Origin of the sequence: Bosea sp. 685 (assembly GCF_031884435.1) — a bacterium.
Classification (GTDB): domain Bacteria; phylum Pseudomonadota; class Alphaproteobacteria; order Rhizobiales; family Beijerinckiaceae; genus Allobosea.
In genome coordinates, this window is the sequence record NZ_CP134779.1 from 5534862 (window position 1) to 5765547 (window position 230686).

Below are 230686 nucleotides of genomic sequence, written 5' to 3' on the forward strand. Positions count from 1 at the left end.
GCCAATCGTCTTCGCCGGCAACGACATGCCCGGCGTGATGCTGGCCGGCGCCGTGCGCGCCTATGTCAACCGCTATGGCGTGCTGCCCGGGCGCGAGGCCGTCGTCTTCACCAGCGGCGACGATGGCTGGGCCACGGCTCGCGACCTCGTGGCGGCCGGTGCGAAGGTCGCCGCCATCGTCGATCCGCGCGCCGAGATCGATGCCGGACTGATGGCGCTGGCAAGCCGGATCGGCACGCAGGTATTCGCAGGGAGCGTGGTCAGCAGCGCCTCGGGCGGCCGGGCGCTCGACCGCGTCACCATCCGCGACGCTTCGGGGCGCGAGCAGGCCATCGCTTGCGACCTGCTTGCGGTCTCGAATGGCTGGAACCCGACGCTGCATCTGACCTCGCACCAGAATACGCGACCGGTCTGGGACGAGAGCATCCACGCCTTCGTGCCGGGCCAGATGCCGGCGGGCCTTTCCGTTGCCGGCAGCGCAGCCGGGCGGTTCTCGCTGGCGCAGGCGCTGGCGGACGGCGCGCGACTGGGCACAGAGGCCGCGACCGATTGCGGTTTTAGTGGGAAAACCGGGAAAACGCCGCCGAAGACTGACCCAGAAAGCCTCGCGCTCTCGCCCGTCTGGCGGGTGAAGGGCGGCAAGGGCAAAGCCTTCGTCGATTTCCAAAACGACGTCACCGACAAGGATGTCGAGCTCGCCGCACGCGAGGGCTTCAAGCCGGTCGAGCATCTCAAGCGCTACACCACACTGGGCATGGCGACCGACCAGGGCAAGACCTCCAATATCGCGGGCCTCGCAATCATGGCCGAGCTCACGGCCAAGACCATCCCCGAGACGGGCACGACGATCTTCCGCCCGCCTTATACGCCGGTGGCGATCGGCGCGCTCGGCGGGCATCATCGCGGCCGCGACTTCAGGCCGACGCGGCTCGCGCCGACGCATCAATGGTCGCAGGACCAGGGTGCGGTCTTCATCGAGAGCGGCGCCTGGATGCGGGCGCAATACTATCCCAAACCCGGCGAGACCGACTGGCTGACCACTGTGAACCGCGAGGTTCTGGCAGTGCGAAGCGGCGTCGGCCTCTGCGACGTCTCGACCCTGGGCAAGATCGATATCCAGGGCGCGGACGCCGCCGAATTCCTGGAGCGTGTCTACATCAATGGCTGGAAGGCCCTGCCTGTCGGCAAGGCGCGCTACGGGCTGATGCTGCGCGAGGACGGCTTCGTCATGGATGACGGTACGACCTCGCGGCTCGCCGAGACCCATTTCCTGATGACCACCACCACGGCCAATGCCGGCAAGGTCATGCAGCATCTCGAATTCTGCCACCAGGTGCTCTGGCCCTCGCTCGATGTCCGCATGGTCTCGGTCTCCGAACAATGGGCGCAGGCCGCGATCGCCGGGCCGAAAGCGCGCGAGGTCCTGCAGGGCGTGGTCGACCCGCAGCACGACATCTCGAACGAGGCCTTCCCCTATCTCGCCGCGCGGGAGGTCACGGTCGGCGGCGGCATTCCGGCGCGGCTGTTCCGGATCTCGTTTTCGGGTGAGCTCGCCTATGAGCTCGCCGTGCCCGCCGATTACGGCGACGCGATGATGCGGGCGCTGATGGCGGCGGGCGAGCCGCATGGCATCTGCGCTTACGGCACCGAAGCGCTCGGCGCGATGCGCATCGAGAAGGGCCATGTCGCCGGCAACGAGCTCAGCGGCCAGACCACGGCGCGCGATCTCGGCCTCGGCAAGATGATGTCCTCGAAGAAGGACTATATCGGCCGCGTCATGGCCAAGCGCGAGGCGCTGGTCGAGGCGCAGCGGCCGAGCCTCATTGGTTTCAAGGCGGTCGATCCCGGCCAGCGACTGCGCGCCGGAGCGCATTTCATCGCGCTCGGCCAGCCCGCGACGATGGAAAACGACGAGGGCTACATGACCTCGGTCGCCTATTCCCCGAACCTGAAGCACTGGATGGGGCTCGGCCTGCTCAAGAACGGCGCGAGCCGCATCGGCGAGCGCATCCGCGCGGTCGACCCCGTCCGCAACGGCGATATCGAGGTCGAGATCTGCTCGCCCGTCTTCGTCGATCCCGAAGGAACGCGCCTGCATGTCTGACGCAGCGACGAAGTCTGACGCAGTGATGAAGCCGGGCTGGACGCCCAGGAGCGCCTGGGCCGGCATCCTGTCCGAAGGGTCGTTCGGTGCGAAGGGACCCGCAGGCGTTACCGCAACCGCCAGGGAAGGGCTCGGCATCGCCAGCCTGATCGCGCCGGGGGACGGCGAAGCGGTTTTGAGCCAGGTCGTCAAGACGCGCTTCGGGCTTGACCTGCCGACCACGCCTCGGACAGCCGTCTCGGCCGGGCGCGCACTGGTCTGGGCCGGCCCGGGCCAATGGCTGTTCATCGCCGGGGATCGCGGCGGTTTCGCCGACGATCTTCAGGCGCTGTCGGGGCTGGCTGCGATTGCCGACCAGAGCGACGGACGCGCCGTCTTGACCCTGTCGGGCGGCAAAATCCGCGCCGCGCTGGCCAAGGGCTGCATGATCGACCTGCATCCATCCGCCTTCCCGGTCGGCAGCGCAGCCTTGACAAGCATCGCCCATATCGGTGTGCATCTCTGGCGGGCCGAGGACGGTCCTGACGGAGCGGTTTTCGAGTTCATGGTCGCGCGCAGCATGGCGGGTAGTTTCTGGTCCTGGTTCTCGGCCTCCGTGGCCGAGTTCGGCTGCCAGGTCGCGCTTGCGAGAGATTGCGCCAACGGACGAGGTTGAGCGCAGCGCGTCGCGCGCAGCCCGCCTCGCCTCTCCCCATTCTATTCCTGCCATTCCTGTTTCGATTTGAAGGGCCGCCTCCCCGGCGGCGTCGATCATGCTCGACCGTACCGCGATCCTCACCCTCTCCTGCCCGAACCGCCCCGGCATCGTCGCTGCCGTCTCGACCCTGCTGTTCGAGGCCGGCTGCAACATCCTCGACGCCCAGCAATTCGACGACACCGAGACTGGCCGCTTCTTCATGCGCGTCGTCTTCAACCGTCTTGAGGACGGGCAACAACCCGCGGCGATCGCTGCCTCGGTCGACGAATTGGCCAAGCGCTTCGGCATGGCCGTCACGCTGCGCGAGCGCGGAGCGAAGAAGCGCGTCATGCTGCTGGTCTCGAAATTCGACCATTGCCTGGCCGACTTGCTTTATCGCTGGCGCATCGGCGAGTTGCCGATGGAGATCACCGGCATCGTCTCAAATCACGGCCGCGACAGCATCGCCTCGACCGATATCGGCGATCTACCGTTCCATCACTTGCCGGTGACGCGCCAGACCAAGATGGAACAGGAGGCCGAAATCTGGCGATTGGTCCAGGAAACCAAGACCGATCTTGTGGTGCTCGCGCGCTATATGCAGATCCTGTCTGACGGATTCTCGGCCAAGCTTCTTGGCCGCTGCATCAATATTCATCACTCCTTCCTGCCTGGGTTCAAGGGCGCCAAGCCCTATCACCAGGCCCATGAGCGCGGCGTGAAGCTGATCGGGGCGACGGCGCATTACGTCACACCCGATCTCGATGAAGGCCCAATTATCGAGCAGGACGTCGAGCGCATCTCGCATCGCGATACGCCCGACGATCTCGTCCGCAAGGGCCGCGACATCGAACGGCGCGTGCTGGCGCGCGCCGTCCTCCATCATTTGGAGGATCGCGTCATCCTCAATGGCAAGAAGACCGTCGTCTTCACCGATTGAGCGGCATAAAATTGCGTTTCCCTGGCTAATCGCGAACGTATCGCGGCGTTCCGCGCATGCGATGACACGCGCGCGCCGCGCGAAGGAAGCGTCCTCCGCATCCGCCGTTGCGCTGCACGGTTGACGCATCGATTGGCACATGCCTTGCTCAGGGCGATCGGGGAAAGAGCGGTGCGGTAAGCGCCGCCTGTCGATTTCTGTCGCTTGAAGTGGAGGCTACGAATGAAAGATCATGATCTGCGACGACTGATCGAAGGGGTCAAAACCGGTGGCCTGTCGCGGCGATCCTTCATCAAGAAGGCTGCGGCTATCGGCCTGGCAGCTCCATTCGCGAACCAGCTGCTTGGATTCAACGGCGTCGCGATGGCGCAGAACGCCACCGTTGAATACAAGCCGACCAAGGCTGGCGGCGGCGGGCCGCTCAAGATCCTGCTCTGGCAGGCGCCAACCCTGCTGAACCCGCATTTCGCCTCGGGTACCAAGGACCAGATCGCCTCGCGTATCTTCTTCGAGCCGCTGGCCGGCTGGGACAAGGAAGGCAACCTGATCGCGCAGCTCGCGGCAGAGACCCCAAGCAAGGCCAATGGCGGTCTTTCCGCCGACGGCAAGGAAGTGACCTGGAAGCTGAAGCCCGGCGTGAAGTGGCATGACGGCAAGCCGTTCACGGCCGACGACGTCGTCTTCACCTGGGAATACGCCAAGGATCCGGCGACCGCCGCCTACACCACCGGCTCCTACAAGGACATCACGGTCCAGAAGATCGATGACCTGACCATCAAGGTCATCTTCAAGGAAGCGACGCCGTTCTGGGCCGATCCCTTCGTCGGCACGGCCGGCCAGATTCTGCCGAAGCATCATTTCGCCGATTATATCGGCGCCAAGTCGCGCGACGCGCCGGCCAACCTCAAGCCCGTCGGCACCGGCCCCTACAAGTTCGTCGACTTCAAGCCGGGCGACATCCTCACCGGCGAGCGCTTCACCGATTACCACGTCAAGAACCAGCCGCATTTCGACACGCTCGAGGTGAAGGGCGGCGGTGACGCGGTCTCGGCGGCGCGCGCCGTGCTGCAGACCGGCGAATTCGACTATGCCTGGAATCTGCAGGTCGAGGATGAAGTCCTCAAGCGCATGGAGACCGGCGGCCGCGGCAAGATCAGCGCCGTCGCATCCGGTGACATCGAGTTCATCATCCTCAACACCACCGATCCGTGGACCGAAGTCGATGGCGAGCGCTCGAGCATCAAGACCAAGCACCCGACGCTGTCAGACCCGAAGGTGCGCGAGGCGATCAACCTGCTGATCGACCGCGACTCGATCCAGAAGTTCATCTATGGCCGCGGCGGCGTCGCCACTGCGAGCTTCGTGAACGAGCCGAAAATGTTCAAGTCGCAGAAGCTCAAATACGAGTTCAGCGTCGACAAGGCGAACAAGATCCTCGACGACGCGGGCTATAAGCGCGGCGCGGACGGCATCCGTGAAAAGGATGGCAAGAAGCTGAAATACGTCTACCAGACCTCGATCAACGCCCCGCGCCAGAAGACCCAGGCCATCATCAAGCAGGCCTGCCAGCGCGCCGGCATTGAGCTGGAGCTGAAGTCTGTCACGGCCTCGGTGTTCTTCTCGTCTGATGTCGCCAACCCCGACACCTACACCAAGCTCTATGTCGACATCGAGATGTACACCACGACGCAGCCGCAGCCCGATCCGGAGCGCTTCCTCAACCAGTTCACCACCGAGGAGATCGCCAACAAGGAGAACAAGTGGCTGGGCCGCAACGTCTCGCGCTACTCCGATCCGGCAGCGGACGCGGCCTTCAAGGCCGCCCAGAAGGAGCTCGATCCGGCCAAGCGCGCCGCGCTCTTGATCAAGGTCAACGAGATCTTCTGCGAGGCGAATGTGATCCTGCCGCTGCTGTCGCGCACCCGCGTCGCCGCGTCCGTGCATAATCTCGTGCATGATCACAGCGGCTGGGACGTCGACACCTGGAACCTCGCGGCCTGGTATCGTAGCTGAGACCCTGGTCCTTCGCGGAGCTAGCGCTTCGTGAAGGGCCTGTTCGCCGCCTGCAGGCACAAGCGTGCTTGCAGGCGGCGAGCCATTTTCGTCCGCGGGCCAACCGCGTGCTCACAGAGACCATTTCATGGCCAGTTATCTGCTCCGGCGCCTGCTGATCGCCATTCCCAGCCTGCTCGGGATCAGCCTTATCCTGTTCACGGTGCTCGCAATGGCGCCGGGCGACCCGTTCTCGGAAATGGCGACCAATCCGAACGTGCCGCCTGAGGTGCGTGAGGCACTGCGCGCCAGCTTCGGCCTCAACGATCCGATCATGGTGCGCTATCTGCGCTGGCTGACATCGATGATGCAGGGCGACTGGGGCTTTTCCTTCGCCAGCCGCATCAATGTCGACAAGCTGATCCTGCAGCGCGTGCCGACCACTCTCTTCGTCGTCGGCTCCTCGCAGATCCTGGCGCTGTTGATCGCACTGCCTGTCGGCATCTATGCCGCGACGCGACCCTATTCGGTGTTCGACCAGATCGCCAATACGCTGGCCTTCGTCGGTTTCTCGCTGCCGACCTTCTTCACCGGCCTGCTCTTCATCCTGGTCTTCTCGGTGGCGCTGGACTGGTTCCCCTTCGTGTACCGCTCCGACATCGCCGCCACGGGCTGGCGCTGGTACTGGGAGATGTTCCGCCAGGCGATCATGCCGATCATGGTGCTCGGTCTGTTCCAGGCGGCCTCCTATACGCGCTATGTCCGCTCGGCGGTGCTCGACGTCATTCGGCTGGACTACGTCACCACCGCCCGCGCCAAAGGCCTGAGCGAGCGGAAGGTGACGCTTCGCCACATCACGCGCAATGCGCTGATCCCGGTCGTCACGCTCGTCGCCCTGCAGATGCCGGCCGTGTTCGGCGGTGCCATCGTCACCGAGCAGATCTTTCGCATTCCAGGCATCGGCTCGCTGCTGATCGACGCGATCCTCGCCAACGACACACCGGTGATCATGGCCGTGACCTTCGTCTTCGCCTGCCTCGTCGTCATCTTCAATCTCATCGCGGATCTTCTTTATGGCTGGCTCGACCCTCGCATCTCCTTCAGCTGAACCCGTGGTGGTGGCGGCGAAAACGAGCGCTGCGGTCTCGCCGGGGCGCGAGACCTGGCGGCGTTTCCGCCGGCATCGGCTCGCCATGGCGAGCTCGGTCGTGCTGGCCATATTGGTGCTCGGCGTCGTCATCGGCCCCTGGCTCTGGCCGATTGCGATCAACGAGATCGACTTCTCGGCCCAGCTCCAGACCCCGTCCTGGGCCCATCCCTTCGGGACCGACGATCTCGGCCAGGACATTCTGGCGCGGATGATCTATGGCGGCCGCATCTCGCTCGCCGTCGGTCTCGCGGCCATGTTCGTCGCCACCTTCGTCGGCGTCGTCGTCGGCGCGCTGGCGGGCATGTCGCGCCGCTATGTCGACTCTTTCCTGATGTGGGTGACCGATCTGTTCCTGTCGCTGCCGCAGCTGCCGCTGCTGCTGCTCGTGATCTATCTCTTCCGCGAGCAGCTCAAGGCGGCCTTCGGCGTCGAGGGCGGCGTCTTCGTGCTGATCGTCATCGTCATCGGCGGGCTGAAGTGGATGCCCGTGGCGCGGCTGGTGCGCGCACAGTTCATGTCGCTGCGCGAGAAGGAATTCGTCGAGGCGGCGCGCGCGCAGGGCGCGACCAAGTTCCGGCAGATGGTCCACCACATCCTGCCGAACGCGCTCGGCCCCGTGATCGTAGCGGCGACCATCGAGGTTTCCTCGGCGATCATCGCGGAATCGACGCTCTCCTTCCTCGGACTGGGCTTCCCTCCCGACATCCCGACCTGGGGGCGCCTGCTCTTCGACGCCAAGGACCATCTCGATTCCGCCCCGCACTGGGCTCTGTTCCCCGGTGCTGCGATCTTCCTCACCGTGCTCTCGATCAACTTCATCGGCGACGGCCTGCGCGACGCGCTCGATCCGCGCCGCGTCATCTGACACAAACCATAGAAGGCACCCCTCATGACAACCCCTCCCATCCTGTCCGTGAGCAACCTGACGACGTCCTTCCGCGTCGAGGGTCTGTGGAAGCCGGTTGTGCGGAGCGTCTCCTTCGACATCGCGCCTAAGGAGACGCTGGCCGTCGTCGGTGAATCGGGCTCGGGCAAGAGCGTGACCGCGCTCTCGATCATGCGATTGACGCCCTCGGGTAACAGCCGCATCGAGGGCTCGATCAAGCTGAGCGGGCAGGAATTGTTGACCTTGCCGGACGCCGACATGCGCAAGATCCGCGGCAATGATGTCGCGATGATCTTCCAGGAGCCGATGACCTCGCTCAACCCGGTGCTGACCATCGGTTTCCAGATCGCCGAGGCTCTGATCCTGCATCGCAACCTGTCGCGCTCGGCAGCCGAGGCCGAGACGATCCGCCTGCTGGAGAAGGTCCGCATCCCGGCGGCGAAGTCGCGCTTCCACGAATATCCGCACCGCTTCTCGGGCGGCATGCGCCAGCGCGTGATGATCGCCATGGCGCTGGCCTGCAAGCCCAAGCTCCTGATTGCCGACGAGCCGACGACCGCGCTCGACGTGACGATCCAGGCGCAGATCCTGGAGCTGATCAAGCTGCTCCAGGAGGAGGAAGGCATGTCCGTCCTCTTCATCACCCACGACATGGGCGTCGTCGCCGAAATCGCCGACCGCACGGTGGTGATGTATAATGGCGAGGCGGTCGAGACCGGCACGACGGAAGACATCTTCGCCCGCGCCCATCACCCCTATACCCGCTCCCTGCTCTCGGCCGTACCGAAGCTTGGCTCGATGACCGGGCGCCGGCGGCCGATGCGTTTCCCCGTCGTCGATCGCCTGACCGGCGAATCCGATGTGCCGACCGAGACGCCCGATACGGTCGAGGCGAGCGAGCGGCCGGTGATCGAGGTCAGCAACCTGACCACGCGCTTCGAGATCCGCTCCGGCCTGCTCGGCAAGGTCCAGGGCCGCGTCCATGCCGTCGAGAACGTCTCCTTCAGCGTCCAGGCCGGCGAGACCCTGGCGCTGGTCGGCGAGTCCGGCTGCGGCAAGTCGACGACCGGGCGCTCGGTGATGCGCCTGATCGAGCCGCTGGCGGGCTCGGTGCTGCTCGACGGCGTCGATGTCCTCAAGCTGAACCAGCATGACCTGCGCGAGCAGCGCAAGCGCATGCAGATGATCTTCCAGGACCCCTTCGCGAGCCTGAACCCGCGCATGAATGTCGGCGCGGCGATCGCGGAACCCCTGCTGATCAACAAGCTCGCGACCCGCTCGGAAGCGCGCGACAAGGTCGCTGAATTGCTGCGCCGCGTCGGCCTTCAGCCCGACATGGCGAGCCGCTTCCCGCACGAATTCTCGGGCGGCCAGCGCCAGCGCATCTGCATCGCCCGCGCACTCGCGGTCGAGCCGCGACTGATCGTGGCGGATGAATCGGTCTCGGCGCTCGACGTCTCGGTCAAGGCGCAGGTGATCAACCTGATGCTCGAGCTCCAGGCCAGGATGAAGCTCGCCTATCTCTTCATCTCGCACGACATGGCGGTGGTGGAGCGGGTGAGCCATCGCGTCGCGGTGATGTATCTCGGCGAGATCGTCGAGATCGGCCCGCGCGAGGCGATCTTCGGCAATCCGCAGCACCCCTACACCAAGCGCCTGCTCGCTGCCGTGCCGATCGCCGATCCGACGCGCCGTCACGAGAAGAACCCGGTCTCCAACGACGAGATCAGGAGCCCGGTGCGCCCGGCCGACTATATCCCGCCGATCCGGCAGTACCGCGAAGTCTCGCCCGGCCACGCCGTGATGATCTGGGGCGAGGAGTGGGAGAAGCCCACCGTGCAGGGCATCGCAGCCTGAGCTTTCTGAGCCCCGTGAAGAACGGAAGCCCGCGGCAGCGATGCCGCGGGCTTTTTGTTGGAAGCATCGGCCCGAAAAGTGGGAACCGGTTTTCGGGACAAGCCGAGGCAAGATCAAAACCCTACAGCATCTGATGCTGTAGGGCGCCCCGCTGGTCATTCGGGGCTTCGCCCTCGGGTCCGACCTCTGGTCGGCCCAAGGATAAACTCCGCGAAGAGCCCGGAAAAGCGTCCAGCGCTGAACCGTCAGGCGCCGCGGCCGATGCCGTGATAGGTGAAGCCCAGCGCCTTCATCTCCTGCGGCCGATAGATGTTACGCAGATCGACCACGACCGGGCTCTTCAGGGACGCCTTGACGCGCTTCAGATCGAGTGCGCGGAAGGCGTTCCACTCGGTGATGATCACCAAGGCGTCAGCCCCTTCGATACAGTCATAGGGCCCCTCGGCGAAGCCGACATTCAGAACCTGGCGCGCCTGCTCCATGCTCTCGGGGTCATAGGCGATGACCTCCGCGCCTGCCGCCTGCAAGGCCGGGATGATGTCGAGGGAGGGGGCGTCGCGCATGTCATCGGTGTTGGGCTTGAAGGCCAGCCCCAGTACGGCGATGCGCTTGCCGGCGACCGAGCCGCCGCAAGCCGCGATGATCTTCTCGGCCATGCGCTTCTTGCGTCTGCTGTTGACCTCGACCACCGTCTCGATCAGGCGGGTCGGGCTCTTCGCGTCCTGGGCGGTCTTGACCAGCGCGAGCGTATCCTTCGGGAAGCAGGAGCCGCCATAGCCGGGGCCGGCATGGAGGAATTTCGCGCCGATGCGATTGTCGAGGCCGATGCCGCGCGCCACGTCCTGGACATCGGCGTCGAGCTTCTCGCAGAGATCGGCCATCTCGTTGATGAAGGTGATCTTCATCGCGAGGAAGGCGTTGGCGGCGTATTTGATCAGCTCAGATGTCCGACGGCTGACGAAGAGCAACGGGCCCTGGTTGATGTAGAGCGGGCGGTAGATCTCGGTCATGACATGGCGGGCATGGTCGCTGTCGGTACCGATGACGATCCGGTCAGGGCGCTTGAAATCCTCGATCGCCGCGCCCTCGCGCAGGAATTCGGGATTGGAGACGACGCTGATATTGGCTCCGGGCCGGACTTCGCGCAGAATCCGCTCGACCTCGTCGCCGGTGCCGACCGGCACCGTCGATTTGGTGACGATGACGGCGTTCTCCGCGGCGAGCACGGCAATCTCACGGGTCGCCTCATAGACATAGGTCAGATCGGCATGGCCGTCGCCGCGCCGCGTCGGGGTGCCGACCGCAATGAAGATCGCATCGGCATCGCGCGCCGCCTCAGCGAGATCGGTGGTGAAGGAGAGACGCCCGGCGCGCATATTCGCCTCGAGCATCGTATCGAGACCCGGCTCGAAGATCGGCACCTCGCCGGCCTTCAGCCGCGCGATCTTGGCGGGGTCCTTGTCGACGCAAACCACGTCATGGCCGAAATCGGCGAAACAGACACCCGAAACAAGGCCGACATAGCCCGACCCCACCATGACAAGGCGCATCCACCATCTCCCAAACACCGCGCACCAGTCAGTCCCGGCGGCTGGTCAGAATTTCCAAGCGGTCTAGCATTGCACCGCACAAGGGCAAAGCGCGCGCAGCCGAAAGCCCTCCACTCAGGAGAGCTACCCTGATCGGCGTTCAGAGAGTGCGTCGTCAGCACGCATCACGGAATGCGATCGAGATCCAGGAGCCAGGCGGCGGCCGAAGCATCGCTCGGCGCCCGCCAATCCCCGCGCGGCGACAGCGAACCGCCCGAGGACACTTTCGGACCATTGGGCACAGCCGAGCGCTTGAACTGGCTGGTCTCGAAGAAGCGCCGCACGAAGACCGTGAGCCAGCGCTTGATCACCGGCAGGTCATAAGCGACCCGCTTGTCCGCCTCGATATTGGGCGGCCAGTCGCCGCGCTTGGCATCCGACCAGGCGTGGTGCGAGAGGAACGCGACCTTGCTCGGCCGGAAACCGAAGCGGGTGATGTAGAACAGGTTGAAGTCCTGCAGCGCATAGGGGCCGACAAAATCCTCGGTCCTCTGGCTTGGTCCGTCGCCCTCGCCCGGAACGAGCTCGGGCGAGATCTCGGTCGCAAGGATGTCCAGCATCACGGCCGAGGCATCCGCACCGAAGCGCTGCGATTGCGCCACCCAGCGGATCAGATGCTGGATCAGGGTCTTCGAGACCGAACCGTTGACGTTGTAATGGGACATATGGTCGCCGACGCCATAGGTGCACCAGCCGAGCGCCAGTTCCGAGAGGTCGCCCGTGCCGAGCACGAGCCCATTATTCTGGTTGGCGAGGCGGAACAGCACGGAGGTGCGCGCGCCGGCTTGCACGTTCTCGAAGGTGATGTCGTAGACGGGTTCGCCCTTGGCGAAGGGGTGGCCGATATCGACCAGCATCTGCCGGCAGGCCGGCGTCATGTCGATTTCCTGCGCGGAGACACCGAGCGCCGTCATCAATCGCCAGGCATTGGCCTTGGTGCCCTTGCTCGTGGCGAAGGCCGGCAATGTGTAGGCAAGGATGTTGCTGCGCGGCAGACCGAGCGCGTCGAAAGTCTGCGCGGCGACGATCAGGGCCTGCGTCGAATCGAGGCCTCCCGAGACGCCAATGACGATCTTCTCGACGCGCGCGCTCTCCAGCCGCTTGCGCAGGCCATGCGACTGGATGTTGTAGGCCTCGAAGCAGAGCTCGTTCAATCGTGCGTCATCATTCGGCACGAAGGGGAAGCGCTCGATCGTGCGCTCCAGGCCAAGATCGGAGACACGGTCGGGAGCGAGCTCGAAGCTGACGGTGCGGAAATTCAACCGGTCGCGCAGCGCATCGGCATTGTCGCCGAAGGTGTTCTGGCGGATGCGGTCCATCACCAGCCGCTCGAGATCGATATCGGCGACGATGAGCTGTGGCTCGGCGGCGAAGCGCTCGGCCTCGGCCATCAGCACCCCGCTCTCATAGATCATTGCCTGGCCGTCCCAGGCGAGATCGGTGGTGGATTCGCCAGGCCCCGCCGCGGAATAGGCATAGGCTGCGATGCACCGGCCGGAATGGGCCTTGCACAAGGCATGGCGCCAGTCGGACTTGCCGATGGTGACATTGCTGGCGGAGAGATTGAGCAGCACGGTCGCGCCGGCCAGCGCCGCAAACGAGCTCGGCGGCACCGGCGTCCAGACGTCCTCGCAGATCTCCATATGGATGGTGAAATCGGCGATATCGGCGGCCTTCAACAGGATGTCCGTGCCGAAGGGCACCTCCTGGCCGCAGAGCACGACGCTTTCCACCGCCGCACGCTCGCCCGAGGCGAACTGCCGGCGCTCATAGAATTCGCGGTAGTTCGGCAGATAGGTCTTCGGCACGGCTGCGAGAATACGGCCGCGATGGATCGCAATCGCGCAATTGAACAGCCGCCCGTCGATACGCAGCGGCGCCCCGACGATGGCGACAGGCTGTAGCGAACGGCTCTCCTCGACCAGCACCCCAAGTGCCGCCAGCACCGCATCGAGCAGCGCGTTCTGCTGCAAGAGGTCGTCGATCGCATAGGCGCTGATGCCGAGCTCGGGAAACAGTGCAAGCGAAGCGCCCTGCGCGTCGGCGCGGCGCAGCAGACGAACCGTCTCAGCGACATTGAAGGCGGGATCGGCGACCTTCAGCCGCGGCGCGGCACAGGCGACGCGCACGAAGCCATGGGTGTGGATATTGAAGAAACTCATCGCCGATCCAATCCGCCAAGGCGAAGAGCCCAAGGCCGAGTACCTTATCGCGCAGGCGGCGTAGGGCGGGCAAGGGCAGCAGCCGCCCGTTATCGGGGTCGCGCTGGCGTCTCGCTAAGCGGCCGCACCGGAGTGCCTGTCGATCGCGGACGCGGCCGGCAATTCAAATGGAGCAGCGTTGGCGGTTAGCGCCGACTGCGCACTCCATGCCAACCTCGCTCTCACCCAAGGCCGCGAAGGGCTGATGAGAGCCGCTCGTCACCTCCAGGCAAACACGCCCTCGCCGTCCTCAATGCGTGGCGCGGCAAGGTTGATGTCGCGTGGCGGATGGGGATATGGCGTGATGCTCTCGACAAGGATGACGGCAGGATGACACCGCAAGAGGTGCAGAAGCGAGGCGGGCGGGCCTGCGCGGCGGTGGTATTGTACCACCCGGACCCGGTCTTGCTCGCGCATCAGGCCGAAGGGCTGCGCGGGTGCACCCTTTTCGCCTTTGCCAACGGGCCCGTGGATTCTGGTGCCATTGCAGCCCTGGCGCCGACCGATCTGCGGCTGATATCCAGCCCGGAGAATGTCGGCCTGGGACGAGGCCTGAATGCCGTGATGGAAGCAGCTGCGGAGCAGGGCTTCACCCATGTGATGTTGCTCGATCAGGATAGCGAGCCGCCGGCCGGTATTCTCGAAACCCTCGCCGAGCGCGCCCTCGCGCTGGAGCGCCAGGGCGACATGATTGCCGTTCTGGCCCCTCGCCTCGTCCCACCGCAGGAGGGTCTCTACAAGCAAATCCGCTATGAATGGCGCGGCAAGGCCGGCCCGGGTGACCTTGCAGCAGTCGACTTCGCGCCAACCTCCGGCTCGCTGGTCAGCGTCGCCGCCTATCAGGCGATCGGCCCGTTCAGGGATGACTTCTTCATCGCCGGCATCGACGTCGAATGGGGCTTCCGGGCCTGGGATCGCGGCTGGGGATCTTATGTCGCAACCGATCTCGCGGTCCCGCATCGGTGGGGAGAAAGCGTCGGCCAGGACGAGCTCGGCAAGCCTCAGATCCTACGGCATACGCCGATCCGCAACTACTACTACGCCCGCAATGTGATCGCGGCTGCGCGCCTTCGCCATGTACCGCTGGGTTGGCGGATCAAGTCATGCGCAGGGCTCATCGCCCAGATCAGCCTGCTCGCCCTCAAAGGTCCACCACGGTCGCTATGCCCTGTCCGCGCCGGGATCATCGATGGTTTCAGGGGCCGGCTTGGCCCAGCCCCCGCGGGCGTGGTTTGAACGCGCACTGACGCGTCGCTCCGGGCCGGCAATCGCTTGCGCCCTCGGCCAAAAGCGTGACCGCGCCTTGATCGATGGCCGACAGAATGACCGCGCGGATCGAAGCACAGAACGTCCGATACCGGCCGCGGCGACGGCAAATGCTTGACAGATCATAGGGGGGCTGGTTCTTCCCTGCGCCTGATGGCGTGTAATCAACACTCTGCCCCCGGAGCGAAACGGCGTGTCACTGAAATTCCTTGTCACCGGCGGCGCCGGCTTCATCGGCTCGGCAGTCGTCCGCAAGCTGGTCGGCGAGACCGAGCATCGGGTGTGCGTCGTCGACAAGCTGACCTATGCCGGCAACCTGGCCTCGCTCGCTCCCGTCGCCGGCAGCAATCGCTATCGCTTCGAACAGGCCGATATCGGCGATGGCGAGCGCATGCGCGCGATCTTCGCCGATTTCGACCCCGACATCGTCATGCATCTGGCCGCCGAGAGCCATGTCGACCGTTCGATCGACGGGCCGGGCGACTTCGTCCAGACCAACATCGTGGGCACGTTCGCGCTGTTGCAGGAAGCACTCCGGCACTGGCGCGGTCTCGACGAGGCACGCAAAGCCGCCTTCCGCTTCCACCATATCTCGACCGACGAGGTTTTCGGCTCGCTCGGCACTGAGGGCTTTTTCCGCGAGGACACGGCCTATCAGCCCAACTCGCCCTATTCCGCCTCGAAGGCGGCGTCCGACCATCTCGTGCGGGCCTGGTACCACACCTATGGCCTGCCGACGCTGATGACCAATTGCTCGAACAATTACGGGCCGTATCACTTCCCGGAGAAGCTGATCCCGCTGATGATCATCAACGCGCTCGAGGGCAAGCCGCTACCGGTCTATGGCAATGGCCTGAATGTGCGCGACTGGCTTTATGTCGACGACCATGCCGACGCGCTGCTGAGCGTGGCGCAAAAGGGCGCCGTCGGTGAGACCTACAATATCGGTGGCCATAACGAGATGGCCAATATCGACGTGGTCAAGGGCATCTGCGCCCTGCTCGACGAGCTCAGGCCCGATCCCGCCGGCTCGCGCGAGCGCCTGATCACCTACGTCACCGACCGGCCTGGCCATGATGCGCGCTATGCGATCGACGCCGGGAAGATCGGCCGCGAACTCGGCTGGACGCCGAAGCAGACCTTCGAGACCGGCTTGCGCCATACCGTCGAATGGTATCTGGCCAATTCCGGATGGTGGGGAGACATACGCAGTGGCGTTTATCGCGGCGAGCGCCTCGGCGCGGCCTGATTTCAGCCACGAACAGGATCGAGACCCCGCCCCATGTTGAGCGTCGAAGCCACCGCCATCCCGGATGTGAAGCTGATCTCGCCGAAGAAATTCGGCGATCATCGCGGCTTCTTCTCCGAGACCTATAATCGCGCGAGCTTCAAGGACGCCGGCATCGACCTCGAATTCGTGCAGGACAACCATTCCCTGTCGGCGACCGTCGGCACGCTGCGCGGGCTGCACTTCCAGTCGGCGCCCTTCGCGCAGGACAAGCTGGTGCGCGTTGCCAAGGGCCGCATCCTCGACGTTGCCGTCGATATCCGCGCCTCCTCGCCCACATTCGGTCGCCATGTCGCTGTCGAGCTCTCGGCCGAGAACTGGAAGCAGCTCCTGGTTCCGGTCGGCTTCGCGCATGGCTTCATCACGCTCGAACCGGATACCGAAGTGCTTTACAAGGTGACCGCGCTCTATGGCCCGCAGAACGACCACGGCATCGCCTTCGACGATCCGGCGCTGGGCATCGACTGGCGCATCCCCCATGACCGGCTCGTCCTCTCCGACAAGGACCGCAAGCATCCGCGCCTTGCCGACCTGCCGCGCTATTTCGGCTGAAGCGCCATGAGGATCGCGGTCACCGGACAGACCGGCCAAGTGGTGCTCGCCATGCTGGAGCGAGCGCCGGCAGGTGATGTCGTCATCCCGCTCGGCAGGCCCGGCTTCGACCTGGAGCGGATCGAGACGATCGCCCCCGCTCTTGCGGCCTGCCGCCCCGACATCATCGTCAACGCAGCAGCCTTCACCGCAGTCGACCTCGCCGAGAGCGAAAGCGAGACCGCGATGCTGGTCAATGGGCAGGCCGCCGGCGAGGTCGCCCGAGCCGCTGCCCGGCTCGGCGTGCCGGTGATCCAGATCTCGACCGATTATGTCTTCGATGGAGCTCTGGACCGGCCCTATCGCGAGGATGACGCAGTCGGCCCGATCTCGGCCTACGGCCGCAGCAAGCTCGCCGGCGAGGCGACTGTTGCGGCGGCGACCCCGGACCACGCCATCCTGCGCACCGCCTGGGTCTATAGCCCCTTCGGCAAGAATTTCGTCCGTACCATGCTGCGCCTGGCCGAGACGCGCAGCGAGGTCGGCGTCGTTGCCGATCAGCAGGGTTGTCCAACCAATGCGCTCGACATTGCCGACGCCATCTTCACTGTTGCGAAGAACCTGCTGGCCCGGCCGCAGGATGAGCGCCTGCGCGGCGTCTTCCATATGAGCGCCCTGGGCGAAGCCGTCTGGGCCGATGTTGCCGAGGCGATCTTTGCGCAGCGCGCCGCCGCCGGGGCCGCCCCGGTCGCGGTCAAGCGCATCGCGACCAGCGATTATCCGACGCCGGCAACACGCCCGGCAAATTCGCGACTCGATTGCGCCAGGCTTGCTACCATCCATGGCGTGACGCTGCCTGAGTGGCGCGGATCGCTTTCAAGCTGCCTGACGCGGCTCATGACAGAACAGACGGGATAAACGACGATGAAGGGCATCATCCTGGCCGGCGGTTCCGGAACGCGGCTCCACCCGATGACGCTGGCGATGTCGAAGCAGCTCCTGCCTGTCTACGACAAGCCGATGATCTATTATCCGCTCAGCACGCTGATGCTGGCGGGCATCCGCGACGTGCTGATCATCTCGACTCCGACCGACCTGCCGAACTTCAAGCGCCTGCTCGGCGACGGTTCGGATTGGGGCATGACGCTGAGCTATGCCGAACAGCCCAATCCCGGCGGGCTGGCGCAGGCCTATATCATCGGCGCCGAGTTCGTCGCCGGCGAGCCCTCGGTGCTGATCCTGGGCGATAACCTGTTCTACGGGCACACGCTCCCGGACATGATGGCCTCGGCCGCCGCGCGCCCCAAGGGCGCCAGCGTCTTCGCCTATCATGTGCGCGACCCGGAGCGTTACGGCGTGGTCGATTTCGACGCCAACGGCAAGGCGAACTCGATCGAAGAGAAGCCGAAGGTCCCGAAGTCGAACTGGGCCGTGACGGGGCTGTATTTCTACGATGCCCAGGTCGTCGAGATTGCCAGGAATCTCAAGCCCTCGCCGCGTGGCGAGCTCGAGATCACCGACGTCAACCGGGTCTATCTCGAGCGCGGCGAACTCTCGGTCGAAACCATGGGCCGCGGCTTTGCCTGGCTCGACACGGGTACACCGGACAGCCTGCTCGAAGCCGGGGAGTTCGTGCGCACGCTTGAATCGCGGCAGGGGTTGCGTATCGCCTGCCCGGAGGAGATCGCCTATCGGCAGGGCTGGATTTCCATCGAGGAACTCTCTGCGCTCGGACAGAAGCTCGCCAAGGGCGACTACGGGCAGTACCTGCTACAGGTCGCAAAGGGCTGAGCGTTCGTCCCAGGCAAAACCGGCCCTGCACAAGCCGCGACGCCGCAACCTCCTGAAGCGTCTCACGATTTTTATCGAGCAGGCGTGGCGGTATACAGCGCATACTCGCCCACCCGCGCCACAGCGTCCTTTCGGTCTGGATCGAACGGGGCATCGATAGCCCGCATCACGACGTAATGCGTGATGCCTTCCGCGCGCATGATTGCACGCAGGCTTTCGAGATCGGCGGCCTTTGCAAGCCGCCCGACAACCTCCAGGCGCCGCGCCGCTTCCGCGCCGATCTCCCCCCCAGTCGCTAGCAGAAACCCGGGACAGGATATAAACGCTGGCATACCGCTGAGCGCGATAAGTCGGGCGGCATCATCGATCGTCGTCGAATCGCTGGGTTGATTCGCAACGGCGAACCGGGGAAGTCTCACATTTTGGTTTTGGAGAAGCGGCGCAAATGCCATGATCTCCGGAGCAACCTGCTCGCCATGGGTTGCTCCTACCCATACCCATTGTTTGGCATGACCAATCGAAAGCGCCAGCACGACCAAACTGGGGACAGCGACCGCAGCCAGAGCCGCTAGCGCAGCCTGCCTGGACAGTTGGTTGAGCCAGCCCGCGAGCAAGAGCCCCGCGAATCGGATTGTCCAGATAGCCAGCACCACGACCAGCAACGGCCCCGGACGATGGCGGAATTCTGAAATGTCGCCATTGCGGCCAATCGGGCTTAGCATAATTGTCAGCGTGCCAACAATCAGTAGCAAAAGTGGCAACACATCAATCGAGGAAACCAACCCGCGACGCCAGGCGAGGGCCCCCAATAGCAAAAAGCCTGGCAACCACGGGCCGAGCGTTCCCAGCAATGCAAGCATCACTCCGACGAGCCCCGCTGCGGTCGGTCCTACGCTCGAAAGCAAAACCGCATAGAGGCCATCGATCCGCGCCCCCATCTTTGACGTATGGAGAAACTTCACATAGCCAAAGAGAAATTGCTGAGGATCGCTTGAAAGCAGACGCCATGACAGCAACACCAGAGCGCAGACGAACCCAAGCAGCGCGATACTGAGAAGCATCGGTCGAAATCGCGAGCCTGCTCCCCACCACACTGCTATCGCGCCAAGTGCAATGGCAGGAGCGAGCCAGACGAAGGTATTGGCGCGTGTCAAAAAGCAGGCGCCCGTCAGCAGAAAAGCCAGTACCAACGCACCGACACTGCGCTGCTTCGATGCGCGCACCAACGCTGCAAATGCCGCGCAGCCAATCCCCAGACTGTAAGGCGTGCCGGGAGCCGTTTCGAGCAGCCAAGCAAAGCCAAGGAAGCCGTTATCGAGCGTCCACCGCTCGGGCGTCGGCACGGCCGCGAGCGCGAGAAGAGCGCTTGCGGCAAGCCAGGGACCGCCCAGGGCAAGTCCCAGCGCTACGACACCCAGGCCCATGACCACCATACCAAGTGGTATCCAAGCCAAGGCAGCGGCGTCGAATGGCACAACATCCGCCAACGGCGGCAACAGCGCGACCGGCATCATCGAGGCGTTATGGTAAAGCGGGCGCGGCCAGTCAGCCATCAGAGCCATACCGCGCCCGACCATATCCGGAGCGCTGAATTGCATCAGATTAGTCGTATGAATCAGCAGATCATGCCAGAAATTCAGCTGGCCAGACGCGTGGAATTGGGCAACGCGCGGCGTGACATCGGCGCACCATACGAAGATCACGACCGCGAGAAGGCTTGCAAGAGCGGGCGCTGCGCGCTCAACTGGCTCGTCCCGCGATGGCAATAAAAGACCAACCGCAGCCGGCGCGAGACATGCCAGTGCAATAGCTGGATGGCGCAGCACCAAGCCGTCGATCAGCAACTGCAGATGAGTCACTGCAGCAAACCCGGTGACAAGCATAAGAAAAGGATCGGCTCGCAGGCGCAGTCCGCGGAAAATTAGCTCTCCGGCCCCAAGGCTAAGTAGCAGCACCGTGAGCAGCAGAAGATGAGCAGCGAGCCCCAGGCCCGGCGCGATAGCCCACAGGGCAGCAGCCAAAATTGGCGGAAGCCAAAGTCCACCACGGCTCATCAGAACCCTATCCATCCGAACTTCAGTCAAAACACGCTTCTTCCCTCGCTAGCGGGGGACAGTTGCATGGACGGCGCCCACCATGTCAGCCCGGCCAATGCCGGCAATGCGGTGAGGCTTGCCACGATCGTCGGCACACCAATGCCAATGAATGGGGCCGCCAAGCTGACAGCAAGAACGAATGGGCTGAAAAAACTCGGCGTTCCGCGAGCCACCAGAAGCCCGCAGGCCATCAGGGCGAAAAATAAAAGAATAATCCAATTTAAAGCAGCATCAGATAAGCGATTCCGATAGCAATTTAACCGGAACGGCCACCCTATAACAGCCACACCTACTATGGTATAGGAGAGTATCAGCCAAAATTTTGACGCTATCATTTCTTGTAGTGATTTTCAGATGCTTCCGGCACGAGATCAACATTGATCCTCTCTCGCTCTACAACCATCGGACCTCGACGTACTTGCGCATGAATAGCCGTGATGTATTCACCCATAAGGCCAATAAACATGAGCTGAACACCCGAGAAAAAGAACAGCGCGATGATAATCGTCTGCGTACCGGCAGGCGCAGAGCCCTGTGATAGCAACGCCAAAACGAAGATAACGAGTGCGTAGAGAAGCGCAAGGCTGGCTACACCAAATCCGAGAAAACTACATGCGCGCATCGGAGCATCGGTAAATGAAAATATACCATTCATAGCCTGATCGATTAGGCGGAGAGCATTGTTTTTCGAAATGCCACGCTTACGCGCTTTCCAAGTATAAGGAATAATAAGCCTCCGGAATCCTGCCGAAGCAATAATGCCCCTTATATAGGGATACTGGTCACGATGACTGACGACAACCTCCCAGACCTTCCGGTCGATCAGTTGAAACTCCCCGACATTCTCCGGAATTTCAAATTCTGACAATGTGTTGACGATACGATAGAAAATGCGCCGACACGTGCGCAGCGCCCAAGTCTCCTCACGGTTCGCACGCGCGCCAGCCACGACCTCGATGCCATTCTCCCAATGACGGACCATCTCGGGGATCAATTCGGGCGGGTCCTGCAGATCTACCGGCAAGAAAACCAGGATCGCATCGCCTGTCGCATAGCGCAGCGCATTGAAATTTGAGCGAAAGGGCCCGAAATTCCGTGCATTCAGGATAACCTTGACGGCAGGGTCCGCGGCCGCGATGCGCCGGAGAATTTCAACGGTCGAATCCTCCGAGGCATTGTCGGAGAAGATGTGCTCACGCTCATACTGCGCGAGCGGCCCGCTCGGCGCGAATAGCGCTCGCACCGCTTCATGACAAGCCTCAACATTTTCGTCTTCGTTATAGCAAGGGGAAACGATAGAGATGCGCGCCATGGCTTCAGGCCCGCGCCGTCATGAAATGAGATTGTGCGAGCCAGCGCGTGGCGGCGGTCGCCTCCAGTGCGGGCTCGATCGCAAGGCTCGGCTTCACCAGCACTTCAGGCAGGCCCGGCAGAAGGAAGTCGCGCGTTGCAACATCCACATTGCGCCAACCCGCCGCTGGAAGCGCTCTTCGCAGTTCGCCGGGCGTAAATGCCATCTCGTCCGGCTCCAGCCTCGCGAAACGGCGTCCAATCTTTGTGCCAAAAATGAAGGCGCAATACGGGTTGAGGAAATTCGGTTCGACGAAGGCAAGGCCCCCGCCGGGGTTGGTTAAATCGTGCAGCGCGCTCAAAACATCGGGGAGACGCTGCACCAGATGATGCAGGATTCCATTGCCGCACACCATGTCGAACCGACCGAAAGCCATAGGCTTGTCGCCAAGAAGGTCGAACAGCTCATAGCGCAAATTGGGAGCGGAGTGCCTCGCGCGGGCCTCCGCGACAAAAGCTTCACTGATATCGACCGCGACAATCTCCGCGTTGCTGTGTGTCGCGAGGTAAGCCGCCGTCTCCCCCGTGCCGCTGCCGATCTCCAGGACGCGCTGTGCTCCGAAACGCGCAATCTGCGTGACAAACCAATCGCCGCGCCGGCGCATGCGCAACGGCGTGGATCCGACCGGAGCAAAAACCTGATTGAATCCACGCTCGTCCTGCAGGGTGAATCGAGACATGTGACAGTCAGACCTTTCGGGCGACGATACCATAGCCGAGCGGATCAGCCTTTGAGCCCCAGCCGAAGTAGAGGGAAAAATGCGCTAGACCAAGTGCCAGTAGAGCGGGAGGCACCGCCAGCAGCAGCAACGGCAGGCGCCAAGGATGGGATGGCTTGGCGAGTCGCATGCAGACGACAATCAGTTTGTTGGCGATCACGGCTAGATCGTCGCCGCGCTCTTCAATCGTCACGCTGTCGAAGCTCGAGAATATGCGCGCAAGACGATAGCGCGTGAAGCGATGATAATCATGCGGCGCGTGATGCACGCGAGCCGAGAAGGGCACCGTGGCGACCAGCGTGCCGCCCGGCTGCAACACGCGGTACATCTCCGATATCAGAGCCACCGGATCCTCCGCATGTTCCAGAACCTCTGTGCAGAGGATGCATTCCTGGCTGCCATTCGCGAAAGGAATGGTAATGCCGTCGAAATCCACGATCTCGGGGTGGCGCCGCATACCGAAATCATCGGCCGCGGGGACATCAAGCCCTGTATAGTGCACGGTCTCTGGCAAAAGGCTGCGAAAAGGCATTTCTCCGCAACCGACATCCAGCACGTTGCCCTGCATCTCAGCCAGATGTGGCACCAGGAAGCGCGTACAGGTCAGCAACTGGAGATCCAGCGTCATGCGCGCGGCAAAGGCGATCCGGCCCAGTGCTCCCGCGTTCCGCCGAATCGGAATGGGCTTGAACTCCTCAACGACGGATGTTTTGCTCATAGCGTTCTCATGGCGCGGGGCGCGGCGCCTGTCCACGGAAAACGAAACCGCGCAAACCCAAATAGCCGCATGTAGCCAGTACGGGGAGGAGAACAGCCTGCGCGATCAGCGGGCCGAGCCCAATCCATCCCAAGAGACGGAGCAGGACGAAATTCAAACTGCCGAGGGCGACGTAGAAAACCAGGAAGCGCGGCAATAGGCGGCGCGAAGTACTGCCGAATACCAATCCGCCATAGCTAAAAAAATTGAAGAGGAAAGCGAGCCCCGTCGCTCCTGCAACTGCAAGCCAAAGGGGCGTTCCAGCCAGCACGAGCACCGCATAGCTCACATAGCCGAAGGCCGTATTCAGCCCACCCACAGCCAGAAAACGCAGAATTCGCCACCACTCCGCAGTCATCTCGGGTGTGCTCGGTACCACTCGACCGTATCGGCAAGCCCAGTATCTATGTCGATACGCGGCTCCCAACCCGTTGCAGCACGCAAGCGTGCATTGTCGGCCTCCATATGCATAACTTGATCCGGTCGAAACGGTATCTCCCCGAAGACCAGTTCCATGCCCGGCGCGGTGAGATCGCGAATGCGCTCGACGACATCGCGTACCCGTACCGCCCGTCCCGAGCCAAGATTAAACACACCTGCAGCGGACTCGGTCGTAGCAACCGCCAGAATGCCGCGGGCGACGTCCTCCACATGCAGCCAATCCCAGCTTTGCGTGCCTAGCGTCGTTTTCGGTCGGCGCCCAGCCAGCATTTCGTTCACGAGCATTGGGATCAGCCAACCGTCATTGTCGTCTGGTCCGTAAGTCGAAAATAGACGCAGCCAAGCATGCCTGATACCCGCCTGCGCTGCGAGTTGCCGTGTCAGGAAAAGCGAGGCCACTTTGGCAGCGCCGTAGAGCGTCGTCGGCTCGGGCAAAACATCCTCGCGCATCGAGGATCCTGCTCCGTATTCGCCTTGGCTGCCAACACCAACGAAGCTATTCACTCCGGCAGCGACACAAGCCTCGACCAGCGCACAAGCAGCCTCGACATTGTCAGTGATCTGTCGGCGGTCAAATCGAGCTGCATTCGCCACCCCAGACCAAGCCAAGTGGAGCACAGCGTCAGGGCGATACTTGGTCATGGCTGCCGTCAGTGCCGCCTGATCGCGCAGATCGATCTCAAGCCGTGCGAAGCGCCCAGCCAGCTGAGCGAGGCGTGGCGCGGGCGAGCCTGGCCTGATGGCTGCTGCAACCTCGTGCCCATCTTCGAGAGCGACTCGCAATGTCTCTGCGCCGACGAACCCGGTTGCTCCGGTAAGAAAGAGCTTCACAGCAAACGGGCCGCGTGGTCTTCGATCGAGCCCAACCGATCCAGCAGCCAAGCTTGACTGCCAATCTGGCCGCTTAACGCATCCGTCACGCCAAACTTGCCGAAGCGTGGCGAGAGGCCATGTGTGAGTAGCAGATCAGCGACGCGGCTGCCGAAGCCGCCGCTGATATTATGTTCCTCAATCGTGAGAATGGCACGATGCGATCGTGCAACTTCCAACACCGCCGCCTCATCCAACGGGCGAAAGCCGGGGAAGCTCAGCACGCTGGCAGAGATCCCGCGCCCGGCGAGCGCGTCAGCCGCCGAGAGCGCGCGACCAAGGATCGGTCCAGTCGCAAGCAGGGCGATGTCGGTCCCCGCACGCAGCGTGACCGCGCGTGCCAACTCAATCACTGTACCGGGAGCATGCAAAGCAGGCTCGCCCGAACGTCCGAGGCGGAGATAGGCCGGACAGCGGCGGTCGAGAAGCTGAGGCAACAGTGCCATCGCTTCGAGCGGGTCGGCTGGGCAGGCCACCACCATGTTGGGCAGCATCGCCATGATGCCAAGATCCTCGACGCCATGATGCGTATAACCCTGCGCACCATAAGCGAGGCCACCGCCAACCGAGATCACCGTCACGGGCAGATTGTGATAGCACACGTCATTGCGCAACTGTTCAAGGCAGCGCAATGTCGGGAAATTCGCGATCGAATAGAGCACCACGCGACGCCCCGAGAGGGCGAGGCCTGCCGCGATTCCAACCATAGCCTGCTCGCAGACTCCGACATTGGCATATTGTGTTGGCAAGGCCTCGGCGAAGCGCTCCAGCACCGAGTAGCCCAGATCGGCCGTCAGTAGCATCACATCGGGGTTGGCGTGCGCGTAAGCGGTCAGCGCGTCGATCGTCTCGGTTCTCATGCCACCTCTTCCAACTCAGCCAATGCGGCTTCGAGCTGCGCGACATCCGGGTTGCGATAGTGCCAGAGCAATTGGCCTTCCATAAACGAGATACCCTTACCCTTTATCGTGTGCGCCACGATCGCAGTCGGTCGACCTTCGCGTGGAGGCGGGCCCGATAGCGTTTCAACGAGCGCGGCATGGTCATGACCGTCCAGCTCGTGCACCCCCCAGTTGAATGCACGGAACTTCTCGGCAAGGGGATGCAGATCGCTCACCTCGGCGACGCTGCCGAAGCTCTGAATCTTGTTGTAGTCCACGATCAAGGTAAGATTGGACAGGCGGAAATGCTGCGCGAATTGGATCGCTTCCCAATTGGACCCCTCATCGAGTTCGCCATCGCTAACCACGCAGAAGCTGCGCCAGGAGGCTCCTGAACGCTGCGCGGCCAGTGCCATCCCGGCAGCCACCGGCAATCCATGACCTAGCGAACCCGTCGAAAGCTCCACACCCGGCACCATCGTAGTGACATGCCCCGCCAAGCGGCCGCCATCGGCGGAGTAAGTGTCGAGCTCAGCCAGAGGCAGGAATCCCTTTTCGGCAAGCGCCGCATAAACAATCGCGGCGGCATGCCCTTTGCTCACGATAAGGCGGTCGCGCTCGGTCCAGTCCGGGCGCGTGGAATCGATGCGCATGATGCCGCCATAGAGCACGGCCATGATGTCAGCCATCGACAGGCACGAGCCGACATGGGAGGCGCGAGCACGGTGCGTCATGCGCAGCGCGTGGCGACGTAGACGGCGGGCCAGAGCTTCCGTATCGATTTGTTTCATGCCGCCCTTGTTCCCATCATGGCGATCTGCGCGCGGGTCAACGCCACGACATCTTCGCCGCGCAACCACGCACCATACCAGTCCGCCGTCATTGCCACGGTTGCAGCAAAATCAAGCCTGGGCGTCCAGCCGAGGCGCGCCCGCGCTTTACTGCAATCGAGGGCCAATAGCTTCGCCTCGTGCGGCGCGCCAGAATCCGGCGTGATCTCGATACGGCCTTGCCCCAGAGCGCGCACCATGGCTTGCGCCACATCGAGTACCTGACGATTCTCCGCAGGGTCAGGGCCTATATTCCACGCCTCATCAAAACCGTCACGGCCGGTCCATAGATGCTCTGCGAGCATCAGGTAGGCCGAAAGCGGCTCGAGTACATGCTGCCAAGGCCGAACCGCTGTGGGGTTGCGCAGCCGAACCAGAGCGTCATCGCTCAGACAGCCGCGCACGATGTCGGGGATCAATCGGTCAGCCGACCAGTCACCGCCGCCGATCACGTTGCCCGCGCGCAGTGTCGCGATGCGGGCAGGATGCTTACCCGGGCCGTAGAAGCTGCGCCTCATGGAGATAGCGGCAAGTTCAGTGCAGCCCTTGCTGGCGCTATAGGGATCGTGCCCTCCAAGGGTATCTGTCTCGCGATATCCCCATTCCCATTCACGATTCTCGTAGGCTTTGTCGCTTGTCACGATAAGCACCGCGCGCGTTGCGTCGCACTTGCGCAATGCGTCGAGCAGCGACACCGTGCCGAGAACATTGGTCGCAAATGTCTCGACCGGCTCAGCATAGGAGTGCCGCACCAACGCCTGGGCAGCCATGTGGATGACCACCTCCGGCCTCGCCTCGGCGATCAGCGCGTCGAGCGCTGCTCGGTCGTTGATATCGGCTTGAACGAAGCGGCCGCGCGTCTTCAGGTCGAGCAGATCATGCAGGTTGGGCGAGGTGATCGGAGGAAGTGCCAGACCTGAAACCTCGGCCCCCAATTCAGCTAGCCAGAAGGCAAGCCATGCGCCTTTGAACCCCGTCTGCCCGGTAAGCAAGACGCGCCGCCCTGCCCAGAAAGAAGCCATCACCACTGCTTCCAGGGTGGACTTCCCGAAGCCCAGAGCTGCTCAAGATAAGTCCGGTCACGGATCGTATCCATGGGTTGGAAAAAGCCTTCATGACGGAAGGCGTGCAAGTCGCCATCTGCAGCAAGCCGCTCCAACGGCTCTTGTTCCCATACGGTTGAATCGCCAGCAATGAGCCGGCCGACCAGAGGAGAAAGAACGAAAAATCCCCCGTTTATGAAGCCGCCCTCGCCCTTCGGCTTTTCGCGGAAGCTCATCACGCGGTCGCCCTCCAAATCGAGAATGCCGAAGCGAAGGGGAGGATAGACAGCTGTCACTGTTGCCAGCTTTCCATGCTTGCGGTGGAAACGGATCGACTCTCCAATATTGACGTCGGAGACACCGTCTCCATAGGTCAGACAGAAGGCATCGCCCTCGATAAGGTCCAATACCCGAGCAAGGCGCCCACCGGTCATTGTGGCTTCGCCCGTGTCGATCAAAGTGACTCGCCAGTCTTCTGCCTCATTGCGATGCGTCGTCATTGAATGAGCGGCCAGATCGAAGGTCACATCGGACATGTGCAATGTATAGTTCGCAAAAAATTCCTTGATCAGATGCCCCTTATATCCAAGGCAAACGATGAAATCTGTCACGCCATGCGCGGCGTACATCTTCATGATATGCCATAGGATAGGCCGCCCCCCGATTTCGACCAGAGGCTTCGGCTTCACCAACGTCTCTTCGCTGAGACGAGTACCGAGCCCTCCAGCTAGAATTACGGCCTGCATATCAAATCCCAATCGCACAACCTCACGAAGCGCGGGAACAGCTACCTCAGCCATGGGCGAACATCAATTGCGGCGCGAGAGCTGGCTTGATCAAACTGCACAGCTCGGCTGAGTGGCGTTTAGGCCAGAAAAGAGGCCATGACGAGATGCGTGCGCCGGAACCACAGTCCGGCTTTCACGGAAGGTGGCGTTGGCTTCAATCAGGGCGAGTAGACGCCGGCCAAGTTCGGCCTCAAAGACCGCATAAGGCCAGAAATGGAACGCAGGAGTCGCCCCTGGAATAGTGTTGTCCGAGGCATCGTCTGCGGTCAGATCGACGCGATATGGCAGACTGATGCATGCGCCACGGACTTTGCGCCAAAGCGGCGCGACTGAGGCAGCCGCGGTGGCCCATTCGGGAACGTCATAAACAATTCCCTCGCCCGTTTGTTCTGATTGAGAAATTTTAAATTGCGCAGGCGCGCGGCCGCGTCATGTGTTATTGCCGCAGGCTCCTTGGAGGCATGAGCTTGATTATCTGTTCGATCTGCGGAAATGACGAGTTTGAAGACACAACGATCCTATGGCCCGCTCTAATCGAGGAGTGGGAGATATCGACCGAGGAGGCGGATTATATTAATCGCCAGCAAGGCACGCATTGCGTAAGGTGCAAAGCAAATCTTCGCGGTGTTGCGCTCGGAAACGCCATTCGCGAGGTTGTCGGAACAGGAGAGCCGCTGACGAGATTCGTCAAGACTTCCTCCGCTGGTCGCCTGCGTGTTCTGGATATCAATGGGACCGCAGCTTCTGAAGTCTTGTCCGCTCTCCCCGGGTATGTGCGAGCTGATTACCCCGACGTTGATATGCAGGCTATGCCATTCAAGGCGGCATCCTTCGATGTCGTCATCCATTCGGACACACTTGAACATGTTCCGCGTCCATTGGATGGACTAAAGGAATGCCGCCGCATTCTGGCTCCGAATGGTCATCTTTGCTATACTGTTCCCATTATCGTCGGCAGGATGACGAGAAATAGACAGAATTTGCGGCCCAGTTACCACGGCAATCCGGAGGAGTCCGGCTACGACTTCATCGTTCAAACCGAGTTTGGCGCAGATGCTTGGACATTCCCGCTCCAAGCTGGATTCTCTTCTGTGAAGATCAACACGGTATCATTCCCAGCCGCAACAGCTCTGACAGCTTGTTAATAACCCTTCCGGCGACTTCGTAAGCATTGCTCTGCCCGAACCGCGCGTAGCCCGCTGTTGGGGTTAGGGGACCAGCAGCCTCACTGTCCATCGCCGGCGGTCGAGCGGGAACCGGGATCGATCCCGGCGCAGATGCAGCCTACGAAGCGGCCTCAAGCAACGCCTGCCGCGCGTCAGCGCTCGCGATGAGGAAAGTCGTTTCGGACGCCACAATACGCAGTATGGTTTTGCGGTTGCGACAGGATCGCGCCGATGTTTCGACGGCGTGGGCCTTGGGTCCACGCTGGACGCCCCAGCCGAGATTGGATATAGACCCTGCCTTCGCAGGTGCCCGGCAATGACGCTAGACGCGCCCCCGGGATAACAATTCGCATTTTCGCGCTAGTCGGAAGCGATAGCGCTAGCGAGCGGAGCATCTGAGGAACTTGGTTTTGGAGGCGGGGTTGGAGACGGTCGAACGCATAAGCCGTCACTGGACCGGCGCGATATCGTCGATCTGGAGCAACCAGGAGATCATCCGTGCCTTCATCGCCAGGGAGATCGCCGGGCGCTATCGCGGTTCCTTCGGCGGATTGCTCTGGTCGTTGATCAACCCATTGCTGATGCTCGCCATTTATACCTTCGTCTTCGCCGTGGTGTTCAAGGCAAGGTGGTCATCCTCCCAGCCGGAGAGCGGCACGGGCTTCGCTGTGGTGCTGTTCGTGGGACTGATCGTCCACGGCCTGTTCGCCGAATGTCTCCTGCGCGCCCCGCGTGTGATCATCGAACATTCCAATCTCGTGAAAAAGGTGATCTTTCCCCTTGAGGTTCTGCCGATCGTCACACTTGGCGTCGCTCTTTTTCATGCGAGCGTGAGCATCGTTGTTCTCTTTGCAGCCATGATTTTCGGGGGCGCGCAGCTGCATGTCACAGCACTGCTTCTTCCAGTCGTCCTGATTCCATTGATCGCAATCACGCTGGGCCTGAGTTGGTTCGTCGCAGCGCTTGGTGTGTACATTCGTGACATCGGCCAGCTCATCGGCCTTCTGACAACGGTGTTGCTCTTTCTGTCGCCGGTTTTCTATCCGATATCCGCGTTGCCTGAGAGCTACCGAGCATTGGTGCTGTTCAATCCCTTGACGCTCCCGATCGAACAAGCGCGCGACGTCCTGATCTGGGGAAGGCTCCCCGACTGGCGAGCTCTGGCGGCATACTACGTCATCAGCTTTCTGGTGGCATCGTTCGGCTATTGGTGGTTCAAGAGCAGTCGCAAGGGCTTCGCAGATGTCCTCTGACGTTGCGGTCGCTGTCGAGAGCGTCAGCAAGTGCTTCCTGATGTATGCCCGGCCGGAAGACCGGCTCAAGCAGGCGCTTGTTCCCAGGCTCGCGCGTCTCCTGGGGCGCCCGGAACCTTGCTATTATCAAGAGTTTTGGGCGCTCCGTGACGTCTCTTTCTCCATCCGCAAGGCGGAGACCGTTGGCATCATCGGCCGCAATGGCGCAGGCAAGTCGACGCTACTCCAGATCATCTGCGGCACGCTGGCACCGACGAGCGGCGCCGTGCGAACATTCGGACGGATCGCTGCTCTCCTGGAGTTGGGAGCTGGCTTCAATCCCGAGTTCACCGGGCGTGAGAATGCCTACCTCAACGGCACGCTCATGGGTCTCTCGACCGCGGAGATTGATGCCCGCCTGCCTGACATCGAGGCCTTTGCCGATATCGGCGACTTTATCGACCAACCGGTGAAGACTTATTCCAGCGGCATGTCGGTTCGGCTGGCCTTCGCTGTGATCGCCCATGTCGATGCCGACATCCTGATCATTGATGAGGCACTCGCGGTCGGCGACGCACTGTTCGTCCAAAAATGCATGCGCTTCCTGCGGGATTTCGCAAAACGGGGGACGTTGCTCTTCGTCAGTCACGACACTGCTGCGGTCCTGGCTTTGTGTGATCGTGCGATCTGGTTGGACGGCGGGGCGGTCACGGAAGACGGGCAACCCAAGCTGGTGTCAGAAGCCTATCTCGCCCGGATGCATCATGCCGCACTTGGTTCGCATTCGAGTTTGAAGCGAACGTCCGTCCAGCCGAGCAAAACAGATTCGTCTCCCGCCACGGAACTTGGAACGAGCGAAACGGTATCGGAGAGCCAACTCACTGGAACGCACGGAAGCTCGTCATTCGGCGCCGGCGGGGCGGAGATCAAAAGCGTGGCGCTGCTCACATCGAGTGGGCAGGCGGTCCAGACCGTCAATGGCGGCGAGGAGGTCACACTGGAGATCTTGGTCAGTGTTCTGGCCCCACTAACCAGCCCGATTCTGGGCTTCTACCTGAGAGATCGCCTCGGTCAGAATCTGCTCGGCGAAAATACATATCTGAGTTACCGAGATGCCGGGATAACTGCGGAGCCTGGAGACATGCTCCGAGCGCGCTTCTCGTTCCAGATGCCCCACCTCCTGCATGGGCATTACAGCGTGTGCGTCTCGGTGGCCGATGGGACGCAGGCCGTTCACGCACAACACCATTGGATCAATGACGCCTTGATCTTTACGTCGCTCCAGCAACACAACCACCGCGGTCTCATTGGCCTGCCCGATATGAAGGTTGCGTTGGAGCAAACCTCCTGAGGCCAGGCGGCGGTTCTGCTGTGTTCGTGAGCGAAAGATTCTGTGATGGTTGAGACGTTCAAGCGCGAAGCCGCTGCGACGCCAATGGATTTCAGCGGCGAGAGGCTGACATCTGCGATCTCGGGCGAGGTGGCGGTCGAGCACTATCATCGCTATTTCCTGGCGCGCGACTTCTGCGATGGTCTTGATGTGCTCGATATCGCAGCCGGAGAAGGGTACGGCTCCGCCATCCTGGCGCAAGTGGCGCGATCTGTCGTCGGCGTCGAAATCGACCCCGCCGTCGTCGATGCCGCCAACACGGAGTTCGTTCGCGCCAATCTGCGTTACATTCAAGGTGACGCGCGGGCGATTCCATTGCCGGACGCCAGCATCGATGTCGCGGTGTCCTTCGAGACTTTCGAACATTTCGGCGAACACGAGCTCTTCCTGGCGGAGTTGCGCCGCGTCCTGCGCCCGAATGGGCTCCTCATCATCAGCACGCCGGACCGCGACATTTATTCCGGCCCCGACATTCCACCAAACCCGTTTCACGTCAGGGAAGTGAACCGACCTGAATTCGAGAGCGCACTGTCCGCTCATTTCGGGAATGTGCGGATCGCGAGCCAACGTTCGCTGGTCGGCTCCTTCATCGAGGGCGACCAGGAGGGCCTACCCACACGACACTTTGAAGCTCGAGGTGGCGATCAGATTGAAGCGGGCAAAACGATGGCGCGGGCGCCATATCTCATCGCCTTCGCCTCCAACGCCGCACTGCCGTCGCCGCCTCGCAGTCTGTACGTCTATCGGAGCGACTTCGAGATGGACGCGCAGGCTCGTCAGTTGATAGCGCAAGCGCAATTGCAGAACCAGCAGTTGCACGCTGCGACCACGACGCTCGAAGCCGAATTGCAGGCAACCCTGGGGCGCGAAGCCGAGCTTCACCGGACGGCCAAAGAACTCGAAACGCAACTCGCGGCCGCGGTCGCGGCATTCGGCAGCGCGCAACAAGAACTCGAGCGCCTGCGGGCATCGCTCAGTTGGCGCGCCACAGCTCCCTTGCGATCTGTCATGACCCGTTATCCAGGCCTCGCCCGCCGCCTGCGGCAGGGGGCAAAGCTCGCCTATTGGACCGTGACCGGCCAACTCCTCCGGCGCTTGCGAGCGTCGATCGCTTACCGTACCTCGCCGCCATCCGCCGACATGGCGGCCCCTGTCAGCGAGCCTGAAGGCTTGTCGCCCGCTCATGATAGATTGGCAGCGAGCCTCGGCGGACACGTCGGATCGACTTCCTGGCAAGCGAAAAGGCCGATCCGCGCCGCTCTTGCCAAGCGACCCACGATACAAAGATTGGCGAGGCGCATCGCGAAAGCTCTGTGGTGGACTGTGACGCTGCAACTTCCCCAGCGACTTGCCGATAGGAGGCGGGTGCTCGCTTCACAGACAGCGCGCAAGGCTCCCAAATCTCGCGTCAATTCTGAGGATCTAAAAAAACAAGCCGTTGATATTGCCACGAGAGATCTGACTGATTTCCTAAATTCAGACGAAAGAATTGCTTTCACACCATATGAAAAGCCAGAGATTTCTGTTCTCATAGTGGTCTGGAACAAGGCTTATTTTACTTTACGTTGCCTTCGAGAATTGCATTCGGTTTCGTCAAGAATTGAGATCATCCTAGTTGACAATGCGTCGACCGACGAAACGACCGACATGCTGAGGCGCATCGACGGAATTCATGTCATTGTAAGCGACGTGAACGCGGGGTTTTTGACCGCGACTAATCGCGCGGCGGCCGTCGCGCGGGGACACGCATTCTTACTTCTAAACAATGATGCGTTCGTGCGCCCCGGCGCGATTGAAGCTGCCTTCGCGACCTTGAACGAAGAGCCAAACGCCGGGGCCGTCGGTGGACGGTTGATCCTGCCCGACGGGTCTCTTCAAGAGGCAGGAAGCATAATCTGGTCGGACGGAAGCACGCAAGGTTATGGGCGCGGGATAACGCCCGATGCAGGGGAGGCCATGTTTCGTCGAGACGTCGACTATTGCTCAGGCGCGTTCTTGATGACACCTGCCGCTGTTTGGAACAAACTGAATGGTTTCGATACGATCTATGCTCCCGCATACTATGAGGAAGTAGACTATTGCATGCGGGTAGCTGAAATTGGATTGCGTACAATATACGAGCCTGAGGCCGCCGTTGATCATTTCGAATTTGGCAGTGAAAACAAGCGTGGCGACACCCTTAATTTAGTCCTGCGGAACCGAAAGCACTTCAGAAGTCGCCATGCCTCCGCGATTCGCAAGAAACATCTTCCACCAAGCTTTGATAATATCTTGGTGGCCAGGCGTGCAGCCGCTAGCCGGGCTCGTTGCCTTCTGGTTATCGATGACCTTGTCCCTCTCGCTTCCCTAGGCTCGGGGTTACCCCGCACCAAGGCGATTCTAAGGACGGCCTCCGATCTGGGGTGGAATGTCGTATTCTACCCTCTTAGCCGCACTGATATCGACTGGTCCGCTGCTTGGCTTGAAATTCCGAAGAACGTCGAAATCATACTCGACGGGGCCGCCGGATTTGCAGATTTCATGGCGGCTCGGCGAGGATATTTCGATACCGTTCTGGTTAGCCGGCCGCACAATATGGCCTTTGTTTCTACTCATTTGCGCGGAGACGCCGCAAAGGACAGGGACGTGCGAATTATTTACGATGCGGAGGCCCTATTCGCGCTGAGGGAAATACTGCGCGCCGAGGTGGCAGGAACGCCTTTGCCCGCGAAAGAAGCCGAATTGCTGATAGCCTCCGAACTGGCCATTTGCGACGGCGCAGACGCGATTGTCTGCGTGACCGAAGCGGAAGCGTCGATATTCCGCAATCGCTTTTCAGAGCAGCATCGGCCGCCGGTGGGTGTTTTAAGCTTCCCCACGGAACAAAGAGAGGGAGCGCCCGAGTTCGAGGCGCGTGAAGGATTTTTGTTCGTTGGACGGCTGCTCGAAACGGCTTCTCCAAACTGGGATGGGCTGGTGTGGTTTCTGCGAGAATGCTGGCCACATGTCAGAAGATTTATGCCGGACGCCACGCTGACGGTCGTGGGACATGTGCATCCGGCCCACGGGCAGCTGGACGCGCCGGGAGTTCGATTTGTTGGCCCGCTTGATGACCTGCAAGCAGCATATGATGCTGCACGGGTGTTCCTGGCACCTGTGAGGTTCGCAGCGGGAATCCCACTCAAAATCGTTGAAGCAACGGCCGCAGGGGTGCCAACAGTCGGGACGCGATTGATGGCGCGTCAGATGAACTTCGAACCGGGGCGCGAGATAATGGCGGAGGACGAGCCGATCGACTTCGCCGAAGCTGCGGTAGCACTTCACAGGGATCGGAGCGCCTGGCTTGAAATGCGGGATGCTGCGCAACGCCGAATTCGGGCAGAACACAGCGCCATGCGTTTCCAAGCCTCCTTGGCCGAAATTCTCGACGGAGGGACGGCCGATATCAGCATTGAAAACGAGACGATGGCTTCCACGCCTTCGTCTGGCAAATAATTCTCGCTCCGAAAGTGAACCAACGTAGATGACTACAGATAAGTCGTTGAAATCGAAGTTCGCATCAGACGCGCGCTGGCACTCCGTTTTCTTTGGTTTCGCGGCCTTTGCGGTTGGCTTATGCTTGGCTTTTTATCTGTTCTCTTCAGCTATGTTGCTGGACAAATGGGAATGGTGGGCGACGGAAACGGGCGACAATCCCGTTGGCGTTGTTGGTTATCTTTATCTCGCCGAAGATAAGTGGCGGTGGCCCTTAACTCAGACAAATCTTCTGAATCCGCCCGCTGGCATCAACGCTTTCTATACGGATCTAGTGCCGATAGCGGCATTGATCGGGAAATTTATTTATGGCTTAACGGGTCATATTCACCTATACTTTGGCCATTGGATACTTCTTGCGTATGGGATGCAGGCATTCCTCGGGTGGTTGATTCTGACGCAGCTTGGCGTCAATCGCCTTGTGGCCGTCATCGGCGCAGCGTTATTTATTCTGCCGTCATTTGTCGCCCGCGCCGGGCACATTGGCCTCATCGCGCACTGGGTCGTCCTGCTTTCGATCTTCTCTTACATTAGGGTTGTCAAATTAGCGGGTCGCCGGGAGTGTGTTCTTTGGGCGATTGCGCTTGGCAGCGTGACCAGCATCAATCCCTATCTGCTCGCGATGTGCGCCGCGATATTCATCGCGGGTATGGCCGAGGCCGCGCGGCGACGGCGCGTCAGCGCGAGCGATGCCGTTATCGCGATCGCATTGCTGCTCTCGACTAGCATTGCTTGGGCTTTTGCCCTCGGGATCCTTGGGCAGGGAAGCCTCCCCCACGATCTCGGTTTCGGCGTCTATTCCATGAATTTGCTGTCGCCGCTAATGCCACAGTCGAGCTCAATTCCGGGCTTCGCGGACGTCCTGAACCCGACGGGCGGTCAGTATGAGGGTTTCAACTATCTCGGCGCCGGGGTTATCGCCATCGGCCTAATTGCGCTGACTTTTTATTTTAGCTCGGTAAAAAGGGTCGTGTCGGCAAACCCCATTCTCGCGGTCATCCTTGTCGGCCTGACGGTATATGCGGTGTCCGACAAGGTCTACCTTGGCCAACGGTTCATAGTCGATCTGGGCTACAGAAAGCTTCCCGGACTGAGCACATTAACATCGGTTTTTAGATCGAGCGGGCGCTTTTTCTGGCCGGTCGGGTATTGCGTCCTGATCGTATTCATAACGATTATCGCGCGGCGCTTCTCGCGCCCGGTTGCAGCCGCTTTCCTGCTCAGTGCTGTGATTGCGCAGTGGGTCGATATGAGGCCGTTGCTCGCTGTTACTCATGCAGTATGGCAAGTAAAGCCCGAGTTAGTCGATCGAAAGGCGTTCATCGAGGCAGCAAAGTCTTATGGCGAGTTCGTCCTCTATCCGCCTTCCGCGTGCCCAGCGATGTCGGAGCGCGATATAATCGCGCAACTGCAGTTGATCGCCGCGCAGGCCAAGCTGCCGGTGAACGCGGCCTTCATGAACCGTGGCGGCCCTAGCTGCGCCGATGCAGAAACCCGCTTCAGCAAAGATATCGCAGCGGATGCCGTGACCAAGAATCCGCTTGTCATCGCGCTCAAGAGCGCATGGTCGCCGACTTTGCTCGTGACCGGCGCCACCAACGGGTTTACATGCCGCGAAACAGTCAACCTGGTTGTATGCAGCAAAAACCAGATCGATCCGGTGTTTACGAGGTTAGGTGACGAAATCCGGCCCATCGCGCTGGGCACCCAAAGGGAGCTTTCCGCAGCAAATCAGGGAGCCGGCGTCCCTTATCTAGGAATCGGCTGGTCCCTCGCTGATCAATATGTGCGCTGGGCGAGCGGACCAGAGACGACGATTGCGGGCCGACTTGAAAAGCCCGTTTGCAATAATTTGACTTTCAAGGCTCTGGTCACACCGCTGTCGTTCGGAAATTATATTGCTGCGACCGCGACGCTAACTCTCAATGACACGCAAGTTGGGGAAATTTCACTCAGCAACCCAGCTCAGCAAGTAGTCCAGCATACGATTTCGCTCGGCGGACGCTGTGTCGATACCGTCAAGCTAGGATTGCACTTCAAAGATTTGAAGAGCCCGGCTGAATTGGGAATGAACCCCGATATCCGGAAACTGTCTTGGCTCTTCCGGTGGTTCTCCGTAACTGGCGATTAGAGCGTAATCCTGACGCAGAGCGTGCAGCGGGCAGGTGGCATATCGGCGCCTGCCCACTCGCCTTCATGGATGAGCAATCAATCCTGAAGGCTGCTATCGAGGATAGCGAATTGAAGACGCTTCTGGAGCCGGAACACCATGGCGACTAGATGGGCTCGGGCGGGCTGCCTGTATGCGAAATACCTGGCTGGAACGAGCTCGCGCACCAAGGCTGCCGGCTACAGCTGCGCCATTTGGAAGGGGTTGCCCTCCGGTGCGTTTGGCATCGTCGCCGAGCATTCTGGGGGCGACTTTGTGCTTTACCTGCTGAAATAGCCAGTCATGCGGCGCGAGCCGTGTTTCAAGCTAGCTATCACGCCCATGGAGCCGGAGCCCGATGCCGGCAGCACGAGGCTTGCGCCGCAGCGTGCGACCCCGTACGGATGTCGCTGAGCAAACCACCGCGCCATTTTCGATCAATAGGGCGTGAATAGACGGTAGAAATGGCATGAAAAAGCGCGCACTGATAACCGGAATTACTGGCCAGGATGGCGCGTATCTGTCGCAGCTTCTGCTTTCAAAAGGATACGAGGTTTCCGGCCTCGTTCGACGCTCGAGCACGGCCGACGTCAATGACGTCCGCTTGAAGTGGCTGGGGATCGCAGACAAGGTCAATTTGATCGATGGTAACCTGCTCGACCTGTCGGGGCTGATAAGGACCCTGCGGGAGGTCAAGCCTGACGAGATCTACAATCTCGCAGCGCAGTCCTTCGTCAGATCATCTTGGCAGCAGCCGATTTTGACCGGTCAGGTGACCGCGCTTGCAGTGACGAATGTCCTGGAGGCGATCCGGCTCGAATGCCCGCACGCCCGTTTCTACCAGGCCTCATCCTCCGAAATGTACGGCCTGATCCAGGAAAGCATGCAATCCGAAACCACGCCGTTTTACCCCCGCTCCCCCTACGCTGTCGCCAAGCTCTACGGCCACTGGATCACCATCAACTATCGCGAAAGCTACGGTATTCACGCGTCCAGCGGCATTCTGTTCAATCACGAATCGCCCTTGCGCGGCATCGAGTTCGTGACCCGAAAGGTCACGGATGGCGTGGCACGCATCAAGCTCGGCCTCGCCAAGGAACTCCGGTTGGGCAATATCGACGCCAAACGCGACTGGGGACACTCGCGCGACTATGTCGAAGCGATGTGGCTCATGCTCCAGCAGGACATCGCCGACGACTACGTTGTGGCGACCGGCAGGACGACAACCGTTCGTCAGATGTGCCAGATCGCGTTCGAACATGCCGGGCTGAAGATCGACGACCATCTGATCATCGATCCGCAATTGTTCCGCCCGGCCGAGGTTGACGTTCTGCTCGGCAATCCGGCGAAGGCGAAGGCCAAATTCGGCTGGGAGGCCACGACTTCGCTGGAAGAGATGATTGTGGAAATGGTAGAGGCCGATCTCAAGCGCCTGTCTTGAGTTCTGGCGCCCGCTGATAAGGCAAGCTCCAAGGGAGCACAGACCCTGCGATGAACTCCAAACCTTGGCGGATTGCGGTCACGGGCGCCGCCGGCTTCGTGGGATCCGTTTTTCTGAGGCATGTCGCCGAACAGCGCATACCAGGCATCGAAGCCGTTTCGATGTTCGGTTCCGCCGCAGGCGACATACGAGAGCCCGGGCAGGTTTCGCAGGCCATTGCGGCCATGCGTCCCGATGTCCTGCTGCACCTGGCCGCGATAGCAGCACCATCGGCTGCACGGGCTGATCCCAGCGCGGCCTGGCACGTCAACGTGCTGGGCACTCTCCATATTGCTCAGGCCATTCGCGAGGCGTCACCAAACACGCGCCTCTTGTTCGTCGGCAGCTCGGAGGCCTATGGCGGCAGCTTCCTGACGTCGCCCTCCCCCCTCGCCGAGACGGCAGCCCTTTTGCCGCGCAACACCTATGCCGCCACTAAGGCCGCCGCCGACCTGATGATCGGGCAGATGTCCATGGACGAGCTCAACGCGATCCGGTTTCGCCCGTTCAATCACAGCGGACCTGGCCAGACCCCGGATTATGTCCTGCCGGCATTCGCGCAGCAGGTTGCCCGGATCGAAAAAGGGCAGCAGCCCCCGGTCCTCAATGTCGGCAACCTCGATGCCGAACGCGATTTCCTAGACGTTCGCGACGTTGTTCGAGCCTATTTTCAGGCCGCGCTCCCGGAGACGCGGATCGCGACAGGCGCTGCGTTCAACGTTGCAACAGGTCATCCCGTGCGTATCGGCAAGATGCTGAGGCTGCTGCTCGATCAGGCGAAGGTGCCTATCGAAGTCAACAGAGACGCCACCAAGTTCAGGCCCAACGATGTTCCACGCGCGTCTGGCGACTCGCGGGCGCTTCGCGAATCGCTGGGCTGGCACCCCACGATAGCGCTCGAGCAAACCATCGCCGATGTGCTGGACTTCTACCGAACCCAGCCCTGATCGCGGCTCCGGGCGTGCCGCGGAAACCTGCCGCGATGAATGCCCTTCAGCAATGCGGCCTACACTGGGTGCGTACGGAGATCGTTGCGAAGCTGCGTCAGGTCGATGTGCTGGTCTTGCAGGGCAAGCACATGGCGGACGCGATCCGCTCGATCGGTGTGACGGAGGTTAGTTGCCATCGCTGGCGCCGAGGCCACCCGCCCACCAATATTCAACCTGACCTCTGAGCGAGGCGGATCATTGGCGGCCAATTACGCGGACTTCGGCTAGGCTCAGGTAGTCAGTCCCCTCCAACTGTATTCTTACGAACCTCGCGTTGAAGCCCGCTCTTACGCGGGTCATCTGACAGGTAGATCCCCGACGGAACATGCTATTGACGTCCGAGCGCTTGGCAGTTTCCCCTGCGGAGGCTTCCGCAGGCAATCGCGTATCGGATGCTAATACCCAAAAATTACGAAGGCGATCGCCACAGCAGTCGATACGATTCCAGATCTCGATCGAATGAATGGACTTCGAACTCCCTAGATCCACTTCCCACCAAGGGCCAGTCTGGAGCCCGGTGTGTGTTGTCGATCCGTTTGCGAACACACCGTCAATGTTGCCATCGACCGCCGCCGCCGGCTGTGCTCCGCTCAATGTTGAACTCTCAGTTGCCTGCCTATGAAGCGCGAGATTGACCAACTCAGAGCGCGCCGATCTCTGGCCCAAGGGCGTACCTTTTCGGACGAATATCCGCGGGGTTTGATCGTCACAGTTCGGTGTCTGTGGTACTTCGTCGAACTCCGCTTTTAAAAGCGCGTAAAGTCTGGGCTCGATCCGGGCCGCTTCAGGCAGCGTATTGTTCTGAAGGGGCGCGCACCACCGGGTCTCGTCGAGCACTACCATCCGCATATTCGAAGAGGCAACTGAGCGTAAAACAGTCTGCATTTCTGCTTCAAACAAGATTTGGCACATCCCAGCGGAGTGGATGGGACTTGGCGTACCGCGCCTGAGGCTGACCAGGTGGGTATACGGCGCAAGAACCAGCAGATCATCACTATCGTTCCGCTTGAACTCCTTGAATGCTTCGATCACTTGATCGGCAGCCCGGTTCCAGGTCGCGTCTGGAAGCGAGCTTCGCGAGAGCATTTCTAGCGAACGAACAGGACGGTTCACGCCAAAGGACAACATAGCGATCGACGCGAGCAGTGGAGCGCCAATTGCCATAGAAACTGCTGTAACGACCCATTGCCGTTTACGGCCGACGGCAGACACAACCCGGTCGATGAGCAGAGCGGCGCAACATAGTGCCGGAAGAGAAATGTACTGTAGTTGCGGCGCTACACTGCGGACTTGGTAATACCTCAGCCAGACAATTCCTGCCGCTACCAATGCCAGAAGCGCAGCCCCTCGATTTCTTTCCTCCGGACTTGTGCTGATCCATAACGAACGGATACCAACAAAGGTGGCAATGCCGTAGACGAGACAGTGTAAACCCCAGGCCCCGAACCAAGGCATTGGATCCGCGCCGACACCAGAGGAGAAGGCCCGAATGCTTTCCAAGGTACCAAGCAGGTTCGGAAAAGCCCCGAAGCGGATGAAATAGTAAGCAAGAACGCCAGCGATGGCGAATATGACCGCCACAACAGCGAGGACTGATTGCCAAAGGATGACAAGTAGGAAGGCCCTTAGTTGTGGCCGAAATCCAATCGCGACAGTAAAGACCCAATACGTCAGAAGCCCAACAACACCGCTCTCAAAATTCCAGATCAACCCTAAAGACAGGGCCAGGTAGCTCGGGAACTGGAACCGCTCCCGCGTCTGTCTCCAACAAAGCAGCCCCAGGGCCAAGGACGGGAATAGCAATCTGACAGGGAAGACCTGAAAATACGGGTCTACAGGCCAGGCTGGGTAGATAAACAAAGTCCCAATTATTGCCGCAAGCGTCAGAACTGCAGCAAGGGTCGTATCTCTCGTAAAGCGGGTCAGAAATGCCAGAGTGAAAACGAAGCACGAAAGAAGCAGGGTGGCCATCACGGTTGTAATGGCTACCGTCGATGGTGCTCCGATCACGTGCCAAATTGGCCGAAGGAAGATGGGATACAAGCCATACTGAGATTTTTGCCCATCGCTTCCCAGATAGATCCCGTTCCCGAGCCAATCCTGAATCAAAGGATAGACGAAAACCTCATAGTGTGTACTTGCAGGGTAATAGTCGTCATTGCCGATAATAGAGAAACTGGCTAAATAAACTAATGCCACACCGAGCGCGATCCCAGGCGCCATCTTCCATCGCTTTCGCTTTGAGAGCGATGCTACGGCTCCAACAATTCCAGCAAATAATACTGAATAGCCCGCAAAAGTCGCAGGGTTATCTACGATTGCCGGAGCCAAAAAGCCTGCAAACTGGAAGGAGATATGACTGGGACTGACAGCGATATTGACTATCCATAAAGCGATGCCCGCACTTGCGCAGACGACCATGACGGCAAGGACCGACTGGGCCACTCTGCCGAAGGGAGCCCGTACGGACACCCAAGCAGCGATCGAAAGAAAGGTCGCTCCAGCGAGAATGGTTAGAATAAATGTGGCGCTTTCCGCTGGCTCCGGCTTGATCAGGAAGGGGCTGATGTAAGTGGCATATGAGGAGAGTAATCCCGCGTTAGCAGCAACGCTAACTGGCAATGGCGGGACAATTAAAACACCAAGGATCCAACAAGTCAGAAAGCCAAACGCAACTGTTGCAAGTAGTCCGACGGCAAGCAATCCCGTTGAATTGAGCCGACCGTCCAACAATTTGAGAAATATTTTCACTGTCGCTCGATTAATTCACTGGCTCTAAGAAATACAGCAAAACAATCCCAACATCCTATCTGAAAATCTTTTGGGGATGCTTCAGGCACATCTGTCGATGAATTTATTCTCATCGCGGCTTGATCGCCGAATCGAGATGCCTTCTCCTGCGGAAAACCCACAAATTCATCGCAAAGAAATTCACCACGGGAACCATGATCACGGCGGCCATCATGCCAAACACGTAATGAAGCCCCAGGAAATCGACGATGGCTCCCATCGACAGGGCCGTCAGCAATATATTCACGGAATGTAATCCGATGAACCGAATGAGATCACTGAACAGAGGGCTATCGGACCGAAACGAGAAGCGTCGGTTGAAGACGAAGTTCACGGGCATCGACGCAACATAGCCCCCGACCGACGCAAGCTTCGGGTCGACGCTCAGCAATCCGACGAAGGCGGCGGTGACGATGGAAAAAACGGCGCTGCTGAGCACGCCGACCATGCCAAAGCGAAATGCCTTCGCCACGAGCTGATCCGAAACGGCCTGTTGGGCCAGCCAGCGTGTGAATCGCGAGCGCGTCACGCGGTCGCGGCCACGTAGTACTGCCCGCCGAAAGGGAGCCTGGCGAAAAGCTGATCGACGCGGCGCAGCAAGCCATTCGCCGGCGGGACGGACAGGATGTAGCGCGAGACGATGTCCTTGAAACCGGCCTCCCGGTACAGCGCCTCGGTGGTTTCGCTTCGCATCAGCACGGCATCGGCATCGAACGGGCATTGGTTGACGGCGCGCATCGTCAGCGGATTGCGAGGATTGTGCTCGAAGATCAGCGCCAGACCACCCGGTTTCAGCACGCGGTGCATCTCGCGGGCGAAGCCCTGCCACTGCGAAGGCGGCACATGATGCATGACGCAGATCGTGAAGGCGACGTCGAACGTGCCGGTCTCATAGGGCAAGGTCACGCCATCATAGACCTTGTAGTCGACAGTGGCGTTGCGCCCGCGGGCCGTTTCCACGCAGGCGGGGGAGATGTCGACACCGGACAGGGCCTTGAAATGCGGTGACAGCAAGGAATGGTAATTGCCGACGCCACATCCGACATCGAGGGCCGAAAGCTCCTTTGGCACCCCTTGGCGCGCCCGCGTGACATCGATGATATAGTCGGCCTTCACCTTCGTGAAGAAATCCGTCGACAGCCCGGTAAACGACACGGAGGCATCGACAGCGTCCGAATAGGTGTCCTTGTAGCTATCGAACGTCTTTGCGGTCTGTGATTGCTGGGGATCCATACGCGCTTAACCTCCCTTTGGCCGAGCTATGTTCCTGGGAACAGATTGCCTAGCCCCGGCCTCGAACGCCCCCGACAACTGACGCATTACCAAGCGGATTCCCGTTTCGAGATCGGTTGGCCGCCAGCCTACAGGCAGAGCCGATGGCCGGAAGGTGATGTGGCTGGCGTTCGAAGGCTGCACGTCTAGCTTGAGGAAGAGCGGACTTCCAATCACTTTGCTCACGACACGGACTATTTCGCTCACTGATGCAGGTTTGCCGCTGGCCAGGAGATAGGTTTGCGACTGCGCCCCTGGCCGGATGATCCGCGCCGCGATGAATGTGGCGATATCGGTAGCGAGGACATAGTCGCGGACCGTGTCCAGTCCACCAAAAATGCGCGAGACCGAGTGCCGCTTGGCGTTCAAGATCAAGGTGTTGATCAGGCCCGACCGCCCGCCATCCCCGCTGAAGCCATAGATCGAGGTCGGGCGATAGATCTGGGTCACCATACCCGCAGGCAGTCGACCGACCAGCCCTTCCTGCTCCAGCTTGGCCGCGCCATAGGGCCTTAATGGCCGCGGCGGGGATGCAAAGTCAACGAAGCGCTGTCCCTCGAACAATCCCCCCGCCGAACTCAGCAGATGGAAGCCTGCCCTCGCGCCCGGCAAGAGCGACGATACGGACTCCGTCCAAATCAGAATATCCCTGAAGGATTCCATCTCCCGGGCCAGTTCATCGGGCCCGGCTCCGAAACCGGCTTTCCCGGCAGCCCAGACGATATCGAGCGCTTGAATGCCGCCCGCATCGCGCCGCGCAAGGAGCGCATTCGTCAGCCCGGTCAGATCAACCGCTCGTCGCGATGCGTCATTCCAATCCAGCGGCAGCTCGATGAATGTCGCACCACCACGACGCCTCAGCGCGTCGACGACGGCTCTTCCAACGAGCCCTGCTCCGAAGAGAGCGGTCGCCTGGCAGGCGTCGCTCCCCGGATCCCCCTGGCGGAAGATCAATATCATGCCGCGTCGGAAGCAAAATACCGTGCAAGGGGCTCATCGATCGAGCGATCCACGGCGAAGAAGTTCGGCTTGCCATGAGCCGCGAGAACCAGAGTCGAGAGATACTCCAGGGCCAACGCGATCATGAACGTGATGAACCCTCCAAAAAATACGATCGTCAGCATGAGAGACGTCCATCCGGTCACGACGATGCTCGCGGGCGAGACGACTTTCTCCACCAGCAAGGCGCCTGCGCCGATGACACTCGCCGCCACGATGGCCATGCCAACCAGACCGAACAAGCGCACAATCTTGACCTGGCTCGAGATCAGCAGACGCCGCGCATGGCTCAGAAGGCGCGAAAAGCTATAGCCGCTCTTCCCGCTGCCGATGAAGCGCCGGTCCTTGAGTTCGAGATCGCGAAACTGGACCCGGTTGGTGAACCACGACAGGGCCACATCGAAATAGGTCTCATAGCCGCAGACGCTCGACGCCGCCCGTGCGAGGGAGCCGCGGATCAGCCTGAAACTGTTGAAGTGAACGATATTCGCGTTTCCCGTCAGGAACACCATCAGCCGCTTGAACCCTTTCGAGGCCCAGTCCCGCATACGCGCCTCATGAACCGCGCTGGCGGGCCGTGCGTAGACGATATCGCCCCCTTCGATCACAGCCTGCCTGAGCAGCGTCTCGATCTCCGCCGGCGGATGCTGAAGGTCCTCGTCGAGCGTGACGACCCAATCGCCGGAACTGTGCAGGACGCCTGCAATGGTTGCGGCATGCTGGCCGAAATTCCGCATCATATGGACGACGGTGAGCCAATTGTGTTCCTTGGCCAGATTGTCCAGCAGGGCCGGCGATCCATCGATAGCGGAATCGTCGACAAGAATGACCTCCGACAGATCCATCGGCGCCCCGCGTTCACGCCAATCCGCCCGAACCTTCGCCAACTCATCGATAAGGTCGCGCAAATACGCCTCGCCCGAATACACCGGGACAACCACGGAGACGGAGATGCTCGAATCGTAAGCCATCAAAAGGGACCCCGGTTTATCGGCCGCTCCAGCGCGATCAGATCGCAACGAGAGATGAATGGCTCTCTTCAAGGCGCGCCCAAGCGATCTACGAGAAACCGACCGCAGATGCTAGTTTTGAATGGCAGCCGAGTCGCTGGCGCTGTCCCTTTCCAGCTCTTTGCCACCGATCGCTTTCCGGAAGCTCCGATGCAACGAGTTCGCATGTTGACGAACCGGCCCCGGCAGAGCCCTGAATTCAAACTTGCCCTGGAGTTCCATCGCGTGCGTGGCTGCCCCGGACGTCACGCAAGGCCCCGCTCGTCAGGTTCGACCCTCAGCGCGCCTTGGCATCCGTGACTTTGAGATGATATTGACCGAGTCAACTACATCTCCCGCGAATAAATCAGAACCGCGCGGACTGAATATCTTGCGCCTGTTACGCAATGCCACCCATGTTACAGGCCCTATATTGAAATAATCTGGCATATTGCGCTTCTAGCTACGGCGTCGAGGATCCTGCTCCCCGCGTTGTAGCGGTCAAGACCGGCGGCTGTCCGAGAAACCGGCACCGAGCCCCGACGGATATTCGCGACGATCACAGAACGCGCCCCTTTAGATCGCACACAGTGAATCCGCGCGACCAGGCCGCAATCGTAAAGCACCGCTCGACGGCATGGTGCAAAGTGCCATCGAGCTGACGAGCCTCCGGTTCGAAATCCCCCGGCCGCAGGTCGAGCTCTCGCAACGACCCCAGCGCGGCCGGGCGAAACCAGAACATCGTGCCTTCGAAGAAACCCAGTCGGATCGCGCTCTCAGGGGCCTGCATCCGTTCAGCGACCTCGCGCGCGCGCGCCTCGTTGGCCATCCAGTAGGACGGTGTCGCCCGCCAGCACTGCCGCCAGCCGACGATCCCGGTCGATGTCTGCTTAAAGGCCGACAATGTGCAGCACGTGGCGTTCCAATCCCCGCAAAGCTTGTCGAACAGCAATTTGCGGCGGATCTCTCCATCCAGGAGATGCGGGCTGCGCTTGGTATGCAGCTTCAGGACAGCGTCATAGCCGTCGAGCGCGCCCGACCCGAGCACGGCCAGAAACGGAGCGATGTCACGGCCGCGATTGTCGTGTTCGTGAATGAACACGTCCTGCGCGCCGATCAGCGCCTCCCTCAGGAGTGCACTCCGCTCCGGCGGAACGGTGACATGGACAGGAGTTCCGACCGGGAGCAACGCCTGGCAGGCCAAGATCTCGTGCATCAGGTCCGGGTAATAGGCATGAGCAACGATGGCGACCTTGAGGCCCGGCCATTCAGCCCGCGCGCTTCGGGCAGTCCAGCGTTTCCGCAGAGATCTGCCGGTACTCGACACGAAAACGGCACCAAGCGTCAGCCCGGCCACCTTCTGCAGCACATGGCGAGCGAAGGCCTTGCCTCGAACAAGGATCGGCGGCTTTGAGGGAGGCGTTGGGCGGACAATCACGGATCGGGAATCACCAAATGAGGCACGGGCCAGCTAACGACCATTTCAACACATAGCATCCCTGTTCCCTCAAGCAGCCTGGGCTTTTGTGGTCAGGACATGTAGGCAGGCGACATAACCGCCGATCACACGGATAGCGAGGCGCCAGGAAAGTCGGGACTGCGGTTCCCGACAATACGCTGGAGCTTCGCGGCAGATGAGAGACCGAGCGAACATGCATTTCCTGCATGAACTGGATTGACCGCATTCTGACGAGGAAGGCAGTCATCGCAGCGGGCATGCTTGAACGGGTCGCTGTCTCACATTATTCGTTCTCAAATCGATATCATTCCCTCGGCGCAGAAAGCCGTAGAATTCAAGCGGCGGAGTAGACCAATCGTCATGCCGAGCATCACTGAGCCGCTCTGGCGCGCAGTTCGCCGTGCCGGGGGGCTCGGTGCGGCGCTACGGCGGGTGACCGACGTCCTTCGCAGCGAGGGTGCACGCGGTCTTCTCCGTCGCTTTCAGCGCACCGTCCGGCAGGAGGCACGCTACGAAGACTGGATCGCGCGGTTCGACGACCGGCCCGAAGATGATCGAGCCGCCATGGACGCTCTATTGCTAGCCCTAAGGGAGCGACCGCTTTTCTCCATCATCATGCCGGTGTTCGAGACTCCCGCCGCCTTACTCGAGGCCGCGGTATTGTCCGTGCGGAGCCAAATCTATCCGCACTGGGAATTGTGCATCTGCGACGATGGATCGTCGAGTCCTCGCATTGCGGCGTTCCTGGACAGCCTCAGCCGAGAAGAGCCACGCATCAAATGGACCCGTCTCACCCGGAACCAGAACATTTCTGCCGCTTCGAATGCGTCGCTCGCCCTCGCCACCGGCGATTGGATCATACCGCTCGACCACGATGACCTGCTCCGGCCGCATGCGCTGCTCGAAGTCGCGCTAGCGGCGGAGTCTAACCCGCATGCCCGCTTGATCTATTCGGACGAGGACAAGATCGACGCCTCCGGGACCAAGCGCTTCGATCCTCACTTCAAGCCCGACTGGTCCCCCGATCTACTCCGGTCGTTCAACTACATCAGTCACCTGGCTGCCCTAAAAAGTGAGGACGTGCTCAGGGTCGGCGGCTGGACACTCGGCCTGGAGGGCGCTCAGGACCACGATCTTTATCTCAAGGTGACCGAGACACTCGATCGCCGTCAGATCCTGCACATCCCGAAGATCCTGTACCACTGGCGCGTAGTGGAGAATTCCACCGCTGGAAGCGATGCAGCCAAGCCCTACGCTGTCGCGGCGATGGCAAGCGCTATCGCCAGCCATCTGGCCCGCACGGGGCGCGAAGGCGACGTAACCCTTCTCGATGACGCGCCTGTCGCCAGGATTCGTTATCGCCTGCCCGAGTCCGCGCCGCTCGCGACAATCATCATTCCCAATAAGAACATGCCGGCCCTCATCGGAGCCTGCGTCGCCTCGATCCGATCGAGGACGGCCTATCCCCGTTACGAGATTTTGATCGTGGACAATGGCTCGACAGACGAGGAGACGCTAAAACTCTATGATCGCTTCCGGCAGGAAGGGATTCTGATCGCGGATTATCCGGCAGAATTCAACTATTCCGCGATGAACAACCTCGGCATCAGGGAAGCGCGAGGCGATGTCCTTGTCTTCCTCAACAACGATACCAGCGTCATCGGAGAGGGCTGGCTGTCGGAACTCGTGACTCACGCGGCCCGCCCGGAAATCGGCTGCGTTGGCGCGAAGCTTTATTATGAGGACGACACGATCCAGCATGCTGGCGTCTTCGTCGGCGTTTGCGGCATCGCCTGCCACCCTTATCGCGGCTTCGAGAAAGGCGATTTCGGCTATTTCGGCCGCCTTCGCGTCGCACAGAACCTCAGCGCCGTGACCGCTGCATGTCTCGCTGTCAGGCGCTCGATCGCACTGGAGGTCGGCGGCTTCGATGAGAACTCGCTGAAGATCGCCCTCAACGACGTCGACTTCTGTCTCAAGGTGCACGCTGCCGGTTACTACAATGTCTGGACACCCTTCGCCGAGCTCCATCACTTCGAGAGTAAGTCGCGCGGCTACGAGATAGGGCCTGAGAAGCGTGCCCGGTTTCAGCGCGAAAGCGAGATATTAAAAGCGCGCTGGGATGGTTACGTCGCGCTCGATCCCTATTATTCGCCTCACCTGACCCGCACGAGCGAGGCGGTGACGATCCGGACCGAATAGGCATGGGCGACTAGCTGACTGACGTTGCCCCTGGAGCGGCTGGATCTGAATTCAACTCCGCAGGAAGCAAACCTCGCAGCGACGAGCCGCAGCATGATCGGGCTCGATCCATCTATGGGATGTCTCTGCTAACCAGAGGAAAGCTCCCTGCCTCGGTTACAAGCAGAAATACACAGCCCGCATTTTATCCCGAAATTTGGTCAGGGCAGTGCACAATGGGAGGTTAGTCTCGGCGAAAGAGCCTCCGCAAATTCCCTGCTATCGGGAATTTTGATCGGGGGTAATTTTACTCACCCCTTCAAACCGCGCCGTCCGCCGCATACGCCGCCAACACCTCGTCCGGCGGCCCGTCCATCATCAGCTTTCCGCCCTTCATCCAGAGCGTGCGGTTGCAGAACCGCCTGATCGAATTGTTGTCATGCGAGGCCAGGAACACGATGCTGGCCTTCTGGATCATGTTGTGCAGCCGCTGCTCAGCACGCTCTGCAAAGGCAGCATCGCCGACGCCGATCACTTCGTCGAGGATCAGGATATCGGGATGAACAGCTGTGCTGACAGCAAAGGCCAGCCGCAACATCATACCGCTGGAATAGGTCCGGATGGGCAGCGACAGGAAGTCGCCAAGCTGGCTGAATTCCTCAACATCGGGAACGATCGCCTGCGCTTGCTTGTAGTCGAGCCCGAGCATGATGCTGCGCATCTCGATATTCTCGTAGCCCGTTGCATCGGTATCCATGCCCATCGCAAGGTCGATCAGCGACGAGATGCGCCCCTCGATCGAAGCGATGCCCGAGGTCGGCGGGTAGACGCGGCTAAGCACCCGCAAAAGGGTCGTCTTGCCAGCACCATTGCCACCGATCAAGCCAATACGGTCGCCATCCCTGGCCTCGAAACTGACTTCGCTCAGTGCCTTAACGACCTGGATGCTGCTATCGCGATCATTCTGCAAGCCTCCGCCGACGGTGCGCCGGAGGATCTCACTCTTCAGGCCGCGGCCGCGTGAATTATAGATGGCGAGCTCGACGCTCGCCCCGTCCAGAACGATATGAGCCATGATGCCCTCAGAGCCAGTAGACGACGCGATGCGAGTATTTGCCCGCGAAAGCCAGGCTAAACAGCCACCCGCAAACCAGCAGGCCAAGCAGAATGAGATAGGAGGTTGTACTCGGCAAATTACCGAGGAGCGGCTCACGCATCACATCCAGCATGCTCGCGAAGGGATTCAGGATGAGCACTGGGTGGTCGATCCGTAGCTGGGACGGCTTGAAGACGACAGGCGAGACGAAGAACGCCACCTGAACGATGCTAGCGACGATCTGCGGTATGTCGCGGAATCGAGCCGACAGGATCGCAAGTACGTATCCGACCCAGGCCAGATTCGCGAGCACGAGCAGCAGACCGGGGATGAACAGGAGAATGTGCCAGTTGATTGGCGATCCACAAACCAGATACACCACCGGTAGTATGATCAGATTATGAGCAAAAACGAAGATATTCCGCGCGATTGTCCGAAGCAGATAGGTAAAACGCGGAAGCGCAACTTGGCGAATAATACTGTCGTTTTCTATGAAGCTTGAGCAACTTTCGGTGATCGTGGATGAAATCAGTCCCCATAGCACGAGGCCTGTGCCGAGATGCGGCAGGTAGGCGGACATGGAGGTGCCGAACAAGGATGCGTAGACCGCGCCCATGCCGAAGATCATTACCGCCATGCTAAGGGTGAGCCAGAGTTGGCCGATACGGGACCGTCGGTAGCGGCGGATCACATCGTTTTTGGCCAACATCCACCACATGCGCCAGGATTCGACGCCCCCTAGGACATCGGCAGCCCCTCGCACAACGAAACTCATTCTTACGATTCTCCGACGGCACAGAGCATGACTGCCCCTTATAGCGCGTCACACCATAGACCGATGCATCTTGGCAAAATTGCTGTCAGCTTTAGCATGGTTTGTGTCGCCACGTTGCTGAAGTCGATTGACGCCCCGTCTTCCCCAACGCCACCCTTCATGCAAGGTTGCGCGTCGGGTTTTGCCTGCAGGGGAGCGCGCCATGGGCTGGGTCATTCTGGGGCTGCTCGCAGCCGTCGTCGTCTACCTGATCATCACCTATAACGGCCTGGTCGCGATGCGGCAGCGCGTCGGCCAGGCTTTCGCCGATATCGATGTGCAGCTGAAGCAGCGGCACGACCTGATCCCGAACCTGATCGAGACGGTGAAGGGCTATGCCGCCCATGAGCGCGGCACGCTCGATGCCGTGATCGCGGCGCGCAATGCGGCCCAGGGCGCGACCGGCGTGCATGCCCAAGCTGCCGCCGAGCAGCAATTATCGGGCGCCGTCGGCCGGCTCCTGGCGCTGGGCGAGGCCTATCCCGATCTCAAGGCCAGCGCCAATTTCCAGCAGCTCCAGGTCGATCTCGGCAATGTCGAGGACAAGCTCGCAGCGGCGCGGCGCTTCTTCAACAATGCGGTCGGCGAGTTCAACGCTGCGATCCAGGCCTTTCCAGCCGTGCTGTTTGCCCCGCAAATGGGCTTCACGCCACGCGAGTTCTTCGATGTCGGCGAGGCGGCACGGACCCAGCTCGATGCGCCGCCGACCGTGAAGTTCTAGAAGCGGGGCACAGCAACCGGCAGACGAGGCGGCGGCGATGGTCGGCCAGGCCTTCGGGCTCTACACACATCAGCGCAACAACCGGATCCGCTCCGGCTTCCTGCTCGTGGGGCTGTTCCTGCTGGTTTACCTGACCTGCTGGGGCCTGATCCTGGTCGGCTACGGCTATGGCGGCGTGCCGCGCGGGCGCAGCGCCTTCAGCGAGGCGACGCGATTGTTCTGGTCGTGGTGGCCCTTCATCACGATAGGGACCGCAGCCTGGATCTTCATCGGCTTCCGCATCAATGTCGGGTTGATCGGCGCGGCGGCCGGCGCGACCGACGTATCGCGGGCGGACAACCCCAAACTCTACCGGATGCTGGAAAATCTCTGCATCTCGCGCGGCCTGACCATGCCGAAGCTCGCCATCGTCGAGAGCGAGGCGCTCAACGCCTTCGCCAGCGGCGTCAATGACAAGCAGTTCACCGTGACGGTGACGCGCGGCCTGCTCGACCAGCTCGACGATGCCGAGGTCGAAGCGGTGCTCGCCCATGAGCTGACCCATATCCGCAATGGCGACGTCAAGCTGATGGTGATCGCGGTGGTCATCGCCGGCGTGATCTCCTTCGTCGGCGAAATCATCTTCCGCAATCTCGGGCGCGTGCGGGTCTCCTCCGACGACGCCAAGAAGGGCAGTTTCGTCGCGATCCTGATCGGTTTCGCGGTGATCGCGGTCTCCTGGCTGCTCGCCGTGCTGATCCGGCTCTCTTTGTCGCGGGCGCGCGAATATCTGGCGGATGCCGGTGCGGTCGAATTGACCAAGAACCCCGATGCGATGATCTCGGCGCTGCTCAAGATCGCCGGCCGCGCCGATATCGACGGCGTGCCCTCGGGCGTGATGGATATGTGCTTCGAGAACGATCCCGACGATTTCGCCGATCTGTTCTCGACCCACCCTTCCATCACCAAGCGCGTGCAGGCGCTGGTGGAGACCGCCGGCGGACGTGTGCCATTGATGCCGCCGCAGCCGCCCAAGCTGGCGGACCGGCAGACCCTGCCGACCATGGTCGAGGAATCCGCCGCACGCGGTCCCTGGGCGCGGCCGCCGCAGGGCTAGAGCAGGATGCGAAAAAGTGTGAACCGGTTTTTCGCATTGATCCTGCTCTCACTCTTAGATGAGAGCGTTTTCGAGCGAAGTGGACACCGGTTCCCTCGCGACAGACGCGAAGCGTTTGCGCGGAGAAAACGCGTTAAAGCAAAGGGCTGATCAGCCCTGCGCGATCAATTTGCCCGGGTCGATCTCGAAGACCAGCGGATAGAAGGTCTCCCAGCGGCTCCAACGTTGCGAGCCCGCCTCGCTGACGGCCCAGAGCCTGCCGTCAGTGGCGCAGCCGAGATCCTCGATGCCGCCCGGAGCCGCATAGCTCGCCAGCACGGCGCCGCTGCGAGGATCGAGCCGGTGCAGAGCGCCTGCCCTGTTGCCGGCACTTTCCGAAATCCAGAGCCCGCCCGAGCGATCGAAGGTCGCGCCCTGGGCCAGGAGCGGCAGAGGCAGGCGCCGGCTGGCGTCTCCGGGGCCGATCGGGTCGCTGCCGCCGTCGAAGACGCGCGTCAGCGGGACGCCATAGAGTATGGCCTCGCCCTGGCGGCGAAACGGGCCGAACCAGAGTGCGTCACCCTCGCAAGCCAGGAAAGAGGGGCCCATCGTCTTGTCGACACGCCGCTCCCCGATGATCGCGGGACTGCCGCTCCGGAGCGAAGCCGGGAGATCGAGCGCCAGAAGCCGGCCGGAATTGGCGACGAAGAGCCTCGTGCCGCTGGACGCCAACCCGCCGGGATGGCCATAGGCTTCAGGCAGATCGAAACTGCCGGCAAGGCGGCCATCCCTGCGCGCCAGGCGAAACACCTTGGCGAGGCCATTGTCCTGCCTGGGGTCGATGCTGCGATAGGCCGCGACGAGGATGTCGTTCCCCGCCACGGTCAGGCCTTGCGGCACATAGCCCTCATTCAGGCCTGGCACCCAATAGCGCCTGCCGATGGCCTGCGCATTGGGAACGGCGCTCAGTGGACGCGGGTCGTAGCGTGGCGGCTCACCGGCGATGGCAAGACGATCCTGGGCGGGAGCGCGGCGGTCCTGGGCGGGAGCAAGGCGGTCCTGGGCGGAAGCGAGACTTGCGCAGAGCAGGCCCGCAGCCGCGCCCGAGACAAAGCTCCTGCGATCCGGCAAGCTCTTGCGATCCGGCAAGCTCTTGCGATCCGGCAAACCCGCCATGACGCGCTCAGCACCCGTCCTTGGCCCAGTCGAGCGCTTCCTCGAGCCGATCGTCACCCCAGAACAGCTCCCCATCCTCGGTGACGAAGGTCGGTGCCCCGAAGATGCCGATCGACTTGGCGTATTCGGTCTCGGCCTTGAGCCGGCCCTTGACGTCCTCGCTGCGGGAGGCGGGAAAGGCCACGCCTGGATCGGCGCCCGCCGCCTTGAGCGCCGCGTTGAGCACGGCCTCTTCGGCGATGTTCCGGCCCTCGCAGAACTGCGCCCGGAACAACGCCTTCGAGAAGGCTGGCATCCAGCCGGCTTCGCGACCGGCCAGCGCGAGACGGGCGGCTATCAGCGAATTCTGCGGGAAGGTCTCGGGCCGCACGAAGCTGAGCCCTTGCCGGCCGCCGCGACGCGCCATGTCGCGCCACATATAGCGCCCCTTATTGGGGAACAGATTGAACGGTGACGTCGTCCAGCCCTGCGCAGCGAAGATCGGCCCGAGCAGAAAGGGCCGCCAACGCAATGTCACGCCGGCCTCCTCCGCCAGAGCCTCTATCCGCAATGCACTCAGGCAGGAATAGGTCGATGCGAACTCGTACCAGAAGTCCAGAACAGGACGCTTCGACATTCAGCCTCCAAGTCGATGATCCAGGTTGAAATCGCGCGCCTGGAGCTTCGGCTTCCAGACATCCAACTGCAAGGGCAGCCGGTGCGGTCTGTCGCTCGCGATGGGCGTCATCAACACCGATCCATCACGGGAAGACGCGGGATCGATCAGAAGGTTCCGATTGCTTCGCCGCTTTGGCTGCGATAGTGCGCCATTGCGTTCAAAACGCGGCCCGACGGGACGCGGGAGCGCCGCAGCAACAGGAAGTTTTTCGATGTCCGATAAAAGCGTGAAGAAGGTCGTTCTCGCCTATTCCGGCGGCCTCGACACCTCGATCATCCTGAAATGGCTGCAGACCACCTATCAATGCGAGGTCGTGACCTTCACCGCCGATCTCGGCCAGGGCGAGGAACTGGGACCGGCGCGCGACAAGGCGCTGCTGCTCGGCATCAAGCCCGAGAACATCTTCATCGAGGATCTGCGCGAGGAATTCGTGCGCGACTACGTCTTCCCGATGTTCCGCGCCAACGCCGCCTATGAGGGCGTCTACCTGCTGGGAACCTCGATCGCGCGCCCGCTGATCGCCAAGAAGCTGATCGAGATCGCCGAGAAGCTCGATGCCGACGCCGTCTCCCATGGCGCGACCGGCAAAGGCAACGACCAGGTCCGCTTCGAATTGACCGCCTATGCGCTGAAGCCCGATGTCGTGGTGATCGCGCCCTGGCGCGAATGGGATCTGCGCTCGCGTGAGCAGCTCATCGCGTTTGCCGAGCAGCACCAGATCCCGATCGCCAAGAACAAGCGCGGCGAGGCGCCGTTCTCGGTCGACGCCAACCTGCTGCACGCCTCCTCGGAAGGCCGCGTGCTGGAGGACCCGGCGGTCGAAGTGCCCGATTATGTCTATTCCCGCACGATCTCGCCGGAGGACGCGCCGGACAAGCCGACCGTGATCTCGATCGAGTTTGAGAAGGGCGATGCAGTCGGCATCGACGGCGAGAAGCTCTCGCCCGCGACGCTGCTTGCCAAGCTCAACGATCTCGGCCGCGACAACGGCATCGGCCGGCTCGACCTGGTCGAGAACCGTTTCGTCGGCATGAAGTCGCGCGGCATGTATGAGACGCCCGGCGGCACGATCCTGGCCGTCGCGCATCGTTCGATCGAGTCGATCACGCTCGACCGCGGCGCGGCCCATCTCAAGGACCAGATCATGCCGCAATATGCGGAGCTGATCTATAACGGCTTCTGGTTCTCGCCGGAACGCGAGATGCTGCAGGCGCTGATCGACAAGAGCCAGGAATTCGTCGCCGGCTCGGTGCGCCTCAAGCTCTACAAGGGCGGCGTGCACGTGATCGGCCGCTCCAGCCCCTATTCGCTCTACGACCAGGATCTCGTCACCTTCGAGGAAGGCGCCGTCGCCTATGACCATCGCGATGCGGCCGGCTTCATCAAGCTGAACGCTCTGCGGCTGCGCACGTTGGGACAGCGCAAGAAGAAGCTGGGGCTTTGACGATCAGCTGAAGCGCGGTGTCATCCCGCACGCGCTGCGGCACGAAGTGCTGCTGCGCAGATGCGGGACCGCGCGACGCGTAAACTCCGTCAGCCCGCCAGATCATTCCAATCCGGATTGTCGCGCTCGATCAGCGCGACTTTCCATGCTCTCCGCCACTTCTTGATGACCTTCTCCCGCTCGATCCCCTGCGATGGATCATCGAAAGTCTCGACATAGACGAGGCGGTCGATGTTGTACTTCGCCGTGTGACTGGAGAATTGGTGGCTCTTGTGCTCAGCGACGCGACGTTCAAGATCATTGGTGAAGCCTACATAAAGCGGACCATCCATGCGGGTCGCGAGGATGTAGACGGCGTAGATGCGGGCGATCATGCGAACTCCGTCGCGGATGGCGAGGGAGTTTAATCCTGCTTGCGGTCCCGTGTCTGCGCAGCGGCACTGCGCGCCGCAGCGCGCACGGGATGACACTGCATATGTGAACCACCGCCCCGTTCGCGCGTTGAGCCAGCACCCCCACCCGAGTGCACCTCATGACGCGCCTGACTGCCCCTGCCCTGCTCATCGCGACACTTTTCGCCGCGCCGGTCTTCGCCCAGACAGCGCCAGTCGCCGGACCGACCTCGAACATACCGCCCGAGAAGCCAGCCTCGACCGAGATCGCCTCCTGCAAGACCACGGCTCTGCACACGATCTCGGCCAAGGATCCGGAGATCAAGGACATCTATATCGACGAGGACGGGGCGACGATCGCCACCGCCGAGACCAAGGTCGAGGACACGCCGATCACGCGCATCATCATGGGCGAGGCCTATCTGCGCACCGACCGCTCGGACAAACCGCGCCGCTTCCTCTGCCTGATCGGCGAGAAGGGCAAGGTGCTGCTGACCTTCTTCACAGCGCGGTAAGAGCCAGTTTGGAAACTCCAGCCCTCATCCGAAGGAGCCGCGCAGCGGCGTCTCAATGGATGGCGCTGAGAGGGTTTCCGAACAGCCTCCGAGGCCGGGACAAGGCCGCCGCGCCGGCAGCTATTTCTGGTCGATGACCCTGGTCAAGGGCCTGTCCTTGCCGTCGGCAAGCTCCTCGTGCCAGGCGCCGTCCTTGTCCTGATAGACGATGCCGTCGGTCGTGCCGGCCAGGGTCTGCCGCGCCGCCGCGCTCGTCGCGGCCTTGAGAGCGGCATCATGCGTGCGAAACGTCTCGGACAAGGCGTCGCCGACCTTGTAGGCCCAGCCGCCATCATGCTCGACAACTTCATATCTGACCGTGACCATCGCGCGTCTCCTGTTTCGACAAGTAAACTGCGGTCCGTCGTCCCTGTTCCTAAAGCGTCCTTGGTTCCTACTCGCCCGCGGCGCCATCGGCGGCGCGCAGGCCGTCCAGCACCGGCATCGAGGTGATGTTGTAGCCGGCATCGACATGGTGGATGTCGCCGGTCACACCACCGGAGAGATCCGAGAGGTAATATAGCGCCGAGCCGCCGATCTCCTCCAGCGAAACCGACTTGCGCAAGGGCGAGTTGGCGCGCTGCCAGGAATACATGGCGCGCGCATCCGAAATGCCGGCGCCAGCCAGCGTCCTCACCGGTCCGGGCGAGAGCGCGTTCACGCGGATGCCCTTGGGCCCGTAATCGGCCGCGAGATAGCGCATGCTGGCCTCCAGCGCCGCCTTGGCGACGCCCATGACATTGTAGTTCGGCATGACGCGTGTCGAGCCGCCATAGGTCAGCGTGATCATGCTGCCGCCCTTGGGCATGCGTTGCGCCGCGCGCTTGGCGACCTCGGTGAAGGAAAAGCAGGAGATCACCATGGTGCGCGAGAAATTCTCGCGGCTGGTGTCGGCATAAAGCCCCTTCAATTCGTTCTTGTCGGAGAAGCCGATGGCATGGACGACGAAGTCCAGCGTGTTGCGTTCCGGATCGCCGCCCCAGGCTTCGTCGAGCGCGGCGAAGGTCGCATCGACGGTCGCGATATCCTCGACATCGCAGGGCAGGACGAGCTCCGATCCGATGCTGTCCGCCAGCGGCTTGACCCGCTTGCCGAGCGCATCGCCCTGATAGGTGAAGGCCATCTGCGCGCCATGCGCGTGCAAGGTGCGCGCGATGCCCCAGGCGATCGAGTTCTGGTTGGCGACACCCATGACGAGGCCGCGCTTGTTGTGCATGAGGGGGAGCATGGGCACCGTTTGGCGTTTACTGGCTGGGAAGTGCGGAAGGCAGGTCAGTTTGATTGAAGTCGTTGCCCTTAAACAGAATCTGGGCATTTCGTAATGTCGCGCAGGCGTAACCGAAGCAATCGCCCATATTCAAAGAGGCCGGGTGGCGGCCTTTGCCGAAGCGATCGAAGGCTGTCAGTGCCATGTCGCCATGCGCCTCCTCAACAGGCTCGATCGTGATGGCCAGCCTGTCCAAGAGAAACCGCACTTCGATTTTGCTGACCGCAACAGGAGCCGCTCTCACACGGGCTATCGCCAGAACGGCTTCATAGATCGCGATCGGCGATGTGAATGCCGGCGGCCCGGCATCGAAGATCGCTGCGATTTTGTCCGCCTCTGGCTCATCGAGGATCAAGGCAACGATTGCAGAGGCGTCGACGTAAATCATTCGTCGCCTGAGAGCCAGTCGTAAAAGGCCTTGTCTGCCTTGAGCCCGGTTTTCGGGTAGGCCGCAATCCGCTCTTGAATGTCCTTGATGCGCTCGCGCACCGGGCGCGTGTCTCGATCGAGATCGGCCAAGTCCCGCTCGACGGCGCCGCGAATGGCTTCCGTCAGACTCAGCCCCTTGCGCGCCGCCAGCTGACGCACGGCACGATCCGTTTTCTCGTCCCGGATATGAAACGCCATCGAAAGAGCCTCGCGATCTAGACAGCCACCATAATCGTCTAGATGCTCTCTGTCACGCTACAGATGCTTCTTCACCGCCGCTGCGGTGTCCTTGGACGAGGCCAGCGGCACGATCTCGAAGCGGGCGAGATCGGCCCATTCCAGCACCCATTCCTGCAGCAGCGTGACGTCGTCGCATGCCATGATCTGGAAGCAGCGGGCGAAGTCAGCCGAAATCCAGCTATCGACATAGTTCAGGCCTTCGGGCGCCATGCGGCCGCGCTCGTGGAAGCGGGCATAGACCTCCTTCACCCGGGCCTGGTCGAAATGCTCGATCACCATGAAGAGCATGGGGCGTTACGCCTCCAGCCGCTTCATCACGATCGTGGCGTTGGTGCCGCCGAAGCCGAAGGAATTCGACAGCACGCAGCCGAGGCCTGCATTGTCGATGCGCTTGCGCACGATCGGCATGTCGGCGAAGGCGGGGTCGAGCTCCTCGATATGGGCGCTCTCGCAGATGAAGTCGTTGTTCAGCATCAAGAGCGAGTAGATCGCCTCCTGAACGCCGGTCGCGCCGAGCGAATGGCCGGTCAGCGACTTGGTCGCCGAGATCGGCGGGGCCTTCTCGCCGGCGCCGAAAACCTCGCGGATCGCCTCGATCTCCTTGGCGTCACCGACCGGGGTCGAGGTGCCGTGCGGGTTGATGTAGTCGACCTTCGCCTTGACGGTCTCCAGCGCCATCCTCATGCAGCGCACCGCGCCCTCACCGGACGGGGCAACCATGTCGTAGCCGTCCGAGGTCGCGCCATAGCCGACGATCTCGCCATAGATCTTGGCGCCGCGCGCCCTGGCGTGCTCCAGCTCCTCCAGCACAACGACGCCGGCGCCGCCGGCGATGACGAAACCGTCACGCTTGACGTCATAGGCGCGCGAGGCGCGCGACGGCGTCTCGTTGAAGTCCGACGACATCGCGCCCATCGCGTCGAAGAGCACGGACAAGGTCCAGTCGAGCTCCTCGCAGCCGCCGGCGAAGATGACGTCCTGCTTGCCCCACTGGATCAATTCATAGGCATTGCCGATGCAGTGATTGGAGGTCGCGCAGGCCGAGGAGATCGAATAATTCACGCCCTTGATCTTGAACCAGGTCGCGAGCGTGGCCGAGGCGGTCGAGGACATGCCCTTGGGCACGGCGAAGGGGCCGACCTTCTTGGAGGAGCCGCTCTCGCGCGCCTTGTCATAGGCGTCGATCAGCGCGCGCGTGGAGGGGCCGCCCGAGCCCATGATGATGCCGGTGCGCTCATGGCTGACCTCAGGCGTCTCGAGGCCCGAATCGAGGATCGCCTGCTCCATAGCGACCTGGTTCCAGGCCGAGCCGCCGCCATGGAAGCGCATGGCGCGCCGGTCGAGAACGGTCGCCGGGTCGAGCGTCGGCGCGCCGCCGACGCGGCTGCGGAAGCCGTGCTCGGCGAACTCGGGCATGAAGGAGATGCCCGATTTGGCCTCGTGCAGCGAGGACAGCACTTCCTGCGTATTGTTGCCGATGGACGAGACGATGCCCATCCCGGTGACCACAACGCGTCTCATGCTCGCTTCTCCAGCTCGATATCTCATGCGGCCGGCGCTCCAGGGCCCCGGCTCTTTCCTGTCGTCACCGCGCAAATGGACCGCGCGGCTGGCGCACGCAAGCCTGCGCGGCGCTTTTCCTGGAGCATCGGGCGGAAAAGTGGGAACCGGTTTTCCGCGCCGAAGATGCTCGCAACTTGAAAGGACGGTCACATCGCAGCTTCGGGCTTGAACAGGCCGACGCGCATGTCGCTGACCGTGTAGATCCGCTTGCCGTCAGCCTCCAGCCAGCCATCAGCGATGCCGAGCACGAGCTTCGATTTGAAGACGCGCTTGAACTCGACGCCATAGACCACCTGCTTGACGGATGGCAGCACCTGGTCGGCGAACTTGACCTCGCCGACGCCCAGCGCCCGGCCCCGGCCGGGCAGGCCGAGCCAACCCAGGAAGAAGCCGGTAAGCTGCCAGAGCGCATCCAGGCCAAGGCAGCCCGGCATCACCGGATCGCCCTTGAAATGGCAGTCGAAGAACCAGAGGTCGGGGCGCACATCGAGCTCGGCGCGCACCAGGCCCTTGCCGTTGGGGCCGCCGGTTTCGCTGATCTCGACGATGCGGTCGACCATCAGCATGGGCGGCAGCGGCAATTGCGCATTGCCGGGCCCGAACAGCTCCCCGCGACCGCAGGCGAGGATCTCCTCGTAGCTGAATGACGATTGCCGCTCCATTCTCGTTCCGCTCCGTTCCGTTCCGGCCGTCAAGGCCGGCGGTTCATCTGATCTCGCGCCGTGCCTAACACGGCGCTGCGCGGGAACGGAAGGGCGCAGGCGCGGCGATTCCGGCAAAGATCAGGGACGGCGCCAGCCTTCGAAGGCTGTGACGGCCGCCACCAGCATCAGCAGAATCCCGACCGCCCGGCCAATCAGGACCGTCGCATTGGGGCGTGCCGCGAGAGCCGTGCGCCCTCCACCGGCCACGACAGCCAGCGAACCATAGACCAGCGCCTGCGTCAGCGCGATGATCAGGCTCAAAATGGCTGCCTGGAGCCAGATCCGCCCAGCCTCGGGCTTCAGGAACTGCGGGAACACTGCGAGCATGAACAGATAGGCCTTTGGATTCAAAAGGTTGGTGAGCGCCCCTTGGCTGAAGATCGTCCAGGCCGTACGCTGCTCGGCAGGCTCGACCCTGCCCAGCGCGGCGCCGTTCCGGACCAGACAAAAGCCCAGCCAGGCAACATAGGCGGCGCCGAGCAGCAGCATGATGTTGAAAGCGGCCGGCACGAGTTGCAGCACGATGCCAACGCCGAGCACGCCGATGACGACGTGGCAGATTCCCGCTGCGATGACACCGCCTGTCGCGACGAATCCGCCGCGACGCCCCCCGGCCAGCGAATTCGCCAGCACGAACGCCATATCCATGCCCGGCACGATGACGATGCCGAGAACGAGCGAGAAAAACAGCCAGAGATAGCTCGTATCGGACATGGCGCCGCTCCTAAGAGCAGGATGCGAAAAAGTGGGAACCGGTTTTTCGCATTGATCCTGCTCTAACTCCTTGATGAGAGCCGGAGCATTGCGACGGCGTGCCTCACGAAGCTGTCAGGAGGCGCGCGCCATCCGGAAAACGGCCCGCAAGCTTGCGGGGCACGGGTTGAAGCCTTACATCAATTATAATCTATTCGTGACGCACCATCCGCGTCAGCCAACCCTATGAAGAGGCCCGCCCAAGGCATGACCGATCTGATTTCCCAGGACCAGGGCTACGGATCGAGCGCGCGACAAGGCTGCCCGTTCCATGATGTGCGCCAGCGTCTGCGCCGCGTGGGCTTGCGTCCGACCCGCCAGCGCGTCTCGCTGGGCTGGCTCCTGTTCGCCAAGGGCGACCGGCATGTCAGCGCCGAGATGCTCTATGAGGAGGCGATGAAGGCGCGTGTGCCGGTTTCGCTCGCCACCGTCTACAACACGCTGCACCAGTTCACCCAGGCCGGCCTGCTGCGCGAACTCGCGATCGACGGTGCCAAGACCTATTTCGACACCGACAACAGCGAGCACCACCATTTCGTGGTGGATGGCGAGAACACGGTGATCGACATCCCGGCCTCGGCGGTCGACGTCGCCGAATTGCCCGAGCCGCCCGCGGGTTACGAGATCGCCCGGGTCGATGTCGTGGTGCGCCTGCGCAAGATCGCCAACTGAGGCGGACGCTTCCGGCCTTCATTCGTCGGGGCTGAGCCCAGGACGTGGACGCCCGGATCAAGCCCAAGCATGACGGAGAGGGTTCCCCGCCCTCGTCTCGGCAAGAAAGGCGCCTCCAACGTCGTGGCGCTGTCGAGATTCGCGCGCCTGCGTCCGCGGCCGCTAGTCGATCTTCTCATTGGGGTAGACGCCCCAGAGCCGGTCCTGGCGGAGATAGCCCTCGACCTTGCCGATCCCGACACGGCACCAGGCATTGGCGCAGCTCGTGACATTGGTGATGACGCCTGACTGAAGCTGCGCCACCACGGCCGATTTCTCATCGGCGGAGGCACGCAAGGTGAAGGTCTCGTCCTTGGCCTTCGACCACGGCGCGACGAGCGCGGTGCGGCGGCCCGACAGCAGGCTGTGCAGGACCCAGCCCTCGGAGCCATCAGCGTCGCGCACGCGCCGCCAGGTTTCGAATTCGGCGACGATCTCGACCGGCAGGCCGGCGCGCTGATAGACCCAGCGCGTGCGATGTTCCTTGGAGGGACCTTCGCGCAGATTCACCCGGTCCGATTTCAGGCTGACATAGCGCGGCACCGGCAAACCCGTGACCGACCCAGCCTGCGTATCTTGGGCCAGCGCGACAGAGCCCCCGCTCATGGCCGCGAACATCGCAAGGCCAAGCCAAACACCGCGCACCGACAAACCCAGCATCCGTCCAATCTCCGTCCCACAACAAGACCTGCCCGCCGGACACATCCGGCGAAGGGCCATGTTGTCATCCGCCGCGCCGCCACTTAGACAACGAGGCAAGCACGCGCGGTCACGCCACCCCTCATTCCTGAAGCCCTGCGGTTAATGGCGGGTTGAGGCCAAAAGGCGGCGAAGCACTGGCGAGCGCCGGAGGAGGCGTCCATGACGAAGAAAAAACCGCTGGTCGTCGTGACACGCAAGCTCCCTGCCGTGGTCGAAACGCGCATGCGCGAGCTGTTCGACGCCCGTCTCAACATCGACGACACCCCGATGAGCCAGGCCGCACTGGTCGAGGCGGTCAAGACCGCCGATGTGCTGGTGCCGACCGTGACCGACCGGATCGATGCCGGAATCATCGCCCAGGCCGGCGACCAGCTCAGGCTGATCGCGAATTTCGGCAACGGCGTCGATAACATCGACGTGACCAGCGCGGTGCAGCGCGGCATCACCGTGACCAACACGCCTGGCGTGCTGACCGACGACACCGCCGATATGACGATCGCGCTGATTCTCGCCGTGGCCCGGCGCATCGCCGAGGGCGCGCGCGTCATCCCCGACGACGAATGGGCCGGCTGGTCGCCGACCTGGATGCTCGGCCGCCGCATCACCGGCAAACGGCTCGGCATCGTCGGCATGGGCCGCATCGGCCAGGCGGTCGCGCGTCGCGCCGCCGCCTTCGGCCTCTCGATCCATTATCACAACCGCCGCCGGCTCGACGCCCGCATCGAGGAGAAGCTCGACGCGACCTATTGGGATTCGCTCGACCAGATGCTGGCGCGGATGGACATCGTCTCGGTCAACTGCCCGCATACGCCGGCGACCTATCACCTGCTCTCGGCCCGCCGATTGAAGCTGATGAAGCCCGACGCGATCCTGGTGAACACGGCGCGCGGCGAGATCGTCGATGAGACCGCGCTCGCGCGCATGCTGGAGGCCGGAGAGCTCGCCGGGGCGGGGCTCGACGTCTTCGAGAGCGAGCCCGCGGTCAATCCGCGCCTGCTCAGGCTCGCCCGCCAGCACCGCATCGTGGTGCTGCCCCATATGGGCTCGGCCACGCATGAGGGCCGCGCCGATATGGGCGAGAAGGTCATCGTTAACATCAAGACCTTCATGGACGGGCACAAGCCGCCGGACCGCGTCCTGCCGAGCATGCTGTGAGATAGCAGAAGACCGGCGTCGCCCTCTGCGCGCGCCTTCTCAGGCCGCGGCCGGCGCGCCAAGGCCGGCCACAATATCGGGCCAGAGCCCGAAATCATCGATGACCTGCACGGCGCCCGCTTCGCTCAGGCGGGCCGCGCTGCGTTGCTTGTCGTGCGAGACGCCGGTGAAGCCGATGACGGTCATCCCGGCGGCCCGCGCCGCCAGCACGCCCGGCACGGAATCCTCGATCACGAGGCAATTGCGCGGCGCAACCCCCATCTGATCGCTCGCGAACAGGAAAACATCGGGATGGGGCTTGCCGCGGGCGACCTGCGAAGCCGAGAAGATATGAGGGTCGAACAGGTCGACGAGACCGGCAATGCCGAGGTTGCGCCGCAACGGGGCCAGGCTCGTCGACGACGCAACGCAGCGCAGGCCGCCGATCGCAGCCACCGCCTCGCGAACGCCCGGCAGGGCGCGCACCTCATTTTCGAGCCGCAGCGCGACGGCCTCCTCGATCCTCGTCTCGAAATCGGCCGGCAGCGCGCGGCCATGTGCGGCCTCGATGATCTTGACGCCGTCCGACCACGGAATGCCGACGATCTGGTCGACATAATGGTCGAGGGTCCATTGCGTCAGGCCGAGCGCATGGCAGGCAGCGAGGCTGACCTCGCCATAAAGTGTCTCGGTATCGATGAGCGTGCCATCGCAGTCATAGATGATCAGATCGAAGCCCATCGTCGCAACAAACCTCAGCCCGCGCGCGCCGCGTCGAACTGACCGGTCTTGCGGAAGCGCCAGAGATAGGACGGCACCACGGCCTCGACCGAACTCGGCGCAATGCCGAGCCCGGCGAAATCGCGCCCCTCCGCCTTCGCCGCGTGGGAGACGACATTGTCGCTCTCCAGCAGCGTGACCTGATCACGGGTCAGCTTCAGTTCGTTCGGCAAGAGCCCGAGCGTCAGCATGTCGACGATCTCGATGAGGCGCGCCTGCAGCCGCGCCAGCGGGAATGGCAGCGAGACCAGCAGGCGCTTGCGGCCGGTGACCTCGCAGATATAGGCGACGAGCTCCCTGAAGCTCTTCACCTCGGGGCCACCCAATTCGTAGATGCGCCCGCCAGCGACCGCACCATCGACGGCCCGGGCGATCGCTTCCGCAACATCGCCGACGAAGGCCGGCTGGAATTTCGTCTCGCCACCGCCGACCAGCGGCAGCACGGGCAGCATCCGGGCGAGCGCGGCGAAGCGGTTGAAGAAACCATCCTCGGGTCCGAACATGATCGAAGGCCGCAGCACGACCGCGCCAGGCACGAGTGCAAGGAGCGCAGCCTCGCCCTCGGCCTTGCTGCGGCCATAGCTCGACTTCGAATCCTTGCTGGCGCCGATCGCCGAAATCTGGACCAGCCGCGGGACGCCCAGCGCCGCGCAAGCCTGGGCGATAGCGCGTGCACCATTGGCATGGACACCGGCAAAGCTCTGGCGGCCGCTCTCCTGCAGGATGCCGACCAGGTTGACGACGGCGTCCGCCCCCTTGATCGCGGCCGCGACAGAATCGGGATAGCGCAGATTGGCCTGCACCGCGTGGATCTGGCCGACGGTGCCGAGCGGCTGCAGGAAGCCGGCGAGATCGGGCCGGCGCACCGCGACGCGCACGCGGTAGCCGCGCTTGACGAGGGCGCGCACGACATGGCGCCCGACGAAACCCGAACCACCGAAGACCGTGACGAGCTGCTGGCTCGGAGGGGACAGATCGTTCGCCATGCTCGTCATGCCTCATGCGCGTTGGTTGGAACGCTCCTAAAGCATTTCGCCCCGATCTGGAAAGGCGGTTTGGGACGCAGCCTGCAGGAATCGAGCATGACAAGGGAATCGAGCGCGACAAGGGCACGGAGCGCGACAAGGGCCCGGACGAACTCTGCGAAGGCAACGGCCGGAGCTTGAAACATCCTTGCAGCGCCCGGGCCGGCTCGCTCGAACCGTCCTCACGAAATCGCTGCCCTGTCGAGGGCAGGCAGCGCCTTGAAAATGGGCAGCTTTCCGGCTTTTTTGTTCCTCTTTGAGGGCAAGATTAACTCGGCCTTCAATCACCCCCCGCTAAAACACACGAAATTTGTCGATATTGCGCGATTGGCCAGGGGATAAGATGAAATCAATTCGGGTCAAAATTCTCGGTCTGATCGGCATTGTCGCCTTCGGCGCCATCATCGCACTGGCCAGCGCTCTCGTGGCGATTTCCAGCCTCGAGACGATGAATCTGCGCGTCTCTCGCCAGAATGACACGATGCTGGCGACGGAGCGGCTCAATGTCGCAATCAACCAGCTCAGTGAGGATTCCCGGCTGGCCTATATGTCGCGCAACCCCCATGAGGCGAAGCTCGCCGCCACGGCCATGGAGAAGGGGTTGGGCAAGGTCGACGACCGGCTCAAGATTCTCCTGAAGACCATTCCCGGGACTGAGCAATCGCGGACTGAAAAGATCAGCAAGCTGATCGAGGAATTCGTCGCCAACCGGGTCGAGACGATCCGCCTGGTTCAGGAGGTGTCGGGGCGAGCCGCCGACGCCTGGGGCAATGGCGACGCCAGCCGGCGCAATCGCGCTGCCCTGATGGAGGAATTGGCCACGTTCAGCCAGGCCAATGAGGAAACCAGCGACGCCATCGAGGCCGAGACAGCGGCCTTCGCCTCGAAGCTGCGCATCATCTTGCCTGTCGCCCTGCTTCTACTGCTGGGCGCCTCGATTGCCGGCGCCCTGGCGTTTTCGCGGCGCGCCATCATCAAGCCGCTGATCGATCTCAGCGGGGTGATGCAGCGCCTGACCGCCGGCGACACCAAGGTCGATGTGCCCCATGTCGCACGCCAGGACGAGGTCGGCGCCATGGCGCGCGCCGTCTCGGTGCTGCGCGAAAGTACGGAGAAGGTCGCGGCGTTTCAGGAGCAGGAGCGCGAATCGGCCGCGGCACGGTTGCGGGCGGCGGAATCGATGGCTTCCGTCGTCTCTGATGTCGGCGAGGTTGTCGCGGCTGCGGCGTCGGGCGATTTCTCGGCGCGGCTCGAGATCGAGCATGCCGATGCGCAGATGCAGAAGCTGGTGGCGGGGATCAACGAGATCAATGCGGTGGTTGATTCAGCCACATCCGAATTCGCGGCCGCCCTGCAGGCAGTTGCGGGCGGCGACCTGACCGCCCGGATCGAGACCGCCTATCGCGGCAAGTTCGCCGAGCTCAAGGGCGCGATCAACGAGACGGTCGACCGCCTGTCCTCGACGGTGCGCACGATCCAGACGACCTCGGCGGATGTGGGCTTGGCCGCACGCGAGATCACCATGGGCGCCGATGATCTCTCGAAGCGCACGGAAGAACAGGCGAGCTCGCTGGAGGAAACCGCGGCCACGACCGAGGAGCTCGCAGCCTCGGTGAAAGCCTCGGCCCAGGCCTCGAAGCAGGCAGCCGCGATCGCGACCGAGGCGATGCAGGCGGCCCAAAGCGGCGGCACGATCGCAACTGAAGCCGTGGCTGCAATGGCGCGCATCGAGAGCGCCTCGCAGAAGATCTCCGACATCATCCGGGTGATCGACGACATCGCCTTCCAGACCAATCTGCTGGCGCTGAACGCGGCGGTGGAAGCGGCACGCGCCGGCGATGCCGGCAAGGGCTTTGCTGTCGTGGCCTCGGAAGTGCGCACATTGGCGCAGCGCTCGGGCGCCGCTGCCAAGGACATCTCCGGCCTGATCTCGTCTTCGAACCAGGAGGTCGGCGAGGGCGTCAAGCTGGTGCGCCAGGCCGGCGACGCCCTGACCCAGATCCTGGCCGCCTCGCAAAAGGTCGCGGCCACCATCGCCGAGATCTCGGCGGCGTCTGGCGAGCAGGCCAACGGCATCGACGAGATGAGCCAGGCTGTCGCCCATCTCGACGAGATGACGCAGGCCAATGCCGCACTGGCCGAACAGAGCGCGGCGTCGGCCGGTTCGCTCTCGGGCCGCATCGTCCAGCTCAACGACCTCGTCGCCGCCTTCAGGACGGGGCCTGAGGGCGCAGCTGCCTCATCGGCCAGCTACGCCCCGGCTTCGGTGAGGGCTGAGCCCCCAGCGTCGCGCCAGGCCACCAGGACAAGCCCTGGCACGGCCTCGGAGCCGGAGCGCCTGCGCAAGCTCGCCGAGGCTGCCTTTGGGCAGACCAGGGCGGCGACGCCGGAGAAACCCACCCAGGCCAGGCCCGTTCCCGCCCCGGCGCGCGCCTCCGCACCAGCCAAACGTGCCGTCAACGGCCGCGCCAATGACGCCGGGTGGGAGGAGTTCTGAGCGGCGAAACCGCGCCCTCAGGCCCCGCCCAAATTCTTCCGTCAACGAAACGACATGAATGTCGATCTATGCGTTGACAGGACCATCCGGCCCCCGTAAACGAACCGCCGTTGCCCAGGTGGCGGAATTGGTAGACGCACCAGCTTCAGGTGCTGGCGCTCGCAAGGGCGTGGAGGTTCGAGTCCTCTCCTGGGCACCACTCAGCTACCAGAGTGGTGGTTTGTCAGCGCCTTAGCTGATATCAATGGCTTGTGGACGCCCGAGTGATACAAACGGGTGATCCACATGGTCCTGAGTATGACGCGGCCATACAAGCTTCCCAAGACGGGCGTCTACTGGTTCCGCAAGGCCGTACCGAGCGGCGCTGGCCGCGATGCGTTTCAGCCATTGGCACGATCGCAGGCGGCTCGACAGGCCGGTTGGTAGACGGCAGGCTCGCTGCTTCGTCCGCGTCGATCGCATTCTCCGGCGAAGCATGATCACCGACCTTCGGACGCTACCGTGTCTTGATGACGCGCTATGCCGCTGAGCGACCCTCAGTGACACCCACCGCTTTGCGCCGCCAAACCCGAGGAAGAACGAACATCCAGAGGATAGCGAGGGCCGTCCAGACGAAGGGCTGAGCCCGCCCTCTCGCCGCTTCCTCCAGCGCCATCTGTACGCGGAAACCGTCCTTCAGCGACAACTGCAGAGTGTCCTTCCCCATACTTTGGAGACACGTGTCGTCAGTGGTCTTCTTGGGTGTGCGTATCCCTACGATCCGAGCCGAAGCGCGGCTGATCGTGTAGGTGTAACTGACACACTGAGCAGAGGTGGTGAAGATGATCGTGTCGTTCGTCCACCTCGCAACTTCGTAGTAGTCCATATCCACGGTCAGAGTGCCTCCGAAGGACACTTCAGCGGTCGCCGATCGGCACGCGCTCTCCGCGCGAAAGCACCTCAACTCTGTGTACTGGAGGGGAAATGCCTGTTTTTCATTCTCGATTACCCAGGTTCCAGAAGCTGAAACCAGTCCGGCATCCCAGGAGTTGTCGGACACCTTGCCGCCCATTCGGATGTTCACCGGCACCTGAGTGCCGACATAGACAAACATCGTAGAAAAGACAGCTACAGTCCCCGCGAAACCCACGAGTAACCAGCCAAAAACCCTTGGAAGAACCCTGAACATTCGATCCCCCGCTCATGACGGGAGAGACGCTACCACGAATGTTTGAGTTCCATAGGTCAGCAGCGCGTCGTCCCACTATGCCCTGGCCCAGATCTACCGCAAGACAGTGTCGAGATCGTGCGGCGGAGCGACCTGGCCAAGTTCGTGGTCCTGCCCAAACGATGGATCGTCGAACGCACCATCGCCTGGTTGAACCGCTGCCGACGCCTGAGCAAGGATTGGGAGTGCCTCAACCAGAACGCGCTGGCATTCCTCCGTTGGGCATCAGTTCGCCAGATGCTGCGAAGACTTTGCAAAGAACCGAAATGATCTGGGACCGACACTTAGACATCGCAGCTCCTCAGGCCCAAGGCTCAGTGGAAGGACACAACACCACTCAGGCCCGCGGCGGCGGCCTTACAAAAACATGATCTCGCCGCGTGAAGTCGTGTTCGAGCACACTCAAGGCGGATAAGTGGGCCTCGTGACGCCAACTGTTCGCACAAGGACAATCACCCTCCCGAGGCGACCGCGTCCAGCGCCCAGTCTTATCGACCTCGTATGACCACATTGCATTCGCGCCGAAGCCACTAAGCTGACGCCCAGGATGCTCGACGATGAGGTCGCCGACCTGGATTAGACCGTCGGGCCGCTCCTCGACCCATAGCCCCTTGCCCCAAGTCCGCGCCGTCACGGTCTCTGGCAACCAAATCAACTCACTTACTTCGAATAAGACACGCTTGTGCCGCCGCACAAATTCACTCACCCGTGGAAACTCCGGCGGCCTATCAGACGAGCCGAAGATGATGTGTGATGGCGCACTGCGCACTGTGAGCGTTGGGTCCTTCACGATTTGGGAGACCGTCGCCCCGCAGAAGAATGCCGTGTCAGTGGGTTGATGCTTGGCAAGCTCTTCGTCGTGATACTCGGGAATATCTAGCGCCCGCCGGAAAAACTCAATGCCACCACGATCTGCCTTGCCGCTCGTCCTAATCATTTCCCAGGGTAGCGATAGCAGTAGATTGAGGATCGGGTCCGTCTGGCGGTCCGGGAAGAGGTCCCCCGCATTCGCAAACCCTCCTTTGGATGCGAATTCGCGGAACACAGCTGCAGGGGCGGATATATGACCGATGATACAGCTCGACGGGAGGTCACCCTGTAGAGGGCCTGCGAGCCATGCGTTCTGGAAAGCGTAGCGCGGCTGCCCTCCAATCCAGAGCGACAGCTGTGATAGATCGTGGACGGCAATCCTCGCCTCCGACAGCGCGGCCTTTGAGATGACGTAAAGATGTCCGTCCCCCTCGAAGGGCTCGTAGCTGGCCATCTCGCGCACAGCCAATACGGGGTCCTCGAAGCAATCCTCGACCATTTGTATTTGTCGGCGAGACGTCCACCGATGGCCGGCGAAATACGCAGAGACGGCAGGAGATGCAGACAGGTCGAGATAAAACGACCGCCAGCCATAGTGCTGGAGGATTGCTTGCACGAACTCCAGGCGATCAAGTGCCGACGGGTCCTTGGCAATTTGCCGAAGCATGAACTCGGCATAGTGGGACCACTTCAGCATCACCGGTGGGATGCAGCCGCGCCGATCAATTGACGTCCGTAGGCCGGAAGTCATGTCGGTCCCGAAGTGCTCGTTTTGCCCCCGAAAGAGCATGTCACCGCCAAACCCTTCTACGGCTGCCGCCAGCGCTTCGATCGATTTGATACTTTGAGTGCGCACTCAAAACCCTCCCAACCCCGAACGCCAGAGTTCGCGCCAGCTTACAACCAGCGAACCACAATCTATCAACCAGCCTCATTGGCGTCTTCGACCGCCTCGGAGCACCCACGTCTCCTCCGACGGTGGCGCTCGTATCCATTCCAGATGCGCCATCCACCCGGGCCTTGTTGCGGATGTGGCACGCCGAGTTGGGAGACGGGGAACAGGAAACGCCTCAGCCGTCACTAACGAGGGGGTTGATGCTGCCGTCTACGAGTTCAAGGGCGACCCGAAGGAGGCCATACGGGTCTGCTGCACGACCTGAAGTGCAGGCAGAGGATCACGCGGCAACGGTGTCCAAGGGGTCGTGAGGGGCGCCTACGCGCGGTGAGGAAGTTCGGGTAACAAGCCGTTGCAGAATTTAACAGATGAGTTAGCAGTACAGCGTACCATCTTAACCTTGTGCGTAAGGAATATACGAATGCCTCCCAAGATCACCTACGGCTCCTATGAGCTAGTTTGTTTTCACGAGGCGGGGCACGCCGCAACGGCCATTCAGGTGGGCGCACAAATCAACGAAATAGAGATATATGAAGATAATGGTCGCTATTTCGGTCGAACAAATGCTAACCGCACCGATGAGCAGAGCCGACACATCCTTCTGGGTGGCTTTGCAGCCGAATATCAGATTTATGAAGCTGGAAGACTAGTAAAACCCGACGGTAATGCGCCAGATAAATCAGAGTTTATCTATAATTCTATAAGGAACGCGACTATAGATCGCCAAAAATTCTTCGAACTTCAATTTAATGCATTCCTTACGGAGGATGAGGAATGGCCGACATGGATGGACAAAGCTTTCGTGAACTTTGCGATCGGTCGAGCGAAGAACGAGATGCCTTCTGCGGCCGTCGAACGGATCGCCTATGGGCTTTCCGGTCAGCGAAAGTTGGATGGCGATGCGATCCGAGCAGCGTTCGACGGGGAGTCTGCTGGAACCGATCACCGCCCCTGATGCCACTTTCCACCCCTTGCGGAAGTTGAAGATGCAACGCGCTCCATCGAGTTTCACCGATGCAGTTGCCGCAACGGACTCAGGGCTACAGACCCCTTCACTGCATCAGGCTAGCGTGGGAGCGCCAGCCGTCTGCGAGGTGACACATGGACCGTCCCAGTTCGTTGGTTCCTCTAGTCCCCCGCCGAACCGCTGGGGACTTCATCCAACGTATTGCCGAACTGAAGGCCGAAGCCGACACCCGAGGGTACGGGACCCTCTCCTGATCCCTCGACATCGCCATGAAGCAGCGCTCCAGGCGGACCGAGAGGCCCACGACCGGACGGTTAAGGGAGCCTCCCCCGCAGATTTGTGGCTACTCGGAGGGTGAGAGCCTGGGGGACGAAGGTGCCGGGCGGCTGACACCCAAAAGGCTTTCGTCAGCACCGCGGGCACGCATCAGCTAGGACCCCATTTCAAGGCTCGACAGGTGCCCCACGGCGTTGATACAGAAAGCCCCAGAAAGCGCGTCCAACATCATTGATATCGTTGGCTTTTCCGCCGCGATTGCCCGGCCCTCTCCTGGGCACCACTCTTTCTCTCAAGCAGGAGAAAGAGTCATGATCTCGCAAGGTCTTATGCCGCACTCGCCTTCACAGGGCGGCTCTGCATCTGCCTCTTGCGATGATCCATCTCTCCACTACCAGGTAGGGATTTTTCCGGCTTAATCGTCCTGCGCCGGCGCAAGCCGCGCCAGGCCGCGCGGCCGGAGCGAGGCACGATACGCCAGCCCCGATCGTTACGTCTTCAAGCAACCCGATCGACGCGTTTTAGCGCGCGAGCTTCGTGCGCATGTCCTTGACTTGGGCCGGCGTCACCGCCGGGGCGGCGTTGCCCCAGCTGTTGCGCACATAGCTGAGAACGTTCGCGACCTCGGCATCGCCCAGATTCCAGGCGAAGGACGGCATCGCCGGGGTCGTGGGCCTTGCCTTGGTCGCCCCGGCCTGGCTGCCCTCGAGCACGACGCGGATCAGGGAGGTCGGATCATCGCCATTGACCACCGGCGCCTTGGCCAGCTTCGGGAACAGGAAGGGTGCGCCCTCGCCCGAGCTGACATGGCAGGCTGAGCAGCGGTCGATGAAGACGGCCTTGCCGGCCAGCATCAGGGGGTCGCCGGCATCGAGCGGCCGCGGCGGGGCCGTGCCTGCGCCCTTGATGTCCTTGAGATAGGTCGCGACCGCGTTCAGATCGGCATCGGTCCAATATTGCGTCGAGTTCGCGACGACCTCGGCCATCGGGCCAGACGCGATATCGAAGCGGTTCGCACCGGTTTTCAGGTAAGCAACGATATCCTCGGCCGCCCAGCCGCCGATACCCTTATGGGCGTCATTGGTGATGTCGGGCGCGACCCAGCTCTGCAGGTTCCCGCCGCGCAGGAACTGGTCGGTCTTGTCGGCGCCAAGCAGGCTCTTGGGGGTATGGCAGGTGCCGCAATGGGCGGGTCCGTTGACGAGATAGGCACCGCGATTCCACTCGGCTGATCTGGCCGGGTCGGGCTTGAATTCGCTGGGCGAGAAATTCAGCAGGTTCCAGCCGATCATCACGGTGCGGATGCTGAACGGGAAGGGCAACTGGTTCGAGACGACGCGGTTGCTGACCGGCTCGATCTTCTGCAAATAGGCCCAAAGATCGGCGATATCGGCCTCCGTCATGGCGGAATAAGCGGGATAGGGCATTGCCGGATAGAGCCGCTTGCCGCCCTTGCCGACGCCCTCCTTCAGCGCGCCGCGGAAATCGGCATAGCTCCAATTGCCGATGCCGGTCTCGCGATCGGGTGTGATGTTCGATGGGATCAGCTTGCCGAAGGGCGTGTCGAGCGGCGTCCCGCCGGCGAAAGGCCGACCGCCGGGCTTGGTGTGGCAGGCAGCGCAATCGGCCAGGACGGCCTTGTAGCGGCCCGCATTGATACGATCGAACAGGTCGGAAGCGAAGCCGCTCGCGCTGACGAGAGCGGCTGCGACGACGCCGGCGAGAAGCGCTGCCTTCTTCATGCCTGCACCAGCTTGCCGGGGTTCTTCAGATAGTGGTTGCGGATCGCATCCGCAGCCCAGAAGGCAAGAGCGCCGACAGGGCCGGTCGGGTTCTTGCCGGCGTTCTGCGGGAAGGCCGAGGCGCCGACGACGAAGACATTGGGCACGTCCCAGCTCTGCAGGTGCCGGTTGACCGCGCTGGTGTTGGGATCCGTCCCCATGATCGCGCCGCCGGTGTTGTGCGTGCTCTGATAGGGCACGGAATTCCAGCCCTTGCGCGTCCGGCCGACCACCGCCTGCTTGCCGCCGAGCGCGGTCGCGATCTGCTGCATGCGGTCGCTGACCCAGTTCGACATGCGGATGTCGTTGTCAGGAAAATCGAAGGTCATGCGCAGCAAGGGCCGGCCGAAGCGGTCCTTATAGGTCGGGTCGAGATCAAGATAATTGCCGCGCGCGGCGTAGGACGAGCCCTGCGAGCTGAAGGTCAGCGTATTCCCGTAATTCTCCTTGGCCGCCTTCTTCCAGGCGCTGCCCCAGCGCGGCGTGCCCGGCGGCGTCGGCCGGTAGGCGATCGGCCGACCATTGGTCGGGATGCAGTTGATGCCGGCCCCGCCGACGAAGTCGAGCGCGGCATGGTCGAAGGCATCGCCATTATAGTCGTCGACCGTCTGGCCGAGCGCGCCCGCCGCGATGAAGGGGTTGAAGTTCTTGCCCTCGAAGAAGACCTGGGTCGAGGCATTGGTCTGATAGGCATAATTGCGCCCGACCGTGCCCGTGCCGGTCGCGGGGTCATAGGGCGTGCCGATCTTGGAGAGCAGCATCAACCGGACATTGTGCAGGCCGTAGGCGTTGAGCAGCACGATATCGGCGGGCTGCTCGCAGAGCTCGCCGGTGACGTCGACATAGGTCACGCCCTTGGCCGTCTTGCCGTCGGATGCGAGATCGACCTTGAGCACCTCGCATTCCGTACGCGCCTCGAAATTCGATTTGCGCATCAGCACCGGCAGGATCGTGGTGTGGGCGCTGGATTTCGAATAATTGGCGCAGCCGAAGCGCTCGCAGAAGCCGCAGAAGGTGCACTGCCCCATCGCGATGCCGAGCGGATTGACATAGGCCTTGGAGAGATTGGCCGAAGGCGTCGGGAAGGGATGCAGGCCGATCGAGCGCGCCGCTTCCGCAAACAGCGTCGGCGCATAGGTCATCTGCATCGGCGGCAGCGGATATTCCCGGCTGCGCGGCCCCTCGAAGGGATTGCCGCCGGCCTCGATCTTGCCGTTCAGATTGCCGGCCTTGCCGGAGATGCCGGCGAGATATTCGAAGCGGTCGAAGGAATTCTCCAGCTCGTCATAGCTGACGCCCCAATCCTGCACCGTCAGATCGGCGATGCGGCTCGCGCCATAGCGCTCGGTCAGATGCGTCTTCAGGACGAAATCGCTCGGGAAGAAGCGCCAGGTGTGACCGTTCCAATGCGTGCCCGCGCCGCCGACCCCGGTGCCCGGCAGGAAGGAGCCGTAATCGCGCATCGGCAGCGCCGTCTGCGAGATGTTGTTGCGCATCGTCATCGCTTCCTGCGCCGGCTGCAGGAACAGATCCTTGCGGATGGCGTAGCGCAACTCGTCGGGCGCATAGGCGACGTTGAAATCGGTCGCCGTATCGCGCCAGGGTCCGCGCTCGATCGCGACGACATCGAGCCCGGCATCGGTCAATTCATGCGCCAGGATCGCGCCCGTCCAGCCCAGGCCGACGATGACGACATCCTTGCGGGGCAGTTTCCTCACCATCGTGCCTGATCCCGCCGGTTACTTGCTGCCGACCTTCCACTCCGGCCGCCCGGCGATCGAGAGCGGCGGCAGAGGGAAGGGCTGGTTATGGGCCGTGACGTAGTCGCGGTAATCGTAGCGGGCACCGGGGAAGCCGAGCAGCTTCCAGCCCGCCATATCCTTGTTGCCGCCATAGATCGGGTCGGCGAAGAAGCCTTCCATCGTGTTCTGCAGCAGGAGATTGAAGAAGCCGGCGGCGGCGGGGTAGGCGACCTTGCCGGCGTCGAAATCGGCGAGCGCCTTGTCCTGGTCGGCGGGAGCGAGATCGGCGAAAGCTTTTCCGGCAAACTGAGTGCGAACATGCTGCGCCAGCGCGGCAAGCCCGGCGCGGTAGCGCGCCACCGGCGCCTCGGCACCTTGATAGCCCTGCGTCGGCAGGCCGGGCAGGAACGGGCCTTGCGTATAGAGCCGCTCGGACGAGCCATAGCTGCCGGCAAGCTGGCGGTCGATGAAGGTCGCGCAGCCGGCCTCCTTGCCGCCGATGCTGAGATCGTCGGCCGGAATCAGGCGGTCGACGATGGCCTCGACCATGCGCGCCTCGTCGGCTGTGAAGACGTACCAGCGCCCTCCGGGCAGCGGCTGCGGCGGCAGCGCCGCAAACGGCTTCCATGGCAAGGTTCCGGAGTGTTCGGCCGCCTTCGCGCCTGCGATGGAGGCCACGAGCAAGGTCATGCCTGTCGAGGAAAGGAAACCGCGGCGACTGGGGCGAAACGGTGTGGATCGTGTCATGCCGGCCTCGACTGTCCGCATCGCTGGTCGGACAAGCCGCAGCCACTGCTAACGAGGGGAGGCTCTACTTTTGATTGAGAACAATCAACATCCGATCAAAGCGGTACCGCCATCCGCGGGATGCATGGAGCGGCCCATGGGAGCGGTCGCGCATGCTGGCGGCCCTCTTCCATCGCTGCGCGTCATATGCTGAGACATGAGGGGCGATCAGCTTGTCTCGACCCAACACCGGGCCGGCTCAAGAAAATTGCGGACCAGGCAATTACGAAGCAAGCCATCACGAAGGATGAAGGCATTCCGATGGAAGTTCTCGATCACAATACCCAGCCCCTGGAAAAGTGGCGCGACGGCGTGATGACCCTGATGCGGGCCTCGGCAACGGTGCAGAGCAAGCAATTATGCATCTTCGACCAGTTCTGCGACCCCGGCCTGGGAGCCCCGATGCATATTCATGCGGTCGAGGAGGTGCTCGAGGTTTACGAGGGCACGGCCGAAATCTACCTGCGCAATGAGAGCATGATCGTGACGGCCAATCAGTCCGTGCTGATCCCAGCCGGCGCCCGCCACGGCTTCAAGAATGTCGGCACCGGCATTCTGCGCGTGCGCGCGACCCTGGCCGCCGCCATTTTCGAGGCGTCCTATGACAACAGTAACGAGTTGTCGCGGCGTTATGTGCCGCAGGATGCGTGACGCCTCCCTGAGCGCGCGGTTGGGCGCTTAGGCTACTTGGATGCTTAAGCTACTTGGCCGCTTTCGATGCGGTGTCCTGGATGAGCGGAACGATGAGGCGGTCGATATCGCCCGGCTCCGGGATGTGAATGTATTCGATCGCGCGGACCGAGGCCTTGAGACCGCTCAGCACCGAGTCCGTGCCCGAGGCAAAGACGATGACATCGGCATCGTCTCGGGCCAGGGGCGCGTCGCCTGAGCCGGCTCCAGCCGAGCGCAGATTCGAGACATGAGGCGCGAAGCGCAGCACGCCCGCCCTCATGATCGGCAGGAATTCGGGAAACCGCGCCACCAGCAGCACGCGACCCATCGGGTCGATGGAGGCGAGCGCGCGTCTGGTCTCCTCCGAAGGGATGAAGCGGATCGAGACCACGCGAGCGCCGGGCAGGATGCTGGCGACCTCGCGGTGCCGGTTGACGAAGGTGACGACCAGATCGGCCGAGGCCGCGCGCGCCTGAACCGCAGGGTCACGCAGGATCGCATCGATCGTCATCGGCTCCACCGTCGCGCCCTGGCCGAGGCGCGCCGCGATGACATGGGCGTAGCGCGCCGTCGGCCCGGCGAACAGGCCAACCATGACGACGCTGGCGCTGCGGCCGAGCCGGGCCCGCGAGGCCAACCGCGCATGGATCAGCGCCGCCAGATCGGAGGCGCGCAGGCCCAGCGCCATCCCCTCATCGATCAGTGCATCGATGCGGCGATGAAGCGTCATCAGATCGGGCCTTCCGGCGAGACGGGCCTGGCTGCTGCCGGCCACGCTGGTGCCGGCTCCGGCGCGCGTCTCGATGAGCCCGAGCCCCTTCAGATCGCCATAGACCTGGCTCACTGTCATCGGAGCGACGCCGACCCTCGCGGCCAGGTCGCGGACTGACGGCAAGGCTTCGCCGACAGCGAGATCGCCACAGGCGATGCTGTATTCGATCAACCCCTTGAGCTGCTGACGGATCGAAATCGGCAAGTCGCGATCGATCTTGAATTCCATGCCCACCAGCCCCGATCGAGTGTTCTAGAGCAGTTTCCGATCCAGCTGGATCGGAAACTGCTCTAGCTTTCGTTTTGACGCGTTTTCTTCACGCGAACCGGTGTCCACTTCGCTCGAAAACGCTCCGGCCGGATATAGCAGGTACACTGGCCAGCAGCCCTGACAAGCCATCGAGCAGTCGCGCCTCCGAGCCGGAAGATGCAACCCTCACGCGATTGACACCGCTTTGCCGGCCATGGGAGTGTTCTAGTACGATGCTACGCTCGGCCTTTCCGTCCGTCAGAGTCCACACCCCTCGACAGCCTTCGGCGGTCGCGGCGCGAACGGCTTCGGCCTCGTGAGCGGATACATCCTGAAGCGCCTCGCCGCGATCGTGGCGCTGGCATTCGGCATCAGCGTCATCGCCTTCCTGATCATCAGACTGATACCCGGCGACCCGGTCGTGGCCATGCTCGGCACGAGCGCAGGCGACAAGGCGCTTATCGAGCGCCTGCGCGAACAGCTCGGCCTGACCCAGCCGCTGCACCTGCAGTATTTCGTCTGGATCGGCCATGTGCTGCGGGGCGATTTCGGCTATTCCTACGCCAACCAGCAAAGCGTGAGCTCGCTGCTCGCCTCCAGCTTTCCGGCCACGATCCAGCTCACGCTCGCGGCGCTGACGCTGTCGCTCAGCGGCGGGACCGCGCTCGGCATCCTCGCAGCCCTGAAGCGCAACCAATCGGCCGACACGGCCAGCATGGGGCTCGCTTTGGTCTGCATGTCGGTCCCGAGCTTCTGGCTGGGCCTGCTCTTGATCCTCGCCTTCGCCGTGACATGGCCGATCTTCGACGTCGTCGGTGGCACCTCGCTGAAGGGGCTGGTGCTGCCGGCCGTCACGCTCGCGCTCGGATCGCTGGGCTTCAACGCCCGCTTCGTGCGTTCGAGCATCATTGCGGCCCTGTCGCAAAATCACGTCACCACCGCCCGGGCCAAGGGCGTGCCGGAGTTCAAGGTCTTCGTCAGGCATGTGATGCGCAATGCGCTTTTGCCGATCCTGACCATCACCGGCCTTCAGGTGGGCCAGCTGCTTTCGGGTTCGGTCATCGTCGAAACCGTGTTCTCTCGTCCCGGCGTCGGACGCCTGCTGATCCAGGGCATCCTGGCGAAGGACTACATGACCGTTCAGGCCATCATCCTGATCATCGCCATCATCTACGCCGTCGCGAACTTCATCGTCGACATTCTCTACCCCGTGCTCGATCCGCGCGTCGCCAACCGCTAGCAGAGATTGCAGGCAATGCCGGACCTCGCCTCAACCGCAGCAACGCTTCCCGCCGACCAGGACGATCCCGTTGCCGTGGCGCCGCCGGTATGGTCGCGGCGGCGCGCCATTCTGCGTGCGCTGCGCCATCGCAGCCTGTCGACCGGCCTCCTGATCTGCACGGTCCTGACGCTGGCGGCGTTCTTCGCCCCCCTGCTAACCTCGATCGATCCGACCATGCAGGATCCGATGGCGACCTTCACGCCGCCCTCCCTGGTCTATCCGATGGGAACCGACGCCTTCGGCCGCGACCTCTTCGCCCGTGTCCTGTTCGGCGCGCGCACGACCATGCTGGCGAGCCTCGCGGTGGTGGTGCTCGGGGCCCTCTTCGGCACCGTGACCGGCCTGGTCGCCGGCTATTTCGGTGGCGCGATCGGCTTCGTCATCATGCGCCTCAACGATCTGCTGCTGGCATTCCCGGGCATCCTGCTTGCCCTGACCGTCACGGCGATCCTGGGGCCGGGCCTCGTCAACGGCGTCATCGCGATCGCGGTGATCCTCGTCCCGGTCTTCGCCCGGCTGGTGGAAGGGGCGACTGTCGAGGTCCGCAACCTGCCCTTCGTCGAGGCCGCTCTTTGCGGCGGAGCCTCCCCCTTCAGAATCATATCCCGCCACATCCTGCCCAATGTGATGTCCGGCGTCATCGTCCTGACCACCACTTGGCTCGGCATCGCCGCGCTCTGGATCACGGCGCTCGGCTTCATCGGGCTCGGCGTGCAGCCGCCGACGCCCGAGCTCGGCGCCATCCTGAATGACGGCCAGAACTACATCACGCTCGCCTGGTGGATCACCGTGTTCCCCGGCCTGTTCCTGTCCCTGTTCGTCGTCAGCGTGAACCTGATCGGCGACGGGCTCAGGGACGAACTCGATCCGACGCTCGACCGCAGCTGATGCCGCAGATCGCATGCCTCAGGATTGGCATGCCTCACCATTGGAGAGACGAGATGAGTGAACGACAGCGCAACACCGGAATGAAGACGGCGCTCGCGACCCTCCTTGCCGCCGGCAGCCTTGCCCTCAGTGTCGGCGGACTCCAGGCGCAACCGGCCGCCCCGAACAAGCAGGCCAAGCTCACGGTCGGCTGGGCCGAGCCGATCGACACGCTCAATCCCGCCACGACCGGCGCGCGCAATGTCGGCCCGCTCCTGGCCAATATCTTCGACACGCTGATCTGGCTGACGCCCGATTTCAAGATCGTGCCGCTTCTGGCGACCAAATGGACAATCTCGGAGGACGGCAAGACCTACAGCTTCACGCTGCGCGAGGATGTGAAGTTCCATGACGGCACGCTTTTCGATGCCGACGCCGTCGTCGCCAACATCAAATACATCACCGACAAAAGCACCCAGTCCAAGGTCTCGATCGGCCTGCTCGGCCCCTGCAAGACCGCGACTGCAACCGCCAAATACACCGTCGAGTTCAGCTGTGAGACGCCCTACGCGCCCTTCCTGGGACAGCTCGGCGTGCCCTATCTCGGCATGCAGTCGCCCAAGGCGATAGCCGAATACGGCAAGGATCTCGGCCTGCACCCGACCGGGACCGGCCCGTTCTCCTTCGTCAGCTACGAGCCCAATCAGAGCCTGATCCTCAAGCGCAACGAGGATTACACCTGGGGCCCCTCGGTACTTAGCCATAAGGGCCCGCCTGATATCGCGCAGGTGCTGTTCCAGATCGTGCCGAACCCGCAGGCGCGCGTCAGCCAGTTCCAGAGCGGCCAGTCGCAGATGATGCAGCAGACGCCCGGTGTCTACTGGAATGCCTTCCAGAAGATGGACCGGTACACGGCGATCCCGGTTCCGATCACGGGGCTCGGCATCTTCGCGCCGATCAATGCGAGCAGGTTCCCGACCGACGACCTCGCCGTCCGCAAGGCGATCCATTACGCGATCGACAAGAAGGGCGTGATCCAACTCGCCGAGGCCGGCGCCTTCCCGCCGAGCCTGACGCCGCTGCAACCCAGCATGATCGGCTACGATGCCTCGCTCGAAAGCGTCTATTCCTACGATCCGGCCAAGGCCGAGGCCGTGCTCAAGGAGGGCGGCTGGACCAAGGTGAACGGGTTCTGGGAGAAGGGCGGCAAGCGCCTGACGCTGACCGTGACCGCGATCTCGACCTCGACCTCCTATCCGCTGCTCGCCCAGGCCATGCAGGGCTATCTGCAGAAAATCGGCATGGAGGTGAATGTCCAGCAGCTCGCCTCGCCGGCCTGGCTCGCAGCCAATATCAACGGCGATATGTCCCTGACGCCGCTGCAATATATCGGCGTCGATCCCGACGCGCTGCAGACCTGGTTCACGCCCGGCCAGTACTTCAACTGGAGCCATTTCTCCGACCCCAAGCTGACCGCCCTGTTCAAGGACGGCCAGCAGGAGCGCGACCCCGCCAAACGCCTGACGATCTATCATGAGGTCCAGAAGATCCTGATGGACCAGGCCGTCATGCTGCCGATCCGCCAGAACATCGACCTCGTGATGACGACGAAGAAGCTGACCGGCGTGACCTATACGGGCGGCGGCTTCGAATATCTCGGAGCGGCCTCGCTGGCCGACTGAGCGCCCGGAAAACTCAGAAATCCGGGCGCGAGCAAACTGATCGCGCCCGGATGACCCGACATGACGAGACAGGAGTTCGCCAGTGACGACGCTCATTCGGGCCGACAGGCTCATCGATGGAACCGGCTCGGCTCCTGTCCAGGACGCCGTGCTCGTGGTCGAGCAGGGCAAGGTCGTGGCCGTCCATGCCCGAGGCATCCCGGACGGGTTCTCGACGGAGAACGCCGAGATTCTCGATTTCCCCGGCTGCACGATCCTGCCCGGGCTGATCGACACTCATGTCCATCTCAACCTGCCCGGGGACGGCACCACGCTCGAAGTGGCGATGCGCGAGCCTGAGGGCGTGCTGATGGCGACCTCAACCTTCGCCGTCGGCAAGGCGCTCGCGGCAGGCATCACGACGGTGCGCGATGTCGGCGCACTCAACAGCACGGCGATCCATCTGCGCCGGGCGCTGGAACTCGGCCATGGCGAAGGCGCGCGCGTGCTCGCCTGCGGCCAGCCCATCACAATCACCGGCGGCCATACCTGGTATTTCGGCGGCGAGGCGGATGGCGAGGACGGCCTGCGCCGCAAGGTCCGCGAGATGGCGAAGCTGGGGGCGGATTTCATCAAGGTGATGGCCAGCGGCGGCGGAACGCTGAACACGCAATCCTGGAAATCGTCCTTCACGCCCAGGGAGCTGGCCGTCATGGTCGACGAGGCGCATCGCAGCGACCGCAAGATCACCGCGCATTGTCTGTGTGCGGCCTCGATCGACGATGTCGTCGCGGCCGGCTTCGACCAGATCGAGCATGCCGGCTTCATCACCGACGGCAAGGGCAACCAATCCTACGACCCGGCCGTGGCCGAGCGCCTCGCGCGCTCCGCCATTCCCGTGACCAGCACGCTGGCGGTCGGCGGAGCCGTGCTCAGGGCAATGCTTGCCAAGGAGGAGCGCACGCCGACCGAGGAGGCCTTCCTGGCACGGTGGCGCAAAACCTTCGCCGCCAATCTCGACCAGTTCCGCCAGCTGCGCGAGGCCGGCGTGACATTCGTCGCCGGCACCGATGCAGGCTGGCGCTTCACGGCGATCGACGATCTGCCGATGGAGATAGCCTTGATGCATCAGGGCGGCATGAGCGCCATGGAGGCGATCGTTGCCGGCACGGGCCTTGCCGCGACGGTGCTCGGCATCGATGACCGTGTCGGCAGGTTGACGCCCGGCCTCGCCGCCGATGCAATCGTCGTTCGCGGCAACCCGCTCGACGATCTCGAGGTGCTGCGCGATGTTCGCTTCGTCATGCAGGGCGGACAGCCGAAACGGCGCCCGGATCGCATTGCGAGCTGAGAACACCCCGCTGGGATCGCGTTACGAGCGCCGGCTCAGCCCGTCGCCGCGCTCATAGCGCGCCAGAAAGAGCGCGATCCCCTCCTCGATCTGCTCCTCGATTTCGGCCTTCGGGAGCAGTTCCAGGGACAGTAACCCCCTGACATCGAGATCGCCCCGGACGATGCTCAGAAATTGCCGGGCAGCCAGGGTTGGATTGGGCACATCGAGAAGGCCCCTTTCATCCGCCAGGGCGAAAAACCGCGCGAGCCGTTCCGTCAGCACCACCGGCCCGGCTTCGAACACGACGCGACCGATCCCCGGAAAACGCGGGACCGCCCCGATAGCCGCACGCCACAGCTGCACGCAGCGCGCGGCCATGAAGATGTCGATGAAGTTCCCGGCGACGCGGCGGAGCGCCGTCGGGACGTCGTCAACCTCGACATCGGAGAGCCAGATCGTGTCGGTGACGCGCTTGGCTTCACCGGTCAGCACGGCCTCGAACAAAGCTTCCTTATTGGCGAAATGAACATAGAGCGTCGCCTTGGAGACGCCGGAGACCCGCGTGACCATGTCCATGGTAACGGCATCGAAACCGTGTTCGAGAAACAGGTCGCACGCCGCGACCAGGATCTGCTCCACCTTCCGGCTGCGGCGATCGGGTCGCGCCTCGAGGCTTTTCATGCCACCTTCCAGCGGATTGGTTTTGCGGGTGCCGGGCATCATGCCGTTTGCGTCTCTTTTTGAACTGTACCGTTTAGTTTCCTCTTGACTCGTGACAGGGCGCAAGGCATCCGTCAACGAAATAAACTGAACCGTTTAGTTTAGCAGGTGTTCGATGACGCAGTCTCGACGAGACAAGCTATGGCAACCGCGGCGTGGCGCCGGGCCAGGTTTGGGCGTCCTTGCGTTGCTGGCGCTCGCCGGCTGCAAGGATTCCGCGCCGGCTGATGCGCAACCGCCATTGGCAGTGCTGACGCAAACGGCCAGACTCTCACCGCGTGCCCAGACCGTTTCGCTCACGGGCGAGATCAAGGCCCGCATCCAAAGCGATCTGTCGTTCCGCTTTGCCGGCCGCATCGCGACGCGCAGCGTCGATGTCGGGGACCGCGTCGTGGCTGGCCAGGTTCTCGCCACGCTCGAGACCACCGAGCAGAAGGCCGACACGGATTCGGCGACGGCGAGCGTGCAAGCAGCCGAGGCGACCTTGCGCCAGGCGAGCGCCACCTTCGAGCGGCAGAAATCGCTGCTCGCCAACGGCTATACGACGCAACGCAGCTACGACAATGCGAATGAAGCCTATCGGGCAGCGCAGGCGTCGCTCGACAGCGCGAAGGCCAATCTCGCCACCGCGCAGGACCAGCTCTCCTACACGGCCCTGCGCGCCGAAGCGCCCGGCATCATCACCGCGCGCAATGCCGAGGTGGGGCAGGTCGTCGAGGCGGCGCAAGCCGTCTTCACCGTCGCCCGGGACGGCGCGCGCGACGCGGTTTTCGATGTCTATGAAGCGCTCCTCGTGCAGAAGCCGGCTGACGGCAATGTCGAGATCGCCTTGATCTCGAATCCCGCCATCAAGGTCACAGGCACGGTGCGAGAGGTCGCGCCCGTCGTCGACCCCACGACCGGGTCGGTCAGGGTCAAGATCGGCATTGATCAACCGCCGCCGGAGATGACGCTCGGCACCGCCGTCTCCGGGGTCGGCCGCTTCCAGCCCCGGGATGTCTTCGCGCTGCCATGGACAGCGTTCTTCACGCAAGGAGGCAAGGCAGCAGTCTGGGTGGTCGATCCAAAAAGCCGCGCCGTCTCGCTCAAGCCCGTCGTCATCGACATTTACCGGACCGGCGAAGTGCTGATCCGCAGCGGATTAAGCGCCGGCGATATCGTGGTCACCGGCGGGGCGCAGCTTCTCAGGCCGGGCCAGATCGTCGCGCCCACCGAGCAGCAACCGACGGCGCTGCTGCCGGCCAGGGTAGGGAATGCAGGATGAAACACATCGCCACATTCGCAGCCGCGGGAGCCGCCCTGGCGCTCGCGGGCTGCAATTCCGAGAACTCAAGCACGAAGGCGGCGCCGCCGGCGCGCCCCGTGCTGTCGATCGTCGTGACGCCCAATAGCGACAAGACGATCGGCTTTGCCGGCACGATCCAGCCGCAATACCAGACGGAGCTGGGCTTCCGTGTGCTCGGGCGATTGATCGCACGCAACGTCAATGTCGGCGATCTCGTCAAGGCCGGGCAGAGCTTGGCCCAGCTCGACCCCTTCATCCTCGCCCTCGCGCTCCGCACCGCCGAAGCCGACCTGGTCAAGGCGCGCGCGCAGCTCTCGAACACCACCGCCGCCGAAAGCCGGATCTCGATCCTGCTCGGGCGGCAGGTCTCGAACCAGGCGGATTTCGACACCGCGCAGCAGGCCAAGGAAGCGGCCGCCGCCGCGGTGCAGCAGGCCGAGGCCAATCTGGCGAAAGCCCGCGAGCAGCTCGGCTACACCACGCTCAGCGCCGATATCGACGGCGTGGTGACCACGACCGACGCCGAGGTCGGGCAGATGGTCGCCGCTGGCAAGAGAGTGGTTTCGCTCGCCCGGACCGATATTCGCGAAGCCGTGGTCGATCTTCCCGACGACCGCGCACAGCTGCTGGCGGCAGGCGCGCCGTTCGAGGTTCATCTCCAGGCCGACCCGCTGGTCAAGGCCAATGGCAAAGTCCGCGAAATCGCGCCGCAGGCCGACGCCGCGACCCGGACCCGTCGGATCAAGATCACGCTCGAACAGGCCAGCGAGGCCTTCCGCCTCGGCGCGACCGTGACGGCGACGCCATTGGAGGCAACGACGTCGACGATCGACGTGCCGCTCTCGGCGCTGCTCGAGCGCGACGGCGCAACGCGTGTCTGGATCGTCGACACTGCCGCGAAGACCGTGAAGACGGTGCCGGTCCAGGTCGCGGAACGCAATGGACGCAGCGCCCGGATCGCCAGCGGGTTGGAGGCCGGCGCCCAGCTCGTCGTCGCGGGCGTCAACAGCCTGTCCGAGGGGCAGGTGGTCAAGATCCAGACTGGCAAGATCCAGGCTGGCAAGATCGATGAGAGGACTACCCGGTGAAGAGCTTCAACCTCTCCGACTGGGCGCTGCAGCACCGCTCGCTCATCTGGTACTTCATGATCGTGGCATCGGTCATGGGCCTGTTCTCTTATTTCAACCTCGGCCGGGCCGAGGACCCTGACTTCACCATCAAGACGATGATCATCCAGGCGCGCTGGCCAGGCGCCACCGTCGAGGACACGATCAGCCAGGTCACCGACCGGATCGAGAAGAAGCTCGAGGAGCTCGACAGCTTCGACTACGCCAAGAGCCTCAACATGCCGGGACAGACGACGATCTTCGTCAACCTCAAGGACACGACCAAGGCCAAGGACATCCCCGCGATCTGGGTCAAGATCCGCAACATGATCGGGGATATCCGGGGGCAGTTTCCCGACGGCATCGTCGGCCCCTTGTTCAACGACAATTTCGGCGACGTTTACGGCAATGTCTACGCCTTCACCTCCGACGGGCTGAGCCAGCGGCAATTGCGCGACTATGTCGAGGATGTCCGCGCCAAGGTCCTGACGGTTGCCAATGTCGGCAAGGTCGATCTCATCGGCGCGCAGGACGAGGTCATCTACCTCGAATTCTCGACACGCGAGATCGCGGCACTGGGCATCACCCAGCAAATGGTGGTCGATACGCTGAAGGCGCAGAACGCGATCACGCCGTCTGGCACCATCGAGGCCAAGGGCGAGCGCATCAGCGTGCGCGTCGGCGGCCAGTTCACCTCCGAAGACAGCCTGCGCGCGATCAATCTGCGCATCAACGACCGCTTCTTCCGGCTTGGCGACGTCGCCACCATCAGCCGCGGCTATGTCGATCCGCCGACAGCGCTGTTCCGCGTCGGCGGGCAAGCCGCGATCGGACTTTCCATCGGCATGAAGCCCAACGCCAACCTGCTCCATTTCGGTGAGGCGCTGAAGGCCGAAATGGCCAGAATCGAAGCGGAGCTGCCGATCGGTGTTGGCGTGCATCTGGTCTCGGACCAGCCCGCGATCGTGGAAGAGGCGGTCGGCGGTTTCACCAAGGCGCTGGCCGAGGCGGTCGCGATCGTGCTCATCGTCAGCTTCATCAGCCTGGGCATGCGCGCCGGCTTCGTGGTGGCGCTGACGATCCCGCTCGTGCTCGCTATCACCTTCGTCTTCATGGAAATCGCCGGCATCTCGCTGCAGCGCATCTCGCTCGGCGCGCTCATCATCGCGCTCGGCCTGCTGGTCGACGACGCCATGATCGCCGTCGAGATGATGGTGGCGCGGCTCGAGGTCGGCGACACGCTCCAGAAGGCCGCGACCTATGTCTACACCTCGACGGCCTTTCCAATGCTCACCGGCACGCTGGTGACGGTGGCGAGCTTCATTCCGGTCGGCCTCAACGGCAGCGCCGCGGGCGAGTTCACCTTCACGCTCTTCGTCGTCATCGCCGTGTCGCTGCTCGTCTCCTGGGTGGTCGCGGTGCTGTTTGCGCCGCTGCTCGGCGTCACGTTGCTGCCCAAGACAATGAAGCAGCATCATGAGGGGCCCGGACGGTTGACCCGCGCCTTCAACCGGACCTTGCGCGCCTGCGTGCGCTGGAAATGGCTGACGATTGCGGCGACGGTGGCGCTGTTTGCCCTCTCGGTCGGCGGCATGCGCTTCGTCCAGGAACAGTTCTTCCCGTCCTCCGATCGGCGCGAACTGATCATCGACTGGACCGTCCCGCAGAACGCCTCGATCACGCAGACGCGCGACCAGATGGACCGTTTCGAAAAACAGGCCCTCGTCGGCGAGCCCGATATCGAGCACTGGTCGTCCTATGTCGGCCAGGGCGCGGTGCGCTTCGTGCTGTCCTACGACGTTCAGCCGGCGAGCCCGAACTTCGGGCAGATCGTCATCGTGACCAAGGACATCGCCGCGCGCGAACGCCTGCGCCCCAAGCTGAAGGCCATTCTCGCACGCGATTTCGTCGGTACGGACGCCTTCGTCCATCTGCTCGACATCGGCCCCCCGGTCGGGCGCCCGATCCAGTATCGGGTCAGCGGACCCGACATCCAGACAGTGCGCGCTCTGGCTCAGAAGGTCGCCAGCACGATCGGGCAGAACCGCGACCTGGGCGACATCGTCTATGACTGGAACGAGCCCGGCCGTGTCGTGAAGGTCGATGTGCTGCAGGATAAGGCGGCCCAGCTCGGCATCACGTCGGAAACGATCGCGACCGCCCTGAACAGCGTCGTCAGCGGCGCGACCACGACGCAGATGCGCGACAGCATCTACCTGATCAATGTCATGGGCCGGGCGCGCGATGCCGAGCGTTCCTCGATCGACACGCTGCAGAACCTGCAGATCCAGAGCAGCACCGGCAAAACGGTCCCGCTCGCGGCAATCGCCAATTTCCGCTACGAATCCGAGCAACCCGTGGTCTGGCGGCGCGACCGCCTGCCGACGGTGACGGTCAAGGCCAGCGTCGTCACCGCGTTGCAGCCAGCGACCGTGGTCAAGGCGCTCGAACCGGGCCTGCGCGAGATCATCACGACGTTGCCTGCCGGCTACAAAATCGTCACCGGCGGCGCGGTCGAGGAAAGCGCCAAGGGCCAGGGGCCGATCGTCGCCATCGTGCCCATCATGCTCTTCGCCATGGCCACGATCCTGATGATCCAGCTGCAGAGCTTCCAGCGATTGTTCCTGGTCGTCGTCGTCGCGCCGCTGGGGCTGATCGGCGTGGTTGCCGCGCTTGTGCCCAGCGGTGCGCCGCTCGGCTTCGTCGCCATTCTGGGCGTGCTGGCGCTGATCGGCATCCTGATCCGCAACTCGGTCATTCTCGTCGTCCAGATCGAGCATCTGCGGGAGGAGGGCCGGGATGGCTGGACCGCCGTGGTCGAAGCGACCGAGCACCGCATGCGGCCGATCCTGCTCACCGCGGCGGCTGCAAGCCTCGCGCTGATCCCGATCGCGCGCGAGGTCTTCTGGGGCCCGATGGCCTACGCCATGATGGGCGGCATCATCGTCGGGACGGTGCTGACGCTGCTGTTCCTGCCGGCGCTCTATGTCGCCTGGTTCCGGCTGAAGGAGCCGAGCACCGAGCCCGAAGCGCCGACCGAGACGGGCCACCAAGCGGCCACGGGCTGAGCCTGATCACCCGGGCTGCCTCACTCCGCCTTCAATCCCTTGTGAATGGCGCAGATATAGTCCGGCCCGATTCCGCAGCAGCCCCCGATGATCCTGGCGCCACGCCGGCGCCAGTCCTGGGCCCAGCCGAGATAGCGTTGCGGAGCGACATCCTCACGCAGCGCGGAGATGCCCTCATTGGCTGCCGCCTCGCCGGTCTTTTCCGGGAAGGCGTTGGCATAGACGCCGATCGCGATATCGCTGCCGCCGAGCACATGGGCGGCGATATCGACGGCAGGCCCCATCACCTCCGGCCGGCTGCAATTGAACAGCACCGCCTGCGCGCCCGCCTGCCGGACCGCGGCGATCGCATCGGCCACGGCTTCGCCCGAGCGCAACCGAGCCTCGCTCCGGTTGATCTCATCGTCCTGCAGCGTGAACGAAACCCAGATCGGCCGTCCGGTCGGGGCGACCGCGGTGCAAGCCGCCAGCGCCTCCGCGATGCAGCTCTGGGTCTCGGCCAGGAACAGATCGACATGGGGCAGCAGGCCCTGAACCAGACGATCGAGCATCGCCGGCGCACGCACGGCATCGAACAGCTCCGGCTGGTAGGACCCAAACAAGGGCGGCAGCGAGCCCGCGACGCGCACGACGCGGCCCGTCCGTTCGGCCTCCTCATCGGCTGCCTGCTGCGCCAGCTTGCCGGCAAGCGCCGCCAGCCTCGCGCCATCGCGCGCGAAGCGCTCTTCCCCGATATGGAACGGCACTAGCGCATAGCTGTTGGTGGTGACGATCTCCGCCCCGCTGGCGATGAAGGACCGATGCGCCGCGAGCACGGTGTCGGGCGCCTCCATCAGGGCCAGCGCCGACCATTCAGGCTGGCGGAACGGCGCGCCCATGCGCTCCAGTTCCCGCCCCATGCCGCCATCCAGCACGGTCACGCCAACGCTCGTCGTCATCTCACTCTTCCGATCTTATGGGGAATTTCAACGCGCGGAGCGCCTGGCCTCGAGCGCCGCATACCCCTTGAGGTCCTCAACCAGGCTGACGGCGATGTGCTGCCGCACGGCCGCTTCGGCCTGGAGCGGCGAGCCGCTCAGGAGAGCCTCGACCAGGGGGCGGTGGCTTTCCTCCAGGGGATAACGCTGCGGCCAATGCTCCTCCGACCAGCGATAGAGCCACTCCATCTTGGCAGACAGGGCGGAGTACCGGTGGATCAGATGCTGGTGTCCGGTCAGCTCGACAATGGCGCGGTGCAGATCGAGATCGGCGACTACCCGCTGATCCAGCGGCTCCGCTTCCGCAGGCCCGAGCCTGGCGAAAGCCGCCCGCAGCCGCTGCGCCGCAGCTTCCGTCGAGCGCTCCGCTAGGATGCGCGCAGCCAGGCCCTCCAGCGCTTCGCGCAGCGTATAGATCTCCCATATGACCTGCGCGTTCAGCGGCGCCACCCGCCAATTGGAATATGGCGCGCGGATGACGAGCTCGTTGCCCTCCAGAGTGAACAGCGCCGTGCGGATCGTCCCCCGGCCGACGCCCAGCCGGTTCGAGAGTGCGACCTCGGTCAGCGTCTCGCCGGGAGCGAGCCGGCCGCGCACGATGTCCTGCTGCAGGCGAAGCCGGGCGATGTCGGCCAGACTCCGCCGCTCGATGGGCAGTGAGAGGTCAGGATCGGACAACAGGGCAGACCCTCGGTTCAATCGGCTGGGCCGGCCTGGCCCCGGACGAAACGGCGACAGCGCTCGGAAACCGGATCGAGGAAGACCTGCTGCGGCGGACCGGCCTCCTCGATGCGGCCTTCATGCAGGTAGATGGCGTGGCTGGAGACCTCTCGTGCGAAGGCCATCTCATGCGTCACGATCAGCATGGTGCGCCCCTCCTCGGCCAGGGCGCGAATGACGCGCAGGACCTCGCCCACCAGTTCGGGGTCGAGCGCTGAGGTCGGTTCGTCGAAAAGCAAAGCGCGGGGCCGGCTCGCCAGCGCGCGGGCGATCGCCACGCGCTGCTGCTGGCCGCCGGAGAGATGCGCCGGCCAGGCGTCGCGCTTATCCGCCAGGCCGACCTTGGCGAGCATGGCCTCGGCCTCCTCGCGGCATTCGGCCCGGGGCCTGCCTTGCACATGCAGCGGCACCTCCATGACATTCTGCAGCGCGGTCATATGCGGCCAGAGATTGAAGCTCTGGAACACGAAGCCGATCTGCCCGCGCAGCCGGCGGACCTTCTGCCTCTCCGCACGCGAAAACCGGTGCGCCGCGCCGGTCAGGACGATCGTCTCGTCCCCGACCGTGACCTCGCCCTGATCGGGAATCTCGAGGAACGGGATGCAGCGCAGCAAGGTGCTCTTGCCGGAGCCGCTCGAGCCGATGATCGAGATGACGTCGCCATCGCGCGCCTCGAGGTCGATGCCGCGCAGCACCTCCTGCCTGCCGAAGCTTTTATGGATATTGGCCAGTCGGACCGTCGTCGGGGTTCGGACCGTTGTCGGGGTCATGCCGGGCTCCGGTCGAGGGCGGGGCTGCGATGGGTCGAAAGCCGGTCTTCCAGCCAATGGACGAGACGCGTGATCAAGGTGACGAGCACGAGATAGATCACCGCTGCGCAAAGGAAGACCTCGATCGCGCGATAGGTCTGCGAGACCTCGGCTCGGGCGATGCCCGTCACCTCCATCAAGGTCACGACGCTGGCGAGCGAGGTCGACTTGACCATGCTGGTCACCTCCGCCCCATAGGCCGGCAGCGCCTGGCGGAAGGCCAGTGGCAGAACGATACGGCGCAGCATGGTCGGGCGCGACATGCCGGCGACCTTGGCGGCCTCGATCGCCCCGCTCGACACGGCGCGCAAGCCGCCGCGCAGGATCTCCGAGGTGTAGGCGGCGTCGTTCAGCATGAGCGCCAGGACGGCGCAGACATAAGGCTCGCGCAGGAGCGGCCAGAGCAGCGAATGCCGCAGCGCCGGAAACTGCGCGAGCCCGTAATAGATCAGGAAGATCTGGATCAGCAGCGGCGTGCCGCGAAAGATGTAGACATAGAAATTCGCAAACTGCGCGCCGAGCCAGGACGAGGCCCGCAAGCCCGAGAGCATGAGCGCGAGGACCGCGCCCCCGGCCAAGGACAGCACGGCAAGGCTCAGCGTCAGCGGCAGGCCTGCCAGCAGCTTCGGGAACACCTCGGCGATGAAAGCGAGATCCACGCCGCTAGCCCCCCACCCGCATGGCCGGCTGGCCGCGCATGGCCCGCCATTCCGCGATGCGGAAGACGAGCCCTGAGACCGTGGTAATCGCAAGATAGATCGCGCCGCCGGCCAGGAAGAACAGGAAGGGCAGTTCCGTCGAATTCGCCGCAACGCTGACGGCGCGCAATGTCTCGACGAGGCCGGTCACCGAGACCAGCGCCGATTCCTTGATAACCGACTGCCATTGGTTGCCTAAGCCCGGCAAGGCCGTCCGCAGCGCCTGCGGCGCGATGATGCGCCGGAACATGGTCCAGCGCCGCATGCCCGTGACCCGCGCGGCCTCCAGCGTTCCCGGCGGGATCGCGTGGAAGGCGCCACGCAGCACCTCTGCCTGCGCCGCGCCGGAAATCAGCCCGATGGCAAGCGAGCCCGCGACGAAGCCGCTGATCTCGACGGGGCCGGTATGACCGAACTGGTTGGCGATCGCAGTGACGATCTGGCGGCCGCCGAAATAGAACAGGTAGATCACCAGCAGATCCGGAATCCCGCGCAGCACCACGCCGTAGATATCGGCGGCGCGGCGGAGCGCAGGGGGGCCCGCGATCTTGGCCCAGGCGCAGAGCGTGCCCAGGACGAGCCCGCAGGCGAAGGCGCAGGCCGACACGGCAAGCGTCGTCAGCCCCGCGGTCAGCAGGGCGTGCCCCCAACCCTCGGGGCCAAATCCAAGCAGGGTGAAAGCCTCGCCCATTGCTGCGGTGTCGTCCGGTTCGTCAGATGATGGGCGTGATGTCCATCTCGAACCATTTCAGCGAAAGCCGCTTCAGCGTGCCGTCTTCCGCTACGGATTTCAGCGCCTTGTCGAACATCTCCTTCAAGTCCGGATCCGACTTGCGCAGGCCAACGGCCGAACCCAGGCCGAGCAGTCCGCCCGAGAAAAGATAGCCTGACTGGATCATCTCGCCGTTGGACTTCTTCGCCGAGGCGTTCAGGTTGATCGCGGAGGCCATGACGGCATCGACGCGCCCGGCCTTCAGGTCGAGGAAGGTGTCGGGGCCGGAGGGATAGGTCCGAATGGTCACGACATCCTTGAGATACTTCGTCAGCACGTCGTTCTGGATCGTCGCCACCTGCACGCCGATAGTCTTGCCGGCCAGAAGCTTGGCCAGTTCATCGATCGCCTGCTTGGCCGCAGCCTCGTCCGTCAGCGGCACGCGCGTGCCGGTACCCGGCAGCGTTTTGATGCTGCCTTCCTTCATGATCGCAAAGCCGGAGCCGGCCGATGCGTACGGCCTGGAGAATGCGATGACCTCCTCGCGCTTGGGCGTGATCGAGAGGCCGTCCATGATCGCGTCGTACTTGCCGTCCGTCAGGCCGGCGATGATGCCGTCCCAGGCCTGCGCGATCATCTCGCACTTCACGTTCATGCGCGTGGACAGCTCCTGCAGCAGTTCCGGCTCGAAGCCGATCAGGCGGCCATCGGGCGCATGCATGTTGTAGGGGGGAAAGGCGCCTTCCGTGGCAACGCGGATGACCTTCCATTCCTTGGCGCTGGCGCTGCGGGGCGCGGTTCCAAATACGAGTCCGGCCGCGGCGCCGAGGCCGAGGGTGAGGAAGGACGAACGGGTAATCTTCACGCCGCAATCTCCAAGAAAGGGGTTTGAACAGGGCTAGAGGCTATTATGAAAGGACATCGACCGCGGTGCGCACGAGCGCTGCGACGCCCAGGCCGATGCAACGCTCGTCGGGCTGGTAGTCGGAGTTGTGCACGCGGTCGTTGCGCCCGGGCTGGGACGCGCCGACCAGCAATTGGCAGGACGGGATGCGCTCGGAGAAATAGGAGAAATCCTCCGCGCCGAAGCGGCCCTCGAGCTGGTCGATCCTATCCGCACCGAACTGGGCCGAGACGGAACGAACGGCGGCATCGACCACGCCGTCATCATTCACCAGCGCCGGCGCGCCGCGGATATAGGAGATCTCGCAGGTCACGCCCATGGCCGCACCGACGCCCTCGCAGATGCGACGGAAGGTGGCTTCCATCGTATCGCGCGAGGCGGCCGAGCGGCAGCGAACCGTGCCCTGGAACATGCAGCTGTCGGGAATGATGTTGTGGGTCGAGCCGCCGGCGATGTGGCCGATCGTCAGCACCGCCGACTGCGACGGGTCCATGACGCGGGAAATCGCCGTCTGCAGCTGCATGATCATAGCCGAGGCCGCGACGATGGGATCGAGCGCCGCATGAGGACGCGCGGCATGGCCGGAGCGGCCATGGACGACCACGTCGAACTCGTCGCTCGACGCCGTCGAGGCGCCGCGGACATAGCCGAAACGACCGACCGGCATCTCCGGCCGGTTGTGGAAGGCGAGCGCCATCGCCACACCGTCGGCGGCACCGTCGGCGACCATCGCAGCCGCTCCGCTTTCGACCGTCTCCTCGGCCGGCTGGAAAACGAGGCGGACGCTGCCGCGCAGCATCGGTGCCAGCTTCTTCAGCACCATGCCCGCGCCTAGCAAGGTGGCGGTATGGATGTCATGGCCGCAGGCGTGCATCTTGCCGGGAATGGTGCTGGCGAAGGGCAGGCCGGTCAGCTCCTCCATCGGCAGGGCGTCCATGTCGGCGCGGATCAGCAGGCACGGCCCGGGCGCCCCGCCCTCGATCTCCGCCACCACGCCGACGCGCCCGACGCCGCGCTGCGGCTTCAAGCCGATCCGCTCCAACTCCGAGGCGACCAGCGCCGCCGTCCGCACAGTCTCGAAACCAACCTCGGGATGGGCGTGGATATCGCGCCTGAGGGCGATGAGCGCCGACTCGATCGCCTCCACCTGGTCGGCGATGGCGCGGGTCAGTTCGTTCGGGCGATCAGGGGACATCAGCACGCTCAAGGCCATTTTTGAAAATTGCGGCGGCATCTAGCCATAGATCCACCCCTCCCGCAATATGATCGAGGATCGACAATCGACAATATCGGCCTATCCTGTACGCGATGATCCCCGCTGACGAGACCCCGATGCACGCCGCCACGGTGCTGGCCCAACTCGACCATTACCTGGACCCGGTGACCGGGGGGCTTGTGCCGTCGATCCATCCGGCGGTCACGCATGCGCCGCCCGGAAACGGAGCTTTGTCCACCGGTTCGATCGCCTCGCGCTATGCGCGCTCCGGCAATAGCGGCGCCACCGTCGCGGAACGCGTGCTGGCCCAGCTCGAAGGCGGAGCCGCCGCCGCGGTCTTCAGCGCCGGCTCGTCGGCCGCGCAGGCCGTGCTCGCCAACCTGCGCCCGGGCGATCATCTTGTCCTGGACTCGGCCGCCTATTATGAATTCGGCGCCATCATCGAGACCTTCGGCCAGCGCTGGGGCGTGACTGTCACCCGCGCGGATATGTGCTGCCCCGAGGCGGTGCGGCAAGCCATCCGCCCGGGCGAGACGCGGCTCGTCTGGGCGGAATGTCCCAGCAACCCGCTCTGGCGCGTGCCGGATATCGCCGCACTGGCGGCCATCGCGCATCAGGGCGATGCGCAGCTTCTGGTCGACGCGACGGTTGCGACGCCGGTGCTGTGCCGGCCGCTGGATTTCGGCGCCGATCTGGTCCTGCATTCGGCGACCAAATATCTGAACGGCCATGGCGATCTCGTCGCGGGCGCGCTCATCACGGCGCGGACCGGAACGGTGTGGCGGGAGATCCTCTCCTCCCGGGAAGCGCATGGCAGCATCCTTCCCCCCTTCGAGGCCTGGCTCCTGCTCCGCGGCATGCGCTCGCTCGCCTTGCGCGTCGAGCGCGCCTGCGAGACGGCGCTGAAGATCGCCACCACCCTGGCCGCGCATCCCGGGGTCAGCGCGGTGCATTATCCCGGCCTGCCCGGCGATCCGCATCATGAGCTGGCGCGGCGGCAGTTCCTGGGCGGCTTCGGCGGCATGCTGTCCTTCGAGATCATCGGTACGGCGGCGGATGCGCTGACGCTATGCGAGCAGACAGCGGTGTTTCGCCGCTCGACATCGCTGGGCTCGACGGAAAGCCTGATCGAGCATCGGCGCAGCACGGAAGGCGAGCGCTCCACCTGTCCGGACACGCTGATCCGGCTCTCGATCGGCCTGGAGCATGCGGAGGACCTGATCGCCGATCTGCAGCGCGCTTTGAGCGGCATGCGCCGCATGGCGGAGACGGCGACGGCCGAGATGATCTAGAAGGACGACGGTCGCTGCCCCAGGCGATTTTCTGAAAGGGACCAGCATTGGCATTCCTGAGCGAGAGCGAGCCCGCGCGCGGCGTTCCCCTGGCCGTTATTCCCGGCATTTCCCGCATCGTCGCCAGGAATCCGAGCCTGATGACCTATCACGGCACGAACACCTATCTGATCGAGACCGATGACGGCTTCACGGTTCTCGATCCCGGCCCCGATGATGTCGGCCATCTCGACGACATCCTGAGGGCGACGGGCGGCGCCGTGTCCGCGATCCTGCTCAGCCACACCCATTCCGACCATCTCGGCGCGACAGCGGCGCTGAAGGCCCGCACCGGCGCGAAGACCTATGCATTCCATCTCAGCGCCGACGACGCCTTCATACCCGACATCCTGCTGCGGGACGGCGACTGCGCGCTGGGCATGCTCGCCATCCATACCCCGGGCCACGCCAGCGACCATCTCTGCTTCGCCTATCGGGACGGGATCCTGTTCAGCGCCGACCATGTGATGTCCTGGTCGAGCAGCATCGTCTCCCCGCCGGGCGGCGACATGGCCGACTATGTCAGGAGTCTGCGCCTGATGATGGCCCGCGACGACCGGCTCTATCTGCCGGGACACGGGCCGCCCTTGCCCGATCCCAGGCCCTATGTGCAGGAACTGCTCGACCGCCGGCTCAAGCGCGAGGACGAGATCGCGGCGACTCTGGCCGCCGGACCGCTAGGTACCCGGGATCTGGTCGACCGGCTCTATTCCAAGACCGATCACTGGCTGCAGCTCGCGGCCGAGCGCAATGTGCTGGCCCATCTCCTCAAGCTGAAATCCGAGGGGCGCGTCGAGGACAGGGGGGAATTCTGGGCTGCCACGGGGGCGTGAGCGTCGCTTCCGGTAGCAAGCCGGTCACGCCCAAAGGCTATGCCTTTGCGATGGAGACATGGTCTCGAAGCAACACCGCCCTATTCTCGCTGGGATCATGCCCATCACAGGGATGGGTCGAGCTCCCGCTTGCCCATGAACAGGCCGGAGCGGGTGAGTGGATAAGAGGTAAGCCGTGGAGATGATCGCGATCATTCTGGTCCTGCTGCTGGCCGTCGTGGTCAGCGGCATGCTCACGCGGCTTTCGCCTGCACCTCTGCCGCTCCCCCTCGTCCAGATCGGGCTCGGCGCGCTCATCGCCTCGGTGGCCGATCTCAGCGTCCAGCTGCAGCCCGACATCTTCTTCCTGCTGTTCCTGCCGCCGCTGCTCTTCCTCGATGGCTGGCGCATCCCCAAGGAGGGGCTGTTCCGGGACAAGGGCACGATCCTCGAGCTCGCCTTGGGCCTCGTCATCTTCACCGTGCTCGGCGTCGGCTTCCTGCTCAACTGGCTGTTTCCGGCCATGCCGCTCGCGGTGGCCTTCGCGCTCGCCGCGATCCTCTCGCCGACGGACCCGATCGCGGTTTCCGCCATCGCCGCCCGGGTGCCGGTTCCCAAGCGACTGATGCACATCCTCGAGGGTGAATCGCTACTCAACGACGCCTCGGGCCTGGTCTGCATGCGCTTTGCCGTCGTGGCCGCGCTGACCGGGAGCTTTTCCCTGGTCGGCGCCTTCGGCACCTTCCTCTGGGTCGCGATCGGCGGCATCACGATCGGCGTCGCGGTAACCTGGAGCACGACGCGCGCGGTGGGCTGGGTCACCCGCCGGCTCGGGGAAGAGACCGGCTCGCAGATCCTGATCAGCCTGCTGATCCCGTTCGGAGCTTATCTCCTGGCCGAGCACCTGCATTGCTCCGGCATTCTCGCGGCCGTCGCGGCGGGCATCACCATGAGTTATGCCGACCAGAGCGGACAAATCCTCGCGATTACGCGCGTGCGCGGCCACGCCGTTTGGGACACGGTCCAGTTCGCCGCGAACGGCATCATCTTCGTGCTGCTGGGCGAGCAGCTTCCGCTGATCATCGCAGGCGCGGCGAAAGCGGTGCGCGAGACCGGACACCATGACCCGGTCTGGCTCATCGCCTATGTCGCCGTCATCACCTTCGCGCTGGCCGCACTCCGGTTCACCTGGGTCTGGGTATCGCTGCGCTTCACGCTCGCGCGGGCGGCGCGCCGCGGCGAGAAGCGCTATGTGCCCGGCCTGCGCCTGGTCGCGGCGACCTCACTTGCCGGCGTGCGCGGGGCGATCACGCTCGCCGGCGTACTGACGCTGCCATTGACGATGAATGACGGCTCGGCCTTCCCGGTGCGCGACCTCGCCATCTTCCTGGCGGCAGGCGTGATCATCCTGTCGCTGGTCGCGGCCAGCATCGGCCTGCCATTCCTGCTCAAGAATCTGGAGCTGCCTCCCGAGCCCTCCCAGCAGGAAGAGGAGGACAGGGTTCGCAACGCCGCCGCCGAAGCCGCAATCAAGGCGCTCGAGAAGATGCAGCACAAAATGGGCAGCGGCCGCAACGACGCCGACCTTTATGTCGAAGTCGGCGCGCGGCTGATGGAACTCTACCGCGAGCGCATCGACGGGCGCTCCAAGACCGGCGCGGAAGCCGATCTCGCCCGCAAGGCCGATGCGATCGAGCGCGAATTGCGCCTTGCCGGCCTGCGCGCCGAGCGGGACGAAATCTACCGCGTCGCCCGGGTGCGCGGCACCTCGGACGAAATCGCCAGGAAGCTCGTCAGGGAAATCGACCTGCTCGAAGCGCGGTTCGGCCCGGCTTGAGCGGCAACCACAACGCCAAGCGCATGATCGTCAAGTGCGGGGGAGAATTGCCTCATTCGCGGGCAGCCTCCGTCCATGAGGGAAAGCGCCGCCACCCCGATAAGACTAAAGATTGATACTCCGGGGCCGCGCGCCCCATATTCTCGGTTGCCCGCGCAACCAGTCAGCCCTAAGCCTTTGAAGACTTGGTATGTCCTGCCAGTCGCGGGAATGCGCCCTTGACTGCCGTCGAGGGCGCGCCTTGCATCGCAGGCCACCGACATAAAGTTTATAATAATAACAAGAAGCATCAATTCCGAGCAAATCGGAAGAATGAACCGTGTAATAGGGATGGAAACCATGACGATGAAGAAATGGCTCGCCGCCGCAGCCTTCAGCGCGGCCATGACCGGAGCGGCCTACGCCCAGCAGACAATCAAGATCGGCGTCAGTGGCCCCTATACAGGCGGCTCCGCCTCGATGGGCGTCAGCATGCGTGACGGCGTCAAGCTCGCGACGCAGGAAATCAACAAGGCCGGCGGCGTGCTCGGCAAGCAGATCCAGCTGATCGAACGCGACGACGAGGCCAAGAACGAGCTCGGTGTCCAGATCGCGCAGGAATTGATCAACAAGGAGCAGGTGGTCGCGACCGTCGGCTTCATCAACACCGGCGTCTCGCTCGCCTCGCAGCGCTTCTACCAGGAAGCCGAGATTCCCGTGATGAACAATGTCGCGACCGGCACGCTGGTGACGCAGCAGTTCAAGGCGCCGGAAAACAAGTCGAATTATGTGTTCCGCAACGCCGCCAACGACACGATCCAGAGCTCGATGATCGCGGAAGCGGTCAAGAAGAACGGCTACACCAAGGTCGCGATCATCGCGGACTCGACCAATTACGGCCAGCTCGGCCGCGCCGACCTCGAAAAGGCGCTCGCCGAGCGAGGCCTGAAGCCGGTCGCCATCGAGAAATTCAATATCGGCGACACCGACATGACCGCGCAGGCGCTGCGTGCCAAGGATGCCGGCGCCGATGTGGTGCTGACCTATGCGATCGGCCCCGAGCTGGCGCAGACGGTCAACGCCGTCGTCAAGCTCGGCTGGAAGGTGCCGGTCATGGGCTCCTGGACGCTGTCGATGGCGAGTTTCATCGATGCCGCCGGCGCCAATGGCGAGGGCGTGATGATGCCGCAGACCTTCATCCAGCTGCCCTCGACGCCGAAGCGCAAGAGCTTCATCGACGCCTACCAGGCGGCCTACAAGGTCGACCGCATCCCCTCCCCGGTCTCGGCCGCGCAGGGCTATGACTCGATGTATCTGCTGGCCGCCGCGATCAACCAGGCCAAGTCGACCGACGGTCGCAAGGTCCGCGAGGCGCTCGAGAACCTGACCACCAAGGTCGAAGGCGTCGTCACCACCTATGACAAGCCCTTCAGCGCCACCGACCACGAGGCGATCACGGCCAACATCCCCGTGCTCGGCATCGTCAAGGGCGGCCGCGTCGTGCCGGCCAACCCGGCCGATCTCGAAGGCGCGGGCGCGCTGCGGGTCAAGCCGAAGTCCTGAGCGATAGCGGCTTTCATCTAAGAGTTAGAGCAGGATCAATGCGAAAAGCCGGTTCCCAGTTTTTCGCATCCTGCTCTTAGGAACCGACCCTCCCCGCCTGGCGGGGAGGGTTCTTCATTATCGGTCGGAGTGTCGGTCCCTCCATGCAGAACTTCTTCCAGATTCTCGTCTCCGGCATTTCCGTCGGCATGATCTACGGCGTCATCGCCTTCGGCTACCAGCTCACCTTCGCCACCTCCAAGACGCTGAATTTCGGCCAGGGCGAAGCGCTGACATTGGGCGCGCTCGTCGGCCTGACCTGCGTGAATTTTCTGATCGGGCTGCATCTGGGCACGCTCGCGGCCTATCTCATCGCCCTGCCCTTCGTCTTCGCCTTCGGCCTCGCCCAGGGTGCGGTCGTCGAGCGGCTCGGCGTCAGGCAAGCCATGAAGACCAAGTCCGAGGCCGGCTGGATCATGGCGACGATCGCGCTCGGCATCATCTTCAAGAACATGGCCGAGAACATCTGGGGCAAGGACCCGCTGAAATTCCCCTCGCCCCTGAGCGAGAACCCGCTGACGATCGCAGGCGTCAATATCCGCCCGATGGAGATCGCGATCGTGCTGGGCGCGCTCGCGATGATGCTCGCCGTCGAGGCCTTCAACCGCCGCTCGATCTACGGCAAGGCCGTGGTGGCAACCTCGAACGACCGCGACGCAGCCGGGCTGATGGGCATCAACACGCCGCTCGTCATCACCTTCTCCTACGCGCTGTCCTCGCTCGCTGCGGCGCTGGCGGGCGTGCTGATCGCCCCGATCACATTGACCGGCGCCAATATGGGCGCGGCGCTGGGCCTGAAGGCCTTCGCGGTCGCGATCATCGGCGGGTTGTCGAGTGGGCTCGGCGTCGTCGTCGGCGGCCTGATCCTCGGCATCACGGAAAGCATGACCGGCTTCTATTTCGACACCGGCTACAAGGATGTTCCCGGCCTGATCCTGCTGCTGCTCGTCCTGTCGCTGAAGCCCGCCGGGCTTTTCGGCAAGACCGCGATCAAGAAGGTCTGAGCCCGCCATGAAGACGCTTCTCTTCATCGCCGGTGTCGTCGCGCTGTTCGCGCTGCCCTTCGTCGTAACCTCGTCCTACTACCTGCCCTTGATCACCACGATCGTGATCTATTCGATCCTCGTGCTCGGGCTCGACATCGTCTTCGGCTATACCGGCGAGGTCTCGATCGGCCATGCCGCGCTGTTCGGCGTCGGGGCCTATACGGCGGGCCTGCTATCCATGCATTTCGGCCTGGGCTTCTGGTGGGCACTGCCGGCCGGCATCGTGATCACGGCGCTGTTCGGGGCGCTGCTCGCGCTGCCGGCGCTGAAGGTGACCGGGCCCTATCTCGCCATGGTGACGCTCGCCTTCGGGACGATCGTCGTCACCCTGATCAACGAGATGACCGATCTCGGACCCTGGCTCAATCACCTCAACCTGACCAACGGCCCGCTCGGCATCGAATTGCGCACGCCGCTCTTCATCGATCTGCGCGACTATATCGACCTCTCGCTGAAGCGATTGAGGGAGGTCGAGTACTATTACATCTCGGCCATCGCGCTGGTGCTGACGGTGGTGGTGATCAACCGCATCATCGCCTCGCGCTATGGCCGGGCTTTCGAGGCGCTGCGCGATTCACCCATCGCCTCGGACTGCATGGGTGTCAGCGTCTACAAGCACAAGGTCCTGGCCTTCGTCATCAGCGCCGGCTTCGCCGGGCTGGCTGGCGCGCTCTATGCCTATTTCCGGCAATATATCGCGCCGGAAGCCTTCAACTTCGCCACCTCGATCGAATTCCTGCTCGCCGTCGCCATGGGCGGGCGCAAATCCAGGATGGGGCCGATCATCGGCTCGGCCATCGTCGTCTTCCTGCCCAATATCCTGGCCGATCTCGAATTGTTCCGGATCACCGCCGGGCTGATCGCGCTCGGCGCCGTCGCGGGCGGCTTTTACGCCTGGCGCAACGATCCGAGCCAGGCGCGCAGCATCGGCATCGCGGTCGCGCTCTGCGTCCTGTTCTTCGTGTTCTCGCTCTTCCTCGAGCGCATCGTCGACTACAAGCTCACCATCTACGGGCTGATGATCCTGTTCGTGGTCTATTACCTGCCCGACGGCATCATGGGCTTCGTCCGGCAGCTGCTCACGCGCCTGTCGTTGCGGCGCGGCGGCCGGGCGCTGGTGGCCAGGGAAACCGGCAATGAGGCGCGGGTCTGGGGCGCCACCGCGACCAGCACGCCGCCCGGAGGCGTCCTGCTCGACGCGCGGGCCGTGCTGATGCAGTTCGGCGGCCTGAAGGCGCTGAACGCCATCGACATGGCGGTGAAGCCCGGCACCATCCACGGGCTGATCGGCCCCAATGGCTCGGGCAAGAGCACGATGATGAACGTGCTCACCGGCATCTACACGCCGACGGGTGGCGACATCCTCTTCGAAGGCAAGAGCCTGGTCGGCCGGAACTCGCCTGAGATCGCGGCGCAGGGCATCGCCCGCACCTTCCAGAACGTCCAGCTCTTCGGCGAATTGACCTGCCTGGAGAATGTCATGGTCGGCCTGCATCACACCTATCGCAGCGGGCTCTTCGCGGTTGCCCTGGGATTGCCGCAGGCCCGCAAGGAGGAGAGTGCCGCGCGCGAACGCGCAGCCAGCATCCTGCAATTCGTCGGGCTCGACGCGCTTGCAAATGAGGAGGCGCGCAACCTGCCCTATGGCAAGATGCGGCTGCTCGAGATCGGCCGCGCGCTCGCGCTCGATCCCAAGCTCCTGCTGCTCGACGAGCCGGCCGCCGGCCTGACCGCGCCCGATATCAAGGAGCTCATCGAGATCATCCGCAAGATCAAGGCGCATGGCATCACCGTCGTCCTGATCGAGCATCACATGGATGTGGTGATGAGCATTTCCGACACGGTGACCGTGCTCGATTTCGGTCAGAAGATCGCCGAGGGCGTGCCCGCCCAGGTCCAGGCCGACCCGCGCGTGATCGAGGCCTATCTCGGCGGCAGCGCCGCCACGGCCCATTAAGGGGACGAGACCATGCTCCAGGTCCAGAATCTCGTCGCCGGCTATGGCAAGGTGCAGGTGCTGCACCAACTCTCGATCTCCGTGCCCAAGGGCCAGCTCGTCACGCTGATCGGCTCCAATGGCGCCGGCAAGACCACGACGCTGCGGGCGATCTCCGGCATGATCAAGCCCGATGCCGGCGAGATCCTGCTGGCCGGCCGCAACATCGCCGGCATGGCCTCGCATGAGATCACCAGGCTTGGCATGGCCCATTCGCCCGAAGGTCGGCGGGTCTTCCCCGCCTTGAGCGTCGACGACAATCTCGAGCTCGGCGCCTTTCCGCGCCTGACCGGCGCACGGCCCAAGGGCGATGTCGAGCAGGACCGCCAGCGCATGTTCGAGCTCTTTCCACGCCTGAAGGAGCGCCGCACCCAGCTCGCCGGCACGCTCTCGGGCGGCGAGCAGCAGATGCTGGCGATGGCGCGGGCGCTGATGCTGGGGCCTGAGGTCCTGCTGCTCGACGAACCCTCGATGGGGCTCGCGCCGCGCCTCGTCGAGGAGGTCTTCGCCACGATCGCGCGGCTGAAGGCTGCCAAGATCACCATGCTGCTGGTCGAGCAATTCGCCGCCGCCGCGCTGGATGTCGCCGATTATGGCTATGTGCTGGAAAACGGCCGCCTCGCCAGCTCCGGCGAAGCCGCCAGCCTGAAGAACGACCCGGCGGTGCGTGCGGCCTATCTTGGCGGCAGCCATTAGGAGCGGCGGGAATACACGGATTAGCGGGGCGCACGAGCCTGCACAGCGCCGCGCCGGGCTTGAGGAAATCGGCAATCCGCTCATCGACTTGGCATGTCTGTTCGCTTGGCATGTCCGTTGCTAGCCTTCCGGAGACCTGCCGCGTCGCTTGAGGTTTCCGCGTCCGATGCTTGCGCCTGCCCCATCCGGAGCGGTCATTGCCCAGCCCCTGACGCTGGACGGCATCACGCATAGCTATGGCTCAGGGCTCGCGGTCGACAATGTCACGCTGGAGGTGAAGGGGGGCGAACTCGTCGCTCTGCTTGGGCCATCCGGCTGCGGCAAGACCACCTTGCTGCGGATCGTCGCCGGCTTCATCGAACAGAGCAACGGCAAGGTCATCATCGGCGACCGCTCGATCGACACGCTGCCGCCCAACCGCCGCGAGATTGGCATCGTCTTCCAGAACTATGCGCTGTTCCCGCATATGACGGTGGCGCAGAACATCGCCTATGGGCTCGCCGCGCGCGGCGAGAGCCGCGAGATCCAGCGTGAGCGCGTGCGCGAAATGCTGGCGACGGTGCAGATGGCGGCCTTCGCCGAGCGCAAGCCGCGCCAGCTCTCGGGCGGCCAGCAGCAGCGCGTGGCGCTGGCGCGCGCACTCGCCATGCGGCCGCGCATCCTCCTGCTCGACGAGCCCTTCGCTGCGCTCGACAAGAACCTGCGGCTCGACATGCAAATCGAGATCAAGCGATTGCAGCGGCAATTCGCACTGACCGCGATCATGGTCACGCATGACCAGGACGAGGCGATGGCGATCGCCGACCGTATCGCGGTGATGAATGCCGGCCGGATCGAGCAGCTCGGCACGCCGGTCGAGATCTACGACCAGCCGGCGAGCCTGTTCGTCAACAGCTTCATCGGCTCCAGCAATCTCCTGCCCGGCACGATCTCGGGCAAGGTCGAGGGCGGCTATGCGGTCGCGCTCGCCCATGGCGCTGCATGGCAGGTGATGTCGTCGGCGCGGTTCTCGGCAGGGCAGCCGGTCATCGTCTCCGTCCGGCCCGAACAGATGCTGCTGGCGAATGAGGCCTCCCCTGCGCGCTTTCCGGTCGCGCTCAAGCTCAGCCTGCCGATTGGCGGCGAGATGATCCATGACGTGACGGCTGTTGACGGCGCCTCGCTCAAGATCGCGCTGCCGCGCCGCCCGGGCATGGTCGCGAGCACGACTGCCAGCGCCTTCTGCGGGCTTGGCGAGCATGCCCGGCCCGTCCTGTTTCCCGCCTCGCCCTCCTGAAACGCCAACCCCGAACGCCAACCCCGGAACGCGGAGACCAAGCGCATGACCGTCACCACACGTCGCGAGTTTCTGGCCGGGGCCGCCGCGCTCGGCTTCGCCTCCGCCTTGCCCTTCCGCGCCAGCGCCGCCGGCAGCCTCACCGCCGCGATCTATCCCGGCACCTGGGAGGAGGCCTATCGCGGCGTGCTGGCCCCGGCCTTGAAGAAGAGCGCCGATATCGATGTCGCCTTCGACTCGCTCTTCGCGGTCGACCAGGTCGCCAAGGTGCGCGCGGCGCGTGGCGTGCCGCCCTTCGACTGCTTCGTGCTCGACCCCGGCCCGGCCGCCTCGGCCATGCAGGCCGGCCTGTTCGAGCCGATCGACGCCAGCAAGCTCACCAACGCCGCCAAGGTCCCGGCCGGGCTGATCACCTCGCATGCGGTGACCTGCAACGCCCAGGTTGTCGGCATCGCCTACAACCCAAAGAAGTTCGCGACGCCGCCGAAGAGCTGGGCCGACCTGTTCAAATCACCTTATGTCGAGCGCCTCGGCCTGACCGGTTTCCAGACCACATTCGGCACGGTCTCGATCATCGAGATGGCCAAGGTCTTCGGCGGCTCCGAGACCAATGTCGAGCCGGTCTTCGCCGAATTGAAGAAGGCGGTCGAGAAGGCTGCAGCCGTCGCCGCGCCGGCCGCGATGCCCGGCCTGTTCCAGCAGGGCCAGATCGACGTGATGTACACCAACACCAACACGGTCGCGATCCTCAAGGGGCGCGGCGTCAGCATCGAATTCGTCCAGCCCGAGACCGGCGCGATCACCTTCCAGACCACGCTGCACATCGTGAAGGGCGCCGACAACGTCGCCAGCGCCTATAAATACATGGATATGGCGATCTCGGCCGAGGTCCAAAGCGCGCTGCAGAAGCAGCCCTACAACATGATCCCGATCAACAAGGACGTGAAGCTGGTCGAGACGCTCGACATCAAGTCGGTGGACGAGCTGACCAAGATGGTCACGCATGACTGGACCAAGATCAACCCGCTGCGCGCCGCCTGGATCGAACGCTTCAACAAGGAGATCACCAAGTAGGGGTGGCAGCCATGGCTGGAGCGGCGATGGCAGGCGGCACAGGAGACAAGGTCGATTGGCGCCTCGCGGCGCCGCTCGGCCTGACCTATCTCGCCTTCTTCGCCGCGCCTTTCGCGATCCTGCTCGGCATCAGCTTCTATGCCGATGCCGAGCAGACGCGGCTGGGCCTCGACAGCTGGGCCAAGTTCTATGGCGATGCCTTCTATCTGAAGGTGATCGTCGACACGCTGAAGCTCGGCGTCTTCGCGGTCACCGCGACGACCTTGCTCGCCTACCCGCTGGCGCTGCTGTTCCGGGCCGTGGGGCCACGCGCGCAGCGCGTCCTGATCTTCATCATCCTGATGCCGCTCCTGACCTCGGTCGTGATCCGCACCTTCGCCTGGATCGTGATCCTGGCGCGCGAGGGCGTGGTCAACCAGACCCTGCTGGCTCTGGGCATCACTGCTGCTCCGCTCAACCTGCTGCAGACCGAGCTCGGCCTGGTGATCGCCCTGACGCAGATCGAGATGCCCTTGATGCTGCTGCCCCTGCTCACCGTGATGAACCAGATGGACCAGAACCTGGTCGACGCCTCGCGCGCGCTCGGCGCCTCGAAATGGCGGACCTTCTTTCGCGTCATCCTGCCTTTGACCCTTCCGGGCTGGATCGCCGGCGCGACCCTGGTCTTCGCCTCGGCGACGACCGCCTTCATCTCGCAATCGGTGATCGGCGGAGCGCGGCTCGTCTACCTGCCGGCATTGATCTGGCAGCAATCCATGGTGGTCTATAACTGGCCCTTCGCCGCGGTTGCCTCGCTGACGCTGCTGTTCACCGTGCTTGCCGGCATCATGGCGCTGGGCTGGCTCGGCCGCTTCGCCAGGACGGGTTGAGGGCAAAGGCGATGCAGCGTTCGACCTTCAGCGACGTCACCTATGCATGGGCCATCGGCCTGCTCGCCGGCTTAGGCGTCCTGATCCTGATCGGGCCGGTCTTGATCGTGATCGCGACCTCCTTCACCACCTCACAGACGCTGCGCTTCCCGCCGCCCGAGCTCTCGCTGCGCTGGTATCGCGACCTGTTCGATCCCGTGCGCTCTGCGCAGATCCACAGCGCAGCGCTGAACAGCGTCTGGGTGGCGGGGCTAGCGACCATCATCGGGGCGGTGATGTCGGTGCTGGCGGCCCTGGCGATCACACGGGTGGCGCGGCCCTCGGCGCGCATCCTGGAAGCGAGCTTCCTCTCGCCCTTGATCCTGCCGACGCTCTCCTATGGGCTGGCGGCCTTGATGTTCTTCTCGGTCATCGGCATCAGGCCCTCGCTCAACCTCCTGATCGCCGGCCATCTCGTGGTGATCGCGCCCTTCATCTTCCGCACCACGCTGGCGAGCCTGACGCAGCTCGACCCCGCCTTGCTGGAGGCCTCCGCCAATCTCGGCGCCAGCCGGTTCTACGGCTTCCGCCACATCACCTTGCCGCTGATCGCGCCGGGCATAGCGGCCGGCTGCTTCCTCGCCTTTATCTCCTCGATGGATAATGTGCCGGTTTCGCTCTTCCTGTCGAACGCGCGCACCGGCATGCTGCCGATCCGGATGTGGGGCATGATGGAATCGACGCTGGACGTGCGCGTCGCCGCGATCGCCGGCGTGGTGATCCTGGCGACGCTGATCCTGATGATCGTGATGGACCGATTGACCGGGCTGACGAAACGCATCAGCGGATGACGAGTGGAGACTGGCCTTGACCTATGACCGCGACCTGATCGGCTACGGCGCCAACCCTCCCGACCCCAAATGGCCGGGCGGCGCGCGCATCGCCATCAACTTCGTGATGAATTACGAGGAAGGCTCGGAGCCCTCGATGCAGGATGGCGAGGGCTATACCGAGACGGCGCTCACCGAATCGAGCAGTCTCAGCATGGCGGTCAAGGGCCGCGATCTCGCCGGCGAAGGCATGTTCGCCTATGGCAGCCGCGTCGGCTTCTGGCGCTTGATGCGGCTCTTCCAGGAGCGCGGCCTGCCTTTGACCGTGTTCGGCTGCGCACTCGCGATCGAGCGCAACCCGGAGGCTGCAGCCGCGATCCGGAGCTCGGGCTTCGACGTCTGCTGCCATGGCTGGCGTTGGATCAAGCATTATGAACTCAGCGAGGAGGAGGAGCGCGAGCATATCGCCAAGGCGATCGCCTCGCTCGAAGCCACGATCGGCGAGCGCCCGCTCGGCTGGTATTGCCGCTATGGGCCGAGCGTGAACACGCGCAGGCTCGTGGTCGAGGACGGCGGCTTCCTCTACGATTCCGACGCCTATGACGATGAATTGCCCTATTGGAAGGTCGTCGACCGCAAGCCGCATCTCGTCGTGCCCTATTCGCTCGCCAATAATGACGGCAAGTTTGGCTCGGGCTACTTCGCGACCTCGTCCGACTATTTCGACTGGCACAAGGACGCCTTCGACATGCTCTATGCCGAAGGCGCGACGCAGCCCAAGATGATGTCGGTGGGCCTGCATATGCGCCTGATCGGCCATCCCGCTCGGGCGGCGGGGCTCGCGCGCTTCCTCGACTATGTCCAGGGCCATGAAGACGTCTGGATCACCGGCCGTCTCGACATTGCCAAGCATTGGGTGAAGACGCATCCCTTTGCCGGCACCCTCGCCTGAAGGAACCTATCTTGGCCTCGCATGATCTGATCGTCGCGCTCGGCGACACGCATTACCGCGTCGAACGGCCCTTCGGCTCCTGGCCGCAGAACACCGGCTTCGTCACCGATGTCACGGTCGATTCCCGCGGCCATATCTTCGTGATGCTGCGGCACGACCCGCTGGTGCACCCCAACGATCCCCGGGTGATCGAACTCGCGCCCGACGGGACCTATCTCGGCGGCTGGGGCGGCGATCTGATCGCGGATTCCCATATGCTGACGGCCGATGCCACTGGGCGCATCCTCTGCGTCGATCGCGACATGCATGAGATCATCATCTGCTCGGCCAAGGGCGAGCGGATCAGCGGGCTCGGCCAACGCGGCCAGCCGCTCGCGCCCTTCAACCACCCGACCGACATCCATGTCTCGGCCTGGGGCGAGATCTATGTCGCGGACGGCTATGCGGCGAGCCGGGTGCATCGCTTCTCCGCCTATGGCGTTCATATCCAGAGCTGGGGCGAGCATGGCGACGGCGACGGCCAGTTCGGCTGGCCGCACGCGATCTGGACGCATGCCGATGGTCGCGTGCTGGTCGTCGACCGGACGCATGACCGCGTCCAGATCTTCGACCGCAACGGCAACCATCTCGGAAACTGGACCCATTTCCGCGACCCCGTGGCGATCTGGGGTGACGCGGACGGCAATAGCTATGTGACCGATACCCAGCCGACGCTTCAGAAGATCGGCCCCAAGGGCGAGAAGCTCGGCCGCTGCCGCCCGTTCCTGAACGGCGCGCATGGCATCTTCGGCACGCCCGAGGGCGATATCCTGCTCGCCGAGAGCAGCCCCAGCCGGCTCACGCGGCTGCGTCGGCTTTGACGAAACGATCCAACCGGATCGGAAACCGCTCTTGAACGTGTAGTGCGGAGGATCGGGCCTCGCGTGATCAGCGTGGCGGCGGAGGCACCGCCGCGCTGAAAGCGTGAGCAATCTCCGCGCGGGTCGCGATCCAGAGCTTCTCCTGCCGCCCGGCCAGCAGGCGCAGGATGTCGCGGAAGGCGGCGAAGCGCGCCGGACGCCCGACGATGCGCAAGTGGAAGCCGATATTCAAAAGCCGCGGCAGGCCGCACGCCGCCTCATCCTCCAGAACGCCGAGCGCATCCTCGACATAGTCGACCATCTCGCGGGCGCGGACGAAGCCATTGGGGTGGAAGAACTTCATGTCGTTGCTGTCGAGCGCATAGGGCACGACCAGCAAGGGGCCGCTCGCCGGCGAGCGATCCCAGTAAGGCAGATCGTCATCGAAGCCGTTCGAGGTGTAGAGGAAGCCGCGCTGCGCCAGCAATTCGCGCGTCCACGGGCTTTCGCCGCCCCTGCAGAAGAAGCCCAGCGGCCGCTGCCCGGTCGCGGTCATGATCGCTTCGACGCAGCGCTCGATATCTGCCGCCTCGCGTTCGGGATCGTCGTAATCGGCATGCGGCCGCCAGCGCCAGCCATGGATGGCGGGTTCATGGCCGCGCGCGACGATCGTCCTCGCCAGCCCCGGCAGGCGCTCGACCGCGCGACCGCAGAACAGGAAGGTCGACCGGATCGCGCTTTCGTCCAGCGCAGCGAGCATGCGCCAAAGCCCGGCGCGCGTGCCGTAGCCGAAGATCTGCTCCTGACCCTGGTCGCGCTTGCCGGGCGGCACCACGCTGGTCACCTCGCCCATGGTCTCCGAGCGCGCATCGCCGTCACCAACCTGGAGCTCGGCGCCTTCCTCGAAATTGACCACGACGGAGACGGCCAATCGCGCGCCGTTGGGCCAGGTGAAATCAGGCCAGGTACCGCCATAGCCGAGGAGATCGCGTTCACTCATGACAGCGAGCCTAGCGGCGACCGGCGCCGCGGCCAATCGCGCGCAATGCGTTTTCGCCCGCCATCATGATTGCGCGGCAATAGCTCAGATCTCGGCCGCATCCAGCCGCCGATAGAGCGGCAGCGCGAGCGGCGCGATCCGGCGCACGATGCTGCGGAAGGGCTGCGGCCTTGGCTCCGACAGGGGCAGGCCCAGCGTCTCGATCGCGACGCCCTGCGTCGCCCGGGCGAGCTCGCGCCCAAGCGAAACGGACAAGGCCACCGCCCGGCCGTTGCAGCCGACCCAGCCGAAGCCGTCCGGCCCCAGACGATGGATGCGCGGAAAGCCCGGCACCTGCGGCGTCAACAGATTGTCCGGGGTCATGCCGACATAGCCCGACCAGACATAATCGAATTCGACATCGCCGAGCTGCGGCCAGAGACGCTTCAGGCGCTCCGCCACAGCCGGACGCAGATTGGCGCCGCCTGCTCCGGGGAAGACCGCGGCGCCACCGGTGACCAGGCGATTGCGGGCGTCCCAGCGCGCGAAATAGAGCTCGCGATGGGTATCCGACATGGCCTGCCGGCCTGGGATGACGGTCTTGGCGATGTTGTCGCTGAGCGGCTTGGTCGCCATCTGCCAGGACAGAACGGGGATGACCTCATTGGCGATCCCGGGCGCGAGGCCTGACTCGCATTCGCCGGTATAGGCGTTCGTCGCCAGCACCAGCGCGCGCGCCGTGACGGAGCCCCGCGCCGTCTTCACGCACCAGCGGCCGTTCTCATGCGCCATCGCTGTCGCGGGCGCGCGGGCATGGATGACCGCGCCGAGCTTCAGCGCGACCTCGGCGAGGCCACGGGTGAGCGCGAGCGGGTTGATATGGCCGCCGGTCGGGTTCCAGAAGCCGCCGAACCAGGCCTGCGAGCCCAGCATCTCGGCAGTCGCGGCGCGATCCAGAAGCGCGACCGGCGCTCCGATCGCCGACCACTCCCTGACCCGTTTCTCGGCGAGCTTGAACCGGCCGGGCGAATGCACCGGCTGGACCCAGCCGGCCTGCTCGGCCTCGGCCGGGATGTCGTATTTGCCGATGAGGTCGAACAGATACTGGGCACTGTCGCGCAGCACCGCGTTGAAGCGCTCACCGGCTGCGCCATGGCGTTTGACCATGGCGGACGGGTCATGGCCGGCAAGCGTCGGGATGACCTGGCCGTTATTGCGCCCCGAGGCGCCCCAGCCGGGCTCGGCGGCCTCCAGAACTGTGACGCTGACCCCGCTCTCGCGCAGATGGATCGCGGTCGAAAGGCCGGTGAAGCCGGCTCCGATCACCACGACGTCAGTGGTGACATCCCCTTCCAGCGCAGCGAGGATCGGGCCGGGCTGGGCGGTCGCGGCCCAAAGCGAGGGCGGCCAGGTGACGGAAGCGGAGGCTGTCATGGGGTGGGTCTCGTCAGGCGAAGACGAAGGCGCAAGTGTGGTGCGCTTTCTGGGGAAGAGCGCCATCCTCGCCTCGCTTTGTCCCTGCCGCAAGTCGGCGCCTTCCCCCAAGGCGGCCAAGACGAGATGTATTTGCTATAAATCAACCGGAAAAGAGAATTAACCCATCATTCTTTTGCGTTTTCTTTCCTCCTGTTGAAAGTTTCATCTTCGAAACGCTATGTGTGCGGCGCAGCGCGATCTGCCGGAAACGCTTTGGCGCGCCGGTTGCGCGGCCGGGCCCGTTCGGCTGAACTCGGCGCCTGTTGGCTTTGGATTCAAGGGGGCGTCATGCCACTCAAGCATGTTCTCGGTATCGACCACGTCATGGTTACGGTGCGCGATCTCGACGCGTCGGCCGCCGCCTGGAAGCGCCTGGGGTTCACGGTCTCGCCGCGCGGCACGCATTCGCCGCATCTCGGCTCCGGCAACTACACGATCATGTTCGGTGAGGATTATATCGAGCTGCTCGGCATTCTCACCGAGACCGAGCACAACAAGCCGATGCGCGATTTCCTTAGGACCCGCGAGGGTGTGGAGCGCGTGGCCTTCACGACCGACGATGCCGCTGCCGGCGTCGCCGAACTGCAGGCGCGCGGTATCGCCGCGGACGGGCCGGTGCATTTCGGCAGACCGGTCGAACTGCCCGGCGGACGCGTCGGCGAGGCCAAATTCAACGTCTTTCGCTGGCCGCTGGACGAGAATCCGGGCGGCCTGCGGATTTTCGCCTGCCAGCACCTGACGCGCGAGACGGTCTGGGTCCCGGAATGGCAGAGCCACGCCAATGGCGCGACCCGCATCCGGCGAGTTGACGTTCTCACCGCCGATCCCAAGGCGGCAGCCGCGCATCTGAGCCGGCTCATCGACGAGCCCGCCTCCGAAGTCGAGGGCGGCTGGCAAGTGCCCACCGGCGGCAAACGCGCCGATGTGCTCTTCTCCGAGGCTGCCGCATTCGCCCGGCGCTACCCGCAGGCGGCGCGCACTGGGGCCCCGCCCGAGGGGCTGGCTTCGGTGGTGCTGGAAAGCGTCGATATCGAGCTTACCAAGGCAGCGCTCGGCGCAGAGGCGCTCGCCCATGACGGCGCCGTCAGCGTGCCGGCGAGCGCCGCCAACGGCATCATCGTGAGCTTCGTACCACAGTAGAGCGCGCCTTCTTTTTGGGCGGCGCCGTGGTTGACGGGCGCTGCCATGGCTCGCATCGTTTCCCTTACGTGATCGCAGGACCAAGGATTTCCGTCATGGACATGACCCGCCGCGCCGCGCTTTTGACCAGCGCCGCCATTGCCGCGAACGTGCTGAACCCGATGCGCTCCTTCGCGCAGGCGACGCCACGCAAGGGCGGGGTCTTCACGGTGCATTATGGCGCAGAGCAGCGCCAGTTGAACCCGAGCCTGCAGGCCTCGACCGGCGTCTACATCATCGGCGGCAAGATCCAGGAGCAGCTGGTCGATCTCGACGCGGCCGGCCAGCCCGTCGGCGTGCTCGCCGAGAGCTGGGAGGCCGCGCCCGACGGCAAGACCATCACCTTCAAGCTGCGCAAGGGCGTGAGCTGGCATGATGGCAAGCCCTTCACCTCGGCGGATGTGCAGTTCACCGCCATGGAGATGTGGAAGAAGATCCTGAATTACGGAACGACGCTGCAGCTCTTCCTCACCGCCGTCGACACGCCCGACCCGCTGACCGCCGTGTTCCGCTATGAGCGGCCGATGCCGCTGGCCCTGCTGCTGCGGGCGCTGCCCGATCTCGGCTACATCTCGCCGCGCCATCTCTATGAGGGCAAGGGCGACATCCGGCAGAACCCGGTCAATCTCGCGCCGATCGGAACCGGCCCGTTCAAATTCGTGACCTATGAGCGCGGCCAGCATGTCATCGCCGACCGCAACGCCGATTACTGGCGGCCGAATGCGCCCTATCTCGACCGCATCGTCTGGCGCGTCGTCACCGATCGCGCGGCGGCGGCCGCCCAGATGGAAGCCGGCCAGATCCATTACAGCCCGTTCTCGGGCCTGACGATCTCGGACTCCGCCCGCCTCGCCAAGGATCCGCGCTTCATCGTCTCGACCAAGGGTAATGAGGGCAATGCCCGCACCAACACGGTGGAGTTCAACTTCCGCCGCAAGGAACTCGCCGACATCCGCGTCCGTCAGGCGATCGCGCATGCACTCGACATCCCCTTCTTCATCGAGAATTTTCTGGGCGATTTCGCCAAGCGCGGCACCGGACCTGTGCCCTCGGTCTCGACCGATTTCTACCCGGTTGATAACGGGCCGCAGTACCCGTTCGACAAGAAGCTCGCAGCCAAGCTCCTCGACGAGGCCGGCTTCAAGGCCGGCACTGGCGGCACGCGCTTCTCGCTGCGGCTGCTGCCGGCGCCCTGGGGCGAGGACATCTCGCTCTTCGCCACCTTCATCCAGCAGTCGCTCTCCGAGGTCGGCATCAAGGTCGAGGTCGTGCGCACCGATGGCGGCGGCTTCCTGAAGCAGGTCTATGACGACCACGCCTTCGATCTCGCCACCGGCTGGCACCAGTACCGCAACGACCCCGCCGTCTCGACGACGGTGTGGTATCGCTCCGGCCAGCCCAAGGGCGCGCCATGGACCAATCAGTGGGATTGGACCGACCCGACCATCGACAAGATCATCGACGATGCTGCGACCGAGGTCGACGTCGCCAAGCGCAAGGCGCTCTATGGCGACTTCGTGCGCCGGGCCAATACGGAACTCCCGATCTGGACGCCGATCGAGCAGATCTTCCTGACCGTGATCAACGCCAAGGCCCGCAACCACTCCAACACGCCGCGCTGGGGCTCCAGCTCCTGGCATGATTTGTGGTTGGCGGAGTGAGCCCCTCACCCACCGAACCCGTCGCTTCCGGCCGATGTCCATGCGCGTTCTCGTCCTAGCGGGGCGGCGGCTTGCCGCCTCGATCCCGACGCTGGTCCTGATCCTGATCGGCGTGTTCCTGCTGTTGCAATTCGCACCGGGCGACACGGTCGATGCGATGATGGCGCAGATGGGCGGCGGCGATGCGGCGACCGCCCGCGAGCTGCGCCGGTTCTATGGCCTGGACCTCTCGGTCTGGGCCCAGCTCGGCAATTATCTCTGGCGGTTGGTCCGGTTCGATCTCGGCTTCTCCGCGATTTACGGCAAGCCGGTCGCGACCGTGATCGCGGAGCGGCTGCCGGCGACGATCCTGCTGATGACCGCCTCGCTCTCGCTTGCCTTCTTCTTCGGGCTGATCCTGGGCGTCGTCGCCGCGCGCGGCGTCAACCGCTGGCCGGACACGCTGATCTCGACGCTCGGCCTCGTCTTCTACGCGATGCCGACCTTCTGGTTCGGGTTAATGGCGATCGTCGTCTTCGCGATCTACCTGCAATGGCTTCCGGCCGGCGGGTTCGAGGACATCACGATCGCCCATACCGGCCTGTCGCGGCTGCTCGACATTGCGCAGCACCTCGTCTTGCCGACGCTGACGCTCGGCCTGTTCTACATGGCGATCTATCTGCGCATCATGCGCGGCTCGATGCTGGAGGTGCTGAACCTCGATTTCGTCCGCACGGCCCGGGCCAAGGGCATGGACGAGACGCGGGTCGTGGTGCGCCATGTCCTGCGCAACGCGCTCCTGCCGATGGTGACGCTGATCGGCCTGCAAGCCGGCACGATGCTGGGCGGCTCGGTCGTGGTCGAGAGCGTGTTCTCGCTGCCGGGCTTGGGCCGGCTCGCCTATGAATCGGTGGTGCAGCGCGACCTCAACACCTTGCTCGGCATCGTCTTCGTTTCGGCGCTGCTGGTGATCGCGGTCAATTTCATCGTCGACCTGCTCTATGCCCGGCTCGACCCGCGCATCACCACGGGGGCCTGAGGCGATGGCACTGGTGAAACTCTATCTCCGCAGCCCCTCGGCCATCATCGGCCTGTTGCTGTTGCTCGCCGTGCTCGCCATGGCCGCCAGCGCCGGCTGGCTTTATCCGAAGGATCCGCTGGCGCTGGCCGGGCGGCCGCTGGTCTGGCCGTTCAGCAACCCGCGCTTCCTGCTCGGCACCGACAATTCCGGCCGCGACATCGCCGCCCAGATCTTCCACGGCGCACGCATCTCGCTCCTGATCGGCGTGGTCGCCACAGTGATCTCGATCATGATCGGCATCACCATCGGCGCCTTCGCCGGCTATTATGGCGGCTGGGTCGATACCGCGCTGATGCGCATCACCGAAGCCTTCCAGACGCTGCCGAATTTCCTGCTGCTGCTGGTTCTGGTCGCGGTCTTCGGCTCGACCATCACCACCGTGACGGTCGCGATCGGTATCGTCTCCTGGCCTGCCTCGGCGCGGTTGACGCGCGCCGAATTCCTGTCGCTGCGCAATCGCGAATTCGTCCAGGCCGGGCGCACGCTCGGCCTCAAGGACGCCAAGCTGATCTTCGGCGAGATCCTGCCCAACGCCCTGCCCCCGGTCATCGTCTATGCCAGCGTCGTGATGGCGGTCGCGATCCTGCTGGAAAGCGCGCTCGCCTTCCTCAAGCTGTCGGACCCGAATGTCGCCTCCTGGGGCAATCTGATCGGCGCCGGCCGCGATGTACTGCGGGTGCAATGGTATGTCTCGGCCATTCCCGGCATCGCGATCCTCGTCACCGTGCTCGCCGTCTCGCTGGTCGGCCAGGGTCTCAATGACGCGCTCAACCCGAGGCTCAGAGGTCGATGAGCCCGATCCTCGTTCTCGACGCCGTCAGCGTGAAGCTGCCGAAGGGCGCGGACCGCTCGCACGCCATGACGGAGGTGACGCTTTCGGTCGCCGCAAATGAAATTCTCTGCGTCGTCGGCGAATCCGGCTCCGGCAAGTCGATGACCGCCAATGCGATCATGCGGCTGCTGCCGGGCGGGGTCGCAATCGATGGCGGGCGGATCCTGTTCGAGGGGCACGATCTCGCCGGCGTCAGCGAGGCGCAGATGCGTAGGGTGCGCGGCGCCGGCATCGCGATGATCTTCCAGGAGCCGATGACGGCGCTGAATCCGCTGCGCTCGATCGGCGACCAGATCGGCGAGATGTTCGAGATCCACACGCAGCTCTCGAAAGCCGAGATCGGCGCGCGCGTGCTGGCGCTGCTCGAAGAAGTGCGCATTCCCGATCCCGCGCTCGCCGCAAAAGCCTATCCGCACGAACTCTCCGGCGGCCAGCGCCAGCGCGCCATGATCGCGATGGCGCTGGCGCTCGATCCGAAACTGCTGATCGCCGACGAGCCGACAACGGCGCTCGACGTGACGACGCAGGCGCAGATCCTCGAGCTGATCCGCGACCTGCAGAAGCGCAAAGGCACGGCCGTGCTGTTCATCACCCATGATTTCGGCGTCGTCGCCGAGATCGCCGATCGGGTCGCGGTGATGAGCCAGGGCCGCGTCGTCGAGCAAGGCAGCGTCAGCGCCGTGCTGGAGAACCCGCAACACGCCTATACCAGGCAGCTCATCGCGGCCGTACCGCCGCTCAAAGCGCCGCCGCCGCGCGCGCTTTCGGCCGAGCCGACTCTGAGCATGGAGCATGTCTCCAAGACCTATCGCACCGGCGGTTTCCTCGGACGCGGGCAGCGCGTGACCCATGCGGTCAAGGATGTCTCGCTGGTGCTGCCCAAGGGCGGCACGCTCGGCATCGTCGGCGAGTCCGGCTCCGGCAAATCGACGCTCGCGCGCTGCCTCGTGCGGCTGATCGATCCGGACAGCGGCGAGATCCGCCTGAACGGCCGCGATCTCGCCTGCCTGAGCCGCGAGGAGATGCGGGCCGAGACCCGCCATATCCAGATGGTGTTCCAGGACCCGTTCGCCTCGCTCAATCCCCGCCGCAAGGCCGGTGAATTGGTGGCGCAGGGGCTGATCGTGCATGGCACGCCGCGCGCGCAGGCTCTGGCCCGCGCCAGGGAGCTCTTCGCGCTGGTCGGGCTCGACCCTTCAGCGACCGACCGCTATCCGCATGAGTTCTCCGGCGGCCAGCGCCAGAGGATCGGCCTTGCGCGTGCCCTGGCGCTGGAGCCGGATGTGCTGGTAGCGGACGAGCCCGTCTCGGCGCTCGACGTCTCCGTGCAGGCGCAGGTGCTGAAGCTCCTGGCGGAGCTGCGCCAGCGACTGGGTCTCTCGATCGTCTTCATCACCCATGACCTGCGCGTCGCGGCGCAGGTCTGCGATCTCGTCGCGGTGATGAAGAGCGGTGAGGTTGTCGAGGCCGGCCTCATCGGCGAGGTCTTCGGCAACCCGCAGCACGCTTATACGCGCGCGCTGCTCGCCTCGATTCCCGGCCGCGACTTCGGATTGAAGCGCGAGGCCGTGACGGCATAATACTGACGGCGTTTGGCCCCGACTTATGGCTGAGCCGCCGCCGTCATTCCGGGGCGATCCGAAGGATCGAGCCCGGAACCCAGAACCGATACCGCTGCTCGAGAAGGCTCGGGGTACCGGCTCGCTTCACGACGACCCGCATCGGTTCTGGGTTCCGGGCCCATGGCTCCGCCATGTCCCGGAATGACGGCGGAGGACAGCGCCATCGGCCAACTCTGGAGGCCGTGACGGCGTAAACTGCTCTGCCGCTATCGCGGACGTCTCATAGCCCGCGGAAGACCGGTTCGCGCTTGCCGAGGAAGGCCGCGACGCCCTCGCGGAAATCCTGCGTCAGCGTCGCCTCCAGAAAACGCCGGCGCTCGCTCTCCAGATGCGCCTCCAATGGCGCGGCGAGCGCATCGTCGATCAGGCGCTTGAAGCTGCCATAGGCCGCCGTCGGGCCCGCTGCGATGCGTGCGGCGATCTCGCCTGCGCGGCTGTCGAGCTCGGCTTGCGGCACGACCTCGGTGACGATGCCGGCTGCGAGCGCGGCCTGCGCATCGAGAACCTGCCCGAGCAGCATCATGGCGAAGGCGCGTCCGCGCCCGACCTTGCGCGGCAGGAACCAGGTACCACCGCAATCGGGCGGCGCGCCGATGCGGTCATAGGCGATGACGAAGCGGGCCTTGTCGCTCGCCAGCAGGATGTCGGCGCTGAGCGCGATGCTCAGACCCGCACCGGCAGCCGGCCCCTGCACGACGGCAAGGACGGGCGCGGGGCAGGCGCGCAAGGCGAGGATCGCAGGGTGGAGCGCTCCGAGCAGGGCGTCAACGACCTGAGCCGGCGCGTCGCCGAAACTCGCGACATCGCCGCCAGCCACGAAAGCGCGCCCTGCACCGGCGAGCACGATGCAGCGCAATCCAGCCTGCGCGACGGCGTTGGAGACAGCCTCCCGAAAGGCCGTCGCGGTCGCGACATCGATGGCGTTCAGCACATCGGGACGGTTGAAGGTGATGCGGGCGATGCCACTTGCCGCATCGAATGTCGCGGTGACCGGCGCCTCAGACATGATCTGCATCCTTCCCTGTTATCCGCCCTTGAGCCCGTTTGGACACTCCGCGAGCCCGCATCCCGAGGAGCCATTCCCCCTACAACATCACGCCGAATATCGTATTCGGCCTGATGTTGTAGGGCTTTGATCCTGCATCGGCTTGTCCCGAAAACCGGTTCCCACATTTCGGGCCAATGCTGCTGGAAATGGCGCCTCGAAGGATGCTCCAAGAGGCTCCGAAGATATCTGGAGCATCCTTCGAGACGCCGCTACGCGGCTCCTCAGGATGAGGGCTTACCGAGTGTCCAAACGGACTCTAGCCGACGGCCGGAGAATCCATCGCCGGCCTTGCCTTCCGGCCGCCGCAGCGTCACCTAAAGGCGATGCATCGCCGTCTCGTCTTCGAGGAGCCTGTCTCGCGCGCCGCGCTGTGGAGCCGGCGGCTGGCCTGGTTCTCGCTCGCGGTCCTGCTGCTGTCGGTGCTGGTGTTCCGGGCGGGCGAGCCGAGCCTGCAGGGGCTCGCTCCGATTGCCGGCGCCTATGGCTTCGTGCTGCTCGCGCTGCTCTTGTCGGTCTTGGCCTTCATCCGCATCTGGCAGTCCGGCCATCGCGGCGTCGGCATGGCGGCGCAGGCTTTCGCCCTCGCCCTCCTGCTGCTCGCACCAGTGGGCTATGTCGGCTTCAAGCTCGTTACGCTGCCGGCCCTGAACGACATCTCGACCGATATCGACGACCCGCCCGCCTTCAGCCGCTCGCGCGTCGCGCTCGATGCGCGCAAGGGCCTCATACCGCCCGATATTTCGCCCGAGCAGCGGCGAGCTCAGCGCCAAGCCTATCCCAAGACCTTGCCGATCGTCCTGGAGGTGCCGGCGGAGATGGCTTTCGACATCGCCAGGCGCGCGGCGCTCAATCGCGGCTGGCAGGTGCTCGAATCGGCGCGACCGGGCGGGCGCAGTGGGGCCGGCCGCATCGAGGCGGTGGCGCGCACGCGCCTGCTGCGCTTCTCCGACGACATCACCATCCGGGTGCGCCCGCGCGTCGATGGCAGCCGGATCGATATCCGTTCGGCCTCGCGCCTCGGCAACCATGATCTCGGCGCCAACGCCGCGCGCATCGCGGCCTTCGCCGAGGAGGTCGAATCGCTGGTCGAGACTCGCTAGAGTCGGAACAGGATGCGAACGATCGATTCGCACTGTTGCGCATCCTGAGGCTCCGGTGATGGCTCTGTCCTGTCCACCTACACGCCGTCATCCCGGGCGTAGCGAAGCGTAGACCCGGGATCCATGCCGGAGCGCTGCCTGATTAGGCTCAGGAATGGATCCCGGATCGGCGCGGCTTCGCCGCTTGTCCGGGATGACGGCGAGATTCCGAGGATAAACGGCCCTCGCGTTCCAAACGGGCTCTGAGCTCAGATTCGCCGGTAGCGGCTCGTCAGCAGCGGCAGGGCATCGTCGCAGGAGACGACGCCGCGCAGGACGAGATCCTCCAGCTGCGCCAGCACCGACAGACCGGCCGCTCCGTGCAAGGCCGGGGCGAGGCCCTGATAGATCGCCGGCACCATCAAGGCGATGCGCTCGTCGCCCACGCTCAATCGGTTGAGGATCGCCGCCTCGCGCTGGCGGCGATGCTGCACCAGGCCGCGCAGGAAGCGTTGCGGCTCCATGACGGGACCGCCATGGCCGGGCCAGTAGAGCCGGTGCTCCATGCCGCGCAGCTTTTCGACCGAGGCCATATAGGCCGCCATCGAGCCATCGGGCGGAGCGACGATGCTCGTCGACCAGGCCATGATATGGTCGCCCGAGAACAGGCTCGCCTCCTCGGCAAGGGTGAAGGCGACATGGTTGGCGGTATGGCCGGGGGTATCGACCGCCGCCAGCGTCCAGCCGGGACCTGAGACATGGTCGCCGTCGCGCATCAGTAGATCGGGTGCATAGGTGCGGTCAGCCGCGGCATCGAGTGGATTCGCCTCGCCCAGCGCCAATTCGCGCGCCGCGCGATGCGGGCCGCAACCGACGATGCGCGCGCCCGTCGCCGCCTTGACGGCAGGGACGGCGGGCGAATGGTCACGATGGGTGTGGGTGACGACGATGTCGGTCACGGTCTCACCCGCGACCGCGGCGAGCAAGCGCGCGACATGGGCTGGGTCGTCCGGCCCCGGATCGATGATCGCGACCCGGCCGCGCCCGACGATATAGGTACAGGTGCCGGTGAAGGTCATCGGCCCGCCATTCCCAGCGATGACGCGCCGGACCAATCGCGAAAGCTCCGCGATCTCGCCCGGCGGGGTCGTGGCCGTCCTGTCGAACTCGATCTCGTCGCTCATGCCTCGCCTTGCGCTCCGGGCTGCCCATCCGCGCACTTGCCGCGCGCTTGTGAGGCTTTGCCGCATTTCCTATAGACGCGAAAGATGGTCGCGCGGCGCGGCCCTGCTGAACAGGATCCAACGCGGATGGCAGACATGCTCCCCCTTCAAGCTCCCACCCTCGTCCATGCGGCGCTTCCGGCGGTCTCGAATCCGCGTGCGGCCATGGCCCGCAACATCGCGCTCGCCGTCGCCGGCAGCCTGCTGCTTGTGCTCGCCGCCAAGATCAAGGTGCCGTTCTGGCCGGTGCCGATGACGCTGCAGACGCTGGCGGTGCTGGGCCTGGGCGCGGCCTATGGCTCGCGGCTCGGCGCGGCCACGGTTGCGCTCTACATCGGCTATGGCCTGGCCGGCCTGCCGGTCTTCACCAATACGCCTCCGGTCGCGGCCGGCCCGCTCTACCTGGTGGGGCCGACCGGCGGCTTCCTCGTCGGCTTCGTTCTGGCGGCGGCCGTTGCCGGCTGGGCGGCCGCGCGCGGCGCCTCCTTGACCCGTCTCGTCGTCGGTTTGCTCACGGCCGAGGCGCTGATGCTCGGCCTCGGCTGCCTGTGGCTGGCGCTCGGTGCGCAGATGGCCGGCGGCGTGACCGGCGTCGGTTTCGCCAAGGCCTTCGCCTTCGGCGTTCAGCCCTTCCTGCTCGGCGACGCGCTCAAGGTCGCGCTGGCGGCCTGCTTTGTCGGCACTGGCTGGTCGATGCTCCAGCGTCGCGGCTGAACCGCACGCAGCAACGCAATGTGAAGGCCGGGGGAAACCCCGGCCTTTTTCATGTCGTGGTGTCGAGGCGGTGGTCTAGGGGCTCAGCCGGCCGGGCGCGAATCGCCGCAGCTCTTGGGCATGTTGAACGGCCGCAGCGTTTCGCCGCATTTGTCGCAGGCCGCCAGCATGGTCGCCAAGCCGAGAATGCCGATGATCTGGAAGAGACGCTTACGCTTCATGATGTCGAGACCGCTGCTGAATTGGCCCGCAGCCTACAGGGCCTGACCGCGCTTCGCCATCATGGAAATGCTGCTGGCTGCTCGGAGCTTGAATCGAGATAGCGCCACCGCTGGAATCAGAGCACGTCGCTTGTAGGTTTACGACCGATAGCCGACCGCGCGGACCAGCGGACTGCGCAATGGAGCGGGCACCTGCCGCGAGGAGAGGTCGAGTGTCCTGACTGTGATTTCATCGAGGAACATGGGTTTCGCGAAATAGTAACCCTGCGCGAGTCGGATGCGCGTGGCGGCTTGGAGGTAGAGAAGCTCCTCAACCGTTTCGACGCCCTCCACGATGATTGACATGTCCAGCGCTTCGGCCAGCGATTCAATTGTCTTCAGAATGCTTTGGCTGCGCGGGCGCTGGTGAATTGCGGTGATGAATGAACGATCCACCTTGATCTCGTCGGCCGTGATGTCAGCGAGCGCTGCCAGCGACGAATATCCGACGCCAAAATCATCAATGGAAACGCGCGCTCCGATCTCTCGGATCATCGGCAGGACCTGCGTCTGGAACCGACTCTTCGACAGAAACGCTTCCTCGGTCAGCTCGATCATGAAACGTGGGGCACAGCCGGTGGCTTCGATAGCGTCGACCAGCGAGCGCATGAATACGGGCTCGTCCGCCTGACGCGCGGCGACGTTGAGGCTGATGGTCGAGGTCGCGCCGAACGCACCGTCGATACGATCGATTGCGCCTGTTGCTTCGGCAAGAACGAGATGCGTGATCTCGTCCATGAGCCCCAGCTCCACCGCCAGATTGACGAAGTCACCCGGCGGGTGGATCGCGCCCTCCTCGTCTATCCAACGCAGCAGCACCTCGACGCCGACAACTTCGTTCGAGCGAAAATCGAACTTCGGTTGATAGGCGCAGCGGAGGCGTCGGTCTCGAACGGCTAGCCGAAGTCGCTGCTCGATCTTCATCCGTTCGCTCGCGGCGTGATCAACCCCGGGGCTGAAGAACTGCACGCTGCCTTTGGTGGTGCCCTTGATCCGGTACATCGCTCGGTCCGCGTTGGAGCAGAGCGCGTCATAGGAGCAGCCGTCGGCAGGGTAGAGGCTGACGCCGACCGAGGCGGAGGTGAGGATCTCGCTGCCCTCGATGAAGTAGGGCTCCTTCAGCCGGGAGAGGAAATGTTCGACCCTGGCGGCGATCTCTTCCATCGGCCCGGAGGGCGAGAGCAGCAACACGAATTCGTCACCCCCCACACGCGCCATCAGATCGCAGGGGCGCAGTTCGCCGCTGAGGCGCCGGGCGACCTTGACCAACAGCGCGTCGCCGACGGCATGTCCGTAATAGTCGTTGATATTCTTGAAGCCATCGAGATCGAGAAAGGCGAGGGCGAAGCTCTGTTCGGGATCCGATGCCGTCAGCGCGGCCACGCTGCGCTCAAGCAGGCCTCTATTGGGTAAACCGGTGAGATCGTCGAAATAGGCACGCCTGAAGAGGTCGTCCTCAAGCGCGCGCTGTTCGGTGACGTCAAGGGAAAGGCGCACCTGATGTGGCACCCCACCGATGGAAAGCGAGAATTGCTGCACATTGATGGTGCGACCAGCCAGCGCGGCATCCCGCTGGCCCGCCGGCAAGGCGGCATGAGCTAAGCCCTGGCGGTTCGAATAGATCGATATGTGCTGGCTTGCGGCCGCAATTCCGACCGGAAGGCCGTCAAGAACGTCCAGCAGCGTGGCGAAGTCGATCGACGCGGTCATTTGCGATCTGTCGCAGCTAGCGCTTGAGAATCTGCAGGCGCGCGTCTTCCAGCAGGCGCGAGACGCCGGAGCCCGGCAATTCACCGGAGCTGTCGGGTGCCGGAGGCTCTCGGACAGGGGCGACATTGGCCTCCTCGTCCTTCACAGTGCCGCGCCACCGCGCAACGACCGTTGTAATGAACTCGCGCTGCGTCGCCACCTCGGCGTCAATGGCCGAAGGGGCGGTGGATTCGCTGCGGGGCACCGCCGTTTCCTCCAGCCGCCGAAAGGTCAGGCGGGCCGGCATCGGCATGCCCTCGCCGAAGCCGACCACCTCGCCGGTGCCGAGGGAGGGAACGAAATCGAGCAAGTTTGCTCCAGCATCGGCGACCGCCGAGCGGAGCAGCGCTTGATCGTGGTCGTTGGCCATACGCATCGCCAGCAGGGTGGAGCATTGCGAGATGATGGTGGGATCGAGCTCAGCCGGCCGCTGGGTGACGAGGCCGAGGAAGACGCCGTATTTGCGGCCCTCCTTGGCGATGCGGGCTAGGGCGCGGCGGGTCGGGCCAAACCCCAGGCTGTGATCGGCAGCAGCGTAGCGGTGTGCTTCCTCGCAGACAAAGAGCAGCGGCATTGCGCCATCGCTCCATAGGCCGAAATCAAAGGCAAGCCGGCATAGCACGCAGACCACCGCATCGACGACTTCCACCGGCAAGCCGGCGAGCTGCATGACGCTGATGGGCTTACCGTCGGGCTCGAGCCGGAAAAGATGAGTAAGCAGGCCAACCATGGTGTCGCCGCCGACGCTGGCATTCTCAAACATGAAGGCGTAGCGCGGATCGTTCTTGATGGTCTCGATCCGCGTCATCAAGCGATGATAGCTCATACGCGAAGATCGGTTCTCGAGCTTGCCCATGCGATCATCGATGAGCGCCAGCAGATCCTGCAGCAGATAGGGCACCGGTGTATCCACGGTATAGCTGGTGCGCTTGGGATTGCTTTTCTTGAAGCCGAGCCGATCGGTGGCGGGCTTGTATTGCAGGTAGGTACTCTTGGCGATCGGGATCAGCTCGGAGAGTATTTCCAACTCCTCGGCCACGGCGGGACGGCCGCCATAGATGACGTCGGTCAGTTCCTCGAAGCTGAACAGCCAGAAAGGCAGCTTCAGATTGCGGGGGCTGATGACATTGGCCCGTTCGCCGAAACTACGGCCATACTCATTGTGACCATCGAGCAGGAAAATCCGCACATCCGGTCGTGCGTTGAGGATTTCCTGAAGGATGACGGTGACGCCGCTGGATTTGCCCACGCCGGTGGAGCCCAAAATCGCGAAGTGCTTGGAGATCAAGCTATCGACGTCGATATGGGCCGAGATGGAACTGTCGTGGTTGAGATGGCCGATATTGATCGTGCGTTGGCCTGTGGGGGTGTAGATCAATCGAAGATGCTCGCGACTGATGAGATGGGCCGCGTCGCCGATAGCGGGATAGTCGGAAACACCGCGGCGAAAGGACTGCGATCCGTTGGCATTGCTGACGATTTCACCCATCAGCGCGACCCGCGCCACCGCACGGTGCTCCCTGGCGGCTTCGGAAGCGGAAGGCCGCGTCGAAACCTCGGTGATCATGCCAATGAGGGACAGCGGGCCGGCATCGATTGCCAGGAAACGGCCTACGGTCGCCCTCGCGCCCTTGTCGGGCCAGGGCGCAGGCAGGTCGATCTGGGCCTCGGAGCCGCGCACGGAAAGAACGTGGCCGACGGGACCTGCCATTCTGGCGGAGGCCGGGCCTCCATGGTCGTCGCTAAGCTGGTTCAAGAGAAGCCCCCTTCAGGCATAAAACGGCCTGCCCAGGGATTAAGCACGAAAGGGCTTACGAAGACGTTGATCTGATTCGCGCAAACAAAACCGTTTGATGTTGGAGTGTCCGCACCATTAAGCCTGCCCTTCCTAGCCCGCTGCTCTTCATGCCCTTACGTCATTCATTAATTCTGGACGAGGTCGTCGACGAACAGGAAACCAGCAGGAGCCTTCCCGAGGAAGGCAAGAACGATGAGAGCAGGATGCATGGGCACGGTTTGAGCGACTAGCTCTTCATCTGACGGCGTGCGGCGCAATCTGGTCAACGTATCGGCGATGGTCCGCTCACAGCCGAGGCGCTGATGCTCGGCCTCGGCCGCCTGTGGTTCGCGCTCGGCGCGCAGATGGCAGGCGGACGACCGGCGTCGGCTTCGCCTTCGGCGTTCAGCCTTTCCTGATCGGCGACGCGCTCAAGGTCGCGCTGGCGGCCTGCCTTGTCGGCACCGGCTGGTCTCCACTTTTCGCCAAGGTCGCCTTCGTGCGCTGAAGCGGAAGGCGGCTGCTCCCATCCGAGAGCCAGGGGAAGTCCACCTCAAGTCGCACGACGCAACCGGTAGCGTTGACCGTCCCGAGATGAGGCGAAAGGGCTCGCGTGTCCTCAACACATCGAGGCTGGTGGTCATCGCCAAGGACGAGCGACTACGATTTCTGCAACAAACGAGGGGCTGCTACGTCCCTCAGGTCTTGCTTGCGAACGATGTCCGCACGAACGCCTCAAGCTCCTCATCAGCGTCCGGATAGGTCGTCTTCCAAATCGCCGCAGCCATCATGCCGAAGGCGAGCGCTCCGACATGGACGGCATAGGCAACGCCATCGACCTGTCCCGATCCGAGCAGCAGAGATACCAATTGGAGTCCGCCCCAGTATCCAATGAATGCCCAAGCAGGCAGGGTAATCCGCTTCCAAAGCGGAAGGTGAAGAATGAGCGTCCGCATCCGGGCGTGAGGGAACAGCACGAGATATGCGCCGAGCAATGCCGAGACCGCTCCCGATGCCCCGATGACTGGAAACCGGGAAGACGGTGCGAGCAGCCAGTGAACGATGAAACCCATCACACCAAGGAAGGGAAACACCAGCACGAAGCGCCACGGCCCGAACAGGCGTTCCAAGGAACGGCCGAAGACCCAGAGGAACAGGCAATTCCCCGCGAGGTGAAAGAGGTCGGCGTGCAGAAAGCTCGCGGTGATCAAGGTGTGCAGATTGCGCCAAGGGTAGACGGAGAACTGGATCGGCGTGAACCCGAGGCTGGTGATGAGCGCCCAGTGCATGCTGGAGAACTCGTCAGCGGCAGTTACGGCGATCATTCCTACTAGGAGAACCCAAACGGCCGGAGACCGGTAAGCATGGGTAAGATTGTCAGAGTAAGGAAACATTGACAAACCAGTTTGCGTGACATCGCTATTACAGCGAAAAGATACACGCTATCCGTGCTAAGGGAATGGGGCCTAGGCTGGTGAAGAACTTTGGCGGTCACGTCGGCGTGGCAGTGTTCGGTGCTCTGTCATTCGCCCTCACCGTGGCTCTTGTTACGGTTATCAGCCGCGTCACGGGCTTCAACTTGTTTTCGCTGAGTGTCTGGATCGTCATCCCTGCCGGAGCGATGATCACCGGTGCCGCCGCTGCCTCCGGGTACTATTTCGGCAGCCTGCTCTTCCACACTCGACCGACATGGTTCCTGCTGGTGCAGGTCATTGTCGTCGCGGCTCTGGCCCAGTTGGCGATCTATTACGGCGAGTATTCCACGCTCGTGCTTCAGAATGGAGTTCGCGTCGCCGACCGGATTGGGTTCTCGGAATATATGGACCTGACCCTGACGTCGGCCCATCTGAGGGTCGGACGCGCTCAGACTGACACGGGTGCAGTCGGATCATTCGGCTATTGGCTAGCTGCCTTCCAGTTCGTCGGCTTCATTCTCGGTGGCGTGGCGACCTACTTTTTCCTCCGTCGCCATCCGGTTTGCCAGAGCTGCTCTCGCTACCTGAGGACGCTCGCGACGAGGAAACAACACATCAACGACAACGAGGTCTTTTCCACCTACTACGATAACCTGTTCAAGCACCCTGTCGACGGGCCGGAATTCGCCGAATGGCTGCAATACGATCCCGACAATAAGCAGATCAAAGAGGGCACGGTCCTCGCCACCTCCACCCTTAAGGGCTGTCCGCACTGCAAGACGCAGCGCATCGAGCAGAGGGTGACGCTCCACGGGAAGAAGGACTGGAAGGACATTCCGACCTTAGCTCGGAATATCGCCATCCCGGACGGGATCGACCTGAGGTCCGTGTTCAAGGGCGAAGTTAATGCTAGCCGACAGCAACGGGCTGAGCCGACCCTGGCTTGAACAAGCTCAACAGCTTCGCCCTGCGTAATGCAGATGCCATGTATACCGCCCCTGTCGTATCCAGAAAGGGCGGCCCAAGGCCGAAATTCGCGCAAAATCAACAATATTCGGGAAAACCAGTGGTCGGAGTGGCAGGATTTGAACCTGCGACCCCCTCGTCCCGAACGAGGTGCTCTACCAGGCTGAGCCACACTCCGATCAACTGGTGCCGGGCTTATAGCCAGCGTGGAGCGCGGGCGCAACAGCATCCGGGGCATTGTGACGCCGATTTCTGCAAAGAGATATTCTGCCGCGGTGCGAATGGTTGCGCGCGGCTGCGCCGCGTTCTAGAAGGCGCGGCACGTTGGGGCGTCGCCAAGTGGTAAGGCAGCGGTTTTTGGTACCGCCATTCGGAGGTTCGAATCCTCCCGCCCCAGCCAATTCCCCGCAAGACCGCCAAATCGGCCGTCGCAGTCAAACCGATCGCGATTCAGCGGCCGCTCCTGATTGCGCAGGGCGATCCTGCGCCGCATCAGCCGGCTGAGGCGCGAAGACATCCAGTTTCGGCAGGGCAATCGTCACGCGCAGGCCGCCCTCACGGCGATTCGCCAGCGCGATCTCGCCGCCATGGGAGGCGACGACGGCCCGTGCGATCGTCAGGCCCAGGCCCGAACCACCGGTTTCGCGGCCGCGCGATTCCTCCAATCGCACGAAGGGCTGGAAGACGCGCTCCATCTGCGCCTCGGGCATGCCGGGACCATCGTCCTCGACCGTGATTGAGAACTGTGTCGGCGTCTCCGCGATCCCGACGATGGCGCTGTCGCCGTATTTCACCGCATTGCCGACGATGTTCCAGAAGGCCCGCTTCAGGGCGAGCAATCTGCCGAGGACGCGGCCATGGGCGCGCGCATCCAGCGTGATCCGGCGGCCCTGATCGGCCTCGTCATCGACGATGGTTTCCAGCACCGAGACGATGTTGATCGGGCGAGCAGCCTCGCTCGAGTCGCCGCCGCGCAGGAATTCCAGCGTCGAATCGATCATCCCCTCCATCTCGGAGAGGTCGGCATCGACGAGATCGCGCGTCGCCTCGTCATCGAGCAATTCGGAGCGCAGGCGCAAACGCGTGATCGGGGTGCGCAGATCATGCGAGACGGCCGCGAGCGCCATCATCGCCACTCCGTCAGCTTGTCGTGCGCGGCCGATCGACTACCTGCAATTGTCGCATCTCGACGTTTGCCTGATCCAGCCAAAATCCCATGTCCATCTCACGATACATCATGGTCACGGTCGTGAGTTGGTCGCGGGCTCGATCCGGCAGACCCCCGCGCAGATACATCTTTCCGAGGCCAAAATGGCAATGCGCGGCAAGTGGACCCATTTCGAGCTTCATCGCGAGCGCGAGGGCTTCCCGATAATAGCCTTCGGCATGTCCCGAAAGGTCGCCGCTGACAGAGGCTTCACCAAGAAGACGCAGAGCGCTTGCCTCGCCGCTTCGTTGACCGTGTTCGCGCGCCAGGGTCAGTGCTCGCTGGGCAAAATTAAGAGCTTCTGCGGGTCGGTCGAAGCGCATATACGCTTCGCTTAGAGACACCAGGAAAAGCGACTGCGCAAATCTGTGCTGCATCTTTTCGAAAACGCCCAGTGCCTGTTCCAGGAGCGGAAGACCATCCTCGGCTCGTCCCTGCAGCGCGTAAACGTAGCCGAGGCTCCCCGAATTGCCGGCTACGAGGAAAGGCAGATTCCACTCACGCGCGACCGCAAGCCCACGCTCGAGCAAGCCGACAGCGCGGCTCAGTTCCCCCTGCTGGCAAGGAGATCGGCCAGACACCAACTGACAATGGCCAGGCTGTAGGGATGGTCGACCGCCTCGGCTAGGCGGATGCCTTCTTCACCATGTGCAATCCCATGCTCGAACTTGCCCCGATCGGCATAGATGCGCGTGAGAAAAGCCCGCGCACTGATCGCAGGAAATCCTGCCAGGAAAAACTGTTCAGTGCTCAGTTCGTCGCCAAGCATCTCCAGAACGTGCAGCAAATGATGCTCCGCCTGGCGATAATCCAGCGTCGAGAAGCAGGCCAGCCCGAGAAAGAGAGCAGCTGCCACTTGCAGCGGAACATCCTTGAAAAATCTGGCAAGAACCAGTGCATCCCTGCCGAACGTGACCGCATCCTCAGGATTTCCACTCAAGTTGAGGGTCTGGCACATATGCACGTAAAACAGGCAGAGCCTTTTTTTATCGTCGAGCCGTTTGGCCAGTTCCCCGGCCTCGCGAAGATAGGTGACGATGCGCTGGAACTGTCCGAGCGGGAAGAGCGCTGTCTTCAGGTCGAAGCGAAGATCTATGGCCTGTTCCAGTGTCTCCCTGGTCTCCGGCAGCGTCTCAAGGAGACCGAGCGCCCGCTCAAGGAATGTGGCCGCCTCACGGTTGGCCCAGCGCGCCTGCGCAAGCCGGCCAGCCTTCACCCAATAGCCGACCGCCTCGCTTGCCAATCCTGCTTCTGTGAAATGGTGGGCGACAATTTCAGGCTGGCTTTCGGTCTGCGCCGGGAATTTTTCGATCAACGCTTTGGCGATGCACGCATGCAATCGTTGCCGACGGCCCCTGATCATCGTTGCATAGGCTGCCTCCTGCACGAGCGCGTGCTTGAACAGATAGCTCGCATCCGGAGGCGCGCCCCGGCGCGAAACGAGGCCGGAACTCGTCAGACGTTGGAGCGCCGCATCGATATCTATCGGAGCCAAGCCCGATACCGCAGCGATCAGTTCGTGAGAAAACTCCCGTCCGATCGCGGCACCAATCGTGGCCACCGCCTTAGCGGGGCCGAGCAGGTCGAGGCGAGCTGCCAGCGAAGCCTGCAGCGTCGTCGGGACGGCGCGCGGCGGTAGTGGCCCATCGAGGACATCGCTGTATGATACCTCGCGTACCAACTCACTCTCAAGCAGCGTGCACGTCAGTTCCTCGATGAACAGGGGAATGCCATCCGTGCGCGAAAGGATTTTCTCGACGACGACATCGGGGAGCGCCTTGTCCTGAGTCATGCCCTGAATGATTCCGGCGCTGTCGCCACGGCCAAGGCGGCTCAAAGGCAACATCGTCACATGTGGCTGGCCAACCCAGTTCAGCTGGACCTCGGGGCGGAGCGTAACGAGCACCAGCAATGGCAAGTTTGTGGCGCGGTTGACTATTCTATCGAGCAAATCCAGGGAAGTCGGATCGATCCAATGAGCGTCTTCAAACACAATCAGGATTGGCCCCAGCGATGCCGCGCCATCGAGCTGGTTGAGAAGAGCGTTGAAGGTCATCTCGCGCTTCTGTTGCGGGTTGATCGCCAGTGCGGGATAGCGCCCGTCCATCGGCACCCCTAAAAGCTCGGCGATAACAGTCACGTCGCGCGGCAGGTTTGTCGTCGTCGGCTTGAGCAGCGCCTCCAGCCTGTCCAGCCTTGTACTGGCGCTACTACCGGGTGCGAAGCCGGCGTCCTGGTTGATTTGGGCAATGAACGGGTAAAGCGCGCTGTGCGTATGGTGCGGAGAACAGAAATAGCGAAGGTTAGTATGCCGCTCTTGCTTGAGCGTGACCAGGAGGCTCTCGGCGATGCGCGACTTCCCGATACCGGGCTCGCCCGAAACGACCACGACACGACCCTCGCCGGCCCTGGCCTGATGCCAACGGCGCAGCAGCAGTTCCATATCTTCCTGCCGCCCGACAAGCGGGGACAGTGTAGCTCCGCCCCGCGCATCAAACCGGCTGACGCTGGACATCTCGCCATGCACCTGCCACGCCTCGACCGGCTGTGACCGCCCTTTTACCTCAATATCGGGGAGCGCGTGGCAGTCGAACATCCGCCCCACCAGCCGTCGTGTGAGGGCCTCGACTATGATTTCACCCGGCGCGGCAGCAGCCTCCAGCCGCGCCGCCAGGCCTGGAGCCTCGCCAATCGCGATATGCTGCGGCGCATGACTGGCCCCCCATTTTTCACCGACGACAACGAGCCCGGTAGCGATCCCCACGCTCGCCTGGATATTAACACCGGAAGACGCATGCAGCCTGCCGATCGAGTCGAGGATGGCAAAACCGGCGCGCACAGCTTGCTCGGCGTCATGCTCATGAGACGTCGGGTAGCCGAAATACACAGTAACGCCATTGCCCTGGTACTGGGCGACAAATCCGCCAAATCGCGCTGCTGCATCGGCCACCATCTCGTGAAAGGTGGCGACCAGATCGTGGCCCTCTTCGGGATCAAAGCTTGCCAGAAGGGTCATGGAGCCAATCACACTGCAAGTCATGATTGTCAGTTGGCGTTGTTCGAGAGTGTCCGATCTATTGGCAACCATGGCCGAAGGATCATCGTGTTGCGCCGCGGCGGTCTCGGCCCCTATCTCCGGCCCGGGTGAGCCGGGCATATCTGGATGGCGCTCGCCGTTCTTCCGCGAGATCCCACTGGGCTTTGCGCCACGAAGCTCCGCGACAAGTGATTGTGTTGCCGCATCCGGTTCCGCGTTCAGCTCCCGCCTGATCAGCACAACAAAATCCTGGTAGTGCTTGAGCGCCTCGGCTGTGCGTCCTGCGGCAGTCATCGCCTCTATAATCAGCCGGTGAGCGTCCTCGCGCAGGCCGTTCATGGCTACGGCCCGGTTGACAATGTTGAGAGCGGACCCCGGGTTTCCCGAATTCAAAGCGTGCCGACCATGTCCGATCATGGTGTCGAGCGCCAGCTCCTCCAGGCGCTCCCGCAACGCGGCGCGCCAATCCGACCACGCGTCCTGTTCGATATTCAGGTCGGCAAGCAGCGGCCCCTGGTAGAGAGCGACAGCCGCAGCGAGCGAAGCGGGGCTACCCTCACCGATCAAAGCCTCGAAGCGAACCGCATCGCAAGCGATGATACCCGGTGCGAGCGAGATCTCATCGTCGCTGTTGATGAAAGCATCCCGGCCTAGAATCCGGCGCAGTCGAAAAAGGGCATAGCGCAGATTCTGTCGCGCCTGGGTCTCGAAATGCGAGCCCCAGAGAAGCGTCGCGAGCTTCTCACGTGATTGAGGCCGAGGTGCCGTATAGGCCAGATAGCTCAGCAGCCCCGCGAGCTTCCTGCCCTGCAGATGGATAACGCCGTCCTCTGCCGTCAGCTCAAAGCGTCCAAGCAGCGACAGACCAAACTTTGCGAGTAGCGCGGTGTCTTTCATTCCATCCGTGGCACTGCCACATCGACAGTCTCCCTGAAAGCACATCTTGCACGGTGGGCGCGCGCCGCCAACACAATTAACGCTGCCCTAACGCACAACTAACGTCGGCAAAATGGCGGCCAGCTAAAGTCCCATGGCTTGCTCTGTTTCTCTGGCTGGCAGCGGAATTCTGGAAAAGAACATGAGTGCTTCTATCAATTTCAACGCGAGAGCGCAGGGGCCGCGTCTGGCGACAGCGGCGCTCGTTTTCATAACCTTGCTGCCGCAGATCGAGCCGAACCATGTTTCTGTCGTTCATGTCCCGGCCTGTTGCCGGACGTATTGATTTCCTGAATCGTCGAATTCGAGGTCGCGGCATGTTCTTTCGAGCCCTTTGGACGACATCGGCTGCGTCGATACGCTACCAAAAGTTGCTGGGTTCAACGGCGCTATTGGCGTCGCTGGTCGCGCTGGCCGCGCCGTCCGAGGCCTTGGCCGCCTGTTCGGGTGTCAACACCGGCGCGGTGCTGTGCGACGCCGCCAATCCCAGCGGTGGGTCATTGCTGACGAGTTTTGCCGGCACCAGCACGGTCAATGTCGGGGCAGGCGCTGGCATCAACACCGGCATCGTCTTCTGGGCTGCCGCCGCGGCAAGCGTTTCCGCCGGCGACCTGACCTTCAACCACACCGACCCGGCCGGCATAACTAGCTTGGTCAACGGCCACGCGATCGCGCTCAACAATACCGGCCCGGGCGCGATTACCTATAACGGCTCGGCCAACGTGACGTCCGCCGCCACAGGCATCTCGGCGGTGGGGAATGGCCCGATCACAATCACGCAGTCGGCCGGCGTGGTGACGGCTGTCAACAATGCAATCAACGTTGACGGAGCCGGTGTTGGCGATATTACGATCAACACGGTGGGCAGCCAGATCAATGGAAATATCCAGGCGATAAACTTGGGCGTCGGTGGGGTTGCCGTGACCACGCAGGCCATCAACGGGTCCCTGCGGGTCCTAAGCAACGGCGACCTCAATGCAACGGTCGGCGGTGACATCAATGTTGCTGGCGGCAATCCTCTTGCGGCCTTGGTGACGACGATTCAAGGCGCGGGCAGCATGAATGTTGCCATCAACGGATCGGTTTCGATCAACTCCGCGTCGGCGTCCGGCGTGATTGTCGCTTCCAACGGCGTATCGGCCAACGCCCGGGTCTTTACCATGAGCGGGAATACCACCGCCCTCGCCACCAGTACCGCCGCGAACGACAGTGTGACGGCAACTGGCGTGGGCGTGGCCGCGGCCGGTTCGCTGCGGGCGAGTTTCTCGGGCGCGGTCTCGGCAACCGCCACCGCGACCGGGGCTGGAAGTACGGCTACGGCCACGGCTGCACGCGCAGAAGCCACCGCTGGCTCCGGTGATTTATCGCTGGTGCTGAACGGGCCGGTCCAGGCCACGGCCACCACGGACAGTACGGGCAGTGCGAATGCCACCGGGGTCCAGGTTCTTCTGGGCACCCCCGGAGGCCCCAGCAGCAGCAATCGCATCAGCGTCACCGCCAACGACACCGTGTCCGCCACGACGATCGGCGGCGACGGGCTGGCGATTGGCATCCTCGCCGCCGCGCAAGCAGATCTTTCGAATGGAAGTGGGATAACGATCCTTGCCAAGAAGGATGTCAACGCGGTCGGATCGGGCATCGCGGTAGGTGTTGCCGCCACCGTTCAGGGTTTGGGCATTCCGGGTCAACCTGCACTCGCTGGCATCAGCATCACCGTCAACGGTTCGATCACCGCCACCGCGCCGAGCGCCGTCGGCATCGGTGCTTCAATTCTCGACGCCGCCAATGCCAACCCGCTGACGATCCGCGTCGGAGGCAACGTGACCACCACGGGCGCGGCGGCCAGCAGCGGCGGCATCGGCGCACTAAGTTTCGGCACTGGCGACATCATGATCGACGTGGGCGGCAGCGTGCAGACCCCGGGTATCGGCATCTCCGTAACGCGCCTCGCCGCCGGCAACATTTTCATCAATGCCAACAATATTACGGGCACGACCGGCGTGGTGACATCGGGCGGCACGGCGACGCTGGTAATCGGCGGCAATGTCACCGGTACCGGCGGCACCGCGGTCCAGTTCGGCGGCACCAACGATATCCTGCGCTTGCTTGAACGAGCCACCATTAGCGGAAAGGTGATCGGCACCGGCACCAGCATTTTGCAACTGGCCGGCACGAATTCGGCGACGTTCGATATCTCTCAACTGGATACAGGTTTTGCAAGAATCGACAGCGTTGCCGGATCGAACTGGTTGCTGACCGGCAACTCCGGCTTCGGCGGCCCGGTCAATGTCGATGGTTCCCTTGCGATCAACGGTCGGGTTCCGAACGCTGCTTTCATCGTCGGCGCCGGCGGTTCGATCGGCGGCAACGGCACCATTGGCGATGTTACGATCAATGGAGGCACATTATCGCCGGGCAATTCGGTCGGCACCTTGACCATGGCGAGCCTCGCCATGACGGCGGCGTCGACCTATCTCGTGCAGGTTCAGGGCACCGCCAGCGACCGGGCCGTCGTGACCGGAACGGCCAGTATTGCCGGCGCCGTTGTCGTCGATCCGCTGGCGCGGGTCGGGCAGCGCACGACCTATACCATCCTGTCCGCGGGCACGCTCAGCGGAACCTTCAACTCGTCGGGCTTCCTGCTGGCAAATAACTTCGCACGCAACCCGGTGCTGAGCTACGTCGGTAACGACGTGCTGCTCACGCTTGATCCAGGTCTGCTTTCGCCGATCCTGCCGGGTAACGCGAACATCAATCAGCGTAATGTGGCCGCGGCCATCGATGGTGCGCTGATCGGCGGCAGCACGATGAACGATGCGTTCGGCACCATCTTCACGCTGAACGGCAACGGCCTGTTGAACGGCCTCACGCAGCTGTCCGGCGAGACGGCGACAGGTTCGCAGCAGACGACATTCAATGCCATGAGCCAGTTTATGGGGGTGTTGACCGACCCGTTCATGGACGGGCGGGGTGATGCGACGAATACGCCCGGCATGGCGTCCGGTTACGCCGCCGAGACAACGCTGGCCTATGCGGCGATGAGGCGCAATCCGAGCGACGCTCTGGCGGCGATATCCACCAAGGCGCCGCCGCCGGTGCTATTCGCGCAGCGCTGGAACGTGTGGGCGGCCGGCTTCGGCGGGTCGCAGAGCACCGACGGCAACGCCGTGCTCGGCTCGAACAACACGACGTCGCGGGTTTACGGCATCGCGGTCGGCGCGGACTATCGTTTCTCGCCATTCACCATTGCCGGCTTCTCGCTGGCCGGCGGCGGCACCAATTTCAGTGTCGCCAATAACGGCACCGGACATTCCGACCTGTTTCAGGCCGGTGCGTTCATCCGGCACAATGTCGGTGCCGCTTATGTGACGGGCGCGCTGGCCTATGGCTGGCAGGACGTCACCGTCGATCGCACCGTCACCGTCGCCGGCATCGATCAGCTGCGCGCGCAGTTCAATGCTAATGCCTGGTCCGGGCGTGTCGAAGGCGGCTATCGTCTGGTCGCCCCGGTCATCGGCGGCGTCGGGATCACGCCGTACGCCGCGGGCCAGTTCACGACGTTCGATCTGCCGGGATATGCGGAGTCAGTGGTGTCGGGCGCCAACACGTTCGCGCTGGCCTACGGCGCCAAAAGCGTGACCGGTAGCCGCGGCGAACTTGGTCTGCGCATCGACAAATCCTTCGCCATGCAGGAGGCGATCCTGACCCTGCGCGGCCGCGTCGCGTGGGCGCATGATTTCAACCGCGACCGCAACATCGGCGCCACGTTCCAGACGTTGCCCGGCGCCAGCTTCATCGTCAACGGCGCGGCACAAGCCTCCGACTCCGCGCTGGTCACCGCCGCTGCTGAAGTGAAGTGGATGAACGGCTGGTCCACTGCTGCCACGTTCGAAGGCGAGTTCTCCAACGTGACACGCAGCTACGCCGGCAAGGGCGTGCTGCGGTATTCCTGGTAAGGCGCAGCGATCGACACGCTCGCGCGTCTGGAGGTTTGGCGGGGTGTCGTCGCTTGCGAGCGCGACTTCTCCGACGTCTCGTCGGTCGATGGCATCGTCGTCCGTGAAGAACGCTGATTCTAGAGCATTTCCGCGTTTCTCCGAATCGCGGAAATGCTCTAGCTCCTTGTTTTAACGCGTTTTCTTCACGCGAACCGGTGTCCACTCCGCTCGAAAATGCTCTAGACTGGAGCATGCTGAAGGGTGGCCATTAGCAAGCCGAGAATTTAGCCAATTCCCCGCAAAACCTCCAAATCGGCCGCTGAAGTCAGACAGGCCGCTGTTCAGCGGCAGTTCCTGATTGCACAGGGCGGTCCTGCGCCGCATCGGCCGGCTGACGCGCGGACAGATCCAGTTTCGGCAGGGTGATCGTCACGCGCAGGCCGCCCCCGCGGCGATTCGCCAGTGCGATCTCGCCGCCATGGGAGGCGATGACGGCGCGGGCGATCGTCAGGCCCAGGCCCGAGCCACCGGTTTCGCGGCCGCGCGATTCCTCCAATCGCACGAAGGGCTGGAAGACCCGCTCCATCTCAGCCTCGGGAATGCCGGGACCATCGTCCTCGACCGTGATTGCAAACTGCGTCGGCGTCTCCGCGATCACGACGACGGCACTGTCGCCGTACTTCACCGCATTGCCGACGATGTTCCAGAAGGCGCGCTTCAGGGCGAGCAGGCGGCCGAGCACGCGGCCATGGGCGCGTGCGTCGAGCGTGATCCGGCGGCCCTGATCGGCCTCGTCATCGACGATGGTTTCGAGCACCGAGACGATGTCGATCGGGCGAGCAGCCTCGCTGGAGTCGCCGCCGCGCAGGAATTCCAGCGTCGAATCGATCATCCCCTCCATCTCGGAGAGGTCGGCATCGACGAGATCGCGCGTCGCCTCGTCCTCGAGCAATTCAGAGCGCAGGCGCAAACGCGTGATCGGGGTGCGCAGATCATGCGAGACGGCGGCGAGCGCCTGGGTGCGCTCGGCAACGAGGCGCTGGATGCGCTCGCGCATGGTGTTGAAGGCGCGCGCGGCGCGGCGGACCTCGGCTGGACCGGACTCATCGAGCGGCTGCGGTGTCTGGTCGAGGCTGAAACGCTCGGCCGCGATGGCGAGATCGCGCAAGGGCCGCGTCGCCCAGCGCAGCAGCAGCACGGCGACGACGATGATGCCGATGCCGAGGCAGATCATGACGGTCATCAGCCCGTCATCGCCATGCTGAGCCGCGCCCGCCGTCGACGAGAAATTCACCCAGGAGCCATCCTCGAGCCTGACCGAGACCAGCATCATGTGGCGATAGGCATCGGCCTCGCCCGAGCGGAGCGCGCCGTCATCGGCGAAGCCGAGGCGGAAGGATTCGGCGGCGAGATCAGGCACGAGCTCCTTGAGCCGGGCCTCCATCGCCTTCGTGCGCTCGGTCGCCGGCGCCGTGCCCAGAACGAGGCTGACCTTGCTCCAATGCACTTCGAGGCTCGCGCTCGACAGGTCATGGGCGACGCGGTCGCGCTCGGGCTCCTGCGGGATGCTGGCGATGGCGCGCTTGATCGAAACGATGCGCTCGGCGAGGCCGCGAGCGCTCTGTTGCGTCGCGTGGCTCTCGACGCCGATATGGTAGGCCCAGTAGCCGGCGAGATGGAAAGCCAGCAGCGCCACGACGAGGACCAGGATGGCCCGGCTCGCCACCGTGTCGGGCAGCGCCCGTTTCAGCATGGCCCTCACGCCGGCTGCCCTGCGCGCGACCTGACATCGGGCGTGAAGATATAGCCCGCGCCCCTGACCGTCTTGATCAACTGGCCGCCCTGAGCATCGGCTTCCAGCTTGCGGCGCAAGCGGCTGATCTGGACATCGATCGTCCGGTCGAAAGGATCGTCGCTGGTCCTGGCCTTGGCGTATTGCATCAGCGCCTCGCGCGAGAGCACGCGGTTGGCATGCTCGACGAAGACGACGAGCAGGTCGAATTCGCCTGTGGAGAGATCGACCAGCGTGCCCGAGGGCGAGACCAGTTCGCGCCGACGCAGATCGACGCTCCAGCCGTCGAAGGACACGGACTGATTGACCTGGCCGGCATCCGCCTTGCGCGTCGCCCGGGCGCGCCGCAGCACGGCGCGCACCCGCGCCAGCAATTCGCGTGGGCTGAACGGCTTGGTGACGTAGTCGTCGGCGCCGACCTCCAGGCCGAGGATGCGGTCGCTCTCCTCGCTGCGGGCGGTCAGCATCACGATCGGCACCTGCGAGGTCGCGCGGATATCGCCACATAATTCGATGCCGGAACGGCCCGGCAGCATCAGATCGAGGATGACGAGGTCGATCGCCGTATGCGCCAGGATTTCGAGCATCACGCGGCCATCCGGCGCGCCCGTCACCTGATAGCCATGACGCTGCAGGAAGCGCGCGACCAGCAGGCGGATCTGCGGGTCGTCATCCACCACCAGGACATGGCCGTGGTCGTCGGCCGCTGCTGTGACGGGTGTCTGATCCAAATCCGGCGATCCCTTGCCTTGCGCGTCCGCTTCGCATGGTCCTCTGGAAGCGAAGAGCTCCCGGCTTCATTTACAAGATAGCGCTACTCGACCCGCCATGCGCGGCCGGCATCGCAACAATTTGTAACGGACGCGGGCCGCGGCCAGTTGCTACCCAGATGCGATCGACGCTCAGGACATGCCGCCCCGCGATGCGCCCAACACCGCTCCTCATTACCTCGCTCGGACTGGCGCTTGGCGCCTGCTCGGCGGCGCCTGTTCCGGGCTATCTGGCGCGACCGGCCGATCCCGACATCCGCGTTCCGGCATTGGCCTATCAGAGCATCAGTGCCGGGTCGGCCACGCTTCGCCCGGCGGAGCCCAAGGACTGGCGCGAGCTAAACCGCCAGGTTGGTCCGCGGCAATGACCCGAACAAGAGCCGCATCATCCATGCCTGCCCCCAGCCATGCGAACCGGATCTCTCGCGTCGCCTTACTGGCCGGCATCGCCGCCCTGCTCGGCGGCTGCGCCAGCTTCTCGACCGATGGCGGCGTCGGTACGGTGCAGACGATCGCCTATTCCGAGCTGAACAAGGATGTCGTCAAGATCGGCGACGATACCTCCGCCGGCACAGCCAAGGCGCGGGTCGACAAGCTTCTAAAAGCGCCATTGACGGCCGACAGCGCCGTCCAGATCGCGCTGCTCAACAATCGCGGCCTGCAAGCCGCCTTCAACGAGCTCGGCATCGCCGAGGCGCAGATGGTCGCGGCCAGCCTGCCGCCCAATCCGCGCTTCGGCATCTCCAAACTTTCGGGCCGGTTCGAGATCGAGATCGAGCGCCAGGTCGCGGCAAGCCTGCTCGCGCTTGCCACCTTGCCGGCGCGGGCGGAGATCGCGCGCGATCGCTTCGGCGCGGCCCAATTGCGCGCGACTGAGGCCGTGCTGAAGCTCGCCGCCGAGACGCGGCGGCAATATTATCGCACTGTTGCAGCCAATGCCCAGGCGGCCTTCTTCCAGGAGGCCAAGGCGTCATCCGACGCGGCATCCGAGCTGTTCAAGCGGCTGGGCGAATCCGGCGGCATCAACAAGCTCAACCAGGCCCGCGAATTCGCCTTCGACGCCGAACTCGGTGCGCAGCTCGCGCAAGCCAGGCTGCAGCAGCGCCAGGAGCGCGAGCGACTGGTGCGCCAGCTTGGCCTCTGGGGCGACGATCTCAAGTTCAAGCTGCCCGGCACCTTGCCGCCCTTGCCGCCGCTGAAGACCGTCAAGGCTGTTGAGGCCGAGGCGCTGCGCAAGCGCATCGACGTGCAGGTCGCGCGTGTGGAGCTTGATCTCCTCGCCAAGTCGCTGGGACTGACGCAGGCGACCCGCTTCGTGAACGACGTCGATCTTCTGGGGCGACGCACCTATGATCGCGGCCGCAGCGTCCTGGCCGATGGCGATGTTGAGCGCGAGGCCAAGCGCAGCCGCACGCTGGAGCTCGAAATCGAGATTCCGCTTTATGATTTCGGCCAGTCGCGCATCGTCCAGGCCGAGCAGACCTATATGCAGGCAGCCAACACGCTCGCCGAGAAGGCGGTCAATGTCCGCTCCGAGGCGCGCGAGGCCTATACCGCCTATCGCGGCACCCATGAGATCGCCAGGCAGTACCAGAACAACGTGCTGCCCTTGCGCAAGATCATCCAGGACGAGGCGCTGCTGCAGTATAACGGCATGCTGATCGACGTGACCCAGCTCATCGTCGATGCACGCGGCCGCATCCTCTCCAATGTCGCCGCGATCAATGCCAGGCGCGATGTCTGGATCGCGCATACCGACTTCAAACACGCGATCATCGGCGGCGGGGTCGGCGCAGGAGGCGGTGGGGCCGTCGTCGCCTCAGTCGGCGGCGGCGGCGATGCGCCGGCTCATTGACCCCAGCGATAGGACATCGACATGACCGCATTGTCACGCAGGGGGTTCATCGGTTCGTCGGGCCTCGTGCTCGCGGGCGCGGCCGCCGTCTCCGGGCGAACCGCCTTCGCCTCGGTGCCGGAAGCGCCGACCATGGCGGAGGCTGCGACGCAGGCGCCGCTCGTGCCGACATCGGGGCCCGACTACCAGCCGGTCGCGACGCTGAACGGCTGGACCCTGCCCTGGCGGATGAAGGAGGGCTGGAAGGAATTCCACCTCGTCGCCGAGCCGGTCGAGCGCGAGCTGGCGCCCGGCATGAAGGCCTTCCTTTGGGGCTATAATGGCCAGTCGCCGGGGCCGACGATCGAGGCCGTCGAGGGCGAAAAGGTCCGCATCTTCGTCACCAACAAGCTGCCTGAGAACACCACCGTCCACTGGCACGGCCAGCGCCTGCCCAATGGCATGGACGGCGTCGGCGGCTTGACGCAGCCGCATATCCCGCCCGGCAAGACCTTCGTCTACGAGTTCGAGCTCAGGCGCTCGGGCACCTATATGTACCATCCCCATTCCGACGAGATGGTGCAGATGGCGATGGGCATGATGGGCTTCTTCGTGGTGCATCCAAAGGACCCGGCCTTCCGCCGGGTCGACCGCGACTTCGTCTTCCTGCTCAACGCTTTCGATATCGAACCCGGCTCCTATGTGCCGAAGGTCAACACCATGCTCGATTTCAACCTGTGGTGCTGGAACAGCCGGGTCTTTCCCGGCATCGACCCTTTCGTGGTCGGCCTCAACGACAAGGTCCGCATCCGCTTCGGCAACCTGACGATGACCAACCACCCGGTCCATATGCATGGCTACGAGTTCAAGGTCTCCTGCACCGATGGCGGCTGGGTCGACCCTGCTGCCGCCTGGCCGGAGGTCTCGGTCGATTGCGCGGTCGGCCAGATGCGCGCCTTCGATTTCGTCGCCGACGAGCCCGGCGACTGGGCGATCCATTGCCACAAATCGCATCATACGATGAACGCCATGGGCCATTCGGTGAAGACCTATATCGGCGTCGGCAAGAAGGACCTCGCCAAGCGGATCGCCAAGATCGCGCCCGGCTACATGCCGATGGGCTCGAACGGCATGGGCGAGATGGGCGGCATGGAGATGCCGCTGCCCGACAACACCTTGCCGATGATGACGGGCTTTGCCCAGTTCGGCCCGGTCGAGATGGGCGGCATGTTCTCGGTGGTGAAGGTGCGCGAGGGGCTGGCGAAGGGCGACTACAAGGATCCCGGTTCGTACAAGAACCCACAAGGCACCGTCGCCTATGAATATAAGGGCGCAGGCCTGACCGAGGCGCCGCGCGCGCAGCCGCTCGACGCCAAGGTCGCCCCCGGCGCCAAAGTCGAGCCGACGGAGTGGCGGGTCAAGGATCCGCGCAAGCCCAGGCTCGGCCCGGACGGCAAGCCGCTGCCCGCCGCCAAGAACCCGCATTCCAACCACTGACCCGAACCACCGGACAGGAGCGAACGCATGAAGCGGATGATGTCGATACCGAAACTGGCCGCATTGGCCTTGCTGCTTTCGACCGGAGCGGCCTTCGCTGCGCCAGGCGCTGCCGGCCACAGCCATGGCCATGGCGACGAAACCGCCTATGGCAAGCCCGGCGACCCGAAGAAGCCTGCCCGCCTCATCCAGATCTCGATGGGCGAGCGCGACGGCAAGATGCAGTTCATTCCCGACAGGATCGAGGTCAGGCGCGGCGAGCAGGTCAAGTTCCAGCTGCGCAACAATGGCGAACTCGACCATGAACTCGTGCTGGCGACACTCGAGGAAAACCTGAAGCACGCCATCGAGATGCAGAAGAACCCCGACATGGAGCATGACGACCCGAACGCCAAGCGCCTCGCGCCGAAGAAGACCGGCGAGATCGTCTGGCAGTTCACCAAGGCCGGCGAGTTCGATTTCTCCTGCCTGATCCCCGGCCACCGCGAGGCGGGCATGACCGGCAAGGTCATCGTCAAGTGACGATCGCTGTTCTCAAACCAACAATGGAGACCATGATGCGCAGACTTCTCACGATCGCCTTCATCAGCCTCGGCCTTGCCGGGGCAGCCCTGGCGCAGGACGCTCCGCTGGTGAGCGCAACGGTCAAGAAGGTCGATGAGGCCCAGGGCAAGATCACCCTCGATCACGGCCCGATCAAGAACCTCGACATGGACGGTATGACGATGGTGTTCAAGGCCGCCGATCCCGCCATGCTCAAGGATGTGAAAGCCGGCCAGAAGGTGATGTTCACCGCCGACCGGGTCAATGGCCAGATCACGGTCACGAAGCTGCAGAAGGCGAAGTGATACCAACGGCTTTTGGCTGGGGCTCCGCCGTCATTCCGGGCTCGATCCGAAGGATCGAGCCCGGAACCCAGAACCGATGCGGCAGGGGATGAGCGAGAAAGTCATCACCGTTTTCGATGGGGCGCGGGCGCGACGCCCTCTTTCCTTCTCCCGGATGGGAGAAGGTGGCGCGGAGCGCCGGATGAGGGTGTGCCCTCTCAATAGGAGGTGCTGCGGCTCCGTCGAACCTCAACAATCAGCGGCACACCCTCATCCCTGCCCTTCTCCCATCCGGGAGAAGGGTTCCCCGCGCCTCTCGATGAGGCGCACGGCCTCGCCGGCTTTCATGCCCGAGATGGGCAACCCAAAGTGTCAAAGTCGGCAACAGCCGACTTTGATGCGTGAGAAGGGAAGAGGGCGTCGCGCCTGGTCAGGACAGAGCCATCGAAACCATTGGCTTCACTCCACAGCAGAATCCTCAGGATGAGGCTCGGGAGGTTTCCGAACAGTCTCTAGACAGGCAGCGCCGCCTCCTCGTGGCAGGCGCAGTCGGCTTCATGCCGCGCCTTGCGCTTGGGCTTGCCGGGCACGGGCGCGAGCGACGCGGCCGGGTCGGCGAGATCGGCCAGGATCGGGCAGTCCGGGCGCCCGTCGCCATGGCAGGTCCGGGCGAGATGCGAGAGCGTGCGCGCCATCGCCTGAAGCTCGGAGATCTTGGTTTCGAGATCCTGGACATGCTTCATCGCGACGCTTTTCACATCGGCGCTGGCGCGGCTCTTGTCGCGCCAGAGCGCCAGCAGCTCGCGCACCTCCTCGATCGAGAAGCCCAGATTCCGCGCCCGCTTGACGAAGCGCAGCGCATGGACGTCGTCATTGGCATAGACGCGGTAATTGGCCTGGGTGCGGACCGGCGCGGTGATCAGCCCGATGCTCTCGTAATAGCGGATCATCTTGGCGGTCACGTTCGAGGCCTTGGCGGCTTGTCCGATGTTCATGGCCCGTCTCCTAGAGCCGGATGATTTCAGATGGGATCACCAAGTGATCTCATCTGAAATCTGAATCCGTCTCTCATCTAAAAGTGAGAGCAGGATCAATGCGAAAAGCCGGTCTCCACTTTTTCGCATCCTGCTCTTGCGATCCAAACCTTAAGCTTCACTCGGCCGGCGCGAGCTTTGCTGCGGGGCTTCGTGCCGATGCCGTGGCTGCGACGCCGCCGAAGCGCCTGAGCCGTAGCGCATTGGTCAATACGCTGACGCTCGACAGCGCCATGGCGAGGCCTGCGAACATCGGCGACATCAGGATGCCGAAGGCCGGATAGAGCGCACCTGCCGCGACCGGGATCAGCACGATGTTGTAGCCGAAGGCCCAGGCCAGGTTCTGGCGGATATTGGCGATTGTCGCCTGCGACAGAGCGATCGCCTTGGCGACGCCGTTGAGATCGCCCGACATCAGGACGACATCGGCGCTCTCGATGGCGATATCGGTGCCCGTGCCGATGGCGAGGCCGACATCGGCCTGGGCCAAGGCAGGCGCGTCATTGATGCCGTCGCCGACGAAGGCGACCTTGACGCCGCCGGCCTGGAGGCTCTTGACGACTTCGGACTTGCCCGTCGGCAGGACCTCCGCCACGACCTCGTCGATGCCGAGCCGCGCGGCGATGGCGTTGGCCGTGCCCTTGTTGTCGCCGGTGATCATCACGACGCGCAGGCCAAGCGCGTGCAGCGCGGCGATGGCCGCGGGCGTGGTCTCCTTGATCGGGTCGGCAACGGCGATGATCGCGGCGAGCTTTCCGTCGATCGCGGCATAGAGCGGCGTCTTGCCCGCAGCGGCCAAGCGCCCAGCCTGATCGGCGAAGGCGGCGAGATCCAGGCCCAGGCGGCGCATCAGGCGGTCGGCGCCGACCTCGATCGCCCGGCCCTCGACCTTGGCCTTGACGCCGAAGCCGGGCTCGGCGGCGAATTCTGCCGGTTCCGCCAGCGCAAACCCGCGCAAGCGGGCCGCCGCGACGATCGCTTCGGCGACTGGATGCTCGGAGCGCGCCTCGACCGAGGCAACCAGACGCAGCACCTCGTCCTCCGCAAAGCCCGGCGCGGCCGAAAGATCGGTCAATTCGGGCCGCCCCTTGGTCAGCGTGCCGGTCTTGTCCAGCGCCACGATCCTGGCGTCCTTCAGCGATTGCAGCGCCTCGCCTTGGCGGAACAGGATGCCCAACTCCGCCCCCTTGCCGGTGCCGACCATGATCGAGGTCGGCGTCGCCAGCCCCATCGCGCAGGGGCAGGCGATGATCAGGACCGCGACCGCGTTGACCAGCGCGAAGGCGAAAGCGGGGCTTGGACCGAAAACCAGCCAGGCGGCGAAGGTCAGCAGCGCCAATGCGATGACGGCGGGCACGAACCACATCGTCACCTTGTCGACGAGCGCCTGGATCGGCAGCTTCGAGCCTTGCGCGGCCTCGACGGTGCGCACGATCTGGGCGAGCAGCGTGTCGGCGCCGACCTTGCGCGCGGTGAAGCGGAACGCGCCGGTTCCGTTCACGGTGCCGCCGGTCACAGTCGCGCCCGACTCCTTGCGGGCCGGGATCGGCTCGCCGGTGATCATCGCCTCATCGACATAGGAGAGGCCCTCAAGGACCTCGCCATCGACCGGGATACGCTCGCCGGGTCGCACAATGACGATGTCGCCAGGCACCACGGTCTCGATCGCGACATCGATCTCGGCGCCATCGCGCAGCACGCGGGCGGATTTCGCCTGCAGCGACATCAGGCGGCGAATGGCCTCGCTGGTCTGGCCCTTGGCGCGCGCCTCGAACCAGCGCCCGGTCAGGATCAGCGTGACGATGACCGCACCGGCCTCGAAATAGGTGTAGTCCGTGCCGTCAGGCAGCCAGTCCGGTGCGAAGGTCGCCACGGTCGAATAGAGATAGGCCGCGCTGGTGCCCAGCATCACCAGCGAATTCATGTCGGGTGCGCCGCGCAGCAGCGCCGGCCAGCCCTTGCGCAGGAAGCGCAGGCCCGGGCCGAACTGCACGAAGCTCGCGAGCAGGAACGAGATCACCTTGATGTTGAACTCGCCGACCTTCCCCGCCAGGACATGATGCAGCGTCTCCGAGAGATGCATCCCCATCTCGAAGACGAGCAATGGCAGGGTGGCGATGGCCGCCGCGATGACGGCACGACGCAGGCTCGTCTGCTCGATCTCGCGCGCCTGGCGCTCGCGATCGGCCATATCAATGCCGGCCTGGATGGGCTCGGCGGCATAGCCGGCAGCCGTCGCCGCAGCCGCGAGCCGGGACGCGATGTCCGCTCCCCCCAGAACGCGCACAAAAGCCCGTTCGGTCGCCAGATTGACATTCGCATCGAGAACGCCGGGCACAGCCTTCAGCGCCTTCTCGACCCGGCCGACGCAGGAGGCGCAGCTCATGCCGGCGACGCTCAGATCGACCGTGTTCTCGGACGGCTCGTAGCCAGCCTTGCGAATGGCCGCGCCGATGGCCGCAGGATCGACCTTCACTGAGGACAGGACGACATGGGCGCGTTCGGTCGCGAGATTGACCGCGACCGACTCCACACCCTCCACGGCCGCGACCGCGCGCTCGACCCGGCCGACGCAGGAGGCGCAGCTCATGCCGCCGACGGGAATGTCGAGCTGCGTGCTGCGCCCAGCCGTTGTTTTCAGAACCGTATCAGTCGACATGACGTCACTCCAGACTCAATCTGGCGAGAGATATGCTCCTTCCCATAATGGGAAGGTCAAGGGCCTCTCGCCAGTCTTGCGCGGAGATGCCGCAGGCGCATGCGCCGTCGAGGTTTCGTCGCCTCAGGGCCAGGCCGATCATGTGAGCAAGGATTTCAGCCGGCCGGAATTTCGGGAAACGCGCCGTCATCCCGGGCGACTGCAAGGAGACCCGGGATCCATTCCGGAACCTCACTCGCAAGCGCTCCGGCATGGATCCCGGATCGGCGCCGCTGACGCGGCTTGTCCGGGATGACGGCGCGTTTGTCCCCAATGTTCAAGCTTTTGAAAACAGCGGCGTCGTTGTCGGCCAGGCTCCTCAGGCTGCGCTGACGATCGGGAAGCCGCGGATCTGCTCGCCGACCTCGCTCTTGATGGTCAGGCGCGCATGCGTCGCGTCCTTGATCTTGCCGCTGGCGATCAGGGTCGCGGGCACCTGGCCCGGCTCGGTCGCGAGGTTGCGGATCTGGTAGTCCTCGGCGCGCGGACCGATCGCCTGCACGACCACGCTCTCAGCCGGAGGCGGCGCGACGACGGCCCCGCCTTTCAGGAAGCTGATCTCCCAGCGCGTTTCGTCCAGGCGCTTGACCTCGGCGTCGAGCCCACCGTCGAGCGTGACCAGCGCGCCGCCCTGGCCGCCCAGCTTAGGCGGCAGCGCCGCGGCGCCCGGCAGGAGCGACTCGCGGGTATGGAAATGCGTGCCGTGAACGACGCGCATGCGGACGCGATAGGCGCCTTCGACATGGCCGCTGGCGAGGACGGAGGAGACGCTTCCGCTGGCCGAGATGGCGAGGGGATGAATCCGGCCCTGGATGTCGATCGCATCGACCTCGACCTCGTTCAGCGGCGGCGCCTTGTAATCGGGCACGCCGGCCTCGCTGAAGACGATTTCCCATTGCCCGGCATCGCGCGCGACGATGTCCACCATCTGACCGTGGCCCATATGGATCGATGCTGGCTGCGACATGTTCGGTCTCCGCTTCATTCGCGCCGGCAGGCCCATCCCGCCGACTTGGCTATCGCTCCGCGCCAGGGGCGTCGGAGGAATCTTGGGCGTCAGAGGAATCTTGGGCGTCAGAAGAATCTGGGCATCAGAGGAATTTCGTGACCGCCTTGAACTCCTTCAGGAGCTCGCGCGCATCTGTGGGGATGTGACCGGCCGCCTCTTCCAGGCAGTGGTCGATATGCTCCTGGATCAGGATCTTGCGCGCATTGGCGACGGCGTTTTCGACCGCCTGCAATTGCTGCGCGATCTCCAGGCATGAGCGCACATTCACCACCATCTCGATCGTCGAGCGCAGATGGCCCTCGGCCCGCTTCAGCCGGGTGATGATCTCCGGATGGCGGTGGTGATGGATTTTTTCGTGCGGTTCGTTTTTCATGTTGATCCTATCCCCCTGGAGGGGTTATAGCCAATCACAACGGCTGGCAAGTGGAAGCTGAATTCAAGCTCTCGCGAGCCTTAGCTGAAAGGCCAGCGCCGTAGCTGGCATGGCTTGAGCTGGATTGATCTCGATGGCTGATGCTCCTCATGGCTTGACGCTCGCTGTGCTGCCCGACGATTCCGGCGAGCAGCATAAGGCCGCGCGCCAGTTCTGCCTCGACGTGATCAAGGAATTCTACGGCTTCGACTATCGGGTCGACTGGCATGCCGACCTCGACTCGCTGACGCAGGGGCCGGAGCAATCCTGGTTCAGTCAGCGCAACCGTGGTGCATTCTGGACATTGAGCGCCCCGGACGGGTCGCTCGTTGCGGCGGCCGGCCTGTATTGCCTGACATTCAAGCCGCGCTTGGCGGCAGCTTTCGCCACGCGCTATCCTGACCCGGAACAGGTCACGCAGCTCGTCCGCGTCTATATCCGCAAGGACCAGCGCGGCCGCCAGATCGGACGCTGGCTCAACGCCTACGCCGAAGCCGAAGCCAGGCGCCTGGGCTTTGCGACCCTCTATTTGCATGCCAACGCCGACACCGCGGCGACGATCGGCTTCTGGCGGGGACGCGGCTATGCCGAGATCGCCAGCGACGAGGCCACAACCCATTTCGGCAAGAGCTTGTCGAACACACCAGCTTGATCGGGCAAGCGCCGGCACAAGTCCAGGCGCCTCCCCGGGATCGAGAAGACGAGGACAGGAGGCAAAGCGCCCTCGACCAGAGCCGGTTGGACCGGCCGGTGCGGCGGCTCAGCGTCATGTCCGGATCTGAGGAGCACTGTCGTGCCGTCATTCACCGAACTGCTGGCCCAGGGGGCCGGCAATGCCTGGCTGTTCATCCCGAGCGCGATCCTGCTCGGCGCGCTTCACGGCCTCGAGCCGGGCCATTCCAAGACGATGATGGCGGCTTTCATCGTCGCCGTGCGCGGCACCGTGTTCCAGGCCGTGCTGCTCGGGCTCGCCGCCACCTTTTCGCATACGCTCGTCGTCTGGGCGGTGGCTCTGGGAGGCATGTACATCTTCAAGGGCCTCGATCCCGAGACCACGGAGCCCTATTTCCAACTCGCCTCGGCGGTCATCATCATCGGCATCGCCTCCTGGATGTTCTGGCGAACCTGGCAGGACCAGCAGCGCGCCAAGCAATATGCGCGTGAGGTCGCAGCCTATGAGAAGAACAAGGCCAAGACTGCGCTGTCGCACCGCGTCGACACCGGCCACGGCTTCATGTCGCTGGAGATCCCACCGGAGAAGCCGGCGCATTTCCGCCTGACCGTCATCAGCGGCGACAAATGGGCCGGCGAATACATCAAGATCACCACCGAGCGCCCCGACGGCACGAGCCAGGTCTTCAGCTTCCTCGATCGCGACGGCTATATGGAATCGGCCGAGACGATCGCCGAACCCTATGATTTCATGGTGCGGCTCAGCCTCGACCATGGCGACCACGAGCATGATTACGACGTCTCGTTCCTCCAGGGCACGGCGGGCACCGATCCCCTGCACAGCCAGGAGAAGGGCCTCGCTATCGCCAGCGACGGCTATATGGACGCGCACGAGCTCTCCCATGCCAACGACATCCGCAAGCGGTTCACCAATCGCGAGGTGACGACCTGGCAGATCGTGATGTTCGGCCTGACCGGGGGCCTGATCCCCTGCCCGGCCGCGATCACGGTCCTGCTGCTCTGCGTCCAGATCAAGCAGTTCACGCTCGGCGCGGTTCTCGTGCTGTGCTTCTCGATCGGACTTGCGATCACGCTGGTCACGGTCGGAGCGGTCGCCGCCATCAGCGTCCGGCAAGCGACGAAGCGGGTGAGCTGGCTCTCGGCGGTGGCCGGCCGCGCGCCGTATTTCTCCAGCGCGCTGATCGTCCTCGTCGGGCTCTATACCGGCTATCACGGCTGGACCGGACTGCAGGCGCAGCATCAAGCTCCGGCCGCGCAGAGCACGCCGGCCGCCCAGCCAAAGGCAGGCTAAGCGACACGCCAGGTTGAGCGACGCATTGCATCAGGGGAGCGTCCAGGACGCTCCCCTGATTGATTCCAGGTCAGATCATCCGGTCAGGAAGCGGCCGCGACCTCGCGCTGCGCGATATGGCAGCGCACCAGGGTGCCGTTCCCGAGCGGAGCCAGCTCCGGCGGCTGCGCGTGGCACAGCGGCTCGGCCTGGGGGCAGCGCCCGTGGAAGCGGCAGCCATGCGGCGGGTTGATCGGGCTCGGCGGCTCCCCGCCCAGCGCGGCCGCGCCGTAAAGCCCGTTCTCTTCCAGCATCGAGGCCGCGATCAGGGCCTTGGTGTAGGGGTGGCGGGGCCGCTCGAAGAGCTCGTCGCGCGGCGCCATCTCGACGATCTGGCCGAGATACATCACCGCGATCCGGTCGCAGAGATAGCGCACGACCCGCAGGTCATGCGAGATCATCAGCAGGGTCAGCGAGAAGCGTTTCCTGAGATCGAGCAGCAGGTTCAGGATCTGCGTCCGCATCGAGGCATCGAGCGCCGAGGTCGGCTCGTCGCAGACCAGAAAGCGCGGCTTCAGGATCAGCGCGCGCGCGATCACGACGCGCTGGAGCTGCCCGCCGGAACACTCGCCGGGCACGCGGTCATAGAAGCTCTCATCGAGCCCAACCTCGCGCAGCATCTCCAGCACGATGGCGCGACGCTGGCCGCGATCGCCCATGCCATGCGCGCTTAAGGGAGCATCGAGGCTATGGCCGAGCCGCATGCGCGGGTCGAGCGCGCCGAACGGATCCTGGAAGACGAGCTGCGCCAACTTCCTGAAATCGAGCAATTCATGGCCGCGCAGCTGCGCGACATCCTTGCCGGCGATCCTGATCGAGCCGCTGTCGGCGGCGGTCATCCGGACCAGCAAACGGGCGATCGTGCTCTTGCCGCAACCGGATTCGCCGACGAGGCCGAGCACTTCGCCCTCGGTAATCGACAGCGAGACATGATCGACCGAATTGACCACGCGCCGGCCGCCCGGCCCCCAGCCGGCAACCGGATAGGTCTTGACGAGATCATCCACGACCACGAAGGCCGGCGGCTCGTGCTGCAAAGCCCCGCCCCCTTCGCTGAAGCTTGGGCGAAAGATGTCGCGCTCATGCGCTGTGCTCCACGGCAGGCATCGTCGGAGCGGCATTGACACTCCAGCAACGCGCCTTGTGCTGGCCGCTGCAGCATTCCAGGCTCGGCTCGGCACTGCAGCAGGCATGCGCGTGCTCGGACGTCGCCGCGACGTTGCAGCGGGGCTGGAAGCGGCAGCCGCTGGCGATGTCGCGTGCTGAAGCCGCGCCACCGGGAATCGAGATCAGCGCGCCGGTCTCGTCCCGCTGCAACAGGGAGCAGCGGATCAGCGCCTTGGTATAGGGGTGGCGCGGAGCGTTCAGGACCTCGCGCGTCGGTCCTTCCTCGACGAGGCGGCCGGCATACATCACCGCGACCCGCTCCGAGAGCGCCGACACTACGGCAAGATCATGCGTGATCAGAAGCACCGCCATGTCGCGCTTCCGGCGCTGCTCATCAAGCAGGCGCAGGATCTGGGCCTGGACGGTGACGTCGAGCGCCGTCGTCGGCTCGTCGGCGATGAGCAAATCGGGATCGGCGCTGAGCGCGGCCGCGATCATCACGCGCTGCGCCATGCCGCCCGAGAGCTCATGCGCATAGCAGCGCAGCCGCGTCTCCGGCGCGGGAATGCCAACCTCGCGGAAGAGCGCGACGACCCGCTCCAATGCGGCCTCCCGGCTGAGGCCGCGATGGATACGCAGGCTCTCGGCGACCTGATCGCCGACGCGGCAGGTCGGATCGAGCATGGCGAGCGGCTGCTGGAAGATCATGCCGATGCGCCCGCCCCGCAGCGCATTGAGGGCGGCGGGCCGCATCGCGCCGACATCGTCGCCACCGAAGCGGACCGAGCCGCCCGTGATCGCAGCCGAGGGCGGCAGCAGCCGCAGCACCGACAGGGCGGTGAGGCTCTTGCCCGAACCGGATTCGCCGACGAGCGCCACGACCTCGCCGCGCCTGATTTCAAGATCGAGGCCATCGATGACGGGGCGGGTCCCCGTCCCGATCCTGACCCGCAGCCCCTCGATCGCCAGCAGCGGCTCGGCGTCGCGCAGCGCCGCCGGCTGCAGGCCGGAGGCCGGGCGCATCTGGGCGCCGTTGGCGGCTGGTGCGATCATGCCTGGTCTCCCGCCGTCTTGCGCTTGGTCTCCAGGCCCTGGCCGATCCATGTCACGCTGAGAGCGGTCAGGAAGATCGCCAGGCCGGGGCAGATGACGAGCAGCGGGGCGCGCTCGAGATAGGGCTGGGAGCTCGCCATCATCGCCGCCCAGTCGGCATGGGGCGGCTGGACGCCGAGCCCGATGAAGGACAGGCCGCCGACGGTGATGAGCTTGTGGCCGAAGCGCAGGAACCCCATCGCCGCCAGGGGCCGGATCGCGTTGGGGATGATGTGGCGCAGGATGATGAAGCGGCGCGAGCAGCCCAGGATCTCGGCCGCCCGGATATAGGATTTGGCATTGATCTCGATGGCGAGCCCGCGCGCCAGCCGGGCGAAGGGCGTCCAGCTCACCACGGTCAGCGCCACGATCAGCGTGCCATAGCCCGGCCCCATCAGCGCGATCAGGAAGATCGCCACGACGACATCGGGAAAGGAGATCAGCAGATCGACGATCCGCATCGTGATCTCGTCGACGAAGCCGCCCTGGCGCGCGCTGATCACGCCGATCACCGTGCCGATCACCGCCGACAGGACCAGGGTCACAGCTGCGATGATGATCGCGAAATGGCCGCCGACGAGGAGGCGGCTGAGCTGGTCGCGGCCGAGATGGTCCGTGCCCAGCCAATGCCGGCTGCTCGGCCCCTGCAGGCGCTGCAGCAGGCTCTGCGAGGCAGGATCATAGGGCGTCAGCCAATGCGCGCAGCAGAGCAGCAGCAGGACGATGGCGAACATCACGACGCCGGCGGAGAAGACCCAGTGCCGCTGGCGCGCGAAGCCTAGCGCGCGGCGCAGGATGGACGGGCGCGCGGCAGCCCTGTTCGCGACATCGAAGAGCGGCGCGGCCATGGCGTCAGGCATGTGCATGGGCCATCCTCACCATCGGATTGAGCACCGCGTAGAGAATGTCGGCGAGCGTATTGATCAGCACCGACAGGGCGACGATCGCGACGAAACTCGCCTGCAGGACCGGAATATCCTTGTTGATCACCGCTTCGTAGATCAATCGGCCCATGCCGGGGATGGCGAAGATGACCTCGACCACGACCGAGCCGCCGAGCAGACCGGCGAGCCAGAGCGCAAACAATGTGACCACGGGAATGGCGCCGTTGCGCACGCCATGGCGCAGCACCGTCTGCGTCATGCCCAGGCCCCGACTGCGCGCGGCGGTGATGTAGGGCGCCTGCAGCACGTCGATCATCGCCGCGCGCGTCACCCTGGTGAAATAGGCCAAAGGCCGCAGCGCCAGCACCATCGCGGGGAGCACCAGCGACGACATGCCGTCCCAGCCCGCCGAAGGCAGCCAGCCGAGATAAAGCGCGAACACCAGGATGCCCATCGGCGCCATCCAGTATTCGGGGATCGCGACCAGGGTCTGGGTGATGAAGGTCGCGGCGGTGTCGATGGGTCCGCCCGGCCTCGTCGCCGCCGCCGTGCCCAGCGGCACCGCGATGACGATGGCGATGCCGAGCGCCGACATTGCGAGCGTGATCGAGACGAGCAGGGAGCGGCCGATCTGGTCGATCACCGGAGCACGGCTGGTGTAGGAATAGCCGAAATCGCCATGCAGCGCCGCATTGAGCCAGCCGAGATATTGCGCGAGCAGGGAGCGATCGAGCCCAAGCTGATGGCGCAGCGCCTCGACCGCAGCCTGGTCGACCTGGAAATCGGCCACACGGGAGCGCAGGACCAGCAGAGCCGGGTCACCATCGCTGAGATAGGGGATCAGAAAGGCGAAGACCGACACCACCAGCAAGGTCAGCAGGAGAACGGCCAGTCGGCGGGTAACGAAGAGCCACATGGCAGGTTCCTCTCCGCAGCGATTTCCAAAAGTCTGGAGCATTGCTCCTGCGAAAAACCGGTGCCGACTTTTTCGCGCGATGCTCCAGGGTTTGCAGCGGAGGCGCCCGCGAAAATCGTAGGACGCCTCCAGCCTTGTCGAAGCGGCCGCTCACTCGAGTGCGAGTTCGGGCGTCAGCGTGTACTGATACAGCGGATGGATCTTGTAGTTGCGGACTTTCGCACTGTAGGCGTCGTTGCCGGCCTCGTGGATGACGAAGATATTCACCGCGTCATTTTGCAAATCCTGAGCCAGTTCCGCATAGACGGCATAGCGCTTGGCGGGGTCGGCCTCGCCAGCGACCTTGGCGAGCTTCTCGTCGAACTTGGCATTGCAGTAGTGCGACAGGTTGTATCCGCCGCCGCAGCCATAATCCGACTGCAGATATCCCGCGGGATCGGCGACATCGATCATGTGGCTGCGCGAAAGCAGCGCCAGGTCATATTTTCCCGCCAGTATGTCGGGCTCCAGCGCCTTGTATTCGGCGACGCGGATATTGGCCTTGACGCCGATCGCGTTGAACTGGTCCTGGAGGATCGCCGCGAGATCCTTGAACTCGATCTTCTCGACATAGGCGAAGAGATCGAGCGTCAGCGAGCCCGGCTTGATGCCGGCTTCTGCCAACAGGGCCTGCGCTTTCTTGGGATCATAAGCCGCAGGCTTGGCGCCCTTGGGAGCCCAGGGTTCGGCCGGGGCGAAGGGGCCCACAGCCGGCTGCACCGAGCCTTCATAGACGCTGGCCGCGATGCCCTGGAGATCGAGCGCCATCTGCAGGGCCTGGCGGACCTTGGGATTGTCGAGCGGCGCCTTCTTGGTGTTGATCAGCAAGGTGCTGGTGCGCGGCGTGGCGATGCTCTCGATCTTGAGGCCAGCGGTCGATTTCAGCGTGGCCAGCGTCGAGGCCGGGACCGCTGCGCCGACATGAGCCTCGCCGGTGCGCACCTGCGTGGCGCGGACATTGGCGTCGGGGATGAACTTGATCTCGACCTCCGCCAGCTTGACCGCCCCGCCCCAGTATTTGTCGTTGCGCTTCAGCGACATGCCTTGCTGGCCGTTGACGCGCGTAATGACGAAGGGGCCGGTGCAGGTGCCGACAGGGTCGATCTTACCGTCCTTATAGGCCGCCGGCGACAGGATGCCGGTATTGGCCGCAGCCAGCCGCAATGGCGTCAGCACGGACGCGACAGGCGTGGTCACGCGCACCGTGTCGTCATTGATCGCCTCGACCGACTTGATCAGCTTGGGCGAAAAGGCGCGCGCCGGAGCCGTGACCTTGAGCACCGCATTGAGCGCGGCAGCGGCGTTTGCCGCCGTCAGCGCCTGGCCGTCCTGAAAGCTGACGCCCTTGCGCAAGGTGAAATCCCAGGTATCGGGCGCGGTTTGCGTCCACGAGGTCGCGAGCGAAGGTTTCAGCTTGCCGTCGAAATCGATGCGCGTCAGCATTTCCAGGCAGCCTGCCTTGGAGAGGACGTTGGCGTCGTCGGTTTCGAGCGCGAAGCCGGCGCGCGGCGGGAAGTTCTCGGCGATGACGAATTTGCCGCCGCCCTGCGCGAAAGCCGCACCCGCAAGGCCCAGAGTATAGAGGAAGGATGCAACACACCCTACTCGCGTAATCATGCTGACGACTCCGTTGTTGTTCGCTGTTCCCGTCTCGCCGACTGGCTCTCGCGATATTCGGTAAAGAGCGCCCGCGAAGGCGGCCCCGCCGAGTTCATGATGCCGTCGATCTGATATGTTATAACGTTAATATACGATAGCTCTCCCGCATGTCTTGCTTACATGTCTTGCCGGGCCGGCCCGCTCGTTTTGCGGACGGCTCAGTCGTGGGAGCCGCCCGTCTTGTCGCAATTCGAAACCCAGCCAGGGGCCCCGTATTGTATGGAATTTCTCGCCGCCGCCCGAGATTCAGGCAGCGTCCGGCGGATTTCAGGCAGAAGCGCCTGCCAGCAGCGGCGTATAGCCGGCCTTGGTCACAATCGCCTGGATCGCGGCGCTGTCGCTGGCGCCGGTGATGGTGACACGCTTGGAGGCCGGGTCGGCGGTGACGGACGAGCCAGGCAGCGCCTGCTCAATCGCGCCCTTGATCGTACCGGCGCAGTGGCCGCAGGTCATATCGTCGACCAGGAGGATCACCGCCTGATCCGGCGTCGCGCCGGTCTCTGTCTTGGTGGGGGCCGCATGTTGGCTGCATGAACACATGAGAAGCGTCCTTTGTGGTTTGGCTGATGGTGGGATCAGGCTGCGGCTTGCCCTGATGGGAAGGTCAAGCGTGTTCCGGAGAAAAATTTCGAGTCTCGGGTGCAGCGGTCTGGGGGCTGTCCTCGCCCTTGAAGAAACCCAGCAACCTCAGCGCGTTGAGCGTGACGAGAACCGTCGCCCCCGTATCCGCCAGGACCGCGATCCAGAGCCCGGTCGCGCCGATGATCGTGGTGACGAGGAAGAGCAGCTTCAGCCCGAGCGCGATGACGATGTTCTGGCGGATATTGGCCATGGTCGCGCGCGACAGCCGGATCAGCCTGACGACATCGCCGACGCGGCTCTTCAGCAAGGCTGCGTCGGCGGCCTCGATGGCGACATCCGTGCCCGAACCCATGGCGATGCCGGCATCGGCAGCGGCGAGCGCCGGCGCATCGTTGATGCCGTCGCCGACCATCACGACATGACCGGCCTGCCGCAAGGCGCGCACGGCCTCGACCTTGGCCTCGGGCATCATCTCGGCCTGGACCTCGATGCCGAGTTGGCCGCCGATGGCCTCGCCGGTGCGGCGGTTGTCGCCCGTCAGCATGACCGCGCGCAGGCCGAGCGTCTTGAGTTCGGCGATCGCGGCGCGGGCGTCCGGGCGCGGCTCGTCGCGCAGGGCGATCAGGCCGGCGACGGTCTCGCCCTCGAGCACGACCACGACGGTCTTGCCCTGTGCCTCCAGCGCCGCGATCCGCTCGTTCATCTCGGTGGGCAGCGCCGCCCGCTCAGTCGCGAAGCGGGGCGCGCCGATGAAGATCGGGGTTTCACCCAAGAGCGCTTCCATGCCCTTGCCGGGAATGGCGCGCGTGGCCGAGACCACGAGCTTGGCGGCCCGGTCGTCCTGCGCCCGCGCCACTATGGCCTCCGCCAGCGGGTGGCTGGATTCGCGCTCGACCGCACCGGCCAAAGCCAGCAGGCGGCCGGCATTGGCAGCGCCCGGCACGATGTCGGTCACGACCGGCCGACCCCAGGTCAAGGTGCCCGTCTTGTCGAAGGCGACGATCTGGGTCCGAGCCAGCGCCTCGACCACCGCGCCGCCCTTGACGAGCAGGCCGCGCCTGGCCGCCATCGACAGGCTTGAGGCGATCGCAGCCGGCACCGAGATGACGAGCGCGCAGGGGCAGCCAATCAGCAGCAGCGTCAGGCCGCGATAGATCCAGACCGACCATTCCGCGCCGGCAAACAGCGGCGGCAGCACCGCCACGAGCAGCGACAGGCCGACGATGCAGGGCATGTAGATGCGCGAGAAGCGATCGATGAAGCGCTCGGTCGGGGCCTTGGCGTCCTGCGCCTCCTCGACCAGCGCCACGATGCGGGCGATGGTGTTGTCCTCCGGCGCGCGCTCGACCTTGATGCGCAGCGCCGCTTCCTGGTTGATCGAGCCGGCGAAGATCGCAGCGCCCGGCTCCTTGCCCTTGGGCACGGATTCGCCGGTGATCGGCGATTCATCGACGCTGGAGAAACCGGCGACCACGCTGCCATCGGCCGGGACGCGGTCGCCCGGCCGCACCAGCGCGATCTGTCCGATCCGCAGCGAGGCGGCGGCGACCTCGCGCACGCTCCCGCCCTCATCGAGCAAAGCCGTCTTGGGCACGAGCGCCGCAAGCGCGCGAATGCCGGAGCGCGCCTTGTTGGCGGCGACGCCCTCGAGCACCTCGCCGACGGCGAAGAGGAAGACGACGACGGCCGCCTCCTCGATCGCCCCGATGAAGAGCGCACCGGCGGCGGCGATCGTCATCAGCATCTCGATGGTGAAGGGCGCACCCGCAAGCGCGGCCATCACGGCGCGCTTTGCGATCGGCGCGACGGCGATCACCGTCGCGAGCGCGAAGACCGCGAAGGCGGCCTGCGGGAACACCAAACCGACGGCATAGGCGGCGGCAAGAAGCAGGCCGGCCGCGATCGCCACCCTGCCCTTCGAGGTCGCCCACCAGCGGCGCGGCGCCTCGGGAGGCGCAACAGGAACAGCCTCGCTCACAGTTGAGGGCACCGTGAGCAATGTCGGCTTATAGCCAAGCCGGCTGAGCTGGGTATCGATCGCCGAAACCCCGGCGCTGCCTGCGGCGAGGCGCAAGGACAAGGTCTCGTTGGTGATCGAGATCTTCAGATCGCTGACGCCCGGCATCTTTTCCAGCGCCGTCCGGATGGTGGCGGCGCAGCTGCCGCAATCCATGCCGGCGACTTTCCAGCTCAGCGCATCGGCTGCAACGACCTCGGCAGCCCGGTTTGCAGAGGCGTGGGCATGAGCGGCCCCGGCCGGGTGCGCGTGATCATGGCCATGGTGATGATCATGGTCGTGCTCATGCCCGCAAGCGGAATGGTCGTGCGCATGCTGTTCGGCAGGCTTGGGAGCCGGCACAGCATGATCATGGCCGCAGCCGCATTCATCTGCCGCAGCCTGCGCGGGCGCATGGTCATGAGCGCCGTGATCATGAGCGTCGTGGTCATGGCCACAGGCAGAGTGGTCATGCGCATGCTGTTCAATAGGCTTCGGAGCCGGCGCGGCATGGTCATGGCCGCAGCCACACTCATCCACGGCAGCTTGCACGGGCGCATGGCTATGAGCCTTGTGGTCGTGAGCGTCGTGGTCGTGGCCACAAGCAGAGTGGTCGTGCTTGCCATGCTCATGGGCGTGATGGTCGTGGCCAGCATGGTCGTGGCTGCGGACTTCTGCCGGCTTTGCCTTGGCGGCCTGCAATGTCGGCCCGAAGCCCAGCCGCTTCACGCGCGCCTCGATGGCGTCCGCAGTCGTGGTTCCCTCCGCCAAGGCCAGGCTCAGGGTCTCCTTGGTCACGGAAATCTTGATGTCGGAGACGCCCGGCAGCTTTTCGAGCGCGGTCCGGATGGTCGAGGCGCAGCTGCCGCAATCCATGCCATCGACCTTCCAGGTGATGGATTTCGATTGCGATTCCAGTCCCTTGAGGGCTTCCGCGGGCAGCGTCATCAGACATCTCCTTGACCAGTGATGACGAGCTTAATTGCTCTAGTCACTAGAGGTTCAAGGGGTATTTTGCAGGCTAGATGGTATTTTCTTCAATCGGCAGAAGGCGGTACGATCTCAGAACGCCAGCTGCACCTTCATCGCGTGCGACCGGTCCGCGGCGAGTTCGAACGCCTCGACCGCACGCCTGAACGGCAAGGTGGCGCTGACCAGCGGCTTCAGATCGACGAGACCATTGCTCATCAGATCGACGGCGAGCTGGAATTCGGCATCGAAGCGGAAGGTGCCGTGCAGGCGCAGTTCCTTGGCAACGATGAGGTTCATCGGCAGGGTCATGTCGCCGCCGAGCCCGACCTGCACGATGACACCGCCAGGGCGCATCGCATCGAGCGCACCGGCCAAAGCGCGGCCATTGCCCGAGGCTTCGAACAGGACGTCGAAGGTGCCCTTGTCGGCAGTATAGGCCTCGAGCGCCTCGGGCTGCGCCGCAATGTTGACGGCCTGCGTGGCGCCGAGAGTCCGGGCCGTCACCAGGGGCGCCTCCGCGACATCGGTCGCGACGATCTGCGCCGCTCCGCCCAGGCGCGCGACCACGATGCAGAGCGCGCCGATCGGCCCGCAGCCCGTCACCAGCACGCGCTTGCCGAGCAGCGATCCAGCCTGCTTGCCGGCATGCAGGCAGACGGCGAAGGGCTCGGCCATCGCGGCTTCGCCCATGCTGACAGTGTCGCCGACCGGCACCGCCTGATAGGCGTTGACGGTCAGGCTTTGCCGGAAACCGCCCTGGGCATGAGGAAAGCGCATCGCGCTGCCGATGAACTGCATGTTCAGGCATTGATGGCGCATGCCTTCCTGGCAATAGCGGCAGGCGTTGCAGGGCTGGCTCGGATTGACCGCGACGCGCATGCCGGGAACGAGGTGCGAGACGCCCTCGCCGATCTCCTCGATAACGCCGGCGATCTCGTGCCCGAGCGCCATGGGCTGCTTGATCCGCACCGTGCCGAAGCCGCCATGCTGGTAGTAATGCAGATCCGAGCCGCAGATGCCGCCGACGGCAATGCGGACCCGCACCTGGCCGGCTTGCGGCGCAACGACGGCGATATCCTCGATCCTGAGATCGCGAGGAGCGTGAATGATGACGCCTTTCATCGGGATGGCCTCCTTCAAGCCGCCAAAGCGAGGCCGGCGCGTAGCTGCTCACCCGTGCTGCGGGAGAACAGCACGGCCTCTGAGAGATCCGGCACCACCGAGACCGGATCGCCGGGTTTGAGCTCGCTATAGCCTTGCGTGGTGATCATGATCTCGCCCGCCACCGCGCCTTCCTCGTCATGGGCAGTCGCCGCGTGGCTCAGCTTGACGGCGACGACCGATTCCGCGCCGACATGCTCGACGAGGCTGACCGTGCCGGCGAGCTGGCCCGGCCCGCCAGGCGCAGCCAGCGTCAGCGCATTGGGGCGAATGCCGAGCAGAACCGGGTCGCGACCAGCTCCGCGACCGGCCGCCGCCAGCGCGTGCGGCAAGGGCAGGTTCGCCTCGCCGAGCTTGATCATGCCGGCATCGATGCGGCCCTCGATCAGGTTCATCGGCGGCGTGCCGATGAAGCGCGCGACATAGGTGTTGGCGGGCGAGGTGTAGATCTCGCGCGGCGTGCCGAATTGCTGGATCACGCCGTCGCGCATCAAGGCGATGCGCGTGCCCATCGTCATGGCCTCGACCTGATCATGCGTCACATATACGAAGGTGCCGCCGACGCGCTGGTGCAGCCGCGTGATTTCCGCCCGCATCGCCGAGCGCAGCTTGGCGTCGAGATTGGAGAGCGGCTCGTCCATCAGGAAGACCTCGGGCTGGCGCACCATGGCGCGCCCCAGCGCGACGCGCTGGCGCTGCCCGCCCGAGAGCGTGCGCGGATAGCGGTCGAGCATCTCGATCAGGGAGAGCGTCCGCGCCGTCTTCTCGACGAGTTCGCTGACGGCCGGCGAGCGCTCGATGCGGCGCTTGGCAAGCCCGCCCAGGAGCGGGATGTGGAACCACCATTTGAACTGCCGCATGATCAGCGGGAAGGCGATGTTCCGCCGCACGCTCATATGCGGATAAAGCGCATAGGACTGGAAGACGAAGGCCATGTCGCGGGCGCTGGGCGGCAATTGGTCGACGCGCCGACCGCCGACATGGATTTCACCGCTGGTCGCGGTCTCCAGGCCGGCCAGCATGCGCAGCAGCGTGGACTTGCCGCAGCCGGAGGGCCCGAGTAGCACAAGGAATTCTCCGTCCTCGACCTTCATGTCGATGTCGGAGATCGCGACCTTGTTGCCGAAATGCTTGGCGACGTGGTTGAGCGTGATCGAGGCCATTTATGTTTCTTTCTCAGCCCTTGACGCTGCCGGCGGTCATGCCGGCGACGACATAGCGCTGGACCATCAGGTAAAAGGCGACGGCCGGCAGCGTGTACATCACGCCGATGGCCATGACGGTGTGGATCGGAGTGGAGAGCTCGCCGACGAAGCTGGCGAGGCCGACCGAAGCGGTGCGCAGCTCCTGGCTCAGCACCAGCGTCTGCGCGAAGACGTACTCGTTCCAGCCGTGGAAGAACGCGATCACCGATGCTGCAGCAAGCGTCGGCGCCACCACCGGCAGGACGATGCCGAGCACGATGTCGATGCGCGAGCAGCCGTCGATGCGCGCCGCTTCCTCAATCTCCAGCGGCACGCCGTCGATCGCGCCCTTCAGAATCCAGGTGATGACCGGAACGGTAAAGGCGGCATTGGCGAGGATCAGCCCACCGAGCGTGTCGAGCAGCAGGAGCTTGGCGAAGATCGCGTAGAGCGGCACGACCAGCATCGCCTCCGGCAGCATCTGCGTGGCGAACAGCACGAAGCCAAGCAGGCCCTTGCCGCGGAATGTGAAGCGCGACAGCGCATAGGCCGGCAGGATCGCCAGCAGGATCGACAGCACCATCGTGCCGACCGCGACGATGGCGCTGTTCCTCAGCCAGAGCAGCACGCTCGTCTTGGCGAAGGTCTCGGCGTAGTTGAACGCCTGGCTCGGGTCGGGGAGCATCTGCGGCCGGTCGGCGAAGAGGTTCGCCGAGGAGGTCAGGGAGGTGACCACCATCCAGTAGATCGGGAACAGCGCGGCGCTGAGCAGCACCATGATCAGCGCCATGCGCACGGCGTGGGAGGCTGGCGATCTCATCAGCGGCGCCCCTGCGCGCGCTCGGTGCGCTGCGTGTACCAGAAGTAGACGAAGGTCACGACGAGGGCGATCGTGAGCCCGATCATGCCGACCGCGGCGGCCTCGCCGAGCTCGCGGGTGACGAAGCCGCGCGTATAGAGCTCGATGACGAGCGTCTTGGTCGCGCCGATCGGCCCGCCCTGCGTCATCACCCAGATCAGGTCGAAGCGCCGCAGCGACCAGATCGTGACGAAGAGCGCGAGCAGCGCGACGGTCGGCTGGATCGTCGGCCAGACGGCGACCTTGAAGACGCTGAGCCGGTCCGCCCCGTCCATTGTCGCCGCTTCCCGCACCTCCTCCGAGACGCCCTGCAGAGCCGCGAGCAGCACGACCGAGGCGAAGGGGAAGATCTGCCAGACCGTGGTGAACAGGATCGCCGGCATGGCGAGCTTGGGATTGTCGAGCCAGCTCTCATAGCCGATCTCGAAGTCCATCAGCTTCAGGACGTGGTTGAAGATGCCGTACTGGGCGTTGAGCATCCAGGCGAAAATGGTGGCGACGGCCACGGGCGGCGCCGCCCAGGGCACGGTGACGAGGGCTCGCGCCAGCCCGCGCCCACGGAACGGCCGGTCGAGCAGCAGCGCCGCCCCGAGACCCAGAGCGATCGCACAGACGACGCAGGCTACGGTATAGAGCGCCGTGATCCAGAGCACCGAGGCGAAATCGCTGGAGGTTGCGAGGTCGCGATAATTGCGCAGGCCGACATAGCGGGCATCCTGCGGCGCCAGCAGCGAGGTCTGGGTGAAGCTGAGCACGAATTCGCTCAGCAGCGGATAGCCCTGGAACACCGCCAGATAAAGCGCGACCGGCGCGATGAAGAGATAAGGCGTCCAGCGACTCTCCCGGTCTCGCGCCCCGCTTCGCGGGGAGCGGCCGGCCATCGCCGTGCTGAGCTTGGCGGTGTCGGTCATGGCTTCACTGCCGCTCGATGCGCTTCAGCGCCAGCGACTGCGCCTCGTCCAGCGTCTTCTGGACATCGGCGTTGCCGACCAGGATCTTCAGCACCTGCTCGACGACAACCTGCTGGACTTCCAGCGTCTTGGTCTCGAAGCCGAGCACGAGTTGCGGCAGCGCGTAGGGTGTCTGCGCGTCGTAGACGCCGAGCCAGGGCGAACGCTCCAGATCCGCCTTCGGCCGCTCGACCGGGGTCGCGACGCTCGCAGCGCCGAGGATGCCCTGCAGCTCGGACTGCGCGGCCTGCTGCAGCATCCAGTTGATGAAGACGCCGCAGGCTTTCTTGTTCTTGGTGTTGGCGTTGACCGACAAAGCGGTCAGGATCAGGCCCTGCTGGCGGTTCGGGAAGGGCGAGGGCGCGGCCGCGAACTTCAGGTTCGGGTTCTGCGCAGCGAAGATGCCGGCAACGCCGCCATTGTCGATGTTCATGGCGATCTTGCCTTCCCAGAACATTCGCCGATAGGTCGCCGCATCGGCGCCCTTCGGGATCACGCCGGCATCGTAAACCTGCTTGTAGGCGGTGATGGCCTCGACGACCTTGGGGCTGTTGAGGGTGAGCTGCTTGCCGTCGGCCCAGTTGCCGCCGAAGCCGTAGACGTAGTTCGTCAGGTCCTGCCAGAAGCCGGAGCGCTCGGGCATCGTCGCGCGGAAGGCATAGCCGAACTGGCCCTTGCCCGTCGCTTCCTTCGCCGCGGCGAGGAACTCGGGGAAGGTCTTCGGCGGCTCGCCGCCCTTCAGCAGCGCCGGGTTGTAGATGAGCTGGTAGTTGGCCAGCTCGAACACGACGCCGTAGCGCTTGCCCTCGACGTTGAGGAACTTGTCCGGCGCCTGGAAGGTGTACTTGCTCGCATCGACGATGTCGTCGATCGGCAGAATCCGCTTGGCGGGGAGAGCCGCGAAGAAGTCGGTCTGGTCGAAGCGCACGAGATCGGGCCCGCCGCCGCCGCCCATCTGCGTGAAGACGGTATTGGCGAGCTGGGAGAACGGGATCGCGACCGGCTGGACCTCGACCTTGTCCTGCGAGGCGTTGAACTTCTCGATCCAGGCCTTCAGCTTGTCGCCCCGGCCGGCCTCCGCAAAGGTCGCGGCCGCGAAGGTCACGGTCTCCTTGGCCTGCGCGAAGCCGCGCGTCACGTTCATGGCTGCGGCGCCCGATGCGGCCTGCAGCAATGTGCGTCTCGAAATTCCAGTCCTCGAAATCCCGGTCATGGCGTTCCTCCGATATGCCCCGTGAGGCGAAAGCGCCCGGTTTTCCGGGTCGCCGATGGTTGAAGCGGCGCGCTAGAGCAGGATGCGAAAAGTGGAAACCGGTTTTTCGCATCGATCCTGCTCTCACTTTTTGATGAGAACCGCGGATTGTTGTGTCTCTCTCCACGTCAAACGGCTGGGACGGCGAGCAAAGCCGCAGCCAGCTCGATCCCTGAATTCCAGCCCGGATAACGGGCCGCATCTCTAGCCAGCGAAGGGGGGACGGAGCGCTCGCTCCGCTTCGGCGCTCCCGGATCATCTCCAGGGCCTGCCGCCTGACTTTCCTCCGCTGCGGAACTTCTTAAGCTCGGCTCCGTCACGAGTGATGATAGACATGTTGTGATATTTTACAAGACGGGTCGCCTCGCCCTGCAATCAGCCTGACGCAACCAGTCGCTTCGCCTCGTTCTGCAGCTCCAGCGCGTCGATCAGAACGTTGCCCCAGCGGATATCCTCCTGGATCGCCGCTCGCGCGGCCGGCGCATCGCCCCTACGCAAAGCTTCAAGGATGTCGTCGGAAGAGGAACGCGGTGCCAAGATAGAATGCCACGTCATCCTGGGCGACCGCAGGTCGTCCCGGGATCCATCGTATGGAGCTGCGCTCTACGATGGATCCCGGTCGAGCTCTGCTCGCCCAGGATGACGCAATGTTTCTTCGCAAACTCGACTAGCCGGGTCGTTGGCCAGCTTCAATGCGCGCCGGCGCTGACGAAATTGCGCAGCTCCGGCGTCTGCGGATCGGCGAACAACGTCTTCGACGGCCCGCTTTCCCAGATCTTGCCCTGGTGCATGAACACCGTCGTGCTCGCCACGGTGCGGGCGAAATTCATTTCATGCGTCACCAGCAGCATGGTCATGCCGCCCTTGGCGAGCTTCTCCATCACCAGCAGCACCTCGCCCGTCAGCTCCGGATCGAGCGCCGAGGTGACCTCGTCGAACAGCATCACCTTCGGGCGCATCGCCAGCGAACGGGCGATGGCGACGCGCTGCTGCTGCCCGCCCGAGAGATTATCGGGATAGCTGTCGAACTTCTCGGAGAGGCCGACCTGCGCCAGCACGTCGCGCGCCAGCGTCATCGCCTCGGCCGTCGAGACGCCCTGAGTGATACGCGGCGAGAGCATGATGTTCTGCCCGACAGTCAGATGCGGGAACAGGTTGTAGCTCTGGAAGACGATGCCGACATCCTTGCGCAATTCGCGCAGGCGCTTGGGGTCCTGGTCGACAGCGTGGCCGGCGACCTCGATGCGGCCTGCATGGAAGATCTCGAGCCCGTTGATGCAGCGCAGCAGCGTGCTCTTGCCCGAGCCGGAGCGGCCAATGATCGCAACGACCTGGCCTGTGTCGACGCTGAGCGAGACGCCTTTCAGGACCTCGAGCGCGCCGAACTTCTTGTAGACGTCGTCAATGACTACGGCTGGCATTCATCACCTTTTCGAGATGTCGGCTGAGCCTGGAAAGCGGGAAGCAGATGGCGAAGTAGATCGCTCCCACCAGGGTGAAGATCTGGAAGGCCTGATAGGTCGCGTTGTTGACCAGCATGCCGGCGCGCATCAGGTCGACGAAGCCGACGACCTGGACGATCGAGGTGTTCTTCACGAGCTGGACGAGGAAGCCGACCGTCGGTGGCAGCGAGATGCGCGCGGCCTGCGGCAGGATGATGTAGCGGTATTGCTGGCCGCGCGTCAGCGCCAGCGAGGCCGAGGCCTCCCATTGCTGGCGCGGCACGGATTCGATCGAGCCACGCCAGATCTCGGCGAGATAGGCCGAGACGTAAATCGCGAGCGAGGCTGACGCCGCGAGGAAAGGCGGCAATTCGATGCCGACAGCCGAGAGCCCGTAATAGCTCATGAACAGCACCATGAGCACGGGAATGGACTGGATCACTAGGATGTAGCCGGCAGCGAAGCGGCGCAGCAGCTTCACCCGCGACAGGCGCATGATGGCGAGAACGCCGCCCAAGAGGCCGCCGATGACGAAGGCGATGGCGGTGAGCGCGATTGTCCAGCTCGCGGCGCGGAGAATGAAATAGGCCTCGGGCCAACCGAAGGTCTGCATCAGGCGGCCTCCCCATGCGCTTCGGTGACACGGGCCAGCCCGGAGACCTGGGGGAAGATCCTGCGGCCGAGCCAGTTCAGGAAGAGCTTCAGCGAGAGCGCCAGCACGAGGTAGATCACGGTGACGACGATGTAGGTCTCGAAGCTGCGGAAGGTGTCCTGCTCGATGATCGCGGCCGTGCCCGAAAGCTCCTGCACCGAGACGAAGGAGCAGATGCTGGAGGCCAGCATCATCAGCACGAACTGGCTCGACAGCGCCGGCCAGACACGGGCAAAGGCCGGCTGCAGCACGACATACTGGAAGACCTGGCGCCGGCTCATCGCCAGCGCCAGCCCGGCCTCGATCTGCGATTTATGGATCGAGTCGACGCCAGCGCGGATGATCTCGGTCGCATAGGCGGCGAGGTTGAGCGTCATCGCCAGCATGGAGGCCTCGAGGCCGTCCATGCGGATGCCGATCTGGGGCAACCCGAAGAAGATCATGAAGAGCTGCACCAGGAAGGGTGTGTTGCGCATCAGCTCGACATAGGCGTCGACGATGTAGCCGGCCCAGCTGCCCGCGAGGCTGCGCAGCGCGCTCATCAGCGTCGCCAGCACGAGGCCGAGCGCGATCGCGACGAAGGACAGCGCGATGGTGAGCATGACCCCGTTCAGGATCATGGGCCATTTGGAAATGACGTCTTGGAAGAGCAACGCGCGCTCCTTCGGCAGCGATCACGCCGCAATCGGACGACATTGTCCGATTGCGAAAAGCGTGACCGTCAGGAAAGACGGAGCATGGCTTGTGCGAAAACCGGTTCCCGTTTTTCGCGCCATGTTCCCGAGGTCGGGGATTACCGGCGCGCTACGCAAGGCAGCGCACCGGCATTCGGGTAGCGCGGATCAGAAGGTTGGAAGCGGCGGCAGCGGGCCGCCGACCCACTTCTGCGAGATCGCGTCGAGCTCGCCGTTCTGCTTGACGTAGTAGATGAAGTTGTTGAGCCACTGGCGCAGCTCATAGGCGTCCTTGCGCATGGTCATCGAGTTGGGCTGCATGCCGAAGAAGAACTTCAGCTCCGTCTCAGTCTCGCCGCGCGCCTTCATCGCGGCATTGGCCTGGGCGTCGGGGCCGGCGATCGCCTCGACCTGACCGGAGAATAGCGCCTGCATGGTGGTGGCGTCGTCCTCGAAGCGCAGGATGGTGAGGTTCAGCTCCTTCTCGCGGCTGGTGAACTCGCGCTCGACGCTGGAGCCGCGGTTGACGCCGACCTTCTTGCCCTTGAGGTCGTCCCAGGTTTTGATGGCGACATTCTTCTTGGCGTAGATGCCGGTCTGGAAGGCACTGTAGGGGATGGAGAACATCACCGCCTTGGCGCGCTCGGGCGTCGGCGCCAGCGTGGCGACGAGGAAGTCGACCTTGTTGGCTTCCAGCGCCGGAATGCGGGCCGGCGGGGTGAGCTGCACCATCTCGACCTTGACCCCGAGATATTTGCCGATCAGCGCGATGACGTCGGCATCATAGCCGATCGCATTGCCCTGCGAGTCGACGGAGCCATAGGGCGGGGCGCCGATCAGCACGCCGATCTTGACCGAGCCGCGCTTGATGATGTCGGTGATCGACTGGGCCGAGGCTTGGCTCGCGGCCAGCATGCCGGCGCCGAGCGCGAGCAGCGTCCCGGCGACCTTGAGATGTTTCATCAGGTTCATTGGTTGCGTTTCCTTGGGCTTCGCGGATGGTTTGTTTTTGGGCCCCGGCTTCATTTGGCCGGTTGCTTGATCGTCAGGTCGCGGAACGTCCTTCTCTCACGACTTCCTTGCTCTCACGACATTCTCGAGCGAGGAGCCGGAGAAGCAGCGCTTGATGTTGTCGGCCATGGTCTGCTGGCGACGGCGGATGGTTCCGCTGGTCCAGCCGGACATGTGCGGCGTCATTAAAACGTTTGAAAGCTCGTGGAAAGGTTGTTCCGACGGCAAGGTTTCGGCCTGGTCCGGGCCGGGATACTGATACCATGTGTCGATGATCGCGCCGCCGATCCGGCCGGCCTTGAGCGCCTCGAACAGCGCCGTCTCGTCGATGGTCGGCCCCCGCCCGACATTGACGACCACGGCGTCCGGCTTCATCGCGGCGAAGGCTGTGGCCCCGACGATGCCCTTGGTCTCCTCAGTCAACGGCACCGAGACGATGATGGCGTCAGCCGAGCCCCAGAACGCGTCGAGCCGGTCGAGCGTGAAGGCGCGATCGACGAGGTCCGAGACCGGCACGGCGCTGCGGTTGGCGACATGGACGTTCATCTCGAAGGCCTTGGCGCGCCTTGCGATCGCCTTGCCGATATGGCCGAAGCCGAGCAGGCCGATGGTCTTGCCCGCGATCTCGCCATGGACCCGCTCGGGAGAGCCCGCCCAATAGGCCCAGTCGCCCCGGCGCAGACGCTGATCGGCATCCGCGAGCGGAATGCTCCGAGCGAGCAGCGCGCTCATCACATATTCGGCGATCGCCTGCTCATGGCCGAAGCAGTTGCAGACGCTCGCCGAAGCCGGGAGCAGCCCGAGATCGACCGCATCATAGCCGGCGCCGGGCACATGGAAGAGCTTCAATCGCGCCGGAACCGGCAGGCTTGCACCGAACTTCGTGCCGATGATGACATCGGCATCGGCATAAGCGCGCTGATCGGCACCGACACCCAGGACATCCGGCAGGATGCGGATATCGGCCTGCGGACCGACGAGGTCGGCGAAACCGGCGCTGAAGGAGGCGGCGTTCTCGCCGTGGAAGATGATGCGCATGGGCGGGCAGGACTTTTCGTGTTTCAGGGGCTTGTCGTGTTTCAGGGACTTGTCGTGTTTCAGGGGCTTCTTGCGGTTCAAGCGCCGAGCAGGGGCTCGATGCTGCAATCCAGGAGAGAAGGGTCGATACGGCTCTCCATCTCGTCAAACATGCCGTCGACGAAAGCGATCAGCGCATCCGAGGCCGCGACCGCGCGGTCGACATGCTTGGTGGCGACGGCGTTGAGCACGGCAAGATGATGGTCGATCGTGCCGTCGAGACTCGTCCTCTCAGCCATATAGCTGTGATGGATGAAGCCGATGCGGCGGAAGATGGTGTGGAGCGGCCGCAGCGTATGCTCCAGAAAGGGCTCGCCGGCGGCGGCCAGCACCATCTGGTCGATGCGGCGGTCGAGCGTGTTGAACTCGGCCAGCGTCAAGCCATCGCGCTTCTCGCGCAGCAAACGCTCCATATGCAGCATCTGGTTGCGGTGCGAGGGTCCGGCGCGTTCGGCGGCGAGCCTGATGACGAAGCGCTCGATATCGCGGCGCAGATGTAAAAGCACGCGCTCGCGGGCGAGGTCGATCGGCGCGATCTGCAGGCCATGACGCGGGCGGATGATGATCAGCGTGTCGGCGGCGAGACGGTTCACCGCGTGATGGACCGGCGTCCGGCCGAAACCGGTCATGTCCTGGAGATCCTGCATGGCGAGGAAGCGCCCGGGCGCGAGCTCGCATTTCACCAGCAATTCCTCGATGCGGTGATAGGCCAGTTCGAACAGATTGATGCGATTGCGGCGCGGCGGGACACCCGCCTCACCCACCTCGATCAGGGCCGGCCGGCTCGCGCGCTTGGCCATCTCGCATCTCCTCCGCCGTGGAACTCGTTATACGGCTCCATCTTGGCATCGACCATAAACATGTTGTGATATTTTACAAGCGCTCCTATGGTCGGCCTGCTTTGACCTGATGCCTCCGCCTGGAGCTATGGTCGACACGACAATCAACCAAGGCGTTCCCCGGCGCGCAAGCCGGCGAAGAACGCCAGCCGCCATGGGAGGCAGGCCTTGAAGATCACCGCCATCGAAACGCTGCGGACGGAAGAGTTCGCCAATGTCCTGTGGGTGCGGGTGCATACAGATGCCGGCGTGATCGGGCTCGGCGAGACCTTCTACGGCGCCGGCGCGGTCGAATCCCACCTGCACGACACGCTCGCCATGCGCTTGCTCGGCAAGAACCCGCTGCATATCGAGGCGCTGCATCGCGAGATGTCGAACCTGCCGATGGCGCAGGCCTCGACCGGCGTCGAATCGCGCGCAACCTCGGCCGTCGACATCGCGCTCTGGGATGTCTTCGGCAAGGTCTGCGGCCAGCCGGTGCACCAGATGCTCGGCGGCCTCTGCCGCGACAAGCAGCGCATCTACAACACCTGCGCCGGCTACAACTATGTCCGCTCGCACAACATCAAGCCGGTCTCGACCTGGAATCTCGGCGCGACCGAAGGTCCTTATGAGGATCTCGACGGCTTCATGAATCGCGCCGATGCAGTCGCCGAGAGCCTGCTCGAAAGCGGCATCACGGCGATGAAGATCTGGCCGTTCGACCCACCGGCGATCGAGAACCAGGGCCTCTACATCACGCCCGCGCAGATGCGGAAGGCGGTCGAGCCCTTCGAGAAGATCCGCAAGGCGGTGGGCGACAAGATCGAGATCATGGTCGAGTTCCACTCGCTCTGGAACCTGCCGACCGCGATCAAGATCGCCCGCGAGCTCGAGCAATACAGCCCGACTTGGTATGAAGATCCGATCCGGATGAACTCGCCGCAGGCGCTGGCCGAATACGCCCGCTCGACCACCGTCTCGGTCTGCGCCAGCGAAACCCTGGGCTCGCGCTTCCCCTATAAGGACATGCTCGACCGCGACGCCATGCACATCGTCATGGCCGACCTGTGCTGGACCGGCGGCCTGACCGAGGGCCGTAAGATCGCGGCGATGGCGGAAACCTATCACCGCCCCTTCGCCCCGCATGACTGCATCGGCCCGGTCGGCTTCATCGCCGCCATCCACGCCTCCTTCAGCCAGCCCAACACGTTGATCCAGGAATCGGTGCGCGCCTTCTACACCGGCTGGTACAACGAACTCGTCACCACCATGCCGGTGATCAAGGACGGCTATGTCCTGCCGATGGAAGGCCCGGGGTTGGGCGTCGAGCTCCTGCCCGCCGTCTTCGAGCGTTCGGACCTCACCGTCCGCCGCACCAGCCTCTGACGGGTGCTAGGATGAGCAACCCTCTCTTCGATCTCACCGGCAAAACCGCTCTCGTCACCGGCTCGTCGCGCGGGCTCGGCCGCGCCATGGCGGAAGGGCTGGCCGTCGCCGGCGCACGCATCCTGATCAACGGCACGGATCCAGGCCGCGTCGCTGAGACCGTCGCGGAATTCCGCGCGCTCGGCCATCAGGCCGAACCCGCCCCCTTCAACGTCACCGACGAGGCCGAGATCCTGCGCGCTTTCGAGGCCTTCGACGCAGCGGGCATCGCGGTCGACATCCTCGTCAACAATGCCGGCATCCAGTTCCGCAAGCCGATGGTCGAGCTCGCCACGGCCGACTGGCAGCGCGTGATCGACACCAACCTGACTTCGGCCTTCATGATCGGGCGCGAGGCGGCCAAGCGCATGATCGCGCGCGGCCATGGCAAGGTCATCAATATCGGCTCGCTGACCAGCGAACTCGCCCGCGCCACGGTCGCGCCCTACACAGTCGCCAAGGGTGGCATCAAGATGCTGACGCGGGCGATGGCGGCGGAATGGGCCGAGCACGGCATCCAGGCCAATGCGATCGGGCCCGGCTACATGATCACCGACATGAACCAGGCGCTGATCGACAATCCGAGCTTCGACGCCTGGGTCAAGGGCCGCACCCCGGCCAAGCGCTGGGGCAAGCCCGGAGAACTCGTCGGCACGGCCGTCTTCCTGGCCTCCGAAGCCTCGAACTACGTCAACGGCCAGATCATCTATGTCGATGGCGGAATGTCGTCGGTCCTCTAGCTCTTTGCTGGACGCGGCCGACCGCCCTATGGCGCGCCGAGCATCATCTGTCCGAGCGCGCGGGCGGTCGCGCTCTGCTCCTCCGCCGAGAGCGCGCTGAGCAATCTGCGCTCCGTCTCGGCATGGTCGCGCATTGCCGGTTCGACCAGGCGGCGGCCCGCTTCGGTCAATTCGACGATGACGCCGCGCCCGTCCGTCTCGTCGGCCATGCGGCGGATATGGCCGGCCTTCTCCAGCTTGCGCAGCAGGTTCGAGAGGCCGCCCGAGGTCAGGATCAGCGAGTCGAGCAGGGCCTTGGGCGACATCCGGTAGGGTTCGCCCTCGACACGCAGGGTCGCGAGCACGGCGAAGGCCGGATATTTCAGGCGGTGCTTTGCCAGCGTGCGGTTGACCGCCGTCAGGAAGACCTCGTGCAGATGCAGTAGGCGGCCGACCACGGCCTTGCCGGAACAGTCGATCTCGGGGAACTCGCGGCGCCAGCGCTGCATGCCCGCGCCGACACGATCGTTCTCCCAGAGCGCAACCGGCTCTTCGGTCTCGATGCGTCGCTGGGCCTCGTTGCGCATGCCGATCATCCTGATCCTGCCTCCTGATCCCGCCCTTCCGACCATGCTACGCGCCGCGCCGCAAGGGCGATTGCCAGGGCTTGAGGCGTCCAGAGTATCTTTCATTTATCTTTCTTGAAAGATAAATTGAGCCATGCCATGCTCCCCTGGAATGGCGGGCGAAAGGCCCTGCCCTTCGCGCCGAGAAGCCGCGGAACAGCGGTTGGCGCCACGTAACAGACGGGGACCTGCAACCATGCGCCACACGTTCCGCTTCGCGACCGCCACCGCCATCATCTGCGCCGGCTTCTCGCTCTCCGCCCGAGCCGAGGAGCTCGTCGTCGGCTCCTTCGGCGGCTCCTTCGCCGACAACGTCAAGGCCTGCCATGTCGCCGCCTTCGAGAAGGCGACGGGGGCCACCGTCTCGCTCAAGCTCGGCAATTCATCGCAATTCGCCGCCGCGATCCGCGCGACCGCCGGCAAGCCCGATATGGACATCGTCTATATCGACAACTCGCTGGCCGCCCAGACCCAGGGCGAGAAGCTCAACGAGATCATCGACCGCAAGAAGCTCAAGAACGCCGGCGACGTCATCGCCTCGGCCTGGGGCAAGGACGACGCCTATGTCGTCGCGATGGTGAGCGCGACCGCGCTCGTCTACAATCCCAAGCTGGTCAAGACGCCGCCGACCTCCTGGCTCGACCTCGCCGACCCGGCCTATGCAGGCAAATACGCGATCGGCGACATCAGCGGCACGTCGGGCCTGCACTACCTGCTGGCGCTGAACAAGCTCAAGGGCGGCACGCTGGAGAACATCGATCCCGGCATCGAGGCGATCAAACCGATCGCGAAGGGCTCGGCCGTGCTCTACACCCAGGCCGACCAGCTGCTCTCGCTGTTCGAGCGCGAGGAGATCGCGATCGCGCCCTGGTACCCCGACCGCGCCGGCGTCGCCATCGACAAGGGCCTGTCGCTCGCCGTCGCCTATCCCAAGGAGGGCGCCGTCGGCATCCTGCCGGCCGTGATCATCCCCAAGGGGACGGCCAAATCGGAGCTGGCGCATAAATTCCTCGACCAGATCCTTTCGGCCGAAGGCCAGGGCTGCTTCTCGGAGCGGGCCTATATCGGCGCGGTCAACACCAAGGTGAAGCTCTCCGACAAGCTCCAGAAGATCGTCCCCAATGGCGAGAGCCTGGAGAAGGCCTGGTTCGTCGACCCCGAGATCATCGCCAAGAACAGCGCCAACTGGACGCGCCGCTGGCAGCGCGAGGTGGCGCGCTGAGTCCCACGCGGACAGACGGAAGCGACCGATGAGCGCGCTGAGCTTCGAGCGGCTGGGCAAGTCCTATGGCGAGGCCGAGGTCGTCAGGGAGGTCTCGCTGACGATCGCGGAAGGCGAGTTCGTCTCGCTGCTGGGACCGTCCGGCTGCGGCAAGACGACGATCCTGCGCATGGTCGCAGGGCTTGTAGCACCGAGCCGCGGCCGCATCCTGATCGGCTCCGACGACGTCACGTCGCTGCCGCCCAATAAGCGCGGCCTCGGGCTGGTCTTCCAGTCCTATGCGCTGTTTCCCCATCTCACCGTCTTCGAGAACGTCGCTTTCGGCCTGCGCCGGCGCAAGGTCTCCGGCGCGGAGCTCGACCGGCGGGTCAAGGAGGCGCTCGCCCGCGTCAGGCTGGACGCCTATGGCGAGCGTTTTCCGCGCCAACTCTCGGGCGGCCAGCAGCAGCGCGTCGCGATCGCACGCGCCATCGCGCCGCAGCCGCGCGTGCTGCTCTTCGACGAGCCGCTCTCCAATCTCGACGCGCAATTGCGCGACGAGATGCAGATCGAATTGAAGCGCCTGCAGCGCGGGCTCGGCATCACCACGCTTTTCGTCACCCACGACCAGGGCGAAGCGCTCTCCATGTCGGACCGTGTCTGCGTGATGGCCAAGGGCGTGATGCAGCAATTCGCGACGCCGGAAGACATCTATCACCGGCCGGCCACCGGCTTCGTCGCGAGCTTCATCGGCAGGCCGAACCGGCTCCTAGGTACTGTCGCAGCGCGCGACGGCCAGGGCGGCAGCCTGCGGCTCGGAACCGGCCTCACCCTGCCTGCGGCCCACATCGACGCAGCCATGGGCGCCAAGGTCGATGTGGTCATTCGCCAGGAGGCGATCCGGCTGCAAAGCGGCCAGCCTGAGCCCGGCGCGCTTGCCGGCACGATCGCGCTGCGCTCCTTCAGCGGCGCGCGGGTGCAATATGTCGTCAAGCTCACTGAGGGCGTCGAGCTGATCGCCGAGACTGCATCCAGCGGCCCGGATTCGGCGCTCGATCCGGGCACTCCGGTGTCGCTTGTGATCGATGCAGGCTCCATCTTCGCGATGGCCTCAGAGGGAGCGGCCGCGTGATCGCGCCCCGGCACGGGCTGATGCTGCTGGCGCCGCTCGCGCTGGTTCTGGCGGGCTTCTTCCTGCTGCCCGTGCTGATGATGCTGCCGATGAGCTTTCGGGAATATGCGCCTGGAACAGGCATCGTGCCGGGCGTCTGGACGCTCGAGAACTACACCCGCATCGTCACCGATGATTACTACCGCGAGGTGATCTGGCGCACGCTGGGGCTTGGGCTCTTCGTCACGCTGGCTTGCCTGCTGCTCGGCTATCCCCTCGCCTTCCTGATCGCGCGCGGGCCGGAGCGCTGGCGCGTGCCGCTGATCCTGCTCGTGATCTTCCCGATGATGCTCAACCTGGTGGTGCGCTCCTTCGGCTGGATCGCGCTATTGTCCAATCGCGGGCTCGTCAACAATCTGCTGATCCAGCTCGGGCTGATCGCCACGCCGTTGAAGCTGATGTTCAACCTGACCGGATTGATGATCGGGCTGACCCATATCTACCTGCCCTTCATGGTGCTGATGCTGGTCGCGGCGATCCGCAATGTGCCCCGCGATGTCGAGGCCGCCGCCGCGACGCTGGGCTCCAGCCGCCTGCACGTCTTCGCCGCGGTGACGCTGCCGCTCTCGGCTCCGGGCATCCTCGCCGGCTCGATCCTGGTCTTCGTACTGACGATCAGCGCCTTGGTGACGCCGCGCATGCTGGGCGGGCCGACCTACAAGGTCATGGCGACGCTGATCTATGACGAGTACATGCAGCTTCTCGACTGGCCGAGCGGCTCGGCGCTTTCCTTCGCGCTGACCGCGATGGCGATCGGCGTGATCTGGCTGTCGAGCCGGCTGACCAAGCGCTGGGCGGGCATGGCATGACGAGCGCGAGCGACAGCGACGATCGTCCGGGCTCGGCGGTGACCATGGCGGCCTTCGCCGTCATCGTCTTCCTGCAGATTCCGGTGATCGTCGTCGTGCTGGCCGCCTTCAGCACGACCTCCTATCTCACCATCCCGCCACAGGGGCTGACGCTTGCCTGGTTCGCCAAGGTGCTGAGCGACCCGAGCTATCTCTCAGCGATCCGGATGAGCCTGATCCTGGCTTGCGGCTCTACGGTGATATCGCTCGTGCTCGGGGTCGCTGCCGCCTATGCGCTGTTCCGCAAGGCGCTGCCGGGATCGGAGGCGATCACCTCCGTGCTGATGGCCCCGCTCGTCCTGCCGGCCGTCGTGATCGGCGTCGCGCTGCTGCAATATTACAGCCTGACCGGGCTGCGCGGCAGCCTGTTTGGCCTGCTGATGGCCCATGTCGTCATCACCGTTCCCTATATCGTGCGCTCGGCATTGGCGAGCCTTTCGGGCCTCGACCTTGCCGTCGAGGAGGCCGCGCGCGTGCTCGGCGCGAACGGCTTCGAGGCCTTCCGGCTCGTGACCTTGCCGCTGATCCTGCCCGGCCTCGTGGCCGGCGCGCTCTTCGCCTTCATCACCTCGCTCGACAATGTCCCGGTGACGATCTTCCTGATCAGCGCCAACCAGACGACGCTGCCGGTGCTGATCTTCTCCTCGGTCGAGATGGGGATCGATCCGAGCGTCGCCGCCGTCTCGACGCTGCTCATCGCCGCCACCGGCATCATCCTGCTCATCGCCGAGCGCCGCTTCGGCTTCCACCGCTTCGTCTGAACACGAGTTAAAAGACCATGCCTCTCACCAGCAAGGGTTTCCCGCTCTTCCTGACCTTCGATCTCGATGCCGAGACGATGTGGACCGGGCGCGACCCGGCCTATGCCAACCGTCCGATCCTGATGTCGCAGGGCGCCTATGGCTGGAAGGTCGGCACGGGCCGCGTGCTCGATCTGCTCGATCGCTACGGCGTCAAGGCGACCTTCTTCGTGCCCGGGCTGATCATCGACCAGCGCCAGGGGCTGATCGAGGAGATCCTGAAGCGCGGCCATGAGCTCGCCCATCACAGCTACAGCCACAAATGGATTTTGAGCCTCACGCCCGAAGAGGAGCGCGAGGAGATGGAGAAGGCGTTCCAGTCGATCCTGCGCGTCAGTGGCAAGCCTCCGCGCGGCTGGCGCTCGCCGGCGGCCGAGATCAGCCCGATCACCATGCCGATGCTGGTCGAATACGGCTTCGACTACTCCTCCAATTTCTTCGACGACGACTCGCCCTATCTGCACGAGGTCGAGGGCAAGCAGACCAAGATCGTCGAACTGCCCTTCCGCTGGGTGCTCGATGACGCACCCTTCTTCCAGTACTCGATCGTGCTACCCGGCCGCACCATGCAGGCCCCGTCCGCGCTGCTCGAAGCCTGGAAGAGCGAATTCGACGTGCTCTATGCCGAGGACCGGATGATGATGATCGGCATGCATCCCGAAATGATCGGCCAGCCCTCGCGCATCAAGGTGCTGGAAGGGCTGATCGAGCATGCGCTGAAGCATAAGAATGTCTGGATCGGGCGCTGCGACGAGATGGTCGACGATATGCGGCCCGGTCTGGAGACGGCGCGGGCGGAGGCCAGGCGATGAGCGCCGGGCTCAGCGGCCGGCGCATCCTGATCACCGGCGCCGCCAAGGGCATCGGGCTTGCGACGACGGAGCGCTTCATTGGGGAAGGCGCGCACGTCGCGGCGCTCGACCGGGACGAGGCGGCATTGGCGGCTTTGGCCGAGCGTTTCGACCGCAGCCAGCTCCATCCGGCCAAGGCCGATGTCGCCGATCCGGCTTCCGTGGCGGCTGCCGTGGCTGAGAGCGCCTTAGCTCTCGGCGGGCTCGACGGCATCGTCAATGCCGCCGGCATCGATCTCGTCGCCGATATCGAGGCGATGGCGCTCGTCGACTGGAGCCGCGTGCTCGCCGTCAACCTGACCGGGCCGATGCTGGTGATGCAGGCGGCCTTCGCGCATCTCAGGGCAGCCGGCGGCGGCACCATCGTCAACGTTTCCTCGGGCGCAGGCCTCTCCCCGTTGAAGCACCGCACCGCCTATTGCGCCTCGAAAGCCGGTTTGCAGATGGCGTCCAAGGCGCTCGCCATGGAGGCGGCGGAATTCGGCATCCGCGTCAACACGGTCTGCCCCGGCGCCGTCGAGACAGAACTCTTCCGTTCCGGCATCGATGCATCCCCCGATCCGCAGGCGGCCTATGAGGCGGTGCGCGCCCGCTACGCGCTCCAGCGCGTCGCCGCGCCCGAGGAGATCGCCGCCGCGATCCTGTGGCTGACCTCAGCCGAATCCTCCTACGTCACCGGCACGGCGATCGCCGTCGATGGCGGCCGCACATTTCATTGAGGAGCAGATCTTGTCACTGAGGAGCAGCTCATGACCGCCAGCGCAGGCCGCTTTTCCGGCAAGGTCGTGGCGATCACCGGCGCTGCCCACGGCATCGGCGCAGCCACCGCCCGGCGCTTCCTGGCCGAAGGCGCGCGTGTCGCCGTGATCGACCGCGAAGGCGAGGGTTTTGCGGAGAGCTTCAAGGACGTGCCCACCGAGCGGTTGCTGACCGTGGCGGGCGACTGCACCGATGCCGCCGTGCTCGCCGATTTCCATGCGCGCACGGTCTCGGGCTTCGGGCAGGTCGACATCCTGTTCAACAATGTCGGGCAGAGCGGGCGCGAACGCGCCGCCCAGTTCCATGAATCCGAGGAGGAGGTCTGGCGCTTCGTGCTGGAGGTCTCACTCTTCACCGCGATGCGGATGTCTCGCCTCGTCGTGCCGGCGATGCGCGAGCGCGGCGGGCGGATCGTCAACATGTCGAGCGATGCGGCCTTCGTCGGCGATGCCGGCCTGACCGATTATGCCGCCGCCAAGATGGGCATCATCGGTTTCACCCGCGCCTTGGCGCGGGAACTCGCGGCTCATCGCGTCACCGTCAACGCGGTGGCGCCCGGCGCGATCCGCACCCGCGCCCATGACCGGCTGGCGCCTGCCGTGATTGAAAAGATCAAGGCGACGACGCCTGCCGGCTTCATCGCCGAGCCGGAGGATGTCGCGGGCTGCGTCGCATTCCTCGCGAGCGAGGACGCCCGCTATGTCACCGGCCAGACGCTGCTGATCGATGGCGGCCGCTGGATGATCTAGGGGGAGAACGAGCATGACCGCCATCGCCGAACTGTCTGCCATCACGCTCGCCACGGCTATTCGTGCGCGCGAGGTGTCGCCCGTGGAGGCTGTCGACGCGGCGCTCGCCCGTATCGAGGAGCGCCGGGAGCTCAACGCCTTCATGGCTGTTTGCGCCGAGCGGGCACGCAGCGAGGCGAAGGCGGCCGAGGCCGCGATCATGAACGGCGCAGCGCTCGGCGCGCTCCACGGCATCCCGTTTTCGGTCAAGGACCTGACCAACACGGAGGGCGTCGCCACCACGCAGGGGTCTGCCCTGTTCGCCGGCACGGTGCCCTCCTCCGATGCCGTCGCGGTCGCCCGGGCGCGCGCAGCCGGCGCGATCCTGATCGGCAAGACGACGACGCCGGAATTCGGGCACAAGCCCTTCACCGAAGGACCGTTCTTCGGCCGCACCCTCAACCCCTGGAGCCATGACCACACCTGCGGCGGCTCGTCGGGGGGCGCGGCGGTCGCGATCGCGGCAGGGATGGGGCCGCTGGCGCTCGGCTCCGATGGCGGCGGCTCGATCCGCATCCCCGCCGCCTGCTGCGGCGTCATCGGGCTCAAGGCGACGCTCGGCGCGATCCCGAACCTGCAGGCGCCCGATATGTTCGGAGCCAATTCCTATGTCGGGCCGATGGCGCGCGACGTCGCGGATACGCGGCTGATGTTCGACGTGCTGGTCGGGCCCGACGGGCGCGACCCTTACGGCCAGGTCGAAACCCTGCCGCGCCGGGAGCCGGGCGAGGGCGAGCGCCCGCGCATCGGCTTCCTGCTGCGCTGCGGCAATGTGCTCGATCCGGAGGTCGAGAGCTCCGTTCTCGCTGCGATGAAGCAAGCCGAGGCGCTCGGCATGATCGTCGAGCCGATCGAGCTCGATCTCATCTCGCTCGAACCGCATTTCCTGGTGCTGCTGCGCTCGCTGCTGCTGGCGCGTCTCGGCGGCCACGCGGCGCGCTCGCCTGAAAAGCTCGACCCGACCCTCATCGCGACGATCGAGGCCGGGCGCGCCTATAGCGCCGCCGATCTCTGCGAGGCGCAATTCGCTCGAACGAGCTGCTTCTCGCAGATCCAGGACATCCTGTCCCGCTTCGACCTCATCGCCTCACCGACGCTGTCGACGCCGGCCCTGCCGGTCGATCTTGATCCGCTCGGCCGCATCGCGATAGCGGCGCGCGACGCCGGCACGATCCGTGGCGCCTGGTATCCCTATACCTTCCCCTTCAATCTGACGGGGCATCCGGCCCTGTCGATGCCTTGCGGCCTCTCCGGGGGCGGCCTGCCGATCGGCTTGCAACTCGTCGGGCGCTGGCATGAGGACGGCTATCTGCTTGATGTCGCCGCGCGCCTGGAGGCGGCGCTCGGCTTCACAGCGCGCCCGCCAGCCTAGAGCATGCCCTTGCCGGCATCCGAGCCGCGTCGCGCCTGGCGCGCCCGCAGGCTCAGGATCGCAGCGAGCGCCAGGCCGATCACGAGGAAGGAGACGCCGGTGGTGACGGTGCCGAGCGCGTAGATCTCCGGCGTCGTCACGGTCGAGGTCAGCGCCTGGAGTTCGAGCGGCAGGGTGTTCTTCTCGCCGATCGCCTGCGAGGAGCGCGCGATCTCGTCCCAGGACAAAGTGAAGCCGAAGAGCCCGACGCCGATCAGCGAGGGCAGGATCACCGGCAGGATGACATGAGCGAAGGTCTGCCAGGGCGTCGCCCCCTGGTCGCGCGCCGCTTCCTCCAGCCGGCCGTCGAAGCGGTTGAAGATCGCGAACATGATCAGCAGGCCGAAGGGCAGGGCCCAGGTCAGATGCGCGCCGAGGCCCGAGGTGAAGATGCCCATGGCGGTGGTGTAGCTTTCGGCGATGAAGCCCGGCGCATAGGCTTTCACCGCCTCGTCGAAGAGGCGAAACTGCAGGGCGATGCCGAGCGATGTCACGATCGAGGGCACGATCAGGCTGGCGATGGTGACGTAGAACAGCAGGTTCTGACCCTTGAAGCGCTTGCGGAAGGCAAGCCCCGCCAGCACCGAGAAGACCATGGTGATCAGCATCACCGTCAGCCCGAGCTGGAGCGAGCGCCAGAAGGCCGATTTGATGTCGACGATGCCGCCGCCGCTCCAGAGCTTGCCGAACCAGTGCAGCGAGACCCCGTTCATCGGGAAGGTCATGCCGCCGGTCGGCCCCTGGAAGGAGAGCACGAAGATCGCGATCATCGGGCCGTAGAGGAACAGCACGAACAGCCCGAAGAAGGCGGCGAGCCAGTAGAAGGAAGCGGGACGGCCCTCGCGCATCGGGTCAAAGCTCCTTCCGAATGTCGACGAAGCGGTTCAGCGCCGTGATGATCAGGAGCGTGATCGCGAGAAGGATCACCGCGTTGGCCGCCGCTGGCGGGAATTGCAGCGCATTCAGCCGCGTCTCGATGATCTTGCCGGCCGAGGCGATCTGCTGCCCGCCCATCACGCCGACCGTGATGAAATCCCCCATCACGATGGTGACGACGAAGATCGAGCCGATGACGATGCCCGGTTTGGCCAGCGGGATGACCACGTTCCAGAGCGTCTGCCAGCCGCTGGCGCCGGCGTCATAGGCGGCCTCGAGCAGGCGCTTGTCGATGCGCGCCATCGAATTGAAGATCGGGATCACCATGAAGAAGGTGAACAGGTGCACGAAGGCGAGCACCACCGAGAATTGCGAGAACAGGAGCCATTCGATCGGCTGATTGATCAGGCCGACATTGATCAGCGCGCTGTTGACGAGACCGTTGCGGCCGAGCAGCGGCACCCAGGAGATCATCCGGATGACGTTCGAGGTCCAGAACGGAATCGTGCAGATGAGCGCGAGCGTCATCTGCATCGTCACGGACTGGACGTGGAAGGCGAGGAAATAGGCGATGGTGAAGCCGATCACCAGCGTGATCGCCCAGACGATCAGGCAGAACTTCACCGTCGAGAGATAGGTCTTCAGGATGGTGCAAAGCTCGGGCAGCCGGTCGTAGCAGCCCTCGAAGGTCTCGACATAGGAGCGCGTCGTGAAGCTCGGGATGATCGAATAATCGTTGTAGTCCCAGAACGAGACCATCACGACGAAGAGCAGCGGAACGACGAAGAACAGCGCGAAGACGCCGGCAAAGGGCAAGGCCTGAAGCCAGGCCGGCGGCGCGTAGGCAGTTTTCGTCGCTGGCATGGGTGGGGCTTTTCGGTCCGTTCAGGGCCTAACATGTGTCGTCAAACCGCGCCGTCATCCTGGGCGACCGCAGGTCGTCCCGGGATCCATCGTAGGGCTCAGGCGCTCTACGATGGATCCCGGATCTGCGCCGCTTCGCGGCTTGTCCAGGATGACGGCGCGGGTGTCATCAATCGATCGACGATGTGCAGAGGCGGCTCACCTCAAGCCGCGATGAACTCGTTCCATTTGCGGACCATGTAGTCGTTCTCGTCCATCACCGCGTTCCAGCAGGCGACATTGCCCATGCGGTCGTCATAGGAGCCACCGTCGCGGCTCGAGCCGGCCTTCTCCAGGAGCGAACCGTCGGGACCCTTGATGTCCTTCTCGGCAGCCTTGCCCTCCATCCAATAGGCCCACTCATAGGGCTCCATATTGGCCTTGGCGGTGGAGAGGACGGCGGAATAGTAGCCTTGCCGGTTGAGATAGGCGCCAGCCCAGCCCGACAGGAACCAGTTGACGAACTCATAGGCGAGCTCGGCCTTGCGGCCCGTGACCGATTTCGACAGGCAGAAGCCCGAGGCCCAGGAGCGATAGCCCTCCTTCAGCGGCTGGAAGGTGCAGTCGATACCCTTGGTGCGCACCGCCGTGACGGCCGGCGACCACATCGACTGGATCACCGTCTCGCCCGAGGCCATCAGGTTGACGCTCTCGTTGAAGTCCTTCCAGAAGGCGCGGAACTGGCCGCTCTTCTTGGCCTCGGTCATGACCTTCATGGTCAGGTCGATCTCGGCGCGGGTCATGTTGCCCTTGTCGGGATATTTGTAGAGCCCGGCGGCCTCGACCACCATCGCCGCATCCATGATGCCGATCGAGGGTATGTTGAGGATCGAGGCCTTGCCCTTGAATTCCGGGTTCAGCAGCTCCTTCCAGCTCTCGATCGGGCGCTTGATCAGGTCCGGGCGGATGCCGAGCGTGTCGGCGTTGTAGACGGTCGGGATCAGCGTCACCCATTGCGTCACGCTGGACGCGAATTTGGTCGAGTTCGCGCCCTCGACGAACATCACCTTCTTGGGTGCGGTGCCCTGGTCGCCGATGACCTTGCCATTGGGCAACTGGCCCTTGGTGAAGACCGGCGTGATGTTGTCGAACTCCTTGATCTTGCGGGCGTCCATGCCGAGGATGTTGCCGGAAGGCACGAGCTTCTTCAGGCTGAAATACTCGGTGTCGAGCACGTCGAAGGAATTCGGCTGGGTGATGACGCGCTTGGTCACGTCGTCGGTCGTCGCCGAGATGTATTCGATGGTGATGCCGGTGTCGGCCTTGACCTTCTTGGTGATGTCGTCGGCCTGGTTCACGGCCGTGCCGAGATAGCGCAGCACCTTGGGCTCCTGCGACCAGACCGCGGGGAAGCCGGTGATCGCGCCCGAACCGGCGGCGACGCCAGCAGCGGCGCCGGCGCCCTTCAGCAGCGTGCGTCGCGAGACGCCTTTCGTATCCTTCGTTGCCTTACCCATCACTCTCTCCTCCTCATCGATCTTGCTCATCGATCTTGTTGTCAGCTGGCGGCACCCAGCCGGTGGATGTCGGCCTCGCGCCAGCTCACGGCGACGGTGTCGCCGGGGTTGAACGGCTCGGCATCAAAAGCAGCTTCGCTCAGATTTGCGGTCAGTTCCGTGGCGAAATCCGCCGCCAGGCCGATCTGGACATAGGAGCCCTGATATTCGACATCGCTGACCACCGCGGTACGGGCTGCGCCGTTCACGGCCTTGGTCAGGCGCAGCTTGTCGGTGCGGACCGCAATCACGCCTGATGCATCGGCGACGATGTTGTGGCCGCCGATGAAGCGGGCGATGAAGGCGGTCGCCGGGGCATTGAAGACCTCGCGCGGCGTACCCGCCTGCTCGATCAAGCCCTGGTTCATCACCACCATCAGATCGGCCAGCGCCATCGCCTCGTCCTCGCCATGGGTGACGTGGATGAAGGTGATGCCGAGCTCCTTCTGCAGCTTCTTCAATTCGGCGCGCATCTTGATGCGCAGGAACGGATCGAGCGCCGAAAGCGGCTCGTCGAGCAGCAGGATCTGCGGCTTGGTGATCAGGGCGCGGGCGAGCGCGACGCGCTGCTGCTGCCCGCCTGAAAGCTGCGCCGGCAGGCGCTCGGCATAGCGCTCCATCGCGACGAGCTCGAGCAGGCGCATCGCCTCCGCCCGGCGCTCTGCCTTCGCGACGCCACGCATCTTCAAGGAGAAGGCGACATTGTCGACGCAGGAGAGATGCGGAAACAGCGCATAACTCTGGAACATCATCGCCGTGCCGCGCCTGGCCGGCGGCAGATCGGTGACGTTGGTCGGGCCCAGGATGATGTCGCCTTCGCTCACTGCCTCATGGCCGGCGATCATCCGCAAGGTCGAGGATTTGCCGCAGCCGGAGGGGCCAAGCAGGCAGCAATAGGTGCCGGCCTTGACGCGCAGATTGATCGCGTCGACGGCGATCGTCGCGCCATAGCGCTTGGTGACCTGAACGAGTTCGAGATCGGAACCGCGCAATCCTGCCTCCTGGTTGGGCATGGCCCTACAAGGGGCGTGCCAAAGCCTGGACGAGGAGAGGATGAGGTCCGAATTGGCCGTGGCCGGGTAAGAACGACCTGAAATGCCTACGCATTAGGCATTTGCCCATGGAATGACGGGCCGCGCTCGATTCAGTCGAGCGGCCCGTCTGTTCAACCTGCTTGTCTGTCCTTGCGGCCATCGCCGGCAGGATCAGACGACGGCCTGCGCTCCCAAGACCGTTTTCGGCTCAAGATAGCCTTCAAGGCCGAAGGCGCCGTGCTCGCGCCCGATCCCGGATTGCTTGAACCCACCAAATGGCGCCAGCGGTTCGTGATGCAAGCCATTGATCAGAACGCGCCCGGCCTGGAGCCGCGAGGCGACGTCACGCGCTCGCGCGACATCGGCGGAGATGACGCAGGCCTGGAGCCCGTAAACCGTGTCGTTGGCGATCGCCACCGCCTCCGCCTCGTCGCGATAGCTGATGATCGAGAGCACAGGCCCGAAGATCTCCTCGCGCGCGATGATCATGCCGTTATGGACGCCGCTGAACACCGTCGGTTTGACGAAATAGCCGGCCTCGAGCCCTTCGGGCTTACCTTCGCCACCGATCAGCAGACGCGCGCCCTCTTCCAACCCGATGCGGATATAGCGTTGCACCCGTTCCCATTGTCGCTGGCTCACCATCGGGCCGATCGCGGTCGCCGGATCGCGCGGATCCCCGGCCTTGGTCGCATCGACCGCCTTCCGGGCCAACGCCTCCACCTCCTGAAGCCTGGTTTGCGGCACGAGAATGCGCGTACCGGCGATGCAGGCCTGCCCGCTATTGATGAAGCCGGCGGCGATCGCGAGCGGCACGGCGGTGGCAAGATCGGCATCGTCGAGGATCAGCGTCGGCGACTTTCCGCCGAGCTCCAGCGTCACGCGCTTCATCGTCTCGGCCCCGGCGCGCATGATCGCCTTGCCCACGGCGGTCGAGCCGGTGAAGGAGATCTTGGCGACATCGGGATGGGCGCTCAGTTCCGCGCCAACGATATCGCCGCGCCCATTGACGATATTGAAGACACCGGGCGGCAATCCCGCCGCGTGCAGGGCCTCGCAAACGACCTGCGTCTGGATCGCGCTCATCTCGCTCGGCTTGATCACGGCGGTGCAGCCTGCCGCGATCGCGGTTGCGAGCTTGTTGCAGATAAAGCCGGCATTGGCGTTCCAGGGCGTGATCAATCCGACGACGCCGACGGGCTCCATCACCACCTCGGCCGCGCCGATCCGGCGGAGCAGCGAGATATCCTCCAGCGTGCTCGCGGCATCGAGAAAGGACTGCGCGGCGTATTTCGCGCCCCAGGAGGCCCGCGCAACCGGCGCGCCATATTCCTCGATCGTAGCCTGCGTGATCGCGTCGAGCCTGGCCATGACCGCCTCGTGCAGGCGCTTCAGCATGGCGATCCGCTCGGCCTTGCTGGTGCGGGACATCGCCGGAAAGGCCGCTTTGGCCGCGGCGATGGCGCGCTGCGTATCCTCGACATCGCCCAGGCGGACGCGGCCGATGACCGCGCCGGTCGCAGGGTTGAACAGGTCGAACAGCTCCTCGCCATGCGGAGCGACAAAGGCGCCGTCGATATAGACCGTGTCGATGATGCGCATGGAGTTCTCCAGGGTTCGGCGATGACCGCATGGAGATAGGAGGCTAGGATTGATCGGATAAGCCGCATAAATTTGCACGACATCATGAGAGAATCAAAACAATGTCGCGAAGCGCCCTCAGCGATTTCGAGGCCGTCATTGCCCTGGCGCGGCATGGCCGCTTTCGCGCCGCCGCGACCGAGCTCGGCATGTCGCCTTCCGCACTCAGCCATGCCATCGCCGCGGTCGAGGCACGCCTGGCCTTGCGGCTCTTCAACCGCACGACACGCAGCGTCTCGCTGACGGCGGCCGGCGAACAGCTCGTCAATCGGATCTCACCCGCCTTGGCCGAGATCCGCGACGCCGTCGACGCCGCCAACAGCCATCGCGAGACACCGATAGGCACGCTGCGCCTCAACAGCTCGGTCGGCGCGGCGCGCCAGATCATGCAGCCGATCGTGTTCGAGTATCTGCGCCGCTATCCGCAGATGAAGATCGACCTCGTCACCGAGGACAAGCTCATCGACATCGTGGTCGACGGCTTCGACGCCGGCATCCGCCTGGTCGAGGCACTGCCGCGGGACATGATCGCCGTGCCTTTGGGTCCGGAGCAGCGCATGGTCGTGGTCGCGTCGCCGGCCTATCTCACTGAGAACCCGCCGCCGCGTTCGCCGGCCGACCTCCTCGCGCATCGCTGCATTCGCAGCCGCATGGGAAGCGGCGCAATCTGGCGCTGGGAGTTCGAACGTCGCGGAGAGCGAGTCGTCGTCGACGTGCAGGGCCCCCTCACGCTCGATGAGAACGGCCTGATGCTGGAGGCAGCGCGCGCCGGATTCGGCCTGAGCTATCTCGGCGAATGGAGCGTCGCCGCCGATCTCGCATCCGGGCGGCTTGTGCGCGTGCTCGACGACTGGACGCCGCCCTTTCCCGGCCTGTGCCTGTACTATCCGGGGCGTCGCCATGTTCCGGCGGGGCTTCGTGCGCTGATCGATCTCATCAAGGAGAGGCGCGCACATCCTCCTGGTTGAAAATCCACGATGTGGCCGCGCAGCAGGAACCGGCGACCATCTTCAGCCCCGGACTGGCCGCCATTTTGCTAAGCTGGCCGCAGTCGAGGTTTCGCCTCGCTTTGCAAAATGCCGCTTGATCAAGACGGTCTTCCGGCGGACTAAAGCGGACGCTGCGGCGAGCAGGCCGTAAGCGACCGGATTATCTGGAAGAGGGGATCACCATGGTTTCGCGCAGGGATATCGCCACGGCCATTGGCGCCGCGGCCGTCGGGATAGCGGCTGCCGGCATCGTCTCGCCAGCTGCCGCCCAGGCGCCAGCAGCCGGAGGCGAGACCGCCTTCGAACGCATCCGCCGGACCAAGAAGCTGCGCATCGGCGCGGTGGCGGGAGCTGCCCCCTATTACAACAAGGATATCGCGACCGGTCAGTGGGGCGGCTTCTATATCGACCTGTCGAAGGCGCTGGCCGAGGAGCTCGAAGTCGAGCTCGAGATCCTCGAGACGACCTGGGGCAATTCCGTCCTCGACCTGCAGGCAAACAAGATCGACATCTTCTTCGGCCTCAACCCGACGCCCAAGCGCGCCCTGGTGGTCGATTTCTCGGTGCCGGTGTTCAACAACGCCTTCACGATGATCACCAAGAAGGGCCTGGGCAAGAAGACCTGGGACGATTTCAACAACCCCGCCCTCAAGATCACCGTCGATGCCGGCTCCTCGCAGGACCAGGTCGCGACACGGCTCTGCTCGAAGGCGCAGATCTCGCGCTTCAAGAGCGTCGACGACGCAGCTGCTGCCATCATGACCGGCCGCGCCGACGCGCAATGCATCGTGATGATGCTCTCGCTGACCATGCTCAAGAAGAACCCGGCGCTCGGCGAGCTCGTGGTGCCGACCCCCGTCTTCGCCACGACCTCGAACGCGGGCTTCCGCCGCGAGGCCGACCAGACCTGGCCCAAATATGTCAACACCTGGCTCGAGTTCAATCGCGGGCTCGGCCTGATCCGCAGCGTGATCATCAAGAACATGGAGTCGGTCGGCGTCACCGAAGCCGACATGCCTGCCGGCGTCCAGCTCTGAAGGCATAGCACGATCTAGCCAATGGCCCCGCCTGTCCTGTGTGGACCGGCGGGGTTGCCCGACATCGTTCCGTGGCGATCCCGCCCGGAGCAATGCCCTCGGGCCCTCTCTATGGATGCCCTACCATGTATCAATGGGATTTCGGCTCGCTCTGGAGCTATCGCTGGCTGTTCCTGAACGGCTTGTGGGTCACGGTCGGCTTCACCGTCGCCATCGTCGTGCTCGGGCTGCTCATCGGGCTTGTGGGAGCGCTTGCTAAACTCTCTCCCTTCGCCCCGCTGCGCTGGCTCGCGCTCGCCTATATCGAGGTCTTCCGCTGCACGCCCGTGCTGGTGCAATTGGTCTGGTTCTATTACGCCCTGCCGATCCTGAGCGGCATCGAGATCTCGGCCGTCACGGCCTCGATCCTGGCGCTTTCGCTCTATGGCGGCTCGTTCTATGCCGAGATCATCCGCGGCGGCATCGTCTCGATCGACCCCGGCCAGCCGGAAGCCGCAGCCGCGCTCGGCATGACCCCGTTCCAGTCGATGCGCCGGATCATCCTGCCCCAGGCGCTGAAGCGCATGATCCCGCCGCTGATGAACCAGTCGATCATCCAGTTCAAGAACACCTCGCTGGTCTCGGTGCTGGCGGTGCCGGATCTGCTCTATCAGGGCCAGATCGCGGCGCATGACAGCTACCGGCCGCTGGAGGTCTACAGTGCGGTCGCGATCGCCTATTTCGCGCTTCTCTTCCCGCTCACGATCATCGTGCGGCAAGGCGAGAAGAAGCTGTCCACCAGCGATTGAGGCCAGGCGATGGACACGAAACCCGAGATCGAGACGCCCAAGATCGAGGTCGCCGCGCTGCGCAAGCAGTTCGGCGAGCTCGTCGTCCTCAAGGACATCAACCTGAAGGTCGCGACCGGGAGCGTAGTGGCGCTGATCGGCCCCTCCGGCTCGGGCAAATCGACCCTGCTGCGCTGCATCAACCTGCTGGTGACGCCCGATGGCGGGCGCGTTCGGGTCGGAGAGGACAGCTTCGCCTTCGGTGTCGGCAGCAAGCCACCCAGGACCAGGGAACTCGCCCGCTTCCGCACCAACACTGGCATGGTGTTCCAGCACTTCAATCTGTTTCCGCATATGACGGCGCTCGGCAACGTCATGGAAGCGCCTGTCACCGTCCGTGGGAAGCCCAAGGCACAGGCGCGCGAGCAGGCGCTGGCGCTGCTCGCCAAGGTCGGGCTCGCCGACAAGGTCGATGAATATCCCAGCCGCCTGTCGGGCGGGCAGAAGCAGCGTGTCGCCATTGCGCGCGCGCTCGCCATGGAGCCGGAGGTGATGCTGTTCGACGAGGCGACCTCGGCGCTCGACCCCGAGCTCGTTGGCGAGGTTTTGGGCGTGATGCAGAAGCTCGCCTCGGAAGGCATGACGATGGTGATCGTCACCCATGAGATCGCCTTCGCACGCGAGGTCGCAGACCGCGTCATCTTCATGCGCGACGGCGTGGTCGTCGAGGAAGGACCGGCACGGCAGGTGATCGACGCGCCGCGCGAGCCGGCGACACAGGCCTTCCTCGGCCATTTCCATCGCGGCGGCGCGGCTCAAGCTCCGACTGAGAAGGCGCTGTGATGCCCCGCCTCGATCGTGTCTATCTCGTCACCGGCGCGGCGAGCGGAATCGGCCGGGCAACCGCGCAATTGCTGGCCGGGCCCGGTATCGGCCTCATTATACATACCGGCACCAATCGCAGCGGGCTCGACGCGGTCGCCGAGACGGCGCGCACGGCTGGAGCCAAGGTCGAGACCATCCTTGGCGACATGGCTGCTAAGGCAACCTGCGACCAGATCGTGGCGCTCGCAGCCGACAGCTTTGGCAAGCTCGACGGCCTGATTGCGGTCGCCGGCCATGCCCGCAGGGCCGGTATCATGGATCTGCCCGAAAGCGAGATCGGGCAGGCAATGGACGAATCCGTCGCCGCTCTCATGCGGATGGCCCGCGCGGCACGCCCCCTGCTGAAGGCCAGTGGCAGCGGCCGGATCGTCGCCACCTCGTCCTTCGTCGCCCACGCCCTGCGCACCGATCTCCAGCCCTTCGCCGCGACGGCTGTGAGCCGCGCCGCGCTGGAGACGGTGGTGAAGCTGATGGCGCATGAACTCGCCACTGATGCCATCACCGTCAACGCCGTCGCACCCGGGCTGATCCGCAAGGACGAAGGACGTGGCAGCAAGCTCAGTCTCGAGGCGATCGCCCGCATGGAAGCGATCATTCCGCTCGGGCGGCGCGGCCTGCCCGAGGAGGTCGCGACCATGATCGCCTTCCTCGCCTCGCCGGCTGCGTCCTACGTCACCGGCCAAATCATACACGTCAATGGAGGGCTCGCATGAGCGGAGCTGTCATCGAGCGGATCAGGCTCTTTTTCATCGAAAGCCCGATCAAGATGGCCCGGCTCCAGGGCGTCGGCAACGTCAAGGGCACGGTCAAGCGCGTCCTCGTCGAGTTGACGGCAAGCGACGGCGTGGTGGGCTGGGGCGAAGCCGCCCCCTGGGAGGTCTTCACGGGCACGGCGGAAGCCGCGCTGGCGGCGATCGACGTCTATCTGCGCCCAGTGCTGATGGACCGCCCCGTCAAGCGCGTGCGCGAGACCATGGCCCTGCTCGACCGCGCGCTGGTTGGCCATGCCGAGGCCAAGGTCGCGATCGAGATGGCGCTGCTGGACATCGTCGGCAAGGCCGCGGGCCTTTCGGTCGCCGACCTGCTCGGCGGGCGGGTGCGCGACACGATCCCGCTCTCCTTCTCGATCGCCGATCCGGATTTCGCCGCTGATCTCGAGCGGATGCGCGCCATGGTCCCGGCCGGCAACGTGATCTACAAGGTCAAGACCGGCGTGAAGCCGCATAAGGAGGATCTCGCCCATCTCGAGGCGATGCGCTCCGAATTCGGCGACGCGATCGACCTCAGGCTCGACTATAATCAGGCGCTGCAGCCTTTCGGCGCGATCAAGATCCTGCGCGATGTCGACGCGTTCGCACCGACCTTCATCGAGCAGCCGGTTCCGCGCGACAATCTCGACGCGATGGCCGCCTTCGTGGCGGCGTTGGACACGCCGATCCTGGCTGATGAAAGCTGTTTCGACGCCCGCGATCTCAACGAGGTGATCCGCCTCAAGGCCGCGAACGCGATCTCGGTCAAGCTGATGAAGGCAGGCGGCCTCCTCAAGGCGCAGGCCATCATGGCGATCGCAGATCAGGCCGGGCTGCCGGGCTATGGCGGCACGCTATGGGAGGGCGGCATCGGGCTTGCCGCCGGCACGCAGCTCATCGCCGCGACGCCGGGCATCTCGCTCGGCTGCGAATTCTACATGCCCCACCACGTCCTGACCGAGGACGTGCTGGAGGAGCGCGTCGCCAACCGCAACGGGCATGTCGTGGTGCCGGACGGGCCGGGGCTCGGCATCCGCGTCAGCGAGGCTTCAGTGCGGGCCAATGCGCGCATCCTGGCCGAGCGCTGAGCGCTATCAGTCGACGATGAAGAGCTTGGCGCCTTTCGTCGTGCGCGAGCGATGCGCTTCGGCACCGTCGGCGACCTGATAGCTCATGCCCGGCGTCAGCACCGAGACGCGGCCATCCTCCAGCGTCGTCTCCAGCTCGCCTTCGAGGCAGAGGATGACGTGGCCCTTGCTGCACCAATGGTCGGCGACATAGCCCGGCGAATACTCGACGATGCGGACGCGGATCTGATTGTCCTGCGGCCCGAAGAAGCGCGTGCGCCAGGTCGCCTCGCCCTCCTCGCCGGCATGGCGGGTCGGCTCGACCTGCGACCAGTCGACCGTGGAAAAGGCGATCTCGGACATCTTCATGGGAGTGGCTTTCGCTTCAGGTTGAAGGCGGATGCGGCAGAGGCAGGTGCGGCAAGACTCAGGCCACGCTGAGACCTTCGACGCCATGCTTGCGGATGAGATCGGCGACGAAGCCTAAGCTTCTGGCGGCCTCGACGAATTTCGTGAGATAGGCGACCGCATCGCTCGTCGCCTTTGGGACGCCGATCGCCTGCTGAACCGCCATGAACCGGCCATCGAGGATGCGTGTACCGGGTGCTTGCGCCACATCGCTGTTGAGCCGAGGCCGCAAGCCTGCGAGCGCATCGAGCTTCTTGTCGCTGAAATCCGCCAGCGCCTCGTCCATCGTCGTCGAGCGCACCAGCTCTGCATGGACGATATTGCGGTCGAGCCAGAGCCCATAGGCGGTGCGGCCGGTGACGGCGATCCGGACGCCTGCCGCATCGACCTCTAGCGGGCTCTGGAAACGCGATCCCACCGGGACGAGATAGGTCGCCTCGATCGCGGCATAGGCCGGCGTGAAGCTGATCACCTCCGCGCGCTGCGGCTCGGCCCCGATCAGGCCGATATCCCATTCATCGCGCCCTGCGGCATCGGCCAGCAGGCCCGGCGATTCATAGGTCACATAACGCAGCGCGACACCGAGCGTATCGGCGATCGCGAGGGCCATGTCGGGTGAGACGCCGACGGGGCCGCCATCCGGCGTGCGGCTCGACACCAGCAGGAAATTCGACAGGTTGATGCCGGCGCGCAGCACGCCACCGGGCGCCAGACGCTCGCGCAACGCGTCCGGCATCGTGCCGATATCGGGGCGAAATGACATGGCGGCGTCCTTTATCGTGACCGAGCCTTGCGTCGTGACAGAGCCTTGCGCGAATGCCGCGCAAAATGCCGCACTGCCAGACTACGGACTACACGATATCCGACGGCGCGCGCAGCTGCCTGGCGCGCATCCCGGCTATGAGCGTCGCCTCAGAACGCTGCAATCAGCCGAAATGGCAAGCCAGCGCGCCAGCCGCCATGGCCCGCAAGGGGGGCCGTTCGATCCGGCAGATATCGGCCGCCATGGCGCAGCGCGGATGGAAGGCGCAGCCGGGCGGCGGCGCGATCGGGCTCGGGACCTCGCCCGACATAGGCCGGCGCGCGCGATTGGGCTTCTCGACATCGGGAATCGTCTCGAGCAGCAGCCGCGTATAGGGATGGCGCGGATTGCCGAAGACCTCGTCTGCCGGCCCCGTCTCGACGAAGCGTCCGAGATACATGATCGCGAGCTGGTCCGACATGTGGCGCACGACCGAGAGATTGTGGCTGATGAAGAGATAGGTCAGCCCGAACTCCTTCTGGAGTTTGACCATCAGGTTGAGGATCTGCGCCTGTACGGAAACGTCGAGCGCCGAGGTCGGTTCGTCGCAGACCAGGAAATCGGCCTCGGTCGCTAGTGCTCGCGCAATCGAGATGCGCTGGCGCTGGCCGCCGGAGAAGGCATGCGGATAGCGGGACGCGTCGGCACGCGACAGGCCGACGATCTCCAAGAGATCGCCGACGCGCTGCATGGTGGAGGCATCGTCCGGGCGCAGCTTCAACTCGCGGATCGGCTCGGCAATGATGTCGCCGACGCGCCAGCGCGGGTTCAGCGACGCGTAAGGGTCCTGAAAGATCATCTGCACGCGCGGCGGGCCGATCGTGCCGTCGAGGCGCGTGATATCGGAGAAATGCAGCGCGCCTTCGGTCGGCCGCTGCAGGCCTACCACCATGCGCGCCAGCGTCGATTTCCCGCAGCCGGATTCGCCAACGATGCTGAAGGTCGTACCGCGCTCGACCGTGAAGGAGACGGTCTCGACCGCGCGCAGGATGCGGCGCGGCTCGCGCGTCAGCAGGCGCGACAGTGCAGGCGCCGAGACGTCGAAGCGGCAGGAGGCGCTGGAGACGGTGAGGATGGGGCCGCTTTCACGCATGTGCCGGCTCCATCAGCGGGAAATGGCAGGCGGCGGCATGGGCCGAGACCGGCAAGCCGGGCTTATGCTCGCGGCAGAACCCGGTTGCGAACCCGCAGCGGGGATTGAAGGAACAACCTTCCGGAATGGCATTCAGACGCGGCATCGCGCCGTCGATCTGGTTGAGTACCGCATTGCGGGTGTGGACGCTCGGGATCGAGGCCATCAGACCGGCGGTATAGGGATGATGCGGCCGGCGCGTGACCTCCGCGACCGGGCCGATCTCGACGATGCGCCCGGCATACATCACGGCGACCCGATCAGCCGTCTCGGCGATGACGCCCATATCATGCGTCACCAGCATGATCGCGGTGCCGTGCTCGCGGCAAAGGCGCTTCAGCAGCGTGGTGATCTGCGCCTGGATCGAAACGTCGAGCGCCGTGGTCGGCTCGTCGGCGATGATCAGCTTCGGCTCGGCGCAGAGCGCAAGCGCAATCACCACGCGCTGGCGCATGCCGCCGGAAAACTGGTGCGGATACTGGTCGATGCGCGCCTCTGCCGCTGGGATGCCGACCTCCTTCAGGAGATCGAGCGCGCGCTTGCGCGCCTGCGCCTTGCCGACCGGGAGATGCGTCAGGATCGTCTCGACAAGCTGGTCGCCCACCGTCAGCAGCGGATGCAGCGAGGTCAGCGGATCCTGGAAGATCGCGCCGATCCGGCGGCCGCGCAGCTTGCGCATCGGCTCGGGCGGGAGATTGTCGATACGCTGCCCGTCGAGATGGATCGAGCCGCCGCTGATGCGTCCCGGCGGATCGAGCAGGCCGATCACCGCCGTTCCAGTCAGGGATTTGCCGGCGCCGGATTCTCCGACCACGCCGAGGATTTCGCCGGGCGCGATGTCGAAGGAAACGCCATCGAGCGCCGTCAACGGGCCATGTCGGCCATCGAAGACGATGCGCAGGTCGCGCACCGAGAGCAGCGGCGAAGCGACGGCGCTCATGTTGCCCCTCCCGCGCGCTCGACCGGATAGCTCGAGGAGAAGATCTCGCTCATCGGTGGATTGCCATGTGTGCGCTGCGGATAGCGCGCCATCACGCCCTCGAACTGCTCCTGGGCACGCAGCTTGTCCGCCGCCTCGTCGACGCCCGGGATCACGCGCTCCTCCATCACGAAGCGTCCGTCGATGATCACGGTCGCGAAATCGCGGCCATGACCGGCGAGCAGCATGGTCTGGATGGGGTCGATGACCTGGCCGAGATGCGGGCGGTCGAGATCGAAGACGGTGATGTCGGCGCGCGCGCCGGGCTGGAGCCGGCCGAGATCGGGGCGGCCCAGCGCCTCGGCCCCGCCGATCGTGGCTGCGTCGTAATAATCCTCGCTGCGCACCGCATGGACGCTGCCGGCCGTGGTGCGGGCCAGGATCATGCCGACCTGCAGGTTCATGATCATGTCGGGCGGGCTCGTATCCGTGCCCATGGCGAGCCTCACGCCCATCTCGCGATAACGGCCGAAATGGTCGATGGCGTGGCCGTGCCGGCCTGAGACCAGCGGACAATGCACAATCGTGGCGCCTGCATCGCGAATGATCTCGAGGTCGCGGCCGGGACGGTCGATATGGCGGCTGCCCGAGACATAGGTGCCGTGCGGCAAGAGCGAACGCTGGTCGAGGAAGCCGAGGCTCTGCAGCCATTCCGGCGGGCTCATGCCATGCTGGGCCAGAACGAGGTCGTACTCGATCTTCGACTGGCAGCAATGCAGGCGCACCGGCACCTTCAAGGCGCGCCCGGCCGCAGCCGTGCGACGCAGCAGCTCGGCTGTCGAGGTCTCGATCCGGTCGGGCGCCAGCATGGTGCGGATCAGCCCGCCGGCCGCGCCTTCATTGCGCTCGCAGAAATCGATCGCGGCGTCGAGTTCCGCCAGGCCCCGGGCTTCATCGTAATGCGTGGTGACGCGGCCATCAGCCTCGACCAGCTGATTGCCGGTGCGATAGGCCGGGCCGAGATAGGCGCGCAGGCCAAGCCCGACGGCCGCTTCCGCCGCATCCTGGAACTCCTCGGGCGTCTCGCCCCAGGCGCGGTAGAACAATGAGGCGATCGGCAGCGCGGTGGTGATGCCGTTGCGGATCAGCGTGGCGAAGGCGTGCTTCTTCTGGAAGGCCAGCTCCTCGCGCGAATACATCTCGTAGGGGCCGGCTTCGAGATAGGAGCGCGGCCAGACGCGCCCCTTCTTCCAGGCCGGCTGGTTGTCATAGGCCAGGATCGTGGTGTCGAGGTCCGAGAGCGCGTCGCAATCGACGAAGCCCGGCCCGATCAGCGCATTGCCGTAGTCGATGCGGCGCGCGACCTCGCCCGGAAAACCATGGCCGATGAAGACGACTTCGCCATCCTCGAAGACGATCTCGCCATTCTCATAGAGGCGATGCCGCCCTTGTGCGTGGCCGACGAGCCAGCGCGCGGTCAGGAGGATGTGCCCTTCCGGGCGTTTGGCGGCGCGCAAGCTCACGGCGCGGTCCTGATCGAGACGCCGTCGCGCGCAACGACCTTGCCGCGCTTGACGACACGGCGCTTGGGCGAGCGCGTCACGATCGCTTCGGCAAGGGTCTCGCCCGGCAGGATCACGACATCGGCAATGCTGCCCTCAGTCAGCCCGTAGCCTTCGATTTCCATCACCTTGGCGCCCTCGCTGGTGCAGACGTCCAGCGCCATGCGCAATTCGTCGTCGCGGCGGAAATTATTGCGCAGGCCGACGAACATGGCGCGCTCCAGCATGTCGGCATTGCCATAGGGCCCCCAGGTGTCGCGGATGCCGTCATTGCCGGAGCAGACGCGCACACCGGCCTCAATCAGCTTGCGCACCGGCGGAGCCGGGCGGCTGGCGGGCGCCGTCGTCATGATGGCGATGTCGAGCTCGGCGAGCTGCGCGATCAGCGGATCGACCAGCGCGGCATCGACACCGAGACAGAAGGCGTGGCTGACCGTGACCTTGCCTTTCATGCCAAGTGCACGCGTCCGCTCGACGATCAGGTCGAAGGAGAACAGCCCCATTTCGCCGGGCTCGTGCAGGTGGATGTCGAGCGGCTTGCCGTATTTTTGGCAGAGCGCGAAAACGGCATCGAGATGGCCCTTGGGATCGCGGTCGATGGCGCAAGGGTCGAGCCCGCCGACGATCTCGCAGCCGGCCTTCATCGCCTGGTCCATCAGCTCCAGCGTGCCTGGCCGGCGCAGCAGGCCCGATTGCGGGAAGGCGACGAGCTCGATGTCCACAATGTCGCGATACTCGTCGCGGGTGCGCATCACGCCCTCGACACCCCATAGGCCATGCTGCGTGTCGACATCGACATGGCTGCGGATATGGGTCGAGCCCATCAGCGAGGACTGGATGCTCTGCCGGGCCGACTGGCGATAGGGGTCGATGTTCAGGCGCTTCTTGTTCTCGCGCTCGTTGTCGATCTTGTCGAGGAGCTTGGGTCCGACTTCGTTCTTGTACCAGGGCAGGCCCCAGAGGCTCTTGTCGAGATGGGTATGCGCCTCGATGAGGCCGGGGATGACGATCTCGCCGCGGCCGTCCTCGACCGGCACACCGGCAGGGGCCTCGATACCCTGCGCGACCCGGCTGATGCGGCCATTCTCAATCAGGATATCGGTGGTGGCGCCGGCATAGGGACGGACATTGCGCAGAAGGAGTGAGGCGGTCATCGCAGGCGTTCCTCGTCTTGTCTTGTCAGCGGAGTTCTTGTCAGCGGAGTTTCGGGTTCAGCGCATCGCGCAGCCAATCGCCGAGCAAGTTGACCGAGAGCACGATCAATCCGAGCTGGAGCGAGGGGAAGACGACCAGCCACCAGGAGCCGGAGAAGAGATACTGGTTGCCGATGCGGATCAGCGTGCCCAGCGAAGGCTGGGTGATCGGCATGCCGACGCCCAGAAAGGACAGCGTCGCCTCCGACAGGATGGCGAGGCCAAGATTCAGCGTCGCCGCCACCATCACGGGCGTGAGCGTGTTGGGCAGGATATGGCGGGCCATGATGCGTGTCGCCGCGACCTTGATGATGCGCGCGGCGAGCACATATTCCTTGCGACGCTCGACCATGGTCGAGGCGCGGACCGTGCGGGCATATTGCACCCAGTTGGTCAGCGAAATCGAGACGACGAGCACGACGGCGGCGAAGGGCTCGCGCAGCGCCGGCGGCAGCAATTCACGGAAGATCGCGCTGACCAGGATCGCCATCAGCAGCGTCGGGATCGAGAGCACGGTATCGCCGAGCCGCATCAGCAGATTGTCGATGCGCCCGCCATAATAGCCGGAGACCAGTCCGATGCTGACGCCGAGCGCCATCGAGACAATGACGGCGGCGATCCCGATGATCAGCGAGACGCGCGTGCCGTAGAGGATGGCCGAGAGCACGTCGCGCCCCTGCGGATCGGTGCCGAGCAGGAAGGGCCACTCACCGTCCCTGGCCCAGATCGGCGGGATCTCGGCCTTGTCGATGAAGATCTGCGAGAGGTCATACGGGTTCTGGACTGCGATCAACGGGGCCAGCAGCGCCGTGGCGATCAGCAGGACGAGCACGATCGCCGAGAGCCAGGCAGCCGGCGTGCGCCGGAAGCTCCAGCCGATATCGCTGTCGAGGAAGCGGCGCAGCCGGCCGGGCTTCGCGGCATCCATGGCCTTTGCGGGATCAGCGGGCATTGGCGGCTCCCGAGATCGCATCCTCGCGCAGGCGCGGATCGACATAGGCGTAGAGCAGGTCGACCAGCGTGTTCAGCGAGACGAAGATGAAGGAGACCACGATCAGATAGGCCGCCATCACCGGGATATCGACGAATGTCACCGCCTGGACGAAGAGCAGGCCCATGCCCGGCCACTGGAACACCGTCTCCGTGACCAGCGCGAAGGCGATCAGATTGCCGATCTGCAGGCCCGTCACGGTGATCACCGGCATCAGGCAATTGCGCAAGGCGTGGCGGAAGTGGACGGCGCGCAGCGTCAGCCCGCGCGCCCGGGCGAAGCGGATGAAGTCGGTGCGCATCGTCTCCAGCATCTCGGCCCGGACCAGTCGCATCACCAGCGTGATCTGGAAGAGCGAGAGCGTGATGCCCGGCAGGATCAGCGCCAACCGGCCAGACGGCGTGAGGAAGCCCGTGCTCCACCAGCCGATCTGCACGACCTGGCCACGCCCAAAGGCCGGCAGCCATTGCAGCGTCACCGAAAACAGCAGGATGAACAGGATGCCGAGCGCGAAGCTCGGCAGCGAGACGCCGAGCACCGAGACGAATTGCAGGACTTTGGCGAGCCAGCTGTCGCGCTTGATGGCGGTGTAGACGCCGAGCGGAATCCCAACCGCGAGCGAGAGAAACGTCGCCACCAGCACCAGCTCGAAGGTCGCGGGGAAGCGCTCGGAGATCAGCGTGAAGACCTCCTGCTGGTTGCGGTAGGAGATGCCGAAATCACCGTGCAACGCATTGCCGACGAAGGTTGCGAACTGCAGGACGAAGCCCTTGTCGAGCCCGAGCCTGATCCGCAATTCGTCGCGCTGCGCCTGGCTCGCCTGCTCGTTCAGCATCAGTTCGACGGGATCGCCGACAAAGCGGAAGATCAGGAAGGCTAGGAAGGCGACCGCGAGCATGACGCCGGCCGCGTTCAGGAGGCGCTTGAAGAGGAAGGCCGGCATCGGATGGTCCTGTTCTGCCGCCGTCATTCTCGGGCGTAGCCCTCGGGTCCGATCTACGATCGGCCCAAGGATAAACTCCGCACAGACCCGAGAATCTCAGGACAAGAAAATGCTGGTTTCCGAGATGGTCGGGTCAAGCCCGACCATGACGTGTCGAGACATCCTCAGGCTCGCAGTTGCGCTGCGCCCCGGAATGACAGCGTCCTCACTTCATCGTCGTCAGCCACAGCCTCGGCTTGTTGTCGGACGCCTGCACGGTCGCGGCCACGGTGCTGCGCATCGCCCAGGCCATCGGCTGCTGGTGCAGCGGGATGAAGAGGTGCTCGGCCTTGGCGATCTTCAGCGCCTCCATCATCATCGGGATGCGCTTGCCGTTGTCGAGTTCGACGCCGGCCTTGTCGATCAAGGCATCGATGCGCGGATCGCCCCAATTACCCCAGTTGAACACGCCACCCGAACCGCTCTTCGAGCGCATCACCTGGATCAGGATCGAATAGGCGTCGATCATCGGCTCGTTGGCCCAGCCGAAGGAGATCACGTCGAACTCGCCCTTGACGCGCTTGGGCGTCTGCTGGCTGCGCGGGCCGAGGCTCAGATTGGGCCGCAAGCCGGCGCGCGACCACATCGAGGCGACCGCCTGGCAGAACTCCTCCTCATTGACGAGACCGTCGCTCTGGCAGTTCATCTGGAAGGAGAAGCCGTTGGGATAGCCTGCCGCCGCCAGCAGCTTCTTGGCGCCGTCGAGGTCGAAGGGCAGGCGCACATCCTGCGAGGGCTCGTAGCCGGGAATGGCCGGAGCGATCAGGGCGCCGGTGTTCCGCGACAGGCCGCGCATGGCACGCTTCTGGACGGCGTCGATGTCGATGGCGCGGTAGAGCGCCTCGCGGACGCGGATATCCTTGAGCGGGTTTTTATCCTTCACATCGCTCTCGAACAGCGTGTCCTTGAGATTCAGCGCGAAGATCACGGTGCGCAGTTCATTGGTCTGCAGCACCTTGACCTCGGGCGAGGCCGATAGGCGCGGCAGATCCTGCAGCGGAGCAACATTGGTGAAGTCGATCTCACCCGAGAGCAGCGCCGCGACACGGGTCGAGGCCGAGGCGATCGGCAGGAACTCGATCGTGTCGATGTTGTGCTGGGGCTTGTCCCACCAGTTCGGGTTCTTGACGTAGACGGTCTTGGCGTCGACGCGGCGGCTCTCGACGATGAAGGGGCCGGTGCCGTTGGCGTTGTCGGTGGCGTAGCCCTTCACGCCCTTACCGGAATCGGTCGGCAGCAGCGAATTGTTGGCGACGAGCCAGGCCTTGTTGAAGATGAAGATGTTGGTGAGGTCGTTGAGCAGCAGCGGATAAGGGCCGTTGACCTCGATCTCGACGGTGTAGTCGTCGATCTTTTTCGAGGATTTATAGGCCGGCAGATTGCCCTTGAGCGGCGAGGCGTCGTTAGTGACGCGCTCCAGCGAGGCCACGACGTCGTCAGCCGTGAACGGGTTGCCGTTGTGGAATTTTACGCCCTGACGGAGCTTGAAGCGCCAGACCGTCGGCGAGACCGTCTCCCAGGACTCCGCCAACGCCGGCTCGATCTTGAGATCGCCGGTGTAGCGCACCAGCCCCTCATAGACATGGTTCAGCACCGAAAGCGTGAAGGTGTCGCCATAGGAATAGGGGTCGAGCGAGGCGATCTCGCGCGCCGCGCCCCATTTCAGCGTCTTCGCCGAAGCCGCTGAAATGGGGATGACCGCGCCGGTCAGCGCGAAGGCGGCAATGGCCGCCAGCATCCAAGCTCTCTTCATCGAAACTCTCCCTTTCGATGAGCCCGCTGCGCGTCTTTGGCGCTCGCCCGGCCCGCCACCCTCGTCGATGCCGCATTATCAGCCATGCTGACATTTTTTGCGGCAGTTCGTGTGCGATTAATAATCAATCTTGCATACGATTGTGATATCGTATTGTATGCGATTATTGAAGACAAGCGAAAAACTGGAGCGGAGCCGAATCCCGTGACATGGAGTGAGCCTCAGAGGGCTGAACCAGGACAGAAACGGGCGACGATGACCGATTCCCGCCAACCCGGATTGCGCGCGCAATCGGTATACAGAGCGCTCCGGCGCGCCATCATCGAACAGGCGCTGAAGCCCGGCATGAAGCTGCCGGAGGATTCGATCGGCGAGCAGCTCGGTGTGAGCCGCACCCTGGTGCGCGAGGCCTTCGGCCGATTGGCCGTCGAAGGCCTGGTCGAGCTCAAGCCCAATCGCGGCGCCTCTGTGGCCTATCCGACGCTGGAAGAGGCGCGCGACGTCTTCGATGTGCGTCGGGGGCTCGAGCGCCTCGTCGCCGAGAATCTCGCCGGACGGCTCACCGCCGCGCAGGCCGCCGAACTCGAGGACCATGTCCGGCAAGAGGACAAGGCGCATGGCCAGGATGGACCGGAATCGATCCGGCTTGCCGGCGAGTTCCACATCAAGCTCGCGGAGATGACCGGCAACGCCCTGCTGCTGCGCTATGTCCAGGAGGTCTCCTCGCGTTGCTCGCTGATCCTGGCGATCTATGGCCGGCCGCATTCCTCGGAATGCGCGGTCTCGGAACACCGCCAGTTGATCGAGGCCTTGCGGGCGGGTGATGGCGCGCGCGCCGCCCATCTCATGGACCATCATCTCCAGGCCGTGGTGACGCGGGCTCTGCTGACGCCGCGCGCCGAGCGCGACATCCGCGACCTGCTCGCCCCCTATGCCCTCAGCGAAGGACTGACCCCGCCGTGACCGACCTGTCGACAGAGCCCAAGCCCATCGCGGCTGCCCCGCCGGTCGTCACCTTCGATTTCGCGAAGCTTTCGCCGCGCGAGCGCTACAAGCTGCTGATCGGCGCGGTCGTGCCGCGCCCGATCGCGCTGGTGACGACAGTCGATGCACTGGGCGTCGTCAACGCCGCGCCGTTCTCGTTCTTCAACTGCCTCTCGGCCGATCCGGCGATCCTGGCGCTCGGCGTCGAGTACCGGCCGACCGGCGGGCAGAAGGACACCGGCCGCAATGTCCGCGAGACGCTCGCCTTCACCGTCAACATCGTCTCCGATGCTCTGGTCGAGGGCATGAATATCTGCGCCGTGCCCTTCGAGCCCGGCATCGACGAGCTGGCTCAGGCCGGCCTCACCGCCATGCCCGGCGTCAAGGTGCCCTGCCCCTGGATCGGCCAAGCGCCGGCGGCCTTCGAATGCCGCCACCACACCACGCTCGGCATCGGCAGTTCGCGCGAGATCATCCTGGGCGAGGTGGTCTATGCGCATTTCCGCGCGGATACGATCGATGCCGAGAGGCTCTATGTCGATCCCGCCGCGCTCGACGCCGTGGGCCGCATGGGCGGCCATGGCTATGCGACGACGCGCGACTATTTCGACCTGCCGACCATGTCGACCGCGACCTGGCAGGCCGACCCGGCAGCAGCGAACCGGCGGCGCTAGAGCCAACTGGTCCTTCACGGCGAGGGGTAAACGGGGCTAAGTCAGGGCGGGCGGCGCAGGCTCGCGCCGCGCCATCACGCGAAGCGGCTCCGATTTGAACCTCAAATTTCTCGAAACCTTCGTCTGGGTCGCGCGATTGCGGAATTTTTCGGTCGCGGCCGACAAGCTTTGCACCACCCAGGCCGCCGTCTCGAACCGGATCGCTACCCTGGAGCGCGAGCTCGGCGTGCGCCTGTTCGAGCGCGATCTGCGCACTGTCAGCCTGACCTCGCACGGCCAGCGCGCCTTGCCCCAGGCCGAAGCGATCGTGCGCATGGTCGGTGAATTGGAGCGGCTGATCGCCGATACCGGGCAGATGCGCGGCGCGGTCATGATCGGGGCGATCGACTCGATCGTCTATGCCTGGCTGCCGCGGCTGATCGAACGGGTGAAGATTGCTTATCCCAATGTCACGATCGATCTGAACGTCGACACCAGCCTCAACCTCGCTCGCCAGATCCAGGACGGGCAGATCGATCTCGGCCTGATCATGGGCCCCGTGGTGGCGCCCCATGTCCGCAATATCGAACTCTGCGTCTTCGATTGCCTCTGGATCGGCTCGCCGCGCCTTGCCCTGAAACCAGGCCGGCTCGCCATTGCCGATTTCGCCGACTACCCGATCTTCGCCTATTCCAAGGGCTCGCAGCCGCATCAATCCGTGCTGCGCGCGATCGAGCTCGCGGGACTCGATGCGGGGGCGGTGCGCGTTTTCAACTCCAACTCGCTCGCCACGATCACACGCTTGATCCGGGACGGCGTCGGCGTTGCCGTGCTGCCGCAGGTCGTGGTGCAGGAGTTCCTCGACAATGGCGAACTGCATGTGCTCGATGTCGACGCCAAGCTGCCGCCGCTGCATTTCCATGCGGTCTTCGCCGACAATCCCGGCAACGCCCTGCCGGCGCTGATCGCGGACATGGCGGTCGAGATCGCGGCCACGCAACCACCCGCCTGACCACGCCGCCCCTGCCCGCAAATGCGGCAGGGGCTGACCATGCCGGTCTCATAAGCAATTCTTGTCGAGACGAACAAGAATTTCGCGTTTGCCGCGCTTAGCCAGGTTTGGTCTGCTGCGAGACGGCCGCAACGGAGCATGACGTCGCCCGGCAATCGGGCTTCGTCACGCGTCACGCTCAAGGCCTTTGCAGGGAGAACGCCGGTGAAAGTCTCGCTCGTCCAGATGAACTCGCAGGATGACAAATCCGCGAACCTCAAAATGGCCAAGGCGCTGATCGAGAAGGTCGTCGCCGAGGAGAACCCGGACCTCGTCGTCCTGCCGGAATATTACGCCTTCCTCGACGGCAGCCCGGAGGCGATGCGCAACAGCGCCGAGACCTTCCCCAATGGTGAGAGCTACCGCCTGATGTCAGGCCTGGCCGAGAAGCACGGCATCACGCTGCACGCCGGCAGCGTCTGCGAGCGCGACGGCGACGACTATTTCAACGCCACGATCGTGTTCGGGCCGGACGGAAAGCAGATCGCGCATTACCGCAAGATCCATCTGTTCGACGTCGATGCGCCGGGCGGCGTCAGCTACCGCGAATCCAACATGGTTTCGCGCGGCAAGGACATCGTCACCTACAAGGTCGAGGACACCACCGTCGGCTGCGCCATCTGCTACGACATCCGCTTCCCCGAGCTCTTCCGCAAACTGCGCGACGCCGGTGCCGACATCATCGTCCTGCCCGCCGCCTTCACGCTGATGACCGGCAAGGACCATTGGGAGCTGCTGGCGAGGGCGCGCGCCTGCGAGACGCAAACCTGGTTCCTGGCGACCGGCCAGACCGGCACGCACGCCCAGGGCAAGAACGCCTGCTACGGCCATTCCATGGTGATCAATCCCTGGGGCCATATCGCAGCGCAGGCCTCCGACGGCGTCGGCACGACCAGTGCAAGGCTCGATTTCGATTACACGGCCAAGGTCCGCGCGGCCGTGCCGGTCGCCAACCACCACGTCGTCGCCTGAGCGGAAAGCCCATCATGTTCATCGTCAATCCCATGCCGGCGCAGATCTCCGCCGACCTCATCGCCCTGCTCGAGCAATGCGAAGTCGCGACCATCGGCCATGTCCTGCATTCCGGTTTCGTCGATCGTGAAATCCGCGCGGTCCTGCCGACCAAGCGCGTCGCCGGCACCGCCGTCACCATCCGCATCCCGCATGCGGACTCGACTGCCCTGCACTACCTGACCAAGATGGTGCGGCCGGGCGATGTCGTCGTCATCGACCGCTGCGGCGACACCAAGCATGCCTGCTGGGGCGGCGTCGTAACCCATTCCATGAAACTCGCAGGCGTGACGGCGGGCGTGATCGACGGCCCGGCGACCGACTTCTCCGAGATCGTCAAGACCGACATGCCGATGTGGTGCCGCGGCCCCTCGCCGATCACCACCAAGATCCTCGGCACCGAGGGGGCAATCAACGTGCCGGTCAGCGTCGGCGGCCAGACGATCGAGCCCGGCGATGCCGTGCTCTGCGACGAAAGCGGCGTCGTCGTGCTCAAGGCCGCGACCGCGGAAGCCTATGCCCGCCGCGCGATCGAGATGCAGCAGCAGGAACTCGTGCTGCTTGAGCGCCTGCGCAAGGGCGAGAAACTGTCCGACATCTCCGGCGCGACCGCCATGGTGGAGGGCAAGCTCGCCAAGGCCTGAGGACCGGACGAACCGACTGAACAGCCTGACGACGGGCGGATAACCGCCCGCGCATCACATAAGAGGGGATTTCGCATGCAGATTTCGACCAAACTCGCCATCGCCGCCGCCATCGCGGCGGGGCTTTCGTCCCATTCCGCCATGGCCCAGCAGACCGTGACGCTGATGGCCTATTCCGGCCTGTTCCAGGAGCGCTACACCAAGGCGGTGGTCGAGCCGTTCATGAAGGCCAATCCCGGCATCAAGATCGAATATTTCCCGATGCCGAACTCGGCCCAGATGCTGGGCAATCTGCGCGCCCAGAAGGCCGCGCCGCAGGCCGACGTCGTGATCATGGACGTCTCGGTCTCGAAGGCCGCGACCGACGAGCAACTGCTGGTCAAAATCGACGAGAAGACCAGCCCCAACGTCGCCGACCTGTTCTCGGCCGCACGTATCGCCGATGTCGACGGCGTCGCGGTGACCTTCGACAACCTGGTGATGCTTTACAACTCCGACGTCGTGAAAGAGGCCCCCACGAGCTGGATGGACCTCGCCGACAAGAAATACGCCGGTAAGGTCGCGATCCCCGGCATGCCCGACATCCAGGGCCTCTCGCTCGTCCTGATCCTGGAGAAGGCGCGCGGCGGCTACAACCATCTCCGCAGCGTCGACAAGGGCATCGCGGCGATGGGCGAGATCGCGCCCAACGTCCAGACCTGGGAGCCCAAGCCGGAGGTCTATCCGGTCATCATCTCCGGGCAGGCGATTATCGGAGCCGGCTGGAACGCGCGCGCCCAGGTCAATGCCGACAGCTCCAATGGCAAGCTCAAGGCCGTGCTGCCGCAGGAAGGCAGCGTCTTCCAGATCAACACGATCAACCATGTCGCCGGCGGGCCGGGCAAGGACGCCACCGCCAAGTTCATCGACTACGCACTGAGCCCCGAGGCGCAGAAGGCCTTCACCGAGAGCATGTTCTATGCTCCGACCAACGCCAAGGCGCTGATCTCGGATGCGGCGATCGCCCGCACCGCCGTCAAGTCGATGGACAAGGTCATCCCGGTCGACTGGATCGCTCTCGCCAAGGTCCGCGAGCCGATCATGGACCAGTGGCGCCGCAAGGTCATCCCGCTGAGCCGCTGATCGAACCGAAGGGCTTGTACGATAAGGGCTTGCACGATCATGACCGACCGCATCACCGCTCCGGCCGCCGGCCAAGCCGGCGAGGGCTTCCTCTCGCTCAAGGGGCTGACCAAGAGCTATGGCGGCTTTGCGGCGGTCGACAATCTCGATCTCGAGGTTCCCAGGGGCGAGCTCGTCGCCTTCCTCGGCCCCTCCGGCTGCGGCAAGACGACCTCGCTCAGGATGATCGCCGGCCTGGTGCCGGCGACATCGGGCCGCATCGTCGTCGGCGGGCAGGACCTGACCGAGGTCCCGACGCATCGCCGCGACATGGGCCTCGTCTTCCAGAGCTACGCGCTGTTTCCGCATATGAGCGTGGCCAGGAACGTCGCCTTCGGGCTGGAGATGCGCAAGATCGGCAAGGACGAGATCGCCCGGCGCGTGAAGGAGGCGATCGCGCTCGTGCATCTCTCCGGCAAGGAGGAGCACCGGCCGAGCCAGCTTTCGGGCGGCCAGCAGCAGCGCGTGGCGCTGGCGCGCGCGCTCGTCGTGCGCCCCTCGATCCTGCTGCTCGACGAGCCGCTCTCCAATCTCGACGCCAAATTGCGCGACGAGATGCGCAACGAAATTCGCGACATCCAGAAGCGGCTCGGCATCACCGCGATCTTCGTGACGCATGATCAGGTCGAGGCCTTGACCATGTGCGATAAGGTCGTGGTCATGAACCAGGGCAGGCTCGAACAGGTCGGCACGCCGGTCGATCTCTACGAGAGCCCGAAGACCGCCTTCGTCGCCGGCTTCGTCGGCCGCAGCAACCGGCTGAAGGCAACGGCCCGCGACGGCGCGGCCGAATTCGCCGGCGAAACATTCGCCGCGCAAGCGGGCCTTTCCGGCCCCGTCGAGATCATGGTCCGCCCGCACCGCGTCGCGCTATCGGCGGCGGGCGCGGATGTGACGGCGGGCGACCACCGCGTTTCCGGCGTCGTCGCGCGCACCATCTTCGCCGGCGACATCCTGCAATATGATGTCGACGTCGCCGGGCAGATCGTCTCGGTCGAGCTGGCGACACGCGGCGGCGAGACCGTGCTGCAACCGGGCGCCGCCGTGACCCTGTCCTGGCGCCGGCAGGACGTCTTCGTCTACGGAGCAGCGGCGTGAGCGCGGCTGCCGCCATCACGGCCCCCGCGCCGGTCTCGGAAGCGCGCAGGAGCGGCCTTGCGCTGGTCGTCCTGCTGCTCGCGCCGATCGCGCTGGTCAATGCGCTCGGCTTCCTCGTGCCGGTGCTGAATCTGGCGCGGATGTCGTTCTACGAGGTCGAGCCGACCGGCGCGATGCGCGAGGTCTACACGCTCGCGACCTGGCTCACCGTCTTCAAGGACACGTTCTACGCCGAATTGATCGTGAACAGCATCACGGTCAGCCTCGGCATCACGCTGCTGACCTTGGTCTGCTCCTACCCGATCGCGCTTTATCTGCACCGCTCCAGCGGCACCTGGCGGACCATCCTGCTCGTGCTGGTGATCTCGCCATTGCTGACCTCGGCGGTGGTGCGCACCTATGGCTGGATCGCGATCCTCTCCGAGAGCGGGCTCGTCAACAACGCGCTCTCCGCCTTCGGCATCGCGCCGCTGCGATTGATGTTCAACAAGACCGGCGTCGTCATCGGCCTCACCGAGATCCTGATGCCCTATATGATCCTGGCGCTGCTCGCCGGCTTCGGCCGGCTCGATCCGCGTGTCGAGGAAGCCGCCTCCACCTTGGGTGCGCCGCCCTTCACGATCTTCCGCCGCATTATCCTGCCGTTGACGCTGCCGGGCATCGCGCTCGGCTGCCTGCTCTGCTTCGTGCTCGCGGTCTCCTCCTTCATCACGCCGAAGCTGCTTAGCGGCGGCCGCGTCTTCCTGCTCGCCACCGAGATCTACGATCAGGCGATCGTGACGCTGAACTGGCCGCTGGCTGCCACGCTCTCGATCCTGGTGCTCGTCATCTTCGGCGGCGCGCTCGTGCTCTATACCCGCGCGCTGCGCGCGATCATGTGAGGGAGGCTGATCATGGATGAACGTCCCGTCTCGCTCGCGCTGAAGCTCATGGCGCTCACGATGTTCGTGTTCCTGCTGGCGCCGTTGGTCGTCGTCGTGCCGATCTCCTTTTCCGGCGACAGCTACATGATGTTCCCGCCCTCGAGCTGGAGCCTGAAATGGTATCCGGCGATCTTCGCCGACGGGAAGATGACCTCGGCCTTCTGGACGAGCCTGCTGCTGGCCTTCGTGGTGACGACTTTAAGCCTGCTGATCGGCCTGCCAGCTGCCTATGCGCTGGTGCGGCTCAAGCCCCGCGGCTCGGAAGCGATGAGCGCCCTGTTCACGGCACCGCTGCTGCTGCCGACGATCGTGCTCGGCCTCGCCATCCTGATCGTTTTCTCACGCTATGGCCTACTCGCGACCTTCCAGGGGCTGGTCGCCGCGCATCTCGTGGTGACATTGCCTTATGCGATCCGGGTGCTGGCGACCGCACTCGCGACCCTGCCGATCCCAATCGAGGAAGCGGCGGCGACGCTTGGCGCCTCGCCCTTCACCGTGTTCCGCCGCATCACCCTGCCGATGATGAAGTCGGGGCTGATCGGCACGACGGCGCTGTGCTTCCTGGTCTCCTTCGACGAGGTCGTGCTGTCACTGTTCATGACCGGCCCGCGCATCTCGACGCTGCCGGTGGCGATGTATCACCATGTCGAGCAGCAGGCCGACCCGCTGGTCGCATCGCTCTCGGTCCTGCTCGTCATCCTCACCTTGCTCGTCGTGCTCGTGGTCGACCGGACGTCCGGCCTCGCCAAGACCTTCGTGAAGTGATGCTGATGATGTCGCTCGGACACATGCCGTCATCCTGGACAAGTCGCGCAGCGACGCAGATCCGGGATCCATCGGAGGGTGCTGAGCTCTCCGATGGATCCCGGCGCTCCGCGGAGTTTATCCTTGGGCCGATCGAAGATCGGACCCGAGGGCTACGGCCAGGATGACGGCGTGTTTCCGAGCATAAAAAGCAGGCTCTAGCAGCCGAACCGAACACCGTTCTTAGCAAGACATGACCCGCTCGCCCTGGCGAGCGGGAGCACCGGAGCTTTGCCTCATGCAGCAAGATATCCGCATCGCCGTCGACATCGGCGGCACCTTCACCGACATCGAGATCCTCGATGCAAGCTCCGGCGCGATCCATCAGATCAAGACGCCGAGCACGCCGGCCGATCCCTCGATCGGCCTGTTGACCGGCATCCGCGAGGCCTCCGAGCGCTTCGGCTTTCCGATGCAGGCGGTGCAATACCTGCTGCACGGCACGACGATCGCGACCAATGCCGTGCTCGAACGCAAGCTGCCATTGGGCGCCATCGTCACCACGGCAGGCTTCGAGGACGTCATGCAGATCGGCCGGCATGGCCGCACCGATGTCTATGCAATCACGCTTGCCCAGCCCGAGCCGCTGGTCGCGCGCCGATTCTGTTTTGGCGTGACCGAGCGCGTCAACGCCGAGGGCCGGATCACCGTGCCGCTCGACGAGGACGGCGTGCGCCGGATCGCGACCGAGCTTGCCAGGGCCGATGTGAAGTCGGTCGCGGTTTGCCTGCTGCACGGCTACGCCAATCCCGCACATGAGCGTCGCATCGGCGCGATCCTGGCCGAGATGCTGCCGAATATTGCGATCACGCTCGCCTGCGACATCTCGCCGGAAATCCGCGAATATGAGCGCATGTCGACGACGGCGCTCAACGCCATGCTGGTGCCGATCGTGCAGCGTTACACCAACCGGCTCGCCGGACGGCTTAGGGATGAGATCCCCGAGGCCCAGGTCTATCTCGTGCAGTCGAATGGCGGCGTCTCGGGCCTTGCCAAAGCCGGGCGCGAGCCGGCGCGATTGCTGCTCTCGGGCCCGAGCGGCGGGGCGGCCGCGGCCAGGCGGCTCTCGGTCGAGCTCTGCGAACCCAATCTCGTCGCCGTCGACATGGGCGGCACCTCCTTCGACGTCTCTGTCGTCCATGACGGCCAGATCTCGATGGTCAATGAAGGCGAGGTCGATGGCCTGCCGGTGCGGCTGCCGATGATCGAGATGCGCACCATCGGCGCCGGCGGCGGCTCGATCGCCTGGGTCGATGACGGCAATCGCCTGCGCATCGGCCCGCACTCGGCCGGCGCGGACCCCGGCCCGGCCTGCTACGGCAAAGGTGGCACCCGCCTGACCGTGACCGACGCCAATCTGTTGCTCGGCCGCCTCGACGGGGCGAGCTTCATGGGCGGAGCGATGCCGCTCGACCGCGAGGCCGCGCGCAAGGCGGCGCAAGAGATCGCCTGCAAGCTCGATCTCTCGATTGATCAGGTCGCGGCCGGCGTCATCGATGTCGCCAATTCAGCGCTCGCGACGGCGACACGGCTCTCGCTCTTCGAGAAGGGCATGGACCCGGAGGACTTCGCGCTGCTCTCATTTGGGGGCGCCGGCGGGGTGCATGCCTGCGAGGTTGCCGAAGAGCTCGGCATCAGTCGCGTGATCTTCCCGGCTCACGCCTCGACGCTCTCGGCCTGGGGCATCCTCTGGTCCGACATCGCCCATGATCTCAGCGCCACGCAGATCGGACTCTTTTCCGAGCTCGCACCGTCGCTCAGCGACAAGGCGGAACGCCTCATCGTCGAGGCGCAGGCTTTGCTGGCCGAGGACGGCGTCGCTCCTGAAGCGCAGCGCTTCGAATGGGCCGTCGACCTGCGCTATGCCGGCCAGGCCTTCGATCTGCGCGTGGCTTTGGACGGGGCGGATTTCTCGGCCGTTGGCATCGCCAAGGCGACCGCAGCATTCCATGATCTCCATCGCCAGCGCTTCTCCTATGACGAACCACAGGTCGCGGTCGAGATCGTGGCGCTCAGGCTGAAGGCGGTCGGCGGGCTGGCGAAACCCGTGCCTGCGCGCGGCGGCCTTCATCAAGCAGAGGCCTCGACCCGCAGCCGGCCCGTCCATGGTCGCCATGGCGCGGTCGCCACGCCGGTCTGGGATCGCGATGCGATCAGCAGCAGCCATCCCCTCGCCGGCCCCGCCATCGTCGAGGAACCCTATACCTCGGTCTATCTGCCAGCCGGCTGGACGATCCTCACCCATGCGTCGGGCGCGCTCGTCGCCGACCGCAGCGCCAGCCATTGAGGTCCGACATCATGAGCGATCTTCTGCACGGCATCGACCCGATCCGCCTCGAAGTGATCCGCAACGCGCTCGTCGCGGCGTCCGAGGAGATGAGCATCACGATCTGGCGCACCAGCCGCTCGACCGTGGTGCGCGAGATTCTCGATTTCTCCACCGCCGTCTTCGATGCTGAAGGAAACAACATCGCCCAATCCGCGCGGATTCCGGTCCATCTCAACTCGATGTCGGACTGCCTGCGCACGATCCTCGACCGCTTCATCCCACTCGAACACTGGAACGACGGCGACGTCATCGTCACCAACGACCCCTATTCCGGCGGTCAGCACCTGCCCGATATCCAGACCTTCCGCCCGGTCTTCGTCGATGGCAGGCGCGTCGCCATCGTCGGCACCCTCTGCCACCATGTCGATGTCGGCGGCGGCGCAGCCGGCAGCTATTATGCGGGCGCCACCGAGGTCTTTCATGAAGGCATCCGCATCCCGCCGCTCAGGCTCGTCGACAAGGGCGTGCTGAACAGCGGCGTCTTCGAGATGCTGCTGCACAATGTCCGCCAGCCCGACGAGACCCGCGGCGACCTCAACGCCCAGATCGCGGCGCTCGGCATCGGCGAGCGCGCGGTCGCGCGCATGGCGAAGAAATACGGCTCAGCCCCTCTCGCCGCGGCAATGGCGGCGATCCTCGACGGCTCGGAGCGGATGATGCGGGCCGCGCTAAAGGCTTTGCCGGATGGCGAGGCCTCCTTCGTCGAACTGGTCGATGATGACGGCCAGTCGGACGAACCGATCCGGCTCCAGGTCAAGATCACCAAGACGGGCGAGACGATCGGGCTCGATTTCGCCGGCTCCAGCCGCCAGGTGCGCGGCCCCGTCAACAACACGCCGGCGATGACCTGCTCGGCGGTGTATTACGCGCTGCTCGCGGCGCTCGGCGGCGACATCCCGGCCAATTCCGGCTGCTACCGCGCCGTAACGGTGACGCTGCCCGAAGGCAGCGTCGTCAATGCCGCCTTCCCCGCGCCGGTCGCGGGCCGCATGGTCGTCAACCACCGCATCGCAACGGCCGTATTCGGCGCGCTGGCGCAGATCGTGCCCGAGCGCATCCCGGCAGCCTATTATGCGATCTCCTATGTCTACGCGCTGCAGACGACCAACCCGACCGGCAAGCGCCAGGTCTATTTCGACATCGAGGTCGGCGGCTGGGGCGGCCATGCCAGGGGCGACGGCGCCAGCGCCCTCTCCTGCGGCCTGCACAACAACACCAATGCGCCGATCGAGATGGTCGAGGCGAAATACCCGGTGACCTTCACGAAATACGGGCTGATCCCAGATCTCGGGCGGCGCCGGCCAGTTCCGCGGGGGCCTGGGCCTGGTACGCGAATGGCGGCTCGATGCGGCAGAAGGCTCGCTCTCGACCAATTTCGAGCGCTTCCGGCATGCCCCCTATGGCATCCAGGGCGGCGAGCCCGGCTCGCTCAGCCGCACCACGGTGACCCACGCCGATGGCACGCAGCTCTCTCTGCGCTCGAAAGTCTCCGGCATTCCGCTGGCGGCCGGCGACATCGTCACCATCGAGACCTCCGGCGGCGGCGGCTTCGGCGACCCGCGGAAGCGCGACTCGCAGCGCCTCGCCAAGGATCTCGCCGACGGCATGGTCAGCCCGCAACAGGCGGCCTCGCTCTACGGCGCCGAGACAGAGAAGGGAGCCGCAGCATGAGCGCTCATCAGCCAGCGGACGGCGTTCCGCTCAGCCTTGCGCAGGTCGAGACGCTGACGCGACGGGCTTTGCTCGGCTGCGGCGTCGACCCGCGCAACGAAGCTGCGATCACTGCCTCCGTGGTCGCAGCCGAGGCCGAGGGCATCCATAGCCACGGCCTCGCCCGGCTGCCGACCTATTGCGAGCATGCCAGGGTCGGCAAGATCGACGGCCGGGCGCGGCCGGTGCTCGACAGCCCCAAGCCCGGTCTGGTGCGCGTCGACGCCAAGGGCGGCTTTGCCCATCCGGCAATCGATTTCGGCCTGCCGGCGCTGTGCGAGGCGGCCAAAGCCCAGGGCATCGCCGCGCTGGCGGTGACCAATTCCTATAATTGCGGCGTCGTCGGCTACCATGTCGAGCGCATCGCCAGGGAGGGCCTGCTGGCGCTCGGCTTCGTCAATGCACCAGCCTCGATCGCACCGATGGGCGGCACCAGACCGGTCTTCGGCACCAACCCGATCGCCATCGCCGTGCCCCGCGCCGGCCGCGAGCCGCTCGTGCTCGACCAATCCTCGAGCGTCGTCGCCAAGAGCGAGATCGTCGTCCATCAGCAGCGCAATGAGCCGATCCCGCTCGGCTGGGCGCTCGACAGGGACGGCAACCCGACGACCGATCCGAAGGCGGCGCTGGCGGGCGGCACCATGGTGCCGGCAGGCGGCTATAAGGGCGCGGGGCTTGCCCTCATCGTCGAGATCTTCGCCGCCTGGCTGACCGGTGCCAATCTCTCGATCGACGCCTCCTCCTTCGCCGACAATCTCGGCGGCTCGCCCCGCACGGGCCAATGCTTCATCGCGATCGATTTCGGGGCGCTGACGGAGGTCGACGCATCGGATCGGCTGGAGCGCCTCTTCGGCGCAATCACCGGGCAGGAGGGCGCGCGGCTCCCCGGCGAGAGGCGCAATGGCGCACGCCAGCGCACCGCGCGCGATGGCGTCACGATCTCACGCAAGCTGTTCGAGACAATCGAGGCTTATGCGGGAGCGGCATGAAAATGCCCCGGCCATCTCATGCCCCGACGCTGCAGCGCATCTTAGTCGCCCTCGCCCGGCCCATAACCCGGCAGCCGCGAGACGACACCGACAATCGGGCGCAGATGCTGCTCCAGCACCGCGCGCGCCTGCGCCTCGTCGCCCGCCTGCAAGGCTGTGAGCAAGGCGCGATGCTCGATCCGGATGCGATCGACCCGGTTGGGATCGACGCTCATCGCCGTCATCGCGACACGCTGCTGCCGCGAGCCGAGCGACTGATAGAGCTCGGACAACACCTCGTTGCCGAGCGCGCCGACCATGGTGAAATGGAAACGCCGGTTGAGCTCGACGCGCGGAAAATGATCTCCGCCGGCGAACTCCTCCATCTGGTCGAGGATCGTCGCCATCTCGACTGGGATCGGAATTTTCTGCTGGCAGATCCGCGCGACGGCATAGCCTTCGATCATGCGCCTGGTCTCGTAGAGGTCGACAAGCTCCTGCGCCGTCACCTGCCGGACGAGCGCGCCCCGGCGCGGCAGCAGGTCGATGAAGCGCTCGGCCTCCAGCCGGTGGAACGCCTCGCGGACGGGCGTGCGCGACACCTTCATCGCGGACGAAATCTGTTCCTCCTCGATGAAGGAGCCGCCGAGGAAATGCCCGCGCAGGATCTCTTCCCGGACATAGAGATAGACCCGCTCCCGGGCGGGCTTTGCGACCGATGGCTGCGCCTGGCGCGGCTTCATGTTTCCATCCGTTTGCAGCATGCGACCGCATTTCATAGCGAGCGGGGTCGTAGACATCAAAACATCCGCCACGTATACATGAGGCATCATGAAATTGCACGACGAGCGGAAAGACCGAATAGAGGCTTGCGCGCAGCCTGAGCTGGCGCAGGATGCGCAAGCTCGGATCGCCGGGCGCACCGCACCATGATGGCGCTTTTCTTGCTCAGCGCAGCGACGCCTAAAACCGGCGCCGAATGCGGCCCGAAGCAAAGGATCAGCGCATGACGATCTCCCGCCGCACCGTCCTTGGAGCAGGCCTCGCAGCCCCGCTGCTGGCATCGCCTCTGCTCTCCCGGCCTGCGGCGGCGCAGCGCGCCAACGGCATTCTCCGCTTCGGCCTCTCGGCCTTTCCGCCGAACCTCCAGCCCTGGGTCTCGACCGGCGCATCGGCCGGCACGGTCAAGATGCTGACGCACCGCAGCCTGGTCACCTATGACAGCAAGGGCGAATTGCGCGGCGAGCTGGCGGAATCCTGGGCGATCGACGGGAATGGCGCCTGGGTCTTCAAGCTGCGCCAGGGCTGCCTGTTCCATAATGGCGAGCCGGTCACCGCCGAGGACGTGAAGTGGTCGATCGAGCAGATCGCCGGCGAGAAATCAACCGCCTATATGCGCTCCCAGTTCCAGGGCATCGAGCGGGTCGAGATCCCCGACCCGCGCAGTATCCGCATCATCACCAAGGAACCCCAGGCGACGCTGCCGACCTGGTTTGCCAACTACAACACCTTCATCATCTGGCGGAACTCGACGGCAAATGAGCCGATCGGCGCCGGCCCCTTCCGGCTCTCCGGCCAGGAGCGCGGCAGCTCGCTCAGCCTCGTGGCCTTCGACAAGTTCTACAAGCCCGGCTTCCCCAAGCTGAAGGGCATCAAGTTCGTCGTCTATGCCGACGAGAACCTGCGCAACGCCGCGCTGCAATCCGGCGATGTCGACATGATCGAATATGTGCCGTGGCAGTCCATGGCCGCCGTCGAGGCCGACCAGCGCCTCAAGCTCGACACCGTCGAAGGGCCGTTCATGGACGTGCTCTTCAACGGTACGAAGCCGCCCTTCAACGATGCGCGCGTGCGCCGCGCCGTCGCCCACGCGATCAAGCGCGAGGATATCGTCAAGGTCGCCTTCTTCGGCCGCGGCAAGCCGCTCGAAGGCCTGCCGATCGTCGAGGGCACGCCCTGGTACGACAAGGAGCTGGCACATGGTTGGAACTACGACCCCGCCAGGGCCAAGGCGCTATTGACCGAAGCGGGCTATGCCAACGGCTTCCAGACGACGCTGCTCTCGACCGCGCAGTTCGGCATGCACAAGGATACCGCCGAGGTCGTGCAGCAGCATCTGGCGGCGGTCGGCATCCAATGCGAGCTGCAACTGCCAGACTGGTCGACCCGTGTCTCCAGAGGCTCGCGCGGCCAGTACGACATGGCAATCCACGGCGTCTCCGCCGACAACAACGATCCGGACGGGCTGACCGTGGTGCTCGACACCTCGCTCTCGCCGACCCATGGCCGCTCCTGCAAGGTCGACGCACCGCGCACCGTCGCCGCCCTGGCGAAGGGCCGCGGCGAATTCGACCAGGCCAAGCGCGTCGAGATCTACAAGGAGATGCAGCGCGCGGCATTGGAGGAGGTACCGCTCGTCGGTCTTGCCTGGCGCGAACAGGGCTATGGCATGGACAAGGGCGTCAAGGGCTTCACCAACCTGCCCGGCGCGCTGACCACGTCGTCCGGCGGCATGCTCGAAGAGACCTTCTTCGGATGAGCGCTATCTGGTTCGCACACCGCATCCTGATCGCGCTGGTCCTGGCCTGGATCGTCGCGACGATCGTCTTCATGGCGCTGCACATGGTGCCGGGGGACCCCGCCGAGCTCCTGCTCTCGACCGGCGGCACCTCGCCCGACCCGGCGACCGTCGCGGAACTGCGCGAGAAGCTTGGGCTCAACCAGCCCATCCTGGTGCAATATGGCAGCTTTCTCGCCGGCTTGCTCAGGGCCGATCTCGGCAATTCGCTCGTCGACGATTATCCGGTGCTGAGCGAGATCGCGCTCAGGCTGCCGCGCACGCTGGAGCTGATCTTCGCGGGAACGCTGCTTGCGATCGCGATCGGCGTGCCGGCCGGCGTCTATGCGGCGCTGCATCGCGGCGGCCGGTTCGACCGGATCGCGTCTGGCGTCACCGCCCTGCTGCTGGCGATACCGGTCTTCGTGGTCGGCACGCTGCTCGTGCTGCTGTTCGCGCAGACCCTGCGATTGATGCCCGCCGGCGGCTTCACACCCCTGACGCAGGATCCCGTCCTGCATTTCAAGCTCCTGACCCTGCCGGCGATCGCCATCGGCAAGGGGCTGGCGGCCGTTCTGTTCAGGATGACGCGGGCCTCGATGCTCGACGCGCTGGCCAATGACTATGTCCGCACCGCACGCGCCAAGGGCCTTGCGCCCGGACGCGTGCTCTTCGTCCATGTGCTGCGCAACGCGCTGAACCCGGTCATCACCGTGCTCGGCCTGCAGATGGGCACGCTGCTGGGAGGCACCGTTCTGGTCGAATACGTCTTCAACTGGCCAGGCCTCTCGACGCCGCTGCTGCGCGCGGTCGAAGCGCGCGACTACCCGATGGTGGTCGGCATCGTCCTGACGATCTCGGTGCTGTTTTTGCTGATCAACCTGATCGTGGAACTGATCCACGCCGTTCTCGATCCCCGGGTCAGCGCACCATGAAGCGGCTCTGGTTCCCCGGCGCCTTCGTCGCGCTGATCCTCCTCATCGCTATCGCCGCGCCCGTGCTCGGCCTGCCCGACCCCGTGCGGCAGGACATCGCCCGGCGACTGGCCGGGCCGACCGCGACCTCCTGGCTCGGCCGCGATGAGTTTGGCCGCGACGTGCTCTCCCGCCTGATCTGGGGGGCGCGGACAAGCCTCGGCGTCGCCTTCGCTTCGGCTCTGACGGCGGGCTTGATCGGCGTCGTGCTCGGCCTGATCGGCGGCTGGTCGCGCGGCACCGCAGCCTTCCTGTCGGTGCGCAGCATGGACATCATCCTGTGCTTCCCGCCGGTGCTGCTGGCCCTGCTCGTGGTGACCTTGCTCGGACCGGGCGCGGCGACGCTGATCCTCGTTCTCTCCGTCCTGTATCTGCCGGGCTTCGCGCGCGTGACCTATTCCGAGGTGCTCTCGGTGCGTGGGCGCGACTATGTCGAGGCGACGCGCGCATTGGGCGGGCGCACATGGTACATCCTGCTGCGTACGGTGCTGCCCAACATCGCCGGCCCGATCCTGGTGCAGTTGTCGCTGGCCGTCGCCGCCGCCGTGGTGCTCGAGAGCGGCCTGTCCTTCCTCGGTCTCGGCGTCGTGCCACCGGCTCCGTCCTGGGGGCTGATGATCCGGGGGGCGCGCGCCACCATGGAGCAGGCACCGCTGCTCCTGGTCTGGCCCTGCGCCGCGCTGACGCTGACGATCCTCGCCATGAACCTGCTCTGCGACGCGCTGCGCGACGCCGTCGATCCACGCACGTCGGGACGTTGACCCGCCGCGATCTCTTTACCACCAGCCTCGACACAGGAACCTGACCCATGGCTGCAAAGACCGATCCGCTCGTCCATATGGGCACGATCTCCGGCGGAGAAGCCCGCGAGATCCTGAAGACGAATCCCGTGATCCTGCTGCCGATGGGCAGCCATGAGGATCAGGGCCCGCATGCGCCGATGGGCGATTATCTGCTGGCCGAGAAGATCGCCGAGCTCGCCGCCATCCGCGCCACCAAGGCCGGCACGCGCACGCTCGTCGCCCCCGTCCTGCCCTTCGGCGGCGCCGACTGGTTCGGCTCGATGACCGGCGGCATCGCGATCTCGCAGGCGACGCTGACCACCGTCATCGCCGAGATGGTCGACAGCCTGCATCGCAATGGCTTGACCCGCATCATCGTGATCAACGGCCATGGCGGCAATGTCGGGCCGATCGGCGAGGTCGCGCGCGAGCTCTATCTGCGCGAGCAGATCGTGCTGCCGAGCCTCTATCTCTGGCGCATAGGCTACGGCCTGCTGCCCTCGATCGTCGGCGCCGAGAAGGCCGCCGCCGTCTCCGGCCATGGCGCCGACCCGCTGACCTCGATCGGCCTGCATCTCTTCCCCGAATTGATCCGCAAGGACCTGATCCCGGAGGGCAAGCCGTTGAAGCGCGACCCCATCCTCGACCTGCCCTTCACCGGGTTGGGCACCGCAAGCTTCGAGGGCGCGGAAGTCGCCATGCCCAACGAATATGACGAGGTCTACAATCTCGGCGTCGCCAAGGGCGATCCCAAGCTGTGCTCGGCCGAGACCGGCGCTGCCCTGACCGAGAAGCTGACCGAGATCTGCGCCCGCTTCATCGCGCATTTCGCCAGCAAGATCGAAGCCTGAGCTTCCGTTTCCGATGAGGATCGGCGGCGCATCGGCGCCGCCGGCCAACAATCCTGCAGGAGGTGTCTCCATGCCGACACGGCGTCTCGTCATCCAGGCCGGCCTTGCCAGCATCGCCGCCCCCGCGATCGTCCGGGCGCAGGGTCTCAGCGGCTCGATCACGCTGATGTCCTATAGCGGCATCTTCCAGGACAACTACACCAAGACCGTGATCGAGCCGTTCCAGCAGGCCTTTCCCGGCATCAAGGTGAACTTCGCGCCCGGCGGCACCTCGGCCCAGATGGTCGGCAGCGTGCGCGCCCAGAAGGCCGACCCGCAGATCGACGTCGCGATCATGGACGTAACGACCTCGAGCATCGGCAATAGCGAGGGCCTGTTTGAGAAGCTGACGTCAGCGGAATTCCCGGTGCTGAACGAGCTCCTGCCCGAGGCGCGGGCGGCCGGCGGCGAATATGGCCCGGCCGTCACCTTCGACCATCTCGTGCTGGTCTACGACACCCAGAACCTCAAGCCGCCGCTCGCGACGCTCGCCGATCTCTGGCGGCCCGACCTCAAGGGCCAGCTCGCGATCTCCGCCCCGCCCAATATCCAGGGCCTGGCGCTGACCGCGATGGTCGAAAAGATGACCGGCGGCGACTATCGCAAATCGATCGATGGCGCGATCAGGAAGCTGCGCGAACTCGCGCCTTCCGTTAACACTTTCGAGCCCAATCCCGATGGCTACTCGCTGATCCTCAACGGCGTGGTGAAGGTCGCCACCGGCTGGAATGCGCGCTCGCAGCTCTATGCCGACCAGACCGGCGGCAAGATCGGCGCCTTGCTGCCGCCGGAGGGCTCGGTCTTCCAGATCAATACGATCAACCTGACCGCCGGCTCGAAGAACCGTGCGGCCGCGGCAGCTTTCGTCAACTACGCCCTGTCGCAAGCCGCGCAGAAGGCCTTCACCGAGCGCATGTTCTACGCGCCGACCAACGCCCAGGCCGCGATCGACCCCAAGGCCATCGCCCGCACCGCCGCCGCGCCGGACAGCCGCGCCCGCATGATCGGGCTCGACTGGAACGACGTCCTCAAGGTGCGCGACCAGTGGAACAACCGCTGGCGGCGCGAGGTGATCGCGGCGGCACGGTGAGCAGAACCACCCGATGAGCTATCTCGAACTCTCCCGCCTGCAGAAGCGCTATCGCGATTCCGTCGCGGTCGACGATGTCTCGCTCTCCGTCGAGCAAGGAGAGTCGGTCGCGCTGCTCGGCCCCTCCGGCTGCGGCAAGACCACGACCTTGCGCATGCTGGCGGGGCTGGTCGATCCCGATCGCGGCGCGATCCGCCTCGACGGGACCGAGATCACGCGGCTGCCGGCGCATCGGCGCAATATGGGCTATGTCTTCCAGTCCTATGCGCTGTTTCCGCATCTGTCCGTCGGGCGCAATGTCGGCTTCGGGCTGGAGGAGCGCGGCGTCAACAAGGCGGAGATCGCGCGGCAGGTCACGGAAGCGCTGGCGCTGGTGCGGCTGGCGGGTCTCGACGGGCGGCGACCGCGCGAACTCTCGGGCGGGCAGCAGCAGCGCGTGGCGCTGGCGCGCGCCTTGGTGATCCGGCCCGCCGTGCTGCTGCTCGACGAATCCCTCTCCAATCTCGACGCCAAGCTGCGCGACACGATGCGCCACGAGATCCGCTCGATTCAGCGTTCGCTCGGGATCACCACCCTGTTCGTCACGCATGACCAGGTCGAAGCCTTGACGATGTGCGACCGGATCGCGGTGATGGATCGCGGGCGGATCGCGCAGATCGGCTCGCCCGAGGACATCTATGAGCGCCCGGCCACCCGCTTCGTCGCCGAGTTCGTCGGCCGCGCCAATGCGCTGCCGGCGACGCGCGACGCGGAAGGCCACGCCGTGCTCTGGGGCCAGACCCTGCCGGTCAAGGCCCCGGCAGACGGCGAGTTCGACCTGTTCGTCCGGCCGCAACGCATGCGGATCGTGCCTGTCTCCGAACCCGTTGCCGATGGCATGGCGCGCGTCACCGGCCGCGTGCTGCGCAGCGTCTTCGTCGGCGACCATGTCGAGATTCTGCTCGAGGGGGCCGGCGGACAGCTCACGATCGAAACGCAATCGGGCACGGCTGCCTTGCCGGAAGGCGCCGAGGTCGCGGTGATCTGGCAGGCGCGGGACACATTGCCCTTCGCCCGGCCCTTCGCCCGCGAGACGCCATGACCGGCACGGCGCGCCTGAAGCTGCTGGTCCTGCCCGCGGCGCTGTTCGTGCTCGCGGTCTATGTCTGGCCGACGCTCGGCCTGTTTCGAAATGCCTTCCATGAAACCGGCCCGACCGGCGCAATGATCGAGGCCTGGTCGCTGAAGACCGCGCAGGAGGTCTTCAGCGACGGCTTCACCTTCGAATTGACGCTGAATTCGCTCTGGCTCTCGCTCAGCGCGACGCTGAGCGCGCTGATGCTGTCCTACCCGGTCGCGCTGTTCCTGTTTCGCACCAATTCGCGCTTTCGCGGGCTGCTCGCCGTGATCGCGATCATGCCGATGCTGATCTCGGGCGTGGTGCGCGTCTTCGGTTGGCTCGCGATCCTGGGCGATCGCGGCCTCGTCAACACGCTGGCCCAGTCGCTCGGCCTGATCTCGACGCCACTTAAGCTCGTCTTCAACTGGACCGGCGTCACCATCGGCCTGGCCGAGAGCATCATGCCCTATATGATCCTGGCGCTGCTTGCGGGCTTCGGCCAGCTCGACCGGACGCTGGAAGAGGCCTCGCGCAGCCTGGGAGCCTCGCCGGTACGCACCTTCTGGCGCGTGACGCTGCCGCTCAGCCTGCCGGCGCTGGCGTTGGCGGCGGGGCTGGGCTTCGTGCTCTCGATGTCGGCCTATATCACGCCAAAGCTGCTCGGCGGCGGGCGCGTCTTCGTGCTGGCGACGGAAATCTTCGAGCAGGCGACAACCAACACCAATTGGCCGGTGGCCTCGGTGCTGGCGATCTACACGCTCGTGCTTCTGCTCCTGCTGCTTGTCGCCTCCAACATCGCGGCAAGAGGATTGCAGCGATGAACGGCGCCGGACGCGTTCTCTCCAGCCTTGCGGCTGTCGTCTATGTGCTGATCCTGGCGCAGATCGCGATCGTCGTGGCGCTTGCCTTCTCCGCTGATAATTTCATCCTGTTCCCGCCGTCGGGCTATTCGCTGCGCTGGTTCAACCAGCTCGCGCATAATGCGCCGCTGCTGAACGCGCTGTGGCTCAGCGTGCAGATCGCCTGCGTGGTCACGCTGCTCTCGCTGGCGCTCGGCGTGCCCGCGGCGCTCGCGCTGAACAAGGGGCAGTTCCGCTGGCGCGGCGCATTGACCAATTTCTTCCTCGCGCCATTGCTGCTGCCGACCCTGATCACGGGCCTTGCGCTGCTCCTGTTCTTCACGCCGCTACGCTTGACCGCGACCCTGCCCGGCCTCGTGCTCGGGCATATGACCGTGACCGTGCCCTTCGTGATCCGGATGATGACGACGGCTTTCTCGACCTTGCCCGACGATATCGAGGCGGCCGCCGCGACGCTCGGTGCAAAGCCCTGGCGCGTCGTCTGGCGCGTGACCCTGCCGCTGGCGACGCCGGGGCTGATCGCCTGCGCCTGCCTGTCCTTCCTCTTGTCCTTCGACGAAACGGTGATCTCGCTGTTCCTGTCGGGACCGCGCGCCGCGACCCTGCCGGTCGAGATGGTGCGCTATGTCGAGGGCCGCACCGACCCGCTGGTCGCGGCCCTGTCCGTCTTGCTGATCGTCGCGACGCTGATCGTCGTCGTCATCGTGGAACGTCTTGTCGGCGTCGCGCGCGCCGTTGGAAAATAGGAGAACACCATGCCCGATTACCGCATCGCCCCCATGCCTGAGCAGCTGCCGGCCGCGCTCGTCGAGAAGCTCCAGAAGGTCGAAACCGCGACCATCGGCCATTCCCAGCATTGGGGCTTCATGGATCGCGGCATCCAGCCGCTGCTGCGCGGCAAGCGCATTGCCGGCGCGGCGGTGACGCTCGCCATCCCCGGCCAGGATTCGACGCTGCTGCACCACACGCTCGGCCTGCTGCGCCCCGGCGACATCCTCGTCGTCGACCGGCTCGGCGACGACAAGCATGCCTGCTGGGGCGGCGGCGTCACGGTCGCGGCCAAGGCTGCAGGCGCGATCGGCGGCATCGTCGACGGGCCCTGCACCGACCTGGCCGAGATCGAGGATAGCGATTTCCCGATGTGGTGCCGGGGCATGTCGCCGATCACGACGCGGCTCTACAATCTCGGCGGCACGCTGAACCTGCCGATCTCCTGCGGCAATGTTCCGGTCAAGGCGGGCGACGTCATCCTGGCCGATGAATCGGGCGTGCTGGTGCTGCCGCGCGACGAGGCCGAGGCGATCGCCGACGCCGCGCTGGCCCGGCAGGAGCGCGGCGAGCGCAGCCAGGACCGCGTCAAGGCCGGCGAAAAGCTCGGCGATCTCTCCGGGGCGACCAAGATGGTGCTCGACGCCATCGCCGCGGCGAAGGGCTGAGGCGACACCGTGACCTCCTCTCCTCCCGCTCCGCGCGTCGCGACCTTCGCCTGCGAGAAGAAGCCCGCCACCGGCTCGCGCGGCATGGTGGTGACGAACCATCCGCTCGCTTCGGCGGCCGGTTCGCAGATGCTGCTCGCCGGCGGTAATGCCGTCGACGCGGCCGTCGCCTCGCTCTTCGCGCTCACCGTCGTCGAGCCGATGATGGTCGGCATCCTCGGCGGCGGCGTCGCGCATATCCGCATGGCCGACGGCCGCCATGTCGTGCTCGACGGTCTCTCGACCGCGCCGCTCAAGGCGAGCGCCGAGATGTATGACTGCCTCTCAGACGAGGTTGGCCGGCAGCGCGACGTGCGCGACCGGCTCAACGTCGTCGGGCCGAAGGCGGTCGCGGTTCCCGGCGCGCTCGCCGGCTGGTGCGAGGCCCTGGCGCGCTTCGGCACGCTCTCGCTCGAGGAGGTGCTGCAGCCGGCGATCGGACTGGCCGAACGCGGCTTCGTCACGACGCCCTATCTCTCCAACTGCATCAGCGACAATGTCGCCGACCTCGCGCGCGATCCCGGCCTTTCGGCGCTGCTGCTGGTGGGAGGCAAGGCGATAGAGCCCGGCACGCGGCTGGTTCAGGCCGATTACGCCAGGAGCCTGCGCCTGATCGCCAAGCAGGGACCGGCTGCGCTCTATGACGGCCCGCTCGGCAAGGCGCTGACGGATTTCATGGCGGCGAATGGCGGCCTGATCGAGCAGGCCGACCTTGCCGCCTATAAGGTTGCGACACGCGAGCCGGTGCGCGGCTCCTATCGCGGCTACGAGATCGTCGGCCCGCCGCCCCCCTCTTCCTCGGGCGTGCACATCGTGCAGATGCTCAACATCCTCGAGGGCTACGACATCGGCTCGCTTGGCTTCGGCTCGGCGGATTCAGTGCATCTGCTGGCTGAAGCCCTGAAGATCGCCTTCGCCGACCGGGCCGTGGCCACCGCTGACCCCGCCTTCATCAAGGTCCCGGTCGAGCGCCTGATCGACAAGGCCTATGCCAGCGAGCGGCGCGCGCTGATCACGCTGGACAAGGCCAAGAGCTGGAGCGCCGGGCTCTCGGGCGGCGAATCCGCCGACACGACCCATGTCACGGTCGCCGATGCCCAAGGCAATGTCGTCACCTCGACCCAGACGATCAATGGCCTCTTCGGTGCCTGCACGCAGATCCCCGGCACGGGGATGCTGACCAACAACTACATGTTCAATTTCGACCCGCATCCCGGCCGCGCCTTGTCGATCGCGCCCGGCAAGCGCGTCTTCACCTCGATGGCGCCGATGATGGTGCTGCGCGACGGCGAGCTCGCCTTTGCGCTTGGCCTGCCCGGCGCGCTGCGCATCTTCCCCTCGGCGCTGCAGGCGATCGTCAACCTGATCGACCACGGCATGAGCCTGCAGGAGGCGGTCGAGGCGCCGCGGGTCTGGACCGAGGGCGGCGCG

The 230686-nt window shown here is 64.4% G+C and carries 207 protein-coding genes, 3 tRNA genes and 2 pseudogenes (2 of these 212 only partly in view); 111 read left to right on the forward strand and 101 right to left on the reverse strand.

Annotation, left to right across the window (positions count from 1 at the left end):
• The 7 genes from RMR04_RS27085 to RMR04_RS27115 all read left to right on the forward strand — a co-directional run.
• On the forward strand, positions 1–2104 hold the 3' portion of the coding sequence (locus RMR04_RS27085) for a sarcosine oxidase subunit alpha family protein (RefSeq protein ID WP_311911625.1). Its footprint begins 881 nt before the window's first position; only the last 2104 of its 2985 coding nucleotides appear in the window; the start codon falls outside the window, past its left edge; the stop codon is at positions 2102–2104.
• Positions 2097–2759 (forward strand): sarcosine oxidase subunit gamma, encoded by a 663-nt coding sequence (locus RMR04_RS27090; RefSeq protein ID WP_311911626.1) that lies wholly within the window; start codon positions 2097–2099, stop codon positions 2757–2759. Before RMR04_RS27085 ends, RMR04_RS27090 begins: the two co-directional genes overlap by 8 nt.
• Before the next feature lie 97 nt (positions 2760–2856).
• Positions 2857–3720 carry a formyltetrahydrofolate deformylase gene (gene purU / locus RMR04_RS27095; protein WP_311911627.1) on the forward strand — a complete coding sequence of 288 codons (864 nt, stop codon included), beginning with the start codon at positions 2857–2859 and terminating at the stop codon, positions 3718–3720.
• Positions 3721–3942: 222 nt separating this feature from the next.
• Positions 3943–5733: a peptide ABC transporter substrate-binding protein gene (locus tag RMR04_RS27100; protein ID WP_311911628.1), complete on the forward strand. Its 1791-nt coding sequence runs from the start codon at positions 3943–3945 to the stop codon at positions 5731–5733.
• Between the two features lie 127 nt (positions 5734–5860).
• A complete protein-coding gene (locus RMR04_RS27105; protein WP_092171144.1) occupies positions 5861–6820 on the forward strand; it encodes an ABC transporter permease in 960 nt (319 codons plus the stop codon).
• Positions 6786–7727 carry an ABC transporter permease gene (locus RMR04_RS27110; protein WP_311911629.1) on the forward strand — a complete coding sequence of 314 codons (942 nt, stop codon included), beginning with the start codon at positions 6786–6788 and terminating at the stop codon, positions 7725–7727. The genes RMR04_RS27105 and RMR04_RS27110 overlap by 35 nt, the downstream gene beginning before the upstream one ends.
• A 24-nt stretch (positions 7728–7751) precedes the next feature.
• Complete coding sequence (locus tag RMR04_RS27115; protein ID WP_311911630.1) at positions 7752–9605, forward strand: ABC transporter ATP-binding protein; 1854 nt, start codon at positions 7752–7754, stop codon at positions 9603–9605.
• Between the two features lie 245 nt (positions 9606–9850).
• On the opposite strand, the gene RMR04_RS27120 is transcribed toward RMR04_RS27115, so the two are convergent.
• Both RMR04_RS27120 and RMR04_RS27125 read right to left on the reverse strand, forming a co-directional pair.
• Entirely contained in the window at positions 9851–11155 is a 1305-nt protein-coding gene (locus tag RMR04_RS27120) for a UDP-glucose dehydrogenase family protein (protein WP_311911631.1), read from the reverse strand.
• 164 nt (positions 11156–11319) lie between these two features.
• Positions 11320–13356: an NAD(+) synthase gene (locus RMR04_RS27125; RefSeq protein WP_311911632.1), complete on the reverse strand. Its 2037-nt coding sequence runs from the start codon at positions 13354–13356 to the stop codon at positions 11320–11322.
• Positions 13357–13725: 369 nt separating this feature from the next.
• On the opposite strand from RMR04_RS27125, the gene RMR04_RS27130 reads away from it, so the two are divergent.
• The 5 genes from RMR04_RS27130 (at position 13726) to rfbA (ending at position 18271) form a co-directional block, all read left to right on the forward strand.
• The gene (locus tag RMR04_RS27130; protein WP_311911633.1) at positions 13726–14631 is read left to right on the forward strand and encodes a glycosyltransferase; all 906 of its coding nucleotides are present in this window, start codon (positions 13726–13728) and stop codon (positions 14629–14631) included.
• A gap of 223 nt (positions 14632–14854) precedes the next feature.
• Complete coding sequence (rfbB, locus tag RMR04_RS27135) at positions 14855–15910, forward strand: dTDP-glucose 4,6-dehydratase (RefSeq protein WP_311911634.1); 1056 nt, start codon at positions 14855–14857, stop codon at positions 15908–15910.
• Between the two features lie 33 nt (positions 15911–15943).
• On the forward strand, positions 15944–16501 hold the full coding sequence (gene rfbC / locus RMR04_RS27140) for a dTDP-4-dehydrorhamnose 3,5-epimerase (protein ID WP_311911635.1): 558 nt from the start codon (positions 15944–15946) through the stop codon (positions 16499–16501).
• A gap of 6 nt (positions 16502–16507) precedes the next feature.
• Positions 16508–17398 (forward strand): dTDP-4-dehydrorhamnose reductase, encoded by an 891-nt coding sequence (gene rfbD / locus RMR04_RS27145; RefSeq protein WP_311911636.1) that lies wholly within the window; start codon positions 16508–16510, stop codon positions 17396–17398.
• Between the two features lie 6 nt (positions 17399–17404).
• Positions 17405–18271 (forward strand): glucose-1-phosphate thymidylyltransferase RfbA, encoded by an 867-nt coding sequence (gene rfbA, locus RMR04_RS27150; protein WP_311911637.1) that lies wholly within the window; start codon positions 17405–17407, stop codon positions 18269–18271.
• A 71-nt stretch (positions 18272–18342) separates the two neighbouring features.
• Here rfbA and RMR04_RS27155 read toward each other — a convergent pair whose 3' ends face one another.
• Positions 18343–20355 (reverse strand): hypothetical protein, encoded by a 2013-nt coding sequence (locus tag RMR04_RS27155; RefSeq protein WP_311911638.1) that lies wholly within the window; start codon positions 20353–20355, stop codon positions 18343–18345.
• Between the two features lie 36 nt (positions 20356–20391).
• Here RMR04_RS27155 and RMR04_RS27160 point away from each other — a divergent pair, with 36 nt between their 5' ends.
• Positions 20392–20619, forward strand: coding sequence for a hypothetical protein (locus tag RMR04_RS27160; protein WP_311911639.1), 228 nt, complete (start codon positions 20392–20394; stop codon positions 20617–20619).
• 79 nt (positions 20620–20698) lie between these two features.
• On the opposite strand, the gene RMR04_RS27165 is transcribed toward RMR04_RS27160, so the two are convergent.
• From RMR04_RS27165 to rfbF, 9 genes are read right to left on the reverse strand one after another with little or no spacing between them, the layout of a single operon-like run.
• Positions 20699–21679 carry a glycosyltransferase family 2 protein gene (locus RMR04_RS27165; protein ID WP_311911640.1) on the reverse strand — a complete coding sequence of 327 codons (981 nt, stop codon included), beginning with the start codon at positions 21677–21679 and terminating at the stop codon, positions 20699–20701.
• A 4-nt stretch (positions 21680–21683) separates the two neighbouring features.
• Complete coding sequence (locus RMR04_RS27170) at positions 21684–22397, reverse strand: class I SAM-dependent methyltransferase (protein WP_311911641.1); 714 nt, start codon at positions 22395–22397, stop codon at positions 21684–21686.
• Positions 22398–22404: 7 nt separating this feature from the next.
• Positions 22405–23154 carry a class I SAM-dependent methyltransferase gene (locus RMR04_RS27175; protein WP_311911642.1) on the reverse strand — a complete coding sequence of 250 codons (750 nt, stop codon included), beginning with the start codon at positions 23152–23154 and terminating at the stop codon, positions 22405–22407.
• 7 nt (positions 23155–23161) lie between these two features.
• The gene (locus RMR04_RS27180; protein WP_311911643.1) at positions 23162–23551 is read right to left on the reverse strand and encodes a GtrA family protein; all 390 of its coding nucleotides are present in this window, start codon (positions 23549–23551) and stop codon (positions 23162–23164) included.
• Complete coding sequence (locus RMR04_RS27185) at positions 23548–24465, reverse strand: NAD-dependent epimerase/dehydratase family protein (protein WP_311911644.1); 918 nt, start codon at positions 24463–24465, stop codon at positions 23548–23550. Before RMR04_RS27185 ends, RMR04_RS27180 begins: the two co-directional genes overlap by 4 nt.
• Positions 24462–25364: a transketolase family protein gene (locus RMR04_RS27190; protein WP_311911645.1), complete on the reverse strand. Its 903-nt coding sequence runs from the start codon at positions 25362–25364 to the stop codon at positions 24462–24464. Before RMR04_RS27190 ends, RMR04_RS27185 begins: the two co-directional genes overlap by 4 nt.
• Positions 25361–26176, reverse strand: coding sequence for a transketolase (locus RMR04_RS27195; RefSeq protein WP_311911646.1), 816 nt, complete (start codon positions 26174–26176; stop codon positions 25361–25363). Before RMR04_RS27195 ends, RMR04_RS27190 begins: the two co-directional genes overlap by 4 nt.
• Positions 26173–27237 carry a CDP-glucose 4,6-dehydratase gene (rfbG, locus tag RMR04_RS27200; RefSeq protein ID WP_311911647.1) on the reverse strand — a complete coding sequence of 355 codons (1065 nt, stop codon included), beginning with the start codon at positions 27235–27237 and terminating at the stop codon, positions 26173–26175. The genes RMR04_RS27195 and rfbG overlap by 4 nt, the downstream gene beginning before the upstream one ends.
• Positions 27237–28004, reverse strand: a complete 768-nt coding sequence (gene rfbF / locus RMR04_RS27205) for a glucose-1-phosphate cytidylyltransferase (RefSeq protein ID WP_311915965.1) — start codon at positions 28002–28004, stop codon at positions 27237–27239. Before rfbF ends, rfbG begins: the two co-directional genes overlap by 1 nt.
• Before the next feature lie 503 nt (positions 28005–28507).
• On the opposite strand from rfbF, the gene RMR04_RS27210 reads away from it, so the two are divergent.
• From RMR04_RS27210 to RMR04_RS27245, 8 genes are all read left to right on the forward strand, one after another.
• Positions 28508–29191 carry a class I SAM-dependent methyltransferase gene (locus RMR04_RS27210; protein ID WP_311911648.1) on the forward strand — a complete coding sequence of 228 codons (684 nt, stop codon included), beginning with the start codon at positions 28508–28510 and terminating at the stop codon, positions 29189–29191.
• A gap of 443 nt (positions 29192–29634) precedes the next feature.
• Positions 29635–30465, forward strand: coding sequence for an ABC transporter permease (locus tag RMR04_RS27215; protein ID WP_311911649.1), 831 nt, complete (start codon positions 29635–29637; stop codon positions 30463–30465).
• Positions 30455–31795 carry an ABC transporter ATP-binding protein gene (locus RMR04_RS27220; RefSeq protein ID WP_311911650.1) on the forward strand — a complete coding sequence of 447 codons (1341 nt, stop codon included), beginning with the start codon at positions 30455–30457 and terminating at the stop codon, positions 31793–31795. The genes RMR04_RS27215 and RMR04_RS27220 overlap by 11 nt, the downstream gene beginning before the upstream one ends.
• 45 nt (positions 31796–31840) lie before the next feature.
• The gene (locus RMR04_RS27225; protein WP_311911651.1) at positions 31841–35308 is read left to right on the forward strand and encodes a methyltransferase domain-containing protein; all 3468 of its coding nucleotides are present in this window, start codon (positions 31841–31843) and stop codon (positions 35306–35308) included.
• A gap of 46 nt (positions 35309–35354) precedes the next feature.
• The gene (locus RMR04_RS27230) at positions 35355–37478 is read left to right on the forward strand and encodes a DUF6311 domain-containing protein (protein ID WP_311911652.1); all 2124 of its coding nucleotides are present in this window, start codon (positions 35355–35357) and stop codon (positions 37476–37478) included.
• Between the two features lie 487 nt (positions 37479–37965).
• Positions 37966–38937, forward strand: a complete 972-nt coding sequence (locus RMR04_RS27235) for a GDP-mannose 4,6-dehydratase (protein WP_311911653.1) — start codon at positions 37966–37968, stop codon at positions 38935–38937.
• Between the two features lie 50 nt (positions 38938–38987).
• On the forward strand, positions 38988–39923 hold the full coding sequence (locus RMR04_RS27240; RefSeq protein WP_311911654.1) for a GDP-mannose 4,6-dehydratase: 936 nt from the start codon (positions 38988–38990) through the stop codon (positions 39921–39923).
• A 35-nt stretch (positions 39924–39958) separates the two neighbouring features.
• Positions 39959–40150 (forward strand): hypothetical protein, encoded by a 192-nt coding sequence (locus RMR04_RS27245; protein WP_311916074.1) that lies wholly within the window; start codon positions 39959–39961, stop codon positions 40148–40150.
• A 10-nt stretch (positions 40151–40160) separates the two neighbouring features.
• Here RMR04_RS27245 and RMR04_RS27250 read toward each other — a convergent pair whose 3' ends face one another.
• The 6 genes from RMR04_RS27250 to RMR04_RS27275 form a co-directional block, all read right to left on the reverse strand.
• On the reverse strand, positions 40161–42716 hold the full coding sequence (locus RMR04_RS27250; protein ID WP_311911655.1) for a galactose-binding domain-containing protein: 2556 nt from the start codon (positions 42714–42716) through the stop codon (positions 40161–40163).
• A 109-nt stretch (positions 42717–42825) separates the two neighbouring features.
• The gene (locus RMR04_RS27255) at positions 42826–43227 is read right to left on the reverse strand and encodes a GtrA family protein (RefSeq protein ID WP_311911656.1); all 402 of its coding nucleotides are present in this window, start codon (positions 43225–43227) and stop codon (positions 42826–42828) included.
• Positions 43228–43280: 53 nt separating this feature from the next.
• Positions 43281–43988, reverse strand: a complete 708-nt coding sequence (locus RMR04_RS27260; protein ID WP_311911657.1) for a class I SAM-dependent methyltransferase — start codon at positions 43986–43988, stop codon at positions 43281–43283.
• A 6-nt stretch (positions 43989–43994) separates the two neighbouring features.
• Positions 43995–44987, reverse strand: coding sequence for an NAD-dependent epimerase/dehydratase family protein (locus RMR04_RS27265; RefSeq protein WP_311911658.1), 993 nt, complete (start codon positions 44985–44987; stop codon positions 43995–43997).
• Positions 44984–45997, reverse strand: coding sequence for a glycosyltransferase (locus RMR04_RS27270; protein WP_311911659.1), 1014 nt, complete (start codon positions 45995–45997; stop codon positions 44984–44986). The genes RMR04_RS27265 and RMR04_RS27270 overlap by 4 nt, the downstream gene beginning before the upstream one ends.
• Positions 45998–46574: 577 nt before the next feature.
• Positions 46575–47384: a rhamnan synthesis F family protein gene (locus tag RMR04_RS27275; RefSeq protein ID WP_311911660.1), complete on the reverse strand. Its 810-nt coding sequence runs from the start codon at positions 47382–47384 to the stop codon at positions 46575–46577.
• A gap of 450 nt (positions 47385–47834) precedes the next feature.
• On the opposite strand from RMR04_RS27275, the gene RMR04_RS27280 reads away from it, so the two are divergent.
• A complete protein-coding gene (locus RMR04_RS27280) occupies positions 47835–49676 on the forward strand; it encodes a glycosyltransferase family 2 protein (RefSeq protein ID WP_311911661.1) in 1842 nt (613 codons plus the stop codon).
• A 298-nt stretch (positions 49677–49974) separates the two neighbouring features.
• Here the strand turns inward: RMR04_RS27280 and RMR04_RS27285 are convergent, their stop codons facing one another.
• Positions 49975–50730 carry an ABC transporter ATP-binding protein gene (locus RMR04_RS27285; protein WP_311911662.1) on the reverse strand — a complete coding sequence of 252 codons (756 nt, stop codon included), beginning with the start codon at positions 50728–50730 and terminating at the stop codon, positions 49975–49977.
• A gap of 7 nt (positions 50731–50737) precedes the next feature.
• Positions 50738–51526: an ABC transporter permease gene (locus tag RMR04_RS27290; RefSeq protein ID WP_311911663.1), complete on the reverse strand. Its 789-nt coding sequence runs from the start codon at positions 51524–51526 to the stop codon at positions 50738–50740.
• 202 nt (positions 51527–51728) lie between these two features.
• Between RMR04_RS27290 and RMR04_RS27295 the strand changes: the two genes are divergently transcribed.
• Positions 51729–52286 (forward strand): LemA family protein, encoded by a 558-nt coding sequence (locus tag RMR04_RS27295; RefSeq protein WP_069689593.1) that lies wholly within the window; start codon positions 51729–51731, stop codon positions 52284–52286.
• Between the two features lie 37 nt (positions 52287–52323).
• On the forward strand, positions 52324–53382 hold the full coding sequence (locus tag RMR04_RS27300) for a M48 family metallopeptidase (RefSeq protein ID WP_311911664.1): 1059 nt from the start codon (positions 52324–52326) through the stop codon (positions 53380–53382).
• 150 nt (positions 53383–53532) lie between these two features.
• Here RMR04_RS27300 and RMR04_RS27305 read toward each other — a convergent pair whose 3' ends face one another.
• Together RMR04_RS27305 and RMR04_RS27310 are read right to left on the reverse strand one after the other, a co-directional pair.
• A complete protein-coding gene (locus RMR04_RS27305) occupies positions 53533–54537 on the reverse strand; it encodes an NHL repeat-containing protein (RefSeq protein WP_311911665.1) in 1005 nt (334 codons plus the stop codon).
• Positions 54538–54544: 7 nt separating this feature from the next.
• Positions 54545–55153: a 2-hydroxychromene-2-carboxylate isomerase gene (locus RMR04_RS27310; RefSeq protein WP_311911666.1), complete on the reverse strand. Its 609-nt coding sequence runs from the start codon at positions 55151–55153 to the stop codon at positions 54545–54547.
• Between the two features lie 253 nt (positions 55154–55406).
• On the opposite strand from RMR04_RS27310, the gene RMR04_RS27315 reads away from it, so the two are divergent.
• Positions 55407–56639 carry an argininosuccinate synthase gene (locus RMR04_RS27315; protein WP_311911667.1) on the forward strand — a complete coding sequence of 411 codons (1233 nt, stop codon included), beginning with the start codon at positions 55407–55409 and terminating at the stop codon, positions 56637–56639.
• An 89-nt stretch (positions 56640–56728) separates the two neighbouring features.
• Here the strand turns inward: RMR04_RS27315 and RMR04_RS27320 are convergent, their stop codons facing one another.
• A complete protein-coding gene (locus RMR04_RS27320) occupies positions 56729–57013 on the reverse strand; it encodes a GIY-YIG nuclease family protein (RefSeq protein WP_311911668.1) in 285 nt (94 codons plus the stop codon).
• A gap of 158 nt (positions 57014–57171) precedes the next feature.
• Here RMR04_RS27320 and RMR04_RS27325 point away from each other — a divergent pair, with 158 nt between their 5' ends.
• Positions 57172–57546: a hypothetical protein gene (locus RMR04_RS27325; protein WP_311911669.1), complete on the forward strand. Its 375-nt coding sequence runs from the start codon at positions 57172–57174 to the stop codon at positions 57544–57546.
• A gap of 120 nt (positions 57547–57666) precedes the next feature.
• On the opposite strand, the gene RMR04_RS27330 is transcribed toward RMR04_RS27325, so the two are convergent.
• From RMR04_RS27330 to RMR04_RS27365, 8 genes are all read right to left on the reverse strand, one after another.
• Positions 57667–57912, reverse strand: a complete 246-nt coding sequence (locus RMR04_RS27330; RefSeq protein WP_069689588.1) for a DUF2188 domain-containing protein — start codon at positions 57910–57912, stop codon at positions 57667–57669.
• A 67-nt stretch (positions 57913–57979) separates the two neighbouring features.
• Complete coding sequence (gene fabI / locus RMR04_RS27335) at positions 57980–58813, reverse strand: enoyl-ACP reductase FabI (protein ID WP_311911670.1); 834 nt, start codon at positions 58811–58813, stop codon at positions 57980–57982.
• 16 nt (positions 58814–58829) lie between these two features.
• Positions 58830–59240 carry a type II toxin-antitoxin system VapC family toxin gene (locus tag RMR04_RS27340; RefSeq protein ID WP_311911671.1) on the reverse strand — a complete coding sequence of 137 codons (411 nt, stop codon included), beginning with the start codon at positions 59238–59240 and terminating at the stop codon, positions 58830–58832.
• Positions 59237–59479, reverse strand: a complete 243-nt coding sequence (locus tag RMR04_RS27345; protein ID WP_311911672.1) for a type II toxin-antitoxin system VapB family antitoxin — start codon at positions 59477–59479, stop codon at positions 59237–59239. Before RMR04_RS27345 ends, RMR04_RS27340 begins: the two co-directional genes overlap by 4 nt.
• 57 nt (positions 59480–59536) lie before the next feature.
• On the reverse strand, positions 59537–59809 hold the full coding sequence (locus RMR04_RS27350; protein WP_311911673.1) for a DUF3303 domain-containing protein: 273 nt from the start codon (positions 59807–59809) through the stop codon (positions 59537–59539).
• 6 nt (positions 59810–59815) lie between these two features.
• The gene (gene fabB, locus RMR04_RS27355; RefSeq protein WP_311911674.1) at positions 59816–61042 is read right to left on the reverse strand and encodes a beta-ketoacyl-ACP synthase I; all 1227 of its coding nucleotides are present in this window, start codon (positions 61040–61042) and stop codon (positions 59816–59818) included.
• 188 nt (positions 61043–61230) lie between these two features.
• Positions 61231–61746, reverse strand: coding sequence for a 3-hydroxyacyl-[acyl-carrier-protein] dehydratase FabA (gene fabA, locus RMR04_RS27360; protein ID WP_311911675.1), 516 nt, complete (start codon positions 61744–61746; stop codon positions 61231–61233).
• Between the two features lie 120 nt (positions 61747–61866).
• The gene (locus tag RMR04_RS27365; protein ID WP_311911676.1) at positions 61867–62502 is read right to left on the reverse strand and encodes a LysE family translocator; all 636 of its coding nucleotides are present in this window, start codon (positions 62500–62502) and stop codon (positions 61867–61869) included.
• A 246-nt stretch (positions 62503–62748) separates the two neighbouring features.
• Here RMR04_RS27365 and irrA point away from each other — a divergent pair, with 246 nt between their 5' ends.
• Positions 62749–63213, forward strand: a complete 465-nt coding sequence (gene irrA / locus RMR04_RS27370; RefSeq protein ID WP_311911677.1) for an iron response transcriptional regulator IrrA — start codon at positions 62749–62751, stop codon at positions 63211–63213.
• A 162-nt stretch (positions 63214–63375) separates the two neighbouring features.
• Here the strand turns inward: irrA and RMR04_RS27375 are convergent, their stop codons facing one another.
• On the reverse strand, positions 63376–63858 hold the full coding sequence (locus tag RMR04_RS27375) for an SH3 domain-containing protein (RefSeq protein WP_311911678.1): 483 nt from the start codon (positions 63856–63858) through the stop codon (positions 63376–63378).
• Positions 63859–64113: 255 nt separating this feature from the next.
• Between RMR04_RS27375 and RMR04_RS27380 the strand changes: the two genes are divergently transcribed.
• Positions 64114–65109 (forward strand): 2-hydroxyacid dehydrogenase, encoded by a 996-nt coding sequence (locus RMR04_RS27380; protein ID WP_103720596.1) that lies wholly within the window; start codon positions 64114–64116, stop codon positions 65107–65109.
• Positions 65110–65148: 39 nt separating this feature from the next.
• Here RMR04_RS27380 and RMR04_RS27385 read toward each other — a convergent pair whose 3' ends face one another.
• Both RMR04_RS27385 and RMR04_RS27390 read right to left on the reverse strand, forming a co-directional pair.
• Positions 65149–65829, reverse strand: a complete 681-nt coding sequence (locus RMR04_RS27385; RefSeq protein ID WP_311911679.1) for an HAD family hydrolase — start codon at positions 65827–65829, stop codon at positions 65149–65151.
• A 14-nt stretch (positions 65830–65843) separates the two neighbouring features.
• Positions 65844–66854: a complex I NDUFA9 subunit family protein gene (locus RMR04_RS27390; RefSeq protein ID WP_311911680.1), complete on the reverse strand. Its 1011-nt coding sequence runs from the start codon at positions 66852–66854 to the stop codon at positions 65844–65846.
• Between the two features lie 14 nt (positions 66855–66868).
• Between RMR04_RS27390 and RMR04_RS27395 the strand changes: the two genes are divergently transcribed.
• The 3 genes from RMR04_RS27395 (at position 66869) to RMR04_RS27405 (ending at position 69589) form a co-directional block, all read left to right on the forward strand.
• On the forward strand, positions 66869–67153 hold the full coding sequence (locus RMR04_RS27395; RefSeq protein WP_311911681.1) for a hypothetical protein: 285 nt from the start codon (positions 66869–66871) through the stop codon (positions 67151–67153).
• A gap of 83 nt (positions 67154–67236) precedes the next feature.
• Positions 67237–69390 carry a methyl-accepting chemotaxis protein gene (locus RMR04_RS27400; RefSeq protein ID WP_311911682.1) on the forward strand — a complete coding sequence of 718 codons (2154 nt, stop codon included), beginning with the start codon at positions 67237–67239 and terminating at the stop codon, positions 69388–69390.
• A gap of 112 nt (positions 69391–69502) precedes the next feature.
• Positions 69503–69589 (forward strand) — tRNA-Leu (locus RMR04_RS27405).
• A 318-nt stretch (positions 69590–69907) separates the two neighbouring features.
• Here the strand turns inward: RMR04_RS27405 and RMR04_RS27410 are convergent.
• On the reverse strand, positions 69908–70558 hold the full coding sequence (locus RMR04_RS27410; protein ID WP_311911683.1) for a hypothetical protein: 651 nt from the start codon (positions 70556–70558) through the stop codon (positions 69908–69910).
• A 105-nt stretch (positions 70559–70663) separates the two neighbouring features.
• Between RMR04_RS27410 and RMR04_RS27415 the strand changes: the two are divergent.
• Positions 70664–70867: pseudogene (locus tag RMR04_RS27415) on the forward strand (transposase); the annotation flags it as partial.
• A 67-nt stretch (positions 70868–70934) separates the two neighbouring features.
• On the opposite strand, the gene RMR04_RS27420 reads toward RMR04_RS27415, so the two are convergent.
• Positions 70935–72263 carry an FRG domain-containing protein gene (locus RMR04_RS27420; protein ID WP_311911684.1) on the reverse strand — a complete coding sequence of 443 codons (1329 nt, stop codon included), beginning with the start codon at positions 72261–72263 and terminating at the stop codon, positions 70935–70937.
• Between the two features lie 460 nt (positions 72264–72723).
• On the opposite strand from RMR04_RS27420, the gene RMR04_RS27425 reads away from it, so the two are divergent.
• Positions 72724–73257, forward strand: coding sequence for a hypothetical protein (locus RMR04_RS27425; RefSeq protein WP_311911685.1), 534 nt, complete (start codon positions 72724–72726; stop codon positions 73255–73257).
• An 809-nt stretch (positions 73258–74066) separates the two neighbouring features.
• Here RMR04_RS27425 and RMR04_RS27430 read toward each other — a convergent pair.
• From RMR04_RS27430 to RMR04_RS27440, 3 genes are read right to left on the reverse strand one after another with little or no spacing between them, the layout of a single operon-like run.
• The gene (locus tag RMR04_RS27430) at positions 74067–75287 is read right to left on the reverse strand and encodes a cytochrome c (RefSeq protein ID WP_311911686.1); all 1221 of its coding nucleotides are present in this window, start codon (positions 75285–75287) and stop codon (positions 74067–74069) included.
• A complete protein-coding gene (locus RMR04_RS27435; RefSeq protein WP_311911687.1) occupies positions 75284–77047 on the reverse strand; it encodes a GMC family oxidoreductase in 1764 nt (587 codons plus the stop codon). The genes RMR04_RS27430 and RMR04_RS27435 overlap by 4 nt, the downstream gene beginning before the upstream one ends.
• Before the next feature lie 18 nt (positions 77048–77065).
• Positions 77066–77815 (reverse strand): gluconate 2-dehydrogenase subunit 3 family protein, encoded by a 750-nt coding sequence (locus RMR04_RS27440; RefSeq protein WP_311911688.1) that lies wholly within the window; start codon positions 77813–77815, stop codon positions 77066–77068.
• A gap of 186 nt (positions 77816–78001) precedes the next feature.
• Here RMR04_RS27440 and RMR04_RS27445 point away from each other — a divergent pair, with 186 nt between their 5' ends.
• Positions 78002–78505 (forward strand): cupin domain-containing protein, encoded by a 504-nt coding sequence (locus RMR04_RS27445; protein WP_311911689.1) that lies wholly within the window; start codon positions 78002–78004, stop codon positions 78503–78505.
• Between the two features lie 49 nt (positions 78506–78554).
• Here RMR04_RS27445 and RMR04_RS27450 read toward each other — a convergent pair whose 3' ends face one another.
• The gene (locus RMR04_RS27450) at positions 78555–79526 is read right to left on the reverse strand and encodes a GntR family transcriptional regulator (protein ID WP_311911690.1); all 972 of its coding nucleotides are present in this window, start codon (positions 79524–79526) and stop codon (positions 78555–78557) included.
• A gap of 337 nt (positions 79527–79863) precedes the next feature.
• Here RMR04_RS27450 and RMR04_RS27455 point away from each other — a divergent pair, with 337 nt between their 5' ends.
• The 4 genes from RMR04_RS27455 to RMR04_RS27470 all read left to right on the forward strand — a co-directional run bounded on the left by RMR04_RS27455 (position 79864) and on the right by RMR04_RS27470 (position 84708).
• The gene (locus tag RMR04_RS27455; RefSeq protein WP_311911691.1) at positions 79864–80787 is read left to right on the forward strand and encodes an ABC transporter permease; all 924 of its coding nucleotides are present in this window, start codon (positions 79864–79866) and stop codon (positions 80785–80787) included.
• 15 nt (positions 80788–80802) lie between these two features.
• Entirely contained in the window at positions 80803–81717 is a 915-nt protein-coding gene (locus RMR04_RS27460) for an ABC transporter permease (protein WP_311911692.1), read from the forward strand.
• Positions 81718–81770: 53 nt separating this feature from the next.
• The gene (locus RMR04_RS27465; RefSeq protein WP_311911693.1) at positions 81771–83378 is read left to right on the forward strand and encodes an ABC transporter substrate-binding protein; all 1608 of its coding nucleotides are present in this window, start codon (positions 81771–81773) and stop codon (positions 83376–83378) included.
• Between the two features lie 82 nt (positions 83379–83460).
• Positions 83461–84708 carry an amidohydrolase family protein gene (locus tag RMR04_RS27470; protein WP_311911694.1) on the forward strand — a complete coding sequence of 416 codons (1248 nt, stop codon included), beginning with the start codon at positions 83461–83463 and terminating at the stop codon, positions 84706–84708.
• A gap of 21 nt (positions 84709–84729) precedes the next feature.
• On the opposite strand, the gene RMR04_RS27475 is transcribed toward RMR04_RS27470, so the two are convergent.
• Positions 84730–85413: a TetR/AcrR family transcriptional regulator gene (locus tag RMR04_RS27475; RefSeq protein ID WP_311911695.1), complete on the reverse strand. Its 684-nt coding sequence runs from the start codon at positions 85411–85413 to the stop codon at positions 84730–84732.
• A 184-nt stretch (positions 85414–85597) separates the two neighbouring features.
• Between RMR04_RS27475 and RMR04_RS27480 the strand changes: the two genes are divergently transcribed.
• Genes RMR04_RS27480 through RMR04_RS27490 form a run of 3 tightly spaced genes read left to right on the forward strand, consistent with a single transcriptional unit; the run spans position 85598 to position 90869 of the window.
• The gene (locus RMR04_RS27480) at positions 85598–86674 is read left to right on the forward strand and encodes an efflux RND transporter periplasmic adaptor subunit (protein WP_311911696.1); all 1077 of its coding nucleotides are present in this window, start codon (positions 85598–85600) and stop codon (positions 86672–86674) included.
• Entirely contained in the window at positions 86671–87783 is a 1113-nt protein-coding gene (locus RMR04_RS27485; protein WP_311911697.1) for an efflux RND transporter periplasmic adaptor subunit, read from the forward strand. Before RMR04_RS27480 ends, RMR04_RS27485 begins: the two co-directional genes overlap by 4 nt.
• A complete protein-coding gene (locus tag RMR04_RS27490; RefSeq protein WP_311911698.1) occupies positions 87780–90869 on the forward strand; it encodes an efflux RND transporter permease subunit in 3090 nt (1029 codons plus the stop codon). Before RMR04_RS27485 ends, RMR04_RS27490 begins: the two co-directional genes overlap by 4 nt.
• Positions 90870–90889: 20 nt before the next feature.
• Here RMR04_RS27490 and RMR04_RS27495 read toward each other — a convergent pair whose 3' ends face one another.
• From RMR04_RS27495 to RMR04_RS27525, 7 genes are read right to left on the reverse strand one after another with little or no spacing between them, the layout of a single operon-like run.
• Complete coding sequence (locus tag RMR04_RS27495; protein WP_311911699.1) at positions 90890–91807, reverse strand: homocysteine S-methyltransferase family protein; 918 nt, start codon at positions 91805–91807, stop codon at positions 90890–90892.
• A 27-nt stretch (positions 91808–91834) separates the two neighbouring features.
• Entirely contained in the window at positions 91835–92524 is a 690-nt protein-coding gene (locus RMR04_RS27500) for a GntR family transcriptional regulator (RefSeq protein ID WP_311911700.1), read from the reverse strand.
• 17 nt (positions 92525–92541) lie between these two features.
• Complete coding sequence (locus tag RMR04_RS27505; protein WP_311911701.1) at positions 92542–93336, reverse strand: ABC transporter ATP-binding protein; 795 nt, start codon at positions 93334–93336, stop codon at positions 92542–92544.
• Positions 93333–94034 carry an ABC transporter permease gene (locus RMR04_RS27510; protein WP_311911702.1) on the reverse strand — a complete coding sequence of 234 codons (702 nt, stop codon included), beginning with the start codon at positions 94032–94034 and terminating at the stop codon, positions 93333–93335. Before RMR04_RS27510 ends, RMR04_RS27505 begins: the two co-directional genes overlap by 4 nt.
• Positions 94035–94038: 4 nt before the next feature.
• Entirely contained in the window at positions 94039–94764 is a 726-nt protein-coding gene (locus tag RMR04_RS27515) for an ABC transporter permease (protein ID WP_311911703.1), read from the reverse strand.
• A 22-nt stretch (positions 94765–94786) separates the two neighbouring features.
• A complete protein-coding gene (locus tag RMR04_RS27520; RefSeq protein WP_311911704.1) occupies positions 94787–95650 on the reverse strand; it encodes a transporter substrate-binding domain-containing protein in 864 nt (287 codons plus the stop codon).
• Between the two features lie 43 nt (positions 95651–95693).
• A complete protein-coding gene (locus RMR04_RS27525; protein WP_311911705.1) occupies positions 95694–96884 on the reverse strand; it encodes a M20 metallopeptidase family protein in 1191 nt (396 codons plus the stop codon).
• A gap of 137 nt (positions 96885–97021) precedes the next feature.
• Here RMR04_RS27525 and RMR04_RS27530 point away from each other — a divergent pair, with 137 nt between their 5' ends.
• The 13 genes from RMR04_RS27530 to RMR04_RS27590 all read left to right on the forward strand — a co-directional run bounded on the left by RMR04_RS27530 (position 97022) and on the right by RMR04_RS27590 (position 112044).
• Positions 97022–98197 (forward strand): trans-sulfuration enzyme family protein, encoded by a 1176-nt coding sequence (locus RMR04_RS27530; protein WP_311911706.1) that lies wholly within the window; start codon positions 97022–97024, stop codon positions 98195–98197.
• A gap of 47 nt (positions 98198–98244) precedes the next feature.
• Positions 98245–99069, forward strand: coding sequence for an MBL fold metallo-hydrolase (locus RMR04_RS27535; RefSeq protein WP_311911707.1), 825 nt, complete (start codon positions 98245–98247; stop codon positions 99067–99069).
• 175 nt (positions 99070–99244) lie between these two features.
• Complete coding sequence (locus RMR04_RS27540; RefSeq protein WP_311911708.1) at positions 99245–100885, forward strand: Na+/H+ antiporter; 1641 nt, start codon at positions 99245–99247, stop codon at positions 100883–100885.
• Positions 100886–101224: 339 nt separating this feature from the next.
• Positions 101225–102427: an ABC transporter substrate-binding protein gene (locus tag RMR04_RS27545; RefSeq protein ID WP_410492160.1), complete on the forward strand. Its 1203-nt coding sequence runs from the start codon at positions 101225–101227 to the stop codon at positions 102425–102427.
• Between the two features lie 143 nt (positions 102428–102570).
• Positions 102571–103470: a branched-chain amino acid ABC transporter permease gene (locus RMR04_RS27550; protein WP_311911709.1), complete on the forward strand. Its 900-nt coding sequence runs from the start codon at positions 102571–102573 to the stop codon at positions 103468–103470.
• Positions 103471–103477: 7 nt separating this feature from the next.
• Positions 103478–105469: a branched-chain amino acid ABC transporter ATP-binding protein/permease gene (locus RMR04_RS27555; protein ID WP_311911710.1), complete on the forward strand. Its 1992-nt coding sequence runs from the start codon at positions 103478–103480 to the stop codon at positions 105467–105469.
• A 12-nt stretch (positions 105470–105481) separates the two neighbouring features.
• The gene (locus tag RMR04_RS27560; RefSeq protein ID WP_311911711.1) at positions 105482–106204 is read left to right on the forward strand and encodes an ABC transporter ATP-binding protein; all 723 of its coding nucleotides are present in this window, start codon (positions 105482–105484) and stop codon (positions 106202–106204) included.
• 166 nt (positions 106205–106370) lie between these two features.
• Positions 106371–107480 carry an ABC transporter ATP-binding protein gene (locus RMR04_RS27565; RefSeq protein WP_311911712.1) on the forward strand — a complete coding sequence of 370 codons (1110 nt, stop codon included), beginning with the start codon at positions 106371–106373 and terminating at the stop codon, positions 107478–107480.
• A 45-nt stretch (positions 107481–107525) separates the two neighbouring features.
• The gene (locus tag RMR04_RS27570) at positions 107526–108554 is read left to right on the forward strand and encodes an extracellular solute-binding protein (RefSeq protein ID WP_311911713.1); all 1029 of its coding nucleotides are present in this window, start codon (positions 107526–107528) and stop codon (positions 108552–108554) included.
• A gap of 26 nt (positions 108555–108580) precedes the next feature.
• Positions 108581–109423, forward strand: coding sequence for an ABC transporter permease (locus tag RMR04_RS27575; protein WP_311911714.1), 843 nt, complete (start codon positions 108581–108583; stop codon positions 109421–109423).
• Between the two features lie 11 nt (positions 109424–109434).
• Positions 109435–110253 (forward strand): ABC transporter permease, encoded by an 819-nt coding sequence (locus tag RMR04_RS27580; RefSeq protein WP_311911715.1) that lies wholly within the window; start codon positions 109435–109437, stop codon positions 110251–110253.
• A gap of 16 nt (positions 110254–110269) precedes the next feature.
• Positions 110270–111184 carry a polysaccharide deacetylase family protein gene (locus RMR04_RS27585; RefSeq protein ID WP_311911716.1) on the forward strand — a complete coding sequence of 305 codons (915 nt, stop codon included), beginning with the start codon at positions 110270–110272 and terminating at the stop codon, positions 111182–111184.
• Between the two features lie 11 nt (positions 111185–111195).
• Complete coding sequence (locus tag RMR04_RS27590) at positions 111196–112044, forward strand: NHL repeat-containing protein (RefSeq protein ID WP_311911717.1); 849 nt, start codon at positions 111196–111198, stop codon at positions 112042–112044.
• A gap of 67 nt (positions 112045–112111) precedes the next feature.
• Here the strand turns inward: RMR04_RS27590 and RMR04_RS27595 are convergent, their stop codons facing one another.
• Both RMR04_RS27595 and RMR04_RS27600 read right to left on the reverse strand, forming a co-directional pair.
• A complete protein-coding gene (locus RMR04_RS27595) occupies positions 112112–113023 on the reverse strand; it encodes a polysaccharide deacetylase family protein (RefSeq protein ID WP_311911718.1) in 912 nt (303 codons plus the stop codon).
• Positions 113024–113107: 84 nt separating this feature from the next.
• A complete protein-coding gene (locus RMR04_RS27600; RefSeq protein WP_311911719.1) occupies positions 113108–114436 on the reverse strand; it encodes an NAD(P)/FAD-dependent oxidoreductase in 1329 nt (442 codons plus the stop codon).
• A 330-nt stretch (positions 114437–114766) separates the two neighbouring features.
• Here RMR04_RS27600 and RMR04_RS27605 point away from each other — a divergent pair, with 330 nt between their 5' ends.
• The 5 genes from RMR04_RS27605 to RMR04_RS27625 all read left to right on the forward strand — a co-directional run bounded on the left by RMR04_RS27605 (position 114767) and on the right by RMR04_RS27625 (position 120790).
• Positions 114767–115618 carry a VOC family protein gene (locus tag RMR04_RS27605; protein ID WP_311911720.1) on the forward strand — a complete coding sequence of 284 codons (852 nt, stop codon included), beginning with the start codon at positions 114767–114769 and terminating at the stop codon, positions 115616–115618.
• A gap of 95 nt (positions 115619–115713) precedes the next feature.
• Positions 115714–117318: an ABC transporter substrate-binding protein gene (locus tag RMR04_RS27610; protein ID WP_311911721.1), complete on the forward strand. Its 1605-nt coding sequence runs from the start codon at positions 115714–115716 to the stop codon at positions 117316–117318.
• Between the two features lie 40 nt (positions 117319–117358).
• Positions 117359–118336 carry an ABC transporter permease gene (locus tag RMR04_RS27615; protein WP_311911722.1) on the forward strand — a complete coding sequence of 326 codons (978 nt, stop codon included), beginning with the start codon at positions 117359–117361 and terminating at the stop codon, positions 118334–118336.
• 4 nt (positions 118337–118340) lie between these two features.
• Positions 118341–119171: an ABC transporter permease gene (locus RMR04_RS27620; protein WP_311911723.1), complete on the forward strand. Its 831-nt coding sequence runs from the start codon at positions 118341–118343 to the stop codon at positions 119169–119171.
• Positions 119168–120790 carry an ABC transporter ATP-binding protein gene (locus RMR04_RS27625; RefSeq protein ID WP_311911724.1) on the forward strand — a complete coding sequence of 541 codons (1623 nt, stop codon included), beginning with the start codon at positions 119168–119170 and terminating at the stop codon, positions 120788–120790. The genes RMR04_RS27620 and RMR04_RS27625 overlap by 4 nt, the downstream gene beginning before the upstream one ends.
• Positions 120791–121052: 262 nt before the next feature.
• Here the strand turns inward: RMR04_RS27625 and RMR04_RS27630 are convergent, their stop codons facing one another.
• Positions 121053–121838 (reverse strand): enoyl-CoA hydratase/isomerase family protein, encoded by a 786-nt coding sequence (locus RMR04_RS27630; RefSeq protein ID WP_311911725.1) that lies wholly within the window; start codon positions 121836–121838, stop codon positions 121053–121055.
• A 365-nt stretch (positions 121839–122203) separates the two neighbouring features.
• On the opposite strand from RMR04_RS27630, the gene RMR04_RS27635 reads away from it, so the two are divergent.
• Positions 122204–122980: a DUF1499 domain-containing protein gene (locus RMR04_RS27635; RefSeq protein ID WP_311911726.1), complete on the forward strand. Its 777-nt coding sequence runs from the start codon at positions 122204–122206 to the stop codon at positions 122978–122980.
• Between the two features lie 248 nt (positions 122981–123228).
• Here RMR04_RS27635 and RMR04_RS27640 read toward each other — a convergent pair whose 3' ends face one another.
• Positions 123229–124143 (reverse strand): MBL fold metallo-hydrolase, encoded by a 915-nt coding sequence (locus tag RMR04_RS27640; protein WP_311911727.1) that lies wholly within the window; start codon positions 124141–124143, stop codon positions 123229–123231.
• A 135-nt stretch (positions 124144–124278) separates the two neighbouring features.
• On the opposite strand from RMR04_RS27640, the gene RMR04_RS27645 reads away from it, so the two are divergent.
• A complete protein-coding gene (locus RMR04_RS27645) occupies positions 124279–124896 on the forward strand; it encodes a biotin transporter BioY (protein ID WP_311911728.1) in 618 nt (205 codons plus the stop codon).
• Positions 124897–124979: 83 nt separating this feature from the next.
• On the opposite strand, the gene RMR04_RS27650 is transcribed toward RMR04_RS27645, so the two are convergent.
• From RMR04_RS27650 to RMR04_RS27660, 3 genes are all read right to left on the reverse strand, one after another.
• Positions 124980–125117 (reverse strand): hypothetical protein, encoded by a 138-nt coding sequence (locus tag RMR04_RS27650; RefSeq protein ID WP_158516171.1) that lies wholly within the window; start codon positions 125115–125117, stop codon positions 124980–124982.
• Between the two features lie 138 nt (positions 125118–125255).
• Positions 125256–126866 carry a putative bifunctional diguanylate cyclase/phosphodiesterase gene (locus tag RMR04_RS27655; RefSeq protein ID WP_311911729.1) on the reverse strand — a complete coding sequence of 537 codons (1611 nt, stop codon included), beginning with the start codon at positions 126864–126866 and terminating at the stop codon, positions 125256–125258.
• Positions 126867–126882: 16 nt separating this feature from the next.
• The gene (locus tag RMR04_RS27660) at positions 126883–128616 is read right to left on the reverse strand and encodes an ATP-binding protein (RefSeq protein ID WP_311911730.1); all 1734 of its coding nucleotides are present in this window, start codon (positions 128614–128616) and stop codon (positions 126883–126885) included.
• Between the two features lie 409 nt (positions 128617–129025).
• Here RMR04_RS27660 and RMR04_RS27665 point away from each other — a divergent pair, with 409 nt between their 5' ends.
• Entirely contained in the window at positions 129026–129190 is a 165-nt protein-coding gene (locus RMR04_RS27665) for a hypothetical protein (protein WP_311911731.1), read from the forward strand.
• 190 nt (positions 129191–129380) lie between these two features.
• On the opposite strand, the gene RMR04_RS27670 is transcribed toward RMR04_RS27665, so the two are convergent.
• Positions 129381–130007 (reverse strand): rhomboid family intramembrane serine protease, encoded by a 627-nt coding sequence (locus tag RMR04_RS27670; protein ID WP_311911732.1) that lies wholly within the window; start codon positions 130005–130007, stop codon positions 129381–129383.
• Positions 130008–130156: 149 nt separating this feature from the next.
• Between RMR04_RS27670 and RMR04_RS27675 the strand changes: the two genes are divergently transcribed.
• Positions 130157–131044: a hypothetical protein gene (locus RMR04_RS27675; protein ID WP_311911733.1), complete on the forward strand. Its 888-nt coding sequence runs from the start codon at positions 130157–130159 to the stop codon at positions 131042–131044.
• 120 nt (positions 131045–131164) lie between these two features.
• Here RMR04_RS27675 and RMR04_RS27680 read toward each other — a convergent pair.
• Positions 131165–131241 (reverse strand) — tRNA-Pro (locus RMR04_RS27680).
• A gap of 147 nt (positions 131242–131388) precedes the next feature.
• Between RMR04_RS27680 and RMR04_RS27685 the strand changes: the two genes are divergently transcribed.
• A tRNA-Gln gene (locus tag RMR04_RS27685) sits at positions 131389–131463 on the forward strand.
• A 34-nt stretch (positions 131464–131497) separates the two neighbouring features.
• Here the strand turns inward: RMR04_RS27685 and RMR04_RS27690 are convergent.
• From RMR04_RS27690 to RMR04_RS27700, 3 genes are read right to left on the reverse strand one after another with little or no spacing between them, the layout of a single operon-like run.
• Positions 131498–132190, reverse strand: coding sequence for an ATP-binding protein (locus RMR04_RS27690; protein ID WP_311911734.1), 693 nt, complete (start codon positions 132188–132190; stop codon positions 131498–131500).
• A 13-nt stretch (positions 132191–132203) separates the two neighbouring features.
• Complete coding sequence (locus RMR04_RS27695; protein WP_311911735.1) at positions 132204–132800, reverse strand: tetratricopeptide repeat protein; 597 nt, start codon at positions 132798–132800, stop codon at positions 132204–132206.
• A 14-nt stretch (positions 132801–132814) separates the two neighbouring features.
• On the reverse strand, positions 132815–136204 hold the full coding sequence (locus RMR04_RS27700) for an ATP-binding protein (protein WP_311911736.1): 3390 nt from the start codon (positions 136202–136204) through the stop codon (positions 132815–132817).
• Between the two features lie 281 nt (positions 136205–136485).
• Here RMR04_RS27700 and RMR04_RS27705 point away from each other — a divergent pair, with 281 nt between their 5' ends.
• The gene (locus RMR04_RS27705; RefSeq protein ID WP_311911737.1) at positions 136486–140199 is read left to right on the forward strand and encodes an autotransporter domain-containing protein; all 3714 of its coding nucleotides are present in this window, start codon (positions 136486–136488) and stop codon (positions 140197–140199) included.
• Positions 140200–140506: 307 nt separating this feature from the next.
• On the opposite strand, the gene RMR04_RS27710 is transcribed toward RMR04_RS27705, so the two are convergent.
• Both RMR04_RS27710 and RMR04_RS27715 read right to left on the reverse strand, forming a co-directional pair.
• Positions 140507–141934: an ATP-binding protein gene (locus RMR04_RS27710; RefSeq protein WP_311911738.1), complete on the reverse strand. Its 1428-nt coding sequence runs from the start codon at positions 141932–141934 to the stop codon at positions 140507–140509.
• 5 nt (positions 141935–141939) lie between these two features.
• Positions 141940–142704: a response regulator gene (locus RMR04_RS27715; RefSeq protein ID WP_311911739.1), complete on the reverse strand. Its 765-nt coding sequence runs from the start codon at positions 142702–142704 to the stop codon at positions 141940–141942.
• A 191-nt stretch (positions 142705–142895) separates the two neighbouring features.
• Here RMR04_RS27715 and RMR04_RS27720 point away from each other — a divergent pair, with 191 nt between their 5' ends.
• Genes RMR04_RS27720 through RMR04_RS27740 form a run of 5 tightly spaced genes read left to right on the forward strand, consistent with a single transcriptional unit; the run spans position 142896 to position 146922 of the window.
• Positions 142896–143111 (forward strand): hypothetical protein, encoded by a 216-nt coding sequence (locus RMR04_RS27720; protein WP_311911740.1) that lies wholly within the window; start codon positions 142896–142898, stop codon positions 143109–143111.
• 23 nt (positions 143112–143134) lie between these two features.
• Positions 143135–144598: a TolC family protein gene (locus tag RMR04_RS27725; RefSeq protein ID WP_311911741.1), complete on the forward strand. Its 1464-nt coding sequence runs from the start codon at positions 143135–143137 to the stop codon at positions 144596–144598.
• Positions 144599–144619: 21 nt separating this feature from the next.
• Positions 144620–146074, forward strand: coding sequence for a multicopper oxidase family protein (locus RMR04_RS27730; RefSeq protein ID WP_311911742.1), 1455 nt, complete (start codon positions 144620–144622; stop codon positions 146072–146074).
• A gap of 36 nt (positions 146075–146110) precedes the next feature.
• Positions 146111–146596 (forward strand): cupredoxin domain-containing protein, encoded by a 486-nt coding sequence (locus RMR04_RS27735; RefSeq protein WP_410492294.1) that lies wholly within the window; start codon positions 146111–146113, stop codon positions 146594–146596.
• A 32-nt stretch (positions 146597–146628) separates the two neighbouring features.
• Positions 146629–146922, forward strand: a complete 294-nt coding sequence (locus RMR04_RS27740; RefSeq protein ID WP_410492161.1) for a copper-binding protein — start codon at positions 146629–146631, stop codon at positions 146920–146922.
• Positions 146923–147413: 491 nt separating this feature from the next.
• Here RMR04_RS27740 and cueR read toward each other — a convergent pair whose 3' ends face one another.
• The 4 genes from cueR to RMR04_RS27760 all read right to left on the reverse strand — a co-directional run bounded on the left by cueR (position 147414) and on the right by RMR04_RS27760 (position 152015).
• Complete coding sequence (gene cueR / locus RMR04_RS27745; protein ID WP_311911745.1) at positions 147414–147896, reverse strand: Cu(I)-responsive transcriptional regulator; 483 nt, start codon at positions 147894–147896, stop codon at positions 147414–147416.
• A 157-nt stretch (positions 147897–148053) separates the two neighbouring features.
• Positions 148054–150594: a heavy metal translocating P-type ATPase gene (locus RMR04_RS27750; protein WP_311911746.1), complete on the reverse strand. Its 2541-nt coding sequence runs from the start codon at positions 150592–150594 to the stop codon at positions 148054–148056.
• A 358-nt stretch (positions 150595–150952) separates the two neighbouring features.
• On the reverse strand, positions 150953–151600 hold the full coding sequence (locus RMR04_RS27755) for a hypothetical protein (protein WP_311911747.1): 648 nt from the start codon (positions 151598–151600) through the stop codon (positions 150953–150955).
• A 124-nt stretch (positions 151601–151724) separates the two neighbouring features.
• Positions 151725–152015 carry a metal-sensing transcriptional repressor gene (locus RMR04_RS27760; protein WP_069689517.1) on the reverse strand — a complete coding sequence of 97 codons (291 nt, stop codon included), beginning with the start codon at positions 152013–152015 and terminating at the stop codon, positions 151725–151727.
• Positions 152016–152148: 133 nt separating this feature from the next.
• On the opposite strand from RMR04_RS27760, the gene RMR04_RS27765 reads away from it, so the two are divergent.
• Both RMR04_RS27765 and RMR04_RS27770 read left to right on the forward strand, forming a co-directional pair.
• Positions 152149–152706: a GNAT family N-acetyltransferase gene (locus tag RMR04_RS27765; protein ID WP_311911748.1), complete on the forward strand. Its 558-nt coding sequence runs from the start codon at positions 152149–152151 to the stop codon at positions 152704–152706.
• A gap of 141 nt (positions 152707–152847) precedes the next feature.
• Complete coding sequence (locus RMR04_RS27770; protein WP_311911749.1) at positions 152848–154038, forward strand: nickel/cobalt efflux protein RcnA; 1191 nt, start codon at positions 152848–152850, stop codon at positions 154036–154038.
• Positions 154039–154121: 83 nt separating this feature from the next.
• Here RMR04_RS27770 and RMR04_RS27775 read toward each other — a convergent pair whose 3' ends face one another.
• The 19 genes from RMR04_RS27775 to RMR04_RS27865 form a co-directional block, all read right to left on the reverse strand.
• Positions 154122–155198 carry an ABC transporter ATP-binding protein gene (locus tag RMR04_RS27775; RefSeq protein WP_410492162.1) on the reverse strand — a complete coding sequence of 359 codons (1077 nt, stop codon included), beginning with the start codon at positions 155196–155198 and terminating at the stop codon, positions 154122–154124.
• The gene (locus RMR04_RS27780) at positions 155158–156207 is read right to left on the reverse strand and encodes an ABC transporter ATP-binding protein (RefSeq protein WP_311915968.1); all 1050 of its coding nucleotides are present in this window, start codon (positions 156205–156207) and stop codon (positions 155158–155160) included. The genes RMR04_RS27775 and RMR04_RS27780 overlap by 41 nt, the downstream gene beginning before the upstream one ends.
• Positions 156208–156233: 26 nt before the next feature.
• Positions 156234–157136 (reverse strand): ABC transporter permease, encoded by a 903-nt coding sequence (locus RMR04_RS27785; RefSeq protein ID WP_311911750.1) that lies wholly within the window; start codon positions 157134–157136, stop codon positions 156234–156236.
• Positions 157129–158076, reverse strand: coding sequence for an ABC transporter permease (locus tag RMR04_RS27790; RefSeq protein ID WP_311911751.1), 948 nt, complete (start codon positions 158074–158076; stop codon positions 157129–157131). Before RMR04_RS27790 ends, RMR04_RS27785 begins: the two co-directional genes overlap by 8 nt.
• Before the next feature lie 150 nt (positions 158077–158226).
• Entirely contained in the window at positions 158227–159732 is a 1506-nt protein-coding gene (locus RMR04_RS27795) for an ABC transporter substrate-binding protein (RefSeq protein WP_311911752.1), read from the reverse strand.
• A gap of 309 nt (positions 159733–160041) precedes the next feature.
• Complete coding sequence (locus tag RMR04_RS27800; protein ID WP_092174549.1) at positions 160042–160314, reverse strand: heavy-metal-associated domain-containing protein; 273 nt, start codon at positions 160312–160314, stop codon at positions 160042–160044.
• Positions 160315–160378: 64 nt separating this feature from the next.
• Positions 160379–163300 (reverse strand): heavy metal translocating P-type ATPase, encoded by a 2922-nt coding sequence (locus RMR04_RS27805; protein WP_311911753.1) that lies wholly within the window; start codon positions 163298–163300, stop codon positions 160379–160381.
• Between the two features lie 114 nt (positions 163301–163414).
• A complete protein-coding gene (locus tag RMR04_RS27810; protein WP_311911754.1) occupies positions 163415–164446 on the reverse strand; it encodes an L-idonate 5-dehydrogenase in 1032 nt (343 codons plus the stop codon).
• A gap of 14 nt (positions 164447–164460) precedes the next feature.
• Positions 164461–165648 carry an ABC transporter ATP-binding protein gene (locus RMR04_RS27815; RefSeq protein WP_311911755.1) on the reverse strand — a complete coding sequence of 396 codons (1188 nt, stop codon included), beginning with the start codon at positions 165646–165648 and terminating at the stop codon, positions 164461–164463.
• A 13-nt stretch (positions 165649–165661) separates the two neighbouring features.
• The gene (locus RMR04_RS27820) at positions 165662–166489 is read right to left on the reverse strand and encodes a carbohydrate ABC transporter permease (RefSeq protein ID WP_311911756.1); all 828 of its coding nucleotides are present in this window, start codon (positions 166487–166489) and stop codon (positions 165662–165664) included.
• Positions 166489–167439: a carbohydrate ABC transporter permease gene (locus tag RMR04_RS27825; protein WP_311911757.1), complete on the reverse strand. Its 951-nt coding sequence runs from the start codon at positions 167437–167439 to the stop codon at positions 166489–166491. Before RMR04_RS27825 ends, RMR04_RS27820 begins: the two co-directional genes overlap by 1 nt.
• A gap of 4 nt (positions 167440–167443) precedes the next feature.
• Positions 167444–168691: an extracellular solute-binding protein gene (locus tag RMR04_RS27830; RefSeq protein ID WP_311911758.1), complete on the reverse strand. Its 1248-nt coding sequence runs from the start codon at positions 168689–168691 to the stop codon at positions 167444–167446.
• Positions 168692–169105: 414 nt separating this feature from the next.
• Positions 169106–169267, reverse strand: coding sequence for a hypothetical protein (locus RMR04_RS27835; protein WP_311911759.1), 162 nt, complete (start codon positions 169265–169267; stop codon positions 169106–169108).
• Between the two features lie 152 nt (positions 169268–169419).
• Entirely contained in the window at positions 169420–170151 is a 732-nt protein-coding gene (locus RMR04_RS27840) for an amino acid ABC transporter ATP-binding protein (RefSeq protein ID WP_311911760.1), read from the reverse strand.
• Positions 170132–170785 carry an amino acid ABC transporter permease gene (locus tag RMR04_RS27845; protein ID WP_311911761.1) on the reverse strand — a complete coding sequence of 218 codons (654 nt, stop codon included), beginning with the start codon at positions 170783–170785 and terminating at the stop codon, positions 170132–170134. Before RMR04_RS27845 ends, RMR04_RS27840 begins: the two co-directional genes overlap by 20 nt.
• On the reverse strand, positions 170785–171444 hold the full coding sequence (locus tag RMR04_RS27850; protein ID WP_410492295.1) for an amino acid ABC transporter permease: 660 nt from the start codon (positions 171442–171444) through the stop codon (positions 170785–170787). The genes RMR04_RS27845 and RMR04_RS27850 overlap by 1 nt, the downstream gene beginning before the upstream one ends.
• A 222-nt stretch (positions 171445–171666) precedes the next feature.
• Positions 171667–172470 carry a transporter substrate-binding domain-containing protein gene (locus tag RMR04_RS27855; RefSeq protein ID WP_311911763.1) on the reverse strand — a complete coding sequence of 268 codons (804 nt, stop codon included), beginning with the start codon at positions 172468–172470 and terminating at the stop codon, positions 171667–171669.
• A gap of 96 nt (positions 172471–172566) precedes the next feature.
• Complete coding sequence (locus tag RMR04_RS27860) at positions 172567–173547, reverse strand: 2-hydroxyacid dehydrogenase (protein WP_311911764.1); 981 nt, start codon at positions 173545–173547, stop codon at positions 172567–172569.
• 77 nt (positions 173548–173624) lie between these two features.
• Positions 173625–174386, reverse strand: coding sequence for a GntR family transcriptional regulator (locus RMR04_RS27865; protein ID WP_311911765.1), 762 nt, complete (start codon positions 174384–174386; stop codon positions 173625–173627).
• A gap of 207 nt (positions 174387–174593) precedes the next feature.
• On the opposite strand from RMR04_RS27865, the gene RMR04_RS27870 reads away from it, so the two are divergent.
• On the forward strand, positions 174594–175793 hold the full coding sequence (locus RMR04_RS27870; protein WP_311911766.1) for a mandelate racemase/muconate lactonizing enzyme family protein: 1200 nt from the start codon (positions 174594–174596) through the stop codon (positions 175791–175793).
• An 11-nt stretch (positions 175794–175804) separates the two neighbouring features.
• Positions 175805–176572 carry an SDR family oxidoreductase gene (locus RMR04_RS27875; RefSeq protein WP_311911767.1) on the forward strand — a complete coding sequence of 256 codons (768 nt, stop codon included), beginning with the start codon at positions 175805–175807 and terminating at the stop codon, positions 176570–176572.
• A 26-nt stretch (positions 176573–176598) separates the two neighbouring features.
• On the opposite strand, the gene RMR04_RS27880 is transcribed toward RMR04_RS27875, so the two are convergent.
• A complete protein-coding gene (locus RMR04_RS27880; protein ID WP_311911768.1) occupies positions 176599–177138 on the reverse strand; it encodes a MarR family winged helix-turn-helix transcriptional regulator in 540 nt (179 codons plus the stop codon).
• A 235-nt stretch (positions 177139–177373) separates the two neighbouring features.
• Here RMR04_RS27880 and RMR04_RS27885 point away from each other — a divergent pair, with 235 nt between their 5' ends.
• The 8 genes from RMR04_RS27885 to RMR04_RS27920 are packed head-to-tail and all read left to right on the forward strand — an operon-like array spanning position 177374 to position 184967.
• Complete coding sequence (locus RMR04_RS27885) at positions 177374–178399, forward strand: ABC transporter substrate-binding protein (protein WP_311911769.1); 1026 nt, start codon at positions 177374–177376, stop codon at positions 178397–178399.
• Between the two features lie 28 nt (positions 178400–178427).
• Positions 178428–179510 carry an ABC transporter ATP-binding protein gene (locus RMR04_RS27890; protein ID WP_311911770.1) on the forward strand — a complete coding sequence of 361 codons (1083 nt, stop codon included), beginning with the start codon at positions 178428–178430 and terminating at the stop codon, positions 179508–179510.
• Positions 179507–180358, forward strand: coding sequence for an ABC transporter permease (locus RMR04_RS27895; RefSeq protein WP_311911771.1), 852 nt, complete (start codon positions 179507–179509; stop codon positions 180356–180358). The genes RMR04_RS27890 and RMR04_RS27895 overlap by 4 nt, the downstream gene beginning before the upstream one ends.
• On the forward strand, positions 180355–181158 hold the full coding sequence (locus RMR04_RS27900) for an ABC transporter permease (RefSeq protein WP_311911772.1): 804 nt from the start codon (positions 180355–180357) through the stop codon (positions 181156–181158). The genes RMR04_RS27895 and RMR04_RS27900 overlap by 4 nt, the downstream gene beginning before the upstream one ends.
• Positions 181159–181175: 17 nt before the next feature.
• Positions 181176–182009: a polysaccharide deacetylase family protein gene (locus RMR04_RS27905; protein WP_311911773.1), complete on the forward strand. Its 834-nt coding sequence runs from the start codon at positions 181176–181178 to the stop codon at positions 182007–182009.
• Positions 182006–182767, forward strand: a complete 762-nt coding sequence (locus RMR04_RS27910; RefSeq protein WP_311911774.1) for an SDR family NAD(P)-dependent oxidoreductase — start codon at positions 182006–182008, stop codon at positions 182765–182767. Before RMR04_RS27905 ends, RMR04_RS27910 begins: the two co-directional genes overlap by 4 nt.
• A gap of 30 nt (positions 182768–182797) precedes the next feature.
• A complete protein-coding gene (locus RMR04_RS27915; protein WP_311911775.1) occupies positions 182798–183556 on the forward strand; it encodes an SDR family NAD(P)-dependent oxidoreductase in 759 nt (252 codons plus the stop codon).
• 13 nt (positions 183557–183569) lie between these two features.
• Positions 183570–184967, forward strand: coding sequence for an amidase (locus tag RMR04_RS27920; RefSeq protein ID WP_311911776.1), 1398 nt, complete (start codon positions 183570–183572; stop codon positions 184965–184967).
• Here the strand turns inward: RMR04_RS27920 and RMR04_RS27925 are convergent.
• The 5 genes from RMR04_RS27925 to RMR04_RS27945 all read right to left on the reverse strand — a co-directional run bounded on the left by RMR04_RS27925 (position 184964) and on the right by RMR04_RS27945 (position 190917).
• Positions 184964–185854 (reverse strand): ABC transporter permease, encoded by an 891-nt coding sequence (locus RMR04_RS27925; RefSeq protein ID WP_311911777.1) that lies wholly within the window; start codon positions 185852–185854, stop codon positions 184964–184966. The two genes, RMR04_RS27920 and RMR04_RS27925, sit on opposite strands and share 4 nt — an antisense overlap.
• Positions 185855–185858: 4 nt before the next feature.
• Positions 185859–186746 (reverse strand): ABC transporter permease, encoded by an 888-nt coding sequence (locus RMR04_RS27930; protein ID WP_311911778.1) that lies wholly within the window; start codon positions 186744–186746, stop codon positions 185859–185861.
• Positions 186747–186949: 203 nt separating this feature from the next.
• The gene (locus tag RMR04_RS27935; protein ID WP_311911779.1) at positions 186950–188242 is read right to left on the reverse strand and encodes an ABC transporter substrate-binding protein; all 1293 of its coding nucleotides are present in this window, start codon (positions 188240–188242) and stop codon (positions 186950–186952) included.
• A 41-nt stretch (positions 188243–188283) separates the two neighbouring features.
• On the reverse strand, positions 188284–189294 hold the full coding sequence (locus RMR04_RS27940; RefSeq protein WP_410492163.1) for an ABC transporter ATP-binding protein: 1011 nt from the start codon (positions 189292–189294) through the stop codon (positions 188284–188286).
• Between the two features lie 192 nt (positions 189295–189486).
• Positions 189487–190917 carry an aldehyde dehydrogenase family protein gene (locus RMR04_RS27945; RefSeq protein ID WP_311911781.1) on the reverse strand — a complete coding sequence of 477 codons (1431 nt, stop codon included), beginning with the start codon at positions 190915–190917 and terminating at the stop codon, positions 189487–189489.
• Between the two features lie 101 nt (positions 190918–191018).
• Between RMR04_RS27945 and RMR04_RS27950 the strand changes: the two genes are divergently transcribed.
• From RMR04_RS27950 to RMR04_RS27975, 6 genes are all read left to right on the forward strand, one after another.
• Positions 191019–191924, forward strand: a complete 906-nt coding sequence (locus RMR04_RS27950) for a LysR family transcriptional regulator (RefSeq protein ID WP_311911782.1) — start codon at positions 191019–191021, stop codon at positions 191922–191924.
• A gap of 203 nt (positions 191925–192127) precedes the next feature.
• Positions 192128–192982: a transporter substrate-binding domain-containing protein gene (locus RMR04_RS27955; protein ID WP_310158829.1), complete on the forward strand. Its 855-nt coding sequence runs from the start codon at positions 192128–192130 to the stop codon at positions 192980–192982.
• A gap of 125 nt (positions 192983–193107) precedes the next feature.
• Positions 193108–193770, forward strand: a complete 663-nt coding sequence (locus tag RMR04_RS27960) for an amino acid ABC transporter permease (RefSeq protein ID WP_311911783.1) — start codon at positions 193108–193110, stop codon at positions 193768–193770.
• A gap of 9 nt (positions 193771–193779) precedes the next feature.
• Complete coding sequence (locus tag RMR04_RS27965) at positions 193780–194592, forward strand: amino acid ABC transporter ATP-binding protein (RefSeq protein WP_311911784.1); 813 nt, start codon at positions 193780–193782, stop codon at positions 194590–194592.
• Positions 194592–195347, forward strand: coding sequence for an SDR family NAD(P)-dependent oxidoreductase (locus RMR04_RS27970; RefSeq protein ID WP_311911785.1), 756 nt, complete (start codon positions 194592–194594; stop codon positions 195345–195347). The genes RMR04_RS27965 and RMR04_RS27970 overlap by 1 nt, the downstream gene beginning before the upstream one ends.
• Positions 195344–196471, forward strand: a complete 1128-nt coding sequence (locus tag RMR04_RS27975; RefSeq protein WP_311911786.1) for an enolase C-terminal domain-like protein — start codon at positions 195344–195346, stop codon at positions 196469–196471. The genes RMR04_RS27970 and RMR04_RS27975 overlap by 4 nt, the downstream gene beginning before the upstream one ends.
• Before the next feature lie 6 nt (positions 196472–196477).
• Here the strand turns inward: RMR04_RS27975 and RMR04_RS27980 are convergent, their stop codons facing one another.
• From RMR04_RS27980 to RMR04_RS28020, 9 genes are all read right to left on the reverse strand, one after another.
• The gene (locus tag RMR04_RS27980; RefSeq protein ID WP_069689482.1) at positions 196478–196819 is read right to left on the reverse strand and encodes a DHCW motif cupin fold protein; all 342 of its coding nucleotides are present in this window, start codon (positions 196817–196819) and stop codon (positions 196478–196480) included.
• Positions 196820–196877: 58 nt separating this feature from the next.
• A complete protein-coding gene (locus RMR04_RS27985) occupies positions 196878–197621 on the reverse strand; it encodes a transporter substrate-binding domain-containing protein (protein ID WP_311911787.1) in 744 nt (247 codons plus the stop codon).
• Between the two features lie 163 nt (positions 197622–197784).
• Positions 197785–198753, reverse strand: coding sequence for an ABC transporter ATP-binding protein (locus RMR04_RS27990; protein ID WP_311911788.1), 969 nt, complete (start codon positions 198751–198753; stop codon positions 197785–197787).
• Positions 198746–199732: an ABC transporter ATP-binding protein gene (locus tag RMR04_RS27995; RefSeq protein ID WP_311911789.1), complete on the reverse strand. Its 987-nt coding sequence runs from the start codon at positions 199730–199732 to the stop codon at positions 198746–198748. Before RMR04_RS27995 ends, RMR04_RS27990 begins: the two co-directional genes overlap by 8 nt.
• A complete protein-coding gene (locus tag RMR04_RS28000) occupies positions 199729–201234 on the reverse strand; it encodes an amidohydrolase family protein (RefSeq protein WP_311911790.1) in 1506 nt (501 codons plus the stop codon). The genes RMR04_RS27995 and RMR04_RS28000 overlap by 4 nt, the downstream gene beginning before the upstream one ends.
• Positions 201231–202427, reverse strand: coding sequence for an amidohydrolase family protein (locus RMR04_RS28005; protein ID WP_311911791.1), 1197 nt, complete (start codon positions 202425–202427; stop codon positions 201231–201233). Before RMR04_RS28005 ends, RMR04_RS28000 begins: the two co-directional genes overlap by 4 nt.
• 40 nt (positions 202428–202467) lie before the next feature.
• Positions 202468–203418, reverse strand: coding sequence for an ABC transporter permease (locus RMR04_RS28010; RefSeq protein ID WP_410492164.1), 951 nt, complete (start codon positions 203416–203418; stop codon positions 202468–202470).
• Entirely contained in the window at positions 203408–204400 is a 993-nt protein-coding gene (locus tag RMR04_RS28015; protein ID WP_311911792.1) for an ABC transporter permease, read from the reverse strand. The genes RMR04_RS28010 and RMR04_RS28015 overlap by 11 nt, the downstream gene beginning before the upstream one ends.
• Positions 204401–204605: 205 nt before the next feature.
• Complete coding sequence (locus RMR04_RS28020) at positions 204606–206192, reverse strand: ABC transporter substrate-binding protein (protein WP_311911793.1); 1587 nt, start codon at positions 206190–206192, stop codon at positions 204606–204608.
• A 255-nt stretch (positions 206193–206447) separates the two neighbouring features.
• Here RMR04_RS28020 and RMR04_RS28025 point away from each other — a divergent pair, with 255 nt between their 5' ends.
• The 13 genes and pseudogenes from RMR04_RS28025 (at position 206448) to RMR04_RS32175 (ending at position 219549) form a co-directional block, all read left to right on the forward strand.
• On the forward strand, positions 206448–207155 hold the full coding sequence (locus tag RMR04_RS28025; RefSeq protein ID WP_311911794.1) for a GntR family transcriptional regulator: 708 nt from the start codon (positions 206448–206450) through the stop codon (positions 207153–207155).
• Positions 207152–207850 carry a flavin reductase family protein gene (locus RMR04_RS28030; protein ID WP_311911795.1) on the forward strand — a complete coding sequence of 233 codons (699 nt, stop codon included), beginning with the start codon at positions 207152–207154 and terminating at the stop codon, positions 207848–207850. The genes RMR04_RS28025 and RMR04_RS28030 overlap by 4 nt, the downstream gene beginning before the upstream one ends.
• 94 nt (positions 207851–207944) lie before the next feature.
• A complete protein-coding gene (locus RMR04_RS28035; protein ID WP_311911796.1) occupies positions 207945–208841 on the forward strand; it encodes a LysR family transcriptional regulator in 897 nt (298 codons plus the stop codon).
• 204 nt (positions 208842–209045) lie between these two features.
• The gene (locus RMR04_RS28040; RefSeq protein ID WP_311911797.1) at positions 209046–209852 is read left to right on the forward strand and encodes a carbon-nitrogen hydrolase family protein; all 807 of its coding nucleotides are present in this window, start codon (positions 209046–209048) and stop codon (positions 209850–209852) included.
• 14 nt (positions 209853–209866) lie between these two features.
• Complete coding sequence (locus RMR04_RS28045) at positions 209867–210535, forward strand: RraA family protein (protein ID WP_311911798.1); 669 nt, start codon at positions 209867–209869, stop codon at positions 210533–210535.
• Between the two features lie 75 nt (positions 210536–210610).
• Positions 210611–211657: an ABC transporter substrate-binding protein gene (locus RMR04_RS28050; RefSeq protein WP_311911799.1), complete on the forward strand. Its 1047-nt coding sequence runs from the start codon at positions 210611–210613 to the stop codon at positions 211655–211657.
• Positions 211658–211696: 39 nt separating this feature from the next.
• A complete protein-coding gene (locus RMR04_RS28055; protein ID WP_311911800.1) occupies positions 211697–212794 on the forward strand; it encodes an ABC transporter ATP-binding protein in 1098 nt (365 codons plus the stop codon).
• On the forward strand, positions 212791–213675 hold the full coding sequence (locus RMR04_RS28060) for an ABC transporter permease (RefSeq protein ID WP_311911801.1): 885 nt from the start codon (positions 212791–212793) through the stop codon (positions 213673–213675). The genes RMR04_RS28055 and RMR04_RS28060 overlap by 4 nt, the downstream gene beginning before the upstream one ends.
• Positions 213676–213687: 12 nt before the next feature.
• Positions 213688–214482, forward strand: a complete 795-nt coding sequence (locus RMR04_RS28065) for an ABC transporter permease (protein WP_311911802.1) — start codon at positions 213688–213690, stop codon at positions 214480–214482.
• Positions 214483–214759: 277 nt separating this feature from the next.
• Positions 214760–216808: a hydantoinase/oxoprolinase family protein gene (locus tag RMR04_RS28070; protein ID WP_311911803.1), complete on the forward strand. Its 2049-nt coding sequence runs from the start codon at positions 214760–214762 to the stop codon at positions 216806–216808.
• 89 nt (positions 216809–216897) lie between these two features.
• Positions 216898–218076: pseudogene (locus RMR04_RS32165) on the forward strand (hydantoinase B/oxoprolinase family protein); the annotation flags it as partial.
• A gap of 97 nt (positions 218077–218173) precedes the next feature.
• Positions 218174–218521, forward strand: coding sequence for a hydantoinase B/oxoprolinase family protein (locus RMR04_RS32170; RefSeq protein WP_410492296.1), 348 nt, complete (start codon positions 218174–218176; stop codon positions 218519–218521).
• Positions 218518–219549 carry an Ldh family oxidoreductase gene (locus RMR04_RS32175; RefSeq protein WP_410492297.1) on the forward strand — a complete coding sequence of 344 codons (1032 nt, stop codon included), beginning with the start codon at positions 218518–218520 and terminating at the stop codon, positions 219547–219549. Before RMR04_RS32170 ends, RMR04_RS32175 begins: the two co-directional genes overlap by 4 nt.
• A 41-nt stretch (positions 219550–219590) precedes the next feature.
• On the opposite strand, the gene RMR04_RS28080 is transcribed toward RMR04_RS32175, so the two are convergent.
• The gene (locus RMR04_RS28080; protein WP_311911805.1) at positions 219591–220271 is read right to left on the reverse strand and encodes a GntR family transcriptional regulator; all 681 of its coding nucleotides are present in this window, start codon (positions 220269–220271) and stop codon (positions 219591–219593) included.
• A gap of 263 nt (positions 220272–220534) precedes the next feature.
• Between RMR04_RS28080 and RMR04_RS28085 the strand changes: the two genes are divergently transcribed.
• The 10 genes from RMR04_RS28085 to ggt all read left to right on the forward strand — a co-directional run.
• The gene (locus RMR04_RS28085; RefSeq protein WP_311911806.1) at positions 220535–222067 is read left to right on the forward strand and encodes an ABC transporter substrate-binding protein; all 1533 of its coding nucleotides are present in this window, start codon (positions 220535–220537) and stop codon (positions 222065–222067) included.
• Positions 222064–223020, forward strand: coding sequence for an ABC transporter permease (locus RMR04_RS28090; protein WP_311911807.1), 957 nt, complete (start codon positions 222064–222066; stop codon positions 223018–223020). The genes RMR04_RS28085 and RMR04_RS28090 overlap by 4 nt, the downstream gene beginning before the upstream one ends.
• Positions 223017–223820 carry an ABC transporter permease gene (locus tag RMR04_RS28095; RefSeq protein WP_311911808.1) on the forward strand — a complete coding sequence of 268 codons (804 nt, stop codon included), beginning with the start codon at positions 223017–223019 and terminating at the stop codon, positions 223818–223820. The genes RMR04_RS28090 and RMR04_RS28095 overlap by 4 nt, the downstream gene beginning before the upstream one ends.
• Positions 223821–223867: 47 nt before the next feature.
• Positions 223868–224692: a creatininase family protein gene (locus tag RMR04_RS28100; RefSeq protein WP_069689461.1), complete on the forward strand. Its 825-nt coding sequence runs from the start codon at positions 223868–223870 to the stop codon at positions 224690–224692.
• Between the two features lie 70 nt (positions 224693–224762).
• Positions 224763–225821 (forward strand): extracellular solute-binding protein, encoded by a 1059-nt coding sequence (locus RMR04_RS28105; RefSeq protein WP_311911809.1) that lies wholly within the window; start codon positions 224763–224765, stop codon positions 225819–225821.
• A 13-nt stretch (positions 225822–225834) separates the two neighbouring features.
• Positions 225835–226902, forward strand: a complete 1068-nt coding sequence (locus RMR04_RS28110) for an ABC transporter ATP-binding protein (RefSeq protein WP_311911810.1) — start codon at positions 225835–225837, stop codon at positions 226900–226902.
• A complete protein-coding gene (locus tag RMR04_RS28115; RefSeq protein ID WP_311911811.1) occupies positions 226899–227741 on the forward strand; it encodes an ABC transporter permease in 843 nt (280 codons plus the stop codon). The genes RMR04_RS28110 and RMR04_RS28115 overlap by 4 nt, the downstream gene beginning before the upstream one ends.
• Entirely contained in the window at positions 227738–228526 is a 789-nt protein-coding gene (locus RMR04_RS28120; protein WP_311911812.1) for an ABC transporter permease, read from the forward strand. Before RMR04_RS28115 ends, RMR04_RS28120 begins: the two co-directional genes overlap by 4 nt.
• Before the next feature lie 9 nt (positions 228527–228535).
• A complete protein-coding gene (locus RMR04_RS28125) occupies positions 228536–229216 on the forward strand; it encodes an RraA family protein (protein ID WP_310158902.1) in 681 nt (226 codons plus the stop codon).
• 84 nt (positions 229217–229300) lie between these two features.
• A protein-coding gene (gene ggt, locus RMR04_RS28130) for a gamma-glutamyltransferase (RefSeq protein WP_311915970.1) crosses the window boundary here: on the forward strand, positions 229301–230686 show its 5' portion. It continues 216 nt past the right edge of the window; only the first 1386 of its 1602 coding nucleotides appear in the window; its start codon is at positions 229301–229303; its stop codon lies off the right edge, out of view.

Excerpts from the sequence above, each read along its gene's own strand:
- RMR04_RS28010 (WP_410492164.1), bottom strand. The coding sequence starts at position 203,418 with ATGCCCGCTGATCCCGCAAAGGCCATGGATGCCGCGAAGCCCGGCCGG.
- RMR04_RS27445 (WP_311911689.1), top strand. The coding sequence starts at position 78,002 with ATGCTGAGACATGAGGGGCGATCAGCTTGTCTCGACCCAACACCGGGC.
- RMR04_RS27425 (WP_311911685.1), top strand. The coding sequence starts at position 72,724 with ATGCCTCCCAAGATCACCTACGGCTCCTATGAGCTAGTTTGTTTTCAC.
- RMR04_RS27195 (WP_311911646.1), bottom strand. The coding sequence starts at position 26,176 with ATGAAACAAATCGATACGGAAGCTCTGGCCCGCCGTCTACGTCGCCAC.
- RMR04_RS27130 (WP_311911633.1), top strand. The coding sequence starts at position 13,726 with ATGACACCGCAAGAGGTGCAGAAGCGAGGCGGGCGGGCCTGCGCGGCG.
- RMR04_RS28045 (WP_311911798.1), top strand. The coding sequence starts at position 209,867 with ATGTTCATCGTCAATCCCATGCCGGCGCAGATCTCCGCCGACCTCATC.
- RMR04_RS28105 (WP_311911809.1), top strand. The coding sequence starts at position 224,763 with ATGCCGACACGGCGTCTCGTCATCCAGGCCGGCCTTGCCAGCATCGCC.
- RMR04_RS27650 (WP_158516171.1), bottom strand. The coding sequence starts at position 125,117 with ATGAAGCGTAAGCGTCTCTTCCAGATCATCGGCATTCTCGGCTTGGCG.
- RMR04_RS27995 (WP_311911789.1), bottom strand. The coding sequence starts at position 199,732 with ATGAGCGCCGTCGCTTCGCCGCTGCTCTCGGTGCGCGACCTGCGCATC.
- RMR04_RS27290 (WP_311911663.1), bottom strand. The coding sequence starts at position 51,526 with ATGAGTTTCGTTGTGCGAGGGGCTGCCGATGTCCTAGGGGGCGTCGAA.
- RMR04_RS27960 (WP_311911783.1), top strand. The coding sequence starts at position 193,108 with ATGTATCAATGGGATTTCGGCTCGCTCTGGAGCTATCGCTGGCTGTTC.
- RMR04_RS28055 (WP_311911800.1), top strand. The coding sequence starts at position 211,697 with ATGACCGACCGCATCACCGCTCCGGCCGCCGGCCAAGCCGGCGAGGGC.
- RMR04_RS27320 (WP_311911668.1), bottom strand. The coding sequence starts at position 57,013 with ATGATCGCCCGCATCTACGCCGTCTACATCCTCGCGACCCGCATGGAT.
- RMR04_RS27280 (WP_311911661.1), top strand. The coding sequence starts at position 47,835 with ATGCCGAGCATCACTGAGCCGCTCTGGCGCGCAGTTCGCCGTGCCGGG.
- RMR04_RS27400 (WP_311911682.1), top strand. The coding sequence starts at position 67,237 with ATGAAATCAATTCGGGTCAAAATTCTCGGTCTGATCGGCATTGTCGCC.
- RMR04_RS28065 (WP_311911802.1), top strand. The coding sequence starts at position 213,688 with ATGGATGAACGTCCCGTCTCGCTCGCGCTGAAGCTCATGGCGCTCACG.
- rfbG (WP_311911647.1), bottom strand. The coding sequence starts at position 27,237 with ATGGCTTCTTTCTGGGCAGGGCGGCGCGTCTTGCTTACCGGGCAGACG.
- RMR04_RS27435 (WP_311911687.1), bottom strand. The coding sequence starts at position 77,047 with ATGGTGAGGAAACTGCCCCGCAAGGATGTCGTCATCGTCGGCCTGGGC.
- purU (WP_311911627.1), top strand. The coding sequence starts at position 2,857 with ATGCTCGACCGTACCGCGATCCTCACCCTCTCCTGCCCGAACCGCCCC.
- rfbD (WP_311911636.1), top strand. The coding sequence starts at position 16,508 with ATGAGGATCGCGGTCACCGGACAGACCGGCCAAGTGGTGCTCGCCATG.
- RMR04_RS27210 (WP_311911648.1), top strand. The coding sequence starts at position 28,508 with ATGAGCTTGATTATCTGTTCGATCTGCGGAAATGACGAGTTTGAAGAC.
- RMR04_RS28100 (WP_069689461.1), top strand. The coding sequence starts at position 223,868 with ATGGCTGCAAAGACCGATCCGCTCGTCCATATGGGCACGATCTCCGGC.
- RMR04_RS27780 (WP_311915968.1), bottom strand. The coding sequence starts at position 156,207 with ATGCGCCCGGCCTCCGGCCTGCAGCCGGCGGCGCTGCGCGACGCCGAG.
- RMR04_RS27620 (WP_311911723.1), top strand. The coding sequence starts at position 118,341 with ATGGCACTGGTGAAACTCTATCTCCGCAGCCCCTCGGCCATCATCGGC.
- RMR04_RS28020 (WP_311911793.1), bottom strand. The coding sequence starts at position 206,192 with ATGAAGAGAGCTTGGATGCTGGCGGCCATTGCCGCCTTCGCGCTGACC.
- RMR04_RS27530 (WP_311911706.1), top strand. The coding sequence starts at position 97,022 with ATGCACGCCGCCACGGTGCTGGCCCAACTCGACCATTACCTGGACCCG.
- RMR04_RS27645 (WP_311911728.1), top strand. The coding sequence starts at position 124,279 with ATGCTCCCCCTTCAAGCTCCCACCCTCGTCCATGCGGCGCTTCCGGCG.
- RMR04_RS27615 (WP_311911722.1), top strand. The coding sequence starts at position 117,359 with ATGCGCGTTCTCGTCCTAGCGGGGCGGCGGCTTGCCGCCTCGATCCCG.
- RMR04_RS27925 (WP_311911777.1), bottom strand. The coding sequence starts at position 185,854 with ATGCGCGAGGGCCGTCCCGCTTCCTTCTACTGGCTCGCCGCCTTCTTC.
- RMR04_RS28015 (WP_311911792.1), bottom strand. The coding sequence starts at position 204,400 with ATGCCGGCCTTCCTCTTCAAGCGCCTCCTGAACGCGGCCGGCGTCATG.
- RMR04_RS27115 (WP_311911630.1), top strand. The coding sequence starts at position 7,752 with ATGACAACCCCTCCCATCCTGTCCGTGAGCAACCTGACGACGTCCTTC.
- RMR04_RS27700 (WP_311911736.1), bottom strand. The coding sequence starts at position 136,204 with ATGAAAGACACCGCGCTACTCGCAAAGTTTGGTCTGTCGCTGCTTGGA.
- RMR04_RS27910 (WP_311911774.1), top strand. The coding sequence starts at position 182,006 with ATGAGCGCCGGGCTCAGCGGCCGGCGCATCCTGATCACCGGCGCCGCC.
- RMR04_RS27805 (WP_311911753.1), bottom strand. The coding sequence starts at position 163,300 with ATGACGCTGCCCGCGGAAGCCCTCAAGGGACTGGAATCGCAATCGAAA.
- RMR04_RS27305 (WP_311911665.1), bottom strand. The coding sequence starts at position 54,537 with ATGGCGGGTTTGCCGGATCGCAAGAGCTTGCCGGATCGCAAGAGCTTG.
- RMR04_RS27220 (WP_311911650.1), top strand. The coding sequence starts at position 30,455 with ATGTCCTCTGACGTTGCGGTCGCTGTCGAGAGCGTCAGCAAGTGCTTC.
- RMR04_RS28090 (WP_311911807.1), top strand. The coding sequence starts at position 222,064 with ATGAGCGCTATCTGGTTCGCACACCGCATCCTGATCGCGCTGGTCCTG.
- RMR04_RS27365 (WP_311911676.1), bottom strand. The coding sequence starts at position 62,502 with ATGTCCGATACGAGCTATCTCTGGCTGTTTTTCTCGCTCGTTCTCGGC.
- RMR04_RS27610 (WP_311911721.1), top strand. The coding sequence starts at position 115,714 with ATGGACATGACCCGCCGCGCCGCGCTTTTGACCAGCGCCGCCATTGCC.
- RMR04_RS27630 (WP_311911725.1), bottom strand. The coding sequence starts at position 121,838 with ATGTCTGAGGCGCCGGTCACCGCGACATTCGATGCGGCAAGTGGCATC.
- RMR04_RS27640 (WP_311911727.1), bottom strand. The coding sequence starts at position 124,143 with ATGAGCGACGAGATCGAGTTCGACAGGACGGCCACGACCCCGCCGGGC.
- RMR04_RS28070 (WP_311911803.1), top strand. The coding sequence starts at position 214,760 with ATGCAGCAAGATATCCGCATCGCCGTCGACATCGGCGGCACCTTCACC.
- RMR04_RS27860 (WP_311911764.1), bottom strand. The coding sequence starts at position 173,547 with ATGCGCATCATCTTCCACGGCGAGAACGCCGCCTCCTTCAGCGCCGGT.
- RMR04_RS27430 (WP_311911686.1), bottom strand. The coding sequence starts at position 75,287 with ATGAAGAAGGCAGCGCTTCTCGCCGGCGTCGTCGCAGCCGCTCTCGTC.
- RMR04_RS27575 (WP_311911714.1), top strand. The coding sequence starts at position 108,581 with ATGGCAGGCGGCACAGGAGACAAGGTCGATTGGCGCCTCGCGGCGCCG.
- RMR04_RS27105 (WP_092171144.1), top strand. The coding sequence starts at position 5,861 with ATGGCCAGTTATCTGCTCCGGCGCCTGCTGATCGCCATTCCCAGCCTG.
- RMR04_RS27560 (WP_311911711.1), top strand. The coding sequence starts at position 105,482 with ATGCTCCAGGTCCAGAATCTCGTCGCCGGCTATGGCAAGGTGCAGGTG.
- RMR04_RS27710 (WP_311911738.1), bottom strand. The coding sequence starts at position 141,934 with ATGCTGAAACGGGCGCTGCCCGACACGGTGGCGAGCCGGGCCATCCTG.
- RMR04_RS28050 (WP_311911799.1), top strand. The coding sequence starts at position 210,611 with ATGCAGATTTCGACCAAACTCGCCATCGCCGCCGCCATCGCGGCGGGG.
- RMR04_RS27570 (WP_311911713.1), top strand. The coding sequence starts at position 107,526 with ATGACCGTCACCACACGTCGCGAGTTTCTGGCCGGGGCCGCCGCGCTC.
- RMR04_RS27725 (WP_311911741.1), top strand. The coding sequence starts at position 143,135 with ATGCCTGCCCCCAGCCATGCGAACCGGATCTCTCGCGTCGCCTTACTG.
- RMR04_RS27880 (WP_311911768.1), bottom strand. The coding sequence starts at position 177,138 with ATGCGCAACGAGGCCCAGCGACGCATCGAGACCGAAGAGCCGGTTGCG.
- RMR04_RS27310 (WP_311911666.1), bottom strand. The coding sequence starts at position 55,153 with ATGTCGAAGCGTCCTGTTCTGGACTTCTGGTACGAGTTCGCATCGACC.
- RMR04_RS27915 (WP_311911775.1), top strand. The coding sequence starts at position 182,798 with ATGACCGCCAGCGCAGGCCGCTTTTCCGGCAAGGTCGTGGCGATCACC.
- RMR04_RS27340 (WP_311911671.1), bottom strand. The coding sequence starts at position 59,240 with ATGATTTACGTCGACGCCTCTGCAATCGTTGCCTTGATCCTCGATGAG.
- RMR04_RS27605 (WP_311911720.1), top strand. The coding sequence starts at position 114,767 with ATGCCACTCAAGCATGTTCTCGGTATCGACCACGTCATGGTTACGGTG.
- RMR04_RS27245 (WP_311916074.1), top strand. The coding sequence starts at position 39,959 with ATGAATGCCCTTCAGCAATGCGGCCTACACTGGGTGCGTACGGAGATC.
- RMR04_RS27825 (WP_311911757.1), bottom strand. The coding sequence starts at position 167,439 with ATGACCGACACCGCCAAGCTCAGCACGGCGATGGCCGGCCGCTCCCCG.
- RMR04_RS27940 (WP_410492163.1), bottom strand. The coding sequence starts at position 189,294 with ATGCCCAACCAGGAGGCAGGATTGCGCGGTTCCGATCTCGAACTCGTT.
- RMR04_RS28110 (WP_311911810.1), top strand. The coding sequence starts at position 225,835 with ATGAGCTATCTCGAACTCTCCCGCCTGCAGAAGCGCTATCGCGATTCC.
- RMR04_RS27330 (WP_069689588.1), bottom strand. The coding sequence starts at position 57,912 with ATGGTCACGGTCAGATATGAAGTTGTCGAGCATGATGGCGGCTGGGCC.
- RMR04_RS27855 (WP_311911763.1), bottom strand. The coding sequence starts at position 172,470 with ATGAACCTGATGAAACATCTCAAGGTCGCCGGGACGCTGCTCGCGCTC.
- rfbF (WP_311915965.1), bottom strand. The coding sequence starts at position 28,004 with ATGCAGGCCGTAATTCTAGCTGGAGGGCTCGGTACTCGTCTCAGCGAA.
- RMR04_RS27890 (WP_311911770.1), top strand. The coding sequence starts at position 178,428 with ATGAGCGCGCTGAGCTTCGAGCGGCTGGGCAAGTCCTATGGCGAGGCC.
- RMR04_RS28120 (WP_311911812.1), top strand. The coding sequence starts at position 227,738 with ATGAACGGCGCCGGACGCGTTCTCTCCAGCCTTGCGGCTGTCGTCTAT.
- RMR04_RS27380 (WP_103720596.1), top strand. The coding sequence starts at position 64,114 with ATGACGAAGAAAAAACCGCTGGTCGTCGTGACACGCAAGCTCCCTGCC.
- RMR04_RS27990 (WP_311911788.1), bottom strand. The coding sequence starts at position 198,753 with ATGCGTGAAAGCGGCCCCATCCTCACCGTCTCCAGCGCCTCCTGCCGC.
- RMR04_RS27820 (WP_311911756.1), bottom strand. The coding sequence starts at position 166,489 with ATGAGATCGCCAGCCTCCCACGCCGTGCGCATGGCGCTGATCATGGTG.
- RMR04_RS27565 (WP_311911712.1), top strand. The coding sequence starts at position 106,371 with ATGCTTGCGCCTGCCCCATCCGGAGCGGTCATTGCCCAGCCCCTGACG.
- RMR04_RS27660 (WP_311911730.1), bottom strand. The coding sequence starts at position 128,616 with ATGGCAGGTCCCGTCGGCCACGTTCTTTCCGTGCGCGGCTCCGAGGCC.
- RMR04_RS27555 (WP_311911710.1), top strand. The coding sequence starts at position 103,478 with ATGAAGACGCTTCTCTTCATCGCCGGTGTCGTCGCGCTGTTCGCGCTG.
- RMR04_RS27965 (WP_311911784.1), top strand. The coding sequence starts at position 193,780 with ATGGACACGAAACCCGAGATCGAGACGCCCAAGATCGAGGTCGCCGCG.
- RMR04_RS27190 (WP_311911645.1), bottom strand. The coding sequence starts at position 25,364 with ATGAGAACCGAGACGATCGACGCGCTGACCGCTTACGCGCACGCCAAC.
- RMR04_RS27550 (WP_311911709.1), top strand. The coding sequence starts at position 102,571 with ATGCAGAACTTCTTCCAGATTCTCGTCTCCGGCATTTCCGTCGGCATG.
- RMR04_RS28125 (WP_310158902.1), top strand. The coding sequence starts at position 228,536 with ATGCCCGATTACCGCATCGCCCCCATGCCTGAGCAGCTGCCGGCCGCG.
- RMR04_RS27755 (WP_311911747.1), bottom strand. The coding sequence starts at position 151,600 with ATGTCGCAGCCAGCATCGATCCATATGGGCCACGGTCAGATGGTGGAC.
- RMR04_RS27740 (WP_410492161.1), top strand. The coding sequence starts at position 146,629 with ATGATGCGCAGACTTCTCACGATCGCCTTCATCAGCCTCGGCCTTGCC.
- RMR04_RS27160 (WP_311911639.1), top strand. The coding sequence starts at position 20,392 with ATGGACGGCGCCCACCATGTCAGCCCGGCCAATGCCGGCAATGCGGTG.
- RMR04_RS27845 (WP_311911761.1), bottom strand. The coding sequence starts at position 170,785 with ATGCAGACCTTCGGTTGGCCCGAGGCCTATTTCATTCTCCGCGCCGCG.
- RMR04_RS27165 (WP_311911640.1), bottom strand. The coding sequence starts at position 21,679 with ATGGCGCGCATCTCTATCGTTTCCCCTTGCTATAACGAAGACGAAAAT.
- RMR04_RS27985 (WP_311911787.1), bottom strand. The coding sequence starts at position 197,621 with ATGTCATTTCGCCCCGATATCGGCACGATGCCGGACGCGTTGCGCGAG.
- RMR04_RS27950 (WP_311911782.1), top strand. The coding sequence starts at position 191,019 with ATGTCGCGAAGCGCCCTCAGCGATTTCGAGGCCGTCATTGCCCTGGCG.
- RMR04_RS27325 (WP_311911669.1), top strand. The coding sequence starts at position 57,172 with ATGACGCGCCTGACTGCCCCTGCCCTGCTCATCGCGACACTTTTCGCC.
- RMR04_RS27170 (WP_311911641.1), bottom strand. The coding sequence starts at position 22,397 with ATGTCTCGATTCACCCTGCAGGACGAGCGTGGATTCAATCAGGTTTTT.
- RMR04_RS27460 (WP_311911692.1), top strand. The coding sequence starts at position 80,803 with ATGCCGGACCTCGCCTCAACCGCAGCAACGCTTCCCGCCGACCAGGAC.
- RMR04_RS27175 (WP_311911642.1), bottom strand. The coding sequence starts at position 23,154 with ATGAGCAAAACATCCGTCGTTGAGGAGTTCAAGCCCATTCCGATTCGG.
- RMR04_RS28085 (WP_311911806.1), top strand. The coding sequence starts at position 220,535 with ATGACGATCTCCCGCCGCACCGTCCTTGGAGCAGGCCTCGCAGCCCCG.
- RMR04_RS27980 (WP_069689482.1), bottom strand. The coding sequence starts at position 196,819 with ATGAAGATGTCCGAGATCGCCTTTTCCACGGTCGACTGGTCGCAGGTC.
- RMR04_RS27265 (WP_311911658.1), bottom strand. The coding sequence starts at position 44,987 with ATGATATTGATCTTCCGCCAGGGGGATCCGGGGAGCGACGCCTGCCAG.
- RMR04_RS27885 (WP_311911769.1), top strand. The coding sequence starts at position 177,374 with ATGCGCCACACGTTCCGCTTCGCGACCGCCACCGCCATCATCTGCGCC.
- RMR04_RS27600 (WP_311911719.1), bottom strand. The coding sequence starts at position 114,436 with ATGACAGCCTCCGCTTCCGTCACCTGGCCGCCCTCGCTTTGGGCCGCG.
- RMR04_RS27720 (WP_311911740.1), top strand. The coding sequence starts at position 142,896 with ATGCGCCCAACACCGCTCCTCATTACCTCGCTCGGACTGGCGCTTGGC.
- RMR04_RS27505 (WP_311911701.1), bottom strand. The coding sequence starts at position 93,336 with ATGACCCCGACAACGGTCCGAACCCCGACGACGGTCCGACTGGCCAAT.
- RMR04_RS27410 (WP_311911683.1), bottom strand. The coding sequence starts at position 70,558 with ATGTTCAGGGTTCTTCCAAGGGTTTTTGGCTGGTTACTCGTGGGTTTC.
- RMR04_RS27765 (WP_311911748.1), top strand. The coding sequence starts at position 152,149 with ATGGCTGATGCTCCTCATGGCTTGACGCTCGCTGTGCTGCCCGACGAT.
- RMR04_RS27830 (WP_311911758.1), bottom strand. The coding sequence starts at position 168,691 with ATGACCGGGATTTCGAGGACTGGAATTTCGAGACGCACATTGCTGCAG.
- fabB (WP_311911674.1), bottom strand. The coding sequence starts at position 61,042 with ATGAGACGCGTTGTGGTCACCGGGATGGGCATCGTCTCGTCCATCGGC.
- RMR04_RS27270 (WP_311911659.1), bottom strand. The coding sequence starts at position 45,997 with ATGGCTTACGATTCGAGCATCTCCGTCTCCGTGGTTGTCCCGGTGTAT.
- RMR04_RS27920 (WP_311911776.1), top strand. The coding sequence starts at position 183,570 with ATGACCGCCATCGCCGAACTGTCTGCCATCACGCTCGCCACGGCTATT.
- RMR04_RS27905 (WP_311911773.1), top strand. The coding sequence starts at position 181,176 with ATGCCTCTCACCAGCAAGGGTTTCCCGCTCTTCCTGACCTTCGATCTC.
- rfbA (WP_311911637.1), top strand. The coding sequence starts at position 17,405 with ATGAAGGGCATCATCCTGGCCGGCGGTTCCGGAACGCGGCTCCACCCG.
- RMR04_RS32175 (WP_410492297.1), top strand. The coding sequence starts at position 218,518 with ATGAGCGCTCATCAGCCAGCGGACGGCGTTCCGCTCAGCCTTGCGCAG.
- RMR04_RS27525 (WP_311911705.1), bottom strand. The coding sequence starts at position 96,884 with ATGTCCCCTGATCGCCCGAACGAACTGACCCGCGCCATCGCCGACCAG.
- RMR04_RS27850 (WP_410492295.1), bottom strand. The coding sequence starts at position 171,444 with ATGATCCTGAACGGGGTCATGCTCACCATCGCGCTGTCCTTCGTCGCG.
- RMR04_RS27395 (WP_311911681.1), top strand. The coding sequence starts at position 66,869 with ATGCGCGTTGGTTGGAACGCTCCTAAAGCATTTCGCCCCGATCTGGAA.
- RMR04_RS28005 (WP_311911791.1), bottom strand. The coding sequence starts at position 202,427 with ATGACCGCCTCACTCCTTCTGCGCAATGTCCGTCCCTATGCCGGCGCC.
- RMR04_RS27670 (WP_311911732.1), bottom strand. The coding sequence starts at position 130,007 with ATGATCGCCGTAACTGCCGCTGACGAGTTCTCCAGCATGCACTGGGCG.
- RMR04_RS27450 (WP_311911690.1), bottom strand. The coding sequence starts at position 79,526 with ATGGAATTCAAGATCGATCGCGACTTGCCGATTTCGATCCGTCAGCAG.
- RMR04_RS27240 (WP_311911654.1), top strand. The coding sequence starts at position 38,988 with ATGAACTCCAAACCTTGGCGGATTGCGGTCACGGGCGCCGCCGGCTTC.
- fabA (WP_311911675.1), bottom strand. The coding sequence starts at position 61,746 with ATGGAGCGGCAATCGTCATTCAGCTACGAGGAGATCCTCGCCTGCGGT.
- RMR04_RS27935 (WP_311911779.1), bottom strand. The coding sequence starts at position 188,242 with ATGGGTAAGGCAACGAAGGATACGAAAGGCGTCTCGCGACGCACGCTG.
- RMR04_RS27260 (WP_311911657.1), bottom strand. The coding sequence starts at position 43,988 with ATGGATCCCCAGCAATCACAGACCGCAAAGACGTTCGATAGCTACAAG.
- RMR04_RS27635 (WP_311911726.1), top strand. The coding sequence starts at position 122,204 with ATGCATCGCCGTCTCGTCTTCGAGGAGCCTGTCTCGCGCGCCGCGCTG.
- RMR04_RS27900 (WP_311911772.1), top strand. The coding sequence starts at position 180,355 with ATGACGAGCGCGAGCGACAGCGACGATCGTCCGGGCTCGGCGGTGACC.
- RMR04_RS27760 (WP_069689517.1), bottom strand. The coding sequence starts at position 152,015 with ATGAAAAACGAACCGCACGAAAAAATCCATCACCACCGCCATCCGGAG.
- RMR04_RS27865 (WP_311911765.1), bottom strand. The coding sequence starts at position 174,386 with ATGGCCAAGCGCGCGAGCCGGCCGGCCCTGATCGAGGTGGGTGAGGCG.
- RMR04_RS27485 (WP_311911697.1), top strand. The coding sequence starts at position 86,671 with ATGAAACACATCGCCACATTCGCAGCCGCGGGAGCCGCCCTGGCGCTC.
- RMR04_RS27655 (WP_311911729.1), bottom strand. The coding sequence starts at position 126,866 with ATGACCGCGTCGATCGACTTCGCCACGCTGCTGGACGTTCTTGACGGC.
- RMR04_RS27735 (WP_410492294.1), top strand. The coding sequence starts at position 146,111 with ATGATGTCGATACCGAAACTGGCCGCATTGGCCTTGCTGCTTTCGACC.
- RMR04_RS28095 (WP_311911808.1), top strand. The coding sequence starts at position 223,017 with ATGAAGCGGCTCTGGTTCCCCGGCGCCTTCGTCGCGCTGATCCTCCTC.
- RMR04_RS27285 (WP_311911662.1), bottom strand. The coding sequence starts at position 50,730 with ATGGCTCATATCGTTCTGGACGGGGCGAGCGTCGAGCTCGCCATCTAT.
- RMR04_RS27580 (WP_311911715.1), top strand. The coding sequence starts at position 109,435 with ATGCAGCGTTCGACCTTCAGCGACGTCACCTATGCATGGGCCATCGGC.
- RMR04_RS27345 (WP_311911672.1), bottom strand. The coding sequence starts at position 59,479 with ATGGCGTTTCATATCCGGGACGAGAAAACGGATCGTGCCGTGCGTCAG.
- RMR04_RS27705 (WP_311911737.1), top strand. The coding sequence starts at position 136,486 with ATGTTTCTGTCGTTCATGTCCCGGCCTGTTGCCGGACGTATTGATTTC.
- RMR04_RS27495 (WP_311911699.1), bottom strand. The coding sequence starts at position 91,807 with ATGACGACGAGCGTTGGCGTGACCGTGCTGGATGGCGGCATGGGGCGG.
- RMR04_RS27300 (WP_311911664.1), top strand. The coding sequence starts at position 52,324 with ATGGTCGGCCAGGCCTTCGGGCTCTACACACATCAGCGCAACAACCGG.
- RMR04_RS27515 (WP_311911703.1), bottom strand. The coding sequence starts at position 94,764 with ATGGGCGAGGCTTTCACCCTGCTTGGATTTGGCCCCGAGGGTTGGGGG.
- RMR04_RS28115 (WP_311911811.1), top strand. The coding sequence starts at position 226,899 with ATGACCGGCACGGCGCGCCTGAAGCTGCTGGTCCTGCCCGCGGCGCTG.
- RMR04_RS27840 (WP_311911760.1), bottom strand. The coding sequence starts at position 170,151 with ATGCCAGCCGTAGTCATTGACGACGTCTACAAGAAGTTCGGCGCGCTC.
- RMR04_RS27595 (WP_311911718.1), bottom strand. The coding sequence starts at position 113,023 with ATGAGTGAACGCGATCTCCTCGGCTATGGCGGTACCTGGCCTGATTTC.
- RMR04_RS27350 (WP_311911673.1), bottom strand. The coding sequence starts at position 59,809 with ATGCTCTTCATGGTGATCGAGCATTTCGACCAGGCCCGGGTGAAGGAG.
- RMR04_RS27875 (WP_311911767.1), top strand. The coding sequence starts at position 175,805 with ATGAGCAACCCTCTCTTCGATCTCACCGGCAAAACCGCTCTCGTCACC.
- RMR04_RS27785 (WP_311911750.1), bottom strand. The coding sequence starts at position 157,136 with ATGCCTGACGCCATGGCCGCGCCGCTCTTCGATGTCGCGAACAGGGCT.
- RMR04_RS27110 (WP_311911629.1), top strand. The coding sequence starts at position 6,786 with ATGGCTGGCTCGACCCTCGCATCTCCTTCAGCTGAACCCGTGGTGGTG.
- RMR04_RS27775 (WP_410492162.1), bottom strand. The coding sequence starts at position 155,198 with ATGCCGCTCCGACGATGCCTGCCGTGGAGCACAGCGCATGAGCGCGAC.
- RMR04_RS27625 (WP_311911724.1), top strand. The coding sequence starts at position 119,168 with ATGAGCCCGATCCTCGTTCTCGACGCCGTCAGCGTGAAGCTGCCGAAG.
- RMR04_RS27180 (WP_311911643.1), bottom strand. The coding sequence starts at position 23,551 with ATGACTGCGGAGTGGTGGCGAATTCTGCGTTTTCTGGCTGTGGGTGGG.
- RMR04_RS27390 (WP_311911680.1), bottom strand. The coding sequence starts at position 66,854 with ATGGCGAACGATCTGTCCCCTCCGAGCCAGCAGCTCGTCACGGTCTTC.
- RMR04_RS27975 (WP_311911786.1), top strand. The coding sequence starts at position 195,344 with ATGAGCGGAGCTGTCATCGAGCGGATCAGGCTCTTTTTCATCGAAAGC.
- RMR04_RS27385 (WP_311911679.1), bottom strand. The coding sequence starts at position 65,829 with ATGGGCTTCGATCTGATCATCTATGACTGCGATGGCACGCTCATCGAT.
- RMR04_RS27315 (WP_311911667.1), top strand. The coding sequence starts at position 55,407 with ATGTCCGATAAAAGCGTGAAGAAGGTCGTTCTCGCCTATTCCGGCGGC.
- RMR04_RS27100 (WP_311911628.1), top strand. The coding sequence starts at position 3,943 with ATGAAAGATCATGATCTGCGACGACTGATCGAAGGGGTCAAAACCGGT.
- RMR04_RS27465 (WP_311911693.1), top strand. The coding sequence starts at position 81,771 with ATGAGTGAACGACAGCGCAACACCGGAATGAAGACGGCGCTCGCGACC.
- RMR04_RS27225 (WP_311911651.1), top strand. The coding sequence starts at position 31,841 with ATGGTTGAGACGTTCAAGCGCGAAGCCGCTGCGACGCCAATGGATTTC.
- RMR04_RS27750 (WP_311911746.1), bottom strand. The coding sequence starts at position 150,594 with ATGTCGACTGATACGGTTCTGAAAACAACGGCTGGGCGCAGCACGCAG.
- fabI (WP_311911670.1), bottom strand. The coding sequence starts at position 58,813 with ATGCTCCCCCTCATGCACAACAAGCGCGGCCTCGTCATGGGTGTCGCC.
- rfbC (WP_311911635.1), top strand. The coding sequence starts at position 15,944 with ATGTTGAGCGTCGAAGCCACCGCCATCCCGGATGTGAAGCTGATCTCG.
- RMR04_RS27730 (WP_311911742.1), top strand. The coding sequence starts at position 144,620 with ATGACCGCATTGTCACGCAGGGGGTTCATCGGTTCGTCGGGCCTCGTG.
- RMR04_RS27545 (WP_410492160.1), top strand. The coding sequence starts at position 101,225 with ATGACGATGAAGAAATGGCTCGCCGCCGCAGCCTTCAGCGCGGCCATG.
- cueR (WP_311911745.1), bottom strand. The coding sequence starts at position 147,896 with ATGAACATCGGACAAGCCGCCAAGGCCTCGAACGTGACCGCCAAGATG.
- RMR04_RS27810 (WP_311911754.1), bottom strand. The coding sequence starts at position 164,446 with ATGAAAGGCGTCATCATTCACGCTCCTCGCGATCTCAGGATCGAGGAT.
- RMR04_RS27235 (WP_311911653.1), top strand. The coding sequence starts at position 37,966 with ATGAAAAAGCGCGCACTGATAACCGGAATTACTGGCCAGGATGGCGCG.
- RMR04_RS28080 (WP_311911805.1), bottom strand. The coding sequence starts at position 220,271 with ATGAAGCCGCGCCAGGCGCAGCCATCGGTCGCAAAGCCCGCCCGGGAG.
- RMR04_RS27090 (WP_311911626.1), top strand. The coding sequence starts at position 2,097 with ATGTCTGACGCAGCGACGAAGTCTGACGCAGTGATGAAGCCGGGCTGG.
- RMR04_RS27945 (WP_311911781.1), bottom strand. The coding sequence starts at position 190,917 with ATGCGCATCATCGACACGGTCTATATCGACGGCGCCTTTGTCGCTCCG.
- RMR04_RS27440 (WP_311911688.1), bottom strand. The coding sequence starts at position 77,815 with ATGACACGATCCACACCGTTTCGCCCCAGTCGCCGCGGTTTCCTTTCC.
- RMR04_RS27930 (WP_311911778.1), bottom strand. The coding sequence starts at position 186,746 with ATGCCAGCGACGAAAACTGCCTACGCGCCGCCGGCCTGGCTTCAGGCC.
- RMR04_RS27475 (WP_311911695.1), bottom strand. The coding sequence starts at position 85,413 with ATGATGCCCGGCACCCGCAAAACCAATCCGCTGGAAGGTGGCATGAAA.
- RMR04_RS27375 (WP_311911678.1), bottom strand. The coding sequence starts at position 63,858 with ATGAGCGGGGGCTCTGTCGCGCTGGCCCAAGATACGCAGGCTGGGTCG.
- RMR04_RS27795 (WP_311911752.1), bottom strand. The coding sequence starts at position 159,732 with ATGATTACGCGAGTAGGGTGTGTTGCATCCTTCCTCTATACTCTGGGC.
- RMR04_RS27800 (WP_092174549.1), bottom strand. The coding sequence starts at position 160,314 with ATGTGTTCATGCAGCCAACATGCGGCCCCCACCAAGACAGAGACCGGC.
- RMR04_RS27970 (WP_311911785.1), top strand. The coding sequence starts at position 194,592 with ATGCCCCGCCTCGATCGTGTCTATCTCGTCACCGGCGCGGCGAGCGGA.
- RMR04_RS27295 (WP_069689593.1), top strand. The coding sequence starts at position 51,729 with ATGGGCTGGGTCATTCTGGGGCTGCTCGCAGCCGTCGTCGTCTACCTG.
- RMR04_RS27120 (WP_311911631.1), bottom strand. The coding sequence starts at position 11,155 with ATGCGCCTTGTCATGGTGGGGTCGGGCTATGTCGGCCTTGTTTCGGGT.
- RMR04_RS27955 (WP_310158829.1), top strand. The coding sequence starts at position 192,128 with ATGGTTTCGCGCAGGGATATCGCCACGGCCATTGGCGCCGCGGCCGTC.
- irrA (WP_311911677.1), top strand. The coding sequence starts at position 62,749 with ATGACCGATCTGATTTCCCAGGACCAGGGCTACGGATCGAGCGCGCGA.
- RMR04_RS28025 (WP_311911794.1), top strand. The coding sequence starts at position 206,448 with ATGACCGATTCCCGCCAACCCGGATTGCGCGCGCAATCGGTATACAGA.
- RMR04_RS27690 (WP_311911734.1), bottom strand. The coding sequence starts at position 132,190 with ATGGCGCTCGCGGCCGTCTCGCATGATCTGCGCACCCCGATCACGCGT.
- RMR04_RS27125 (WP_311911632.1), bottom strand. The coding sequence starts at position 13,356 with ATGAGTTTCTTCAATATCCACACCCATGGCTTCGTGCGCGTCGCCTGT.
- RMR04_RS27790 (WP_311911751.1), bottom strand. The coding sequence starts at position 158,076 with ATGTGGCTCTTCGTTACCCGCCGACTGGCCGTTCTCCTGCTGACCTTG.
- RMR04_RS27815 (WP_311911755.1), bottom strand. The coding sequence starts at position 165,648 with ATGGCCTCGATCACGCTCAACCACGTCGCCAAGCATTTCGGCAACAAG.